This window comes from Arcicella sp. BE140 (genome assembly GCF_031456255.1).
In the GTDB taxonomy this organism is placed as follows: Bacteria; Bacteroidota; Bacteroidia; order Cytophagales; family Spirosomataceae; genus Arcicella; species Arcicella aquatica.
This window is the reverse complement of sequence record NZ_JAVDUE010000001.1, coordinates 230,687-461,372: the sequence shown is the minus strand read 5'-3', so window position 1 is coordinate 461,372 and position 230,686 is coordinate 230,687. Positions and strand designations below refer to the sequence as shown.

Genomic DNA, 230,686 nt, shown 5'->3' with positions numbered 1-230,686 from the left:
GATGTTATTTTTCAATAAAACGTATAGTTAATACGTTACAAAAATACAGTCTAATTCTCTTCCAATTTATCAATATTTGTACACATTTAGATAATTTTTGCAAAGCAATTCAACTACTGATTAAAATTATCCAAGAAATTTAGAAACGTATATTATTCAAGAAAATATTGGTTAAAAAAGACCATTATTATGCCTTTTTTAAGAAAAAATTAAATTTCAACCCTTATTTCTGTCTTTTGTCATATTTTCACTTGCATTTTATAATAATTTATTAATAAGTTTGTCCTTTGTTTCATCAAAATAATTTATCAACAACTAAAACACAGACAAACTATGAGTAAGTCTTTACGAAGTTTCATCGTATTGTTCATCTTCTTGTTGACTAGTGGCTACGTATATAGCCAAGAAATCAGAGTCAAAGGAGTTGTAACCTCAAAAGAAGACGGGTCTTTTCTCCCGGGAGTAAGCATTTTAGTAAAAGGAACTACAAAAGGTACAGTTACCGACAAAGAAGGTAAATTTACCATTGCTGTTCCAGGCGGTTCAGCCAAACTTTTAATCAGTTCGGTAGGTTTTGTAAAAACAGAAGTAGCTATTGAGGGCAGAAATGTTATCAATGTTAGCTTAGAGTCTGACGCTGCTCTACTAAACGAAGTTTTAGTAGTAGGTTATGGTACTGTTAACAAAACGATGCACGTTGGTTCTTCAGCTCAAATCAAAGCGGGCGACATTGAAAAAAGACCAGTTTCCAACGCTCTGAATGCCTTGATTGGTGTTGCACCAGGGGTTCAAACAACAATGGGTAGTGGTGCTCCAGGTTCTGCTCCAGCAATTCGCGTAAGAGGTTTTGGTTCTATCTCAGCCTCTAACTCAGCTCTTTATGTTGTTGATGGTGTTCCTTTTGATGCTTCAACAGCAACATTAAACCCTGATGATATTGAAACAATGTCAGTATTGAAAGATGCTTCTACAACTGCTATTTATGGTTCAAGAGGTTCAAACGGGGTAATCATGATTACTACTAAAAAAGGTAAAGTAGGTCGTAGTAACTTCAGCGCAAACGTTTCTGCGGGTATTATCTCAAGAGGATTGCCAGAATATGAAACAGTGAGTGCACAACAATATTACCCGTTGATGTGGGAGGTATATCGCAACACATTAGTGTACGGTTCTGCAAAAGTCCCATTAGCTGATGCTAGTAGTATTGCTTCAGGTTTAACTACTACTTACGGTGGTAAATCATATTCAGGTATTGCTGATTTACTCGCTTATAATCCATTTAATGTTGCTAAAAATCAAATTGTTGATGTAAATGGCGTATTAAATCCTAATGCACAGTTATTATATCCAGAAGATTTAGACTGGGCTAAGGCTATTCAACAAGGAGGAAAAAGCAGACGTAACTATAACATCAACTATGATGGAGGAACTGCTAAGTCTGACTACTTCGTATCATTGGGTTATACGAAAGAAGAAGGTTATTTATTGAAATCAGATTTCGAAAGAATCACAGGTCGTGTAAGTGTAAATACAGAAGCTACTAAATGGCTTAAAACTGGATTAAACTTAAATGGTAGCTATAGCCGTTCAAATCTTGATGCAGCGGCAGATGGTGGAACAGGTTTTGTTAACCCATTCTATTATTCGCGTTTTATTGCTCCTATCTATCCTGTTTACAAACATGGAGCTGATGGTTCATATACATTAGATGCAAACGGAAACAAAATCTATGATATGGGTGATGTAAGGCCTTTTTCAAGTGGTCGTCATGCTATCTGGGAAAATGAATTAAACAATCGTAACCAAATTCGTGGAACGATTGGTGCAAGAACCCATGCAACAATTACAATTCTACCAAGTTTAAAAGCAACTACTAACTTGAGCTTTGACTTACAGGACACTCATTACCGTACGTATGACAACCCTATCGTTGGTGACGGTGCTCCGGCTGGTCGTTCAAGCCATTATCTTTATCGTACAACAAGCTCTACTTGGAACCAATTGTTAGAATTTGACAAAACGTTTGGTAAACACCATGTAAACTTGCTTGGTGGTCATGAAAACTATTCATATAAATACAACTATTTATATGGTGGTAGATCAGGTATTATTGTTGATGGGATTACTGAACTTGCCAACTTTGCAACAGTACTTGGTGTGAGTTCATATGAAGATAACTATGGTATCGAAAGTTACTTTACTCGTCTTAATTATGATTTCGACGGTAAATATATCTTAAATGCTTCTTTGAGAAGAGATGGTAACTCTCGTTTTGCTAAAGATGTGAGATGGGCTAACTTCTGGTCATTAGGTGGTGCATATAATATTGAAAAAGAAGACTTCTTCGATGTATCATGGGTTAATCAATTGAAACTTAGAGCGTCTTATGGTATTGTTGGTAATGACGGAGGTTTAGGATATTATCCTTACCAAGCTTTATATAACTTAGGTAGAAACAACAATGCTGAACCAGGTTTTATCCAAGGTTCAATTGCTAATAATAGCCTTACTTGGGAATCTTCTAACAATTTTGACCTAGGTGTTGATTTCAGCGTGCTCAAAGGTAAATTATCAGGTACTGCTGAATACTTCAACCGTGAAACTTCAGGCTTGATTTTCAGTGTGCCTTTAGCGTTATCAAATGGTGGTACAACTTCTGGAGGATTTACAGTTAACCAAAACATTGGTAATCTTTACAATAGAGGTTTTGAACTACAATTGGTTGGTGATATTTATAAGAAGGGAGATTTTAGTTATTCAACAACATTGAACTTAACTACTTTCACAAACAAAATCACTAAAATGCCAGATAACCAAGCTTTGATTATTTCAGGTTCGAAAGCATACAGCGTTGGTCACTCTATTTATGACTTCTACATGCGTGAGTTCTACGGTGTAGATAAAGAAACAGGGACTTCTCTTTATAAAACAAATATCTTAACAACCAACGGAAAAGTAATTGGTACTGATACTGTTACTACAGTTCTTTCAGAAGCTAACTTGCGTTATACAGGATATTCTTCAATTCCTGATTTCTATGGTTCGATGTCACATAACTTATCTTACAAAAACTTCTCATTAGGTGTACAATTCACATTCCAAGTAGGTGGTAAAGTATATGACAGTGCTTATCAATCGTTAATGCATGGAGGTTCTTACGGAACAGCAATGCACGTAGATGCGTTGAATCGTTGGCAAAAATCTGGGGACAATACTTCAGTTCCTCGTTTTGATAACGGAAACATCACTAACTTGACAGGTACAAGTACTAGATATTTAACAGATGCATCTTACTTACAATTAAATAATGTTACCCTAAACTACAAATTGCCTACTTCTGTATTGGCTGCAATTGGTGCAAAAGAAGCTAGTATTTATTTCGCTGGCGAAAACTTAGCACTTTTCTCAGCTAGAAAAGGTATGAACGTTTCTGGTTCTTTCAACGGAACGGTAGACAACACTTACAACTTTAACCGTGTAATGTCTATAGGAGCAAAAATCAAATTTTAATTAGGTACTGATCTAAAAAAATAAAGATGAAAAATATTATAAAAAATGGAGTATTAGGACTAATCGCATTGATGTCCTTCTCCGCTTGTGAAGATAATTATCTTGAAACAGCCCCTACAGACCAAGTTGCTACAGTAGATGCTTTTAGTACAACTAAAAATGCTTGGGCTGCATTAAACGGTATTCACCGATTAATGTATTCACAGATTTTCTCTGTACAAGCACAAGGTGGACAGTCGGGTAATATGCTGTATATTGATATTCTAGGTGAAGATCTTGTATTTCCAAACGTTTCTAACAATTGGTTGAGATCTGAATATCAGTGGATTAGTCATAGAACAGCAACAAGTTCTATTTCTTACTATAATTATACATTCTACTATATGATTATTGGTAATGCCAATATGATTATTGCGAATGTTGACAAAGCTTCAGGTTCTGACGCTGATAAAAAAGCTATCAAAGCTGAAGCATTGACATACAGAGCATGGGCGTATTTCCAAATGGTTCAATTATTTGGTGAAAGATTCGTAGCGGGTGCTGCTAACAGCGGTCTAGGTGTACCTTTAGTACTTACTCCTGGTACTACTGCAACACCACGTAGCACTGTAGCAGAAGTTTATACTCAAATAAACAAGGATATCGACGAAGCCATTACTTTATTTACAGGTTATACTCGTCTAGATAAATCTCATTTTAATGCTAATGTTGCAAAAGGAATTAAAGCTCGTATTGCTTTAACACAGCAAGATTATACGACGGCAGTTGCTATGGCTAAAGATGCAAGAGCATCGTTCACTTTGATGTCAAACACAGACTATCTAGGTGGTTTCAACAACTATTCAAATGGTGAATGGATGTGGGCATCAAGAATTGTAGCTGACCAAACGAATTATTTCTATTCGTTCTTTGCTTATATGTCTAACAACTATAGCTCAACTGCAATTAGATCAACACCAAAAGTGATGTACTCTGTATTGTATGATAAAATTTCAGCAACAGACGTAAGAAAGAAACTTTGGGATCCAACAGGAACTAATACTACAGATTTCCCATTGCCAGCATCAACTTTCCAACGTTATAAATACCACCCTAAAAAATTCAGAGTGGCTGACGTAAACTTAAGTATTGGTGACGTACCATACATGAGAGCAGCAGAAATGTATTTGATTGAAGCAGAAGCATTAGCTCGTCAAGGAAACAATGCTGGAGCTGCGGATGCTTTATACACTTTGGCTGTAAATCGTGATCCTAAATACACTAAATCTACGAAGACAGGTGCAGATTTAATTGAAGAAATCATGGTACAACGTCGTGTAGAACTTTGGGGTGAAGGTTTCCGTTTCTATGACTTAAAAAGAACTAACAGTTCTTTAAATAGAAATGGCGGTAACCACAACGTTTCATATACAAACGGTGTAATGGATGTTCCGGCAGGAGATAAAAGATGGCAGTTCTTACTTCCTCAGGATGAAATCAACAACACTAACGGTCTTGTTGTACAAAATCCTCAGTAATTTTGAATACTCATTAAAACAAAAACAGGGTGCTCATTGGGCACCCTGTTTTGTTTTTTCTCATTACTTCAATTCTATTTCGGGGCGAGTTTCATAAGCTGAACCAATTTCACAAAGTCTATCCATGATTTCAGCAAAAAGTTTAAACATGATTTTTAGTTGTTCAATATCCTTGAGAATACCCATCACTTCTAAATAAAGCTCATCTACTCCTTCAGGGAAATGTTGTCCAAAATACCCTTCATCATCTTTAACACTAACTTGAAATAGTGATAAATCTGATAGTGCTAGAAAATCTTTTTTGATACTTTCATCCTTAAACAATGCTTTGATTTGCTCTGAATTTTCACTTTTTAATATAAAGACGTTATCAAAAATTTCATCTTCAATCTCAATATCTTGCATACCAAAGTATTTAGCTATATCATTAAAAAAACCTTCTTTGAAAATCTTGAAACGAAAATCATCTTTATTGACATAAGCACAACGCATTCTAGTATAAGGCGTAGAACTTTTGCCTGTTGAACGATGAAAGACATCTAAGACTATCGTCCAGTTTTTATGTTCTAACACTACCTTAGAATCATCTATCAAGAAACTCTTCTTCTTGATATAATGTGCATTAATTTCTTGTTCTAATTGTACCCAGACTTCTTCTTTACTAGGTCCGAAAATATTTCTTAATAATCCCATGTTAAATTTTAGTTAGCACCAATAAAAAACCTCCATGAAAATGAGCATTTTTCATGGAGGTTTTTACATAAATGTGATGAATAGTAGTATTAAGACTCCTGTGGATATTTTAATCCAATTTGACTTCTAATTTCGCACATTAATTCCATCAATTCTAAACTAAATTGTAAAGGAAGTCGGTCGTTTTCTATTCTTCCTTCTGTTAAACAACGTTGTACGTCAATGGCTTCATAGCTATATCCCCAGCCGTTTCTTTCTGTCGAGAATACTTGTGGTTCTTCATTAGCTAATTCCAACGTAAAGCCAAATGTCTCATGAAAACGACCCGAAATAAATATCTTGCCTTTTGTGCCATATATCGTACAAGTAGTATCCGTTTTAGCAGCCAAAGTAGAAAACAAGGAGGCTGTAGCACCATTTGGGAAAGCTAAGGCAACTGAGCAATTCATATCTACACCGGTCGGTGCAAAAGTAGCAACTGCTTTTACCTGCGAGGGTTTACCCAATAACAACTTACTAATAAACAAAGGATAAATACCAATGTCGTATAAAGAACCACCTGTCAGTGCTGGGTTGAACAAACGTGCAGTTTCATCATAATTAGCTAAAAAGCCAAAGTCAGCTACAATATGTTTGATTTCGCCTATTGTACCCGCTTTAATAATGTCTTCAATTTGATTAATGGCAGGATGAAACCTAGTCCAGATAGCCTCCATCAAGAAAAGCTTTTTTTCTTGCGATTTAGCAATCATTTCTTGTACCATTTGTGTACTAATGGCAAAAGCTTTTTCGCACAGAACAGGTATCCCCGCCTCTAAACAAAGCAAGGTATTGGCATGATGCTGTGCATGAGGCGTAGCAATATAAACTACATCAATCAAACCACTTTTAAGCATTTCTTCATAACTACCAAAAGCATGGTGGGTATTATATTTTGCACCAAAATCTTTGGCTCTTGCTAAATCACGCGAAGCTACAGCATGTAAAGTAGCATTAGGAACATAAGCGACCAAATCGTCAGCAAATTTTTCGGCTATTTTTCCACAACCGATAATTCCCCAACGAAAGGTATAAGTTTGAGCGACTGAATCCATTGAATAATAGTATTTGGGGTTTGATTGAAAATTGATATATTATAAAAATGTCTTACTCAAAAGGAAGGTCTATAAAACGATAAAGTCTTTGAATGTATTCAAAGACTTTATCGTTTTTATACTTTAGTTTTCATGACTTCAATGAGGGCTTCTACTTGTCCAATATTCACTGCCGCAAAATTGGCAATTCTTAATTGAGAAGTTTTGAAATCGCCATAACCAGAACCTATCACAAAATTAGCCTCCGCCTGCACTTCTTTAATAATATCAGCAGCAGACTTACCTTTTACATTTACTACGATAACCGTCTGCGAACGGTGCTCAGGATTTTTAACGAAAACTTCTAAAGATTCAGCTTTTTCTGCAAAATTATACAATAGCTTTGCTTTCTTCTCGGTCTCTTTTCTGATAGTTTCGATACCGATTTTATTCATATCTTCTGCTACTTTCCCCAACACATAAATAGCCATTACATTAGGCGTTTCAGGTGTTTCAAATTTCTCAAAATTCTTGAATAGAGAAGGCAAACTATGATAAGTACCGATTTGATTTTCATGCGTTTTCATACGGTTAGCCTTTTCAAGCATAGCAGGGTTGACAATCCAACAGCCTAAACCAGCGGGCATTCCGAATGATTTCTGTACAGAAAATAAAGCGGTATCAATAATATTAAAATCTAGTTCAGGATACGGTGCCGAAGAAACCATATCTACTGCCAAAAACTTATCCTTATTAGCACGTTTCAATTTATGAATTTCGGCTGGACGCATTTGTACTCCCGAAGCTGTTTCATTAGCAGTAGTACAGATTAATTCAGCATATTCAGGAACAGTAATTTCCGAATAATCAAACCCTTCACCAAAAGGTTTTTCATGCTTATGAGCATACTTATTTAATTCTTTCGAGAAATCGAAAAACTTCTTTGAAAACGAACCATTTACTAAATGAAAGCTTTCATGTTCAACGGTATTTTGAATAACTCTTTCCCAAATTTCGGTAGCTGAACCCGTAAAAAAGATTCCATTTGATTCAGGAATATTCATCAAAATACGCAACTGCTCAACTGTATGCTGATAAATACTACGAAATTGAGCAGAACGATGTGAAATTGACCCTAATTGCAGGTCAAAGGCATCTTTATAATGTTGTTCAACAGTAGGGAATAATTCGGCTGGGCCGGGGGTAAAGTATGTTTTACGCATCTATGGTTAAATCGTTAATCTTGTTCAGTAAATTATTGACATCAGCAAATTGCCTTCTTAACTCATTAATATCAAGTTGTTCTATCAAAAGATAGGAATTCTTTAATTTTCCGTATTTGACTTTCTTTATCTTCCCTCCTCTTTCATCTTGATAATATTCTAGTAAGAGTGAATTTAGTACTTTATCTGGTTGACTAATACTTTGTGGCAATAGCCCTTTTAAGAGTTCATTTTCAGCAATAGGCAAATCTATTATTTTATCATAAGAAACAAACGTTTTTTCTATGGCATCAGGTTGAGACAAAATCCAACCTTCCATTGTTTGAATCATAAAAAATACAAAATCTCTATATTCTTCCAATCCGTATTGAACGATTCTAGTATCTCTTTGACTTTCATCTCCATCTAAATCCAAAAGAGCTAAAGTATTGGAACTTACTTCTTTTCCAGATTTAATAGCTTTTATAACACTAGTATAAGAAGCCTTTGTATCAATTTCAATCCGTATCTTATCTGTGTTATTTAATCCTCTAGATAATAATTGATGAAAGCTCTCTCGAAGTCTTTCACTATTATCAAAAGTATCGGCGCTGGCATTACTATTAGGATGAACGCCACCTTCTAATAAAATGCTTACTTCTACCATCGCGTTCCACCGATTTTACCTCTTAACCACATTTGTCCAGCTAAAAAATCACCCTCCCATTCTGGAAAATCCTCCTCTGAAACTTTTTTTACAATCGTTTCATTAGTATCATTTTTCTCAAAAATCATCAAATCTTCTAATTCAAAAGCATTTAATAATAAAGGCGAATGTGTAGCAATAATCATTTGCGTACCATTTTCTGCGGCATACTTGATGCCTCTGGCAATGCCATTAATCATATCGGGGTGTAACCCCATTTCTGGTTCATCAAGACAAATAACACTTCCTCTTTTCGGATTATAAAAGATTGAAAGCAACAGCAAATATCTCAAAGTTCCATCCGAAATATGTTCAATAGTAATCGCTCTATCTAAATTTTTCTCTTTCAGTGAAAGTAAGCTTTTTCCAGCTACTGGTGTGGTAAAAACGAGTTCTCTGAAATTTTGATTTATCTTTTTAAATTCTTCTAAAAGTTTATCAAAAGCTTTTACTGAATTCCCATTCAAATAGCTCAATAAAGCTGTTAGATTTTTGCCGTCGCTTAAAAGATTTTCTTCTGAATAATATGGCGATAATTGACGAATTGAGCTTTCAAAAGAAGTATCAAAATAGTCGTATATTTCTATTCCTTCTAATAACTTATCCGTAAACTCCAAAGTAGTATCCCTTTCCAAAATATCATAAGAACTTCCAACTTTTTTTATTGTAAAATCAATATGTAAATCATTCTTGACGAAATCATTGATTAAGGTCTTTACAACTTTTTTATCAAACTCATAATGTAAGTAAATCGCAGAAGCATCGGGATGTATAAAATTACAAGCACCAGAAAAGCCCCCCCATTTTTGCATAAATAACTTTTCAAATTCATTTGCACTCAAATAAGCCTTCAACAATCGTATCGCCTTAATGAAATTTGATTTTCCTGTTCCGTTAATTCCAACAAGAACATTGGTATCAGCATTCAATTCGATTGTTTGTTCAGAGCCAAAGCTAAAGAAATTTTGAATCGTTATTTTCTTAATCATGCTTTATTGATGGGTATAAATAATTTGTGCCACTTCCGCGGCACAAATATAAACTGTTTTGAGCATCTTAATACAACATTCTAAACTTAATCGTGTTGTCAATTCCTTTTAATTCTTCAACAATTTCGTCAGCATATTCTTTTGAAATATCTGTAATTACATAACCGATTTCAGTGGTAGTTTTCAGATATTGTCCTTGTATATTGACATTGTATTTAGCAAATATATTGTTGATTTTCGCCAAAATACCCGGTACATTCTGGTGAATATGTAACAAACGGTGTGCATTTTCTAACGCTGGTAATTGCAACTCTGGGAAATTCACTGAACCATACGTACTTCCGTTGTTCATAAATTGCAATAACTTACTCGGTACAAACTCACCGATGTTAGCTTGTGCTTCTTCTGTTGAACCTCCAACGTGTGGCGTCAGAATTACTCTTGGCAAACCACGCAATTCGTTTACAAATGCTTCGTCGTTAGTTTTTGGTTCATAAGGGAAAACGTCCACTGCTGCACCCCAAACTTTTCCAGATTTCAAGGCATTTACTAAAGCAGGTATTTCAACAACGTGTCCACGAGAAAGGTTGATGAAAATTACATTATCTTTCATCATTTCAAATTCCTTCTCTCCTATGATGTTCGCATTTGTTTTGCGTCCATCCACATGCATTGAAATAAAATCAGAAATATTTAAAAGCTCTTCTAAGGTCTTGCATTTTTTAGCATTTCCCAAAGCTAATTTATCTACGGCATCGTAGAAATATACTTGCATACCCATTGCTTCTGCAATAACAGAAAGCTGTGTACCGATACTTCCGTAACCTACTAAGCCTAGTTTTTTACCTCTGATTTCATAAGAATTTTTAGCTGATTTATCCCAAATGCCTTCGTGCATTTTGTTTGATTTTGTCAATAAATCACGCGTAAGGATAATCATTTCGCCAATAGCCATTTCTACTACCGAACGAGTATTTGAGTAGGGAGCATTGAATACTGCAATACCACGGCGTTCGCATTCGTCCAAATTGATTTGGTTTGTTCCGATACAGAAAGCACCAACTGTCATCAAACGGCTCGCATTAGGGTGTTCTAAGACTCTTTTTGTCAAGTTAGTTTTAGAACGTAAGCCCAAAATAGAAACACCTTTAATTTTCTCGATTAATTCATCTTCGTCTAAAGCCCCTTTCAATAATTCTACTTGAAACCCTTCAATTTTAAAAGCCTCAACAGCCTTCGGATGTACATTTTCTAGCAAAAGTACTTTGATTTTAGATTTTGGATAAGATTGTGAGCGCGTAAGACCATTGATATATAAAAACTCATCAAAAGACGCCACTACTTCATCCGCTTTATCAGTTACTTTTTGACGTTCTACGTTTTCTGTAAAAGCAAAAAATTTAGAAGCAAAACCAGCTTCACGCATTTCATAGTCTGTATAACCATCTCCGATTGCATAAATCTCTCCTTCTAATTTCAAGTCTTCCAACAACTTTACTTTACCTTTATCTTGTGATAAAAGGTTCGTAGCATCATAACCAGTGATATTTCCATCAGCATCATAAGTGAAGGTATTAGCATATACATTCTCCGCTAAAATACCTACTTGAGTAGCTACTGGAACGATAAAATCCTTAAATCCTGAAGAAACTATATAAATATTAGCAGCGTTTTCACGAATAAAAGTTTCATTTCTAAGAAATGAATCAGAGATTTTTCCTTTCAAAAACTCAATTAAAGTAGCCACGTGGTCACTGTTTGCAGGCAAAAGGTTTATTCTCGCTTTAAGCGAATCGGCAAAACCGATTTCTCCAAGCATACCTTTATCAGTAATGGCTTTGATTTCTCCTACAATTTTATCTTGGTCTTTATGACCAGTCAAAGCAATTGCAGCTAATTCATCTAATCCTTCAACTTTTGTGAAGGTACTGTCAAAATCAATGACGTAATTTATTTTTTGTTCGACTGTTTTGGTAATCATATTGTCCTTAACTACCGATTTTGGGCAGTTTATCTTGATTGTTTTAAATCTAATTATTACTTATCCACTCTAAAGCTCTTTTTTCTGACCATAAGGTTCCTTGATAATTATCTTGATAAAATCCACAATGCCCTCCGTCTTTAGGGGCTTGGAAAAATACTTGTTCTAAAGAATTAGCCTTTTCAAAAGGGAAACATGCCTTTGATAAAAAAGGGTCATTCTGAGCATTAATAATTAATGTTGGAATCTGGATTTTGTCCAAGAAGTACAAGGAACTATTACGCTCGTAATAGTCTTCTGCGTCTTGGAAACCATGTAGTTGTGAAGTGTAACAATCATCGAAATCTTTTAATGTTTTGATTTTCGAGATGTTTGAAGTTTGTATTTGATCTGGAAAAAGTTTTGCCTTTTCCAAGATTTTCTTTTTCAAGGAATCATTAAATCGTTTGGTATAAAGCCACCCGATTGTCTGACTACTGCTTGAGAGGTGCAAAGGTACAGAAAATGTAACTGCTTTTTTGATTTTTGAAGACAGTTTTTCTGATTGTTCGCCTAAATATTTTAGCGTGAGATTCCCCCCTAAACTAAATCCTATTAAATAAACCTCTTCGTAACCTTTCTGAATAGCACATTTTATCACTAAATCAAGGTCATCGGTAGCACCACTGTGATAAAGCCGAGTAGTTTTATTGAGCTCGCCCGAGCAACTTCTGAAATTCCATGCCAAACAATCAAATCCATTTTGTGTAAAGATTTGCACCATTCCTGTAATGTATTGCCTGCTAGAATCGCCTTCTAAACCATGCGATAGCACAACAAGTTTTTTACTAGCCTTGTCTGTTGTAGCATTTTTCAGGTGAGCTTTCGCCCAATCTAAATCCAAGAAATCGTTGTCGGGAGTAATAATTCTTTCACGCAGATAGTTTACAGTTTTAATTTTACGAAAAACTGAAGGGAAAATAGTCTGTGAGTGACCATTAGGTAGCCAAAAAGGAGCTTGATAATCAGCGTGTTTAATGATTGGCATAAATTTTAAAATTATCCCTTGAAATTACATTGAATCTTTGATAGGTTTAATAATTATCCTAAAAATCAATGTTTTTTCATGGAATAATTAAATAGTGAGCAATAAAACCATTGCTCACTATCTATTTAGCATGATTAATACGCTTAATCAATCATTCTTTTTTAGTCTTTAATTCATTGTAGCCACGCTTGTCGCTTACATTATTCTTTTCTGAATGTTCGATACTTTGTTTCTTAACTTCCTCAGAACTAGGTTTTTCATCATCATTAGCAACAGGTTGTTGAATAACGGTTGGCTTTTGCGTTTGTGGCCTAGCTTCATCTGGATTACTCAAAGGCTTTTGATTACCCGTTTCTATGGTCGTAGTTCTGGGTATAGCCTTAGGCACAGCATATATCTGAGGGGAATTGGCATGGCGCACGGCTTCGCCCAGAGGGCCATCCCATGTTTTTTCTTCTTCCTCAACAATTACTTTATTGGGCGTTTCTCCTCCATTTTTTTCAACTTTTGAAAGAGCCTCCTTTTTCTTTGTACTGTGTTTTTGTTGATTTTCCATAAGTTCCATTATTTTATATAGTTATAGTTTAATAAAAAACTATTCCATATAATTTTGGAGTACTGAAAAAGTTCAAAAACGAGCCAATTTGAGGTATCCTCTGACACTGAGGAATGAATTACCCATCTTCAATCGTCAGATAACCAATCAATAAAACCTACATGCCCACTTTCGGTAAAAGTGGTAAGCTTTCGTTCCCATCCTCTCCTACTGCTTGTACAGCAAAGAAATAATGGTCTTTAGAATAAGGTAAGTTGATACCATTCTTAGTAGTAAATATTTTCTTTTGCCAGAAAGGTTGATAAGTTTCCCGTATCAACACATAATAACCTTTTACTTTTCCTGTTTTGGGAGTCTGCCAAAACAGTGTCGTTGAATTAGTCAAGTTTTTAGTATCTATCGTCAAGTTTTGAACCATTGCTGGTGCTTTGGCTAAATTCGAAAGCGTAGCCAGATTCATCGCTGTGTTTTTCCTGAGGTATTCAAAATCCATGAACTCAGGTAAATCTCCATACTGAATACCTTTGTCCGTTCTTAAATCTTGGTGTTGGTGTTCAAAATTTTCATTCATCTCCGTTACTCTTACCGCAGGGAAACCACGGTTAACAAATGGAGTATGGTCTCCTCCGCGTAAAAATCTATCATTACGATATACCATTACTACCTCTAAATTATCCACATAACGTTCCCCAATTTCTTTGGCATAACGAGCCAACTGTCTGGCTTTTCCGTCGTTTTCTTGCCCCATATTACGGATGCTTGTTGCTTTTTTATCTATTTCAAAAGCAGGTAACCCTTCGCTAAAAATCCTTACACGAGTATTATCAATAATTCTGGTATCGCTACTGTTGTTTGACCCTACAATATCATTGTTCATAATGCCTTCAATATTCCATTTTTCATCAAAGGCTTTTTGTGATAAATAGTCCGCTCCTAAAAGCCCTTGTTCTTCCCCACTTACTACCAGAAAAATTATCGTTGCAGAGAATTTAGCTTTAGACATCACCCTTGCTAATTCTATTACTGTCGCTGTTCCTGAACCATCATCATTTGCCCCTGGTGCTTCCGATTCACGATTCATCACATTGGATACCCTACTATCAATGTGTCCAGAAACTAAAAAGATACGGTCATCATTCGGGTCGGTTCCTTTTAATATTCCCATTACATTGCCCATGTCTTGGTCTTTATCTACTCGTTTCCCATCTGGTTTCAACACCCATGAATCTATTTTGGCTGTCATTCTACCTTCAGATTGCTTAGCAAATTCTTGAAAACGACTTAACACCCAGTTTCTAGCAGCACCAATACCCCTTTTAGGCTCGGTAATAGTGCTTAGCGTATGGCGTGTGCCAAAGCTTACCAACTTATTAATATGGGCTTTTAAGCTATCGGCATTTACTTCTGAAACCATTTGTTCAATCACGGGGTCGCGCTGAACAATTTTCTGAGCCGAAACTTGAAAACCGAGCAATGTCAATACGATAAAGGTAGTTTTTTTCATATTAGATGAAATTTGATTTTAGTATTTGATGAAAATTGAAGTTACAAATTATGCCTGATAAATTTCAGTCGCCCTAAGAGTTTTCGCTAAGATTGTATCTTGTGGGGCTTAAATTCAGTTTTGTAGGGATTTCAATACTTAATAGGCTAAAAACAAAGAAGCCCTCGTTTATCACGAAGGCTTCCTAAAGCGTTATTACAATTAGTAATTATACACCGTTTTTATTTTGAACAAATGATTATTGTTTGTGTATGTTTTGAAGCTTTTTTCAAATTCAGTCGGGTATCCATTGGCATCGTACTTGTATTCAAACTTATAGGGAATATTTGAAGGAATACTACCCGAAAATGCTTTGTCTAATTTGATGTTATTATTCTTTGAAAGGTTTGTCAAAAACAAGCTATACAAATTCATTTGAGCATAAGGGTTAATATTTGAATCATACTCATATTTGCCACTTTCGCTACCGCCAGTACTACCGTTGGCGATATCTTCAACGATGTTTCCGTTTTTATACTTTATCGCATAGCTCATTTTAGCACCATTATCAAAAGCATATTCAGCTGTTATATTTTCAATACCATTTGATAAGTTGTATTTGAAATTAGCAATTACCGTTTGGTCGTATTTCTTTTCATTGATGGTAGCAACCTTGCCATTGGCATTATAAGTCAATATTGACGAGCCAAACGCTTTATTATCAGCTTCAAAATATTCTACTTTAGTCAATAAGCCTTTATCATCATACGTATAAACGGTTTTGTAGGTCATTACCAAAACAGATGTTGAAGCATCAGCGAGATAATAGTCTATTTGTTTCAATAAGCCCGATGCATAATACGAATAATTAGTTTTTGAATAAGGTTTCACTACACCACCTACTTCTATAGTGGCCTCTTCAGAATTTAATTGCTTTTTGGTAGTTTTGCCTCCAAAACTAATTACATCTCCTTCTTTGAGTTGCTCTTTAGTAAAAGTCAATTCATTACTAATACCCCATTTCAAAAATTTGAACCTGAATTTCAGATGGGCTTTAGTTAAATACACTTTACTTTTACCTGCTCCGATTTCTACTTGTTTTTCATAAGCTACATTGTTTTTATCCCAAGAGGTAACAATGATGTTGGCTGATGTACTATCATAGGCAATAGAACCAACTTCCATTTTAGCACTGATATTTACTGAGAAAAGGCTATCGGAAGGATTAGTTGTGGTTGGAACAGTAGGATTGTTCGGGTGTGGTTTAGAGACAATTTCTAATTCGTTTTGTTGACAGGAACTAAAAATTAAGGCAAAGGCAAACATTGCCACTGATAAAAAAGAATACTTTTTCATGATAATTTGAATGATAAGATTAAGAGGATAAACATTATTGTAATCCGACAAAAATAAAAACACTTCTACTTCCATCATCATTTTTTTTGATGATGTAGCGGTATTTTATCTATAGACGGTAATTCAAAAGAGAAGGTTGGAAAAGAAGTTTATTTTTTTTAAATATTGAAGCTGTTTAAACTTTCCCTTTCGGGTTAAACTAAGTCTTTTAGAATAGCTTGTTCCAAAATTTACTCAACGTAGCGATGCTATGCTTCCCAAATTTTGAAAAAATCAATTCTAAAATACAATACTTTCACCTTAGAAACGGAAAGTTTAAACAGCTTCATTTTTTCAATCATTACAAAGATGTGTCATTCATGATAAACATAATATGTTTTATGAACGATGTCTTTGATGATACCATCTAATCGGTTGGCTTCGTCGCCTAATTGGGTCAAAAAGAGTTGTTGCTCTTCAGCAGTTATTTGATATTGTTTATCTGTCAGCAAAGTGGAAATCCCCAAAATATTGACAAGCGGACTTCTCACTAAATGAGATTGTTGCCAAGCGATTTCTTTCAGGATGTTCAATTGCTCATTCACCTTGATTTCTGCTTTTTTTCTTTCGTCTATGCTAGTAGCATTAAAGGTTACACCAATGATTTTTGAATGAGAATCATATACAGGAAAGAACCTGATTTTAAACCAAATCTTTTTTCCGTTAAATGTCAACTCTGTTTCGGTGATGGTAATTTCACCATGTAAGGCCTCTCCAAAAGCTTCATGAAAGGATTCGTAAGCACTTGTAGTAATGAAAGGAGTGAAATCTTCGCCAACTTTTAGTTGTTTTTGATGCAAATGTAAAACATTTTCTTCTGCCGATTTATTAAAATTAAGGACCTTGAGGTCTGGGCTAATAAAAATATTAATATCTGTCGAACTATCTAAAATGGCTAATAATTTACTTTCAGAACTTTCAAGTTCATCAATTGTTTTGAGCAATTGTTTTTCGATAGGTTGATAAACATAAATTACTTCGGCAGCAATAATAAAAATAGAAAGGATGGCTAAAATAATTTCGATAATGACAATAAATCTCAATTTTTTATCTGACTCATCTTCCAGTTTTTTAACCACAGCATCCATTTTTATCAAAAAATCAGCCTGATTTTTATTGATTTTTTGAATAATATTCAAGTCTATCGTAGGTTTTTCATTTAAAATATGATGGATATATTCAATATTTTTAGAAAGACCGACTAATATTTTTCTGGCATCGCCATTGGTGACTGGATGTACCGATAATGCTTTATTTCCATTCAATAAGGCAAAATGAACTGCTTGCCAATTTTTAAATGTTTCTATCAGTTCATTATAGCCTACTTCTTGATTTAACAATTGAAAATACTCAAGATTTATTTTTTGACTTAGCATCCGTTGTCTACCCGACAGATTAATCATTCTTGACTCTTCATTCTTTTGATTTAACCAATATTGAATAAATAATTGATTAACCGCCAATACTAAAATGGCCATCAATACGCCAAAGACATACTTATTTTTAGGTCTGTATTTCATAGAATATTTGATGAGATTTTTAATGTGCTAGCATAAGCGTTGGCGCTGAGTGTAAATAATGTAAAGATTCATTATAAGGATTTTCCAATATAATAACGGTTTTATACTATCAATCTTTTTTAAAACCTGAAATAATACTTTTAATACAATATCTAAAATAAATGGCAAAAAACTCACCAGTATTAACTCATTTATTTCAAGTTTATTTTAATCGGTAATTAATGTAAAGCCTTTATTATTTTTGTAAAAGATTGTCATCAATGCAAACTACAATCTTTTTTAAAACAATAGTAACATGAAAAAAATTGGACTAATAGGCGGAATAAGTTGGGTGTCGACGATGGACTATTACAAGTTTTTAAACGAAGGCATTAATGAAAAACTAGGCGGACTTAATTTTGCTGAGTGCATTATTTATTCATTGAATTTTGGAGATGTTCAAGAGAAGACTTGGGAACATTCGTTCGAGCTTTTCCTAAATGCTTGCGAAAGTTTAAAAAGAAGCGGAGTTGATGCAATTGTTCTATGTGCTAACACAGCTCATTTATTTGCGGATGAACTTGCAACGAAAATAGCCTTACCAATCATCCATATTGGCACTGAAACGGCAAAAGAAATAAAACAACAAGGCATCAATAAAGTTGGTTTGTTAGGTACAAAGTTTACAATGGAAATGGATTTTTACCGTAATAAATTAGTACAAAACGGACTAGAAGTATTAGTACCTAACCTACAAGAAACCAGAGACTATATTCAACTTACCTTAAAGGAGGAATTGGGAAGAGGTATCATAAACCCAATAACAAAGCAAAACTATATTACCATTGCCAACGATTTAATCGCAATGGGAGCAGAAGCAATAATATTGGGCTGTACTGAAATCCCCATGATATTGAGTCAACAAGATTTTGTAGTACCAGTATTTGATACTACAAAAATTCATGTTCAGGCTATTATCGAATATGCACTTTCATAAACGATGCTATTATTGTGGCGTAAATCGTTTATCTTCTAAAAATGTCCTATCCGTCAAGGTTCTTAAAAATGTAATAATTTGTGCTTTCTCTGTAGCAGTTAATGGAATACCTAGTTTACCATTTTGATTGAGAATTGGATCTATATTTTGGGTAGCAGTTACCGTATTTGTATAATGATTGAGTACTTCATCTAATGTCTGCAAACGTCCATCATGCATGTAGGGCTTAGTAGCTTCTACATTTCTAAGACTTGGCACTTTAAATTTATTTTTGTCTCCCTGCAATTCCGTCACTCGCATTCTTCCGTCATCAATCACAGGCTCGATAAACGCTTTTTTAACACCATCTACTATTCTATATACTACTTGTTGGCGTTCTGTAGGGGGTAATCCATTATTTCTATAACTACCATCACTAAATAATTCGCCAGCATGACATGAGGAGCATTTTTGTTTGAACAATTCCATTCCTGCCAATTCTGAATCGCTAAATACTACCCCTGCTTCTTTTCTCGTGTATTTATCATACTTAGAATTAGCCGAAATCAAAGACAATAAAAATTGAGACAATGCTTTCAAGAATCGTTCAGAAGTGATTTCAGTAGTTCCAAAAGCATTTTTAAACATGTTTGGATATTTATCCGACTTTCTGAGTTTCTCTAATACATTGCTAGTTTTCTCGTCCATTTCAACAGGATTTTCTATGGGCGAAATCGCAAAAAGGTCTAAATCAAATACTCCCCCATCCCAACCAAAAGTCTTTTCCCATGCTAGGTTTTGTAATGATGATGAATTTCTTAATCCAATCTGATTATCAATTCCATGGCTCAAATCATGCAAATGATGCGTAAACCCAAAGTCTTGACGGTGGCATTCACCACACGAAATAGTTCCATCTCTTGAAAGGATTCCATCATAAAACAGACTCTTCCCTAATTCAAAGCCCTCTTTGGTAACTGGATTACTTTGTATTTTATATACAGGACTTTGAAAATTGCTAGGTTGGTAAAAAAGTTTATCTGGCTCTATTACAACATCTGGTGTTTTTGAACAGGATAAAGCCATCACCAATAAGACAATTATACAGGTAGCTAAGAATAGATTTTTCATATCTAATTTATTTATTCTTTTACTCTTCAATAAATATGAAGAGTAGAAGAGCATTTTTTATTAATTAGCATCATTGTGAACATGGTCTACACTAAACATCTTCTTGTAGTTCTCGGCAATAGGAGTAGCCGTTGTGATACTATGCACCATGTTTGTCTCAGCTAGTTTTAATTGAGCGGTACCATTAAATATCTTTAAAACATCAACAAACAAATGTACTTCTGGAGCAATGTTACCGCGAACAGTAGCAGCATTAGTCAATGGCAAAGTAATAGTTCGAAGGTTATTTGCAGTCTTAGAGGTCATTCCACCAAAGCCACCTACATGTAGTTGAAACGGTCTTTTCCCTGTAGCATTAGTAGGTACGACAGAAGATGTTCCTTCAAATTTGAAGAATATATAACCAGAATTCCAAGCCCAATACATACCGTCATCTCCATAAGATGCTGGGTCCAGTACTCCCGTTCTTTGGCTAAGGTCGGATACACTTCTAGTACTATCTACACCAACCATAAAAGATACTTCTGTATAATTGCCAGCAGGAACATCTTTCAATATTGCTTCCAGACTATTAACGTCAGACTGCTTTATTAAGAAATAATTATTCGGGAATTTTACTACAGTACCATCTTCTTTCTTAAATGAAACGTTGGAAATAAAGTAATTCAACGTAGTTACGGTAAAGTCTTCACTAACATTATTGATATAAGCACCTGTTGTTAAAACTAAGGCCTTGTCGCCAACCCTATTATCAAAAGATAACGTAATTGAGTTTTTGTTATTGGAATTGATTTCATCATCGTCTTTTTTACAAGAGGCTGTCAGCATAATAAAACCCAAGAAAAAAAGTATTGAAAGTAATTTATTAGTTTTCATATAGCATTTTTTAAAATAGGCTGTATCGTAGCCTATTTAATATTTTGATTAATAAGAAATATTATTTTTATACGAATACACAAACGAATTATAGGATGTAGTCAGCCTATACTCATTGTCAACGTACACATTTGATTAGCCATAAACAGCTGATAGCGAAAAGTATAAAACGCTACAAACAAACGTTAAGGCACAAGAAATTGAAGGTATTATAATTGAGGGGGGCGAAAAATGCCTTTAAGCATTCCTGCTAGCGGATTCGCTAAAAAATTGAATTTAGGTAAACATTGAAGAAACTCAACAAAACTGAAATCATTAAATATAAAATAATTAGCAGAACAAAATAGCTGAATTTCAGGTATTTTTTCTAGCTTTTCCGTAGTTTGCTTTTGTTCTTTTTCTTCAGCTGCTTTTAGCTTTTTAGCTAAATAACATTTACCGTCACAATGCAAAGAAGGTCTGTTTTTATTAACACAAAGTACTTTAGCAATATACGCCTTATTGGCTTGATAATACATCACAATCCCCATACGGCTAAATATGGGCATATTTAATATGATTAATAGAAAATATATTGTGAACTGTTTTAACATATTACAAAGTTACTCTTGTATTTTTTCCAATACTTATACTAAAACGAAAATATCAAAATGATATTTGTTATTTGCTTAGAAATAATACCATCAGCATGGATACTATTAACATGATAAGCAGAATAATTGCCCCGACTGTTCTTTTCCAGTCGGGGAGTTTTTTTTTCTTTTTAGCCATTTTTATTTCTTCGGATATTAGGGAAAAGGATTATCCCATTTTTCTTGAGAATCGTTACTTCCAACAGAATTCGTGCGGTAACACCAATACAGGCTAAACCGATGATGGCTATTCCAATGCTTAACAATAGGATTTTCATACTTATTTTTGTTTGAGGATATAAGTTGCTACGTCTTTGATTTCTTGCTCAGATAAACCTAATGCTGGCATTTGTGGATAATCAGGTCGTTTTTTGCCTGGTTTACGAATCCAATCGTGCAAACCTTTTTCGTCTTTTTCATAAATCGTCACCATTTCTTTCACAGGCGGGCCAACTATTTTGGTATCTAGGGCATGACAAGCACTACATTTTGCGGTAAAAATGGCTTCTCCAGCATCGGCAACTACAGGCTTTTTGCTTGGGTCATTGGCATCTTTAATAGCTTGCTGTACTTCTTTCTGATACTTAGCAGTTTCTTTGGCTACTAATTTTTGATGAGGCTCTAAAGCCGTAGCTCTATACAAATGCCTACCAGAACCCATAAAAACCACCGTGGTTGTCAACAAAAGAGTCACTTTCCAGAAATCTTTCGCTATTTTTTCAGGTTGTCCAGTAATGGCTTTCCAAATCCAGAATAAAGCTGGAATAGCAAAGGCTGCACCTGTTGAAATAGTTAGAATCAATTGCCAACTTATTCCCTTAGTGGGTAGCGTAAGTAATACAATTGGGCCGATAAGAAACTGAGCTACTGAAGCCGAAAAAGTAAGAGAATAGGCTTTTCTACGAATTTCATAAAGGCTCAAGCTTTGGAATTTTTCTTCAAAAGCAAAACTCTTTCTACCGAAATACCAGAAAATAAATAGCCCTGTAACACCTAATGAAGCAAATATGAAATGTAAATATCTTGGAAAAACATTCGGAAGAGCCAAGGCTTCAAAAAAGCCAGAAATAGTATTCCATTTTTCTGGGAAAAGCATCAAATTGATGTTCGTCAAAAAGATAAAAGGAATAAATAAAAAGATAACTACTGAGGCCGCTATCATAGAAATATGAAGGGATTTGTTATCTTTTAGTACATTCCATGAATATTTATGTGCATAAGTAAGCAAAAACGCCAACGTAGTTAGTGGAATAATGGCTATCCAAAACAAACCCGTAAGAGCGTTTGCCGAATAAAAATACAGCGTATAAAGTGTATTGATAGTGAGTAATGGAGCAATGCCCAATACCACAGCCATACTTTTATTGACGGTGATTGTTTGAGCTAATTCGTAAGCCAATTTATCGTACTCAGGATTTTTCAAACCCTTTATTTCACTCCAAAGCGTTAATATGGAACCTCCTAACATCAGATTAATAAAAATGATATGTAATAAAAAGGAGAATATTAATGCTATCACCAATACCGAATGCGGTAAAGGCAAAGGCAGTGGAATGTCATGTGGAATGGGTGTTTGCAATAGTATTTGCAAAAAAATATGTTGTAAAATCATTATGTCAAAATTTAAGTCCAATAAGCATTTGGACAAAGAGAAATCCTTCCGAAAGAATAGTGGCTACAATCGTAAAATTTCTCTTAGAATGGATTAAATATTATTTTTCAGTTAATTGAAGCCCTTTTTCTTGTACACCTTCTAGGGGTACTCGATTTTCTTGAATACTCTTGATGTACATAATAAGGGCATCCAATTCTTGCTCATTTCCGGGGAAAGGTGGCATGAAATATCGAGCATTTTCTATATGTGAAATATAGGCTTTCATCATTTCTGGCTTCAGCTTTTCACCTTCTTTCAAGCTGTACATATCTTCAAACTTTTCGATGACAGAGTTAATTCCATTGGTAGTGTGGCAACGACTACAAGCCAACAAGAACACTTGTTCACCAGCAAGCAATTTATTATCTTCGGTTACTTCATGTACTGGAGAATAGGTAGCATATTTTAGTAAACCGTCTCTTTTGAATAATGGATATTCATCTTTCCGAAGGGTATTGGAATACATATAATTCCCAATTACATAAGGCTTACGGATGAATTCGCGAATACGTTCAAAAATCCCTGCAAAACCCAACATTCCTAAAACAGGAATAATGTACAACAATTTAGGAATCTTGATTTTAGGTCGAAAGAAGGTAATTCCAGCCACGACTAATACAGAAAATAATGCTCCGAAAATAAAATACACTAATAAGTCGTACCAAGATTGGAAATCCATCGTTCCTACTGCTACAGGTAAATTTCCAATCATTAATGTTGGTATTTTACTATGATATAAAAAGGCCGCAGTAGCACAGAAAGGCGTTGCCAGTAGCATCCACAGCGCAATAACTCTTGAAGCTTTTCTCCGAATTTCGGAACCATTTGGAGTAAGAAACATTGTGAGAAAAAGTGCAATAGAACCCGCCATTAACGCCGCCAGAGGTGTACGGAACATCAGTTGAGGTAAATAAATAGGGTTGGTAAAACCTGATACAAAAGTTTTATTGGCTACCCAACTTCCTGTATCCATCATAAAGCCTAGGATTGATACGATAATTGCCATTGTAATCCAAGAAGCAATTGAGAGCTTCACCCCAAACATGATGTGTTTAGATTTAGCTTCTATACTTGTGTTTGACTTCTTCCAAGAAAGATAATATATCATTATCAGTACCACTTCTGTTACAAAAGTCAGCCATTCTACAAACCAAGCTCCATAAAATACCCTAATCAAACTTCCAATGGAAGCAGGATTAACTAAAGAAGCCGAAAGCCAAATGCCTACACCTGTCATTGCTCCAATAGTAGTTGTTATAATAAAGGCAATCGTCATTAATCGTCGGGCTAAATTATCCCACTCTACATTGACAACCTCATTTTTGGGGGCTTTCCTAAAGCCTAAGTATTCGAGTAAAGTAACTAATGGTATAAAACCAACTGCTAAACCATGGTTGATTAACACATGGATTACTGCGATAATGGCAATGAGCAATCGGTCACCCATAAAATCAAGGTGAAAAATAGGAAAATCCATTTCTGTAATTTTTAGAGCAATGTCTATTGGACTATTCTTTTGAAAGAATAGCCTAATGATTGCGTTTTGTTAAACCTTAATATCATTTGGGCATGTGATTTCATCCTAAGAAAATTCATAGGTAAAGCACATCAATTACATGCTCATAGAAAGAATGCTAGCCCATAAAAACAGCAGAAAAAGAGGTAGTTTGTGGGGGATGAGGAATCTTGAGGTAAAGATTAAAGTAGTACAGGTTTAGATAAATATAATTTCTTTTTTGTAAAAACGGAAATGAATAGTGAATGGGTAATTTAATGGATGAGTTTTCACAGAATAAGTTGAATGGCGTAAGATTAAGGACACTGTTTGTTCCTCTGTTTTGTTTGTCAGACGATTGGTCGAAATCGATTAAAGCAAGTAATTTTTGTTTCGTTTCTTGATGCAACTGCTTGACTTTAAATTCAGTCTTGGACATTTCTTGACTAAAGGTGTTTTCATCTTTTAGGGAAACTACCAACAAATAACCTACTACACTTTGTCCCACCAATACCGCTACAATAGCCAAAGCCAACCAGCTTTTCAGCTTGCCTATTTGTTGTCTTGTTAGCTTTTGTATATCTATGTTGAAAGTAAGCATTGATTAAACGATTTTCAAAAATTGATAACTTTTGAATTATGTTACAAATATAATACATAAGATTCATAGCTTCTATATTTACCAATAAGCTACCATTTGATAAATATTGATTATATTTCTATATTATTTTTCCTATTTGTTGGTTCTTTGGCTATATTTGTATATCTTTAAAAGGTCAACTAGGCCTTTATTAGTTTTACGTATTACATTCTAAATTTAAAAACTCTCTACCATGTCAAATAAAAACTCTACTTTCAACTCAAAGTCTACAAAATCTTTGCTATTACTTCCATCAAGCAATCAAAAGAATAATTTTATTTTTTTGATTAGTTCTTTATTTACTAAAACCTCATCGAAAGATAGATTTAGGTTATTTGGCTTATCTATGCATTTTTGATTACAAGAGACTAAAAATCAATCCTACAATAAATATTGACAATCGAATTTATAGAGTTCTGATGGCTATATAATGGATTCAAATAAGGTATTTACTTATTAAGTATACCCTAAAAATAAGTTATCTGTAAGATACTATTTGATATTTTATGCAATAGTAATATTTCGTATAGTAACAGACGTACGCCAGACTAATATGATGAAGCTGTTTAAACTTTCTGTTTCTTAGGTGAAAGTATTGTCTTTTAGAATAGCTTGTTTCAAAATTTGCAAAGCATAGCATTGCTACGTTGAGTAAATTTTGAAACAAGCTATTCTAAAAGACTTAGTTTAACCCGAAAGGGAAAGTTTAAACAGCTTCGATATAAAACTTTATTCAATTTTATTCAATTTCAATAATTACTTCAAATTCTACAATTCAGGTTAAAGCTACTCACACCTAATTTCAAAGTTGATAGCGTAATTTTTTACACAAAATGAAAAAAAATCTAATTCTAATTCTACTCCTTATTTGTCAGTATAAATTGTTGTCACAAATTCCAGATCTTGGTAAATTAAAAACCGAAAATGGGAATAAGGTCAGGTACATATCAATAGGTTCGTCTTTATCGGCGGGCGTAAGAAATGGAGGTGTGTATTTAGCATCTCAACAAACATCTTTCCCTAATTTAATTGCTCAACAAATGGGTATAGTTGATTTTAGACAACCTCTTCTTGAAAAAAATGGTACAGGTTATGAAAGTGTTATGCTTGATAAGAATAATAACTTAAAATTTCAAAAAATTGTTGGTCTTGATGAGAGTAAAAAACTACCAAAAATAATAAATGAAATAGACAACTTTGCTCTACCTTACCTAAAGGTATTAGATATCTATGAACCTGTAAGTGATAATAATCCATTTGTTGATAAAAAATCTTTCAAATATTTAGACCGACTAATTTCTACAGAAGAGGAAGGAAAAGTCTCATATTTAAAGTATTTAAGTAGAGTACAAAATATTGATTTTTTTACTTATGAACTAGGATTTCATGACTACATACAATACATCAAATCTGGAGGCCTAGGTACTAGCATTATTTACATGGGTGCAAGAGAGAATTATGGAGAGATTGAACTACTCAATATTCTTACTTCAAAGAATACAAAGGGGGTTATTGCGAATATACCCGACGTTTTGGATTTTCCAATTTTTCGATTTAATACCCTTAAAAAACTTCAAAAAGCTAATTCGACAAATGAAATTTTTATTTCATACTTAGCAAAAAGTGGTGTAAGAATTGCAAATAATTTAGATATATTCTTGCCTACACAAAACATATCAGATTTGATGGATAATACTATCTCTGACACTCAAAAATTAGGATTAAAACCAGATTCACCCCTAAATGATAGCGATGTTTTAAGTATTGACGAAATTGAAACTATTTCGGTAAAAGGCTATAATAAAACAATTATTGAACCCCTTTCACAAAAATATCAATTACCTATTGTAGACCTATATTCCTTATACAAAGGAATTTTAAAAGGTAATTATATAACTGATGATGGCGTCTTAATTAATCCATCTTATCCTAATGGCAACTTTTTTTCATCTGATGGTATTACTCCCACTGCTTTAGGACACGCAGTAATTGCTAACGAGTTTATAAAAGTTATAAACTTACATTTCAATGCCAAAATACCTTTGATTCAAACTACAAAAATTATTGAAAAGTAATAAATAAACCTAAGACACTTATGAAATCATATATAATTTTGCTAATACTGCTAACAAACATAGTTGCAAAAGGGCAAGTTTCATTATCTCTTCCTCTAGAACGTTCAGTATTCCAAAGAGATAACACTGGACAAGCTACAATAACATTTGGTGGACAAGCTATGGTTAGTACAAGTACATACCAAATTCAATATAAATTAGTAACCTTAGATAAGGATGGAAATAATACTAATTATAATTCTCAATCTTGGGTTAATCTCTATGATTTTGGTGGTGGGAGAACCTTTCAATTTAATTTACCAATCAGTACAGGATGGTATCGTATGTACATTAGAGCCTCACAAAATGGCAACCAAATTGGTGGTACTTCTTCAATAAAATTTGGAGTTGGAGAAGTAATCGTAGTAGCAGGACAATCAAATGCTCAGGGAGTGGGAACAATGACACCTCCTCAAGCAAATAGTTCAAACTCCCCTTACGACTGTGTTATAAGCAACAATGAACAACTTTTTTGTAAAAAATCTATAGCTCCATTCCCAATTTTTGGAAAAATGGAAAACTCTTCAAGGGTTGGACCAAATGGAGGAGAAGTCTGGGCATACCAAAGATTAGGAAATAGTATTGTTGATAATGAATCTGGCAAAATAATACCTGTATTGTTCTTCAATGTTGGTGCAAGTGGTACTTCTGTTGATAATTGGTCAGCTACAGCTGATGATCAAAGTGCGTACGTACAAAATCCATTATGGGGTAATGCTATTCATTGTAACTCAGATGGAGTTCCGACATCAGAAAATAATGGACAAGGACAGCCTTATATAGCATTAAGGAACACTCTCAACTATTATGCTTCTATGCATGGCATTAGAGGTATTTTATGGCATCAAGGAGAATCTAATACGGTTACTAATAGTTCATCTACTACTTACACATCACTTTTAAACAATGTTATTCAAAAAAGTAGAGATCATTTTAATGGCAATTTAGCTTGGGCCATTTCTAATGTTTCTCGCATTAATTATAATGGAGCAGAACTAACATCTTCTAATGTATTAACAGGTCAAAATACAAGTAGAACAGATAAAAGCGGAGTAAATGGAGCTAGTAGTTCTGATGATATTTTTGATGCAATAGGCTCTGGTTCAAACAAAAGGCAATCTGATAGAACACATTTTGCATCAAATGGATTATATGATTTAGCGAACCAATATTATACAAATTTCAATAGCTTAAAAACAAAAACACCAATTCAATCTTCATCAATCCCTTCTATTTCTGTAACACCAAATTCATCAGGTGGTGCTACTTTGTCTGTTCCAAGTGGTTATTCTGAATATCGATGGGTTCAATATGATGGCAACTACAAAGATGTCGATTGTTCTTCACCTACAAGTCCATGCAGCAATTCAATCACTGTGGCATCAAATTCAGGTAATTGGCGTTGTTATATAAAAGCAAGTAATGGCAATTTCATGCTTACTAGAAAAGTATATTTACCTGTAACTTTAACAAATGCACGCATTGGAAGTGATGAGAGTCTTTTTGCAGAAAATGAAGGTATAATTAAAAGCTCTGTTTATCCAAACCCAGCTTATGAAAACTTTGGAACAACCATTGCCTTTGAATTACCTTCGGATGCAAATAATTTAAGATTAGATATTATAGATGACAAAGGTAACGTTATTAAAACATTAGCCAACGGAAATCATGCTGCTGGAAAATATAACTACCCTTTTGATATCAAAGAATTATCATTCTCATATACCAACGTGTATTATTATAGATTAACAGTTGACGATCTGGTTGAAACAAAACGTTTGTTATACTTAAAATAATTGCATAATTGATTTTTCATGAAAAGTCGACTCAATAGTATAATCTATCCTTAAAAATGAAAAATTTATTCTATCTATACTGTATATTACTACTTTTCTCTTGTAAAGAAAAAGATATATTTAATACCCCTGAATTAGTGGTAGATTTCGAAACTATACAAGAATTCAATTATGTCAAAGTCTTAAACAGACTACGTAATGCGGTTAAATATGATTTAGATTATGGAGATGGCACAAAAATAATAGCTGATACAACGCTTCATAATTTATCTTTAGGAGTAATTATAAATTGGGATGGGAAACATTATTATAAAAAGGATGGGAATTATACTATTACTTTAACTGGGTATGATAAAAATGGAAAATCAAAAACAGTTAGTAAGCAAATTGTAATAAATTATGTAAACCAAAACTCTCCCATAGCTGATTTCTCTATTGAATTATTAGATGATGGAGTTGTAAAAATGAAAAATTTATCAAAAAATTATTCTTCTCTTGAGATTGGTACAAGTGTCGGAAATTGGGGATATAATACAAATGTGGAAAATCCTACATTTATATTCGACATGAATGGCAAATATACTATCCGTTTAACTGCAAATGGTGCTTTTTTCGATTATAAATCAGTAGAGATAGACATAAAAAATACTGTAAATAGAGAATTAGGATATTTTAAAGGTGAGTGGCTAGGCAAGCAAATTGATGTTTCGGAAAGTTTTGATCACCAAACAGTTACTGAATATATGGATATTGCAGGCGCCAATAAATACCTTTTATTAAAAAACATATTTTATCGTGATACCAATTCCATTGAATTAATAAATTTTAAAGTTAAATCGGATAGTCTGAAGACTAATGAAATGAAGTATGAACAAATTAAATCAAAATTTAAGCTTGGTATTCAAAATAGTGACGATTGGGCCGTGAGTTTTTATCTTCCTCTTGTAAGTTCTAAAAAGAAAAGCATTGAAATTTTAGAAATAAAAGAAGTACCCCAACGTAAAATCATTCCCGAAATGTATGACAAAGCATTTTGGATAACCTATAAAATAAATGCAGATTTTGAAAGTATTGGAAAAATTGATGGAATACTAAAAGTCAGGTATTTAATTTATTAGGTTTAGTATATTACTAATAGTCGTAGAACATTTTGATATATTCTACGACTATTTCTGTTTCTTACTTCACCTTTAAAAACAAAGCAAAGCCAAACAAACTCACTACCAAAACACCTAATGCTGAAAGGATAGTAACGATGTCGCGGATGTCTTTTCCTGCCCAATCCATAAACAAAAATTTGTGTAAAACCCCAAACGAAAGCCCTTCTCTTCGGTCAGAATCAACAATGCTTGCGGCTAATCTGCTGGTGGCTGGTTCAACATAATAGGTTAAATGATTGTCTGTCGCCAACGCGAATTTCACTACTGGCAAACGTTTGTTTACAAAGCCATATTCCTTATCAAATTTGGTTAAGAATCCTGTTGAAGCTATGGCGGGTAATGCTTCGCCCTCGCCTTCATCTGTTGTACTTGCGGTTAAATCACAACAAGTAGGGTCGCCACCCGATTTTCCTTGCTCAATAAAATGTGCTACCAATGCTTTGGCATGCAACATCATTCCGTCGGGTAAAAGACTGGCCGTTTGTACGTCGTAATAAGCTATATTTGATTTTGCATCAGGCTTTTTGCTTTCGCCCATTTTCTCTGCTTTGTCTTGTTGTTCTTTTTTCCAAGCTCCTTTTTCTTCCGACTTTATAAATACTTGATAATACAGTTTGTCATCAATTTTGGCTAACGAAAGGTTTGCAATCTTCGTCCAGTCTAGTGGTAAAGCCAAAGTAGCCGTTTGTAAATCCGTAGTTTTGATAACTGGTTGATAGAAGTACTTGATGCGTTCGTCAGGAGTGAGTTTTTTGGTAGCATGATAAGCACCCGAAAAAGCAAAAGTGAAAGTGACAAAAGCTACCCACAGTCCAATCTGGCGATGATATTTCCTCAAGATTCCTACTTTATCGTTAGCATTTCGTGGCTTTTTGAATTTCCCCCACATAAAGCCATAAATCACTAAACCACTCAACATTGAAATAATGATGATTGATAAAAATCCTATCATTATCGAAATCCTGAGTGTATTATTAGTGATTTTCATCAAGAAATCCCAATTATGAAACGTTCTGAAGACCCATAAAAAGGCTTTTCTACGGTTTTCGTTGAAGTTTGCCAAACGAGTTTGCTCAGTTTCAATATAAATATCCATACCATCGGCACGTTCAAATGATACTTTCCAAACAGGTAATAAACGATTGACATACGCATATTCATCATCAAAATCTGTGATTTCTTCAATATTTTTAACCTTCGACTGGTAGTCTTCAGTAAAATAGCGTGCTAAAAATTCTGCATACTTTTTATCACCATTTTCAAGTATCTGAGCAGTCGTAGCATTGAAATATGCTAGTCGATTACTCACTCTTTTTACTTGATAATACGTCTGATTATTGAAACTAACAATACGGAAATTTCTAAATTCAGTGATGCTATTTTTCTTCAATACTTCTTGTAAAGACAGTTTTATTTGTGCTTGATTTACTGCTTCTGGCTTAACATATTCATGTGCCAATTTTACTTTAAACCAATGCGACATGAAAGGGTGCATCATGCCTGAGATACACCAAAAAATTACTGGAATCATCGTGACCAAGCCGATAATTCTGTGCCAACGATAGATGTTTCGTTTGATATTTTTCTTTAAGCCTCCGAAGGATGATTCTTTTTGAACCTCCTCATCAGCTATTTCACCAATATTTTTTGCCATGACTATTTTTATTATTTAGTAGTTTTTAGTGAGTGAATGAGTGAGTTGTGAGTTAGTGATTATATGACCTTTAATAATTAACATACTCAATCAAGATTCACAACTCACTCATTCACAATTCACTAAATCACAATTATCATTTCCCCGTAAAATTGTATTGCAAGCCAATCACCACAGTACGTGGAGCGGCTGGCGTATAGGTAGTTCTGTCAGTAGCATTGTTACCTCTAGAAGCCTGATTGGCGTATAACTCATCTGTCAAGTTCATGATGTTGGTAAATACCTCAATGCCTTTGAAATTGTACCCAGCACGGAAATTCAACACGCTTACACCCGAAAGACCGAAAGCAGTTTTGTCGTTATACATAACCGTATTGGTTTGATTTTGGTAATACGATGACAAACGTTGCCATTCGATAGCAGTACGTAAACCCTTTGCCCATTTTGGTTTATAAGTAATTTCAGAATTGGCAATAAACGAAGGAGCAGAAGGCATATCTTTACCGTTTACATCTTTCACTAAATCCGAAGATTTCGTACTTAAGGTAAATTCAATAAAACGGTGAACGGCATTTGTTCCTCCAAAACGGATAAACCATTCTGAACTAGGTTTATATGTAATGCCGTACTCGATACCTTTGTGCAAAGTTTTTCCAGCAGACTGATAATCTGTAGAATTGTCGGGCTGACGAATACTTAATAATTCATTCTTACCATTCATTTCATAATAGGCAACGTCAATATAAATCTTATTATCCAAGAACGACGCCCATCCTCCTACTTCTTTGTTGTCGAAATAAGCTGGCGTTAAATTATAGTAAAATGGATTAGCACTACCAGTAGGGGTTTTACGGAAAACGGCTGTTAAGCCTGGAGGCGAGAAGCCTTGTGAGTAATTAGCATAAATACCTTTTCCATTGCCTAAATCATACGTTGCCCCGATTTTGGGCGTTACTTGGCTATACTCTTTTGTGCCTGTTGCATTGTTATCTAAATAATTCAAATAGTCGAACGACATACGGTCGTAACGAAGTCCTATGGATAATCTTAGTTTTTGAATAGGTTCAAAATCAAACTGCGAGAACAAACCAGTATTAAATATTTTAGCATCGTATTTAGCTACAAAAACATCTGGGTTTTCTTTCACCAAAGTATATTTCTCTACCGATTTTCCATCAGCACGTAATTTAGCTGCAAGGTCAATTGTGTAAGAACGGTATGGATTCGTTGAATAATCGTAAGTCCCCCCCACTAACAAACGAGCCTTTAAGAAATCGAATTTCTGTGAATGTTGTGCCAAAACGCCATAAGATGTAAATGAATTATCATTGATTTCACCTTTGGCTGTGTTTGCTCCTGTTGTCCATCTAATAGAGTAACTTGGATTCTGTCCGACTGAATTATTACGATAGTATGGCGTAACAGTAGTTTCTGCATTCGCATTCCAAGCGTGTTCTAAAGAAATTTTAGCACGGGTAGCCAATACTTTTCTATAGGTAAAATCGGCAGTAGAAGAATACTCTCTTTTATAAAATGCGATAGAGTCTACACTACCCCCTGTTTGGGAATAATAATCATTATAAGCCAACGTGCTGACAAAGCGAGTTTTGTCAGAAATTTTATACTCTGCTCGTGCATTAAAAGAAGTCTTATCAAAATCACTACTAGACTGCCAAGAATTCACTTGTTTGGCTACGTATCCACCTAAGTATAAACCAAATTTCCCGACTGTCGCTCCTGCACCATATTGTATTCTCTTGTAGCCGTAATTATCAAACTGGATACCTACACGAGCGGTAGGCACAGCTGTTGGACGTTGTGTAATAAAATTAATTGCTCCGCCTACAGCCTCTGGTCCATATAATGATGACGCTGGCCCTTTTACTACTTCTACCGAAGAAACAGAAAACACGTTCATTTCAATAATGGCATTATGGTTAAAAACCCCCATTGGTCTAATCGGTACGCCGTCTTCTAAATATAAAAAGTAAGCAGAAGTTCCCATTGGCTGACGAATACCCATGCCATGTTGTTCATTATTATAGTTCATCATCACTACGCCCGGCGTCTTGTTGATGATTTCGTACATACTAGTAGGTTTGGCATCGTTTATTAATGTTGATGATAATTTAGAAATCGCTACTGGAGCTTGAGTTCTTAAACTAGCCTCACGATTAGCTGTTACTACTACTTGTTGGAGGTTTTCTACAGAAGGTTCTAACGAAATAGATAATACCTTTTCGGTGCTATAATCCACTTCCAACGTTTGAAAACCAATGCTCGAAACACTAATTTTATTGATGTGCTCGGTAACATTGAAGGAAAATTCACCATTAATATTGGTAGTAGTTCCTGCATGAGTACCTAGTGCTTTTACAGAAGCACCAACTACGGGTTCTTTGGTGGAATTGTCAAAAATTTTACCTTTTATAATGTTTTGGGCAAGAGTTGAAGATATCGTCAATAAAATGACGATAATAAGATTGAATATGTTTTTCATCTTTAATTTTTATAGTCTAGTTGGCTTTTAAGGTATTGTTTCTCCATGCTAAAGTCATGGAGAAAAGGTTCTCGTAATAGAGTACGAGAAAATCAATACGATTGACGCAAGCAATCATACAAAAAAGCTAACAGTTGTATTTGGAATACATTACAGTGATAGTACTTGAAAGAAAATGGAATTTTGTTCGTTATTTATTTTCAAGGCAAAAGAATTACTGTGAAGACAATACACTTCTCCTCAAAAATTAAAACGAAACAATAAAACTGATTAGACTATCGGAGGATGAAAAAGAGAAGAACTAACGCTTACTGAGTTTTCAGTAAGAAAAGTGTAATTAGATTTTGTAGGAGGATTTACAAAAGCCCAATCTAAAGTGAAAAGTGGCTCCGCATCAAACACTTCTTCCAAGATTTTCTTGATAGACTGTCCTTGTTTTTGTGTTTCTTTGGTAGCATTGTCTTCTGCCACTTTCTGAAGTTTCTTGGCCAAATAGCAATGCCCATTACAATTCAGTTGTGGTTTTAAACGGTTTTCACAAAGGTTCTGGATGATGTAATCTTTCCTTAATTCAAAATCCAAATACACTACAGGTACGAGCAGCGTTTTTACGCTAATCAATACCAACAGCAACAACGCTATGTAGTTTTTGGTGTTCATGGATTTAAAATTTCATGCAATTTACAACCAGAATCAATAGGTTGTACCCCGATATGATTTTAAATGAAATTCAATTTAAAATATTTACTTTTGTGAATATCTAACCACAAAGGTAAATAATCATCAACATGTCAGACTTTCAAACATTTTTCAAGCTTGGTTTTCAACACATTACAGACATCAACGGTTACGACCATATTTTGTTTGTAATAGCACTCTGTGCTATTTTTCGACTGAAGGATTTAAAAAAAGTGGCCTTTCTAATAACGGCTTTCACCATTGGGCACTCACTTACCTTAGCCTTGGCTACCCTTCAACTGATTACTTATAGTACCGATTTGATTGAATTTTTAATTCCTGTCAGTATTTTTCTTACTTGTTTTATCAATTTATTTCATAAATCTGCTGAACGTCCTTCACAAATAGAAAAATCATCTGTACTGCGTTATCCGATGGCGATGCTCTTTGGTTTAATACATGGAATGGGCTTTTCAAATTACCTGAGGAGCTTATTAGGAAAAGAAGAAAGTATCTGGCAACCACTATTATCTTTTAATTTGGGTTTAGAAATCGGGCAACTATTGATTGTATTGCTTTCGTTGATTGTTAGCTCTTTGTTATTAGATATTTTTAGGGTAAAAAAACACGATTGGAACCTCATTTTATCAAGTTTAGTAGCAGGAATAGCACTCACGTTGATATTGAGTACTGAATTTTTGAAAGCTCATTAATAATTACTTTTTCAGGATACTCAATGCCGTACTTTGTGCTTTCATAGCCCAAAGTTGATGCATTTTTCCTGAGAAGTGTAAGCCATCACTGGCAAACATCGAAGCGTCAGTATTTTGTCTGCTGATACTGGTAATATCAATAAAAGCTACTCCTACTTTTTTACATTCCTCCTCTGCTACACTATTAAAAGCATCTATTTCTTTAGCTATTTTGGCGCTGTCGGCATTTTGTCCTGCGGGCGAAACGCCCCAGTCAGGAATTGAAAGCACCATTACTTTTTGATAATCATTCTTAGCAAAATTGGCACAAATTTTCAACAATTCACGAAATTCAGTACGGTATTGTTCCAAACTTAGTCCACGATATTGGTTATTTACGCCAATTAATAACGAAACCATATCGTATTGTTGCGTAAGGTTTCTTCTGGTAATACCCTGCATTAGCTCTTGGGTAGTCCATCCAGTTTGGGCAATAATATCGTGAGGAGTAATTTGATATTGAGTAGACAATAGATTATTTAAAAGCACTGACCAGCGGTCTTTTTCGGGAACGCTTTGTCCGATAGTGTATGAATCACCTAACGCTAGAAAAGATTTATTGATAGTAGGTACATCCACAATTGGTTGACCACCTGATGTTGGATTCTGAGGAACATACATTTTTTCTTCTGTTGAACTACAAGCCAGCAGTAAAAACACACAAAAGGCAATATACTTTAGCTGATTCATCTGATAATGCTTTATAACTTGATAAATGTTTTATGAAGTATTTTGTTTTAACATTTACGTAAATACTTGTGGGAAAGGATTGATAAATCAAATTTTATCCACTCTTTATTGAATATAGAATATTCTTAGCATCTTGCCGTTTCTAGAAAAACAACACTCAAATGCTTGAACTATGAAATATTATCTGTTATTCTTTACCATTATTTATACTTTTTCTTCTTTAGCACAAAAATCTAATAATGACCCTAATCTTGTCTGCTGGTCACAAAAAAGGCGATTAACTATCGATGATTTTCAAATAAAAATAGCCAACAGTACTAATTCATTTTCTTCAGCTCAATTTAGTTATGATTATAAAATAAGTACTTTTCTGAGCTTGTCTAGAGATTACAAAAGGCAAATTACCAACTGTTTCATCAAGAATGCCTCTTGGATAGATACTACTCACAACAGTGAAATCTCTGTGCGATACCAACAAACATTGTTTGATTTAAGTGAAATCTATATCAGGCAATTCCGTAAGTTTGTTTATGATAACAGAAAGGCATTGGTATTAGGAAAAATAAAAATTGATGACATCAATGCCCAAATTATGAACGACCTAGCCAAAAGAAAAGTAGAATACGGACTCGATACTAGTTATGGTACCATTCCTGATAAGCAAAGAAATTGGGAAATAAAGATTTTTAAAGAAATAGAAGGCCTTAAAGAATTTTCAGCAGAATAATGGTAAGTAGTGATTAGTAAATAGTGATTGGTAAACTGTCTGCCGTCGCTGTAGCATTTCAAATCACTAGTTATCAACTGTTTACAACATATGAAAACGTTACTTAAATAGTATTGATTACTTATATGAATATGTATCCTAATCTTGTAAAACATATCTTAAAATACGTTGCATTAAATGAAGAAGAAATTCAAATACTCTTGAAGTATACAAAACCTTTGTCTGTAAAGAAGAAGACCAATTTATTGACAGAAGGACAAATTTGCAAATCGCTGTATTTTGTTGAAAAAGGTTGTATGCGCTTGTTTTTTGTAGATGATAAGGGTGTCGAGCAGATTACTCAATTTGCGATTGAAAATTGGTGGATGAGCGACTTCACGAGTTTCAATACCCAAAGTCCTTCGCAATTTTATATTCAGCCAGTCGAAAATTCAGTCCTTTATGTTGTTGAATATCATTTGCGAGAACAACTTTTTCAAGAGCTTCCTCAATTAGAAAGGTATTTTAGGTTGATTATTGAAAAAGCTTATTCAGCATCACAGGTTAGATTTAAGTATCTCTATACTTTTTCTAAAGTAGAAAGCTTCCATCATTTCAGTACCCTTTTCCCTGAATTTATTCAACGTATTCCGCAATATATGCTAGCATCTTACCTTGGCTTTACGCCTGAATACCTGAGTGAAATACGAAAAAACAGGTTGTAAATGTTTTTCTTAAACCAGTTTATCTTTTTTCGGTTTGGGCTTGAATAGCTTTGTTCCATATTTAAAACAACACAAAAATGGACAATAGAATCAACATTTTACAAACTGAGCCTGAGGCTTATAAAGCATTATTAGGGATAGACAAGTATTTGCAAGGGACAACATTAACGAATACACACAAAGAGTTGATTAAAATCAGAGCTTCTCAAATCAATGGCTGTGCTTTCTGTATTAATATGCATACCAAAGATGCCCGAAAATATGGTGAAACAGAACAGCGTATTTATTTACTAAATGCTTGGAAAGAAACTACGTTATTTACCGAAGAAGAAAAAGCAATCCTTGCCCTTACAGAAGAAATAACATTGATTAGTCAGTCAGGCGTTTCGGATGCTACTTATCAAAAAGCAAGAGAATTGTTTGATGAAAATTATCTATCAAATATCATTGTGGCAATTATAGGCATTAATGCTTGGAATAGAGTAGCAGTAACTACCAGACTGCAACCTGCTTAGGATTAAGAGAAAATTAGGTAAAGCAAAAATTCCCAAGACTTAATAAGTCTTGGGAATTTTTGTATTTATCTATACAAAGCTAATAGCTGTTTTAAGAGCATTTCAATAGTCTCTAAGGGTAAATCTTCATTTGGGTCTAACAACATGATTTTCATTCTAGAACGTTTTTCAATCATAAGGGCAGGATGTTCTATACTTTTACCTTCTACAAAACCAATATACGGCTGTTTATATTTTTTATGAATCCAGAGATAGCAAAACATTTTCCCCTTATAGCAGAAAAAAGGCATCCCATATTTCATTACGTTAGTTATCTCAGGGTCTTGCGAACAAATAATCTTTTGTAATGCAAGGAAACACGATTTTATAGGTTCAGCCTGTTGAAGATAAAATGCATCAACGGTTTTGATTGAATCATTCATGGTGAATTACTTAGCTACAAAGATTAAACTACTCAATTACAGTCAGTTTTTCAAATAGATTTTTAAAGATAGCTAAAGACTCCTCATGTATATCTTCGCAAGTATCAAGCATAAAAGAATAAAATATTCTTCCCTTAAATCTATCATTACTTTCTGGTGAACTATAATAGTTATTTTTGCCAGCTTCGCCATTGTTGGATATAACACTTGGTTTTTCTAACAATAGTCCAGGATATTCGGGTTCTTTACTTTCCAACCCTAATGTATAAACATGTGCCCCACCTCGGTTGGAATATAACTTAGGGTTTCGTTCTTCATAAGCTATTAAATTATCGTATTTATCCGAGAATGATATTTGCTTTACATTAGCCTTCTTATTGGTAAGTAATAGAGTACTAATAAAATTTTCTAGCTTCTCATTCTCATTTGCCACCTTCATAATAATGGCTATGGTATATCCGACTTTTTTGCCTTTCTTATTAACAATGTCTGGTGGAATCATTATAAATGCACATTGACCTTTATCATAATTTGTTAAGTTTATCACCCATTTAGTATCAACTAATACACTTATTCCCATCGCACGAGAAGTAAAAGTCATTAACTCACCCTTTGTAGCCTCCCAAATATCCTTATCGGTATAGGTCTTATCTTTATCTAATACTTTGATTTTTTTCCTAATAATCTGCCCCAACATCGTTTCAAAATATCCCTCTTTTCCAGTGATAGCTTTTACCTTATCCATCGCAAAAATTGAATGGGAGGGCATATTAGCCATTGTTGTTGTTAAGGCAAATTCTTCCCAAAAAGCAGCTGGCTGTTGTTCTTTAGGTAGCAGTTCTTGCCCTTTATAGAAATTATCAATTGCTAAATCTATATTAGCAGATTGTGCATAATGATATCCTAAAAACCAATAGCCACGAAAACTCTTTGGATGCTGTTCAATGGCTAGATTATAATTTACAACTGCTAATCGATGACTAGCAGAATCCTCGAGATTATAAAGGAAATGAGCAATTTCACCCAATAAAAGGTATAAATCCTCATTCTTGGTACTTATCGCAGAGAAGGTTTTATAATGTTCTTGAAGCGTATTAATAACTTCTTTTTTAGGCTTGTTATGTTTCCATTCAGGACTCCATTGTTCATAAAATGGCAAACCAACTTTAAGGCTGTTAAAAGCATTTACACATTTACTTTCATTACTAATTTTTTGAAGGTCTATGTATTCTAAATTAGCAAAAGTGCTAAAGTTAAAAAAGACTAAGAGTGATAGAACAAATACTTTTTTCATGGTTTAATTAATGGTTCAAATGTTTATAGAATTATTTAAATAATTTTATTAATATCACAAAAGCAACCTAGCTATTTTCTAAATTAATTCAAAACTTTAAAGCCTTCTTTTTTTTTATTTTAGGATGAGTTTTCAGTCCGTCATTTTAATTAATTTTCTAAACTTTCGAGTATCATTTATTAAAACCAAATCATCAAACCTTGGAAAAGCCATTAGTTGATAAAAAATATTTGCTTGAAAAGTTCCCCGGGAAAGGTGGGTGGACATATACTGTGATTGCAGAAATTCCACCTGATAAAAAAGCTTATTTTGGATGGGTAAAAGTTAAAGGCACTATTGATGATTTTGAAATAAAAAGCTACAATTTGATGCCGATGAAAGATGGGAAACTCTTTTTGCCTGTAAGGGCTGAAATCAGGAAAAAAATAGGTAAACAAGAAGGCGACTGGATTCATGTTACCCTCTTTGCTGATAATGACCCTATTGATGTTCCTAAAGATTTATTACTCTGTTTAGAAGATGAGCCCGAAGCACTTAAGAATTTCCTTTCATTTTCTGAAAGCGAACAACAAGGCTATATCGATTGGATTTATGCTGCTAAAAAAGAAGAGACGAAGGTAGAACGTATAGCCGAGACAGTAAATAAAGCATTAAAAAATTTGAAATTGCGGGATTAAATGTCTTAAAAATTGTTATCAATCAAATGATAACTTATCTAAGCACATATTCAATCAATGAAAATTAAAAAAAGAATTTTAGGCATTTCTGGCAGTACCCGTGTTAATTCTTCTAATCATAAATTACTACATGCTATTGCTACGATATTTACAGACCAAATTGAGCTGAGTGTATTTGATGGTATCGAAAAAATTCCACATTTCAATCCTGATATTAAGGATGCACACATTGATAATCAAGTTACCATTTTCAGAGAGCTAATCAGCCAAGCAGATGGGGTAATTATTTGTACGCCTGAATATGCTCATGGTATTCCCGGCACCTTAAAAAATGCGATTGACTGGACGGTAGGTTCGGGGGAATTTTCAGGAAAACCAACGCTTTTAATTACTGCCTCCACTGACGGGACGTCTGGTCATAAGGCACTTTTGGAAGTACTTAAAGTCATTGAAGCCAAAAATATAGACCAATTACAATTGTTAGTACAATATATCAGGTCAAAGATTAACCAAAACGGAGAGATAATTGATAAAGATACTTTATCGGCTATAACAAGATTGGGACAGCAATTAATTGGAACAATTGATGAGACAAATGAGGGCAAAGAGTAAACATAAAAATCTTTAAACGACCTTCGCAGAAGGACATTTAAAGATTTTTAGACTGATTTTCTGTATTTATATTTAAAAAACAGAATCACTAATGATAGCATCAACGTGATAGCGTTGGCAGCAATTACAGGAACAGCATTTGCACTTATTCCATATACTAGCCAGAATGTTACGCCTAAAGTAAACAAAAGAAACATCGCTAATGATATATCTTTGGCAGATTTCGTTTTATAAATCTGTATTACTTGTGGCACAAAAGCGATGGTAGTTAAGATACCAGCTAGATAACCTAAAGTTTCCATATTTTTATTGATTATATTTTACTTCTACAACACAAATATAACGGAATTATTATATATTTTGTTCATATACCGTACATTTTATTAGAATAGTACAATATTTCATATTTAAAATTTAGTATTTATATCACTTAACAATGGCTATTTAATAGCCGAGGTTCTAAGGTAGTTTTTATAAGGGTAAAATGTATTTGATCATGGGTTTACGCACGAAAACATTAAATAGCGTTATTCCTAAAACAGCACAGCTAATACCCGCCAATACATCTATGACATAATGGTGATTTGAATAGACTGCCGAGCCCCAAATACCTAAACAAAACACTACGAAGAAAATAATGAATTTGCCCATCTTTTTCTGAATCGCAAAATACAATACTATCAAAGGATAAGCTGAATGTAATGAGGGCATCGCTGCAAAAACATTGGCATTTTTTTCATAAATACCTTTAAAAATAGGACTACCTACTAACGCATCAAAGTACTTTAAGTTACCTACATTACCCATAATATTGAAGTGTTCGGTAAAGCCATATTCGGCAACATACCAAGGCGGAGCGGCTGGGTAAATATAATAAACACAAAAGCCAATCAGGTTAACAAACAGAAAACAATAGGCAAAACTATACATGATGGTTTTGTCTTTCAAAAAGACATAAATACCAAACAACAATGGCACAGGTACCCAATTGATGTAAAATAGTCCCGATAATAAATCTAAAAAAGTAGTATGGTATTTAGTAAAATACTCGTTGAGCGTTATTCTAACACCATTATCATTTACCCCAAACAAAAACTTTTCAAGAAGATAGGGCTGTTGAATATGGATAGGATTAATCGTGTAATTGGGAATTATCCTGAGGGAATCATACACTACCCAAAATATTACAAAAGGAAACATAGCTTTCATAAAGCTACGTGTAATACTATTGCAATAGAATAAAAAAAGTAGTAAAAAGTAAAGAACGGAATGTTCTGGACGATAGGCGATTACTTGACCAAACCAGATAAAATAACCAACACTAATTAATAACGTGAGTATAATATTCTTCTGAGTAAACCTTAAAAAACTTTTACTCTCGTCAAGTGCCCAAAAATCAAGGCTTAATTTTTTCATAAATATCTTCTCCAGTAGTCATGTCTTTTCCAAAAACTTCAACGTAAAGTACTTTTGGTCGAAGATTACTCCCTTCTGTTTTCACAAAAACATGATCTAACCTAGCTAGTTTGTGGTTAATTTCTAATTGTGCACAAGGCTTTCTATTCTTGTCAAATCCTACTTTCAGTTTTCTTTTTTTATAAGAAACTACCCAAGCGTCAAAATCATTTTCTCGGGTAGTTTCTTTAGCACTAATTCCATAAGCTAGAAAATTCTGTATCCAAGTAAGCTCCTTTTTTTGCCCTTGCTCCTGATAACGTATCCAATATACGCTGATAGGATTTTCTTTATCAAAATCTCCATTCGGCAATAAATTAGCATCATAAACAATGGTGTTTATATTAGCACTTCGTTGGATGTAGAATAACCTAACAGGCGAATCTGGCACTTTAGGATAATTAATGGGTGAAAAACTTGTTATTAAAGTAAGGATTATACTAGCTATTAAAAGCCTTTGTAATTGTCTATTTTTCATTTTCAGCCAAAGACTTTTTGGTATGTTCAATTCTTTGTAGGGCTGTATAATTTGACAATACTGCCACAATTGACATCGGAATTGTAAAAATTGAGATGGTTTCAAACCAAGGAATATTAGGTTCTAAGCCTTGAATTTTAAAATCATTTCCTATGATGGGTGCTAAAATACCACAAAGCAAAGCAGAGCCACCAATAATAACAATTCTTTCAGGGCGTTGCATCCAGCCAATATCACACTTCACGCCTAGCCCTTCGGCTCTTGAACGTGTATAGCTTACCATCGACGAGCCAATCAATGCTAAAAAAGCAAAGAATGAACTGAATAAATAATGATGAGAAATGAGGTAATAACAAATGCCTAAAAACATGAACATTTCGCTATATCTGTCTAATACAGAATCGTAGAAAGCACCAAATTTACTAGACATATTGCCTACACGTGCCAGCCTTCCATCAATCATATCAAACACCCCAGCAAACAAAATCATTGCTCCGCCCCAACCTATATAACTAAAGTCTCCCCTGAATGTAGCCTCAGCAGCATAGATAAAAATACCTGCGGCTAACACATTAAGGATTAGGCCAATCGTTGTAATGACATTTGGCGTTATTTTTAGCACAATTAATAATTTAATAAAGGGATTGATAATTTGATAAATTACTTGTTGTCCCACAGATTTTAATGTATACATAGCTTTAAGAGATTATTTGGAGTATTAAAAATCAAATTTAAATCTACCACGAATTCCGTATTCAGATACATTAGGATGATCCAAATACGAAAGTCGTTTTACCAAGTCTATCCTAAATACTTTAAAAATATTAGATACACCAACGCTAGCTTCCATATAAGGCCCGTTTGCTAATGAGTTAGTTAAGACTGTACCATCAGCCGCTTCTGGGAAACGATACAAACTTAAATTGTTCTCAGGCAAATTTTTAGCACTTATCCCTCCCCAAAGCCCCTTGAAAGTAATCACTTCTCTAAGCTTTAGTTTTTTGATAAGAGGTAATTTATTAAAAATAAATCCATTGAAATAATGGTCTACAAATAGAGCCGCATATTTATCTGAGGCAAACTCTAAGAAGTTCATCAAGTTATATGACTCTAACTGATATGAATAAGATTGGTTAGCACGGTGAATTATCAATAACGGATAAGGCACTGTTCCAAAAATCTTTCCTCCTTCAGCCGTAATATCGGTATAACCAATGGGTGATATAAAGAAACGCTTGTTGGCTCTGAAAGTGAGGTTATGATAATTATAATCTCCTTTCAAGAAATTGGCAATGCCTAAACTATAGCGTAATTGGAAAATCGGATACTTGTTGATAATCGGAATTCTATAGTTTTTACCTTGATAGAATTGCTCATTCGGAGCAAACTTTAAGTTGACCGATACTTCAGAACTTGTTAAATCCTTTTCATTATAAGGCTTAACATCAGGTGAAGGATTAGCACTGGCATATCTTTCAAATGTCAATGAACCTGCTGCTTCTTGCGTAAGATTTTTATACCCTAATTCGTAACTAATGCCACTTCTTGACTCATGACGATAGTCTAAACGGAAAATTTTGTTGTATGTCATCTTATCGTTTATCCCTCTTTTGAAAGATAACAAAACGTTATCTTCCTGAATAAACTGTAATTCTTGTCCTGGAATTCTGACTTCATCTTGATAAGAAACTCGTAGATAATTATTCGGAAACTCATAGATTGAATTATTACCTAAGTTATAAGTAACCCCAAGATAACCTTTCCAACGTTCGTCTTTAAAACCATACGCTGCATAGGTTTCTAAATACAATTTCGGATTCAATTTTGCCATCGTTCTACCCCCAAAACGCAGTCGGAATCCTTCCACTGGGTTAAAACTATAAAATGCATTGGCAGGACCAATCTCAAAATCACCAAAATCTTTGTATCCAAACAAAACCAATCCAGCGATAGTCATAAACCGCTTAAAAGAAGGTACTTGCTGAATACTATCAGCCATTTGGTAAATCCCTTTTTCAACACTGCTTAGTCCTTGATGACGAGCAGACGCCCAAAAATCATCACTTTTATCCAAAGCCATATCCATTAATACATTCTTTTGAATAGGCTTAAAGATACTGTTCTCGATAGGTTTATTCAGTACATAGTTTTGATAAGAAACCGACCGTTTTCCTAAAATTCCTCTTTTATTTTCTTTTTTACTAAAACCAAAGTCGATTGAAATTTCATCTTTAGCAAGCATCAGCTTGTTATCCTCCACAGGAACAAATTCTTGATCCACCAAAAGTTCGTTTACAAAATTAAGATTGATGCTTCTTGGCACACCTAATTTTACTTTTCTAACAGAGAAATTAGAATCTAACGAAATATACATATTCCCAACAAAAGCGAAGTCTGAAGGGTTACGTGGAGAAAATCCTAAATTAACACACTTCATATTTTGGAATTGAAGTGTATCTAAAATAACAAATCTGTAAAAAGTAGGCGATAAATTAGAAATCGGACTGATAAATTGGTTTGTCAGTAAGCTAATATTACTATCATAGATATTAATATCTTCATACAAACGATTGATATATGAGGCGATACCATTGTTATCAATGTATTGGTCTAACCCAATTTTTTTCTCGCCTTTGATATATACCTTCTCATCCTTCGGATTTTTCCTAAAATACACATCTGCTACAGTCTCTTTTAAATAAAGCGGTAATGAAACATTACCAGTCGTTTTTGAAGTATCAAGATTATCGAAGATAAATTGAAAATTTTTGAACATTTTCTTCTTCTTATAATCTTCATCAATATTGTTTAGGTTTAATTGTACCTTTTCGTATTTCTCGTATTGATAATAGTCTAATCCCTCCTTACGGTTTTCATCGCGGTGAGCAATTACCTTTCTGATTAAAATTACTGCTGGATTATCTTTATTACGGTACTTTTCTTTTTTAGCCTTTACAGTTACTTCTGTTAAGTTTTGCGACTGAGGAATTAATTTAATAGAGATTGTTTGGCTTATATCTCTTTTAAAAGTCTTCACTTCAGTTTTATAGCCAATAGATGAAAATTGGATTTTTGTAGCTTGCCCATCTTGAATATCCATAGTATAGTTACCATTGATATCTGTCTGAATGCCTTGCTTTGTACCTTGTACAATGATATTCACAAAGGGAATAGCCTCATTGGTTTTGCTATCAATGATTTTCCCTTTTACTTTCGTTTGTTGTTGTCCGAATACAGACGATATTGAAGCGATGCTCAAAAATAAATAGCATACTGTTCGTAAAGTAATATTACTATTAAAGTGGTTTGCTATTATATTATTAAATAGATATTTTTTCATGATTTTTTGCATTAAACACGAACAATCTGTTCAATCCATAACTATAGACTACGAATACGAACGTCCCGACTAATGCCCTTATGATTAGATAATCTGCTGTTATAATTTTACTGAGGCCTAAAACACCAAGGGTGTTCATTACTGAACTTCCCATCGAAACAAGTATATATTTCATTAATTGCCATTGGCTCTTTTCAGTTTTTGAATCTTGAAATACCCATAGCCTAGACAAAACAAAACCAATGATTCCACCAGCAACATTTCCTGCAATTGTAGACCATGCATAAGAAAAACTTAGGTAGTGAAGCACTAAATAAGAAGTACCAAAATCTACAAAGGTTGCAAGACCTGAAACTGGAACAAAACGGAATAAAGGTTTGAAAAAATTAGACATCGCTCACAGGAAAAAGATGATTACTTGTAAACATCCATTTGCCCAAATTCCTGCCATTACATCATCAAGCATTACACCCCAACCATTACCATATTTTTCAAAACTTCTAATATTGAATGGTTTATATATATCAAAGAATCTGAATAAGATAAATGCTATCAGTAGATTTTGCCATGAAAATGGGATGAAGCATAAACTTAGACACATTCCAGCCACTTCGTCGATTACTATTTTAGAAGCATCTTCGCCCCAGTGTGTTTCCATGATGGCAGACGACCATCTGCCTACGAATGTAAATACTACTGTTAATACAATTAAGGTTAGATGGTAATAAAAAGTATCGTTTACCAAACGAAAAACTCCTGCTACAATAGCACAAGCCAACAATGCTCCGAAAGTTCCCGAACCTTTTGGGATAAATCCTAATCCGAGTCCGGAAGCAAAGATTTTATGAAAATTCAACATAATAGAAAAATGGCTCTTGAAATTTTACATGAGCAAGAGCCATTTCTTTTATTGGGTAACTAATTAGAGTTCTACTTCTGCATCAACATCTTGATAATAGTCCATACCAAGATTAGTGATTAGTTCTTCGCCCATTAAATAACGAAGTGTATTTTCTAATTTTTCCAATTGTTTGAAAATATCATGAATTGGCTCTAATTCTGGTAATGTTTGCGGAGCTTTCCAGTAGAATGATAGCCATTCTTGAACGCCTGATAAGTTTGCTCTTTGAGCAAGGTCTAGAAATATTGCTAAATCAAGTACAATTGGTGCTGCCAAGATAGAGTCACGGCAAAGGAAATTGATTTTGATTTGCATTTGGTACCCCAACCATCCAAAGATGTCGATGTTATCCCAACCTTCTTTGTTATCACCTAGTGGTGGATAATATTCTATTCTTACTTTATGGTGAATATCACCGTACAATTCTGGATTGATATTAGCATCCAAAATACCGTCTAATACGTTTCCTTTAGATACTTCTTTCGTTTTGAAGTTTTCAGGAGCATCCAATACCAAACCATCTCTGTTTCCTAAGATATTGGTTGAGAACCAACCTCTAACACCCAAAGCACGAGCTCTAAGACCTGGCGCAACGATGGTTTTCATCAATGTCTGACCAGTTTTGAAATCTTTACCTGCTATTGGTGTTCCTGTAATTCTTGCTAGTTCTTCTAAAGCAGGGATATCTAAACATAAGTTAGGAGCACCCATAGCAAAAGGAACATTTGATTTCAAGGCTGCATAAGCATACATCATTGAAGGAGCGATGTCTGGGTCGTTGTTCAAAAGACCAGCCTCAAAGTTTTCTAAAGATGCGTGAACTTCTTTAGCTTCATGATAAATTTCAGTAGAACCACACCAAACCATTACTAAACGTTCGCAGTCATTAGCAATTTTGAAGTTGTCAATGTCTTCAAGCAACGCTTCAACCAATTCTTGTTTAGTTGCGCCAGTTTTTACGTTTTCGCCGTCAAGGTTTTTCACATAACGTTTATCAAAAACGGCTTTCATTGGTTTAATCACTTCAAGCTCATCTTTCACTTGTTCGATTAATCCCCTTTCCAGTACTCCGGCATTCACAGCAGCATCATACATGCTGTCGGCATATACATCCCATCCACCAAATACTAAATCATTTAAATTAGCTAAAGGCACAAAATCTTTGATTTTTGGATTTCTATTCTCTGTGCGTTTTCCAAGACGGATATTAGCAGTTTGAGTAAGAGAGCCTGTAGGTTGAGCGATGCCCTTGCGGCTTGCAAGAACGCCTGCAACAAATGTAGTTGCAACGGCACCCATACCTGGCATTAAAATTCCCAATTTACCTGTGGCTGGTTGTACAATGATGTCTTTCATACGATTAAAATTTTAAAAATGCGACGAAGAAAATTCAAAAAACGGACATATTGGTATACTCGGTTTCTTCGAATTATACATACAGCATTATCTGTATATGATTTAAAAAAAGTATTTAGATTAATTATTACTCTAATAAAATAAACTATGGAAACTTTTAAAAGGTTCAAAGTTTTTACCCTTAGATTTAAAATTTTTTTACCCCTAAAAACGGTCTATTAAAACAAGGAATAGTACAAAAAAATTATTTTACAAAACTTTTACGAAACAAGTGTATCTTATTTAGAGTCTAAAAAAAATGACTTATATTAATAATTTAATGAAAAGAAAATTTTACAGTTTTTTATTTCATTTAAGTATCATTAAGCTGGTTAATAATAATACTAATTAAACCTTATTATCAGTTATTAGATGTAAAGACATACCTTATAGTATACTAAAAAAACTATGCCATAGGTAATTAGACTAATAAACAATAATAAGGTTTAATTAAAAAAATAAATTAATCAACAAATTGTACAGCGGGTACGTCTTTATTGGATTTCATTCTAAATTTAGTCCAACTCTCTTTTAGTCTATCTACTAAGTAATAAACCATTGGTACTAAGTACACTGTAAGTAACATTGAGCTAGTTAAACCACCTATCAACACCCACGCTAACGAGTTTTTCCATTCGGCACCAGCACCACTTGCCGTAGCAATAGGAATCATACCAATTACCATGGCAATGGTAGTCATTAAGATAGGACGCAAACGCTCTTCTCCTGCATATAATATCGCTTTGCGGAAGGGTACGCCTTCTGCTTTTTGCTGATTAGCAAAGTCAACAATCAAGATAGCGTTCTTTACTACTAACCCCATCAACATCAACATACCAAGCATTGCAAAAATCCCAATATTTGAACTTGAAAGTGCTAAGGCAAGTAATGCTCCAATGACTGCCACTGGTATAGAAAGCAATACTACTAAAGGATAAATAAAGCTATCATATAACAAAACCATGATGAAATACACCAAAACTAACGCCGCTAACATGGCCAATCCTAATGAGCCAAAGCCTTCGTCTTGGTTTTTAGCATCTCCTCCCCATGTAAGCGTTACATTACTTGGCAACGGATTTTTGACTAAATCTGCTTTAATGGCGGCAATCAATGTTCCTGAACCAAGCCCCAACGTATTGGCTGTTACGGTAACCGATGAACGTCTGTTCTTTCTTTCTAAAATAGAAGGCCCAGTGCTTAAAGAAACATTAGCAAATTCGGCTAAACGAACAGGGCGAGCTGCTATAGGACTGTAAAAATTAATATTTTTTACATCTTCTGGGTTCTTACGGTCGAAGGCGTCCAACATAATTCTAATGTCATAGTCTTCTGAACCATCTTTAAATTGCGAATCGTCGTTACCTGCAAAAGCATTCTGTAAGGTTGCACCTACTGTTTGGATGTTTAGTCCCAGTTTCGCCATTTTCTCACGATCTACATTTACTTGTACTTCTGGGTTTCCATCATCTACAGAAATATTTATATCGTTGGCTCCAGGAGTGGTTCTTAAGCGATTACTCAAATCTTTAGCAGCTACCAACAATTGGTCTAAATGTTCCCCTCCTAAAAATATTTCGATAGGTGCTGACCCTGAGTTAACCATGCCAATGATTGAAGAATTAAATTCTACCCCTGCAAATTTCTGACCTAATTCCTTGCGTAAATCAATCATAAAATCTTCCGTAGCTTGGTGCTTCTCGCGTTCTTCAACAGGTTTTAATTCAACTGTCAATTCGCTTCGGTTAGTTTCACCTTGACCCGTACTATTCAAGCCTGTACTAGCGCCACCAATGTTCGAGAATATCGTTTTAACAGCTGGATTCTTATGCAAATACGTCTCTACTTCTCTCACTTTCAGGTTGTTTTGTTGTAATGAAGCACTTTTATCAAGTTTCATCGTCAACAAAAACTTACCTTGGTCGCCCTGAGCCACGAACTCTTGACCAATAATGCCAAGGGACATCACCCACCCTGTTGCCACAAAAAGTGACACTAAAATGGCGGTAAAGGCTATTTTGTGTGAAAGCACCCATTCTAAACTACTATGATACCATTTTATCAGGGCTGTTAATCCACTTTCAAACCACAATAAAAAAGCTTGGAAAGGATTCTTAGGATTTAGGTGTTCTAGTCTTGCTAAACGGGAGGTCATCCAAGGAGTAAGGGTAAAACTTACTAATAAACTGACCATCGTAGCAAAGGCAACTGTCAATGAAAACTGGCGAAGTAAATCAGCAATTACTGAGTTCACAAACGTAATTGGCACGAAAACTACCACAATTACAAGCGTAATAGCTACAGCGGCAAACCCGATTTCGCTCATCCCATCAAGGGTGGCATCCCAACGATTTTTGCCCATTTCTAAGTGTCTTTGAATATTTTCTAAGACCACGATAGAGTCATCCACCAAAATACCAATTACCAATGAAAGCGCCAACAATGTCATCAAGTTCAGTGAATAGCCCATTAGATACATAAACAAAAAGGCAGAAATCAACGAAGCAGGCACTGAGACCATTACGATAAAAGCATTACGGAAACTATGCAAAAACAAAAGCATTACTACTGCCACCAAGATAACAGCCAGAAATAAATCGTGCGTTACAGCTTCTACAGACGCTAGGGTAAAAATACTGCTGTCGTAAGCGATGGCAAATTTTACTTTATCACTAGCATTTGCTTTTTCAATAGCAGCTAGTTTTTCCTGAACTAATCGGCTAATTTCTACAGCATTGGCATCAGATTGTTTCTTGATAAATAGACCAATCCCATCAGTACCGTTATAACGGCTAATACTTTCTATTTCACCTAACCCATCTGTAATATTGGCAACGTCTGCTACACGAATCGGACTTCCATTAGGTGGAGTAGCAATGACTAAATTTCTGATTTCGTCTAGTGAAGTAAATTTACCAGCCAAACGCAAAGTCATGTTTTCAGCTTTACTCTTCACTTTACCAGTCGGGAAATCTAAATTAGCTTGGTCAATCGCTTGGGTTACCTGAAGCAATGATAAGCCATAATAATTCAATTTATCATCATCTACGTTTACACGAATCTCACGTTTCTCTCCTCCTACCATCGTGATTTCGGCAACACCTTGTATTTGCTGAAGAACAGGTAGATATTTGTCTTCCACTTGCTGATAAAAAACTGAATTCGGTAAGCTTGAGGTAGCCAACAACTGCATAATTGGCTGGTCGCTCGGTGATATTTTTGAAAGAGATGGTGTTTTAGCATCCTCTGGCAAATCACTAACTATATTATTCACATCTCTTTGTGCATCTTCCATCGCCTTATCCATATCGGTTCCAGCTTTGAATTGTACAATAACGATAGAGGCACTTTCTAAAGATTTTGAGGTAACGATATCTATATTATCAAGTCCAGAAATAGCATCTTCAATCTTTTTACTCACTTCCGATTCCACCTCCGTAGGTGCTGCCCCTGGATAGATGGTTGTAATCGTTAATGTTCCAATTGAAAACTCTGGCAATAATACATAACTCAACTTATTATACGATACTACCCCTCCTAATACTAACACAGCAAATAGTACTATAATAACAGAAGGGCGTTTTATGATGGTTTCTACGAATTTCATTAGCTTAATTGTTAGATTTATTGAGCCACTACAGGCGTACCATTTTGTAAGTTAATTTGTCCACTTACAATTACTTGGTCACCTTCTTTTATTCCTTTAGTAATCTCGTAATATTCATTGTTTGTCACACCGATTGTTACGTCTTTCAACACAGCCTTTCCGTTTTCAATAATGTAAACCTGTGCTTTTTTAGTAGAACCAACAATTGCCTGACGGGGTACTGCCAACGTTTGTGCTTTCAATTGGTTTTCATTCACAATTGAACCATACATACCCGCTTTCAAAGGGTTGTTATTACCATTTTGAACGATGATTTCGACAGGATAATTATGAGCGGCATCGCCTTCAACACCTACCATATTTACCTTACCCTTGAAGTATACGTTAGGGTATACTTGCGTTTCGATAGAGATTGATTGACCAACTCTGAATTGATTAATTGATTTTTCAGGAATACTTACTACTAATTTTAAAGAAGATATATCTGTGATTTTAGCAATAGGTGCACCCATCGATACTACTGAACCCTTCTCAATCATTTTTGAAGTAACAATCCCTGAAAAAGGAGTTGTAATCACGGTATTCTCTAATTGTTTCTTCAATTGCTTGATTTGAGCTTGCGTTCCTCTGATACTCAATTGAGTTCTTTCTAAGTTTACTGCTGGCACGGCATCACCTTTTACTAATACTTCATAACGTTTTAAATCATTCTGATAGCCTTCTAGGGTTACCTGCAATGCTTCAATTTGAAAACGTATTTGTTCGTCATCCAATTTAGCAATCAATTGTCCAGCTCTTACGCCTTGACCTTCATTGATAGGCAATTGAATCACTTCTCCACCTGCCAAAGGCTTAATTTCAATTTCACGATTAGGCGTAAAAGAACCTAAAAACTCACTTTCTTGAGATAAATTTCTTAGCGCTGCTACTGACGTAGTGACACCAACCTTTAGGTTTACATCAGGCTGATACACTTTCTTTTCTACTTTTTCTTTGTTAGAAGATAATTTCCATGCCGTTAGGCCAAGGGTGGCAATAAGGGCGAAGATGATAGTAAGACGTTTCATTGTTTGATATGTTGATTTTTTATAAATGAATATTATTGTTTAGGAATAATTGTACCCGAGGCTTTTTTCCAATTCAAATCAGCAGAACGCAGATTAACTAGGGTGGTTAAGTAATTATTCTGAGCTTCTTGCACGGCATTTTCCGCTTGAATTACTTCAGTTAACGCCGTAGTTCCTTCTTTAAACTGTAATTGTGTTTGTGTATAAACCTTTTCTGCTAATGCTACTTGTTCTCTGCTAGCAACAATATTTCTTTGTTCTACATAAAACTTGGTACGTGCATTGGCAATATCCATCGAGATACTCTCTTTGGTTTGCTCTGATTGAATAGATATTTTTTGATTCTCAATCTTTTGCTGAACAAGTTTAGATTTTCTAGCAGAGCCATCATAGATATTCCAGTTTAGTTGCAAGCCAACCCAATATCCCGGTACATTTTTCAGCACACTATTATCGCCATCTTTTCCGAAAAAAGTAGAGTTAGCCACACCATAAGCTGAAAGTGTCGGCAAGAAACCTGCTTTCGTATTCAACGTACTTTGTTCATTCAAAGCTTTTTGGCGTTCTAAAATCAACAGATCCGTTCTGTTCATAGCATCGTTGGCTATTAATGTTGGTACTGCAGCATTTTGGTCGATGTCGATTTTTACACTTAGGTTCTCTGATTGAGAAGTCCCTGTCAGATATTTCAAAGCATTGATTAATTCTTGATATGAACCTTGAAGAGATTCCAATTGTGTTTGAGACTGTGTTCTACTAATTCTCAGTCTATCTACATCAATACCTTGCGATAATTTATTTTGGTATAGTAAATCTGTCACCTGAATTAATCTATCGAGCGAGGTAATATTGCTTTTCAAGAAAGCCATCTGTTGAGCAATAGTCTGTAGGTTATAATAAGTAGTAGAAACGCTATAGGCTACTTCTTCTTTCGTTTTCAGTGTTTGTAAACTTGCCAAGTCAACACTTAGCTTGGCGGCCTTTAAACCTATGTTGATGGAAGGGCTATACAAGGCTTGTGAAACTTGTACTGATGTTGATAAATTATAAGGTAAGCCCAAGGCCAACACTTGGTAGCTTCCTTCAGGTCCACCAAATGTTGAAGCAGGGACTACTTGTCCGGGGATTTTCAAATAACGTTTATAGTCGCCTGTCAAATTTACTTGCGGTCTTGCTTTAGCTTTTACTTCACTAATCTGCGCATCTGTTTGTTGTTCGTTTAACCTCGATAATTGTACTTGCTGATTGTTCTTTAAAGCTTGGTCTACTAGTTGGTCGAGCGTAAGTTCTTGTGCCTTCGTTACTGATGCTACTAACATCATTATAAAAACGAAAGACCATCTTGAATGTATCATGAGTGGAATAATTTAATCGTTTAGTTTATTCTTTTGATTTATTTATATGATTTAATCATTTGATTAAAATATAGGTAAAAAAATTAGCCCTATTTTTCAGAGCTAAATAAATATTGGGTAATCATTTCCTTGACTAATACTTTATGTTTTTCAGCAAATACATCAAATTCTTCATCATTCATGTTCCAAATCTTGCAGGTCATTACCTTTCCTTGGAATATAAATTGAACATTTGATTTCATCAAAAGCAATATGTGCTGAATATCTATTTTCTTAATTGCCTCGGCTTTGATAGAATCATTCAGTTGTTGAGCAAAAATGGAATGAAATATTATTTTATCAAAAGAGACGGCACTAAAAAAACGGTCAGGATTTCGATGTAGTTCGTGAATAACAAAATTTGATAAATCGGGATTCCTTTTAAACATTTCGAAATCATGATCAATAATTTCCGAGATTTTTTCTTTCAAAGGAATAGGCTTATTAAATATCTCGATAATCCCATCAAAAAACAATTGAAGCATTTCCTGAAACACGCTAGCAAACAGTTTTTCCTTACTTCTGAAATAATAGTTCATCAAAGCACTGTTTACTCCGGCTTCTTTGGCTATGTCTCGAGTAGTAGTTCCATCAAACCCTTTTTCTAAAAAAACTTTAATAGCAGCTTCTTTAATTTTATCTTCCGCTGATTTTGTTAGGCACTTCATAATTCAATTGATTAATAAGACAAAGGTATACAACAAAATAACTAAAAACAAGCTCTTAATCAACAATTTTAATCAATTGATTAAAATTGTTGATTAATCCTAAAAGGCTAATAAAAATACATAAAATAGTACAAAAAAAAGCTCAAAACTATGTGTGATAGCCTTGAGCTTTGAGATGTGAGCTTTAAGAAGGTGAATATTTATTCCTTCAAATCAAGTCAGATTTATCATTCTATGCTTTCAGATATGGGCTTTGAGAATGTTAATGTCCATTTCTTCAAACCCAACCTTTAGCTGTTGATGGTCTTTGAAGTTGAATACCTGCCCGTCATTCCTTACTTTCTCAATGGCTGAAAAATCTAACGTCTCGACCAACCAGCCTATTTCTTGTGGCTTTTTCGTAGTTATGATTCCTTCTTCTGGCATACCTTTGTCTGGTGTTGCATAAAATCCAGCGAAACCATAATTGATATCCACCGCTGGCGACCATAGAGCATTACCAACTGTTTGGGAAACAACGGTATAAGCCTGATTTTCTAAGGCCCTAGCCCTAGCACCAATATGTACACGCGTAGCACCACGAATAGTTTCTGTACAACTTGGCGCTAAAATTAAAGATGCCCCCGCCGTCGCTAACATTTGCGAGCCTATTGCGAACTCTACATCATAGCAAATTTGGATACCAAAAGTCCCCCATTCCGCTTCAAAAAGGGTTAGATTTTTAGGGTTGGCAGCATCTATTCCCCATTCTTCATTTTCAAAACGAGTCATGAAAAACTTATCCTGAAAACCTACCAACCCTCTTGCTGAAAAAACAAAAGCTCGATTGAAAATCTTATCGTTTTCAAGTACAGGAAAACTAGGCGCTACAATAATTACTTGATATTTATTAGCCAACTCAGCAAAAACCTTGCAAAATGCCTCTTTTAAGGTTTGTAATGCTAATACTTGTTGCTGAATATCTTCTTGAATTGTTTTATCGAAAATACTTACTAATTCCATTGAACCATATTCTGGAAAAAGTAATAATTGAGCATGTTGTTGAACGGCATTTAAAACCCAGTTTTCAGTATGTATATGCCAATCTTCAAAAGTAAGATGTTCAGTAATTGGGTATTGAGCTGAGGCAATCGTTACGTTCATTATTGATTAATTTATAAATCTCTTTTCCAGTAAATCATCGTTTTGGGCGTTGATATACTTTCATTAATATCTGGCCATTCAAAAGTACTTTGCAAAGAAGTTTCTTTACGATAGCCTCTTTTCATCCAAAAAGCATCATTTGAACGATAATCCTTAGGTTGTAAAGGATGATTTTCACCACGGTCTACGGCACAAAAGCAAGTAGTTTTGTAAGTACCAAAACTTCTAGCATAAGTTTCTCGTTCATGAAAAAAACGATGTCCTAATCCTAGTCCTCTATAATCTTTTAAAAGAGTACTTTCTCCAAAATAAAAGATGGTATCAATATCAAAACCAGCTTTTTCAAAAGGCAATCGTACTTCTGGGCTCTCGTCAGCTAATGGAATACACGTAGTAGCTCCTACCATTTTACTGCCGTCATAAACAGCAAACACAAAAGCCCTCTCTGCTTCTGAATATATTTTCAGATATTCCATTTCATAGGCTACCGTACCTTGATAAAGGTAAGGGAAATCATGAAAAACAGTGATTCTTAATTGTGCTAAATCTTCAAAAACAGTGCTAATTTCTTGGCCTTTTTTGGTAATATATGAGATCGTCTGCATAGAATAGTTGCTTATTCTGAAACCAATTTAATCCATAAAGGGAGGTTATAATAGGTAGTTACTCTACTTATTTTTCCATCTGTTATTCCTAAAAATGCCGCCGCTGGTAAAATATATGATTGATTGTGTGCTTCTGGAAAGCCTTCTTCTCCTTTTTTGTAAATTCCATTTACCACAAATTCAACCGCTACCCGTTCGTTATTAGGTTCCTCAAAAAACACCATGTCAGTCAATGTTTCCTCGTAAGATTCATCCATGTGTTTCATAAATTCTGTAAACAGTTCAATCCCAATTCTTGGCTCGCCTTGGTTGGGTTCATGGCGAACGTCTGGATGTAAAAGTGCCAGCATTCCAGCCCAATCTTTTTGATTAAAATATGCGTAATATTGTTTTACGATTTCTAATGAAGTCATTGCTTATAATTTTTAAATTAATAGTTATTTAAAAGTATCAACACTGATTAATACTTTTATTAATGCAAAGTAAGCATGATTTATGTTTCAATATAAATCAAGAGCCTCTTGATTTTGATAAATTTTGTCGTAAAGTTGTTTTTGGCATATTATATGATAATCAATTTTATGGAGACTCGAATATGCTGCGTCCATACATTATCGTCAAAATAAAGCAGTAAAATAAAATAGTCTAATTTAGTATGAGTTAATAATTATTAAAATATTACAGAATAAATATCATTAAGTTAATTAGCATAGTTCATAACAGAACATGTGTTTTTATTAAGTAATTTCACCCACTTACATTTCCCCAAAAGCCCAAAATATTCTCTTTAAAGTATAAATACGTATGAAACTTTTTTTGATTGTAGCTGTAATAGTAGCATTTGGCTTTTCTATTTCGACTAAAAACTTAGACCAGCTAACCATTAATAAAATTCAAGTAATTGGCTCACACAATAGTTATAAAGTAGCCATTGATTCCACTCTCTTTAAATTAATTAGTAAGAATAACAAACCCGATTTATCTGGCTTGGAATATAGCCACCCTCCTATTACAACTCAGCTCGACTTAGGTTTAAGAAATTTAGAAATCGATGTTTATTCAGATACTTTAGGCGGAAAATATGCTGAACCTTTCGGCTTGAAATTAGTAAAAAATCAACCTCCTTTTGATACTGAAAAAAAAATGCAATTACCCGGCTTCAAAGTATTTCATGTACAAGATATTGACTTCAGAAGTCACCATCCTCTTTTCAAAGATTATCTGATTGAATTAAAAGAATGGTCTAAGAAAAATCCTAAGCATGAGCCTATTTTCATCACGATGAATGCCAAAGATGATGAGATAAAAAAGCCGGGATTTACCATACCTGAAAAATTCATTCCTAAAACTTTTGATGCGCTGGAAGGTGACATCAAACATTATTTGGGTGAAGAAAAGTTAATCAAACCAGCTGATATCCAAGGCAATTACTCAACTTTAGAAAACGCCGTATTAAAATCAAACTGGCCTAAACTAAAAAATGCTCGGGGCAAATTTATTTTTGTTTTAGACGAAGAAGGAGCAAAAAGAAATATGTTCATTGAGCACCATCCTTCCTTAAAAGGCAGAATAATGTTTGTTAATGCACTACCCAACACCCCCGAGGCTGCTATATTAATTTTAAATGACCCCAAAAAGAATCAAGCATTAATAAAACAATATGTAGAAAGCGGATATATCGTCAGAACGCGTGCGGATGCTGAAACTATTCAAGCGCGTAAAAACGATTTTTCTCAATTTGAAGCGGCCAAACTTTCGGGTGCTCAGATAATTTCTACAGATTATTATCTAAAAAGTAATCATTTTATATCCGAATATAGAGTATCTTTCGAAAACGATGCCTTTATAAGAAAAAATCCTTTATTTTACTAAAAAATAACAACGAGGTAATTTCAGTGCAGTAAGTAATTTTTGAATTCGCAATTCTTCAATACAGCCAGTCTATTTCTACCCTCAAATTTCAAATGCTAATTATCTAAACCCTATATATATTCATAGGTTATTACACAAAAAAAAATTATACTAAAATAAGTATAATTCCAGTTGTCATACAGAAGGGTTCTATCATTATTTTTATAATTTCGCAATTTTAAAAATAGTTTTTAATGACTAACAAACAGTAAAACAAACCGCCATTTTAAAAAATTATAAAATAAATTAATATACTTATTCTAATTTTTTCTATAGATTTTACAATATTTATTTTTTCATTAATATGAATAAATATTTTGTTTTATCTTTATTTAAATTATATAGACCCGTTCAATTGAGTAGTAAGTTATCATCATATTAAAAATTTAAAACCGCCATTAGCAGATGAGATCTTCCTCGATTAATTATTTATCGGAAGTAATATTGAATTCATTAGAAGGCAATGTTTATATTTTAGATAGAGAATACCGTTTTGTTTATTTTAATAAGTCTTTCGTAGATTCTTATAAATTTAGTTTTGATGAGTTACCACAATTACATGAAATCAGTAAAGTAACTACATCTGAACATCCATTTTTTCTTTCAACTGTAGAACACTATAAAAGAACATTTGAGGGAGAATCTTTTGAGCTTGAACCAAATACAATAAAGCAAAAGTTTACTCCACTTATGGATGAAAACGGTATTGTTTCTATGATTTTGGTACAGTTTCATGTACTTCCCAATACGATTCCTTTCGTTACTGAAAACGTACTATATTCAGAAAGTCAATATCACGAAGTAATTAATCTCATTAGTGACATTGTATTTAAAACTGACCAGCATTGGCAGTGGACATTCTTGAATGATTCTTGGACAAAAATCTTAAACTATAGCATAGAGGAATCATTAGGTAGACCATTTTACGATTTTATGCATCCAGAAGATGCTGCCCAAAAAGAACAATTGTTTGATGCATTAATCCGTGAAAAAAAACCTACAAGTAAACACCTTGCCAGATTCATTACAAAAACTGGAGAAATAAAATGGATTAAAGCTTCTGTTACATTTATTTCAGATCCAAAAGGATTTGTAATTGGAGCTACAGGAACATTAAGAGATATTACTAGACAAAAGGAAAACGCCCATATTTACGAATTACTCTCAAATAATGTAAAAGACTTAGTTTGTATTCATGATTTAGAAGGTAGTTTATTGTATCTGTCGCCTTCCATCAAACAAATTGCTGGCTATGAACCCCAAGATTTAATTGGGAAAAAACTATCTGATTATTATCATCCTGACGATTTAGAGATTATTGACAAAGAACAGTTGCCATTTGGCGAAACTACGTCGTCATATACAAGTTACCGCTTCAAAAAAGCCAATGGGAATTATGTGTGGCTAGAAACGAATTCAAAAGTATTTTTTGATGATTATGACCTTACTCATCGAATTATTACCTCTTCCAGAGAAATAAATGATAGAAAACGCACTGAAGAGGTGTTGATGGCATCATTACAAAAAGAAAAAGAATTGAATGATTTGAAAACGCTTTTTGTCAACGTAGCATCTCATGAGTTTAGAACACCTCTTTCTACCATTCGTTCAAGTACTGAAATCATCCAATTGATTGATAAAGAACAGAATCCACATATTGCAAAACATGTAAATATTATCAGTAGTCAGATTGATAGAATCACCAATTTGATGAATGAAATTTTGATTGTTGGAAAAATAGAATCCAACAATTTGAGTTGTAATAAAGAAGATGTAAATATTCTTGAATTAGTTAAAACAAGCACAGAGGCTCAAAATGTTTTACAAAAAGATGGAAGATTTATAGATTTTAACGTAACAGGGTCGCCTCGTACTGCACAAATAGACCCCCTTCATCTTACTTTAATATTGGATAATTTATTATCCAATGCCTTCAAGTATTCACGAAATAAACCTAACCCAATTCTTTCTTTAATCTTTAATGAAGATTCTTTTCAGATAAGTATTCAAGATTTTGGAATAGGTATCCCATCTGAGGTAAAAAACAATGTATTTAATTCTTTTTACAGGGCAAATAACGTAGGAAGAATAGAAGGAACAGGTTTAGGCTTAGTAATTGCAAAAAATTTAGTCAAGATAAACGGAGGAAAGCTCAGCTTTGTTAGCAAAGAAAATGAAGGCTCTACATTTATCCTTTATTTCGGTTATTTATAATTAAATTGTGTCTATTATTAGTATATAAAAAAGAATACTTCTTGCTAAAAAGAGGAGTTATTCTTTTTGTTATTAATTAATAAATAAGTAATTTAGCAAAAAGACCATTTCTTAATTTTGCTTAAAATAAGTTGTGTAGTCCTTTTATATAATATTATAAATTATTCAATTTTGATAGAAGTATCTTTATACTGAGTATTATCTATTGATTTGAAACAATTCCATTATTAAACTTATTAAAATGAACTTGTGAAATACCCAAACTTTCATGAGTCAATAATTCGATAATTTTGAGTTTCTTTAACTGTAAACTCATGTAGAGCATTAATAACTCAATCTCTTTGATGTTAGATATTATTTTAAAGAGAATTTGACCTATATTAATAAAATTTTGTAAAAAAATGAATAAAATTCCTAAGACATTAATTGTAGATGATGAGCATCTAAATAGAATATTGCTAGCTCGTTCATTACAATCATTTAATATACCTTACAGCGAAACTACTGATGGACAGGAGGCCTTGGAGTGGATAAAAAACTCAACTGAGAAGCAGTTGATTATATTATTAGATTTGAATATGCCAGTAATGGATGGATATGAATTTATGTTTCATTTAGAATCATATCCTGAAGAATTTTTGGATAAACAAATAGAGCTTATTATCGTATCAGCGGCTAGCCAAAGTAGTTTTGAAGAACTATGTGAATTAGCAGGAATAACGTTGAAAACGGCAGCTTACCTTGAAAAACCAGTTAGTAAAAATAGATTACAAGAAGCTCTCCTTCTTGCTACACAAAATTTCAGTACCCCTCTTTAATTATTATAGATGTTCTTCAATATAAAATAGGTGATTTATATATTAAATAACCTACATTTTAAATATATGAAGTGATAATATCTTATTCAAAAACAATTATGATTAAAATTGTATTAATAGAGGATGATTTTTTGTTGGCTGATAATACAAAAACAATTTTAGAAATTAGCGGATTTAGCTGCTTTGTTGCTGAAGATGGGGAAACAGGTATCCAATTAATTGAAGCCTTTAAACCAGATATTGTTATTTGTGATATTATGCTTGGCGAGATGGATGGGTATGAGATTTTAAGAATTATTCGCTATGAAAAAGGATTAGTCAATCTTCCATTTATTTTTTTATCAGCTAGAGCAGATTTATCTGACAAACGAAAAGGAATGAATTTAGGCGCTGATGATTTCATTACTAAACCTTTTACCACCAAAGATTTAATTGAAACTATCAATTCTAGGTTAAGAATTAGTTCTCTCAAAAAAGCTTCTGCTGATGTTGAAATTCGCAAAAATGCTACGGATATTTTTTTGAGTATCTCTAATCATGAATACCTTACGCCCTTAAATGGCATTGTAAACTTTACAGATTTAATGTCAGAAAGCATAGAAAACTCTAGTTTTCTGGATATTAATGAACTTCAAATTCTAATTGACGGCATCAGGCTTTCTGGCAAAAGGATGCTACGTATTACACGTAAGTTACTTTGGTATAACCAACTTATCTGTGGCATAAATCCTTGGAAAAATGCCTCGAAAGAAGAAGTAGATGTTATACAACTAGAAAACAAATTATTCCATCAACTCAAAAAAAGCAAATCCTCTGAATTTCATCTAATTACACATCATAATGCTTTGCCCCTTAAGGGCTATGACAGCATTTTTGTGGAAGATATTTTATCCGAACTTTATCAAAATATTATTCAATTTGCCAACGTAGATTATAGAATTTATTCTGAAATACTTTCAAATAGCTCATTCTTAACATTGACGCTTAAAAACCATTTTTTAGGAAGCTATCAAATGGATACTCAAGCGATAAAACCTTTCTATCAAGCCCATGTTACCAAAGACATGAATGGTACGGGTCTGGGCTTATACATCGTAAATGAATGGGTAAAAACAATAGGTGGACAATTAGAAGTAAAATGTACTAATAGTATTTTTGAAGTGAACCTTTCTTTGCCCATTCGTATAGCCTAAAGGTATCATCTTATTTAAAATGTAAAAAGCCTATCCTGAACAATGTCTGGATAGGCTTTTTTGCATTTATCTTATCTCTTTATTCTAATTTTATAATCTTAAATTCTGAACGTCTGTTTATCTGATGTTGTTCTTCTGTACATTCTATACCATCAGCACATTCATTCAATAATTGTGTTTCGCCATAACCAGAAGTTTCAAATCTGTCAGCTGCGATACCCCTTTTAACTAAATACTGAACAACAGAAGCTGAACGATTTTCTGAAAGTTTTTGGTTAAATGCTGTCGTAGCTCTACTATCGGTATGCGAACGCACTTCGATTCTCATATTTGGATAACGTCGCATCAATCTCAATAATTTATTCAACTCTACAGCTGCATCAGGACGAATATCATACTTCGTATAGTTGTAATAAATATTATCTAACGCTATCACATCACCTTCTTCAAACATCGTTAAATTACTATTGATTTCTGCTGGATCATTCACACCCACTTTTTCTATTTTATTTCCCTTGCTCGCAAAATGGTCTTTGGCAGCATCAATAGTATATTCACATCCTTCACAAATCTCAAATTGGTAAAGCCCATTCGGACCTGTAATAACTGTTTGAACAGTTTGGTCACATTCATTGGTCAACGTTACTTTAACACCGCCTAATGAGGCTTTATTTTTGCTTGCAGTTACTCTACCTTTTATAATTTTCGTTGTCGCACATGGTGAGGTATTTATAGCTTTAGCAACATTTGAGGTATCATCAATTCCTACTCTCATCAAAGGAATGTCTAATGCTTTTAATAAATTACTTTCAAGAGTTAAAAAAGAAACTGAATTAGGCAAATAATTATCTCTGCTGGCATTAAACTTATATTCTTTGTTCAAGTCTATACAAATTTTAAAGCCTCCGTTTGAATCTGTTTTTTTCATCACAGATTTACCATCACTCAAAACTTCAACATCTGAATTATCCAAAGGCATTTTTGAATCTGCATCATATACAATTACTTGAAGCTCCTGACATTCTGGTTTTTCATCACATTCACGCGTAAAACGATAAATATCATCATCTGTTCCTCCACGTTTACGATTTGAACAAAAAAAGCCTGTTTTACGTTCACCGTCAGTAATCAATCCAAAATCATCTTTACTTGAATTAATGGGCATTCCCATATTAGACACGTTGCTCACTGCACTCATGCCTGATAATTTTACATAAAAAATATCTAAATCACCAAGACCGGGATGACCGTCTGAAGCAAAGTATAAATTTCCTCTTTCATCTGCAAAGGGAAACATTTCATTCCCTACAGTATTAATAATTGGTCCCATATTGATGGGTTTCCCAAATTTTCCATCTTGATATTCGCACACATAAATGTCTGTACCACCATACCCCCCAGGCATATCTGATACAAAATACATTAATTTATCATCTTTGGTTAAAGCCGGGTGACCTGTAGAATAATCGTTGTTATCAAAAGGGACTTCTTTAACATTTTGCCATTCATTATTTTTTAAATCAGCCGTATATATTTTTAATTTGTTGATTTTATCACTAGACGTCTTGTATTTACCATTGTTGTAATTATTCCTCGTAAAAATCACTTTCTTCCCATCGCTCGTAAAAGTCATTGGGCCTTCATGGTATTTTGTGTTAAGGCTTTTACTAAAACTTTCTGTTTTTACACCAGGAGTTTCTACAAAGTTTCTATAAATATTAGAACCACTATAAGTACCTATCGTTTTACTATCATTGGCTGTTGGAGGAGTATATTCATCCTCGCCTACTCCTGTCCCTCTTTTCTTAATTTTCAATTTATCATCCGCCGAACTTCCCAAACCTGCTGGTGTTGTCGTCGTTAATTGATTGATATCACTGAGATAATACATATCCAAAAAATGTGAATTATCCCAACTAAATATTCTTTTTAGGCCTATTTCATTTACCCTACTTGAGTTAAAAACCAAGCCATTTTTATAATACATCGGACTAAAATCAGCGTGATCGGTATTCAATGATAAATAGTCTATTTTATAGCAACTAGCATTTTTATTTAAAACATCTACATTTTTATATAACCTTTGAAATCCTCCGCTCCTTGTATCAGCTATTTCAATTTTAGCATACTGCTCATAAACCTCCTGAGCTTCTTTATACTTACCGTTTGATGCCAACGCTTGTGCATAGTATAAATATACTTTAGAGTCTGCTCCTGTGAATGCCCCACCTTTTGAAACTAGCTCACGATAAATTCTTTCAGCGTTTTGTGAATCACGCATTTGTCTGTATGAATAAGCCAATTTAATTAAAGCAGCTTGACGGTCTATATCAGATAGCTTACCTTTTAATACCTGTTCAAACATTTCAGAGGCATTTAGGTAACTCATCTGTTTGAATTGATATTCGGCATCCTTTAAAGTTTGCGCAATAGCCCCAACTGTTGCAAACAACATCAGACACAAACAGAGTATAATTTTATTCAAATTAATCATCGTTTTAAATATTTTACTATCTATAGTATTACTAGGAGGTTTCTTTACAATTTTGGTTCTTATCTAAGCATATTGCTTAGATATAATGCTCGTATATTGCTTGATTAAAAGTATCGTGGCGTAAGTATCTTCGTTTTACGATACCCAAATTCATAACGAAGCATAAATTCATGAGAACCTTTTTGTATATTTTTCAACCCATTTATTGCATAATCATAAGCATATCCAAAACGAATTTGATCAGTAGCTTGAACCTCTAGCATTCCTATCACTGCATCACCATATTGATTAGTAAAAGGAGACGAAAATTTCAAATTATTAGTCCTCCATGAACAACCAAGAGCAAATCTATCATTAAACCATAGGTTTACATTTAAATCAAATGAAGCCACATCACGCGTCATTTTAGATAAAACTGATGGTTTTAACGTAAATGAACGACCTAATGGGAAAACATACCCCATCATCAAAAAATAGTGGCGTTCTTGCCTTGTTACTGAATCTCCAGATTTACCTGCTTCAGCATCTATCAATCTATTTCGCATTAAACTCGGACACGAAAACCCTATATAACCCCTGTCATCACTTAGATAAATGCCCGCTCCAAAATTAGGTAACCATTTATTGAAAGAATAAGTAAAAGCTTGGTCACCTGTTTGAGTTAATAATGTTTGTGTTAGGTTTCCAGAAATACTCGTTGCGCCAGCTTGAAGTCCCATGGCTAAGGTTGCTCTTTGCGTTACTTTTATTCTATAGGCATAAGAACCGTATAAACCCACATTCCTAAAGTCCCCGATGTTATCATTGTAGGCTTGAAAACCTACTCCTACTTTCTCTCCATTTATCGGACTATCAACTGAAAATGATTGCGTAGTAGGTGCTCCCGTAATATTTATCCATTGTTGTCTATGTACTACAGTGGCACTCAATACATCACGGCTTCCTGCATAAGCAGGATTTATTGGCAACATATTGAACATATATTGTGAGTATTGAACCTCTTGCTGTGCCTGAATAGAATGGACAGCTGTTATGGTGAACAATAATGCTGTCACATATTTAATTCTTGAAAGGAAACCTTTGAGCTTCATGCTATTCAAATTTAAGATTTTATAATTACCAGAATTGATTCTATTCTGCTAGTAAGATTAAATAAAGTGATGCTTATTGTAGCCATTCTATCGAATGGCTACAATGAATGATTTATCGAGAAATAGTCATATAACGCACAGGTTCTACACCCGCCGGTAATGCTACTTTTTCTCCTGTTGCTCTTTTATATATTGTTACTTTATAGAAGTACGTACCCGATGGTAAACCCATCCCTTTCTCAATTAAACTTACGCCTGTGTTTGGTCTTGCGTCCCAATCATTTTTATAATCTTCAGAAACATAAACCAAACTTCCCCAACGATTATATACTTCGACAGCTGCCCTTTCATCTGAGTTGACACCATCAATCACAAAAGTGTCGTTAACTCCATCCCCATTCGGTGAGAAACCATGCGGAATAGATACTGGTTTTGTAGGCGGCGTGGTATTTGGTATGATAATTGGCGTTGGCGAAGACTCCAATGGGTTTCCATCATTATTTGGATCAGGATTTTCTCCATTCACAGAAGAGTCCGTTACCTGAGTAAGATTATCTTCAGTCATTGCCTTAGCATATGCATTTGTATGAAGCGTATCTATTAATACATTTTTGGTAATATTAATGGTGTACTGGATTACGATACTATCACCAGGAAGTAATGCTGTAGTAGAATCAACGGTAAGTAAGGAGTCTAATCTTCCATTAAATTTGAGATTTAATGCAGCATTTGCTCCTCTTACTAAAGTAGGTCTTCCTAAAATAGACCAAGCCGCTACTTGGCTACCAATTGTTGTTGTCAAATCATTACTTAGAGCAATATCTTTAAGGAGTACATTACCATAGTTTTTGGCAATTAATGTCATCGTAACATTGTATGAACCATCTGATTGAGGACTAGTATCAGTCACTGCTGATAATGAAACGCCAATCGATGCTTTTACATTAGAAGCTCCTTTTGTTAGCACCACTGGTGTTGCTACATTATCATTTGACGGATTCAAATCACCGTTTCCATCTGGATTAGTTCCATTCGTTGAAACATCTGTGTATGACTTATTATCAGAGCCAAGTCCTGTTCCTATCGCTACGTTGTTAAACACAGAATCCGTTGCCGCTGCTACATTTATCGTAACCGTTAAATTGATAATAGCTGAATCTCCTTTGGCAAGCGAACTTAATGAATCCACTAATAAATTACTATTAGCACCTATTCCATTATAGTTTGGATTAATTGCTATACCAGCCTTGGTTGTTGTTAAGGTTGGTTTTGTCACTATCGTTGCTCCTTTCGCCACAAAAACTACACCGAGGCTATCTCTTACATTGAGTCTGGTAATATTATTTGTTCCCATATTAACTACTTTGATTCTATAAGGAACTGTCCAAACATTCTGTGAAACTCTTTTCAAACCAGCACTAACCAATTCTTTCGCTAATCCAATTATGGTAGTAGAGTTACCTAAAGTTACCTGCGTTACACTTGGATTGGCATTAACATTTGTACCATTACTAGACTTCGCAGTAAGCACCTCATTGGTAGGGCGTTTACCACTTATCTGAGCCTGACTATTAAATGGACCAGTCTCTCCATTGGTTGTAACCTGAACAATATAAGTTACTGTATCTACTGCCCCAGGAAGCATATAGCTTGTAGCAGAATTAACTATATTGGAATCTAACAATCCAAAATTATTATTCACAGTTAATTTAGAGCCAGCTCCCAATGTTGGTTTTTTAATGATAATTGCCGACGTCGGAGTTTTAAAAGTAGTAGCCAAATTATTGGTTAGGCTTACATTTTTAAGTGTGTCTTTACAGAAGTTTTTAGCAATTAATTGATAAGTAACATTATAAACACCACTCGACACCGATACGGTGTTGGTCACTGCCATTGCCAGCCCTACTCTACATGAATCTACCGTTGTGATTTCACCATTAACAGTTACAGAAGAATTATTATTAGCAGGATTAGTATCATTAAATGAAGAAACAGAAGCAGGGTTTGTCACTGCGGTTGTTACTTTCATTTTGGCTACATAAGTAAACGTTTTTGTTTGATCTTTTTCTAATGAATCTAAGTTAATTACGATTTTGCCTCCCGATATTGTTAATCCTGCAGGAATTAAAATTAAGTCTATACCAGCTGGGAAAGGGTTGCTAATTACGATATTCCTCGCTGTATTCGGACCATTGTTTTTAACTGAAATCGTAAAATTGATATTTTCGTTAAGTTTTGCAGTTGCTTTATCTGAAACAATGGTAATAGCTACATCAGCACTCGGAGTTGTAGTGCCATTATCAACAATAATTCTCGCTCCTGCTGAATAACATCCCTCAGTCGATTGATAGAAAGCATAATAAGTACCAATTCCTACAGCCGTTGGTGTTAAAACTGTATTCGTCGTTGGCGAACTTGTCGTTTTAAATACTAATGTCGTTCCTGTTGGTGCCGTACTAGTAACTAGTTTTGTTAAGTCAGCGGTTGCTCCTACTGCAATGGTACTATTAATGGTAACTGGAGTAACTATATTTGAAGTAGTATTCACTACAAATGATAATTCATTTGATTGTGGTGAAATACAAGATAGACTTTCACAAGTAGCACTATATTTTATATTAGCATTTGGCACAATGATTTTAGGCAATCCCGTTGTTCCATCAGACCATCTAATAGTTCCTACACATCCTGTTGCACTTAAAGTAATCGCTTGTCCCAAACAGATAGTTGTTTTATCTGATGTAATAACTGGTGCTACTAGGTTACATAATTCCGTTACCGTAATCGTTACTGAACTTTTATCATCTTCATTATTATTCGTTCCATTTGCTGGCGTCGAATCTGGGTCAGGTTGGTCAGATTTTGTAATTTCAGCAGCGCTAGTAAATGTACCAGCTGTAAGCACTTTTACTTTATAAGTAAATACCTGTGATGAGCCACTCGGAATACTAACACTTGTTCCTGTAATAACTCCAGAAGTATGAGTCGTATTAGTGCTTGATACAAATACCATCCCTGCTGGTATTATATCCTTCACTTCAACGTTGGTTGCAGTATTTGGTCCAGCATTATTAACAGTTAAGGTATAAGTAAGCGTATCACCAACATGCGGCGTAAGATTTGATACAGTTTTTATTAAACTCAAATCAGCATTTTCTCCATTAATCGTTACTGAAGAAGAATTATTTGTAAGATTAGGGTCTTTTAATGAAGTAACAGAAGCAGGGTTGATAATTGTTGCTGTTCCTTTCATCTTGCCTACATAAGCAAATGTCCTTACCTGATCTTTCATTAAGGAATCGAAGCTAATCACGATTTTATCTCCCGAAACGGTTAATCCATTAGAACTTGAAACAAATTCTAAACCAGCTGGTAGAGGATTAGTAATGATGATATTCCTTGCCGTACTTGGTCCGTTGTTAGTCACCGAAATCAAGAAATTGATATTTTCATTCAGCTTTGCAAGTGTTCTATCAGCATCAATCTTAATTGCCACATCTGCATCAGCTACAGTTGCTTGATCATATACAATTATTCTAGTTCCTGCTGAATAACATCCATCAGCCGATTGATAGAAGGCATAATAAGTACCTATTCCAACGGCTGTCGGTGTTAAAACTGTATTCGTCGTTGGCGAACTTGTCGTTTTAAATACTAATGTCGTTCCTGTTGGCGGCGTACTAGTAACTAGTTTTGTTAAGTCAGCGGTTGCTCCTGTTGCAATAATCGTGTTGGTCGTAACTGGACTCACAATACTTGGAGTAGTATTTACGATAAACGATAACTCATTAGATTGTGGGGAAATACAAGGTGAGCTTTCGCAAGTAGCAGTATATTTTATGTTAGCAGTTGGTACAATAACTTTAGGCAGTCCCGTTGTTCCATCAGACCATCTTATAGTACCAGCACAACCTGTCGCACTTAAAGTAATGGCTTGTCCCAAACAGATAGTTGTTTTGTCTGATGTAATAACTGGTGCTGATGCTGATGTAACTGTAATAGTTCTGATTAAAGATGCAGCACTTGTACAAAGTCCGATACTACAAGTAGCAGTATAGGCTGTTGTAACAGTTGGAGAAACCGAAACTATTGCACCTTTCTGGCCATCAGACCAATTGACCGTACCGCTACAACCAGTCGCTGTCAGTTGTACTGCACTTCCTAAACAGATGTTTGAAGTTGCCGAAGTAATGACTGGTATCGCTGGGTTCTCAACGGTAATCACCGTTTGAACTGATTTTATTGATGTACAAAAAGCAGTACTACAAGTAACAGCATAAGACGTTGATTTAGTCGGTGTCACTGTAAGGCTTGCTCCTGTAGCAGTTTTATCATCATAATACCAAGTGACTGTTCCATTACAACCATCCGCTGTTAATGTTAATGAGCCTCCTGGACAAACAGAGGCAGCTGTGGTACGTATTGTTGGTGCTGGAATAGGCACTACGTTGATAACTTTCGAGGCAGAAGCATTACTAATACAACCATTGATAGTACAAACAGCACTATAGCTTGTTGATACAGTCGGTGTTACTAATATAGTAGTTGTTGTTTGTCCTGTATTCCATCTTATCGCTCCATTACAATTTAACGCAGTTAATGTAATGGATTCTGAAGGACATATTTCTGTTTTCTCCGCTAAAATATCAGGAGCATTCGGTTTTTGTGTAACGATAATGTTGATAGCTGCTAATGCGCTTTCGCAACTTGATGCTTTACATTTGGCTGTAAATGTTTGTGAAGAGCTAGGCGTTACCGTTAACGTATTTCCTGTTGGTAAACCTGCAACTTGCCATTCTATTACTCCGCTACAACCACTAGCTGTAAGTACCGATGATTCGCCCGAACAAATAGTACTTTGTGAAGCAATTAAAGTTGGTACTGCAATATTCGTTACTGTGATGCTCATTACATTTGATGCAGGGCTTTGGCAAGCATCTTTTTGACAATAAGCTGTATATGTTCTGCTGACTGTTGGGCTAACTGTTATTGAAGCCACATTTGTTTGCCCTGAACTCCACACGATAGTTGAACCTGTACAGCCAGTAGCTGTTAAGGTAGTTTGTCCGTTCAGACAGATAACACTGTTTGTTGCTGTGATTACTGGTGCAGTTAAGTTACATACTTCTGTGACAGTAATGCTGACAGTGCTTCTATCATCTTCATTATTATTGGTTCCATTACCCGGTGTTGAATCTGGGTCTGGCTGATCTGATTTTGTAATTTCAGCACTGTTTGTAATATTCCCTGCTGATAGCACCTTTACTTTGAAAGAAAATTGTTTAGAAGAACCACTCGCAATACTTGCTACTACTCCTGTAACAACTCCTGAACTATGCGTTACATCGCTACTTGATAAAAATGCCAATCCTGATGGCAAAGCATCTTTCACTTCAACATTAGTAGCAGTATTAGGGCCCGCATTGTTTACATTTAATGAATACGTGAGCGTATCGCCAACATGCGGTATTGAATTTGAAACCGATTTGGCCAAACTTAAATCAGCTCTTTCTACTACGTTTACTGTGACTGATGATGTATTATTAGCCAATTTACTTGGGTCATCATTTGTTCCAGTGATTGTTGCCGTGTTAACTACTGCCCCTATTTTGCTAAGTTTTACATTTATTAAAAGTATTTTATTCGACCCCTCTGATAAGCTACCCACATTCCAAACTCCAGTACTACTGTTATATTGACCCGCAGGAATGGCGCTCACAAAAGTGGCTCCTTGTGGTAAAATATCTGTTAATGTTACATTATCAGCATTAATATTCCCAATATTTCTTGCGTCAATAGTATATGAAATTTCTTGCCCTAATAAATAAGAAGGCGATGTTCTAGCATCTGGTGATGAGATTACGGTTTTTACTACCGCCAAATCTGTGAAACATTTTGATACTTTAAATGAAATGGAGGTACGGTCACTCACACAGCCTTCAGCACTAGTTGCTTCAGCAAAATAAGTTACAGTTCCTTCAATCGTTGGCGTTACAGAAAATCCTAAGTCTGAACCAATGCCAATTGGTGTAGTGCTTGTCGCTGAACTATACCATTTAATCGTATTGCCAGCACTCACAGCAAATAATTTGGTTGAGCTACCTAAACAAATAAGGGTATCGCTCTTTAAATTAACAGGTGCAGCAGGTTTTGCCTTAATCGTTAAAATTGTATTTGCCAATGCTGCATTACAAAGCGGAATAGCTCCATCAGGGTCATTGGTTTTAAAACTCAATATGATAGAACCATCAATCACATCCGCAGCTGATGGTGTATATTTTGCAGTAAGGCTAGCGGCATTATCAAAAGTACCTGTTCCATCTGTAGTCCATACCCCACTCGTTGCTCCTCCGCTTAATATTGCATTCAATTGTACTGGCGTTGACGTTCCTCCGCAAATTGGTAAAAGAGCAGTTAAGCTAACAGCGGGTGGATTGGTACATTGACAAGTCGTAATATTTACAACCACCATAGCTCCGTCGCTATAACAACCATTACTTGATTTCTCGAAAAGGAAATACGACCCTGCCCCTATCGCTGTAGGATTTGAAATAACAGGTGAAGTCGTAGAATTAGCAGTATGCCATTCAAAAGTTCCGCCTGTTGATACTGTACTAGTAATAGCGTCGGCTAAGTTTACGCTTGTAGCATTGATGGCACAATTATTAGTAAGCGTTGCACGTACTGTTGGAGTAGCTGGCTTAGGATTAACAGCTACCGTCACAGATGCTTTTTCACTAGGACAAGCAGTTGCTGAACTATTAACAATACTTAAAAAATAAGTAGTTGTAACCGAAGGCGATACTGTTATTGATGAAGTCGTTGCAAAAGGAGTGGTTGCAGTAGCAGAAGTAAACCATTGAAAAACTGGGTCGGTTACGCCTGGTGTTCCTAAGGTTACAGTTCCACCTGAACAAATAGTAGTACCCAAAATAAAAGGAGCAGCAGGAGTTGTATTAACATTGAAGCTAACACCCGTTGCATCTAATTGAGCACATATGGTACTACTAGTATTTATCGTAGTTGCTAAATCGCTTGCTTTAGTAACCCCAAAAATTATATTTGACAAATTCAAATAGTTACTACTGCTTGAATTAGCATTATATACTAACGTAAAGATTTTGTAAGCATCAGGAAGCGCCACAGAAAATGATGGTGTGTTACTAATCTGTTGGATAGTATTAGTAGAGCCTTTTGTAAGGATATAGTTTACGGAGAAACCAGCAGGCGCTACAGGTGATACTCCTGTAGAAGCAGCAAGTACTACTTGTCCACCAGCCGCTGGTAAACAGATGCTAGGAGTTGTTGTTGTTAATGTCCCTGTCCCAATAATACAGTTAGCAACAATACCAGCATCAATTGTTAAATTATCTCTGCCAACATCGCCAGCTGGTTTTGTCACATCAATTGCGATAGTATTACTAAAACCACCTACGCCAGCATCAGAATCGTTTGTTGAGTTACTGCCTGGGGCATTTGGTGTTACAAAGCTTCTTCCTGTCGGTAAAATGAATTTAACTTTGTAAGAACCCGACATTAAATTACTAAACAAATATTTTCCTCCATTAGCAGTAACATCAGTTGCCAATAAGGTATTGTCTGTAGCATCGTATAATTCTACTGTAATACCATTTATTCCTGTTTCACTTGTATTTTTAATACTATTTCCGTCGACATCATTCCAAACGATACTACCAATAGAACCAAACAAGCCTGGTGTAAATTTAAAAGCACAACAACCATTTACTGGACAACGCCCATTGGTTGCTGTAAAAGCATATTCTGTATAATCGGTAACATTTGTTATTCTAATGTTACCATCTGCTAAAAGTGTGACATCAGGAGTAGTACTTGTAACAATTACTGGCGTACCAGTTGCTCCTACTTTTTTAGTCCAAACAATATTGGTAAAGCCTGTTGGTATTTGTGTTACATGTTCGTCTCCAGTATAAAAAAACTCTTCTATAGAAAAGCAAGTGCCATCTTGATCATCTTCTAAAATCAAATGATTACTAGGTGTTGAGTCGGTATCTTGCTCTGTTTCTTTTGTAATCTCTGCGATATTATACCAAAAGCCTCGTTTAGTAACAGTAGCTACTACTATCATCGTAAGTTCAGTACTTCCTGCCACTTCGCCTACATTCCATACTACAGACGTTACACCACTAGCTGTTGTCGTAGTGGCAGTACCAACTCCATTAACATTAAATGATTTGAAAGTAACTCCTGCTGGTAGCGTATTGGTTAATTCTACTCCAGTAGCTTTATCTGGATTGATGTTCTTAACCTTAATAGTATAAATGATATCAGCACCAACAACGGGACTTTGATTACTGATGGTTGTGCTTACTGATAAATCGGGCAAAGCAGCAACAGTATTAAATGATGAAGTGAATGATAGAAATATTATCCCAATAAAAGCACGACAAACAGCCATTGCATGGCGGTTGTTTTGTGTACTAGAACTAGTTAACAATGATAACATAGCAAAAAACGATTTTGAAAAATTAAAGTCGTTTTTTAATGCACGATTTTTGGCAACTACTTTCGAAGGGTAGTTATTAAACCAATTAAACAAACTTGTTTGCATTAGTTTTTTACTTTTATAAACCGAGTTGCTTTGGTAAAAAATTTGAGTCATTATTTGTACAGTTAGTAGATTGTCCATTTGTATGCTGGAATACGTTTTGAACAATTTAGGTCCCAATCAAATTGAATTAGTATATATGGTAGCTCATTTCAATCCTTGTGCTTCATTTAATGCTGCTAAATGATGAGGCATCAAGTTGTTATTTATTGTTTAGTTATAGGCATACCCTACACTAAACAAATTACTTGTATTCAAAAAAAACTATTAGTAGTGCTATAAAAAGAGACAAATAGGTTTGTTTTTTCATTTTAGAAATGAATATCCCCTTTAAAAGCATCCAAAATTGTGCCAAATAATTAAAAAATAGCAACTATTTTTAATTATTGAATAGGATGTTTAAATTCATAAATTTAGCACCCTTTTTATTTATAAAACTGTTTGAATAGTTTTTTTTAGCAATAATTTTTTATTAGCAGTATCTAAACGTAATTCTGTGTTTACTTTTCCGTGAGAAATGATGAATTTATTTGAAGTGGTTATTGAATAAACTATTGAATAATAGGTACTGTTTAGATGAAAAAAAATATTTTTAATTATTTTTTCATCCAAAGCAATATGAAGGAAACAATTGGTGTATTCTTTTACAGATGAGGACAGAACAACTACTACATATACTAAAACAGTGCCGAAAGAATGATCGAAACGCACAGCGAGAGCTTTATGAAGGCTTTTATAGGTATGGCTTATCAGTTTGTATTCGTTATGTAGCAGACCTTGATACATCTAGAGAATTATTAAATGATGGTTTTATGAAAGTATTTACCAATATAGATCAATATAAACCCGATTACCCTTTCGTGAGTTGGTTCAAAAGAATTTTGGTAAATACATGTATTAACCATCTTCGTAAATCGCATCAAGAAATACCTACGGCCGAGCTGGTTGAAGCATCGGAAATGGGGATGGAAATGGATTTATTTGGAAAGTTTTCGGTGGAAGAAATTGCTACACTCATTCAGCAACTACCTCCTGCTTATAGAACTGTATTTAATCTACACGTTATTGAAGGATATGAACACAAAGAAATAGCCGAAATGCTGAATATTTCAATTGGCACTTCGCTCTCTAACCTTCATAAGGCTAGAAAAAAATTACAAGAACTGATTTTAACTAATAATTTTTAATATGTACACACTAATTATTGATTAACAATGGATGAAAAAGCCGTCTGTAAAACGATAATTATCTTTGGTTAATAAAGCACTGAAATCATGGATGAACAAGATTTTGACCGACTGTTTGGTTCGCAGCTTCCCAATTTTGCGGGGAGTGATTGGCGGGAAATGGAAGGACGTTTGGAAAGAAACGATTTAAAACGGAAACTGACCCGACTGATGTGGGCGATACCATCAATAGCCACTATTATGTTTGGCGTTTCGGCAGTGTTGTATCATTACTTAAACCAAACCCAACAAAAAGTAAAAGAATTGGAAAATAGGTTAGTAGAAGTACATTCAAAGTATTCTAGCAAACCTGATACTATTATCCAAAAAACAATTGTTTATGATACGATTTATCAAAAAGTATTCGTCACTAAAACAATTGTACAAGTACCCAGTACGAGTGAAAAATTTACCAATAACCAAGACAAAGCTTACTTCGAAAAATATGATAATAAAACTACTGGAGAACAATCTATTATAGAAAGAGAAAAGTATATGGGTATGAATAAATTAAATTTTAAAAGCCCGATTTTAGCTACTTCGTCTCTCGACAAAAAAAACTTGATTGAATCTTTTAAATCAGTAGCAATGGAGGAAGATTCATTAGTGATGGAAAATCATTTCTCGATTATTCCAAAGTCGGTCTCAATTGGTGCGTTGGGTGGTATTCAAATGCCAAGTGGTGATTTTTTAGAACGCGGAGGAGGTACTCAAATAGGGATAAGAACCGTTCTGGGTTATCATAATAGCAAAGGCTTAGAACGTTGGGGGGTAGTGATTGATTTACAGAAAAACGATCTCTTTTTCGAGAACCACCGAGAAGAGGGCTTCGGGTCTTTTGACGGGGGCTTTGGAATAGGCGGAGGCGGTGGTGGTGGTGGCAAAAAGCCATTAAAAAAAGTTGATGTACCTCAATTTTGTGCTTATCAAGTTGGGTTGGGGCTACGATACAATTTATTATTTAATCAAAACTTCAAACCATATTTTGGAGTAAACTGGAGCATTCAAATACCTAATCAATATAATATCAATTACTATTATGAAGACCCAACGAACAATCAAAGTACCTCTAACAAACAAGCATCCATTGCCAATTTGTTAGGGGGCAACGTTGGGGCAACGTATCAATTTTCAAAACATTTAGTAGCCAGTGCAGAAATAAATTATCAGACCCAAGCATTAAAAAACCCTAACCCTTTAAATGCTCCGGCTACTTTAGGTGCTAGGCTTGGATTATTTTATAGGTTTGGTAATTAAGGTTTAGCGTTTCACATATTATAAGTTTCCGTGCCTGATTTTTCTTTAAAAAGTCGGGGTGTATATCTTTTTGTCAAAAAATAACCACTATTTGTTTATAGTAAAAAAATGAAGAATAATTCAATTAAAGTACTGATGCTGATGTTCATTCTGACTGCTGTTTTTAAAACCAATGCTCAGAATACTACCCCTAACGAGCCGATTTTTGGCACAGTAGTCGTAAAAAAAGTATCAAGCGATACTACTAAAAAACCTTTTAATATATTAAAACCAGCTTTTTTAAGGCTTGGTGTAATCGGTGGAAGTATATTTTCATTTGATGGTGGACGAAATTCTGTAGGTGGAACACTAGGATTAAGAGTGGAATATGGTATTTCAAATCGTTTTTCAATCATTGGGCAATTTCAAGATAATGCAAGCAGAGGCAACGATTTCCCAGAAGTACAAACGTCTTTAGGATTGAATTGGATGCCCTTCAAAAGCAAACGTTTACAACCTTACGTTGGACTTGGAGTAGGTATTGGTGGCAATGGTTTTGGTAGGTATAATCGCCGATTCTCTGGAGCAATGCCTGCATTTGATTTCGATAATAATCAAAGAAGACATCATGCGGAAGGTTTTGGTTTGGTAAGAACAGGCCTCAACTATGTGATAGCACGCCGACTGATTGGAACGCTAGAAGCAAATTATCAAATGCCTTTTCAAACAGAAGGCTCGAATGGGAACGCTAATATTGCTTTGGGCTTATCGTACCAATTCGGAAGAAATAAAAAATAGCAACACAAATTTGGTTTTACATAAACGGTTGGGGCTAATGCCCCGACTGTTTCTTGAAAGCTTAGAAACGTGTGCTATGTACAAGATGTAACACAGTAAAATATCAAAAGCTTATTTTCTCATACTAACTCTTTTCATTATGAATACTTCAGTCTTAACCACCATTCAAGGTTTTTTAACAAAAACGTTTTATGTGAAACCGCATAGGGTAAAGCCCTACACTAGAATCTATGAAGATTTAGATTTGAATCAAATGGAATTTCTAGAAATGGTAATGATTGTTGAAAATGAATATCAAGTACAATTGGCTGATGGAGAGCTAGGTAAATGTAAAAAAATTAATGACCTCGCTAAGATGATTGAGCGAGCTTTAGGAAGAATATGAGAGTTTTTTCATAGATGTAGAGTTTAAGTGAATTGGAAACGCCATAAAGAATCTTATGGCGTTTTTTGTTTTTTTAAATGTCTAAACTTACAATTTATACTTCAGCGCCAAATTAACGATTGCTCCTTCTTGGGGTGCCCAAATTGGCTTGAATGATGGATTTTGAGGTGTTCCTGACACAACGCTCTCGTAATCAGACTGTTTGATGTTCAATACATTTTCAGCATTTAATATCAAACTTAGGTGGTCTCCAAATTTACGCTCAATGGCCGCTGCCCAAAATGAATAATCTTTCACTCGTTGATTATCGTATAAATATTGGCTACCTACAAAACTACTTTCTATTCCAAAACGCCATTTATTTTCTACCGTATACGCTAATGTTAACGAAAATTTATCTTGCGGACTGAAAGGCAAATAAGCCGATTCTCCTGAGCCTGAACGTTTGGCAATGGTATGATTATACCCTAAATAAAATTCAATGGCATCATATTCTAATCGCAAATAGGTATCTGTACCAATGCTGTTAATATCATAATTTGCATTGGTCAAGCGAGTTCTATTATTACTACCAATTGAAGCCTCTGCAATGACTGGATTCGTAATATTGGTATAATAAAAGGCTTGGTCTAATTGTATTGAAAATTTTTCCCCAATGTGCGTAGAATATGCTACATCTATATTACTTCCCACAGAATGTTCTGGTTTTATCCCAATATCTAAAGGACTAAGGTTCCAGTAGTTTACACTAGTAACACTGTTCGCTGGCGTTTGGTTAGCAAACACATTAGGTGTTTTATACCCCGTTCCGACACTCCAACGAACGGTAAAATGCTCAGAAGGCTTGGTCATCAATGAAATACGAGGCAACACAAACGTGCCAAAAACATTATGCTTATCTACCCGCAAACCTGTTTGTAATGAAAGTTTGGGGAATAACTGCCAATCGTCCTGAGCAAAAAAACCAAAAGTATTATATTGATAACTTACTAATTGAGTACTATCAAGTTGAGGTTTATTAAAATTTTCTAATGTAAAGTTTCCTCCTAAAACTACCTTATGTTTACCTGCAATCAAATAGTCAGAGATTTCGGTATATGATGACGTTTGGTTAGCCTTGAAGAATTTACTTTGTTCAGTAAAGTTTCTATTAAACTTACTAATAGCCCCTTTGATGGTTAAAGTATTATCGTCTGAAAAAGCGTGATTAAAATTATAGTCAACAGTATGGCGTTGAAAATCGTTGGCAGAAACAAAAAGCGGACCTGTGTTATTTTCTTGGTTTACAGCCTCCACAACGCCCCCAGCCCTTTTTTCAGTGATAAAAGAATAACCTACATTTACTTTGCTTTTATCTGAAATGGTATAAAAAAAGCGTGGGTGAAAAGAAAACTGCTTTATTAAAGGACTATCAGAAAAACCATCATTGTTTACATCTACCGCCTTTTGATCAGTGACACCTGCGAAAAGCGTCATACCAAATTTTCCAAGTTTCTGGGCATAATAAGTATTCAGGTTAGTCTCTTTTAAGTTACTTCTATTTAAAACACCTGTAAATTCTGGAGTTTCAGAGGTAGGTGTTTTTGAAACAATATTAATCATTCCTCCTATTGCCCCTCCGCCATAAAGTGTAGACACTGAGCCTTTTACTACTTCCACTTGTCGTAAATCTAAAGGTGGAATTTGCAAAACGCCTAAATTACCCGAAAAGCCTTCAAAAAGCGGTATGCCGTCGCGTAAAATCTGTGTATATTTTGAATCTAAACCTTGCATTCTAATGGCTTGATTTCCATTGGTAGGCGAAGTTTTTTGGATATGAATAATAGAAATATCCCCGAGAATACTAGCGACATTCCCTGGTACTACCGCACTTTCTTCATCCATATCTTCTTGACCAAGCACCTCTACTTTTATAGGTAAATCTTCAATGCGTGAATTGGTTCTAGTAGCCGTAACGGTCACTTCTTCCAAATCTTCTTTTGAGGGTGAAAGGGCGATAACAAAGGGTTGTTTATCTTCAGAAAGAGGCAACGTAATTTCAATCTGCTTTTTTTCATACCCAATAAAACTAGCTTCAAAAAGCTGTTTGCCAGTGGGAAGATTTTTTAATGTTACCAAACCATTGACATCGGCCGAACCACCAATTGCTTTTTTTGTGTTTAGCAAGCGAACACTTGCTCCGATAAGGACTTCATGATTTGTAGAATCCTCTAGTTTAAAGTTAATACTTAGATTTTGTGCAAAAATTGTTGAAGTGAACATCATCAACAAGGCTAGGAATAAAAGTTTTTGTTTCATTTGAATCCATTTTTTGAACAAACCTATGACATGAATTTGGAGGAAATTTGAAGACAGCAACTTCATTACCATTTCACTTCAAAAATATGTTCGTTTTCAGGTTCATTAAATTGATAAGAAAGCTTCAAACCGTAGTATTCTGCTATCTGATGCACAATGGCTAGTCCTAAACCTGTAGCTTCTGGATGATTAGGGTGTTTTACAAAACGGAGAAAGAGTTGCTCAACAGGAAAAGGCAAGGCTTCTCCTTTGTTTTTGATAATAAGTTGATTTTGGTGTAAAATACAGTTAATCTCTCCTTGTTTTTGGTTGTATCGAATCGCATTTTTCAATAGATTACCAACCAAAATTTCTGCTAAATACGGGTTTATCAATAAATATTGATTATCCTGAATTTCCTTCTTGATGACAATCCCCCGATGTTCAGCAAAAGCCTGATAAGTGTTCAAGAGGCCTTTTACTAACACGCTCATGTCTACTGCTACTGCCTCTGAAAACTGATTGTTTTCTATCTTGGTGAGCAATAACAAAGATTTATTCAATTGTGAAATCTTTTGAAGTGCTTCGGTAGATTTTTGAATATGTAAAATTTCTTTTTCGGGTAAATTATCTGACTGCAAAAGGGTTTCTAGCTCTAAAGAAATAACTGCAATGGGCGTTTGAATTTCGTGAGAGGCATTTTCAGTAAACTGCTTTTGCAAACGGAATTGTTTACCGATACGCTCTATCATTAATTGTAGCGTCTGGCTTAGTAAATTAAATTCCTCTGTAGCTTCGGGCTGAAAGAAAGTTTCAGACTGTTTATTAATTTGATATACCCTTAATTTGTCGATAATGCCATTAAACGGCTTCCATAATTGACGATATACCATAAAGTTCAGGAGCAACATTAGCAATAATAACCCTAAAAAACATAGTCCAACGCCAACTGATAATTTTGCCGCAATTTCTTCAAATTCTTCATAGGGCTGTTTCAAAGTAACTAAAAAGTTATGTTTTGGCGTGACAACACTCCCTTTCAAAACCCTGATGGCTGTTTTATGATTTTCGCGTAAATCTATTTCGGTAGAGTCCATCAAATAAGGTTGTATGTTGATAGATGCTGGAATGATTGCTAGGTGAGGATTATCATCAATCGTCAGTAGATTGAACTGACTAGGTGGGAATTCATTAAGCCTTTTTTGAACTACTTTAAAATGCGAAATCAATAATTCATCTATTTCGTGTAAGGTAGATTTATGAATAAACCAATTGAGCATCAGCACACCGAAAATGGCAATCGGCAAGGATGCTAAACTTAAATAGAGTGCTGTTTTAAGGAGTAATTTCATAATTTTTCTGAAAAAATATAACCTGCGCCATATCTAGTTTTTACATAATCTGGACAGCCCTTCTCGATAAGTTTCTTACGAAGATTTTTGATGTGGGTATAAATAAAATCGTGCGAATCGGCCAAATCCATAGAATCTCCCCAAAGATGTTCGGCAATCACAGACTTCGAAAGTATTCTATTCTTGTTTGAAATAAAGAATAGTAACAGTTCATATTCCTTGCCCGTCAGCTCTACTATTTCATCTTTAACACTTACTTGTTGGTTATCTGGGGAAATACTAATCACATCAAAAACTACTTTCGTTTTTCCATCAAATAATCTCCTCCTCAACACTGATTTAATTCTGGCATTCAGTTCAGATAAATGAAAAGGCTTCGTTAAATAATCGTCTGCTCCCAAATCGAGCCCCGTTAATCTATCCTCCAACGAATTTTTAGCAGACACGATGATGATACCTGCCGAGGTATTACGTTTCTTTAATTCACGAATAATCTCTAACCCGTTTCCGTCAGGCAAAGTAATATCTATTACTAAGCAGTCATAATCGTAATCATTTACTTTCTCAATGGCTTTGTGAAATGTAGCAACCGACGAAACGATATTGCCGTCTTGTTCTAAAAAAGATTGCATCGATGCCAACAGTGAAGGTTCATCTTCAATAAGTAAAATTTTCATTTTTCCAGTGTTGATTGACTCACAAGTTATTAAATGTTTCTGTAGGAAATCTGATTTTAAACTTAATAAAGATTCGGTGTAAGGTGATTAGGAGCAGTAGTAGCAAGAAGACAAAACCTCATAGCCATTAAGCCATGAGGTCTGGAGTATGTTAGTGCACATAGTTAGATTGTTTTACAAATATGAAGACTTTTTATTAAATTTAAAATGCGTATTTATACCTATTTTAAAGAAAAAAGATTTTTAGCGTAGTAAAAACATTTTACAAGAAGTTTTTAAAAAAGCCATTGACGTGGCTACCCTCACTAATATCGGTAGAAAAAACATTTTTGAGGTCACTAATTATCAGTTTATCCTGCCAATTTGACATTTTGTATTGCCTTGGAACTGTATTTGTAAATATTCATTTTATTAGAGTTTAAAATGTTTTAAGCTAAAAAATGACAAAATGACTATGCAAGAAAAAGGTAATATCTCGATTCATACCGAGAACATTTTCCCGATTATTAAAAAATTCCTTTATTCTGACCATGAAATTTTCCTTCGTGAGTTAGTGTCAAATGCTGTTGATGCTTCGCAGAAAATTAAAAGATTAGCTTCAATTGGTGAATATTCAGGTGAGTTAGGTGAATTGAAAGTTACGGTTTCTTTCGATAAAGAGGCAAAAACCATCACCATTTCAGATGCTGGTTTGGGGATGACGGCTGAGGAAATTAAGAAATATATTAATCAAATTGCTTTCTCGGGTGCTACCGAGTTTGTAGAAAAATATAAAGATAAAGGAGACGAAAAAGCCATTATCGGGCATTTCGGTTTAGGTTTCTATTCTGCTTTTATGGTAGCTGAAAGAGTTGATATTATTTCAAAATCATATCAAGAAGGTTCTGAAGCCGTAAAATGGACATGTGATGGTTCTACTGAATTTGAAATTTCAGAGGCTACTCGCGAGGCTCGTGGTACTGATATTATTTTACATGTAGCCGAAGACTCTCTAGAGTTTTTAGAAGAATTTAAGTTGAAACAAATTCTTGATAAATACTGTAAATTCTTGCCGATTGAAATTGAATTTCAAGAGAAAATTATCAATAATCCTTCGCCAATCTGGACAAAATCTCCATCTGAATTAAGCGATGAAGATTACCTTAAATTCTACGAAGAATTATATCCTTTTGCTGAAAAACCTTTGTTCTGGATTCACTTAAATGTTGACTATCCATTTAACCTGACGGGGATTTTATACTTCCCGAAAGTGAAAAATGAATTACAGCTACAACGTGAAAAGATTCAATTATACAGCCGTCAGGTATTTATTACTGACGAAGTAAAAGATGTTGTACCAGAGTTCTTGATGTTATTGCATGGTGTTATCGATTCACCAGATATTCCTTTGAATGTTTCGCGTAGTTTCTTACAGGCCGATAGTAATGTTAAGAAAATCAACTCGCATATTACTAAAAAAGTAGCTGATAAATTATCGGAGTTATTCAAAACTGACCGTGCAGATTTCGAACAGAAATTTGATAACATTGGTCTGTTCGTAAAATACGGTATGATTTCAGACGAGAAATTCTATGACCGTGCGAAAGATTACTGTTTAGTTCAAAACGTTGATGGTAAACATTTCACCCTGAATGAATACGCAGAATTTGCTCAAGAAAATCAGAAAGATAAAAACGATGATGTAATTTACTTGTACACAAGCGATGTAAATGCTCAGGATAGTTTTATCCAATCTGCCAAAAAACGTGGGTATGATGTATTGAAACTAGATTCAGTATTAGATAGTCACTTTATCAATCAGTTAGAAACTAAATTGGTAAAAACTAGCCTAAAAAGAGTAGATGCTGATACAATCGAGAAACTTATCGACAAAGGTGTTGCGGTTGATGTGGTACTTTCTGAAACAGAGAAAGAATCAGTGAAAAAGATTTTTGAAGAAGTAATCAACGATAAAAACAAAGTTGTTGCTTTAGAAGCAATGCCAGTTGATGAACTACCTGCCGTAATTACGCAAAACGAATTCATGCGCAGAATGAGCGATATGTCTCGTGCTGGTGGTGGAGGCATGAATATGTTCGGCTCAATGCCAAACAATTATATTGTTTCTATCAATGCAAACCATGCTTCGGTTGCTAAAATTCTTCAAACTTCGGATGTAGAAGAGCAGAAAAAATTAGCGAAACAAGTGTATGATTTGGCTTTGTTGTCACAAAATATGCTTACTGGGGGTGATTTAACAGCCTTTATTCAAAGAACAGCTTTAGCACTGTAATAACACTGATAATGATAAAAGCTCTGTTAAGATTTATTCTTAGCAGAGCTTTTGTATGATATAACCTATCCTTTAAATCAATGAAACTATGCTGTTTTTGATAGCATATAACACCAAACCCGTAACATTTCTGGAACCTGTTTTTTGTAATAGATTATTTCTATGTCCATTGACAGTCTTTACACTAATATAGAGTTTCTCGGCTATTTCTTCGGCTGTATATTGTTGACAGACAAGCTGTAATATTTCCTCCTCTCTTTTAGTGATGACAATATTCATTTTTTTAGCCTTTACTTTTTTGCCTATTCTGCCTTGAATTGCCTTCAAAGTACGCTCGTTAATATAAGACCCCTTGGAATGAACCGATTGAATAGCATCAAATACTTCTTGGGGATCGCTATCTTTTACTAAATAGCCATGTGCACCATGTTCAATTAAATCGGTTATAAAATTTTCATCTTCATGCACTGAAAGAATAAGGATACGTACTTGGGGAAAAGAGGCTAACAGTGCATTCGTTACATCCAACCCATTAAATCCCCTGTTGTCGGGCCGAGGTGGAAGTGAAATATCTACTAACATTACATCTGGAATAGTTTTGGCCTTATTTAATTTATCAATGACCGAATAGCCATCTCCAGATTCAAACACTACTTCAAATTTATTATTGGCAGCATAATTTAATATGCCTTTCATTCCTTCTCTGAAAAGTAGCTGGTCTTCTACCAAGCCTACTTTTATTTTGTTTTCCATTATTAAACGATTGTTTAGGTGGTGATGCTATAGTAAAATCTGTAGAATAATAATAATTATAAAGGATTTACACTATTATCAATTGGTATTTCAATAAAGGCATAAAAACCTTTCTCATTTTCATTATTACCCCACTTAAAAATCCCATTAAGGGCGGATACCCTACCTTCTATACTTTTAAGTCCTAATCCATCAGAGCCATTTTCAATGTTTATTCCACACCCATCGTCAGTGTATTTACACTGTATATCAAAAGCATTACACACAATGTTTAAATCAATCACCGTAGCATTGGCATGCTTGATGGTGTTGTTGATTAATTCCATGATAATTCGATAATAGCCTAAACTAATAACCCATGTGACAATAGGCATATCGCACAGCGCAGTCAAACGAATATGTATTTTCCCAGTTTTATTAATTTGGTCAGTAACAGCTTCTAAGGTTTTTATTAATCCAAATTTCTCCAATTGAGGTGGCATTAATTGATGGCTGATACTACGTATACTACTAAGAGCGGATTCTGAAAGCTGACGAACGTTCTCAATACCTGCACGCGTTTTGGTATCGTCTTCCACAATTTGTTGTTCTATCACTATTAAATGCATCCGCATAATAGACAGCACAGCACCAAGTTCGTCGTGTAAATCTTGAGCAATTCTTTTACGCTCTTCTTCTTGAATATGGATACTAGAACGGAGCAACTCATTCTGATAGAGTATTTTTAAGGATTCCTGCTTGAGCTTTTGCTCAAATAGGTTTTTATGAAAGTGTTGATTTAAAAGCACAACACCTATGGCTATTATAAAAACTATAATAGTCATAGGTAATATGGTTTCTACAATGTTCAATTGCGTGACCGCTTCCATAGGCTAATAAAAAAACAACCGTACATTATAAAAGAGAAAAACGCATGCAATATCCACGTATAAAGATTAGTATCTACCGAAAATTTACTTACAATAGTAGCCCCAAAATAAAATATCAACAAATTGGATGTATGATAAATGAATAATCCAGAGTTAATCCAGTTCAAGCTGATAATATCATTATAAGCATTTTGTTTAACGATATCGTTTAAAAAAACCATAAATGAAAATAGCGTAAGGATTATAATCAGGATAGATTCAATTGTTAATGCATTAGAATTGAAGGTGTAAATATTCTGTAAGGCTAGCGAATTGATGATACTAAAGATAGAGAATAATATGGTCATACACCATATTATTCTCTTATTAATAAAATCACCTAAGATTGTCCGATAAAACCAAGCTTGCAAAATAAAACCTACTGGAACGTATATATGTAATAAAGGCATATTGTTCATACGATATAGCCAAAATGCCAAAGACAACAACTGTATAAAGCTTGAAAAAATGATAAAATACGAAAATACACGTAATTCTTTTTTCAATTCATTAAAACAAGCAACAGTATACAGTAGTGTTAGGAGTATCGGTAAATCCGACAACATAAGTATCGTCTTGGCTATATTCATCCTCTATTACAGCTTTTTCTTAGTTAAAAGGTCTTCATTTGTTGCACACGTATTAGGGCAAGGGGTGTTTAAATCCAACATATATTGGTCACTATTCGGGTAACCTGCTAAGTCCCCGGGTTTAATTCCATGTCCATTTTTATCAAGCATAACATCTTTCCCACCGATAGCAGGAGTAACATCTAAATTGGCTCCTTCTACTGGTACTACAAATAATTTAAAACTTCCTGTAATTCCATTTTGCGCCTTTGGTTGATAAGCTAAATAAACACGAATATTTTTATAAGTGGCTTTGTTAAGTAATGCTGAGTCTAGACCCATGGCAACTAATAATTCTTGAGACCTAATTGTGTAAGCTCTAATAGGCACATCACCAAGTGTCTTACGGCATAATAAATCATAAGAATCAATATCAGCAATGGCACTGTCTTTTGGTATTAGCAAATCGCTGAGCGGTACGGGGCCTTCCTTTATAGTATTATTTTCTGACTTTGTACAAGCAGTCATGGTAATCGCACATAAAACTGTAGCGATTAATAAGTTTTTAGTCTTCATAGTTATTTTTATTTAGTGTTTATAAATAATAATTGCCACTTTTCGCAGGCTCGCTAAATAGTGCATTATTTAATACAATACAATAATAAAAAAAGCAACTCAACAAACTACAAAAGACCATTGGTATAGTCCTAAAAACAGGTATTTATACCCGTCATTTTTATCAAATCAGGTATAAATATCCGTTTTAAGAAAGGACAATTTTCAGTATGTGGTAGTATAAGAAGGAACAACAATGTGCAAAGTCCTGTTAATCTTAGTTTTACTGTTGTTCAGGGATAGGGTTTGGTTTTATGCAGTTTCAGAATACAATAATTACGACAACCCAGTTATTTTGTACAAATTGTTCAAATATGTTGGGCTGATGTTTTCAAAAATTCGAATTGAAATATTTTTTAGGGTGGGCACAGTTGTACCAAGGAATTTTAAAGGTATTTTACAAAAGATTACTTTTCTTTAAAAAGGCTTTTTCCTTTAAAAACCATTCCTATTGAAGCTATTCCTACTAATGTAATTGAATTCAAAGGCATTAAAATTGCCGCTACAATTGGCGAGAGCGTACCTTGTACAGCAAAAGTTAACCCAATACAATTGTACATTAGTGAAAATATATAACTAAAACGTATAAGCTTCAACGCAAATCTACTGTATTTCAAAAAGACTGGAAAGTCTTTCAAATGCTCTGCTGATAAAATCCCATCACTCATTGGGGTAAAATTCAGCGTATCATCCGTCACGGCAATGCCTATGTCTGCCTGTTTCAAAGCACCAGCATCATTCAATCCATCTCCTATCATAATTACCTTTTTGCCTTGGGACTGTAGCTTAAGGATAAAAGATAATTTTTCATGAGGGCTACACTCAAAACGCAAATGCTCTTTTGAGGTAAACCAACTTTCTATATGGGTCTTTTCATGCTGATTATCGCCTGATAATAAATATGTTTCATAATTTTCACCAAGGTTTTTTATGGTCTTTTCAATGTCTGCCCTGTAATGATTAGGCAAAGCAAAATAGCCTAAGTATTCGTCATCAATGGATAAATGAGCGACCGAAGCAGAGAAAGAATTAAGCTCTTTTTCAAGCGATGGATTGACAAAATTACCAGACCCCAACTTTACTAAATGTCCATGATATTTACCTTCAATTCCTTTACCTAGGGTTTCTTTAAACCCTTCAATGGCTAGAATTTGTTTTTCTTTCGATATTTCTTTTATCTTCTGCGAAATAGGGTGCGATGAATTATGCGCTAAAGAAACCACTAACATTTCTTCAAAAACTGACAACGGGCGTTTTCCTTGAAAGTGTGGCTTGGCTCCTTCCGAAGTTGTGATTGTACCTGTTTTATCAAAAACGATGGTATCGCAATTAGCCATCGTTTCAATAACATCCCCATTCTTTAAATAGAAATGCTGTTTCCCCAATATTCTTAACCCATTACCAAGTGCAAAGGGGTAACTCAACGACAGTGTACAGGGACAAGCAATAATCAATATCGCTGAAAAAGCATTCAACATTTTACTTGAATCCTGAAAATACCAATAAGTAGCCACTGAAAATGCTAATGTCAACACACCAAAAGTAAAGTATTTCCCTACTAAATTGGAAAATACTTTGATACGGCTTTGTTGCTCTTTCTGAAACGTATCATTGTTCCAAAGTTGTGTTAAGTAGCTTTGAGATACATCTTTTAGCACTTCCATTTCTATCGTCCCTCCTACTTGCCTTCCTCCAGCAAATAAAAAATCGCCCAGCTCTTTTTTTTCAAGGGCAGCTTCTCCTGTTACAAAGCTATAGTCTATCCTAGCTTCACCTTTATACAACAATGAATCCGCAGGGATTAACTCGCCATTTCTTATTAAAATTTTATCTCCCTTTTTTAAAGCACTTACTGAAACAGACTCTTGCACGCCCATCACTAAACGAGTAACCGCCAAAGGGAAATAGGATTTATAATCGCGTTCGAAAGACAGAAAATGATATGTTTTTTGTTGGAACCATTTGCCGATTAATAAAAAGAAAATTAAGCCTGTAAGAGAATCAAAATAGCCCGCACCATGATTGAAAACAACTTCATAGATTCCTCTGAAAAAAGCGACCAATATGCTTAATAAGATAGGAAAATCGATGTTTACGATACCTTTGCGAAGGCTTTTGTAGACAGATTCAAAGTAGCTAGAAGCTGAGTAGAATACTACGGGTATTGCCAATACGATGTTTAAATACCCAAAAAGCAATTTATAGGTATCGTCTTGTAGCCCTAAGTATTCAGGAAAGCTAAAGAGCATAATATTGCCCGCACAAAAACCAGCAAGGCCTAATTGTGTAAGTAATTTTCTATCATTGGGCTTTTGTTTTTCCTTCACTACATCATTCAACGACATCAAAGGCTCGTAACCTACTGAACTCAACAATTCGGCTAATTGACGAAAGCTGATACCGTGTTGGGCTACATTATGATTGAAGGTGACGGCTACTTGTTTCTTTAAAAAATCTACCTGCGAACGCTCAATGCCTTCGTGCAAACGGAATAAGTTTTCCAATAAATACAAACATGAGCTACAGTGTATGGTAGGAATATAGAAAGTAACCTTCGAAATATTTTCATTTTGAAAATCCAATAGTGTTTTGGCAATTTCAGGATTATCTAAAAAATCAAACCGTGAAATTTGAGGAGTATTACCAGCTTTTTTTTCTATTTCATAATAATTACAAAGATTGTTCTGGTCTAGAATCTCGTAGACTGTCTTGCATCCATCACAACAAAAAAACTTCTCTTCTATATGAATATGGTCGTCGGGGCATTCATTTCCGCAATGAAAACAAAGTTGAGCTATATCGGTAGTGGCAATCATGTGAGTAGCGTTTATTTTATGAGCAAGAATCCCAAAAGCTCTGTATCAAAACACAAAATTGATTTTTGATGAATCAAAGTTCATCTTTAAACAATTTGTAAAACATGAGTAAAGCAATTGATAAAACTGATTAAAGTCATTTACAAAAGAGATATAAATAGGGAATTTCGAAGATAATAATCCAGAAAATTTATGACTCCCAACTGTAATAATTGCGAATTCAAGAATTCGTCACTTTTCAAAAACTGTTCTCATGATGAATTAAACCATATCAACGATAGCAAATGCTTCAATACTTATAAAAAAGGACAGGTTATTTTTCATGAGGGGAATCGTCCTTTAGGGCTCTTCTGTGTATTCAATGGAAAAGTAAAAGTAAGCAGACTAGGGTCTGATGGCAAAGAACAGGTAATAAGGCTTGTGAAGAAAGGAGACACTTTGGGCTATCGGTCTTTGATTGAAAATACCAAGTATAGTGCTTCTGCTATTGCCTTGGATGATACACAGGCCTGTTTTATATCTGCTACAGAATTTAACAACCTTATTGATACCAATGTAAAAGTGGCTAGTGACTTAATGAGGATGCTTGCCAAAGTATTGGGGGATACGCAGGATAAATTGGTACACTTGGCAATGAAACCTGTCAGAGAACGTTTGGCGGAGGCTTTGCTTTTATTAAAAAGCACTTATGACGACAAAAAAGCTGAACATTTTTCGATTTCCATTTCTCGCGAAGACCTTTCTTCTATTGTAGGCACGGCCAAAGAAACTGTAATTAGGTTCCTTTCTGAATTTAAAGAGGAGGGAATCGTAAGCACTCGTGGAAGTGAAATCACTATTCTGAGAGCCGATAAATTATTACAAATAAGTAGTTTATACGATTAATTAATACTCCCTTACATACATTAGATACAATTATTTATAAGCTCGTTCTAGCCTTATTTTATCATTAATTGTATTGATAAAAATCATTTCAGCGAAGTTAGTAAAAGAGCTAACTTGGCCACAGATTAACAAACATTTACATGAATAAAGCAGAAAAAGTAATATTGTCCAGTGGTATTCAACTGAGTTTTAAACAAGGTGACTATTTGTACAGAAAAGGACAACACCCCGACTACGTTTTTTATATCAAAGATGGAAGTGTAGAATTAAGAGACGGTTTGAAAGAGGCTGTTGTCCTTAAAAACAAAAGGTATTTTTTGGGGTTAGAAGAAATGCTTTTAGAAAAAGACCATCCCTACTCAGTAAAAGTACTAGAGCATTCTATCTTTTTGATTTTTGAAAAATCTTTAATAGATGCCCTCATTCACGAACACACAGATATTCGTAGGTATTTTATGATGAGTATCTGTAATCAGATAGATGAAAGAAATACTGTTTTTGAATAAATTGGCAAGCTGATAAATGTCATTTTTTATTCAAAGTACAGTCATAATTTTCTATTCATTAATAAAGGAACTTTAAAACATAAATTAAATTTCAATTTTATGAAAACGATCCTTTTCCCTACTGATTTTAGTGATAATGCCAAACATGCAGCACAATATGCAGGTATGCTAGCAAGGTTATTTAATGCAAGAGTAGTTTTACTGAACATATATAGTATTCCTACTATTTCTGAATACCAATTGCCTTCTGATATTGAGAATTTCATCAATAGAAATAGAAAAGAAGCAGAACAAAACCTTGAAAAATTTACAGTAGATTTTATTAAAAAATCAGGGTTAGTTCCTGAAAGGATAACTCAAAAAGTAGAATATGGCTTAGCGACGGATAAAATTGTAAGTATAGCTAAGCAGATTCATGCAGACTTAATTGTGATGGGGACTAAAGGTGCTAGCAATATTTTTGAACGTTGGCTAGGCACTCATTCTCAGGAAGTAATGAAAACTGCTAGTTGCCCTGTTTGGGTTATACCAGCAAATGCTCCAATCAACTATCCTCAGCATTTATTGTATGCAGCAGATTTTCAAGGCGATGAAGTAGCTGCTATTCAAAAAATATTGACAACTACTCAGCCATTAGGCTCCAAATGTAAGGTTGTTCATATTCATGATTATTTTGAGCCTAATGGAGGATATGCCATTCAAGAAATGAAGGGCTTTTTAGAAGATAAGTTTCAAGGTAATAACTTAGAAGTGAAGTGCATCAATCGTGCTGAAATTATTGAAGGGCTAGAAACTTACATCAAGAATCATAAACCAGATGTTATCGTATTAGCTATTCATGAAAAATCTTTATTAGATAGATTTTTCAATGAAAGTGTAACAAAACATTTTATACAAGAAGGTAATTTGCCTCTTTTATTTTTCAAGAAATAGTAAACGAGGGTTATTGTTAGATAAATAACCCTCAATATTTTAATCTCGCCTAGTTAGCTACCTGCGTTCTATTCTCCTTGATTCGTCCAGCCCATTTTTCTAATAGCTTCACAAAAGTCTCTAACTGAAACGGTTTACCGATGTAATCATCCATACCTGCTGCATCACAGTCGGCCTGACAATCGTTCATCATATTAGCAGTCATCGCAACAATGACAGGTTGTTTGATAGCCGTATTTTGTCTGATTTTCATAGATGCTTCCAAACCATCCATTTCGGGCATCTGTAAATCCATCAAAACGATATCATATTCTTTTTTATCAAATGCTTCTAGTACTAATAGCCCATTTTCAGCCAAATCGGCTTCGTATCCCAATTTACTTAATACTTTAAGGGTAAATTTTTGGTTCATCGGATTATCCTCGGCAACCAATATTGATACGGGGAATCGTTCGGCAAAATCATTTGCTAATTTTTGAACGACGGGTTGAGTCAATGTTTTATCTGTCAAAGTTCTATTTTCTTTTATTGTTAAATTTGTCAGTATATTCTTATATAATGTATGCTGTTTTACAGGTTTTGTAAGTACCGAACAGAATAAATCAGGGTAAGCCTTATGTTGATCATCAGCAATAGAACTAAGCAACATAATGGGTAGTTGTGGTTTAATGGACTTAATTTTTAACGATAACTGTATTCCATCCATTTCAGGCATTTGCATATCTGTAATCACCATGCATATTTCCTGTTCATTCTCAATAAAAGTTAATGCTTCTGTCCCTGAAGAGGCTACCAATGGCATCATTTTCCATTGCTCCAACTGCGCTCTCAAAATACTTCTATTCGTTGAATTATCATCAACTACCAGTATTTTTTTATGTTCTAAAAATTCAGCTTTAGGCAGAATAGTACTTACAATTTCAGGTGATGTACTTTCAGCTACCTGTATTGAAAACGTAAAAGTAGTTCCTTTCCCAAACTCACTTTCAACACCAAGCGTTCCTCCCATCAAAGACACTAATTTTTCACTAATTACCAATCCTAATCCAGTTCCGCCATATCTACGGGTTGTTGAAGAATCTACTTGAGAAAATGCTTTAAACAACCTGTCTATTTTATCTGCGGGAATACCTATCCCTGTATCTATTACCTGAAAACCTATTTCTAAAGGAGCATCTTTTTCATTTTTAATCATAAATACCCTCACAAAAATTTCTCCTTGTTCTGTAAATTTAATAGCATTTCCTATCAAGTTCAACAATACTTGTCTTAATCTGAGGCTATCTCCCACTACTTGATTAGGCACATCTGCTTCTATTTGGCAAAGTAAATCTAATTTCAATGAAGCCGCTTTTACGGCAAAAACATCAAGAACCTCTTCAGTACAAACACGTATATTAAAGTCTTTCTTTTCAAGCTCCATTTTTCCAGATTCAATCTTAGAAAAATCAAGGATGTCATTAATTACCGTTAACAAATCATCTCCACAAGCATGAATCGTTTTAGAATAATTACGTTGTTCTTCATCTAGCTGTGTTTCTTCTAACAAAGATGCCACACCAATAATACCATTCAATGGCGTACGGATTTCGTGGCTCATTGTAGCCAAGAAAATACTTTTAGCGCGGTTTGCCTGTTCAGCCTCTTTTCTAGCTTTTCTTTCCTCAATCGTCGATTGCATTAATTGGGCTGTTCTGAGTTTTACCTCCTTTTCTAGCAATGCTTTTTTTACATTTACCAGCCCTATCCTATAACGATAAAATGCAAAAGCACCACTTATTATGGCAAAACCCATCAATACTCTAAACCAAAGCGTCATCCAAAAGGGTGGCGTGATAATCAAATCAATCGCTATTCCTTCATTATTCCACAAGCCATCATTATTAGATGCTTTTACCCTAAATATATAATGCCCAGGGTCTAAATTAGTGTATGTTGCCCCTCGTTTATTGCCTATATAATTCCAATCTTTGTCAAAACCGTCTAATTTATATGCATATTGGTTTTTTTCTGCCAAAGTATAATTCAATGCAGCGAATTCAAATGAAAACACTGATTGTTTCATATCAAGTTCTATTTTCTTCGTCTCATTAATGTGGCTTGTAAGTGGCGAGTTATTGCCAATCTCAACAGCCTTATTAAAAATGAAAAAATTAGTAATATAAATCGGCGGAACAAATGCATTATCTATTACTTTCTGAGGATAGAAAGCATTAAATCCGTTAGAGCCTCCAAAGTATATTTTTCCATCTGGTGTTTTTAAAGAAGAGTGTACTTTAAATTCATTGCCTTGCAAACCATCAGAAATATCATAGTTTTTAAATACCTTATTCTTCCGGTCATACCTTGACACTCCTTTATTCGTACTTATCCAATAGAACCCATCATTGTCTTTTACAATGGCATTGATTGCTTCATTCGGTAAGCCATCCTTCTCTTTCAATTTGGTAAAAACATTGGTTTTAGGATTAAAAATATTTAATCCACTTCCAGTCCCAATCCAAATTTCCCCTTGTTCATTTTCTATAATAACGTAAATCAGGTTATTGCTCAAGCTATTAGGATTTGAAGGGTCGTGCTTGTAATGAACAAATTGTTTGGTACGAATATCAAATTTATCAAGTCCATTTTCTGTCCCAATCCAAATATTTCCTTTTTTGTCTTCGCACAGGTTCGTTACAACATTATCACAAAGCGTTGTGTTATCCTTCGGATTATTGATGTAGCGGGTAAAAGTATGTTTTTTTCTATCATAGAAATTTAGCCCTCCTCGCCAAGTTCCAAGCCACAGGTTTGCTTGTTTATCTTTGATGATAATATTTACACTTTTAGATGAGATAGAAATAGGGTTATTTTCCTCTGGAAGATGATGCGTAAATACTCCTGTTTTAGTATTAAATAAATCAAAACCGCCTCTGTGATATCCCAAAGCCAATATATCTTTCTCCACTTCTAACACAGAAATGATGTAATCAGTACTCGGACTATTAATATTTTTGGGGTCATGTTTTAAATACGAAAATTGATTCGTAATTGGATTAAATTTATTTAGCCCACCTCCATCAGTACCAATCCAGATATTCCCTTTATAATCATCTTCAATGGCCAGTACAATATTATTATTTAGACTATTTTCACCTATTTGGTGCTGGAACAGAGGGAATTTACTCCCTGATTTTGGTAAATAACATACCCCTCCTGAATAAGTCCCTATCCACATATTTCCGATATTATCAAGGTATATGCTATAAACAGAGTTGCTACTCAAACTAGAATTATCATTAGGGTCATTTTCAATGGTTGTAAAGCCATTTGTTTTTCTATTGAAAACACTGATTCCTCCATTTTCCGTACCTATCCACAGATTATGCTCTTCATCTTCATTAAAAGATAAAATATCATCAAGGGCTAGGCTATTACGGTTCTTTGGATTATGTCTAAAAATCGTAAAGTTATTGGTTTTATCATTAAACTTGGCGATACCTCCTCCTAGCGTACCAATCCAAATAGTCTTTTCAGAGTCTAGGTACACTGTTTTGATAAAACTTGAAGAAATACTAGTAGGATTTTTAGGGTCATGAAAATACTTTACAAATTGCTTTGTTTCTGGATTAAACCTATTTAGCCCATCTTGCGTAGCAATCCATATTTCATGATTTTTATCTTCACAGATTTTGAAAATAAAATCATTACTTAAACTATTCTTATTATTTTCTTCGTGTTTATAAGAAATATATTTCCCCGTTGTTGGGTTATATAGCACAAGACCGAAATTGGTACCTAACCAAATTCGTTTTTTACTATCCTGAAAAATGTCTCTGACGATTAATCTTTTATCTATTTTAATACAGTGTGTAAAGACTTCTTTCTTACGGTCGAACTTATCCAATCCGATTCCCGTAGCTACCCAAATATTGTTTTCGTCATCTTCTAATATATCAAATACTAAATTATCACTGATGGTGTTGGGGTTATCTACTGAATGTTTGTATACAGTAAAATTATAAGCATCGAATTTATTGAGCCCTTCGCCCGTGGCAAACCACATAAAGCCCTTGCTATCCTTTAATATAGCTCTTACGTGGCTCTGTGAAAGTCCTTCTGTATTTGAAAATCTTTTGAAATGAGGTTTTTGTACTTGTCCAAATATGGGTATCCAAAAAGTAATTATCAAAAGGGTTGTTATATTAAAGCTAGACAATTTCATAATTTTATAAAGTGTGTGTGGTTATCTGAATCATATTTTCCTCTCTTGTAGGTTATCAAAACATACATAAATAAGGAAAAGACTGTCTTGTATTTTCTTAAAACAATAATCGGGCTAAAGTATGCTGAAAACGTTAAAAAATATTATTTTTTCTTTTTTAGAGATGAAGTAAATTCTTCTACCTTCCTAAACAACGCCTGTAGCACACCTAAAGGCAATAAAGTAGTATTTGTTCAAACAAATTAAAAACAATTATCCTATAAAAAAATAATGTTCCACTATTCAAGTTAAGCCTTTTTCCTGAGAAAATAAAGACACTTGAATAATGAAACATTATTTTTTATACTATTCTTTTAAAAAATATAAAATTACTTCTTTGAAGCTCTCTTTTCTAAATCTGCTCTTTTTAGCGTAATCAAATGTCCAATTGGTTTTCCACTACGATACGTAATTACTCTTAAAGTGATAGGACCTTCTGGCAAGTCAACGATAGAACTATATTTAGGTGAAAAACTGTCAGGCATGGTGTCATCAATGGTATAATAAATATCCAAATCTGCCAACTCTGTTCCTAGTTCCAAACTAAGTTTATTATCTTTTAACGTCGTTTTTACGATAGCATCATATACCGCACGAGAATAATTCACTTGTGCTAAATCCGCTCTTTCAAAATGTGCTTCCATGCGCTTTGCAAAATTATCCCAATTTTTGGATGCTTTCGGTGACCAATACACGTCTGCCAACGCCCACACTCTTGGATACGACATATATTCAGCATATCTCAATGATGGGATTTGCTCTGTCCACATATTTCCTTGTCCACCTAAAATATATTTAGCATCTACACCATCAGGCACAGGTTCAAAGCTATAACTTTTACTGACACGCAAACCTGCATAAATTGGTGGGTCTACAGTAGCTTCTCCTTGGTTATAATCTAAATAAGCAAAAGTTGTAGGTGTCATCACTACGTCATGTCCCATTTTTGCTGCTTCAATACCTCCTTTAATTCCTCTCCAACTCATTACGGTAGCTTCTGGCGAAATACCTCCTTCTAAAATTTCATCCCAACCTAGTAGTTTTTTGCCTTTTGCTTTCAAGATTTTTTCTAGGCGATTCATAAAATATCCCTGTAAATCTTCCACATGGCGAATGTTGAGTTGCTTCATCAATGCTTGGCAACCTTCGTCTGCTGCCCAAAAACCTTTGTAACATTCATCGCCACCTACATGGATATATTTATTAGGGAAGAGCATGGCTACTTCTGTAAACACTTTATCTAAAAACTCATACACTTTTTCATCCGAAGGGTTCAGCGTATTTTCGTACAACATTTTAAATGTACCGTTTCCGTACCAATCGGCCATCGCAGCCCCAGGGTTTACAAAAGTTTTTGGATTCTTGTTACAGCTTAATTCTGGATATGCCGCAATTGCTGCCATACTATGACCGGGCACATCAATTTCTGGCACAATCGTAACATTTCTGTCTTGCGCATAGGCAACTACCTCTCTGATATCGTCTTGTGTATAGAAACCTCCTACCGTAGCGGCTTCACCGTCTTTAGGAATAGCACGGTCACCAAAGTGTCCTGAACGAGGTACTCTGAAAGCCCCTACCTGTGTAAGTTTTGGTAATGATTTTATCTCTATTCTCCATCCTTCGTCATCTGTTAAGTGCCAATGGAAGGTATTATATTTCATTCTAGCCAATTGGTCGATGTATTTTTTCACGTCTTCTTTTGAAAAGAAATTACGACTCACATCAAACATTATTCCTCTCCATGCAAATCTTGGATAATCTGTAATTTTTACCGTAGGAATCGTCCATGAAGATTTTGTAACAGCTTTGGCTTCTATTTCCTTTGGTAATAATTGAACGAGTGTTTGAATACCATAAAATAAACCAGCCGTAGTATTAGCACTAACAATAACTGCTTTCGTGGTTGATACCAGAGTATAACCTTCCTTACCTATGTTATCATTGTTGGTTTCATTAAGAATCAACTGTATTGCACCGCCTTTGCCTTCTTGTGTTTTCAACAAAAATCCTGTTGGTGTATTTAGTTTCTGTACTAGCATATCAGCCATCGAACGTGCCGAAGCATTATTATAGCTGACAATGGTTGATTTAGTAAGGGTAAATAAACCAGCAGTTTGTTCAATTTCAACTGGCTGAGGAATAATATTTAAACTACTTTTTTGGGATTTGCCTGAAAAGCTTGCCAAGAGCAATACAATAAACAGTGTTTTTTTCATTTGGTTTTTTAATTTTTAATTGGACAAAGTTTTTGTTAAGTAATCAATAAAATTATAGCAACGTTTCCATTTATCGTAAACAATTAATAACTAGCAACTTGAAATACTTATACTTTTTTTAGAATCTAATTTCGATTTACTCATAAATATGTTGAAATTTATGTCAACCTATTTTAGGCAAGCACAAAGCACAACTAATCACCAATCACTATTTACTAATCATTACTTGACTGCAATAATACTATTTTAAATAATGATTCATCATAAGTGATGGTATTTTCCTTAGAAATTTTCCCTTATTTTGTTCACAAATTTTCTGATATTTATACAAGAAAATACCCTGAATTACCTGTAGAAAAATAAAAAATTACGCTACAGGTTAATTGATTATCAACTCCATTTTTATAAATAAACAATCTATGAATACCCTTAAAAAGCGATTTAGTGTACTTGGTCTTGTTTGGATAAGCCTCTTGGTGACCAACTGTACTCAAAAAATTTCATCAAATCTAAACTTAGAAAAATCATTATCCAATGTAGAAAGTATTAAAGGAAGAACCGAATACCTCAATTCTCCTTATGTCACTGCGGGCGATAGGTTGTATATGATAGGTCATCAGAACGGACAGTTTCCTGATTTGGGTTGGCACGTAGCAGGCGAAATGGGGGGCATTTGGGACCATCCCATCAAATTAATAGATGGCTTTACAGGAACAATTGTGATAAATGGGCAATCTACCTGCTTGTCCCATGCTGAAGAATTTGTTAATTATCCCTTTGCCAATAAACACGCTTATCAATCAGCCGTAAAAGGCTTATCTATCGAACGCTTTCAGTTTGTACCTGACGGGCAAGAAGCCGTAGTTGTAGAATATACGTTTAACAATACAGAAGCTACTGACAAAACGTTTACCTTCCTATTTGATACTTATACTGATTTACGCCCTGTTTGGCTAGGTGAAAGAACAGGAATGATAGATGGCAATGATGAAGCAACATGGGATGAAGCCACCAATACTTGGATAGCTAAAGATGCCTTAAATCCTTGGTTCGTCATGTTTGGTGGGCTGAATGCTAAAAAGGCAAATGTAACTCCTGTTTGTCATTATCAACCTCAAGGAAAAGGCTGTAGGGCAACTTTAAGTTTTACCCTCACTGTTTCTGCGAATAGCGCTAAAACCATTCCTATCACCATAGCAGGGTCGTATCAATCTTCACAGCAGATGAAAGATACCTATCAGTTTGTTCAAACGAATGCTTCAAAATTATTGGCTGAAAAACGATTACGCTATGAAGGTATTGATCATCAAACACGTTTGACAATTCCTGATAAAAAATTAGAACAGGCCTTTCGTTGGGTTAAATATGATACTGATTGGTTGATTCGCGATGTGCCAGAAATTGGTCGTGGCTTATCTGCTGGCTTGCCCGACTATCCTTGGTGGTTTGGGGTAGATGGCGAGTACGCCTTGCAAGGCTTAATTGCCACAGGCAGAAAAGATGTGGTTTATAATGCAATTGATTTGATTCATAAAATTTCAAAGAAAACCAGTGATAATGGCAAAATACTCCATGAAGTTTCTACAAATGGAGCCGTTTTTAACGATGGCAATATCAATGAAACACCACAATTTGCTTCGCTCATTTATAAAGTATATCAATGGACGGGCGATAAGGAGTTTTTAGCAAAATATTTTCCAACTATTAAAAAAGGGTTAGACTGGCTAATGACTAAGAATGATGCAAATGGCAATTTGTTTCCAGATGGTTTTGGCATGATGGAAATTCATGGGATGAACTCAGAAATGATTGACGTAGCGGTTTATACCCAAAAAGCCTTTGCTGATGCTGCTGAAATGGCGAAAGCAATGGATGATAATGCCTTAGCAACAATGTATTCAGCCAAAGCTCAATTAATCCGTCAGAAAATCAATAAAGATTTTTGGGTGGCTGATGCCAATTCCTTTGCTGATTTTATTGGTACTAAAGAACAAGCCTTACATTTAATTGATGATGCCATCATCAGAGCCGACACCCTTAAAAAACCGTGGGCAGTAGAAGAACTCAACATTACTAAAAATAAAATATCGGCATTGCCTCCTAATACTTCACAGGGTTTTGTGCTTCATCATAATTGGGTAGTGAATACTCCTATGGAAATGGGCATTGCTGATACTGATAAAGCCATTATAGCATTGAACACGGCCAGCAAATTTGTCAGTCCATTTGGTGTGTTTGTAACAGGTATCGACCGAGACGAAACAGCAGGGAAAGACGAAATGCCCACCTCGTTGAATCGGAAGATATTTACTTATACTGGAGCCGTAATGACCTTACCAACGGGCGTATTAGCCATTGCCGAAAACAATTATGGTCGCCCAGATAAGGCATTACATTATTTGAATGCAATGACCAAATCCTTTAGTTTTGCCTTACCCGGTTCTATTTATGAAGTCTCGCCCGACTATGGAATGGTAGCACAGGCTTGGAATTTATATAGTTATGGTGTTCCTATTGTCCAACAATTTTTCGGGATACAACCAAAGGCTTCAGAGAAAACGATTGTAATTCAACCGCAAATGCCAAGTACTTGGAATCAAGCGAGTCTGGAAAATGTAAAAGTGGGTGACAATGAAATAGGTATTCATTATGACAATAATAGTAATAACTTAACCTTGAAAATTGAACAATCACAATCAGATTGGAAACTTGTCCTTACTTTTCCGACGGGAAAATATCATCACTTTGTGTTGAATGGGAAGGTTGTAGTACCTATTAACAAGGGTAAATCGGATATCATTGAAAGTTCAGAAAAGAAGATAAGTTTAGTCCTAAATTAATATTCATATGAAAATTGTAATGATGCTTTGGATGCATTTGATTACATGGCAGACATTAGCACAAAAGCCAGTATTCCATCCCTTAAAAGACCCTAAACACCATGCTGGTTGTTATATTACAAAAGGAAACAATGCAACAATTGCTAATTTGTCAGAATCTGATGAGGAGGACAATATAGCGTTGTTTAATCTGACGGGAAAAGATGAAGCTTTTAAAGCCATAAAAGGCACAAAGTATTATTCCGAAGCTTTTGCCAATCAAAGATACAAAATATTGATTCATCAAACTTTTATCAAGAAAGTGCCTGATAGCTGTTTAGAGTATTATCGTTTTAAGATTAAGGTAATTTATCGAGGTAAAAACTACTTTTATCAGTACAAAGGTTTTTGTGGATGTTAGTAAATATAAACATGAGTCATCTCGAATTTTCTTGTAAAATAGCAAGTTTTAGAAAATTTAAGATTTATACTCGTCCTTACTTTTTGCCTTGATGCAAAAAGTAACAAAAAAATCAAGAATTCCTAATCGCATCGGCGAACCGACTCGCTCCGCTCAAACAGTAGGAATTCACTGCCCATCAATCATAAAAAGCGGTCAAAAATTAGTTTTTTGACCGCTTTTTTTATTTTAAAATTGGGTAACTCAATATTTTATTGAAATCTTATAAAGAAATTTTCTGTGCTTCTTCTTACTTTCTTAGCAAATGCCAAAGGGTCTTTACTAGTATCACGATAGCCAAGTGTCATGAATGCAACACTTCTTAGCCCTTTTTCTTCCAAGCCTAATAGCTCGTCTACTCCTTCAGGTTTAAAGCCTTCCATAGGTGTAGCATCTACTTGTTCGTTCGCAGCAGCGACGAGTCCAGTCCCTAAAGCAATATAAGCCTGACGCGCAGCCCAATGATAGTTTTCTTCTTTGGTACGTTTTAAAAAACCTTCGAGACTCTTTCTGAAACCTGCTAATGATTCTGGAGCAACACCCCTCTCAGATGCAATCAAATCTAAGTAAGCATCGATTTTTTCTTGTGTGATATTTGCCCAAGCCGCAAATATCAATAAGTGTGAAGATTCAACTATTTGTGGCTGATTATTAGCCACTGGTTGAATTTTACTTTTCAATGCTGGATTATCAATTACTATAACATTAAATGGTTGCAAGCCCATAGAAGAAGCTGATAAACGAATGGCTTCTAGGATGTTATCAACTTTTTCCTGAGGAACTACTTCCCCAGTCATTCTTTTGGTGGCATATCGCCAATTTAAAGTCTCTATTAGGTTCATGATATTTTTTATTTAATTGACAAATAAATGTATATACATTTAATGTTATTACATTTTTAAATTAATATTTAGTTCAAAACTAAATATTAATTTAAAAAAAAGCATGCCTAATAAAACCTATTTGACTATAATTGCTGGTCATCTATACTATTTATAGTGGATATTTAGAAGAATAATAGCCTACAAACTTCCATAATTCCTGTATATCATCCCCCAAAACTGGATAAGGAGCATAGTGTTCATTGGTTGATTTCAAAACAAGCACATTCATTTCGGCTAAATAATTAAAAACTTTTTTAAGTACTATGCCTTCACTTCTGGTTACAACGATGCAAACTGTTCCATCTTTGACAGTCTTCCAATTTTCTACATATTCAGCAAAGACCAAAGAGCCTTCTCGGAGGGGTAACATCGAATCGCCCTGAATTGGGAACACCCGATATTTTTTGTCTTTTGCCAAAAAAGGCACATTGAATACAGGTAGGTTACTAATATACTCTAAATCTCCATAGCCATTTACATATCCCGCTACTGCCTTGATGGGCACATATTCAATATTTTCTTCATTATCTAAATTTACTGTAGTAGTTAAAATTCGTAATCGTTCTTCTTGTTTAGGACTAGGCGACTTTACAGAAAGGTCTTCTTTCAATAATTCATCTATATTCACATTGAAATATTCCGCAAGTTTAACCAAATCTGTGTAACGCGGTTCTGCTCTACCGCTCTCGTAAGAACCCAAAGTTGACTTCTTTATCATTAATTCATCAGCCATTTTCTCCTGAGAAACCTTACCTTCTAGGCTTTTGCGTAAAAATTGTAGATTTTGACTAAAAAAAGTATCCATAAATTTGGTTTTTAATTTTTATTTTGAGTAAATTTATTCACTGAATTAACGCAGATGTATTTTGTAAATATACAAAAACTAGCCAAAAGTTCAAAAAGAATACTTTTTTTAATCTTTAGTTTTATAATATATATTTTCAATATGAGTTTTCGAAGAAATATATGTTATAAGTCTTATAGGGAAAAAATTGGACAGGTATAAGATTTTTATACCAAAGTGTTAAGGTTTTTGAGTACTGATTAAACAATCATTTTTTTAATGAATTCATAAACATCTTGTAAGAGATATAACTTCCAAAGACCATGAAAACGAAAACAAAACTTTTTACTTCGTATGATTTAATCAAAGCTATAGAAAGAGCAGCCAATTTTATTGATGCTGGCAATCATCAAGTAGTATTAGATAAATCAGAAGTTTTACCTGACAAAAGAGGGTATAGAGTAACGATTAAATATCACTCGTTTGCTCGTAATTAATCCTTTTTTTATTAATTCAATCATAATATGTGTTAGACAAATAAGGAGCATAAATTAAAGTACTTTTGTGTTTCTTAAACATCAATGATGTAACAAAACTGATGAAAAAGTCTATCATTTTATTATTACTATTTACATATACCACTAATATGTTTGCCCAAGGCTTCGACCTTGAGGGGCATCGTGGAGCAAGAGGCTTAATGCCTGAAAACAGTATTCCTGCTTTTAAAAAAGCATTGGACTTGGGGGTCACTACTTTAGAAATGGATGTATGTATTTCTAAAGACAAAAAAGTAGTGGTTTCGCACGAACCATATATGAATGCGTTGTACGTAACCAAGCCCGACGGTACACCAGTAAGCAAAGTAGAAGAAGCCACTTTGAATTTGTATCAGATGACTTATCAACAAATAAAGGAATTTGATACTGGGAAACGAGGAAATGCCTTGTTTCCAGAACAAGAAAAAACACCTACCTACAAGCCCTTACTTTCGGAAACGATAAAGGCTTGTGAAGCATATATAAAAGAAAAAGGCCTAAGGGCTGTTCAATATAATATTGAGATTAAATCTGAAGAAAAAGACTATGGCACCTATCAACCTGCAACAATTAAAGAATTCTCTGATTTGGTTTATCAGGAAATTATCAAAGCCCTACCCGCCAATAGGGTTATTTTACAAAGTTTTGATTTTAACGTGTTGATTTATTGGCACAAACAAATTGAAGCGAATCAGTATAAAAACATTCCTCTATCTGCTTTAGTCGAGAAAGAGGATCCAGCAAAAACATTTGAGGCTTTAGGGTTTTTACCAAGCTATTATAGCCCATATTATAAACTCTTGACACAAGAGCAAGTACAATATTGCCATGACAAAAATGTGAAAGTAGTGCCATGGACAGTGAATAATGTCGAGGATATGAAAAATATAAAAGCCATCGGCGTAGATGGTCTAATTACTGATTATCCCAATCGTGCTAAAAATTTATAAGCTCTACCCATAAAAAACAAGTTCTACCTATGATAAATACAAATTACACCTAAAGAATAATAAAGTCGCACCTAATAAAATTAAAGTTACACCTAAGAAAAAGTTGAAAGTTCTACCTAAAAAAATTGAAAGTTGTATCAAAAAAAATTTTATAGTTCTGCCCATACCGTTCTACACTTCCTAAAAACAAAAGAGCTCGGAAATTCCCGAGCTCTTGTATTATAATTACTCTCTTCCTAATAGCTTTGTTAAATGTTTGTGTTACATTGGGCAATTACAACTATCAAATTCCCATATTTACCTTTACAAACTCTCCTTTTATCTATTCTTAGCTATTCTACTACGTATAATGATTCTTTTTTAGATTGTTTAATGCTAATTTTGATTGATAACTTATCATCAAGGAGATTTATTTTACTAAATTCACTAAATTCGTACAGTAAATCTATTCACTTCAATCTAAAAATCAACATGAGAGGTAGCTTAAAGCTCATTACTGGTTTGTTGATTGCTACTTGTTCGCAAATAGCAACAGCACAACAAGCCCCCACAACCAATCCTTATAATGGCAATAAACGTTTTGAGCAATTAGAAACGATTTTGCCGACGCCTAATACTTATCGTACAGCTTCGGGTAGCCCGGGAAAAGAATATTGGCAACAACGTGCCGACTATGACATCAAAGCAGAATTGGATGATGTAGAACGCAAAATCACTGGTACTGAAACCATTACTTATTTCAATAATTCTCCTGACGAATTGCCATATCTATGGTTACAACTTGACCAAAACTTATTCCAAAAAGATGCTATCGGTGCTAATACTAGAACGGGAGGTATTGCTGGACAAGCGTCTTTTACACAATTCAAAGATTTAACTGACCCTAAAAAGTATGGATACAATATCCTATCGGTGAAAGATGCTAAAGGAAATCCTTTAAAGCACACGATTAACCATACTATGATGAGAATCGACTTACCCGTTGCGCTGAAATCTGGTGCTTCGGTTTCTTTCTCTATCGACTGGAATTATTTAATTACTGAATATTACGGTCGTTCTGGTTATGAATATTTTGCCAAAGATGGTAATGCCAATTATTTTATTGCTCACTGGTTTCCACGTATGGCAGTTTATAATGATGTATATGGCTGGCAACATAAACAGTTTTTAGGCCAAGGTGAATTTACACTTACTTTTGGAAACTATAAAGTAGCTTTAACGGTGCCAAATGACCACATAGTAGGTGCTTCGGGTGAATTGCAAAACCCAACACAAGTACTTTCGGCAGAGCAATTAAAACGTTGGGAAAAAGCAAAAACAGCTACTCGACCAGTATTAATCGTTTCTCAGGAAGAAGCTGAGAAGGCTGAAAAAGGGAAACCAACTGGCAAAAAAACTTGGATTTACAAAGCTGATAATGTTCGTGACTTTGCTTTTGCAAGTTCTCGTAAATTTATTTGGGATGCCATGCAAGTTGATGTAGAAGGCAAAAAAGTATGGGCGATGTCGTTATATCCGAAAGAAGGTAATCCACTTTGGGGGCAATACTCAACAATGGTGGTAGCACATACACTTCGTTCGTATTCAAAACATACAGTAGCATATCCTTACCCAGTGGCTTATTCTTGTCACTCTACGTCGGGTGGTGGTATGGAATATCCAATGATTTCATTCAATGGTGGTCGTCCAGAAGCTGATGGTACTTATTCTGAACAAGTAAAAGCAGGTATGATTGGTGTAATTATCCACGAAGTAGGTCATAACTTTTTCCCAATGATTATCAACTCAGACGAACGTCAGTGGTCTTGGATGGATGAAGGGTTGAATACTTTCTGTCAGTATTTAGCAGAGCAAGAATGGGATAGAGATTTCCCTTCTCGTCGTGGCGAACCTCAGTACATTGTTCCTTACATGAAAACTGACCCAACGCAACAAGTACCGATTATGACAAACTCAGAGAATATCATGGCATTCGGGCCTAATGCTTATGCAAAACCAGCTACAGCATTGAATATCCTTCGTGAAACGGTGATGGGACGCGAGTTATTTGACCATGCTTTCAAAGAGTATGCTCGTCGTTGGGCATTCAAACAGCCGTATCCTGCTGATTTCTTCCGTACAATGGAAGACGCTTCAGGTGTTGATTTAGATTGGTTCTGGAAAGGTTGGTTCTATGGTGTTGAGCCAGTAAACCAGTCACTTGAAAACGTAGAATGGTTTGGTATTGATAATATAGACCCATTAGCAAAAAATGCTGCCGCTAAAAAAGAAGCTGATGCTAAACGCCAAACGATGAGTAACATCCGCAATAAAACGGATATTCCTAAAACAGTAGTAGAAGAAAATCCAGATATGAGAGACTTCTACAATACTTATGATCGTTTTGCTACGACTGAGGCAGATAAAAAGAAATTTGAGCAAACAATGGCTTCATTGGCAGAAGATGAGAAAAAATTGGTAAACTCAAATAAAAACTTCTATGTATTAAATGTTAAAAACAAAGGAGGTTTACCAATGCCAGTGATTGTGAAAGCAAACTATGAGGATGGTACAGAAGAGGTATTTAGATACCCTGCTGAAATCTGGCGTTTGAATGATAAAGAAATTAAGAAAGTAATTCCTACTGATAAGAAAGTAACGAAATGGACATTAGACCCGTACATGGAAATTGCTGATATCGAAACAGAAGATAATGCTTTCCCAAGAGAACCTGAACAGCCAAACCGCTTTCAAGTATTCAAAGCACAACGCCCAGTTCAGCCAAACCCAATGCAACAACAGCAAAAGGCTGGGGCAGTTCAAGGAGCTAAAAATTAATGCTGAAATTTTTCAGTAATATTTTAGAAAGATGAAATACCTATAAGCCTAACTTAGGCTTATAATTAAAAAAGCATGGCAATGAAAATTGTCATGCTTTTTTTTAGTTATACTATATTTTTCAGAAGGCTATAAAAAGAAAGTTGCCCAGACGGAAACCATCTGGGCAAACTTAGTAAATAGTTCTACACCTATTAACTGCGAAGTTAGATAAAAAAATGGTATGATGTCAAGCATTTTATTAAAAAATCTTAAAAAAACCAATTTGGTGTCAAATATGAAAAGAATAAGGGTATAGCGCTTTTGTAACTATCTTTGCAAAAACAAACAATAAACATTAGTGATTTCTTTAAGCAAACGAATTGAAACCATACTTGAACAACGAAAAGAACAATCCCTTTTTCGTACACTTCGTATTAGCGAAAATTTAATTGATTTTTGTTCTAATGACTATTTGGGCTTCGCTCGTTCCGAAAAACTTCAATTGGCTATTCATCAACAGTGCAAAAATGGGTATCTATCTACAGGAGCTACAGGGTCAAGGTTATTAGCAGGGAATACGGCTTTTGTAGAAAATTTAGAAAAACAGATTGCCAATTTCCATCGAGCCGAATCAGGTTTAATTTTTAATTCTGGCTATGATGCTAACGTAGGCTTGCTTTCATCAATTCCGCAGAAAAACGATTTTCTTATTACCGACGAACTCATTCATGCCAGTATGATTGATGGAGCAAGGTTAAGCTATGCTACTCGTTATAAGTTCAGACATAATGACGTCGAAGATTTAACTAAAAAACTTGCTAAAATTGAAGAAGATAAAACAGCAAACCCACTTTTAAAAGACGCTCAGGTATTTGTAGCCATCGAATCCGTTTATTCGATGGATGGCGACCTTGCCCCTCTCCTAGCAATTGTTGATACTTGTGCTCAGTTCGGAGCAAATCTTATCGTCGATGAAGCCCATGCAACAGGTGTGTTTGGAAAACATGGCGAAGGCTTGGTAAATGAATTGCAAGTAGAAAATAAGGTTTTTGCACGTATTATTACTTTTGGCAAAGCATTGGGCTGTCATGGAGCCATTATTGTAGGGAGTAATACACTAAGAAACTATTTAATTAATTTTGCTCGTTCATTCATTTATACAACGTCTGCTCCGATGCATAGCCATATTAGTGTCCAATGTGCTTATGATTTGCTTCAATCGGATACATTCTCTAATAAAAACTTACATCATTTGATTGATTTTTTCAAAAGGCAAGCACGTTTAAATTCTACAATTGAATTGATAGAAAGTCCTTCGGCCATTCAATGTATCATTATTTCAGGCAATGAAAACTGTAGGGCTGTAGCTAATACTTTACAAAGTAAAGGCTTAGATATTCGTCCTATTGTATCGCCAACTGTGCCAAAAGGTAAAGAGAGATTAAGAATTTGCTTACATGACTTTAATACAGAAGAACAGATTTTGCAGATTTTTGAAGTACTAAACAAGCTTTAAAATTTATTTATGAAACAACAATATATCATTGCTGGCATTGGTACAGAAATCGGAAAAACATTTATTGCCAGTATTCTTACTGAAAGCCTTGAAGCTGATTACTGGAAACCTGTCCAATCGGGAGCATTAGATTTTACAGATACGAATGCTGTTCAAAGCTTAGTAAGTAATCGTAAAACTATCTTTCATCCAGAAGCCTATCGCTTGAATGAACCTCTTTCGCCTCATGCGGCGGCGGCTATTGACGGTATAGAAATTCAATTATCAAATTTTGAACTGCCAATTACCGACAACAATTTAATTGTTGAATTAGCAGGTGGACTAATGGTTCCGTTAAATAAAGACACTACTAATCTTGATTTAATTAAGCAATTAAATCTACCACTCATTTTAGTTTCTAAAAATTACTTAGGCAGTATTAATCATACTTTGCTTTCGATTGAAGTACTAAAAAGTAGCAATATCGACATCAAAGGAATTATTTTTAATGGAGAAAGTAATCCTTCATCTGAAGACTATATCTTGAATTACACACAAGTACCATTGATTGGGAGGGTAAATCAAGAACAAAACATCTCTCAAGAAACCGTAAAAAAATATGCAGAAGACTTCAGAAAAACACTTTATCATTGATGAACACCTGGAATATCCAGTAGAGAATATACAACATCCAGTAATTACGAATTTGAGCGAAAGAGATGCAAAAGTATTGTGGCATCCTTTTACACAACACCAAACGGCACCATTCTCTATCCCAATAGTTCGGGCAGAAGGAGTTTATCTTTTTGATGAAAATGGTAAAAGGTATATAGATGCTATTGCATCGTGGTGGGTGAACTTACATGGACATTCACATCCATACATTGCCCAGAAAGTAGCCGAACAATTTTTAAAATTAGAACAGGTAATTTTTGCAGGGTTTACTCATGAGCCTGCCGTAAGATTAGCAGAAAGATTATTAGAAATATTACCACCAAACCAGCAAAAAATATTTTATTCTGATAATGGTTCTACTTCCGTAGAAGTGGCGATGAAAATGGCGTTTCAATATTTTCATAACCAAGGGATTAGAAAGAAAACCAAAATCATAGCCCTTGAAAATGGGTATCATGGCGACACGTTTGGCACAATGGCCGTAGGGGCAAAAAGTGCATTCACCGCTCCTTTCGACCCTTTCCTTTTTGAGGTAATTTATCTACCGATTCCAGTAAAAGGTGAAGAGCAATTGGCACTAGATACCATGAAAAGTCTGATGAGTCAAGCAGATGAAATAGCGGCTTTTATTTTTGAGCCACTCATTCAAGGAGCAGGGGGAATGGTAATGTATGAACCTGAAATTTTGGAAAGCTTAATAAAACTAGCTAAAGAGAATGGGATATTGACCATTGCGGATGAAATCATGACGGGCTTTTATCGTACAGGTAAAATGTTTGCGACGGATTATTTAACAGAAAAACCAGATATTTTTTGTCTCTCAAAAGGATTAACAGGCGGTGCTATGGCTTTGGGTGTTACATCGTGTACGCAAGAGATTTATGACGCTTTTCTTTCGGATGATAGAAGAAAAACGCTTTTTCATAGTCATTCTTTCACGGCAAATCCTTTGGCTTGTACCGCAGGACTTGCCAGTTTGGATTTACTATTGAATGATGAAACACAAGACAATATCAAAAAAATAAATACTTTACATCAAGGCTTTATTCAGCAAGTTACACAAACATACCTCCACAAAATCGCTGACATCAGACTGAGAGGGACGATTCTAGCGATTGAAATAAAGGTACAAGAAGGCACTTCATATTTTAGTAATATGCGAGACATTGCTTATAATTTCTTTTTAGAAAAAGGTATTTTGATGCGTCCTTTAGGGAATGTGATTTATCTATTAACGCCATATTGTATCACTGAGGAGGATTTGGTATATGTTTATGGGTGTATTGAGGAGTTTTTGGGGGAGATTTGAAGATAGTAGGTTTTTATGTTGAATAATGTGGAGTTCAAGAGGATATGTTCATTTAAATGAATGGCAATTAATACAAGAAGAATATGAATTATTAACTTACAAAACCCTCTATAAGTCAATTTTATATTCTGTATTTTTATCTCTCCAAATTCAATCAAAAACATACTATGAAAAAGACATTGCTCTTGCTGTTTTGCTGTGCTTCATACTTTTCAATATTTGCCCAAAACCTTAACCAAAAAACATATTGCAACCCTGTAGATATTGGTTACCGCTATAATTTTGAACAATTGAACGAGAAGATTTCCTATCGTTCGGGTGCAGACCCTGTTATTATCAATCATAAAAATGAGTATTACCTTTTTGTCACTATTTCGGGGGGGTATTGGCATTCAAAAGATTTAATCAATTGGGATTACATCAAGCCCAGTATGTGGCCCATGGAAGATATGTGTGCCCCTGCTGCTTTGTCAGTCAGAGATACGCTTTATTTGTTTCAATCTACTTTTGAACAACGCCCTATATTGATAAGTACCGAACCCGAAAAAGGGAAATTACAATTCTATAACCGTTGGTTGCCTCGTTTACCTCAGTATATCGGGCCGTGGGATCCTGCCTTGTTTTATGATGAAGACCTAGACAAATGGTATATGTATTGGGGGTCATCGAATGTATATCCGATTTTTGGAGCTGAGCTTGACAAAAAACGTAATCTGACTTACGCCACGCCTTATAAAGGTTTAATTTACCTCGACCCTAAAAATCATGGATGGGAGCGTTTCGGTCGCGACCACCGCGATACTATTAAACCATTTACGGAAGGGGCTTGGATGACCAAACACAAAGGCAAATACTTCTTGCAATATGGTGCACCCGGAACAGAATATAATGTATATGCCAATGGGACATATTTAGGAGACTCTCCGCTTGGCCCATTCAAATATGCTCCCTATAATCCTATTTCATATAAACCTGGGGGATTTCTTACGGGAGCAGGGCATGGTAATACCTTCCAAGATAACTATGGTAATTACTGGAATACGGGTACGCCTTGGATTGCCGTTAACTGGAATTTTGAAAGAAGGGTTGCCATGTTCCCAACGGGTTTTGATGCCGACAATCAGATGTTTGCTAATACTCGTTTTGGCGATTTCCCGCATTATTTACCTACTAAAAAATGGACACAAAAAGACGAATTGTTTACGGGATGGATGTTGCTTTCTTATAAAAAACCGTGTGTGGCCTCCTCTGTACGAGATACCTTGAGTGCTAATAAAGTGACGGACGAAAATCCACGTACTTTTTGGGTAGCTAATACCAACAAAGCAGGCGAATGGCTCACGGTAGATTTACAGAGTGTACAAGAGGTAAAGGCATTACAAGTAAATTTTACCGATTATAAATCTGATATTTTTGATAGTAACGAAGAGCGAGTTTATGCCCAATTCAAATTTTATGCTTCTACCGATAACAAAAATTGGCAATTGATTTCCGACAATACAAACGAACCAAAGCGTGACAGACCCAATGCTTATATAGAATTGCCCAAACCTGTGAAGGCTCGTTATATTAAATACGAAAACATTCATGTACCAATGCCAAATTTGGCGGTGAGTGATATTCGTATTTTTGGGAATGGTGCTGGAAAGACCCCACAAACCCCCAAAAATCTAATCGTAAAACGTCAGGCTGATACACGTAATGCAGATATTACTTGGGAGAAATCTGCGAATGCTGTAGGGTATAATATTCTTTGGGGAATTGCTCCTGATAAATTATACCAAACCTATCAGATTTGGGCAGATGCCCCTAATAGTTTAGAGCTAAGGGCTTTAAGCGTAGGACAAAGCTATTACTGTGCCATCGAAGCTTTTAACGAAAATGGTGTTTCGGTTGTTAGTGAGGTGAAGGAAATTAAGTAAAAGAAAACGATAGCACTGCTTGCAAGTTGTACTATCGTTTTATTCTACTCGTCAGCTTGGTAAACATTAAAAAGATGAACTCAGCACGAACTATGGAATCTTATATCTTATCTAGCTATCATTTTTAACTTATGATAATCATTGAGGGATTCTTCAAAAGAATTTTTTCTAACAATACTCCTTGCTGTTCAGTTATCAAAATACAAAGTGTATTTTGATTTTAATATGAAAAAAACATTACGCCTTATCTTGGGTGACCAGCTTAATCATCAACATTCTTGGTTTCAACAACAGGATAAAGAGGTAGTTTACATAATGATGGAGGTTCGGCAGGAAACAGATTATGTAGTACATCATATCCAGAAAATCATTGCTTTTTTTGTGGCAATGAGAACCTTTGCCGATGCTTTAAAGTCGGCAGGGCATGATGTTATCTACCTCCGTCTAGATGATAGCAACAATTTGCAGAGTATCCACCACAATATTATCGCTACTATTCAAGCTTCAGATTTTGAGGTTTTTGAATATCAATTGCCCGATGAATACCGAGTAGATGAGCAGTTGAAAAACTTAGCTGTAGCATTACAGCGTTTAGGAAAAGCTTGCTATGCTATAGATTCAGCGCATTTTTTAAGTGAACGACTAGAGCTTGCAACCTTTTTTAAAGGCAAAAAAACATTTTTGATGGAGAGTTTCTACAGGATGATGCGGAAAAAATATAGTCTATTGATGGATGGTAATGACCCCATTGATGGTCGTTGGAATTTTGATGCAGAGAACCGTAAAAAACTACCTAAGAATCACCGTCCTGTTGAACCCTTAACGTTTGATAAAGATGTAACAGATGTTTATCAATTAATCATCAAAGAAGGCATTGCTACGATTGGTAACGTACAGCCTAAAAACTTTATCTGGCCAACATCTCGTGAAGAATCTTTAGCACTTTTGGCTTTTTTTGTAGAACATTGCTTACCTCTTTTTGGTACTTACGAAGACACCATGCACCCATCATATTGGTCTATCTATCATTCTCGCCTTTCTTTTTCGATGAATATTAAATTGCTATCTCCTTTAGAGGTTGTTCAGCAAGCAATAACCCATTGGGAAACCCACCAAGCAACAATTAGCATTGCTCAGGTAGAGGGGTTTGTTAGGCAAATTATTGGTTGGCGAGAATATATGCGAGGTATTTATTGGTGCAAAATGCCTGATTATGAATCAGTAAATTTCTTTAAACATACTCGTAAATTGCCTACATGGTTCTGGAATGCTCAAACCAAAATGAATTGTTTAAAACATGCCATTGGGCAAAGTTTGGACTTTGCCTATGCTCATCATATTCAACGATTAATGCTTACTGGGAATTTTACTTTACTAAGTGGTGTTAATCCAGACGAGGTGGATGTCTGGTACTTGGGTATTTATATTGATGCCCTACAATGGGTTGAAATCACTAATACCAGAGGGATGAGTCAATATGCAGATGGTGGGCTGGTAGCCACTAAACCCTATATTTCTTCTGCCAACTACATTGATAAAATGGGGCATTATTGCGATACTTGTTATTATGATAAAAATAAAAAAGTTGGGCATAAGGCTTGTCCCTTCAATAGTTTATATTGGCATTTTTATCATCGTCATCAAGATGTATTGGCAAAAAATCCAAGAATCGGTATGGCATACCTTACTTGGAACAAAATAAAACCTGAACAACAGCAGGAAATATTGAATCAGGCAGAGATTTATTTAAGAGATATTGAAAATTTATAGCGTATAGCCACGAATTTTGTAAATTCGGGAAAGATTTGAATGTATGATTGAAATAAAAGATATTAGAAAAGCCTTTAATGGGCGTGATATTCTACTCGGAATCGATGGCGAATTCAAGCCTGGCGATACTTCATTAATTATTGGTGGTAGTGGTACAGGAAAAAGTGTATTACTGAAATGCATGATTGGTATTGTAAAACCAGAACACGGGCAAATTTTATACGATGGACGAGATTTTCATAATTCTGATGAAGAAACTAGAAAAACTATCCGTCGCGAAATGGGCGTTTTATTCCAAGGAGGTGCATTATTTGACTCTAAGACCGTATTAGATAATGTCAAATTCCCCTTAGATATGCTGACAGACATGAGCGAGGAGGAGAAAATAGAAAGGGCTCAGCTTTGTTTAAAGCGTGTAGAATTGGAAAATGCTGGCTCAAGAATGCCTTCGGAGGTTTCGGGAGGGATGAAGAAAAGGGTTGGTATTGCCAGAGCCATTGTGATGAATCCGAAATATTTATTTTGTGACGAACCCAATTCGGGCTTAGATCCATTAACATCCGTAAAAATTGATGACTTGATTAAGGAAATCACGGATGAATTTAACATTACTACCATTGTAATTACGCATGATATGAATTCGGTGATTGGTATTGGTGAAAAAATCATGTTTTTATATAAAGGCAAAAAATTCTGGGAAGGTGATAGTAAAAATATCCGCACGTCATCAGTTCCTGAGTTGAATGAGTTTATTTTTGCTAATAAGCTTTTGCAGGAGGGGAGATAGTTTTCTGGAGACTTTAGGACTGTAGGACATCAAGACTAAAAGACATTAGACGCAAGACGTTAGATACAAGATTTTAGAATTTAAGGAGTTGGGACTTGAAGACAAAAGAAGCTAGAGGTAATATCTTTGAGATAAACATCAAAAAATATATCGGTATTTGTAGCGGCAACCCTAGCGGTTGCCGTTTTTGTTTCGTAAATCCATCAAATCAAAACGGCAACCGCTAGGGTTGCCGCTACTTTAGGGGATGTATAGAGCTTAATTCCCGTTCTCCCTTATACAATTATCTTTTCATATTTATTAGACTAAAAGTTTTACCTCTAGAGTCTTTCATCTAACATCTTTTAGTCTTATGTCAAGCATCTTTCGTCTTCAAGTCCTAAAGTCCTACCTCCTCAAGTCCTTAAGTCCCCAGAAAAATCAATCCAAAATAGCCTCTGCCTCCGCTAATGTTGCCTTGTATTCCGCTAATTTAGAAGCCTTTTTAGCATATTCTTTCATTTTAGTTGGTTGTCCTGAGCGCTTAGCAATACGTGCCAAAGCCATATAAGCTAGTGCATGATAATCCTTTGTAAAACGTTCATCATAAGGCATTTTAACACCTTTCAGCAAATAAGCCTCCGCAAGTTTATCGTCCTTTTTATCTTTTTCAGCAATCAATCCTTTGAAAATTGTTCCTGCACATTGAAACATCACGCCCTTTTGCTTTAAAATTTTGTCCGAAATAGTATCAGCATCGTCGTACTTCCCAAGGGCTGTCAGGAAGTCCATTCGTTGCATTTGAAAAAGTAAATTATCAGGATATTTTTCAGACAACATACTATTGTAATATAACGCTTTGGCTGGGTTGGCTTCATATTTCATATAGACATACCCTGCATAAAAAGCGGCTTCTGTTTTTACAAAAATTGTCTTCTTGGTAGCCAAATCTAATTGTTGTAAGCCTAATTTTTTATTACCATCCTTAAACATCCAAATAACGGATTTAATCACAGGATGAGTTTCTGGGTATTCAATACGATAATAATTATAAATGCCTGACGAATAAAGAAACTCAGGTTGTTTATCGGTCAGTGCCAATCCTTTCTTTAAATGAGAATAAGCTTTTTTAGCCACGCCTACGGCTTTCATAAATTCCTGATTGTCGGCATCGAAAGCAGCCAAATATCCTAATGTGGCCAATTCAAAGAAATTAGCTTCTACGTCCTCATCGTTTTTGTCAAGCATTGCCTCTGCCAAAGCCCTACTTTGATTAAGGTAGGTCAAATATATTTTTTGCTGATTGGGAAAATCTTTCAAAGGGAAATACTGTAATTCAGTTTGAATAGCCATTAAGGTATAAAACACTGGATGTTGGGGGTATTTAGCTTTTATCTTTTGGAAAATATCGGCTGATTCTTTGAAATCATACGAATACATTTTATCCAACCCTTGAGAAATTAATTGGCGAGTACTAGCATCGTTTAATATTTGAGCATTACTTTTAAAAAAAATGCAAAACGAAAATGTTACAAAAATGACTACTTTTTTCATATTGGAAGTTTAAATAAATAAAGCGGAATGAGTTTTTTGCTGATTGTCACACATTGCAAGTGGTAAATACTTACTTTTGTCGTGATATTTTTTAAATATTTATTAATATAGACGTTTATTTGTTAGATAACATCGATACATGATTTCATACGATTATTTTATACTTGACAACGGACTCAAAGTCTATGTTCACCAAGATTATTCCACCCCTATTGCTGCTGTTAACATTATTTACAACGTTGGCTCTCGTGATGAAGAAGAACACAAAACTGGTTTTGCTCATTTGTTTGAACATTTGATGTTTGGTGGTTCAAAAAATATTCCTTCGTATGATACTCCCCTTCAGAAAGTAGGAGGTGAAAACAATGCTTTTACCTCACCCGATATTACTAATTATTATATTACGCTACCAGCAGTCAACATTGAGACGGCTTTTTGGTTGGAGTCTGACAGAATGCTGTCTTTGTCTTTTGACCAAAAGGTTTTGGACGTACAACAAAAAGTAGTGATTGAAGAGTTCAAGCAAAGATACTTAAATCAGCCTTATGGTGATGTTTGGTTGAAACTTCGCCCTTTAGCCTACCAAGTTCACCCTTACAAATGGGCTACGATTGGGAAAGAAATTGCTCATATCGAGAATGCGGTAATGGATGATGTCCGTAATTTTTTCTACAAACACTATCTACCCAACAATGCTATTTTAGTAGTGGCTGGGCCACTCAGTGTTGAGGAAGTAAAACAATTGGCTAAAAAATGGTTTGAACCTATCCCTGCTGGCAATGTTATTCCTAGAAATTTACCCAAAGAGCCTATTCAGACTAGTGCTAGATTTTTGGAAGTAGAAGCAAAAGTACCGCTTGATGCTATCTATAAAATTTACCATACCCAAGGACGACATGACGTTGGTTATAATGCCGTGGATTTGACTAGCGATATCCTAGGAAGAAGTAAATCATCAAGGTTATATGATAAATTAGTGAAGGAGCAATCTATCTTTAATTCTATCAATGCATATGTTTCTTCGTCACTAGACCCAGGCTTGATGGTTTTACAAGGAAACCTCAACAAAGGCATTAGTATTGAAGAAGGTGACGCCGCCATTCAGGATGTATTAGATGATTTCTTGAAGAATCCTGTTTCAGAGGAGGAATTGACTAAAGTGAAAAATCAAGCAGAATCTACGTTAGTTTTCTCAGAAGTGGAATTACTTAACCGTGCTATGAATTTAGCCTTTGCCGCCAATGCTGGAAATGTAGAATACGCTAACGAGGAATCAAGTAAAATACAAGCGGTGACAGTTGATGATATTAGCGCCCAAGCAAAAAGTATTTTAACGAAAGAAAACTGCTCGACGATGTATTACCGTGCTAGCTAAGATTGTGTACTATCGCTTACAGTCGTCGGAATTCAGCTTTCATATTTTTATTTACTTTGCATATTTTTATCCTCTATGGAATTGAGCAAAAATTTTCAGTGAGCAACCATACAGATAACGGTTACATAGATAACAAAAACGGTTAAACCGATAACAGCTATAAAAACGATGAAACGTATCATCTTCTTCTTATTCTGTATTTCTTTATTTTCTTGCAAAAAAGATTTGCGTTTGTACGACCAAGACCCAAAGACTTTTTTGACACAATATGGTAAAGAAAACCCAGAAGATAAAGTAAAAGTACATACTGTTGGTGGAGATTTTATCATAAAACTCCATGCAGAAACGCCTTTACATCGTGCTAATTTTATTAGAAATGTAAAGGCGGGTTATTACGTTGATAGGATGTTCTATAGAAATATTTATCGAATGGGTATACAAGGTGGAGGCGAATATATGGATCAATTAGATTTTTTAGTTCCGCCAGAATATCGGACTGAGTTTACCCATAAGCGTGGTGCTGTGGCAATGGCTCGTTATGACGAAGGAAATCCCGACAGAGCCTCCTCTCCTACTGAGTTTTATATCATTACTAATGAGGCAGAAGCTCGACAGCTTAACGGTAACTATGTAGTTTTTGGAGAGGTAATTCAAGGTATGGATGTAGTTGATGCGATTCAAGCTGGAAAGGAATACTACGAACGCCCAGCCATACCTGTATTTTTTAGGATTGATATTTGGGAATAGGTATCGGCTGTCAGTCTTCGGCAATCGGATGTCGGATGTCAGCTTTCGGTGTGAGAAGCTAATTTCCCGATAATCATTATAGCATAAAATCCGAAGACCGAAAGCCGATACCCGACCACCACCAACAGCACAAAATCCGATGACCGAAAGCCGAAGACCGACGGCTATTTATTATAGCTTAAAACTTTTCTCTACCATTCTCATAATCGAATCACTATCGTTTAGGTCAGCAACCTCCGAAAGCTGAATCCATTTCAAAGCCGTTGATTCTGATGAAACGATTAATTGTTGATTCATGTCAGCCTCTAATAGAAACCTCACATCAAAATGTAAATGTACTGGTATTCCCTTTCGTTCAGGAATCACGTGAATATCAATATCAAAAATATCATTACTCAACACACCAATATTTTCCAATCCTGTTTCCTCCTCTGCTTCCTTTAAAGCAACATTCAATACATTTGAATCACCATCACAATGTCCCCCCGTTTGAAACCATTGATTAAGCTTTTTATGATGGGTTAACAAAGTATATTGACGAGACTTATCCAGAATCCAAGCAGAGCCCGTTACATGGCCAATCATCAAAGAACGCTCGAAACACATAGGATGTGATTTTACAAAAGAGGTGATTTCTTGATGAAATTTTGTCTCTGTCGCATTAAATGGTCGATGCTTTTCAAGCAATTGGAGCAATTGATTTCTGTGCATAGTATTGAATGATTATGGTAATGTTTCAGAGGTCAAAGGTCTAAAAAATATCTTTTAAAAAAAGCCATTGAGCGAAAAATTAAATTGTTGGTTTATTCCTTCGTTACTTTTATATAAAAATCTCAATTCAGCATTAATCAAAAAAATTATCATGAAAAAACTATTTTTAAGCCTTATACTAGGGCTTTCCCTTACTGCCAATGCACAAATACGCCTTCCTCAGCCTAGTCCTGCGGCATCTGTTGCTCAAACCATCGGAACAACTGATGTCAGTATTAAATATTCTCGCCCAAGTATCAAAGGACGTGAGATTTTTGGCGGAGTAGTAGCCTACGACAAAGTTTGGCGTACAGGAGCAAATGCTGCCACTCAAATTACATTATCCAACGAAATTAGTCTTGGTGGGAAAAAAGTAGCAGCGGGTTCGTATGCTATTTTCTCGATTCCAACTAAAGGAGATTGGACATTGATTTTAAACAAAGACATCACTGCTACAGAGCAAACGTATTCACCTGAAAAAGATGCTTTGCGTACTGTTGTAAAAGCAGTTGCGAATACAAAAACAGAATCTTTCACGATAGACTTTAGCGATATTACAGATAGTACTGCTAATTTGAATATCTATTGGGCAGATAAAAAAGCATCTGCTCCTATCGCTATCGAAACTTCTAAAATGGCAGAACTAGCTATCAGCAAAGCAATTACTGATAATGCCAATGCGATGCGTACTGCGGCTGAGTTCTTTTTAGGAAAAGGTAAATTGAGCCAAGCCCTAACAGCGGTAAATGCATCAATTGCTGGTGGTGAAACTTTCCGTAATGTATGGGTAAAGGCACAGATTTTAAGCAAATCTGAAAACTATGCCGAGGCTTTCCCATTAGCCCAAAAAGCTTTGGCATTGGGTAATGCAGATACTTCTGGTTCTTTCAGTTTCTTCAAAGATGCTATCGAAAAAGGCATTGTGGATTATAGAGCTAAATTACCAGTAGCTGCGCCTGTGACTACTAAGAAGAAGAAGGCAATGTAGTATATCATCAGTAGCACGACTTTCCAAGTCGTGAGGGAGAACAACCTTTAGTTCTTTTACCTCACACGACTTTCCAAGTCGTGCTACTAATTACTTTTTCAAATAAGCAATCAATACTTTTCTAATATCATTACGAATGTCGTTGACATCTTTTTCATCTGACTCTACAATACCTTTTATTGCTGGATTTTGAGCAGTCAGGTAACCAAAATTGGTTTCCTTGCCTTCAATCAAAAACTTTGGCATCATTACTCGATATTCTTGATTAATATCTAATAATTTCCCATTAATCAACCATTGTTTTTTATTTTCTTCATAGCTGATTTTATCCCATTGCAAAAAACCTCCATTGCCTTTGTTCTGCAAACCAGTTGCTAATATTTTGGCGAGTAGGCTTCCTGTTAGATTCACTTCAACTATTTTTCCACCAAAAGGTAATATCCTCATAATATCCAGCTGTGTAATTTTCCCAACCAATTGGTCATCTATTCTCACAGAACCACTATTGAAAACGGTACAATCTACAGGTTTTGTTGCCGCTGCCGACATAGCTTTGGCTATTAAATCCCCTAAATTAGTATGTCCATTTCGCATGGTACTTTCTCGACCGTCTAAAGGCGTTGAGATGTCAGCAACCACATCATTTTTATCTAACCCTGCTTTTTTCATGGCAACATCCATGATTTCCTCCCATTTTTTGACTACCAATGCTACTTCGGCATCATCTTTTATTTGTTCGTTTATTTTACGGAGTTCGCTATTAATCTCTAAAGATTTGGTTTGAGTATCAAAAGACAGGTTGTGGACATACGCCGTTTTGGCATTGGCATCCGCTTTAGCAATGATAACGTTACCTTCTTTAAATAACATATTATCATGGTCATGTCCGCCCATCAGAAGTTTTACATCAGGTAAAAGCTTTGCCAATTTTGCATCATCTACTTTGTTGATATGCGTAATACCAACTACAAAATCACATTGAAGTTTCAATTCTTCATAAGCCTGTTTAGCCGATTCAAAGAAATCATCATAATGCACATAATCCTTTTGATTGGAGGGTAATACCACCGAAAACATACCCATTTTCACTACTTTTCCAGTAGCATTTTTGAAAGTAAGAATAGTAGTTTTAGGGAAGGGAATTTTTGTGCCATTTACATTTTTTGCAAATGGAGTTAGCGTACCTTTATTATTTTGGAGAGCATTTGATGCCAGCCAATTAAATTGTGATTCATCGATTCTTCTTTGCAAATCTGCTTCATCAATATCAAATTCATGATTGCCCAGACCAACCCAATCAAAGCCTACACTGTTCATAGCCTCTACCATTTGGCGCCCTTTGATACTCTTTCCTTCATATTTAAAAGTGGCAATTAAAGAAGGGTTCAGAAAATCTCCAGCAAGGATGGTAACAGTATTAGGGTTTTTCTGGATTAATTCTTTTCTCAATGTCCCCAAACGAGCCATCCCTCCCACTTTTCCCCCTTCTAATGGCGAAATTTCATACACATCATTCAAATGCAAGAATGTAATGTTAACAACATTTTCAGATGATTTACTAGATGAACGCTGAGAGGTTTTACAGGAAGTGAAGATACTGGTTGCCAGTAAAAACAGTAGTAATATTCTTTTCATGGTTTGATAGATTTGGAAATGACATCAAATATTTACACAAGATAGCAAACATATGCTTTAACGCTCTAAAAAGCAATGATTCCTATTAGTAGACGATTTAAATCCAATTGACTACCCACGTCTTTTAAAAGTTGAAATGGAGATGTGATTATTGATAAGGTTGGCTTAAATAGACATAAATCGTGTTTAAAACCAAGCGTTGAAGACCTCATCCCTAGCGAGGGACTTAAGTCCCTCGCTAGGGATAAAATCTGATTATTAACAACTTATAAACTTATAAGTAATCTATAGGATTGAAATCACCTGTTAATGAAAACTCATACTCTCAATTGATTCTTTTGATACTTACAACTCACTAACTCACAACTCTTTTACTAAACAGACTAATTACCCAAGAAAAGCCAACCACCAATACACAGCCAATCACATTGAGCCAAAGGAAAGCTGTTAAGTCTATCCACCAAGCATAAATAACGAAGACTTCTGCCAATAAAGCCGCCCAGAAAACAGCATCACCTTTAATAGATTTGATGTAGAAAGCTACTAAAAATACGCCCAAAATAGTTCCATAAAACCATGAGCCTAAGATATTGACAGCCTCTATCAAGCTTCCGATATTAGCTGTAAATTGGGCAACAACAATACAGACAATACCCCAACCTAGAGTAACTAATTTTGAAGCATTTACATAATGTTTCTCCGTATCCTGTGGATGAATCATTCTTTGATAAATATCGACAATAGTACACGACGTCAATGAACTAAAAGCAGAGGCCATAGCCCCCATAGATGCCAGTAAAATAACCGCTATTAATAAGCCCACCATTCCTTGAGGCATATACTTAGTTACGAAGGATAGAAAAATATAATTGGTATCGTTGATATTAGCATCTGGATTGGTTTTCAACATCAAATCTTTCACTTCTTTCCTTAGGTCGTTGGCTTTTTTGTCGGCTGCTAAAGCTTTTGATTTTAATGTCTCAAGTTTTTGAGCATTGAGTGCTTTTATTTTTAAGGTACTTGTATTTTCATCTGTTTTGAGAACAGTATAAAGTTCCTCTACGACTTTTTTCTTCTCGATAAAAACCTCAGAGTTTTTCTTCATTAAAGCTTTATAGGCGGTTGTTTGCTCTACTTTGCCTAGTTCCGTTTTATTGAAAAATAGCGGTGCTTCATGAAACTGATAAAATACAAAAACCAATGAGCCAATTAGTAAAATCAAAAATTGCATCGGAATTTTAAAAATTCCATTCATTAATAATCCTAAGCGACTTTCGCCAATGGATTCTCCTGATAAATAACGACTTACTTGTGACTGGTCTGTACCAAAATAGGATAACTGTAGAAAAAACCCACCTATCAAACCCGACCAAACATTATAGCGATTATTCAAGTCAAATTTCCAATCAATGGCATCAAGTTTATCCATTTTACCTGCTACTTTCAGCGTATCCACAAACCCCATTTCAGTAGGCAATAAATGCACGACCATATAGCCCGCCAAAAACATCCCTACCATTACTACCAACATTTGTTGCATTTGCGTGTATGAAATCGTTTTTGAACCGCCATACATACAATAAATCGTTACTACAATACCTGTGACGATATTTGTCCAGTACAAATTCCAGCCTAAAATGGTTGATAAAATAATAGATGGCGCTGCAATGGTCACGCCCGTTGATAAAGCCCTAGGAATTAGAAAAAGAAAAGAAGCCATTACTCTGGTCTTGAGGTCGAAACGACCTTCCAGAAATTCATAAGCTGTAAATACATTTAGTTTTTTGAAGATGGGAATAAAAGTGATTGAGAGTACAATCATCGCTAGTGGCAATCCGAAATAAAACTGTACAAAGCGCATTCCGTCTGTATATGCTTGACCAGGGGCTGATAAAAAAGTAATGGCGCTAGCTTGGGTAGCCATGACCGAAAGCGTAACATGATACCAAGGCATCTGTCTATCTGCTAATAAATAGCCTTCAATATTCTTTTCTTGAATTCTTCCTTTCCATAGTCCAAAGCCAATAATCGTCCCTAATGTTAAAAGTAATACCAGCCAGTCAATATTTTCCATGTTAAAATTTTATAATTAGCAGTTTAAAAGAGGGTACCAAACCGTTTTATCTTGAAAACAATTCGTACGAATGCTAAAACGACAAATTAAGCCGACAATTTCGACTTAATTGAAGTATTCGCTAAAGAGATAAAATAGGATAATCATCAGCACCAAATTACCGACAACTATCCAGTAAAGTTGTTTCCATGATTTGATAAAAGGCGGTAGTGATTTATCTTTTTCTTGCATAATTATATCATTCTATTGATTTTGGTTGCTTGGTTTTCTTATTGAAACACTTACAAAGGTCGTAATAATTTCACGAACACTTGAATATTAAAATTAAGCACAAACAAAGGATATTGCAATTGATAATTGAAAGAATCGCATATGGATTAATCAAAATCTTGTACCATTGTTTTTGCATTCCATTTCAAGCTAATAGTCAAAGGCTATATTAGGCTAGTTAAAAGAAGCTAACGTTAGCAAATGGATGGATATAAAAATAAGAAGGAAATTATTTAAAAAATAATAAGCAACAACCAAAACAATAAACAACTGATATTCAAATACTTAATTTTTCAAGAAAAAATATTTTACTTTTTTTGTGTTTTTTTTTCGGAAAAGCTTGCAAAAAGAAAAATGGCTTCCTAATTTTGCACCTCCAAAACGCAAGCGGGCGTGGTGGAATTGGTAGACATACCAGACTTAGGATCTGGCGCCGCGAGGCATGGGGGTTCGAGTCCCTCCGCCCGTACTCATTCAAAGCCCTCTCAACCGTTACGGTTTTGAGGGCTTTTTTGATTTCGGATTGTTGATTTCGGAATGCGGATTTACGAAAGTCAGACAAACTGAGATTTAGCAAAATAAAAATTCCGAAATCCGCATTCCAAAATCCGAATTCATAAAGATGAACATTTCTCTCGAAAAAAGTACCCCAGTGAACGCCCGTTTGGTCGTATCAATTTCTGAAGCTGACTATAAGCCACAAGTCGATAAAAACCTTAAAGACTATCGTAAGCGTGCCAACATCAAAGGATTCCGTCCGGGAATGGTACCGATGCAAATGGTACAAAAGATGTTCGGTAAATCAGTTTTAATCGACGAAATCAATTCTGTTTTAGGCAAAGCCGTACCTAACTATATCAAAGAAAATAATTTAAGCTTAGTGGGTGATCCTATGCCATTGAACGAATTGGAAAATCCAATCGATTGGGATACTCAAAAAGAATTTAGCTTTACTTACAACATTGGTTTAGCCGGAGAATTCACTGTTGATTTTGATAAAATCCCTACTATCAATACTTACGAAATCGAAGCTACTGAAAAAGAAGTGGAAGAAACTATCGAGAATTTGAAACAAAATTCTGGAGAGCAAATTCACCCAGATACAGTAGAAGAAGGTGATATGCTTTTTGGTGTTTTCACTCAAGGAGAATGGACTGAAAAATCTGCTATCCCTTTCAAAGCTATCAAAGAAGAAGCTAAAGCTACTTTCATTGGTGCTGCCAAAGGAGATACTTTAACATTCGACCTTCAAGCTACTTTTGTTGACGAAAAATCAATCGAATTGGCTACTGGCAACAAAACTGGCTTAGTAGGTGAAGTAACTTTCACGATTGAAGATATCACTCGCAATGGTGTTGCTGAATTGAATCAAGCATTTTTTGATAAAGTATTAGGCGAAGGCAAAGTAAGTTCTGAAGAAGAATTCCGTAAAGAAATTCTAGAAATCATCAAAACTAACTATAAGCGTGAAGCTGAATATTTATTGAGAATTGATGCTGAAAAAGCTTTATTAGAAAACATCGCTATCGAATTGCCAGAAGATTTCTTACGTGATTGGTTAATCCAAGTAAACGAAGGAAAATTCACTCCAGAGCAAATTGATCAAGACTTCGAAAATGTTAAGAAAGACATTCGTTTGAACTTAATCAAAAACGAAGTGGCTACTCAAAACGAAATCAAAGTAGAATATCCAGAAGTGCTTGAAAGAACGAAAGAAATGATTCGTGGTCAATTCGGCATGTATGCGTCTGCTGACAATAGCATGGACGAAATGATTGAGCGTATTGCTAATGGATATTTAACTGATAAAAATAAGCAAGACAACTTCATGAAAATGTTCAATGAAGTATATGCAGCCAAAGTTTCTGACGTGATTTTAGCAAACGTTAAGACTGAAAGCAAAACTATTAGCGTAGATGAGTTCAAACAAGTTGTAGGAGCTTAATAAGTTTTGAGTGATGAGTTGTGAGTCTTGAACTTAAAACAATCAACTACAAATCAATAAAAAATCCCGTAAGGTCAACCTCTGCGGGATTTTTTGTTTTTATAATGTATGCATTAAACTCATAAACTTTAATCTCATAAACTCCTAGAAGCCTATTTTCTCGCGTTGTTGCTGATTTTGAATAAGTCTATAAGCCTCTACCAAAACAAGTTCCTCAAACTTACCTCTCCAGTAGTCTGATTCTCTTTTTAGTCTTTCTATTTCAAGTTGCAGTTTTTCCATTTCATTTTCTGAATTGAGCATTATTTTGGGTGTGATTACCTCTTCTCCAAAAAGCTCTAATACATGAATGTCTAGCAAACTGGCTATTTTTTGTGCCCTGCTAATGGTCAATTCAGTTTTACTGCGTTCGATGTCACCAAAGGCAGTTGTGGAAATTTGTAAAAGTTCTGCCATGTTCTCCTGAGAGTATCCTTTTAGCAGACGAGCTTGTCGTATTTTTTCTCCAATTTTCATAATTATCACCTTTTCTGATAAATTCTCTGTAAAACTGATTAGGATTATTTCATAGTTTTTGCATCTTTGCTGTCGAAGATTTTTTGAATAACACCAAAAATACTTCGATTAGTTTCAAAATTATAGAGAGAACTATTTGAAGGTTTTAAAAGTTATTAAAGCACAATCTCATTAAATTCCTTAGCATGCAATTGCTAAAATGGTTTATTTGATTTAATTTAACAATCGACATATTTTCAATTTTATAAATTACCGTTATGTTTCCAAAAGAATTAAGTTCAGAAGAATTCAGAAAATACGCCGTACACCATAGAGGTTTGAACGGTTTGGCAGTAGACCAGTACATGAATCAGGCAAATAATATTGGCGGTACTAGTCGTCCATTCATTGAAGATATGACACAGTACATCATTGAAGAACGTCCGATGCGTTTTGCTCAAATTGATGTTTTTTCACGCTTAATCATGGATAGAATTATCTTCATGGGTGTTCCTGTGGATGATTATATGGCTAATATCATTGTAGCTCAAATGTTATTTATGGAATCTACAGATGCCAAAAAAGACATTATGATGTACATCAATTCACCAGGTGGTTCTGTATATGCAGGTTTAGGTATTTATGATACTATGCATTATATCCGTCCAGATGTTTCTACTATTTGTACTTCATTGGCAGCGTCGATGGGTGCAGTATTGTTGGCTGGTGGTACAGCAGGTAAACGTTCAGCTTTGCCACATGCACGTATCATGATTCACCAACCTTCAGGTGGAGCTCAAGGACAATCACGTGATATTGAAATCACTGCGCGTGAAATCGTTAAAATCCGTAAAGAATTATACGAAATCTTAGCACAACACTCAGGAAAATCATTTGAAGAAATAGAAAGAGATTCAGACCGTGACTACTGGATGCGTGCAGAAGAAGCAAAAGAATACGGTTTAATTGACGAAGTATTGACAAGAGTATAAAATATTCTTGATACAAGAAGTAAATTAAATGAGCGTATAACTAAAAATGCTTATTACTTCCATGGAAGTAGTAAGCATTTTTTATTTTTAAATCTGTAATTTTGCGAAGGAAATAATGAAGGCACAATTTTGTGTGTAAAGATATGAGACAACAGCAAGCCCATTGCGTTCTTTGCGGACGTAAGCAAAACGAAGTACCATTATTGATGGAAGGTATGGATGGCCACGTTTGTAACGAATGTGTAACCCAAGCCTACCAAGTAGTTCAGCAAGAATTAAATACTGAAAAGAATAAAAAAGGCAAAAACAATAAAGCTGTATCTCCTAAATTCAATCTGGTAAAACCAATTGAAATGAAGAAATATATTGACCAGTACGTAATTGGGCAATATGAAGCTAAGAAACACCTTTGTGTAGCCGTTTATAATCACTATAAACGTTTGATGCAACATGATGTAAAGACAACATTTGATGATATTCAGATTGAAAAATCAAACATCATCATGGTGGGCGAAACTGGGACAGGTAAAACATATATGGCAAAAACCATTGCTAGAATGTTGGAAGTACCTTTTTGTATTGCTGATGCTACGGTGATTACTGAGGCAGGATATGTGGGTGAAGATGTAGAAAGCATCTTAACACGCTTATTACAAGCTGCCGACTACGATGTAGAGAAAGCTGAAATGGGTATTGTGTTTATCGATGAAATTGATAAAATTGCTCGTAAATCTGATAATCCTTCTATCACTCGTGATGTATCAGGCGAAGGTGTACAACAGGCCTTATTGAAGTTATTAGAAGGGGCTGTAGTAAACTGTCCGCCACAAGGAGGCAGAAAACACCCAGACCAAAAGATGATAGCGGTAAATACCGAGAATATTCTTTTTATTTGTGGTGGTGCTTTTGATGGTATCAAACGTCATATTTCAAAACGTTTGAATACTCGTCCCATCGGTTTCAGTTCAGACGATACGTTCTTGGATATGTTTGAAGAAGAGAATGTAATGAAGTTTGTTACTTCTCAAGATTTAAAATCATTCGGTTTGATTCCTGAGCTATTAGGACGTTTGCCTGTAGTAACTTATTTAGACCCATTAGACCACAAGACGCTGTTATCTATTTTGACAGAGCCTAAGAATGCCATTACTAAACAATACCACAAATTATTCGAAATGGAAGGCATTGACTTACAATTCGAACCACCAGCGTTAGAATATATCGTTAGTCAGGCAATGGAATATAAATTAGGGGCAAGAGGTTTACGTTCAATCTGTGAATCAATCATTACGGATGCGATGTTTGAACTACCATCTCAAGACGAAATCAAAGAATTTAAAATTTCGCTGGCTTATGCTCGTGAAAAATTTGAGCGAACCGTTTTTCATCAAATGAAAAAAGCCGCTTAACGCATATTTACTACCCCAACAAAAAGCCCAAATGATAATTTTGGGCTTTTTATTTAGCAATTAATTTAATTATTCAACGTTTCTTTACAAACACTAAAACCTAATAATATGCAAACAATTAAACTAACTTTCATAAGCATTTTTGCTTTAATGGTAGGAGTATCATGTACTTCTCAGAAAACAATCATTTCACAAAACCAGCATGAGTCACAAAAGGCCGTTGAAGTGGCAAAAGTAGAACAAATGCCAAGTTCAACGTTGATGATTGAAGCAGCCCATGAAAAGCCAAGTCCTGTGTTATATGCATCAGCATCAGAGGTTATTCACATTGATGAAGCAAACAATGAAACAGCCGTTGAATTAAAAAAAGAAAAAATCAACGCAATGTTAGACAAAGTAGTTTTACAAAAAAATGAAAGTAAGACTATCGCTACTACTCGAAAGGCTAATTTCGTAGAGAAACTTATTATTAAAAAAATAGAGAAGAAAATGAAAAAAAGTGGAGTACAATCTGCTGATTTTCATAGCTGGAATCCAAACTTAAAAATCGGTGTCATTCTTTTAGGCGTTGGTATCGTATTAGCCATCTTTGGGCTAGGCGTCGTAGGTGGTATATCAGCCTTCATTGGGTTGTTATTTGTCATCTTAGGCTTACTTCAAGAGGTATAAGTGGTTCAAATCTGCCATTCTTCATAATTTCTTTGTCGAATAAAATATTTTTTTACAATTTCGGTTTTTATTGAAACCAATTATTCACGACGCTTATGTCTTTTTTCGACAAGTTGAAAAATGTTTTCCGTGGCAATAATCCTACCATTGAAAATACAAATATAGAAATACCCATCACAGAAGAGGTATTATCAAACGATGATACGTTGGTGCAAATAAATAATATTGCACCAACGTTTTCTAGTCCTGTCAATGACCAACCCGACTGGCTTATCAATGAAGATATTCTAAGAGATGAAGGCGTTATCTTTGGGTTGTCGGGTTCTAACCCAGACGAAAAAATCTCCATCATCCGTCACTACTTTTCTCAACAAACAGCCGAAACGGAAAAAGTAATGGCCCAACACCAAGAAGAAATTGGTGAGTTGAATTATTGGATTAATGAAAAGGAAAGTTTAGTTAAAGATATTGAACAGCAAATTCAGTCTCTCAAAAATCAAGAATTTACCGAACAGCATCATCTATTAAGAACAGTAGTTGGGTTAGCACTAGCTATAGGTATTGCGGTAGGTAATTATTTCTTAATTAAAGAATCGTTGCAAGGACAATTCCAAGAAACTACCTTTATTGCTTTAGGAGTATTTGGAGCGGGAATGTTCAACCTTTTCGGGCGTATTTCATTCCTCCACGACGAAAGTAAAGTAAGCACTTGGAAAAGACTATTAGAAGAAATAGGCATGCCTTTGGCAGCATCTTTCTTTGTATTTGCCCAAATTTATGCTACAAAACCTCCCCTTCAAGCATGGGCTTTGTTCGCTTTCATATTCTTTTTATTCATGTTTTCGGGCAAATTGTTCTTAGGAAATTTAACCATTTTCAAGGATGATTTTACCATCTTCCAAAAGCGAAACCAACTTTACAAAGATAAAATCAAGAAAGTAGCCGAGTGGGAAACAGACATTGAGAAACATAAAGCCGAAATCGAAAAATATCGACAAAGGAAACAAGATATTTTGCCTGAACTGACTAAATTAAGCACTATCAATTTGAAATTAAATGCGCAAAGAGATATGCTGATTAAAGTATTTGAAAGTGAATATCATTTGGCTCAGAATTATAAAAATAGGTTGAACAACAATCAAGTGACAACAATTTTAGGAGAAGAAGAATAACATGGAAAATACAGAACAAAATAACAATCGTATGCCCGTAAATACTACGCCTTCGCATACTGAAATGTACGATTTTCAACATGGCTATCATGGAGGACTAGAATCTGTTGATAGAAATACTTATGAAGGTTTTTTGTCTTCACAAGTAAATTTCGAATGGTTAAGCCGTCAGCTTAATGAAAAAAAACAAGAACTTTCTGATTTAGAAAAAGTTACTGAACACATTAAAGCTCGCTATAAAGAAGCTTATGATGCTCTTCAAGAAAGAATGTTAAAGGTAAATCTTGCAGGGAAAAATCGTGACCGTCTTGAAAATCAATTAGCTGAAAATCAAGAAACCTCCTCTACCCTTCTTGAGAAAAGAAAAATCAATTCGCATCAATACTCATTGTTTGCAGGTATTATTTACTTTCTGGCTGGTGTATCGTTTGTGGCAGGGGATTTAATTATTTCACACGAAATCGTGGCTTATGCCCTCAATATTCGTAATAATGTTGAAGCGTGGTCATTTGCTGTTGGTTTAGCCATGTTATCTATCCTTTTGAAACCTGCTTATGAAAGATTGGTCGAGTCGCCTTATACGTCTGCATCTTCTTTAAATTCTAAAAAGGTATACGTTTGGTTCAAAAGTATTACGGTAGTTTTTGCAGTGGTTACTTTGTTTATTTTGGGTTGGTTCAGGTATGAGGCCTATAAAACCGACAAAATGAAAGAGGGCGTTAATAAATCTATCAAACAGTTACAAAATCAAAGCTTTGACCCTCTTAATCCAACGGCTCCATTACCAGTAGCAGTTACTAGACAAATTGATGAAAAGTTAAGAATTTTTGATCAACTGAATGAAAAACTAGTAAACAGTCCTTGGGCTTTGGCTTCTTTTGTGCTTTCGGGTGTATTATTTGCTTTGGCTGGCGCAATTTGTTTAGGTATTGCATTCCCTGTTTTACAATGTTACTGGGCTAAATGGTTACAAATTGACCCTAAGTTAAAACGACTTAAGAAGGAGAAGAAACAATTGATTACTACTTTAGAAGGCGTTGAAAAAGAGTTGGCAGACAATATCACTCAAAAAAATATTTTTGAAAACGATTTGCAATTGCTCCCTTCTTTTGAATCGTTAGAGTTACAAAAGAAAAGTCTTTTAGAAGAAATTAAGGATATTGAAAGAGAAACTCGTTTAGCAGAAACAGATTCAAGGATTGGCGCATATAACGATGGTTTTGGAAAAGGTTCGATGGTAAGGGAAGTAATCAATGCTGATGAAGTAAATCAATTTGTAAGAGATAATTATTTCGATACGGCTACTTTGGCTAGTAAAGCAAAGGCTTCATCGGGTGATAAAGCGATGTTCTCTAAACGTCCAAACCTTCGTCCTCACCAGCAATTACGTAAATTAATTTCTGAAGACTTTCAGGAGGAATAGTTTTTTAATTTGAAAATTTGAGAATTTGAAGATTTGAAAATTAAAGGATTGGGAAATTTGAAGGTTTGAAAATGTAAAGGCTTATTAAATTGATGATTTAAAAAAAAGTTTAGGAACCAAGTCATGATTTACCAATTCACAACTCACTAACTCACAATTTAATCAATCACAAATCACTAACTCACTCAATAAATACATGACTATAAAGACAGCAAATACTGAAGCAGAGGTTCGAAAATGTTGGTATGTAATTAGTTTACTTCGTCCACATCTCACCGAAGACGTATTTGTAGAAACAGTACTCGAAATGCTGAGTGAGGGCTATCAATTAGCTTATATCGAAAAAGATGATGAAGTAGTTTCTGCCATTGGTTTCAGATATTTACAAATGCTTTATAATGGCAAGCAAATCTATATCGACGACCTCACTACTTCAGACAAAGTTCGTGGCGAAGGCTATGGAACGGCTTTATTAGATTACGTAATCGCCCTTGCCAAAGACAGAAATTATGATTGCGTCACGTTAGATTCTGGTCCTACACGCCATACTGCACATCGTTTGTACTTGAACAAAGGTTTTCATATTAGTAGTTATCATTTTATGAAGAAACTATAAAAGTAATAAAACATATATAATATTTGCACATTTCAATAGATGAAAAAACTAAGCCTAATTACACTCGTAACAATTTGTTTTAATACATTAAACCTCTTCGCACAAAAAAGTGAAATCAAACAACCTTCTTCATTTTTCCCAAAAGAAAAGGCACAAGTTTTAGTAGTTGGTACTTTCCATTTTGATTATCCCAATTTAGACGTCAATAAAATAAATGATGGCGATAAAATTGATGTATTGAAGGAACCCAAGAAATCTGAAATTACAGAACTAGTCAATTATATTAAAAAATTTAAGCCCACAAAGATTGCTATTGAAGCCACTCCACAATGGAATGCTACAGAAAAACTCAGACAATATAAGGCAGGAAATTCAAGAAATGAAAGAGACGAACGCTATCAAATAGCGTTGAGGATTGCTAGTGAAATGAAAATGGATACTATTTATGGTATTGATGCTAGTTCTTTTGATGAAGATTTAGTAAAATTAGATTCAGTATATTTTCAAAAGTTATTCAAGGATTTTGATTTCCAAAATGACGATAAGTTCAATGCAATGTATATGAAATGGTTTGATTATGAAGAAAAATTGCCAGTCACGACAAACTTATTGAAATATATCAAACGCATTAATACTAGCGAATCTCATAAATTAGGTTATGGAGCATATCTGGTAGGAGATTTTAAATTAGATAATCAAAGAGGTGCCGATATCTTATCAATATGGTGGTACAATAGAAACTTGAGAATATTCAGAAAACTGCAAGAGATAACCGAAAGTAGTAAAGATAGAATATTAGTAATCTTTGGAAACGGACATGCTGCTGTATTAAGGCAATTACTAGAATCTTCGCCAGAATACAAGTTTATTGAATTTGATAGTTTGAAATAATTGTCAACATTAAAAGCTGAAAAAGTAGAATACGCTATATAAAACTCAATAAGGATAGAGCTAAACATTATAAACACTATCATAAATCGATAAAATTCACGTTATTAATCTCGATTTCACTAACGTATTTCTATTGGTCGATAGAAAAATTACTTTTAGTTTTTTAAACATTATTACAACCAATAAATAAACCTAAACATGGGAATTTTAAATGCATTGATGGGCAATTCATCAGAAGTTTCTGCTGATAAAATCGCTCACGAATTCGAGCCAATTTTGATTGAAGGAGAAGTGATTGTAAAATCATTTAAACTGATTAGAGATATGTTTGTTTTTACTAACAAGCGTTTGATTCTAGTTGACAAACAAGGGCTTACTGGTACTAAGACAGACTTTATGACGATTCCATACCATTCTATTAACTACTTTTCAAAACGCAGTGCTAGCTTACTAGACCTTGATGCCGAGATTTTGATTTGGATAAAAGGTTCGGCACAGCCTATCCAAAGAGAGTTTAGAAAAGGTGAAAATATTAACGATGTTTACAAGGCACTTAGCACTTATGTATTAAAATAAGACGTATATTTTATCATGATAATCCCGCAAAGTTGTAAAGAACTTTGCGGGATTATTTTTGTAAATTACCATTTACCATCGAAAAGCAATAATTTTGTAAGATTAGCACAAATTTAAACCATACAATGAATCAAACTGAAACTCAATACAGAGAGATTATTGCTATTTGCAAAACATTATTTCAACAAAAAAATAAAGATTATGGTACCTCATGGCGAATTTTAAGATTGCCTAGCTTGACCGACCAGATTTTTATCAAAGCTCAAAGAATACGCTCAATCCAAGAAAAAGGAACACAAAAAATCGAGGACGGCATCGAAGGTGAGTTTATCGGAATTATCAACTATTGTATCATTGCTTTGATTCAAAAAGAATTGGGTGATTCTACTAAAATGGAGTTTACAGAACAAGAAATCAGTGATTTGTACGATATTCAAGTAGAAAAAACATTGGCTTTACAAAAAGATAAAAACCATGATTATGGCGAGGCTTGGAGAGATATGCGTGTAAGCTCAATGACGGATTTGATATTGATGAAAATCTTTAGGACAAAACAAATAGAAGATAATCAAGGCGTTACATTGGTATCAGAAGGCGTTGAAGCCAATTATCAAGACATGATGAACTATGCTATTTTTTGTATGATACATCTAAAATTTGAAGTGTAATAAGAGCAGCTTTGGGTTAATTTAGTTTATCAATCACTAATTCACCATTCACTCAATCACAACTATATTCATGAAGTTAATTGCACATTTCTCTAGACTTTTTGTCGGAATAATATTTATTTTTTCTGGTCTGATTAAACTCAATGACCCTGTTGGTACGGAGATTAAATTAGAAGAATATTTTGATGTATTCGCCACAGACTTTCCTTTCATGGCAGGCTTTTGGGAGTTCTGGATTCCTTATGCCTTATATATTTCCGTTTTTTTATGTGCATTAGAATTAGTACTAGGCGTATGCCTATTAGTACAGTATAAACTCAAAACAGCTTCTTGGATATTATTAGCTACGGTTATTTTCTTTGGCTTCCTTACTTTTTATTCTGCCTATTTTAATAAGGTAACAGATTGTGGCTGTTTTGGTGAAACTATCAAGTTGAAACCGTGGACTTCTTTTATCAAAGACATGATTTTGCTGTTTTTTATCTTGATAATCCTGTGGCAACGCAAAATATTTGCTGATAAGAAAACAGGGATTATTGTGGGTATTTCTGTAGTATTTTCATTATTCCTAGGGATTTATGCTGTTAAATTTTTACCTCCTTATGATGGACTTCCTTATGCTATCGGGCAAGATATTCCTAAAAACATGAAGCCTTCTGCTCCTTTACAGTTCAAATATATTTATGAAAAAGGCGGAGAAACCTTGGAACTAGACCAAATGCCAACCGATACTACATATCATTTTAAGGAAATGATTACGCTGAATCAAGACGAGGCTAAAGCTAAAATAACCGACTATAATATTTGGAAAGATGGCGATTCTACTGATTATAAAGCTGAAAGTTTTGTCGGTAAAAAATTGATGGTGGTGATTCCTGTTATTAAAAAAGCAAATACTAATCACGTTAACGAAATTCGTGAATTAGCTAAAAGCTTGGAAGGGTCTGGCATACAAGTTTGGTTAATCAGTGCTTCTAGTGAAGAAGAAGTAAATAATTTCAGACATGAATTTCAGTTAGCCATTCCAAACTATAGTGCTGATACTAAGGTTCTAAAAACCATTGCAAGGGCTAATCCTACACTTTGGTTGTTGAAAGATGGTATCGTTAAAGGGAAGTGGTCGCATAATGCACTGCCCGATAAAAATGAAGTAATAAAATCTTTACAGTAAAATTTGCAAGCACCTTCAGGGAAGGATTTTAAGCATGAAAAATATTTTTTTAATAGGAATGCCCTCTTCAGGAAAGAGTACTCTAGGAAGACATCTTGCTAAAAGACTCGATTTTCAGTTCGTAGATATGGATGAATTAATCGAAAAGCAAGAATTAATGACTATTCCAGAAATATTCAAATACAAAGGAGAAGATTATTTCAGACAGGTTGAAAGCAAAGTATTAAAAGCCATTCAAGCGGAACAAAAACTAGTCATTGCTACGGGTGGAGGAGTTCCGTGCTTTTTTGATAATATGGATTTTATCAAAGCCAATGGTACCAGTATTTTCTTGAATGTTCAGCCAGAAGACTTATTGAAGAGAATCCAGAAGTCGGATGTTAATCATCGCCCATTAATTAATAGAAATACTACAGAGGATACCCTCTTAAAAAGCCTTCAAGAACGCTGTGCTGCGCGTTTACCCTATTATCAACGTGCAGATATACAAATAGATGGGAACATCGATGTAGACCAGCTTCTATGGATTTTGGACGAAATGACACAAAAATAATTTTAGCTACAAAATAAAAGCGATTGAAGGATAACTATCCTCAATCGCTTTTTATTTAAACACTATCCCAATTTATATTAATACTCTTTTAATATGTAAAAGACGAAGGCAAAGACGGATGAATTACATCATAGTCTTGGTCAGGTCTTGGTTTTTTAAACAAAGCTCTGAAAGTGTTAGCCATATAAAAAATATCTTCTACTTTACTTTTAGCTATTCTCATCATGTATTGGTTTACGCCATTACTAATAATGCTATTAAATACATTACGTAATAATACCAATTCCTCTTCGTGCTCACAGAAGTTTTTAACTACATACATTGTAAAGCCACGATCACGTTCGCTAGAGTTGTAGAGTATCAAATTAAAGTCCATTTCTTTGATAAATGAAACTACCTTATTCTTAGAAAAATCATAAAACATATTTTTTGAATCGACTAAAGAATCTAGGATTTCTACTTCATTATTTGTAATATATAGGTTTTCAGTAACCTGCTGAGTTTGCTCTTCTAATATCATGTTTTTAAGTATTTACGCTGTTTATTTATATACTTATTCTTAATTAATAGTTGAATTTTACTATTTCGTACAACATTTACAAGTATTTATACTTATTTTTTTTCAAAGACTAGCACCCTCCTAAAAATCATAAAATTGACATTTCAGCAAAAAAGATGATTCCCAAGAAATGAGGTTTAAAACAAAAATCAATCAAAAAAGTACAATTTTAAAAAAGTGATTATCAGGAATGGTATTTTATAAAAAGGAGGTTCTTTTTTTGAAAAAGATGATGATAGAAATGTATTTTTTGAAAAAAAACACTTTTTATGGTTAAAAACCGTCTTTTTTTAAGCTAAAGAGCTCAGGTTTAATATTTTAAGGTTTTATCAGAAAAAATGTGAGTTTTACAAAAACTAGCTATAAAAATTGACAATTAAGATTTTCGTCTTTTTTTTTTACCCTTTCGTCTCATTATCAAAATTTTGTCGTGAAAGGGACATAATTTTAACCCAGAACAATAGAAATATTATTCCTTGACGATAATAAAAATCATTGTTAAGAATCATTACAATGATTAAGAGAAAAGGGGGTGTTTTTGATTGTCAGTATTCGGCCATTAAAAGTATCAAAATAGATAAAGCCTTTTGATATCTTGAAAATATTCAATTCGACAAGACGCTCAGTACATGAGCATTTTATATATCTTAATTGAGAAGTTTAAAGAGGTTTCATAGCAAAGCCACTCCGATATTCGGGGTGGCTTTCTTTTTGTGGGCATTTATAAGATTATAAGAAGGGAATCTAAACTATCGTCTTATAGAATAACAATATCATCGGCGTTAGCCACTTCAAAATTCTGTGTTTTCAGATTAGCTGTTATTATTTCTGAGGATTCTCTGGCGCGAGCAATAGCAATTACATTTTTCTTTTCGTCTATAATTTCAAATACCTCTCCTTTTTCAAAAACACCTATTACTTTTTTGATACCTACTGCCAACAGACTTTTCCTATTTTCAAGGGCCAAACTTGCTCCCGAATCTACCTGTACTTTACCTGCAATAAGACTTCCAGAAGCTAGCCATTTCTGACGAGCATTTAAACTTACTTTTTGTGATGCAAAGCTAGTTCCGTTTTTATTGACCAACGCCTTTAGGATTCCATCTTCTGGCTTCATCCCAAAAATCACCACTTTAGTACCCATACTAGTTGCCAAACGAGTATAGGTTAGTTTTGAAATCATACCTCCTAAGCCCAAAGAAGATTTATCATCATTGGCTAAGCCTAACACCGAAGCATCTACTTTGGCGATGTATGGAATAATATTTTTTTCGGCATCTAGCAATCCTCCTACTGACGTACAAAGCAATAAAGTATCAGCCCCAAAACCCGTAGCGATTAAAGTTGCTAATTCATCGTTATCAGAAAACTTTAATTCTAAATTACTGACAACATCATTTTCATTGGCAATCGGGATTATGCCATTTTTCCAAAGTTCCTGATAGGTCTCTTTTAATTGAAGAAATTGATTCCTATGGGCAAAGTGATGTCTTTCGCACAAACTTTGCGCTACCGTAATACCATACTTTGAAAAATATTGGGTGTATTTTGCTAACAATAGCGGATTCCCAATGGCCGCAGCAGCTTTACGCTCGGCAATGGTTCCTTTATAATTTCCTATAAAACTTTTGCCTGCTCCTACTGCTCCAGAAGAAACCATAACAATCTGATATTCATGATGTAAGATAGAAACTTGGCGAGCTATTTCTTGCAAGATTTCCTCGTTCAATTCTCCAGACTTATGTGTAATTGAAGCCGTTCCGAATTTGATAACAATAATTGGTTTGGACATTTTAAATGTAAGCGGAAATCGCTTATGCTAAATGAGTAATTTATAAACTGAGGTAATACAACCACAAAATTACAACATTCTGAATCTTTAACAATTTAGGTAATAAATTATAGCCAAAAAAATATCTTTACTTTTATGACTTGAATAAATGTTTCAAATCTACATTAGCAAAATCGCAATGCTTCTCTAACGCTTTTTTTAGCGACTTCACATAATCAGCTCTTGAAATTTCAATTGCTCCGAAGCGTCTAACATTATCATTGATAAACTGGGTATCCAGCAAAATAAATCCTTGTGTTTTTAGAATTTCAATTAAATAATGAAACGCTATTTTCGAACCCTCAGGCTCTTTATAAAACATTGATTCTCCAAAGAAAACTCCTCCAATGGAAACGCCATACAACCCTCCTACGACACGGTTATCAATATACGTTTCTACAGAATGTGCCAATCCCATTTTATTTAAATCGCTGTATGCTTCAATAATTTCTTCCGAAATCCACGTCTCATCATCCCCTTTTCTAGGCATAGCACAATTGCGCATTACTCCTTCAAAATCAGCATTGATTCTAATTTCAAAATGTTTTTTATTCAGTATAGGTTTTAGTGACTTTGGTGGTTTATAGGTATCAATAGGAATAATTGCTCGGGGGTCTGGTGAATACCAATATAAAGTACCATCGGTATCTGCCATCGGGAAAATCCCGTTCATATACCCATAAATCAAATCATCGGCAGTTAGTTTACTCGTATTTATTTTGGGAGAAATAGACATTTTCCTTATTCTTTCTCTTTGTTAACGTTTATAGAATTATTTCTATTTAGTAAAAACTTAAACTCAAAAGTTAGTGTTATATTACTATCAAACTAATAACGCAATTTGCTATATGATATTTCATGTTATGTGATATCACTATTGATAATCAATTTTAATTAAATAAACTCAATAATCCAAATATAGATGATTATTTACACTCATGCTGATTCATAAAATAAAAGTAGATATCATCAGTAAAAATGTGAGCATCACCCCTTATAAAAAGCACTAAAAAGCGATATTTTGGCTTTTTTCTATTAAGTTTATATAAAATTGAAAAAATATATTGCATCTTAAATTTAGTTTTGGTAAACTTTGCACGATTATTCGTTTTTACTCACTTTCAACTCGGATAACCCATCAACCAAAATGGTTTACGAAGTAAAATTCATATCATATTCGTATTCTCCTATGCCTATTTTTAGGCGTACGTTCTTCCGTAGGGTCTGATCCCTAACGTATTTCTATTTACCCATGTGGTAGAGTTTTTCGACATCCCATTTGTTTTTTTTAATCGATAATTCTTAGGCTTTCATTTCTGAGCCGAGGTTTATTATCACCTTGTTTTTCTAACTAAAAACAATTTCCAAGCTAAGTCTTAAAGTGGAAAAATTATCAGCTTCTGAGGTTTTAACTAACAATTATACTGTTCAGGTTGCTACAACTGAACACTTGCATCTTGCTGAGGCAATTTGCCATGAAATGGAAGAATCTGCAAAAGCTCGCGGTACGGGCATTGCAAAACGTTCTCCAGAATACCTTCGTGACAAAATCAAAGAAGGCAAAGCCATCGTTGCCACCGATTCGGAAGGCGATTTTATTGGTTTTTGTTATGTTGAAACGTGGGAACATGGAAAATTTGTAGCTAATTCTGGATTAATCGTAAAACCAGAATGGAGAAAATATGGCATAGCAAAAGCCGTAAAAGCAAGAGCTTTTGAGCTTTCAAGAACACGTTATCCTGATGCAAAAATCATAGGTATTACTACTTCGTTGGCAGTAATGAAAATAAACTCTGAATTGGGTTACGAACCAACTACTTTTAGTGAATTACCTGTGAACGATGCTTTCTGGAAAGGCTGTCAGTCGTGTGTAAATTACGACGTATTGAGCCGTACAGACCGTAAGCATTGCTTATGTACAGGAATGATTTTCGACCCTGAATGGGAGCGTAAAAAAGCTTTAAAAGAACAAGAAGAGAACCAGTCTAATACAGAAGTTTCTGAAGAAAATACACATGAAAAATGGAATTTCTTGAAAGACGTAAAAGTATTAGAACGCCTAAAAAACATTAAAGAAAAAATGTTTTTGAAAATGGCTGAGAGAAGAGCATCAAGACAAGTGATGTAGTCAAAATTGTTAATGCGTGATATATATCACAACAAATTATATGTTTTCATAGGCCTAGCCTTTTCCCATTATAAATTTTATAAATTTAACTATTAGCATATCGCCTACAGCGTATTGCTTAGAGCAAAAAATGAGTAAACCAAAAGTAATTCTAGCATTTAGTGGAGGGCTTGATACCTCTTTTTGTGTAAAATATTTAGCTGACGATTGTGGTTATGAAGTACATTCAGCCCTTGTTGATACAGGTGGTTTTACCGCTGAGGAGCTAAAGGACATTGAAGCAAAAGCTTATGGATTGGGCGTAACAAGCCACGTAACATTAGATGTAGTTGAAAAATATTACAATGATTGTATCCGCTATATGGTATATGGTAATGTATTGAAAAACAATACTTATCCCCTTTCAGTATCGGCAGAAAGAGTATTCCAAGCGACTGCCGTAGCGGAATATGCGAATAAAATCGGTGCAAAAGCGATTGCTCATGGAAGTACTGGTGCAGGAAACGACCAAGTGCGTTTTGATGTGGTTTTTCAAATCATGGTGCCAGAATGTAAGGTAATTACGCCAATCCGTGATATGAAATTATCGCGTGAAGCGGAAATTGAATATTTAAAAGAAAAAGGCGTTGTTCGCGACTGGACAAAATCTACTTATTCAATCAACAAAGGACTTTGGGGAACATCAGTAGGTGGTAAAGAAACCCTTACTTCTTATGGATATTTACCAGAATCTGCTTGGCCAACACAAGTAACGGCAACGGGTGAAGAAACAGTAAAGTTACATTTCGAAAAAGGACAATTAGTGGGTATTAATGATGAAACATTAACCCCTGTTCAAGCAATTCGTAAATTGACAGATATTGCTGCTCCTTATGGTGTAGGTCGTGATATCCACGTGGGTGATACAATTATTGGTATTAAAGGAAGAGTTGGCTTTGAAGCTGCTGCCCCTTTATTAATCATCAAAGCACACCATTTGTTAGAAAAACATACGTTAACGAAGCAACAATTATACTGGAAACAAACTTTAGGAGAAACTTACGGAACGATGCTTCACGAAGGGCAATTCTTAGAGCCAGTAATGCGTAATTTCGAGACTTTCTTAGCAGATACTCAATCGAATGTTTCTGGAACAGTACAGATTCATTTAGCTCCATATCGTTATCAATTATTAGGTATTGAATCTAAGTTCGATTTAATGTCTTCTATTTTCGGTTCGTATGGCGAAATGAACAATACTTGGACTGGTGATGATGTTAGAGGGTTCTCTAAAATCGTTTCTAACCAAACAATGATTCATAGAAAAGTTACAGAAGCGGGATTGTAAGAGTTGCGAGTGATGAGTTATGAGTTTATTAAAATATTGTTGCACAATACTTTTTTACATAAGCTACTTATAAGAGAATCAATTTATTTCGCTTACTTAATGTACTTCGTTTAGTATTTTCATTAAACCTAAATCAAGGAACAATATGCTCACAACCATCAAAGGAACTTATGAAAATGGGCAAATTACTTTAGCTGAAAAGCCCATTTCAAACCAGAAAGTGAACGTAATCGTTACATTTTTGGACGAGGAGACCATTAAAAAAAATCCAAATAAAAACCGAAAAGCAGGAGGACTTAGCGGTAAAGTATGGATGTCTGAAGATTTCAATGAACCTCTCGAAGATTTAAAAGATTATATGTAATGCAACTCTTATTAGATACTCATACATTGATTTGGTTTTTAGAAGACAACCCTCTGCTGAAAACCAAATCAAAACAACTGATTGAGGACGAAACTAATGATATCTATGTTAGTACTATTAGTTTTTATGAAATGAGTATTAAACTTTCAATTGGAAAACTTGTGCTTCCAGATACCTTGGAATTTACCATTGATAAAACGATTGAAAAAGATATCAAAATTATTGACTTAAATCGACATCACTCCATTCAATATCAGAGCATTCCTCTTCTTCCAGAGCATAGAGACCCTTTTGACAGAATGTTAATAGCTGTTGCTGTTCATGAAGATTTAGTGATTGTATCAGCCGATGAAAAATTCAAAAACTACACCTCGATAATTAATCTTATCGAAGCATAGAAAGTAACTAAAATAGTTCTAAAAATAAAGTATTACAATGACTAGCCATCTACATAAGCATCTTTCTTTTATTATTTTACTAATTATTACGAAGACTGCTTTCTCTCAAGAGATTAGCCTTGATTCATTAGCGAAGCATCATAAAAAAATTGCTATTTTGCCTGTTAAGGTTTTGTATGTGTATAGAACCCTCCCCGAAGGCTTAAAAATTGGAGATGTTAGGAATAAAGAGTATGAAGATGGCTTTTTACTACAGAAGAAATTAAACGACTATTTAAAATTAAAAAAAGAGTTTGTTGCTGTTGAAATACAATCATTTGACGAAACAAATAGTCTTTTAGCTGAAAACGAAATTACACTACAAGATATAAAAGATTTACCTGCTGATTTTATTTGCAAAGTATTGGAAGTTGACGGGATAATTGAGTCTGAAGTTAGACTAATTGCATTTTTAACCAATGAGGAAAAACTTGGTAATGACATGTTATCTGTTGCGACTATCATTGGTGCGGCACTAGTACCAAATGCCATTATAATCAGGAATAAAAATAAAGTTGATAACACTATATTTTCTAACATGAAGGTTTCAGATGGAAATACTGGAGAAATAATTGGAAAGTTTCCTCTATATACTGAAGTAGGAATATTTAATTCCTCAGAAAAAGTAATTGATAGTATATTATGGATAAACTTCAAAAATACTCCTTACTATAAAAAATAACATGATAAAAGTAGGCATAATAGGTGGTGCGGGATATACAGGAGGAGAATTGTTAAGAATCCTGATTCATCACCCAGCAGTAGAAATCGTTTTTGTTAATTCAAAATCACAAGCAGGTAAGCCTGTTTATAGTACCCATACTGATTTATTAGGAGACACTGATTTACTCTTTTCAGACGACCTTCATACAGATATAGATGTGGCTTTTCTTTGCTCAGGACACGGAGAATCCAAAAAGTTCTTGGAAGCAAACCCTTCTTTTAAGAATATTAACATTGTTGATTTAAGCACAGACTATCGTGACCAGTCTGAAGGCTTTGTGTATGGATTAGCGGAGTTACAAAGAGAAAAAATCAAGACGGCTAAACATATCGCCAATCCGGGCTGTTTTGCTACTTCAATCGAGTTGGCTTTGCTACCTTTAGCTGCTGCTGGCATTTTGACGGATGATATTCATATTTCTGCCGTAACGGGTTCAACAGGGGCAGGACAAAGTCTTTCTACTACGAGTCATTTTTCTTGGAGAAGCAATAACATTTCTATTTACAAAGCTTTTACCCATCAACATTTACAAGAAATAGGGATGGTAGTAAATACTTTGCAAAATGGCTTTGACCAAAATTTTAACTTTATTCCTTACCGTGGAAACTTTACGCGTGGGATCATGGCGAATGTTTACACAAGCTTTGATGGGACTTTGGAAGATGCTAAGAAACTATACAAGAAATATTACGAAGCCCATCCTTTTACACACATTAGTGATAAACCTGTGGACGTAAAACAAGTGGTAAATACGAATAAATGCCTTATTTCATTGGAAGTGCACAATGGAAATTTATTGATTTCAAGTGTTATCGATAACTTAACAAAAGGTGCTTCTGGGCAAGCCGTTCAAAACATGAATTTGATGTTTGGCTTAGATGAAAGAACTGGATTAGGCTTAAAATCTGTTGGGTTTTAATAGTGAAAATAACATATTATCCGCTGATTTACAACCTCCTACATCTTGAACTTAATTAGTATGCTTCTCGTTAATCTTACTAGTTGATCATTTTCCTGATAATTATATTATTGTCCAAGAACCTTTACTTTAATTAATAAAAAACTTAAAATGTATAAACTTTTTACTGCTTTTTTAGCCACTATATTATTTATATTCTCAAGTTCAGCGCAAGACAAAAAACCATATAGCCGTAAAGGTGAGTATTTTTTCTTCTGGGGATATAATCGTTCGGAATATGCTAATTCCGACATACGATTTAAAGGAATTGGCTATGACTTTACGTTGTACAATGCTACAGCTAAAGACTTACCAATTGCCTTTAGTCCGGGTGTTTATTTTGATATTACTAAGTTATCAATTCCTCAATATAATATCCGTTATGGTTATTTTTTTAGTGACCACTGGAGTATTTCAATCGGCTCAGACCACATGAAATATGTAATGGATGATAATCAAACCTTGGAAGTATCAGGGCATATTTCAGCACAGGTATCAGACCCTGCCATTGTTGTAAACCCTGAATATGTCGGAGATTTCAATCATACCCCTAAATTGGTTCGACCAGAAGATTTTTTACATTACGAACATACGGATGGCTTTAATTATTTGCATGTAGAACTTGACCGCTACGACCGAATCTGGAAAGCAAAAAATAATATTCAAGGCGTAGATTGGTTAGTGGGTGTGGGTGCTGGAACGCTTATTCCAAGAACAGATTCACATTTGTTTAGTATTGGCCGAAACAACCACTTTAATTTTGCTGGTTATGGTGTTTCATTGAAAACTGGATTACGCTTTGATTTATCACGAAGGTTTTTCCTCCAGACAGACGTCAAAGGAGGCTTCACAAGACTTAATCACGTTCATACCACTGGAAGAGATTCTGATTCAGCCCAACAAAGCATTTGGTTTGGTGAATTTTATGGTGCTTTAGGCTATAAATTTGGTAAGAATAGGGTGAAATAATGGCTAATAGCTTTAAGCATCGAGCAAAAGTATTAGCATAAATAGATATTTTATTTTTAAACAATAAAAGGCTTTTACTGACAGCTCAAGGCTGACAGCTCGAAGCTTATCGCTAACAATGAATCTTTTTAATGTTTATCCACTTTACGACATCACTCCTGTAAAAGCAAAAGGTAGCTACCTTTGGGACAAAAATGGTGTTGAATACCTTGATCTTTACGGAGGGCATGCTGTTATTTCTATTGGTCATGCACATCCATATTATGTTGAAAAACTGACAGAACAATTACAAAACATTGGTTTTTATTCAAACTCTGTCAATATTCCTATTCAAAGCGAATTAGCGGAGAAATTAGGTAAGCTTTCGGGTTGCGAAGAATACGATTTATTCCTTTGTAATTCTGGGGCAGAAGCCAACGAAAATGCGTTAAAAGTAGCTTCTTTCTTCAATGGCAGAAAAAAAGTAATTGCTTTTTCAAAGGCTTTTCATGGTAGAACAGCGGGTGCTGTTGCCGTAACAGATAATAAAGCCATTGTAGCCCCTATAAACTATGATGAGCACGTTACTTTTTTACCATTCAACGATGCAGCAACGCTTACAGCAAATGTAACGGAAGAAACTTGTGCGGTAATTATTGAAGGTATTCAAGGAGTTGGCGGTATTAATGTTGCATCAGATGAATTTCTAAAAGCCGCTCGTGAGGCTTGTGACAAAACTGGAGCGATTTTAATCTTGGATTCCGTACAATGTGGTTACGGACGTTCGGGTAAATTCTTTTCACATCAGTTCTCAGGCATCAAACCAGACTTAATCACCACTGCTAAAGGTATGGGGAATGGCTTCCCGATTGGTGGTGTATTTATTGCACCAAAATTCAAAGCTAAACATGGTATGTTAGGTACAACTTTCGGTGGGAATCACCTTGCTTGTGCGGCTGCTGTGGCTGTCTTGGATGTGATGAAGGAAGAAGCTTTGATAGAAAATGTAGCTAAAATGGGCGAATATCTATTTGAAAAACTTAGCAAACTGGAAGGTATCAAAGAATTACGTGGTCGTGGATTAATGATTGGTATTGAGTTTGAACAACCTGTTGATAAAATCAGAGATTCATTATTATTTGACCACCATATTTTCTGTGGATACGCTGGCAAGCATACGTTGCGTTTGTTACCAAGCCTAGCTATTACACAAAAAGAATGTGATACGTTTTTACAAGCCCTAGAAGAAGTTATTTCAGTAGTGGCTTAATTTAATAGAGGCATACATAAAAAGCTGAAATAAGATAGTATACCTTATTTCAGCTTTTTCAATTATAGCCGGATAGCTTTATTATCTTTCACATAAAACTTAGCATTTCTTATTTCTCCTGCTCCTTTAAAAGATGCCCGTAGCCCAACAATCATTCCTAAACTTTGTTTAAAATCACCCTCAAAAGCCAACTTTTGGTTAATAAATATCTTAGCTTCACGGTTTTTCACTTCCATTTTAATATGTATCCAATCAGAAAAATCTACTCCAAAGCCAGATAAATCTAAGGTTTTACCCTCGTATAGCTCATTACCTAAAACAACATTCAATTCACCAACACATCCTTTGATTGAAAGTGGAATGACATGTGCGCCGTTCATACACATTAAAACTATTTTCGTTTTATGACAAATGCCGTCTCCACGATTAAACGTATTTTTAATGTCTGTTTCAAAAACAAAATTATCACTAGGTATCTGTAAATCTTTTTGCACTTTAAAAATACTTACCCAAGGTATATTCTTTTCTAAATCAAATTTTTGCCCTGTCAAATCTTCTTCATCAATCGCTATCACATTTTCTTTGGTAGCTTGCTTTTTAGGTAAAAAAACAGGCATAGATTCTTTATCTATTGTCCTTAGCCAACCATCAGTTTCAATATATAAATCATGTTCTTTAACAATCGAATCATTGAGCACCAGTTTAGCTTTATAATAACCTGGTAAATAATAAGTATTCGCAAACTGATGTTTATTTTTATCTACTTTAACACGAAGTTTACTATCCCAGCTTTGTTGTATGAATACGCTATCAGCATTAGAATCTTTTGCATCATAATAAAACAATACAGTATTAGGCACGCCTAAAGTCACGGGCATACTACTAAACAATACTTTACCATAAGTAAGAGGCCTAGATTTATGTTGAAATGCCCAAATACCTAATAATAGGCCAACCATGAAAAAGCCTATGACCCAAAAATATCCTTTTGAAATACTTCTTGGAGGAGTATTCGTAACAACCGCAGTTTTATGAGGAATTTCTTCATTGACATCTATCTTAGGTTGAAAGCCATTTGAAGTAAAAGCTCGCCAATTTTCATAATGAATAAATTGAGCTAAAGCATTCAGTGTCGTCAGATTGGGTGTGCTATCATAACGGACTTTCCCCCACAACCTTTTTAAGGTACTATTGCTCAGTGAAACTTTAGTTACTTCAAATATTCTTTCGCTCAGTACATCAAAATCTTGATTTTGCCAGTGTTCGCTATCCCCCCACTCTAATTGTTTTTCAATTAGTTCTTTACATTTATCAATATAAAATTTTTCGTTAGTCATTACTAATCAGTGTGATACATTTTGAATAAACTTGAACAAGTGATGAACAAGTAGCTTCAAGAAGTTATAGTCAAATTTGAGGCGATAAATTTACTTATTCACTCAAAAGTACAAAAAAAATGAAAAAGACTATTTTGTTATTGACCTTACTCTTATTGAGTATCCAATTTTTTGCACAAGATAAAGCTACACGCCCTAGCCCTCCTGCACAATTAACCACAAGCATCAACGGGAAGTCCATCGTTATTGATTACAGTCAACCTGCTGTAAATGGACGAGAAATATGGGGGAAACTAGTTCCGTATGGACAAGTATGGCGTGCGGGTGCTAACGAGACAACGGCTTTTACTACTTCAAATGACATAGCAGTAGAAGGCAAAGCATTATCGGCAGGAAAATATGCCTTCTTTGTTATTCCAAATGAAAAAGAATGGATTATCATTTTTAACAAAACGATAAAGTGGGGTGCATTCAGTTACAAACAAGATGAGGATGTTTTACGCGTTACTGTACCCGTAAAGAAGGCTAAAAAGTTTTATGAAAGACTCACTTATGAAGTTTCCTCAAAAAATGAAATATCATTGCTTTGGGAAAATGTTAAAGTAAGCTTTAAAATAAAATAAATTATATTTTCACACAGTGAGACGACTTCAATATTTCAAGTCGTTTTACTGTGTGAACAAAAAATCTTTATTCTGATAAAACTTTCCCAATAATCTTACTCCAAACAAACGCTTCGTATTGAGAATCAATATTGTTTGACGATTTCTTGTTTATATCATAAAGAGCCAATAGCCGCTCATAGGTTCTTTTATTAGTGTTAGAACTATCTTTCCATCTAAAAACCTCACAATTTTCAGCATCAGTTGCTTCGCCACTGAAATGTCTTGATAATGATATGTAATCAATCTTTTTCATAAAATGGATGAAAACGAAAAAAAACAAACTGTTATAAACTATTGTAAGTTAATTAGATGCTATCTATATCAATAGACTTAGTATTAATTAATAAGTAACAAAATTTGAACAAAAATTATTAAAAGTATTATAAATACAATAAGTAAAAAAAAACAATGCCACTGTACAAAATCCTATAGTATAACAGCAACAAATAAGATGATTATCAAACACTTACACCAATAATTATCCAATTACATCTACAAAGTTCACCTCTTATTTAAGGACATATTATGGCACAATACTAACATTTATGAATTGATAGAGCTTATCCAAAATAATTCAGATTTTGATATTAGCCAATAAAGTAATTATTTTGCGTTTCTTTTGGGTTCTATAGAGTCTATCAGAAGGATTAGTATCACATTATAATTTCATTATCAAAAACCTTGTCTTTGATGCTTTGGAGCTGATAGATAGCGAAAATCAATAACTTAATATTTAAAAATGGCATTAATTACCAAAATCAGAGAAAAGTCGGGGATTGCGGCGGCGGCAATCGCCATCAGTTTAATTCTCTTCCTTGTCGGTGGAGACATTTTTCAAGGTCGTTCGAGTTTTTTCGGCTCTCCCAAAGATGTAGTTGGTGAAATCGGAGGAGAAAAAATCAAAAATCAAGATTTTCAAAAGAAAGTTGACGAAATTACGCAACAATACACACAGCAATCGGGTCGTGGTCCTGGAGAACAGGAATTAGCGATGATTCGTGACCAAGTTTGGAACCAGTACATCATGGATTTGGCCTATGGCAAAGAATATGAAGCATTAGGATTAGCGGTTTCTCCTGCTGAATTGGTTGACATGGTACAAGGGACAAACATTCACCCATCTGTTCGTCAGCAATTTACTAATCCTCAGACTGGTCAGTTCGATAAGGGTTACGTTATTCAATTTTTGAAAAATTTCAAATCTTTGCCTCCTGCTCAACAACAAGCTTGGGTAAATTTTGAGAAATCATTGAGCCAAGATCGTTTAAGAACGAAGTATGAAAACCTTTTAAGAATGTCAACATATACTACCAATGTTGAAGCTCAAAAAGACTATACTGCTCAAAATTCAAAAGTGGATGTGCGTTATTTATACGTACCTTTTTATTCAGTAGCGGATTCTACTATTAAAGTAACAGACTCTCAGTTAGAAGACTATTTGTCATCTCATAAAGATTTATTTAAAGGACAAACTACTCGTTCTATTGAATATGTTACTTTCCCAATTATTCCTTCAAAATTAGACACTGCTTCTTTCTACAACGATATCAAACGTTTGGCGAAAGAATTAGCGATTGCTAAAAACGATTCAGCTTTTGCAATGATGAATTCGGACATTAAAACTCCTTATTATTCTACCTTAGCTGAAATTCCAGAAGCAGTAAAAGGACAATTAGCTAATATGACCCCAGGAGGTATTTATGGCCCATTCAAAAATGGCTTAACATACTCTATTTACAAATACGGTGGTATTCAAAAAGATTCATTATTCACAGTTCGTGCTAGCCATATCTTAATCAATGCGCCAAAAGATGCTTCTGATTCTGTAAAAGCGGCTGCTCGTAAACGTGCTGAAGGTATCTTAGCTCAAATTAAAGGTGGTGCAAGCTTTGAAGCAATGGCACAACAATTTGGTACTGATGGAACTGCTCAACAAGGTGGAGATTTAGGTTACTTCAAAAACAATGGTGGAATGGTAAAACCTTTCGAGAACGCAGTTTTTGGTTTCTCTGGAACAGGTTTATTACCAAACATTGTTGAAACTGATTTCGGTTACCATATCGTAAAAGTAACAGAAGCTAAAACGAACACTCGTTATAAATTAGCGGCAATCAACCGTACTATTTCTCCAAGTCAATCTACTATGGACGAAGTTTTACGTAAAGCTGATGCTTTTGCTGTAGCTAACACGACAAAAGCAGCATTTGAGGCAAGCTTGAAAAAAGACAAATCTTTATTGATGCTTCGCGGAGACAGAATCCCTGAAGGAGCTAGTAGTTTCAATAACTTACAGAATGCACGTGATATTGTTCGTTGGGCATTCAACGAGGATACTAAAGTAGGTGATGTTTCAGAAGTATTCCAAAATGATAATCAATATATCGTTGCTTTAGTAACAGGAAGTACTGATAAGGATGAAGTAAAAGTTGATGATTTCAGAGAAGAATTAACAGCAAGAGTAAAAAGCGAATTGAAAGCAGAACAAATTGAGAAAAAGTTAGCTGGTATTTCAGGTACTTTAGAACAAATTGCTCAGAAATACGGTGCAGGTGCTTTAGTTGAAACAGCTACAGACATCACGTTAGCGCAAGGTGTATTAAGTAGTGCAGGTGCTGACCCTACAGCGATTGGTAAAGCATTTGGTTTAAAAGTTGGAAAAAGATCTAAGCCTTTCAAAGGTGAAGGTGGTGTTTTCATCATGGAAACTACTAAGTCTACTCCAGCACCAGCTATTGCAGACTTAACACTTTATAAGAACTCAGCAAAAATGATGGCTGCTCAAAGAACATCATTCTATATCAACGAAGCAATCAAAGAAAATGCTAAAGTTGTTGATAACAGAGCTAAATTCTTTTAGTAGTTATTAAAAATATTCTTAAAAAAAGCACTTCTTCGGGAGTGCTTTTTTTGTGGCTAAACTTCAAAGAGAATCATCATCAGTCTTCTGTAAAGTATACCCTATAACACCTTATTAAATTTAAGTATTTCAAGATTATATTTACTTATACTTTTAACGACGAAAGTAAAGTTATGGTAATCTCAACGTTTAAAAAATCAGCAATATTTTTATCCTGCATACTTCTATTAGCTTGTGGTAGCACAGAAACACCTGCTGAGCTAGCAACTATTGAAAGTAAACTTCCAGATAAGATTGATTATAATATTCATATCAAACCTATTCTATCAGATAGGTGCTTTAAATGTCATGGGCCTGATAAAAACAAAGTAGAGGCGGGTTTGCAATTAACAAATTTTGAAGGGGCTACAGAAAAGCTAAAAAGTGGAAACAGGGCTGTTGTAGAAGGCAATATTGATAAAAGTGAGTTAATTAAAAGAATCCTTTCGCATGACCCTGATATGGTGATGCCTACTCCAAAATCTAATTTAACACTAACAGATGAAGAAAAAGCCTTATTGATAAAATGGGTCAAACAAGGGGCTGAATACAAAGAACATTGGGCTTTTACGAAGATTGAAAAACCAGAAGTGCCAACCGTAAAACAACATGAATGGGTTAAAAATCCTATCGATAATTTTATCCTACAAAAACTAGAAGAACAACATATCAGCCCTTCCCCTCATGCTGAAAAAGCTACTTTGCTTCGTAGGGTTTCTATGGATATTACGGGACTACCTCCTACTGTTAAAGAATTAGACGCCTTTTTAAAAGATACTTCTCCGAATGCTTATGAAAAAGTAGTAGATAGATTATTAAAGTCGCCACATTATGGTGAAAAAATGGGTGTCGAATGGCTAGATATTGCACGCTATGCCGACTCGCACGGTTATCAAGACGATGGCATAAGAAATGCATTCCCTTGGCGTGACTGGGTAATTAATTCATTTAATAGAAACCTGTCTTATGACAAATTTGTTACTTGGCAACTAGCAGGTGATTTATTACCAAATCCTACGCAAGAACAATTGATGGCTACTTGTTTCCTGAGGAATCACCCACAAACACAGGAAGGCGGTGTAGTTGATGAAGAATATCGAACCGAATATGTCATTGACAGAGTAAATACCTTTGGTAAAGCATTTTTAGGCTTAACTGTTGAATGTGCCAGATGCCATGACCATAAATATGACCCAATAGCCCAAAAAGAATTTTATCAGTTATCTGCATTTTTTAATAACAACAACGAATCAGGCATTATTCCTTACAATGGTGAAGCTTCACCGACTGTAATGATTCCTACTGCTGATATTCAAGCTAAAATTGATTTTATTAAGAAAAAAATAGCTCCTTTTGAGGAGGCTATTAAACCTACCTATCCAATCTATCGTAAGAATTTTGACCAATGGGTATTAGCTGCCCAAAAAGAACCCTCAAAATTTGCCACAAGCAATAAAGACCTTGTTGCTAATTTCTCTTTTGAGCGTATTATTCCTAAAACAAATAAACGCTTTGATAATAATCTTAAGAAAGAAGTAATTGAGGTAAAAAACATTGCTTATCAAAATACCGCGGTAGATTCTATCGGTGGGTGGATTGCCGGTGATATGGACAGAAGACCCAAGTTTATTAAAGGGAAAGTGGGAAATGGCATTTTATTTAGAGGTGATTGTGGTATTGATTTCCACAGGGCTTTGGATTTTGAAAGAGTGCAGCCATTTTCTATAAGTCTCTGGATAAACCCTCTGAAAAAAGGTGAGCATGGTCCTATTTATAATTCTTCTAATGGCGAGTTTGAAGGACAAAGAGGCTACAAGTGTTGGCTATTGTCAGATGGCTCTTTGCAAGTAAGCCTTAGCTATGTTTGGCCTGCTAACTGTATTGATATCATTACGACTGATAAAGTACTTTACAAACAATGGCAAAATATTACGCTTACGTATGACGGAAGCAGTAAAGCATCAGGGGTAAAAATTTATCAAAATGGTCAAGAAATGAAGACGACTGTATTGGTTGATAATTTAAAAAAGTCAATGAAATTTGGCGAACATCATACCAATTGGTCGAGTTTACCTTTTATGATGGGGAAAGAATTTCATGAAACAATGCAAAATTTTGCGGTAGATGAATTAAAAATTTATACGCGTCAATTGTCTCCAATAGAAATACTAGGACTTGCCAAAAACAAAGAACAGGTTTCTGACATTCTGAAAACACCTCGTAATGAATGGACGGCGACACAAGCGCAACAGCTTTTTGATTATTTCAGGCTAAATTTTGACCCTTATTTCTCTGCTTATTCCAGAAATCTCCTCCAACTGAGAGAAAAAGAAAATATTTTGGCTACCGACATCAAGGAAGTAATGATAATGAGCGAACGAAAGATTCCACGAAAAACCTTTATACTCAATCGTGGCTCTTACGATGCTCCTTCTACAGAAGTAACTCATGGCGTTATTAATAAATTGCTACCTTTTGATGATGATTTACCCAAAAATAGATTAGGGTTAGCCCAATGGCTTTTAGATGAACGCCATCCGCTTTTTGCTAGGGTTGCGGTGAATCGTTTTTGGCAAAACTACTTTGGCTTTGGTCTTTGCAAAACTTCTGATGATTTTGGAAACCAAGGCGAAATGCCATCACACCCTGCTTTGTTAGATTGGCTGGCTACTACTTTCCGAGAGTCTGGCTGGAATATCAAAGCCATGCAAAAATTGATTGTAATGTCTGCTACTTATCAACAGTCTTCAAAAAAGCGTAAAGATTTAATGGAAATTGATTCCGAAAATCGGTTGCTCGCCAGAGGACCAAGTTATCGTTATGCACATGAGCAAATCAGAGATGCCATTTTAGAAGGCAGTGGTTTGTTGGTGCATAAAATTGGTGGGTCAAGCGTATATCCTTATCAACCGAGTGGCATCTGGGAGGCATTGGCTACTAGAAATGCTACTTCCTATCGTCAGCAACATGGAGATTCATTATATCGCAGAGGATTGTATACTATTTGGAAACGTTCCTCTCCTCCTCCATCCTCAATTACATTTGATGCTCCAGAAAGATACTTCTGTGTAGTAAAACGACAAAAAACATCAACGCCTTTGCAATCGTTGATTATGATGAATGACCCACAGTATAATGAAGCTGCTAGAAAATTAGCGGAAAGAATGATGCGTGAAGGTGGGCAAAGCCCAGAAACTAGAATTACGTTCGCTTATAAAGCCATGATTTCGAGGTATCCTCGTCCTACAGAAATCAATGTGCTAAAAGCATTATATCAAGAGGAATTGGCTGATTTGAATAAAAAACCTGCCAGAATAAAGGAACTTTTAAGCGTTGGTGAGTCACCCATTGACCAAACCCTTAATCAAAAAGAATTAGCGGCTAATACTGTATTAGCCATGACGCTCATCAATTTTGATGGCACGCTCATTAAACGATAATCACAAGAATGCCTATACCAATTGCCATTGGTTAGAATGGATAACCAATGGCAATATTCAATACTAAATTCTCTTTTCTCCAATCAGGGCTACCTAAATTAAAATCTTTCAAGACCCAACGCTCGTTTTCTGGCAAATATGGCTTGCGTACTGGTGTTGCTAAATCGAAACGAAGTACTAAATAGTTAAAGTCTAATCGTAAACCTATCCCCGTACCTATCGCTACTTGTTTGTAAAAATCTTTGCCAAATACGGCATCAGCACCATAAATATCCGCATCATTCTGCATCCAAACGTTCCCCGCATCAATAAAAATAGCTCCGTGGATATATTGGTTAAATTTGGCTCTAAGTTCAGTATTAAATTCTAATTTAATATCACCAGATTGCCCACCGATGGTTTGTTCCAATAATGAACCTGTTCTTAAATAACTTCCTGGTCCAATAGTTCTTGCTGGGAAAGCACGAATACTGTTATTTCCCCCTGCTACATATTGTTTTACGGTTGGCAAAAAGTATGAATTACCGTAAGGTAAACCATAGCCTACTAAGAAACGATTGGCTACACGAAGCGATTGGTTGATACGATAGCTATATCTAAAGTCAGCATCAAATTTTGCATACTGTGGATAGGTTACTCCAAACAGTGTTGTTGATGAACCATCACTTGATGTTAATTTAGATAATAGACTTGCCAAATTACCTGCCACTTCTACACCCCCTGTAAATGAAAAGTTATGGGTACTGTTTGCTTTATTTTGAGGCATATACGAAAACGTATAAGCCGTACTAATAATGATTTTATTATCAAGAATCTCTTCGTACAAAATTGGATTTCTAAAATACTCTAAAGCAAAGTCTTCACTGAAATTAAAAGCTTTTACTAAATTGACCAAAATAGGGGTAAAAGAATGTTCTATGGCTGTACTTTGTTTCCATGCATAAGTAAGCGATGTTCTGAGGGATGTAAGGTCATACAATCCTCCTCTTTTTAGTTGTTCATAACCGACATTAATGCTTGTTTTGGGTAAAGACTGATTTTTAGTTGGGTTGATAGTAACGAAGGGAATTGTAAACCTCGGTAAGGTCAAATTACTTTCTATCGAAAATCTAGTAGTATTCAACGCACCAAGTGTACTACTTGCTCCTCCTACTTGAAATTCAATCCCAGCATTGGCAGTAACTTTCAATAATTCTGCCCCTTTGAACGCATTTTTATTTACCCACGATATACTGATATTAGAACCCGTATAGTTGTTGGATTTAGTCGTTCCATTCAAATCAACCACTACAGATTTTGCTTTTAGAGGGGTTAAATAATAAAACACATCTAAAAGTGCTGAGTCTGACCGAGGGACTAATTCAAATGTATTTTTTACAAATTTAAAGTTTCCGTTCAAGTTGATTAATCTCGATAAGGATACGTCTTGAACATTGCTACTATATTTTACTCCACGACGAAAACCAATCGCATCAGCAAATATTTTTGGTTTGAATGATGCTGTTCTATCAAATACTTTTATACCATCAAAGTTTATTTCTTGTTTTTTTAGGGTATCAGCTGTCGTAGATTCACCATAATCTGATAATACGTGTACATCTCTAATCGAATAAAGTTTTCTGGCTACTTGTGATGTAGAAGGCTTTATCTCAAAAGTTAGATTTACTTTATGAGTGGCAAACGAAGAATCTGCTTTGATAATGATAAAATCTGGTCTGAAATAATAAAACCCTCGTCTTTTCAAGACTCTATCAATACGTTCACGTTCAGCGGTTATCACATCAAACTGATAAGGCATTCCTGTTTTAATCATTGATCTTGCTTTGGTAGCGACAAAAGCCTTACTGAAAACACTGCTATCTTTTACTGAAAAAACAACAGTATCAACGATGTATCTTTCATGTAAACTAACAGTATATTCGGCTGTAGCTTTTCTGTCTTTTTCAGATAATACCCCAAATGCAGACGACCTAAAATACCCTTGGTTATTTAATAATAATCCTATTTGTTTAGAATTAGCCCCTACTACACTTTTGCTTGCCAACACTGGAGGTTCGCCAAATTTTTTCCTAAAGAAACTCTTAAATCCTTTTTCGCTTTTGGGTTCGCCAAATAAATAATAAAGCCAAACCTTGTACGGGAAACCCAAAATTGTGGCATTTGGCTTAGGCTTAACAAATGCTTCAAGCTGTGTTTGAACTGTTTTAGCTTCTTTCTTATTAATAACAGAATCCTTCTGAATCTTAATTTTTGCTCCCACATACAGGCTTTCGCCAGCTGGTAATTTTTTAGTAACCGAACAGCTTGAAATGAATAATATTAAGCATATAAATGTGAAAAACACCATCCCTGTAGAGGATGATATTTTCCAAGGCTTTGAGGAATATATAAATGTTTTGTTGTTCATGTTGATTTCCTTATAGAGATAAGCTATTTACTTTTGGACTTGTTAAAAATTTCTTTAAAAGTGCCATATTCTATCGTTAGCGTAAAACCAATACCTGTTTCAACTACAAAACCATCTAAAACAGACTGAAATTGGTTTTTACGAAAAGCCTTAAAGAGGTAACGCCCATCGTTTGTCAATTTATAGTTGACTAGAAGGTTATCAAATACTTCCGAAGACCCCCTACTGATATTCGTTTGATTTTCTAATTCAAAATTTCGCCCAACTTTAATCTGAATCTTATCGTTGAAAAATGCTTTAGAAAGTCCAAGACTTAAATCAGTTCTAGCACTTGACTTTCCGCCATAAAAATCTTGAGTTGAGGATAAATTTACGTCTAAATCAACACCTTTGATAAGGTCAGAAGCTAGCTGATCTAGTTGGTCTGACAGTAACTTACTTACACTTTGGCGTGCTAAAGCTTCTGTACCACTACCACCACCACTACTTGAGAAAAAGTCGGATGATTTTTCAGAGAAAAATCTATTCAGAATCAATAAAGCAAATACTTGCTTGTTTACTTCATTGGCATCCAATTTATTCAAGCGAGCTTGAATATCGCTGATAACAGTAGAACTCACTAATTTCTGTGTTTCAGAAGGACGAATCTTGAACGTAATATCAGGCTTCGTCAAACGTCCAGCCATCGTTAGTAATACATCAAATTGAACTTTTTGTCTGAAACGGGCAACATCTTCAGTCTCATTCGACATCAAGTCGAGCGGTGCTGTTTCAGTGGTATATATCGCAGTAATGTTTACATCCGCATTCATAGGGTCGCCAGACCAAATAATGCTACTACCTTTTTGGATGGTAAACTGACGTTTAAGTACCTCGAATGTTAACCCATAGCTTCCCTCAGTAAGGTCGTAAGAACCTAAAATAAAGGGTTGTCCATCTGGCCCTATACCAACATTCAACCGTGCATTACCTTTTACTTTTAAATTATCTCCATTCAGCTCATCTACTACAATCGTGAATTCAGATTTATCATCGGCTTCTATATTGAGTGACATCTCAGAGAAAAAATCATTTACTACTGACAATTGTGCAGTATCTTCTTTAGCGAGTGCTTCGTTATTATGGTCTACAAAAATAACCACACCTTCGCTTTCACTTTGCTCATCTAAACTGGTTGGTACAATGACAGAAATATTGCTTTTTTCTCTGACTTTAATATCTCCTTCAATTTTAGCTGCCGATGAGATTCCTTGTATTGCCAAATGGGCATCTACAAAGCCTGTTCCATAGAAAAAGTCATTATCTTTTCTATTAGAGTTTAATACCATAAAGTTTTTGGTATCAACCGTCAAATCGTATTTTACATTAGGAATATCCGCTAACGATACCGTACCATCAATTTTCAAAGGCTGATTCAAGGTATCGCTCATCGTAAACTGCTTAAGGCGAATAGTAGTCCCTTCAAAAAATAATTGCTGTTTATCTACCAAAAACCTACTGCCAAGTTGCGAAACATTAAAACCGACATTATTAAAGCCTAAGTCACCTACTATCTGTGGATTAGTCGTCGAGCCTTTTATCGTAGCTTGCCCTTGCAACCATCCCTTTGCTTGTTTTAACTGACCAAAACTAAAGGCCTGTACTGTTTCAGCACCTAGCTTTCTGATTTCTAACCTCAAATCAAAAGGATTTTCATTGTTGAGGAAGTAATTTCCTGTTATTTGTAAGTCGTTATTGGCATTAACTAAGGTAGCCTTGGCCGTTATTTTTTCAGCCGTTTCATTGAATACATTGATGTCTAAATTACCGATAGAAGTCTTCTGGAAAAAGAAATCCGTCACTTTCACATCACCCGTAAATGATGGAGAAACCATATAATTGCTCAAGAGGATTTTCCCATCAATTTTTCCACTTGCCATTGTAGAGTCAGGCACAAAAAGCGTGACAAAATTCTCAATCCTAAAGTTTTCAGCCGTCACATTGATTGGTCCATTCGGTTCGCTAGTGGTACTAGTCACTAGTAAGCGTTGTTTCTCTTGTTCTATTTGAAAATTATTAATCAACAAGCCCGCTTTGCCATACTGTATAAAACCAGTAGAGTCAACAGCCCAATCTTTATAATTTAATTTTAACCCACCTTTTACTAAGCGAATTTTGTATTGATTATCGGCATTTTGAACCAATCCAGCCACTTCATTTCTATTCTGGTCTATAGAATCTTTGAAAATAGCTTTAAACGTTGCTGTATTGTTGGCGACAGTTCCATTCAAAAAAGTTTTTCTGAGCCTAAAAGCACTCATTTCTACCCCAGATAATCCAGCTTGATAGGTCAACGTTTGTTCGTTAGCATATACGTTAGCTCTAAAATTTGACACTTTAATGGTATCATATTCCAGATTGGGTGAAACTAAGCTTATCTTCATTACCGTATCAGCCTTGTTATTAAGCATTGCCGATAAGCGAACAGTATCTAGTCTAGTCAAGCCCGGCACAAAAGCCTTGAAAAGAGGATGTTTTACCACTTTTGCCTCAATAGATACGTTATAAGGCTCAGTAATAGGCTTATACGCAATATCAGGAATCGTGAAATAGCGATTGATATTTGTAAGGAAAATATCAGATAACTGTAAATAATTGAAATCTCCTTTTACGGTAGCCTTTAAAAAAGGTGCTTGAATATCAAATCTTTTTCCTGTTGAGGTATTTTGAGCCGTTAGAATGGTATTTTCAATTTTTATTGGCTTCCCATCTTGGAAAAGCGTCGCTTCATTAATTGTAATTTTTCCACTTGGATTATTCGGGTCAGTCGATGGCATATCAACATCTATATTCCCGTGAATACCGATATTATCAGCATAAAAACCAAGCGGTTTTAAGTTCAATTCTGAAATCGCTATGTTTCCTTGAATACCCGGAAATTCTTTCGATAAATCAACCTTTGAATCTATTCTTAGCGTAATATTTGGGTCTGTTATGTGGGCTTTTAACTGAGCAATTTGCTGTGCGATAGTACTCTCGAAAACTAAGTTTTTATAATTATATCCTTTTATTTCAGCCTCTTGAATAGTACCTTCAATAGCCGTATTCATTGTTTTTAGGTCTAACCCCCTGCCTTTTACTTTCGCATTCAACGTTAGTTTACCTACGTTTTCTGTTTGTTTGATAAACTTGCCAACTTCAAAAGCAGTCAAGCTCATCGTACCTTCGTATTGCTGATTTTTATCGGCTGTAATATTAACTAGTTTACCATTAAAGGCAGCCGCTCCCATATCTGTTATTACTTTGGCATTAATTGCCAGATTCTGGATTTTGCCATTAATAGTCCCTATCAAATTTACCTTATTAGGCAATTCAATGCTATTAGGAATGGTATTAGCAGGTGCTAATTTTAGTATATCGTTCTTAGTAAGCGAAACCTCTTTGATATTTAATTTTAAAGCAACTTTGTTTACATCTGGTAAACCAGTGATAGTTCCCTGCATGTTGGCTCTGGCCTGACCAAAGCCTGTCAATGAAAACTTACTAATATTTAAATTATTGACATATCCTGTAGCCAATCCATCCACTTTCACTAAAGCTTTTTCATTGCCTTTGAAAGGAGGCATTTTGGCAAATTCAGGCATCAATAATAGAATATCCTGAAAAGCAACTTGGCTATTTTTAAGGCTCAATTTAATTTTTGAAGCCCCTATATTTTTACTTAGCTGGTCAAAAGAAGCATAACTCAGCGATAGCTCGTCTCTGATAATGGTATTAGGCGTTTTGATATAGAGTTTTTTCAAAAATGCCTGACGATTAGTATAAGCAAAATCTGTCTGGAATCGTTGGAGTTCAAAGCCAGATTTTTCTTTGAATGAACTTGAATATAACCACCCTGAAATATTATCAGGAGAGAAATAGAAACGCTCTGCGTTCATTTTCAAGTTATTGATTTTTAAATTATTGGGGTCAAGTCCTTTCTTCAAAGCAACTTGATTTTGCTCTTGATATTCAATATTATTCTTATCGAAGATAATTTTATCTACCAATACTTTCCAATTACTAGGTGCTGTAGAGTCAGCCTTTAAAGGTACTTTGATTTTGTCTTTATTAGCTTTTTTCAGGAAACTAACTTTAGCATCTGTATTGTATAAATTGACAGATTTTAAATGAACTTTCTCACCCGCTAAATATACTTTATCCCCCTTCACATTCAATGCACCCAATTTTACAGTATTGACTAAACCTGCACTTTCTTCAACGATATTCCATTGAAAGTTTCTGGCATCAAATTCCCCAAAAGCTAAATCTAGGGTATCAGAAGTTGAGGTCGGTTCTGGTGGTGAATTTTTAGGCAAAGCCTGATATAATCGCAACGATAAGTTTCCACCATTCAAGGCTAATTTATCTAAATGATATTGAGAAATAGTGGGATTAATGTCTTTAAAGGATGTTTCAACGTTGTCTAATCTAACCTTTGCATCTACTCCTGTAACATCATCCAGATAGGTTACTCTTACTTTATTCAGTAAAATATTGGTTAAATAATAATCCAGAGGAGTGCTTTTCTTAGCTGTAGTATCAACAGTAACACTGTTGTCAGTGCTTGCAAATGCTTTTAAAATATAGTTGAAATTGAAGGCTGTATCAGGAAGGGTACGCTTTATGTTGATGTTAATATTTTCTAGTTCAAGTTTATTAATACTTACTTTATTCCTTAATAAGGCAAGCATATCAATATCTACATGAATTTTATTGCCATAAATTAAGGTATCGTTTTTGTCATCAGGCAGATAAACTCCCTCAAGGGCAATCCAGTCGGGAAAACTGTAGCTAATTCTTTTGATAGTAAATGGTTTTTTGAGTTTTTTTTGTAGGTAATAAACTACTTTTTCAGTTAAAAATAGTTCACCGGCGGGTGTTCTGAAATATAAGAATAGACTTATCAGAACAAGTACTAAACTTAGTAAAATAATGCCCGCTATTTTTAAAAATTGTTTCATTACTATTATTTCATATGGTTTAAAGCTAATGCAAATAGGTAATTATTTATCCATGTATGTGATGTGTGTTACAAAAAAATATCAATCCAATCTGTTCAATTGGATTGATATTTACTATTTATTTTTTAGCGTTTGAAAGTATTAGCGTCAAAAACTGGGTTAAAAATGAAGACGTTTGTCAACTTAACCACTTTTTTATCAATACTGCTGTAATAAGTACCTGCTGATGGATATTTTAATCCAAAATCAGAAGTTGTGTAAACATTATAATCTTGTGTAATTTCTTCACCAGTAGGCAATTTATATTTAGCCTTCGTAAGGAAATTAGTGATATTATCAAAATACAAATCGTGCTTGATATCTTTGCCCTTCAACTCAATATGGTGTAATCTTTGGGCTCCAATCACTTCTAAACCTACATAAGTAGCGATATATCCTTTCTGTTCATAATTCAAGAATGGTAACAAGAAATCGCCTACTTCTCTTTTCATATTCGCTTGTTCTTTTGCACTTAGGTCTTTTACGTCATAAATAATAGCCTTATCACGGCTTCCCGTCGGAATTTTCAAAAAGGCATCTGCAGTACTTTCGCCATAAATAAAACTACGCTTCATAATCGTTTTTGTTTTAAGCATAGAATTATCTACTAATGATGCCTTCACCTCCATGTCATAATCAGTGGCTGCATTGGCAACAAACGATTGCTTTAAGGTATAAGTCTTTACTTTCTTCCAAAGTGGCAAACCCCCAGTACTTTCATAAAATTTATTGAAGACAGAATCGGGTGATTGTGCAAAAGAATTGATAACCAGAAAACTCATTATCAATGTAATAATGCTTATTTTTTTCATGAGATACGTTTGAAATTAATGTTTTTAACTGCTTTTTGTCTATGGAACTCTAAAATACTCAGGTATATTGTTTATATAAACAGTGTTGTCTACTATAAATGGTTTTTTTTCCGAGATAAGTAAAATATTAATGTTTTTTTATGGAAAAATATCATTCTGTTTTAAAACAACACAAGGAATGCCGTAACATTCCTTGTGAATATATGCCCTCTGCCCACCGCTAGTAATTCATCTTATCCTGAGAGAAAATCAATGCCGTATAAGGGGCAATTGAAATGGAAGCGTGATGTTGCATTCCGTCATATTCTCCTTGTACTGTGCTAATACTCGTTGAATCAAAATTATCAAAGCCTTTATCATAGCCTTCCCAGTCGCTATTAAATCTCAATTTCCATATTCCCTGCTGAGGGAAGCCTATTGAAAAATCTTCATAAGACTTATTAGAAAAGTTAAGTACAACCACTGTGTTATCACCAGGCTCACCTTTGCTCCAACGTTGAAAAACTATAATCTTATGCGTTTCATCAGTTTTAATAATTTGAGTATTCTGCCCTGTTAATCCTTCTGTATTACCGTCATAATTAAGACGTAGCTTAATCAAATCTCGGTGCAAACTAGTGAAAGATTTAAACTTTTTGGCTCTACTCCAATCAATAGGGTCTGTATCCGAAAACCATTTATCTTCTAATAGTTCTTGCCCTTGAAATAACATTGGTATTCCTCCTGCTGTCATTACCAAAGCAATGCCCAACGATGCTCTTTTCTTTGAGTACCAATTATTAACATTATCAAAAGCTATTTCTTCAGCTACTCTTGCCTTACCGTTCGCAACTTCATCATGTGATTCGGTATAGACTACTCTTTTAAAAGTATCTCCTGAATATTTATTTAACAAAGCAATACAGACACTTTCTATGCTACGATTTTCGTCTTCTTGTGTAATTAAAACATTCCTGATTGGATGTACAAAATGAGCATCCCACTGGCTACCAAAGCCCAAGCCACATTCATTGCCTAAATGGTCTGTTATAGAGTCTAGGCCGTGTAAATCCTCTGCTATGACGATTTTCCAAGGATATTTTTCAGCAACTTCTGCATTGATTCTCCTGATTAAACTTAAGCCTTCTTGAATAGTAGTGCCTAAATCTTCATTAGCTTTTACACTTCTGATGTAGGGTGTCATGTCCATTCTGAGTCCATCTACTCTGAATTCTTCCAACCACATAATAGCATTATCGCGAATGTACTGACGTACTTCTGGTCTTCCATAATCTGGACGTGTGTCTCCCCAAGGAGTAGCCGAACGCCAGTCGTTGTAGAAATAAATACCACCTAAACCGTTTTCTTGCCAACCGTCAAACTGCCACATATCCATATCTGTTGGTCCAAAATGATTATAGACTACATCTAAAATCACAGCGATACCGCGTTGATGAGCAGCTTTGATAAATGCCTTGAAGGCATCGGGGCCACCATAGCTTGATTCAATCGCAAACGGATACGAGGGGTTATATCCCCATGAAAAGTCTCCGGGAAATTCAAAGGGAGGCATCACTTCTATGGCATTGATTCCTAAGTGTTGTAGGTAATCAAGTTTTTCAATTAAGCTATAGAAATCGCCAACTTTACCTTTTTCTTTCACATAGTAAGTACCCACATGCAGTTCATAGATAACCAACTTATTCCAAGTTGGCATTTGAAAATCATCTTCTTCCCAGTCAAAATTACTTTGGTCATATATTATTGAATTCCCTATGGAATTAGTTAGTTTGCGAGCATACGGGTCGTTTCTTTGTAAATCTCCAGATGGTGTTTTCAAAAAGAATTTATATTCATCTCCAGCTTTAGCACTAAAGACATTACCACCCCAATAGCCATTTCCTTCATGTTCAAGAGGGAATTCGGATGAATCCCAGTCATTAAACGAGCCAAAAACACTTACTTCTTGAGCATTCGGTGCCCATACCCTAAAAAATACTCCATTTTCGTGAATGATTGCTCCCATTCCGTCAACAAGAATTTTTTCATTCTCTACATTATTATTTTGGCTTCCCATGTTGATTAATAGTTGAACAAGTTTCGGAAATTATTAGTGATATAGTCTTCATATATAAATTAATATGCCAGTAAAATATTTAAAAAGTAGGTGGATTTGTCAATACAAATTCTACACAAATTTTTATAAGTGTGAATTTTTTTCTACAATTCTATCAAGGATTTATTTACTTATCTGAAAAATTAATGATAGTTCAGTAATTTTGTAAACTCAGGGTTTTTACCCTTTTACAGGCTCATAACAACGAAGTTTATGAGCATAATTCTTAAACAATGAGTGATTTAGCTTGGCTTGGTAGAACCAAATTATTAATAGGCGACGAAGGTATCCAGAAACTACAGAATGCTCATGTATTGGTTGTAGGGCTTGGTGGCGTTGGTTCTTTTGCTGCAGAATTTATAGCCCGTTCGGGTGTAGGAACGATGACAATCGTGGATGGTGATGTCGTCGACCCTTCTAATAGAAACAGGCAATTGCCTGCTCTTTCAACAACACATGGACAGCCTAAGGCTGACTTGATGGAAGAACGCCTATTGGCAATTAATCCTGAGTTGAAGTTGACAAGTATTCGTGAGTTTCTTTCGCCAGAAGCCGTAGAAGAAATATTAACAAACAATCATTTTGATTACGTGATGGACTGTATCGACTCTATCACTCCGAAATTAATGTTATTAACAACGGCGCATCACAAAAATTTACCCATTGTAAGTTCTATGGGAGCTGGTGGAAAAGTAGACCCTACAAAAATTCGTACGGCCGATTTGTTTGATACCCGTGAATGTTATCTAGCTTCACTTATCCGCAAGCGTTTGCGTAAACTTGGCATTCGTTCAGGCATTAAAGCGGTTTATTCTACAGAAAAAATGATGGAGGAATCTTTGATGTTGACCGATGGCTCAAACTTTAAAAAATCTGCCTATGGTACTATTTCTTATATGCCAGCAGCCTTCGGAGGAGTTTGTGCTTCAGTTGTTTTAAGGGATTTACTAGGGCTCCCTATCGAGATGGAAAAGAAGCTAAAAGCTTTGGCTAGCCGAGAAAAGAAACAACAGGAATTAGAAAAAAAGAGGAAAATGAATAAATAGAAAAAAGGCAATTGTCATCGTGACAATTGCCTTTTTTCTTTAAGCAAAATTCTTTTCATGTTCTAAAAACAAATCTTGAAGTTTCTTCGTGATTTTACCCACCTTGCCGTCACTAAATACTTTATTATCTGTTTGAGTAATAGCTACAATTCTTTTCGTACTTCCTGTCGTAAAAACTTCGTCCGCATCCCAATATTCTTGGGTCGTTAGGTCTCTTTCCTCCACAACAAAATATCTTTTAGCAAAATTAAGAATATGCTTTCTGGTAACGCCAAACAAAGCTCCATCTACTGGAGTAATGATTTTTTCATTTTTAATGATAAAAATATTACTTCTTGAAGACTCTGAAATCAAACCATTTTGATGATACAACACATCGTCAGCACCATTTTCTTTCATTTTGGATAACGCTCTAATCGGCACAATATAATTCAGCGTTTTTATTTCAGGAATTTCTCTTCTGTATTCAACACTCATGAGCTTCATCCCCACATCGGCAGGCTTGAACACAAAGGGTTTACCCATTACGATTAAGTTTGATTGTTCAGCAGGGGTATAGCCATCAGGAGAATAACCGCCAGTCATTACCATCTTTACACCTAACAATGCTTGCGGATGTAGGTTTATAATCTCTAAAATGATATTTTTAAGTTCTTCACGAGAAGCCGGAATTGTTAATCCCATCAACCTCGCAGAATTTTCAAACCTATCCAGATGGTCTTCAATAAAAATAGGTTTTCCATCGATGGCCCTAAAAAAATCAAAAATACCATACCCTCTTAGCAGCCCAAGGTCAGTTACATGAATATTAGCCTTTTCTGTGGGAACAATTTGGCCATTTAAATAAATATACTCTTGCATTTTGTTGTTAATGAAAAGAATTGAAATTTATAACTCATTCATCCTTTCGTATTTAGAGCTTAATTTTCAATTAAAATTTAACTAAAAAATATACTCAATATTCGAAATATTAATAAAAGACGGATTTAGAAAAACCAATGGATTAGGAATAAACCAAGGTTATAAAGAAAGGAAAACACATGGAGGTAGCTTCGAAGTTGGATAAATTACAAGGCTTGATATTGCAGAACAATATCAAGCCTCGAATTATATATTAAACTTCACAGCTTTTTTCTAAAATATTTTGTAGCCATTCATTAGGCAAATTATCAACAGATTCTTTCAGCAATGCATTCCATTTTTTGGTCACATCGCTCATATCCTCTTTCGTAAGACGATGTTCAATTACATTGAAACTATCTTTTTGATAAACGATTACATCAATCGGATAATCAACATCACTAGCACTTACTTGGGTAGCATCAAATGATAGAAATCCTAATTTAAGGGCATCTTCCAAAGATGTTTCATAAGACAAAGTACGGTTCAACAACGGTTTTCCATAATTTGAATTACCAATGATTTGATATTTCAATCCTTCATTAATTTCTATCCAATTACCTTCAGGAAAAATCAAAAACAATTTATGTTCGTCATCATGAGGCATTTGTCCTCCCACGATTGAATGTAAATTAAAATTATATCCTTCTGATTTCAACATTGCTTTATCTTCCTCAGCAACTTTCCTAATCATTTCACCAAAAGCATTGACGGCTTCAAACATATAATCAAACTTACAGCCTTTTTCTTCGGTGAGTCTATTGAAATAAATGACAGATTTATCACGGATTGATCTTAATCCTGCGGTCATTATAAAAAGAGAATGGTTACCTACTTCGTGGATAGATACCTTTTTGTTGGAGTAAACCTCCGTTCCAGCAGTAATTCTAGTATCTGCAATAGCTACTAAACCGCCACGTACTTTAATCCCTAAACAATATGTCATTTGCACAGTCGATAATTTATTTGAACCGCTGGCTCAATCAAGTGTTTTTATACTAAACAGGCAATTGTTAAATTGCGGGTTTAATCGTACAAAATCAGTTATAGATGAAACCAATGATTCCTGCCTTTTTGTAAAAAGTGGTTTTATAGTTATAAGTAAAAATAACTAACATACAAAAGTAAAAAAACTACTTATTGTTGTACCATATTTAGGGGAATTTCTTCGTTGATTACGGGTTTTAAATCAAAATAAGTTTGAAAGATGGCTTTACCCACAGCGTTATTTTTTTGTTGAAATTCATCAAGATACTGATGCAAACCTGTGTCAAAAATATCTTTAATTTCGGTAAATTCTACTTCCGAACGCAACTTACTCAAGGCTTTTTCTGCTGGGTTTGAATAAGAAGCTGTAATGGCTGTTCCAGATATTTCATAGAGTGATAATTCAGCCTGACGAATACAGTGCATTACTGAACGTGGGAATTTTTTATCAAGCAATAAGAAATCTACAATGGCCGACGGATTCATTACCTGATATTGCTGACGAAACATATTGTAAGCACTTACTGATTTTAATACAGACGACCAAAGCATTAAATCAAGCGGGGAACCTACGGCTCCAATTTCTGGTAAGAGCGTAAAATATTTTACATCCAAAAATCTTGTTGTTTTATCGGCACGCTCAATCAGTCTGCCTAATCGCCCGAAATGCCAGCCTTCACCTCTGGTAATGGTAGAATCCACAATTCCATAAAACAACTGGCTACCAGTTTTGATATTTTCCAAGAATCCCTGATACCTTGCCAACTCCCAAGACTTACTTTCGGCAGCGGCGTCTTTTACCGTCCAATAAATTTGATTGACATACTCCCACATTTCACGAGAAATACTCTCGCGAATAGTTCTTGCATTCTCACGAGCTTCAAGCAAACACGATAATATCGAGTTTGGATTTTTTACATCAAAAGCCATGAAATACAATACATTTTCACGAGTTGGGGCATCATAGTGTTTCTGGAAGATAAAATTATCTGCCGTCGCAATTATCAATGGCTCCCACTGTTCAGGTACGTCAGGAGGTAAGTCAAGTGCTAAATTGAAGTTTACCGAAATAAAACGGGCATAATTATCGGCACGTTCGATGTACCGATTCATCCAATAGATAGAATTTGCTACTCTGCTAAGCATACATTTGGGTTTAATACGTTAATGGGAAATTCTGAAAATAATTTCGCTTCTCAACAAATGGACATCTGATAATTCATAAAGAAAAATTAACGTTTTCTTGACGTTTACCTATTCATAAAATTAGAATAAAAATCTATTTAATCAACACCTTCTTCGTGAATTTAGCAAGTTAAAATTGATTAAAATCATTCACTCTTTTTTTAGTCATATTTTTCCTTGAAAAATAATTATTCTACTTTTTAATCATAAATAAATTAAAAATAAGTGATACACAATAATATTTTTTTTATGCTATATTGCAAATAGTTATTTAACTTTTTGTTAAAATAACCAAATTAATATTAATCTTTTCTAAAAAACACATGAAAAAAATTTTTCTGCTTGTAATCCTTGCGGTGCTTGGATTTAAGGGGCAAATCTATGCCCAAGACAAAACGATTACTGGTAAAGTAACAGATGCTAAAGACGGTATAGCCCTAGCTGGAGCTTCTATCGTAGTAAAGGGTACTAAACTTGGAACGGTTGCAACTAGTACAGGAGAATTTACATTAAAAGTACCTACTTCTGTAACTACACTAACGGTTTCATTTATTGGTTACATAACTCAGGAAGTACCAGTGGGTACAGGTGTTTTAAAGGTGGCTCTTGTTGCTTCTAGTAATCAGTTAGATGAAATTGTCATTTCAACTGGTAGTAGAAACTCTAAAAGAACGATGACAGATACCCCCTTACCCCTTGATATCCTCTCTGCTGCTGATTTGAAGTCTACGGGCCAAACATCATTCGACAAAGCCCTTCAGTATCGTGTGCCATCTTTCAACACAGTGAACACTCCTGTAAACGATGCTACATCATTGCTTGACCCTTACGAAATCCGTAACATGGGCCCTAGCCGTACCTTAATCTTGATTAACGGTAAACGTAAAAACACAAGTGCTTTGATGTACATTCAGACTTCGCCCGGTCGTGGTGAATCTGGTGCCGACATTTCTGCTATTCCTCAGCAAGCAATTAAGCGTGTAGAGATTTTACGTGATGGGGCTTCTGCACAGTATGGTTCTGATGCTATTGCAGGTGTAATGAACATTATCTTAAAGGATAAATTTGATTATGGCTCGGCTACATTAACGATGGGAGTTACTGGCAAAGGGGATGGAAAACACATTGGCTTTGCGGTAAACAATGGTTCTAATTTTGAAAAAGGATACATCAACTATACCATTGATTTTAGCCGTACTACTTTGGCAAATCGTCCTGGGGTAGTAAGTGCTGATGCGGAAGCGGATGCAAACCTTGGTTTTGATGCCCCTTTGGCACAAGTTAAGAGCTTCTTAGCCATTAAGCCAGATGCTGGGAATATCAATGGTCAGCCAGAAAATACGGCTGCTAAATTCTTGGTAAACGGTGGATATTCAGTAGGCGAAAAATCTGAGTTTTATTATACCGCTGCTTATGTCTATAAAAGAGTAAACAGCTTTGCCAACTATCGTACGCCTTATTGGAGACCTACTGATAATGGATTGCTAACACCTGCTGGTCAAACATATATGGGTTATGTACCTACTTTCCAAGGAGATTTGAATGACTACACTGCTACTGTAGGTGTTAAAAGTGAAACCAATGGTTGGAAAACAGATTTGAGCTTTACAACGGGCGGTAACAAACAATTGTATACTGTTTCGAATTCAGTAAACCGTAGCTTAGGAAAGAACTCGCCAACTTATTTCAAACCAGGTGGATATGAATTTAGCCATAATGTTGGAAACATTGATATTTCAAAACAAGTAAGTGATAAATTAAGCCTTTCATTTGGTTCTGAGTTCCGTGCTGAAACGTTTACAGTTTTTGTAGGTGATACTTCTTCTTATGTAGGTACTGGTGCTGATTCATTCCCGGGAACAACGCCTAACAATGCTGGTTCAAATAGTCGTTTTAACTTCGGTGGATATTTTGACGTAGCTTATGATTTCACTGATAAATTCTTAGTAAACGGAACAATACGTTCTGAACACTATAGCGATTTTGGTGATGCTACTGTTTACAAAATCAGTTCACGTTATAAAATAAGCGATAAAATCACATTACGTGGTTCATATTCTACAGGTTTCCGTGCACCATTGTTGCACCAAATCTATCAACAACAAGCGCAGGCTAGTTTTGTACCAGGACAAGGTATTCAAACAAAAGGGGTTGTTAATAACGTAAGTCCACAAGCTTTTGCCTTGGGAGTACCAAAATTAACGCCTGAAAAATCTACAAACTTTACGCTTGGTTTAGGCTTAAATCCTACTAAAAACCTAAGTGTTACTTTTGACTATTACAACATTAAAGTTAAAGACCGTATCGTATTAGGTTCTGAAATTTCAGGTACTGCTGCTGGTAATACAGCTTTAGATAATATTTTGACATCTAACGGTATCGTTGCTGTAAGTTTCTTTGCTAATGCACTGAATACTACTACTTCTGGTCTTGACTTCGTGGTTTCTCAGAAAAACCTTGAATTAGGAATGGGAAAATTGGGTATCAACTTAGCAGGTAACTATACATTCGTAAATGAATACACTTATATCAACAACCCTAAGGTAATTGCTGATGCAGGTAAATCTATTTTTGATAGAACACAAGACGCTTTATTATTCTCATCTCGTCCAAAATATAAAGTAATTCTTGGCTTCGATTATTTAATCAAAGGAATAAGTTTCAACTTGAACAATACGTTGTTCGGAAAAACACATTTCCACCAAAATGGTTTGGATGCTAATACAGATACTGAATTTACTCCAGCAGTAGTTTCAGACTTGTCAGTTAGTGTACCATTCTCTTCAAAAGTTACTTTCACATTTAATGTAAACAACATTTTGAATGTAATGCCTAAATGGGATTTTGTAGATGTTAAAACAGGGGTTAAAACACGTTATGATGTAAATAACAACGTGCCATCTGCTAAATATTATGAACAATATAATTTGATTACGTTCAATGGTCGTTATTCAAATGTTACTTATGATGGCTCACAATTCAGCCAATTGGGTACTATTTTCAATGCAAGTTTGAATGTTAAATTTTAAGAATGCTTAGTTACACAAAAAGCCAGTTGCTCATTGAGCGACTGGCTTTTTCTATGATAACCCTCGAAAGTATGCTTGGAACTTGAATAGCTTAGAAGAAAATACCAAAGCTAACTACGCCCTTCACATAACTATTACTAATGATAGCAGAGCTATACTCTGCTGTATTATTTAATACGTATGGACTATAAGCTTGTTGTGTTTTTGCATAAAGTCCCGTCACATCAACATAAAAATCACCTGTTCTAATACCGATACCCGATGAGTAAATCATGGTAGAACGATTGACTGCATTAGAGCCTTGGTCAAAATTAAATGAGTACGGGCTAGGTTGGTAATTCACCCCTGCTCTTAAACTTAACAAGCCTAATCTGTATTCTCCACCCACTTTAACATTAAACACATTTTTTAAATCACTTTGTACCTTTTGAGTATAATAATTTAAATCGTCAGCAAGGTATTGGTCATTAGCAGTGGTACTCATTTTTGTACCACCATACGCTAGATATTCCACATCGGCAGAGATAAACCCTTTTTTAGCAAAGAAAAACGCTGCTCCTATATTTAATTTAAGAGGTGTTCTGAGTTGATAATTATCACTAAAGGCAGTAGTATTTAACGTAGGGACATATGTTAAATAACGACTACCATTTTTTTCCAGAATACCATACCCTGCATTTTTTAGCTGATTAATTATATTTAGAGGGGTACCGTCCAATCCAATACCAACACCTGCTTTACCAGCATTGGCACTGTTTACGTCAGCTTGCAAACTAGAGCTTAGGGTTTCATCAATATCATACCAAGTAGGCGTAGTGATTGATGCCCCTAGGCGAATCATTTCATTTGGCTTCACAATTGCTCCAAATGTTAAATTAATACCGCTTCCGCTTGTTGAATAAAATTTAGATTGAGTCAGTCCATTAAAAGAAGTATTGTTTAGGTACTGTTCATTGTATTGCGAACGTGTTTCGTACCTAAAGCTTGGAATATCTAACGAGAAACCTATATATGTTTTTTCATTAGGAGTACCTCCATAAGCAATAGTCCACTGGCTTGAACGGCCTGTAGATTCAAAGGAATATTTTTGGTTTGAATCAAAAGAACCCTCCGTAGCTACAAAACTAGTATTTCCTTGGTTATCAGTAACAGGAGTGATTAAATACGACCATGCATAAAGATGTCTAGTTAAATCAAAATTGGGTGCTTGTTTCAATGCATCTGTAAAATCATTTGCCCCTAAATTATAATCATTCACTTCTCTGTTTACTTGATTAGCAAAAGCATCTGCTATTGAACTTCTATTATTTCTTCCAGCAAACTGAATATTATTATAAAAAGTATTTTGTCGAGAATAATTGATTGACCATGACCCACGCCATCCCTCTTTATATTGAGGCTGGCTACCTCCAAATACTACACCGATATTAGCAATATTGAAATTGGTTTCGTTCGCTTTTGTATTTTGATTAATATAATTTGAAGTGTTTGAAGTGCTTTGGTAAGCTGGAGTAAAATTGAACTCTGAACGTGTATAAAAGCCTAAACCCGCTGGATTACCTATGGCCGAACTAACGTCTGCTCCTAAGGCCGAATGCGTGCCTCCTAAGGCTTGAAAACGTGCTGATCCTGTGGGTGCCGTTTGGCTAAATAATTTTGCTAAAGCATCGAAGTTATTGTCTTGGGCATTTGCGGATACAACTGATAATATCGAAAATGCAGCAATTAGACGAATAGGGATTTTCATATCTAATAAATTTTAAAGAATGTTATGGATTTATTGAATAAACACAACATTGTTAGCAAGTGAGCAAAGCAATTTGTAATTTAGACTAAGACATTCAAAACACCAAATGCCCTCATTTCTTTTTAAAGAATCTTTTCAATAAAACGTTAAAAAGCCTCACAAAGTACTTCTCTGTGAGGCTTATTGTTTATATTAACTTTTAGAATATTTTTAACGTGGACCACGTGAACCGCTAGAGCTAGATCCTCCTCCGCCGCCACCACCGCTTGAACCTCCGCTAGATGAACCACCCCACGATGAACTGGTAGTTGTTCTACTGCTGTTGTTTGATGATGAATTATTATTAGACCAATTCCAAGCGTTATTGTTAGTATTGCTACTACGATTGTTAGTAGTATTACTGCCAGTGCTATAAGCAGAAGTTGCTCTTTGTGGACGAGAATAATATCCATCGCTACCATTTGAATAGCTAGAATTTGTTCTTGCACCTCTTTGATTACCATTTGCAGTACTTCCGTTATTAAAGTTACCGTTATAAGCCGACTGTGAATAATTATCACGAGTACGTTTTACAGGCGCTGTATATCCACCATTTGAATAGTTACCGTTCGCACCAGTAACCACCGAGCCATAACCATAATTATTATACACATAAGTATTGCCATAATACCCTCTACCACCGTAATAATTATACCCCCAAGGGTCATAAAAACTATTATATCCCCATGGACTGTATGCATATGAATTATACCCCCAAGGACTGTAGCCGAAACTATAGCTAAACATAGAGCCATAACCCCAACGACTACTTCCCCATCCCCAAGAATCATAGGCATAAGGAGAATAATATGGGCTATAACCGTATGGACTCCAAGTATTATATCCATAACCAAGACCAAACGAAATACCTGGATTTGTATACCAGTTATTTACACCATAAGAATTGTAGTTATTGTAATTACTATATGGAGTTTGGTTTTGATAATAGCTACGAGAATTCATCCAATTTTGTGAATAATATTCATCAGTGCTTTGTGATGTATTGTTGTTTCCTCTATATTCTGGGTTACGTGTAGCATATTCTTCTTCATTTTGAGAAGCATAGAGACTTTCTCGGCTAACTAATGAAGCAGGACGAGCTTCGCTAGCAGAAGCGTAGAGATCATCATACACCCCCGAAGAAGACGATTTAGCGACTTGCTTTGGGGAGCTACATCCCCAAACGGCACTTACCAACGCTAAGGCTGAAAAGAGTTTGATGGATTTTAGAATGTTCATGTTCTTGTATCGTTTAAGATTCTTGTTAATGATTTGGTAGATGATTTAATTGCTAAATACTGGAAAACCAGACCAGAAATTAAAATCAAGAAACAATCGGCTTAATTTTTGTGTCAAACTTACAACAAAAACTTATCTTTGCAACAAGTTATTCACGTCATTAACAAAATTATTTCTTGGAAAGTTGCAATATAAATTATTGATACTGAGATTATAATTTATAAAGCTTGGTATTTATAGGTATGACAATTTATAAAACCATTACCCCTATCTAAAGAACGTAAATAATGATTATTAATTATTTTATTTTTTAATTACCAATTTATACGAAATGAGCAAAAGCCTACCAAAACGTAGCGAAAATTATTCTGAGTGGTATAACGAACTCGTGAAAAGGGCTGATTTAGCCGAAAACTCTGCCGTCCGTGGTTGCATGGTAATCAAACCTTATGGTTATTCTATCTGGGAAAAAATGCAACGTGCTTTAGATGATATGTTTAAAGAGACTGGCCATACAAATGCTTATTTCCCCTTGTTTGTTCCAAAAAGTTTGTTTGAGGCTGAAGAGAAAAATGCAGAAGGATTTGCCAAAGAATGTGCCGTTGTAACGCATTACCGTTTAAAAAATAATCCTGATAAGCCAGGAAAATTAATGGTTGACCCTGAAGCTAAACTTGAGGAAGAACTCATCGTTCGCCCTACTAGTGAGGCGATTATCTGGAGTACTTATAAAAACTGGATTCAGTCATACCGTGATTTACCTTTACTAATTAACCAATGGGCAAACGTAGTTCGTTGGGAAATGCGTACACGCTTGTTTCTCCGCACGGCTGAGTTCCTATGGCAAGAAGGGCACACCGCTCATGCTACGAAGGAAGAAGCTGTAGCCGAAACAGAGCAAATGCTACACGTTTATGCCACTTTTGCCGAAGAATTTATGGCTGTGCCAGTAATTCGTGGTAAAAAGTCTGCTAACGAGCGTTTTGCAGGTGCAGAAGAAACATATTGTATAGAAGCCATGATGCAAGATGGCAAAGCTTTACAGGCAGGTACATCACACTTTTTAGGACAAAACTTTGCCAAAGCCTTTGATGTAAAGTTTGTTTCTAAAGAAAACAAACAAGATTATGTTTGGGGTACATCTTGGGGCGTTTCTACTCGTTTGATGGGTGCTTTGATTATGGCGCATTCAGATGATGAAGGGTTGATACTTCCTCCAAAATTAGCACCTATTCAAGTAGTAATTGTACCTATTTTTAAAAGTGAAGAACAATTGAATTTAATTTCAGAAACGATTTTACCAATTGTAGCTGAATTGAAGAAAAAGGGGATTTCTGTTAAGTTTGACCATTCTGATAAACAGTCGCCTGGCTTTAAGTTTGCTGAATATGAACTAAAAGGCGTTCCTGTAAGGCTTGCGATTGGTGCAAGAGATTTGGCTAATGGTACTGTCGAGGTAGCTCGTAGAGATACAAAAGAGAAAAAGACCTATGCTATTGCAGACATTGTAGAAACGGTAAGTAGTTTGCTAGAAGATATTCAAGTAAACATCTATCAAAGAGCATTAACATTCAGGGCTGAAAATACTTATAAGGTTGATACCTGGGATGAATTCACTAAAATTTTAGAAGAAACCCCTGGGTTTATTGCAGCACACTGGGATGGTACTTCTGAGACAGAAGAGAAAATTAAAGAACTCACCAAAGCTACTATTCGCTGTATTCCTTTGGATGCTGTGGAAGAAGAAGGTAAATGTATTCTGACGGGTAATCCTTCGACTAAAAGAGTGATTTTTGCTAAATCTTACTAACATCCGTTAGTATTTAAAATAACAAGCCCTCAGTTTACCTAAAAACTGAGGGCTTTTTTTCTTAGACGGACTGTTTTTGTTTCGTATAGTAGTTGTATAAACTAAATGATTAATGGGGTGTAAAGCCCTGTGTTCTTAGGTGTTTTTTAAGTTTTTCTTGATTCATTGTAAGCCTTTGATGTGAAATTGTTCTCAACATTCTTACTTTAATTCTTACTTTTAAAGCCATAGTTTCAGACTTGAGAGTATTTCTACCTCTCAAAAGTTCCTCAGTAATATTAACCGCAAGGATCTCAACTGCTTCGATATCTAAAGTGGTTATTGTGCTTAACATATACAGTAATCATTATTAAGGAAAGATGTATCTGTTCAAAATATTAATCAAAAGGTATCGAAAAAAATTATGGGTTGGGTATGGTATGTTAGTAATACATTAGTTCACTTATCATTAATGGTTAGCTAGTTCTCTTTATCTCAGATACGGATAAGAAGGCAAAAGAAGTAGTGGTTAACATTTGGTAAAATATACGTTTGCAAATATTGTGGGAACAAGTGTCAATATGTTAACATCTGGGTTCTATTTTAGTAGTATTTTAGAAAAAAGAACCAATTTTCGACTTTTTGGAGGAGATTTGATAGTTTTTAAGCACTTTTCAAGGATTTTCCGAGCACATCAAAACCTATAGCACTGCTAAAGAAAAAACAAATTTTGCTGCTGAGAGTTACGATAATTACTATTTTTCTCCTTAAACGCTGGAGATTTAAGGTTAGTTTTTAATTTCTTCCATATATTCAATAGGTGTTTTTCCTGTGTGTAATCTAAACACTCTATAAAAATTGCTCTTCGTAGAAAAGCCCGCTTCGTGGTATAATTGCTCAATTGTATACTTTTTAAGAATACCATCTTTTAATAATTGGATTGCATAGTTTACCCTCCACTCATTTTTATAATCTGTGAATTTTTTTAAAAGATGATAATTAAAGTAATAACTAAGATGGTGTATCGGAATGTTTAAAGTTTCTGATAATTCTATGATGGTAAAGTTATCATTTAGGTAAGGCTTATCTTCTAAAAAATATGTTTCAATAATAGCATTAATTTCTGCTAACCGAGCATCATCTAATTTAAAGTTAGGCTTGTTGGATTTCTCTATTTTGACTTCTGCTAGTGTGTCTTCAATAAAAAACTCTTCACCTTCATCTGAAATTCCATATAAAATTTTTGGGAAAAAGAATATTGAAACATTTAATAAAAAATAAATAAAAATTGCATAGTCCATCAAGTCATTAATGAATAACCCCGCATTTAATGAAATATCAAAATTATTTCTAACTAAAAGTGATAATGTTGCTAGGGTAATTGTTAAAACAATACTGAGTATTGAAAACACCCATAGCCACTGGAGGGTTGAGGTAAAAATAGTTTTTTGAAGTGAATGACCTTTAACATATTTATAAAGCAGATGTATTTGTGCAAGGCATAAGGCAAAATTGAATATGGGTCTTAAAACAAAGTAAAATTTAAAGTTAAATAAAAAAGTCGGTGCATATACAAATATATTATTGATATCATGGGTGATAAACTTTGCTATTTTAAGCTTATGCTCCATAGGAGCAATAATGAATGGGAAGGTCTCAATTAAACTTAAAAGGGCAGGTAAGATTATCAGAAAATCCCATTTATTAAATCTTACTTTTTTTAAAAGCATAAATTTCACATACCAATAACCAAATGGGCGAACGAGGAATGATAATGGAATAATTATGCCATATAATAAAGCAACAAAAAAATCATCCTTATTCTTTAAAGTACTTAAATAGTACAAGGCAAAAATACCCATTGAAAGGAAATGAAGAGATAAAAAGATATTTGCCTTGTTTTTATTTTTTAAATAGGGGAAGCTGAATACTCCCACAATTATGCCGATAACGTACACAATTCTGACAATTTCAGATTTAAAATATTCTAGCATAATGCATTTGTTAACTTAATATCGAATATATCAACTTAAAAAAGAAGAAATAGGTCTTAAGTATATTAAAATATTGCAATATAAAACAATTTTATTCTAATAAATAGCTTGTATTGATGGGTATGTAAGCAGTTGGGAACTTAAAGTAAATACTTTTGGATAAATACTAATAATTAATCAGTAGAAATAGAAGAAATTTAGGCATTAATTTCTTCCAGAAATTCAATAGGCGTTTTACCTGTATGTAACCGAAACACACGATAGAAATTGCTTTTTGTAGAAAAGCCTGCTTCATGGTATAGTTGCTCGATAGTATATTTTTTTAAAATTCCTTCTTTCAATAACTGAATAGCATAGTTTATTCTACATTCATTCTTGAAGTCTGAGAATTTTTTTAAAAGATGATAATTAAAGTAATAACTAAGGTGGTGTATCGGAATATCTAAAGATTCCGAAAGCTTATTAATCGTAAAGCTATCATCTAAATAAGGCTTTTCTTGAATAAAATATTCTTGAATCATTGTCTCTATTTCTGACACCCTAGCTTCTTCTAATTTAAACGATGGTTTTATTTGATCTTCTACTTTGTTATTTACAATGATTTGTGGTCTAAATGTAAAAGAAGTATTGGTTTCAGGTTCTGCCAATAAGCCATAGAGCATTCTAGGAAATAAGAATACTGAAATATTTAAACACAAGAAAAGGGCATTAGAAATATTCATAAATACGATAGCTCCATCATAATTCAGTTTAACCTGATGGTCGAAAGTATTGAGAACTAGAGAAACTACAGATAATGTAATGGTTAATGTAGCACCAATCAATGAAAAAGTCCAAAGCCAATTATAGGTAGTGGGATAATCAGTTTTTGTCTGTGGCTTATCTCTAAAATATTTATAAAGCATCACCAACTCTGCAAAAGAAACGGCTAAACTAAAGAGGGGTCTAAATGTAAAATGAAATGTGGGCGTTGTAAAGTACGTAACGGGGTGTCTGAATATATTATTTTGATCCTCTATAAGAAGATAAGCTAATCTAAGCTTGTTATCGAATGATGTCAATAAATAAGGCATTACATCAAACACATAAAGTACTGCTGGTAGTATTAAAATATAGTCCCATTTTTTAAATGTTATTTTCTTAGTAAGCATAGATCTAACATACAGATAAGAGATAGGTCTGAACAAATATACTAAAGGAGCAGTAGTGGCATAGAGAAAAGCTACGATACTAGGATTTCCATTATTTAAAAGGTTATAATGCAATAGCGCATAAATACCCGAAATAAGGAAATAGGATGATAAGAAAATATTAGATTTATTTTTACTTTTTAGATAGGGAAAGGTTATTAATGCAATGATAATACCAATCGCAGAGAGGCTTTTGCATATTTCATTCATTAAGTAATCGAGATTATGCATATTAAATTATTAGAAATCCTGTTAGATTAAAAAGAATCCTTGCTGAAAATTAAGAATAACAGAAATAAATTATGACTTTCCCTAAGTAATATGCTAAATTATTGCAATTGGTAATATAATACAAAAAAATTTGTATTATTTCAACTTAAATATAAACACTTGAGTAAAAAACACTACTATAGATGACAAAATTTACTCTTTTATAAAGTATTTTACTTCTTTAATTCATTTTTATAAGTAATTCCATCCTTCATCACAAATTTCACTTTTTCCAGAATACTTACATTTTCTAAAGGGTTGCCTTCTACGGCGATAATATCTGCAAACTTTCCTTTTGAGATAGAACCAATTTTATCTTTCCAATCTAACAAATCTGCGGCATTGATAGTAGCTGATTGAATGGCTTGAAGGGGACTTAGCCCAAATTTGACCATATAAAAAAACTGTTTAGCATTCCATCCATGTGGATAAACGCCAGCATCCGACCCAAAAGCAATTTTCACGCCTGCCTTGGCGGCTTTCTCAAAATTTTCACGTTGAAGTCTGCCTACTAGTCTTTCTTTTTCAATAATTTTTTGAGGATAACCCAGTTTACCATATTCACTTAATATATAGTCGTCATTGTAAATATCAGCCACTAAATATGTACCGTGTTGTTTCATGAGTTCTATTCCCTCTGCGTCAATAAAACTGCCATGTTCCACCGATGCTACACCAGCTTTAATAGCCATTTTAATGGCTTGTGTGCCATGAGCATGCGCGCAGGTCTTGCGTCCCCAAATTTTTGCTTCATCTACGATAGCATTCATTTCCTCTTGCGTAAATTGAGGTGCTCCTACACTTTCTTCTTCAGATAAAACACCCGCACTCGCACCGAATTTTATGACATCTGCTCCGTATTTAATATTATAGCGTACTTGTTTTCTTAATTCATCCACGCCATCGGCTACGCCACTCATTTGTTTAGGAAACTGCCATGATAGAAAGGGAGAGAATCCATTCAAATCTCCATGACTGCCCGTTGAACCAATAAATAATGTAGCTACTTTTAAACGTGGGCCGACGATTTCTCCATTATTGATAGCATTTCTGACAGCGACATCAACAAAGGCCGCAGCACCAACATCTCTACAAGTTGTAAAACCCGCCTCTAACGTCCTTTTAGTAAAGATATGAGCCGTAACAGCATAGTCCATCGGTGTTTTTCTAAAAATATCTGCATAATAATCACCACTTGGTTGAGCAGTGATATGCGTATGACAGTCTACTAAGCCTGGTAAAACTGTAGCATTACTCAAATCAATGATTTCTGCATTTTTAGGAATCGCTAGGTTTGAGCCAATATTTACAATGATATTGCTATCAATGAGAATAATTTGATTTTTCAGGACTTCTCCAGATACCACGTCAATCAATCTCCCTGCTTTTATCGCCTTAACTTTCGTTTGAGCAAGGGTAACATTAATCATTCCTAGAAAAAGAGCAGTAAATATTTTTAGTTTCATGATGAGAAGATTTCTTAAGGATGGCAAGATAAAATATATTTTTTGAATTATTATTCTGCCAAATTTAGCATTTGATAAATTTTATCTGGAGTAGTTTACGAGTACTAGACAAAATGACTTTACAATTTTATTTATCTTTGGTGACTTTTGTCCTTAAATAGTTTAATAAAAATTTATGAATATCAATTGCAAGGGTAAACTTATCGACTTAACTATCCCCAGAATAATGGGTATATTAAACATTACGCCTGATTCATTTTATGCTAATAGTCGGTATGATGACTTATCGAAAGTACTTATACAAGTTGAAAAAATGCTTTCATCAGGTGCTACCTTTTTAGATATTGGTGGACATTCTACCAGACCAGGGTCTAGGCCTGTTGGTGAAGAGGAGGAATTATCAAGAGTACTGCCTGTGGTGGAAATTATTATCAAGCATTTCCCAGAAGCATTGATTTCTATTGATACTTTTCGGGCTGGAGTAGCACTAAAATGTGTGGAAGCTGGCGCCATCATGGTGAATGATATAGCAGGAGGTTTGTTGGATGATAAAATGTTTGAAACCGTCGCTAATTTAAATGTACCCTACGTTTTGATGCATAGCAGAGGTACTCCAGAAACGATGCAACAAATGACTCATTATGATGATTTGGTGATGGATGTGCTGGATGATTTACAACAAAAAGTATTTCAATTACGCCAATTAGGGCAAAAGGATATTATTATAGATTTGGGCTTCGGATTTGCCAAAACCATCAATCAAAACTATATTTTGTTGAATCATCTCAGAGACTTTGAAGTGATGGAATGTCCGATGCTTGTCGGAGTATCCAGAAAATCAATGATTTGGCGAACGTTGGATATATCGCCCAATGATGCGTTGAATGCTACTACTGTATTGAATACTATAGCTTTGACGAAGGGAGCTAATATCCTCCGAGTACATGATGTTCAAGAAGCAATAGAAGCTGTGAAACTAGTGGAGATGCTGTCAGTAGAAGAGAATTGACTATCGACATCCTAACGAATTACTTAATAATAACTCGTTAGGATGTTGAGGAATAAACTAAGCTGTGACAAGTAGTTGTGCCAATAAGTAATCTGCAATCAATACAGCTATACAGCTATTAGTAACGGCTGCTGTACTGGCTTGACCAACTTCTAAAGCTCCTCCACTTGTAAAATATCCTTTAAAAGCAGAAATCGAAACAATCAGGAAGGCAAAAACAACTGATTTAATCAAGGCAAAAGGGACATTGAATGCGTTAAATTCAAATTGAATCCCTTGAATATATTCCTGAGGTGAGATTGCTCCTGTTAACCAGCCAGCCAAATAACCACCATAGATAGAAAGGAAAGCGGCAAGCGTAACCAACATCGGGAAAACAATGATAGAGGCAACGACTTTGGGTAGTACCAAATATGAGGTAGAATTAATACCCATTACTTCTAAAGCATCAATCTGTTCGGTAATACGCATCGTCCCTAATTCACCAGCGATATTTGAACCTACTTTCCCTGCCAATACGATACCAGTGATGGTCGGGGCAAATTCAAGAATGGTTGAATCACGAACAATTAAACTGATGATATAATGCGGAACAAAAGGGTTATCTAAATTGGCTGCGGTTTGTACACAAGTAACAGCTCCTAAAAAGAAAGAAACAATTGATACAATCAATAATGAGCCAATCCCAATCTGTACGGCTTCATCAACGGTTAGCCTAGTATATACTTTGAACTTTTCGCGGTTCGAGAACAGTTTTCCTAAGAAAATAAAATATTTACCTATTATTGACATTCTTTCTGAGATTATTGAAGCATGAATACTTCTAGGATTAGAAAAGAATTTAAACCTTTTACAGATTAAACGACTTTAAGTTAAGATATAATAGACAAAGATAATGAACAAAACGATAGTAGTAACAGGTGGCACAAAAGGTATTGGTAGAGCCATCGTTGAAAAATTTGCAAAAGAAGGCTTTTTAGTAATCACTTGTGCCAGAAGTACTGAGAATGATTTACCCGATAATGTACTTTTCTTCCAAGCTGATTTATCAAAAAAAGCAGAAGTATTGGCTTTTGCTAATTTTGTAAAATCTTCTACCCCGCACGTTGATGTGTTGGTAAATAATACTGGTTATTTTTTGCCGGGACAAATTCATAATGAAGAAGAAGGAACTTTAGAGACCATGATTGAGACTAACCTCTACAGTGCTTATAACCTGACAAGGGCATTGGTCGGTGATATGATTACCCAAAAAGCTGGTTATATTTTTAATATTTGTTCGGTAGCCAGTATAGTTGCCTATACTAATGGGGGTTCATACTGTATTTCAAAATTTGCCATGCTGGGTATGAGTAAGGTTTTGAGAGAAGAACTAAAACCTTATGCCATCAGGGTAACGAGCATTCTTCCGGGGGCTACTTTTACCAACTCTTGGGCTGGTGTTGAATTGCCCACCGAAAGATTTATCGCTTCTGATGATATTGCAACAGTAATCTGGACTGCCTATAGCTTACCTTCCACAACTGTTTTAGAGGAAATAGTAATGCGTCCGCAACTAGGCGATTTATAAATTATGGTGCTGGCGTCATTTTTACAGTGGCGTCAACATTTGAAATACCTAATTGTGGGAAAGATGCTTTACTGCTAAAATCGAAGTTTTTGTCAGTAAGCTGAATGACGGTTAAAGTGCCTGAACTGATTCCAGCAATATTAACATCTGTAATTTCGATAGAAGTTTCGTTATTGGTGAATTTCCAAGTGCCATTGCTTGAGGTATTACCATTCGTATCAATGGCTGTAACCTTGCCATCGGTTTTGAAACTTAATCTTACTTTAGATAAGTCATAGCCATTATTAGCTTGGTCTCTTGTATAAACAACTACTAAACCGCCAGAAGCTGACGCCGATTGTACTTGCCAGATTGTACTTGTAATATTTTCTGTTTTGGTTTTGACAACGATATTTTCATCTTTCTTACAAGAAAAAGTTGTACAAAAAACAATTAAAGCCAATAAAGTGATTTTTAGATAAGACATTTGATATTTTTTTTGAATGCGTTTTTGATAAGTAACGCTGAAATACATCAAAAGATTTTAAATAGGTATTATCTCTCTATTAATATTGGTCATATTCTCTAACAACCCTCGCTCAGAAAATAGCGAGTGTTGTTAGTTTATGAAGATAAATGACGCGATTAGGATAGATTATACTTCTATCAAATTTTTGTAATCGTACTTTTTATAAAAATCAATTTTGCCACTCTCTTTTTTTAATTCAAGCAATTCATTTTTAACCTGTATTCTATACCAATATTCTGGTTTGGTATGTGAGAAAGAGCTTAACTTTAACACTATTTCTGTATTCAATTTTCGCTCTCCTGCCAGATACTTATGTAAATTACTATCCTTCATTTCAAATAAATTAGCCAATCTTTTCTGAGAGATATTTAGTGCCTTTAAATACATTTTAACGAAATCAAGTATTTTTAACATTTCGCCATTTTCAAAATCATTTTGGATATAGTCCTCTATTTTATATTGAATAGATAACAGTTGATTTGTCAATTTTCTTTCTTCGGTTTGAGCCTTAGCGTGTATTAAAATAAATTCTTTTAAATCATTTCGCTTATCATCATTCCAAATTTGGTTAATTTGAATTTCTTTATTTTCCATAATTTCTATTGTAAAAATTCATTGATTAATTTTTCGCCTCCCTCAGGTGGAATAACCATTGTCGTTTCTCCGAACCTTAGGGCATTATACCTTTTTGAGTAAAGGTTCATTAATCTAATTTCGTTTACTTTATCTTCTTCTAAGATATCAAAAGCAAGCCATCCTTTAAAATCTCTTTCTCCATGAATAAAGCTTAACCTACAAGCAAATGCGATAAGACATCCAGCGACTTTATCATATTTTCTATTATCTCCATGATTATGAGGTGCAATCTCAATATAAGCCATATATGGCTCTACACTATCTTTCATTTTGAATATCAAACAGCCTTCTATAACATTTGAAGTTTCTTCACAAACTAAAATATATGTTTTAGTCCCTTTTACTTTGGAGTGCTTCTTAAAATTAAATCTCCATCCATCAGTTAAAGAAGGAAGGAGAATATTTTTTTTGATAGCTTCACAGATTTCAGCGTCTACGTGCGAGTCATCTTTTACATTAAAAATTTTAACCTTCATTTAATTCATATCATTATATAAATATACAACATTTATTATACAAATTGTATATTTTGTGTAGCTAATTGATACTTCTAAACCAAAATTGGTTTAACAACTTTCCCTGCAACATCTGTTAGTCTGTAACGCCTTCCTTGATGTTTAAAGACCATTTTCTCATGGTCTATTCCCATTAAATGTAGTAGTGTAGCTTGAAAATCATGTACATGTACGGGGTCTCGAACGATGTTATAGCCAAACTCGTCGGTTTCGCCATAAGTTATTCCTTTTTTAACCCCTGCCCCTGCCATCCAAATGGTAAAACATCTCGGATGGTGGTCTCTTCCATAATTATCTACTGTTAGTTTTCCCTGTGAATAATTCGTTCTACCAAATTCCCCTCCCCATACTACTAAGGTATCTTCTAACATTCCTCGCTGTTTTAAATCTTTAATCAAGGCCGCAGAAGCTTGGTCAACATCTTTGGTGATTTTCTTGATATTTTCAGGCAAGCCTCCGTGATGGTCCCACCCTTGATGATACAATTGAATGAATTTTACATCTTTTTCTGCCAACTTCCTAGCTAACAAACAGTTTGCAGCAAAAGTACCAGGCTTGCGTGCATCGTCTCCATACATTTGATAGATATAGTCGGGCTCTTTCGAAATATCTAAGGTTTCTGGTACAGACGTTTGCATTCTATAAGCCATTTCATACTGACTAATCCTTGAATTGATTTCAGCATCTTGCTCTTGTTTAAACTGTTCTTGATGCAATTTCCCTAGATAATCCAACATTCTTCTTCTTGAGGTTCTGTCCATGCCGTCAGGGTCGTTCAAATATAAAACAGGGTCTTTCCCTGCCCTAAACATTACCCCTTGATGTTCAGAAGGTAAAAAGCCATTTCCCCATAATTTAGCATACAGCGGTTGGTCATAATTATTTGAACGAGAAAGTAGGACACAGAAAGTGGGTAAATTTTTATTATCAGAACCTAAGCCATAACTTACCCAAGAACCCATCGATGGGCGTCCAGCTTGTTGATTACCAGTCTGGAAGAAGGTCACGGCAGGGTCATGATTAATGGCCTCTGTGTGCATCGATTTTATAAACGTAAGTTCGTCTGCTATCTGATGATGATGAGGTAGTAAATCGCTCATCCAAGCACGTGAATTGCCATATTGAGCAAACTGGAATTTACCCATGGCCAACGGAAAAGATTTCTGACTGGAAGACATTCCTGTCAATCGTTGTCCTCCACGTACTGATGCGGGCAATTCTTGCCCAAACATTTGTTTAAGTTTGGGTTTATAATCAAAAAGTTCTAGTTGCGAAGGCGCACCTGATTGGAATAAATAAATAACTCGCTTAGCTTTTGGAGCGAAATGTGGTGTGCCATTGCTAGCTAAAGCCTGTAAAGGATTGATGATAGAACCCAAAGCAGTAGCACCCAAGGCTAAGCCAGATTTGAATAGAAACTCTCGACGACTCAATTGGCGTTCAACGTCTTGAATATGTTCTTTAACATTCATCTTTTTATTGAATGAGTTATAAATTAGTCAACAATTATCACAGAATATGTTCTAGAGGTTAATGTTTGCTCAGATACTTTCAAGCAAGTAAATATATTAACTATAAATATAAAGTTTATCCTTGTTATAAGGAGAAACAAGCTCAAAAAGAAAGGCTAGCACTGATTCCATTGTGTATTTACACATTGAAATCAGTGCTAGCCTTAATTCAATAAAAAAGAGTATTAATGTATTTTATAAGAAAGACCAAAAGATAAATTTGTTCCTCGCTTGCCCACAATGCCAACATTCAGGTTAGCAAAAACGCCTAAACTTTTGAAGATGAATAATCGTCCCCCTGCTTGTGCATAAAAGGCTGTTCCCGAGGCATCTAAAATTTTCCCATAGAGACCTCCTATATAAGGGTCAAATTTACTTGGTTTATCGCTGTCTTCACCCGAAAAGTGATAATTCAACCCTACGCCCAGAAAACCATTTTCATACTTATTTCCATTTTTAGTATTACTACCATACCACGCTCTGGCATCTAACCCAAAATTTCTGGCTAAGCCAAATTCGCCTGCCAATAATACAGGCATCACATTATCGTTATACACGACACCACCTTCAATGACCAGTAACCCTCGGTAAAACACTGGTGGCTGAATTTCCTTTTGATTAATAACCTCTCCTGTAGTTGTGTTAACAGTCGGTTTTGTTCCTGTTACCACAGTATCAACTTCCACTACTACTGTTCTTTTAATAGTATCAGACTTCTGTGCATACATTGACAACGATATTGATATTAATGAAATAATCAATAAGTGAGCTTTTAAGGCAAGTACCTTTTTCATAAGTTTTACTGTTTATAAATTTCCTATTTAACATTACATAAATTGTACCAAGATAAAATTATGCGATTTAGGGTAATTTTATTCCTATTTTGAAGTAATATAATTATTAATAATGGATTGATATTAGCTATCTCCCAAAACTTTTCCCTACAAAACAAAAAAGGAATAGCTCACAAAAGCTGTTCCTTTAACCAAAAACCCTAACTGCTTAATTAGTATTATTATCTTATAAAAGATTTCTTCTTCAAAATGGTCGAACCAACTTCACACCTCAATGCTATCGACATATATATTGATTAAGTAAAAAGGCAAAGGGAGGATTCTCCCTATCCTTTATCGAATACCTAACCATTACTAAATTAATAATCTTTTGAAAGTAGTTCACACCAAGGTTTCAAGAAACAGGGAAATCCATACAATCTCCCTGTTTAACTATGCTATAACCACTTTTAACTTATTCATACTGGTCTGGAATTTCATATAAATATGGGAGTAGACTACCACTCCCCATTTATCACAATCTAACCACTATGAAAAAGACAAAATATCTTTATTGACTAGCCTGAAAGATTTATTGAATTTTCTCTTGAACTTTATCAATTTGCTTATTCAAATCTTTCTTAAATTCTTTCCAGTCACGTTTCTTTTCACTTTTCAACTCTTCTAATGATTTATCTAACTCATCTAATGAGTTTTTCAATTCATTTTTCTTTTTTTCTAATCTAGCTTTCTCTTGTGCTGATGCATGTTTGATGTCTTCGTCAGCTTGTTTAAGCTTGATATTGATTTGCTCTTTGCTATAATCAATCTTTGAAACCAAAGCATCTTTTTCAGATTCAATATTCTTACTCACATCTTTAGCTTCGTCTTTCAACCCCTCAACAGTACTATCTGTTTTCTCTTCCACTAACTCTTGAGCATCTTGAGCTTTATCGGCTATATCTTGTTTCTCATTTCTAGAACAAGAAAAAAATACCGAAACAATCATTAAAGCAATTACTGAATTTCTCATTGTATCTTGATTTTTTTTTGGACAAAAAAAATATACCAATCTAAAAAAAATTGAGCCTTCAAATAAAGTGTGTATAAAAAACCACAAAACAAGGTATTTGTGGGGAATTATGTAGAAAATACTACACAATATCAATTTTTTCTGAGAACATTTAAGTTCTATTGGTAAAACATCAAAAGATTCAAACATTTAATCTATGTGTTGTACTTAAAAATATAAAAAACATATACCATCTCTTTTTATGGTATATCTGAGGTAAATTTGTTGTAGAGGTGAGGTTAAATTGCTACAATGTGGGAGAATTTTGTCACTTTGCATACCCATTTTATAAAAAAAAAAACGAATACCTTAATGATATCCGTTTCTATTATATTTCTAAAAAGCTTCTCGTTAATCAGCTTTATCTGCCTTCTTTTTTTTACCCTTCACCAATGATTTTACATCTTCAGTTGTTTCGTTAATTGTCTCAACCAATTCAGGTACAAACTCTCTCATCTTCTTTTTCTTCTCTTCCATAATCCGATTATGGTCTGGTTCTCCTAATAAAAACCCGAATGGCTTTAAATCTGTGATGGAATCAAAGAGAACTTTCAAGATAGCCACAGTAGGCAGCGAAAGAGCCATACCTGCGATACCCCAGAGGGCCGAGCCAAGTAATAACGCAATAATGGCTACTAAACCATTGATACTTATTTTAGACCCTACTACTTGTGGTGTAATAAAATTGCCTTCTAAAAACTGGACAAATATAAAAACCCCTGCTACTCCTACTGCATACATGGGCGAGTCTTTGGTAATCAATGCCATAATAATTGGCAAAATAGAACCTATCAGGATACCAATAAAGGGAATAACTAACAAGGCTGCTGCCAAAAAGCCAAAAAATATGGCATAGTCTATTCCTAAAGCCAATAATCCAATCGTATTTAAACTTCCTACAATGAACGTAACCGTAATAAGGCCTTTTAAATAACTATGCACTACTTCATAAATCTTTGTCAGAACAGTATCTATCGCATACTTACTCACATTTTTAAACACTTTATAGAAAAAGAGTTTGAAGAAATCGCGATAATACAATAAGAAGAACATATAAATCGGAATCAAAGATAGATTACCAAGCATATTCCCTGTCATTGAAAGTGCAGATGTAAATACAACTCCCCCACTTGATAACATCCCCGTTGCGTACTGACGTAGTTTGTCATTCTGCATTTTCCGTCCCACATGAAAGTGTTGTTCTGTCCATCTTTGACATTGCAAAAACAAATCTGTAAATCGCTTTTCTAATTGCGGAAACATTTCAGAAAAGCTAGCTATTTGTGTAGAGGCCAACCAGATAACTCCAACAGAAATCACCAGAAAGAGAATCAAGGCAATAGTTACGCCTGCTACCCTACCCAATCCTATTTTTTCTAACCAGTTAGATATTGGGAATAAAGCCATTGCTAGAATAACTGCCACGTAGAAAGGCACTAGAATATCTTGTAAAACCACTAGCCAATACACTAGTATGGTTACTGATATCAGTGAAAATGCAAATTTTAAAATGAAAGGAAATCGTTGAGCCATCGGAATAGGTTTTATTTAATTACAGCCAATCTGGCTTATTTCTGGGTTTAATACTTTAAGTTAGATCATTTTATTGCTCACAAAAAAAAAGGATTGTAAGATAATACAATCCTTATATGCTTTTAACATATAATTGTTTAGCTAACAACATTCTTAACATTTATAACTTAATAACATGTAAATTCCTTAAAATACAGCAATATTCAGCATTTTGGCCTTAGTAGTCCTATTTACGTATTCATTCATATTTTCAATGGAAGTGCTCAACTTACTAGAAGAAGCAAAAAGAAATTTCAATGCTAAAGAACATTAAAATAATTACATCTCTTTGTGAATAATTGATATCAGCACTGTAATTAAAGCAAATACTAAAAAAAGGTGGACTAATCCATTTATACTAAACATAAAAACGCTGATTACCCAACTTATTAAGAGTAAAAAGGCAATCATAGAAAAAATATTTTTCGCTAAGGGAGCTATAATTAAATTATACATATCGGACAATTACATATTTGGTTTCTATTACTTTATACGTAATTAATCGCTAAAAGGTAACATTTGTTAAGCATTTTCATTAATTAAATTTTGATGCCACAAATAAAAGGCAAAATTGCCTTTTAAAAGGCCACAAATGTAGAAAAATATCTACATTTTTATACAGGTTATAATGGCATTATAATATTAGCAGATTAGTAACATCAAAATAATACAACAATGAAATATACCCTAAAACATAAATTCAAAGAATATACTAGTTTTGCAGGAGAAGTTTTTGGTGAATTTTCAAATGATAATGCTACTAAACTGAGTGCCTCTTTATCTTATTATACTATTTTTTCGCTTGCTCCGATGCTTATTATTGTGATTTCAGTAGCGGGTATTTTTTTTGGTAAAGATGCCATACGAGGCGAGCTTTTTGGGCAAATAAATCAACTAATTGGTAATTCAGCAGCTAAGCAAGTACAAGAATTGTTAAAAAATGCAGAAAAGTCGAACCAGTCGGGTTTTGCAGCCATCATGGGTTTTGTCACACTTTTACTAGGAGCAACAGGGGTTTTTGCAGAAATTCAAGATTCTATCAATTATATTTGGTCGTTGAAGGCCAAACCTAAAAACAGTTGGGTAAAATATCTTATCAACCGTTTTTTATCTTTTTCACTCATCATCACACTTGGTTTTCTTTTATTGATTTCTTTAACAATCAATGCACTGTTAGGACTATTCGACACACAACTTCAGCGGTATTTTGAGAGTAGCTTTACTGTATTCCTTTTCAGCTTCATAAATATTATAGTCATTTGGGGAATCATTACCCTCCTCTTTGCCGTAATTATTAAAGTACTGCCCGACGGTAAAATTTCTTGGAAAGACACCTTGATTGGCGCAGGTCTTACTTCCTTGCTATTTATGGTAGGCAAGTTTTTAATTGGTGTTTATCTCGGACAATCGGGGGTTACTTCCACATTTGGGGCGGCTGGCTCAATTGTTTTAATCCTATTATGGGTGTACTACTCGTCTATTATTCTATACTTTGGGGCAGAATTCACCAAAGTATATACTCGCCGTTATGGCACGCCAATAGAGCCTAATAGCAATGCCGTATTTATCATCAAAAAAGAACTTGAAGTAAAACACCCAGTAACAAACTAATCTTAAAAATTATGGAAGCAGTTTCATTAAATCCTATAAAGATAAAATCATTACAAGTATTCAATTTTATCTTCTTTATTGTAATGGTAATTATGAATGGTTTAGCAAATGCTTTACCACTCAATGACAAAACGACCAAGGAATTGTCAGACCAATATCCTAATTTGTTTGTGCCTGCTGGTATTACTTTTTCTATCTGGGGAGTAATCTATTTTCTATTGTTGCTGTTTTGCTTTGTGCAGGCAAAAAGTCTTTTTCAGAAAAAGCCTGATCCAACCATAGGTTTCGTGGTAGACGAAATTGGCTTTTGGTTTATCATCAATGCTATCCTTAATTCGTTATGGATTTTAGCTTGGCATTATGAGTTTTTGACCTTATCAATGGTTATTATGATTGGGATTCTGGTTACATTAATCAAAATCAATTACCATATAAAAGCAACTCAGCCGTATCTTAGAAGTGCTACGAGGTTTATTATAAAAGCATCGTTTGGTATATACCTAGGCTGGATTTGTATCGCTACAATCGCCAATGCTACGGCTTGTTTAGTTGGCTTCGGATGGACAGAAGGCTACATCCTTGGGCAGTCTTGGGCAAGTATTATGATTCTAGCTGGAAGCTTTATTACCTTCTTATTGGTTATTGATTTAAGGAATAGTTATATAGGATTCGCCACCATTTGGGCTTTGTGTGGTATCATCATCGCTCGTTATAATGATACCATATTCTATCAATACATTGTATTTAGTGCTATTTTAGGGATTGTAATCATCATTGCAAGTATAGTAATGGCTTCAACCATTCTATTGTTTTCTTCTAGGAAGAAACTCCCAGAACCACACAATCCCAATACTACGATACCTGAGTAAAGGTAATCGTAAATTTTGTACCTTTTTCTAATTCTGATTCAACCTCTACCCTCGCTTTATGAGATTGAATAATGTTGAGGGTAGCGGCCAAGCCCAAGCCAATACCATTATTTTTTGAAGTAAAATAAGGCTCAAAAAGGCGGTCAATATGTTCTTGACTAATGCCTACACCGTTATCTTCAATTGTAACGATGGCAAATTTACTCCTTTGGGTAGCCTTAATTATCAAAATACCTTCTCCTTCTTTCATAGCCTCAACCGCATTAATAATAATGTTGAGGAGGGCTATTTGAATTTTGGCTTTATCAACATCAATCCAAATTTCTGATGAGTAATCGGTAATTAATTGAATATTCTTTAAGTTAATTCTATCTATTGCCTGTTCAATAGTACTATCTAAAATTTCCTGTAAAGTATATCTACTAAAGGTTACTTCAGACGGTTTGGAAGTATTCAATAATTCAGAAATCAAGTCATTGATTCGCTGACTATTTCTTCGTATAATATCAATAAAGAATTTGGCATCTTCGTCATCTTCCTCAAAATCAACCTCCATCTGTTCAATCGAAAGATTGATGTTGGTAAGTGGGTTACGAACCTCATGAGCCAAAGTGCGAACTAAACGCCCAGTAGCGGCCATTTTTTGATAGAGTAAAGAATCACGTTCATCTTTCTTTCTAGCTGTAATATCATGAATGATACCTAGGTAATATGGATTACCATCGCTATCTAACTGGCGATTACAGTGAATAGAACATTGCTTTTTTTCTCCAAATTTAGTTTCCAATAATACTTCAAAGTCGCTGATTTCCCCTTCAGATTCCAACTTATTAATAAATTGCCGACGGTCTGCTGCATGAACAAAAACAGAATAGCTTTTTAGTCGATAAAGCTCCTCTTCTGTGTAACCAAAAAGTTCGGCTGTTGAAGGAGTAAAGTAATTAAAAGTCCCATCTAACCGAGCGGTAAAAATGGCCTCTTTTGTTTGATCGAAGATATTTCTATACTTACGCTCACTTTCACGGAGCGTCGAAAGCGTATTAGCTCTTTCTAGTGCATAACGGATGCATCTTTCTAGCTTGTCAGCGTCTAAATCGCTTTTCACCAAATAATCAAATGCACCAAGTGACATTGCTTCTACGTCTATACGCTTATCACCTTTCCCTGTTAGTAAAATAACGGGAGCTTTTAACCCATGATCCGTACCAGCTTTTAGTAAATCAAGACCTGTTTTAGACCCCAACAAAAAGTCAAAAAAGCATAAATCGTATTGCTTATTTTTGATTTTTTCTACTGCATTATCAAATGAAAAAGCCCAATCAATTTCAAATTGTTGAGTTTCAATATCTCTTAGATAATCTTTTGTAAGCAAAAAATCATCTTCATCATCATCAACAAGTAATAATTTAATAATAGTAGTGTTGTCTCTCATATGCTATTTTATCAACTTGGGAATTCAATAATTTCAAACCAATATTTCCCCAAAGTACGAATTACCTCTATAAAACGGGTAAAAGTTACGGGCTTAGATATAAAGCAGTTCACCCCTAAATCATAACTTTTGATGATATCTACGTCCGAATTAGAAGTAGTCAATACAATGATAGGTATACTGCGTAAATCAGCGTCAGATTTTATAATTTTAAGGGCTTCTCTCCCATCTATTTTAGGCATATTCAAGTCTAAAAGGATAAGGTCGGGACGGGGGTTTTCAATCGGATTATTAAACTTGCCATTCCGTCTGAGGTAGTCCATTAATTCAACGCCATCTTCAACAGACTTTACTTGATTTATTACATTATAATCATTTAAAGCTTCTTGAGTCATTATTCTGTCATCTTGATCATCATCTGCGATTAGAATAACTACACTTTTCTTTTGATTCATAATTTCTTATTTAAACTATCTGGGTCAGTGGGTAAAAATATTGTAAAGGTAGCCCCCTCGTCGGGTATACCATCAGCCATAATTAATCCTTGGTGGTTTTCTACAATCTTTCTACAAATTGCCAACCCTAATCCTGTTCCATCAAATTCTGCCCTACCGTGTAACCGCTGAAAAATCACAAAAATCTTCTCAGCATATTCCTGCTCAAAACCTATCCCGTTATCTTTTACTGTAATTTTATAATAATTCTTATTCTTGTAGTCTAAACCCAATCTGATTAGTTCTCCTCTAGTAGCCTCTTTGGCATCAATATATATTTCTGGAGTCTGGTTAGGTTTTACAAACTTCAATGCATTGCTGATTAAATTTTGGAACAATTGATGCATTTTAGGTACAGATGCCTCCAGCATCGGCATTTTACTTACAAACACCTGAGCATTGGTTTCATTAATTTTTATTTCTAAATCACTCAATACATTTTCAATCGTTTTATTGAGGTCTAAATGCTCAAAAGTTACCATCTTTCTTGACAAACGAGAATATGACAGTAGATTCTCCATCAAAGCCTCCATTCGCTTAGCAGAATCAATCATTCTAGAAAGATAAAAACGTCCATTTTCATCAAGCTGTTGGCTATATTTTTGATTAAGTCTATCACCAAAAGCTGTAATTTTTCTAAGAGGTTCTTTTAAATCATGTGATGCTACATAGGCGAATTGCCCTAATTCTTGATTGGTTTGATTGAGCTCTTCTATTTTTCGTTCAAGCTCTTTTTCGTAAACTTTTAATTCTGTTACCTCGACTGTATTGCCAATTAATTTTAGTGCATTTCCTTCTTCATCAATCGTTACCCAGCCTTTGGTATGTACATCTTTCTCTATACCATCCAAATCAACTATTTTATGCTCAAAAGAATACGGTTCCTTATAAGTTATTGCATTGTGAAGGACATTTTTAACATTTTCTAAATCTTCGCTCGGCATTCGCGTGTAACAAAAATCTACATTTAGCTTAGGAGGAAGCTTAGTAATATCACTTCCAGCATACAGTTTTTTTAATCCATCAGAAAATTGGATGTCATCTTTTTGAACATTCCACTCATAGCTACCATAACTCATCATAGCTTCAGCCTCCTTGAATAAGTCTTTGCTTTTTCTGAGTTCATCATATGCCTTGGATAATTCCTCTACTTTTGATTCTAACTCCTGCTTAATTTTTGTTATTTCTGTAATATCATGCGAAGTACCAAGTACCCGAATTATTTCTCCTTTTTCATCTAAAAAGCATTTACCTCGCACTGCTATTTGCTTGATATTGCCTTTATTATCCAGTATTTCATGCTCATATTCATAGATTTCTTTTCTCTCATCTAAGGCATCCATAGTCACTTTGATAACCCTAGTGATATCTTTAGGAGAGATATGTTTTTGATAAAATCCATAAGGCATCAATGAGTCTTTAAAGTCATTTTTGTCATACCCAAACATTTCGTAAAGACCATCAGACCAAATCACAAAGTTATCACCTACCCACCATTCCCAACTACCATAGTTAAATAACTTCTCAGCATCATTTAATTGGTTTTGTACTTGTATTGTTTTATCAACAATCTTGTTCTGAACGGTAATATCATCTGCTAAGACCATCAATACACTTGGCAGGTCGTTATCATCCTTTTCCGTTAAGGTAATTTTATTACTAACCGTAATTTTTTGCCCCGCTTGTGTTTTTATTTTCAACACAACTGTTTGGCTATCATTAATGGCAGCATCCTTAAAAGAGTCTTTTAAACATTGGAAAAAATGTTCCGCAGATGTGAAATTTTGGATGGGGAATACCTCTACATCATTAGAAAATAATTCTTTCGGAGAATAGCCTGAAACAATGTTATTTCGAGTATTTAGGTAAATGGCCTTTCTGTCTGTTAAATCTAACAGATATACAAAACTAGGTATTGCTTGCAAAAAGCCATTGAAAATATCCGATTGGCTATCAGTATCCGTTTTAAATACTTCTAACAAATATTTGGGTACGTCCATTAATTTATATGTATTTTGGGCATTATTTAAACTAGGAATAATAGGAAGTGCTTATAACTCAAATACCTTCATTTTGTTATAAAGGGTTTTTCTATCAATCCCTAGAATCCTGGCAGCTTTGCTTTTATTAAAGTTTACTTCTTTCAACACCTTCAATATCATATCATATTCAGCCTCGATGGCCGCTGATTTCAGCGAAGGTTTTGAAAATATCTCTGCTGGAGATGTAGTCTCTTGGATTTCATGAACAGGCTCAACGGAGGGTACGGGTGTTACAATTGGTGTTGGATTGGTTTCGGTAAATAATAATTTGGCGTAATTCGAGATTTCAAAAGGAAGTGTTTTCGACTCAATCCATTCTCCGTCAGTTAATAATGTCGCTCTTTTTATTACATTTCTCATTTCACGAAGATTACCATACCATGCATAATTCATAAAATTATCAATCACATCGGCAGTAAACCCTTTCACCTTTTTCCCTAATTCTGCATTGGTTTGATCTAAGAAAAACTTGGCGAAAACCATAATATCCGCCTTACGGTCACGTAATGGCGGTACATCAATACTAAATTCGTTAAAACGGTGATACAAGTCCTCTCTGAATTTTCCTTTTTTAGATGCTTCAATCAATTTTTCGTTTGAAGCCACTAAAATTCTAACATCTAAAGGAATTTCTTTGGTCCCTCCTATTCGTTTCATTTTTCTTTCCTGCACTACCCTCAATAAAAGTACTTGTACTTCATAAGGTAAATTAGCTACTTCATCCAAAAAAATCGTTCCACCATTGGCCATTTCAAAGTGGCCAATCTTCTGATTCAAAGCTCCAGTAAAAGCTCCTTTTTCATGACCAAACAATTCCGACCCTGCTAAGTCTTTAGAAATAGCCCCGCAGTCCATTGCTACAAAAGGCTGGTTAGCTCTTTTGCTATGCAAATGTATTTCTTGGGCAATAGCTTCTTTTCCTGAACCGCTTTCTCCGTAAATCAATACACTGTAATTAGTAGGTGCTACCAATTCAATCTGGCGAATCAAGAATTTTGATTCAGCACCATCTCCAAAAATATAATTGGCAGGTTTAGCAGGTTTCTTTTTTGAGGATGTACTTACAGTCCCCTCAGTTTCTTCTCCTAAATCTTGCATACTACCTTTTTCAGTTTCTACACTTTCTAAGGCTTTCTTAATTGTCAGCAAGATTTCATCAGGGAAGAGTGGCTTTGTGATATAATCATAAGCCCCCATTTTCATCACATTTACTGCAACCTTTATATCTGAATAACCAGTAATAATCAATACCGGTACAAAGGGAAATTTCTCTTTGATTTTCAATAGTATCGTACTACCATCGGTATCGCCCAATCTAAAATCAGTCATGATTAAATCTGGTCTGAACTCCTGAAGTAAATTCAAGCCTGTATTACCATCATGTGCAATTGCTACTTCATAATTATTTTTGGTCAAAAAACGACGAAGTAGTAAGCATATATCAATATCATCGTCAATTACTAAAATCCGTTGCATAGTTCTATTGTTGAGTAAAGAGATAAAAGGTAATCTTAAGAAAGCCAGTGTGTACGCTTCTTAATCATTAGAATCTCTAGTTTATTATAGTTGTCTTCTTAGTTGTGCCGAAGAAATATTCAAATTTTCGCGATACTTAGCTACAGTTCTTCGCGCAATGTTGTACCCTTGTTGTGCCAATAACTCCATCAATTGAAAATCATTAAATGGATTTTTCTTATTCTCATTCGATATTAAATTAGCAATAGCCTGTTGAATCTCACGGTTTGAAACTTCCCCTCCCGAATCCATACGTATTCCTTCAGAAAAAAGATCTTTTAAATTAATAATTCCAAAGGGTGTCTGAGCATATTTACCACTTGTTACTCTTGAAATTGTTGAGATATCCATACTAATTTGAGTGGCAACGTCTTTCAAAATCATTGGACGTAAACTACTAACATCCCCATTTTTAAAGAAATCTTTTTGAAGATAAACAATCGACTGCATCGTTTTGAGCATCGTCATTTCTCTTTGTTGAATCGCTTCAATAAGCCAGTTAGCAGAGCTTATTTTGTTACTGATATATTGATTTGCCGCTTTATCTTTGTTGGAAGTGATAGCATTGGCAAAATCTTGATTAATTTTTAACGAAGGAATTCTACTATTATTCAAGGCGATATCTATCTGAGTATCTCCATACATATTTGTTTCATACGTAATGATGTAGTCTGGAATGATATTGTCTTTTATCGCAATGGAAGACGTCTCTCCATCAATCACAGGCTTGGCATTTAAAGCAGTAATTTGTGCTAAGGCAGCTTTCAATTCATCTGAAGTTACTTCTCTTAAACGCATAATTTTTTCATAATTACGCACTGCTAGTTCGTCCATATTAAAAGCCACAATATCAATTGCTAAAGATACCTCCTGTCCTCTATCTTTTTTATATTGAAGCTGTCTCATCAAGCACTCCTGTAAATCTGCTGAAGCAATTCCTACAGGCTCCATCATCCTCAATACCTTTAGTAATTGCTCTACATCAGTGGCATCCACAAAGAGCCCGTTAGCAAAAGAAAAATCATCAGCAATTTCTTCTGATGTGTAAGTCAAGAATCCCTCGTCAGTTAAGGAATCAATGATGTAATCTATTAAAACACTTTGCTTTTCATTCAAGGGTAAAAAATGAACTTGGCTTTTCAATTCAGTACGCCAATCGGTATTTTGTGCGATGGGCAAGCTATACAGTTCATCGTCCTCACTATGATTATTTACTTTGGTTTTATAATCGGGGATATCATCATGAGCATATTCGTCCCAGTCAGCATAGTCGTTGTCTGGTTTACTAATATTTTGAAAATCATCTACTTCACCATCTTTATCAAAATCATCTGAAGTATCCTCAGTAGCTACAGCCCCTTCCTCTAACAATGGATTTTCTTCCAATTCATTTTTGATACGTTCTTCCAACTCAAGTGTTGATAATTGCAAAAAATTAAGCATTTGTATTTGCAAAGGCGTAATTTTGAAAGTCTGTCTCTGGCTCTGAGATAAATTCATCATGGTAATATAGTTTTAGGAGTGACGACTACCTATTTTCAATTAATGAGCCGTAAATTTGTTTTTATTTATTTTTTTATAAAAAGCTATAAATAAAAAAGACAATCAATTGATTATCAGATAGTTAAACAAATATAAATATTAAATATAAATATTCTAAAAAAGTATAAAACTATTTGGGGAGTTGGTGGCTAGTGATACTTTTGCACAAGTTGTGAAAAATATTCCACAGTTTGTAGAAACACTTTTAATTTATTGAAAAATTAAAATAAACCATTTATCATATTCCTATCATTCATATAAAATTGTTAAAGTTATTTTTTTTAAGTTTTTATAACTCTTTACTTTAAAATTTGTTATACCTTAACAAATTGTTAATTATGCAAAGATCTCAAACCTTACAATTCATTATAGCTTCTTTTATAGGATTTGCCTTTATGCTGGGTGGTTTATCTTGGATTTCTTTCGAACAAATTTCTTTAAATAAAGAGTATGCCCAATTAGTTGAACATACTCAATCTGTACTATGGTTAAGTGAAGAGCTTATCTCCTCTATGAAAGATGTTGAGACAGGCCAGCGAGGGTATATCATTAGTGGAAATGCTACTCATTTGCAGACTTATAGAGAAGGTAAATTAAAGGTATTTGCAAGATTAGATACCCTTAAACTATTAGTAGCTGATAATCCTGTGCAGTTAAGAAGTTTAGGTAAAATTGAGGCGATGGTGAAAGAGAAAATAAAATATGTAGATTATAGTATTAATACTACCAGTAACAGTCAACCACTAGAATTGAATGTATTTGAAAAAGGAAGGGAGGCGATGGATAATCTTAGGGTGTGGATTTCTACTTTTCAAAGCAACGAAAAATCACTACTTGATACAAGGGTGCGTTCCAAAACTCACGGACAGTCGCTCTTGCCTATTTACCAAATTATGCTTGCAGTTGCCTCTTTCACACTGCTATTTATATCATTCTTCTTAATCTATTCTGAACTTAAAAATCGTTTTAAGTTTCAACGTGCACTGGAAAATAAAATTGAAGAACTCAATCGCTCCAATACTGAATTAGAGCAATTTGCTTATGTGGCATCGCATGATTTGCAAGAACCACTCAGAAAAATCAGGGCTTTTTGCGATAAGTTATTGGTGAGACAAAAAATGTTCTTAAATGAGGATGGACAAGAAACGCTTGACAAAATTTCAGCATCGGCTACCCGAATGCAAATATTGATAGATGACTTATTGAATTTTTCGAGATTGGTAAGTCCTAAAAAACAGGAACTAGGATACGTTAACCTAAATAACATTATAGAAGATGTCTTGAGTGATTTTTCAGAAGTAATCACTCAAAAAAATGCAAGTTTCTCCATTGCTAAACTTCCAGAAATAAAAGTTTATAGTTTTCAGATGAGACAGCTTTTTTTAAATATTATTAGCAATTCATTAAAATATACGAAAGAAGGAGTTTTGCCTAAAATAAATATTGAATATTCTACTGTACAAGGTAATAGCATTGCGCAACTTTCTAGCGTACATGAAGACCGTTTTTTCCATAAAATTACAGTACAGGATAATGGAATTGGATTTGAAGAGGAATATTGTGAGAAAATTTTCGTAATTTTCCAGCGTTTACATAACCGCAATGCCTATCAAGGTACTGGTGTTGGCTTAGCTATTTGCAGAAGAGTGATGAATAATCACAACGGCTTTATTTTTGCCGAAGGCAAATCGTATGATGGAGCAACATTTAGTATCTATTTCCCAATTACTGCTTAATAACTTGATGAAATGAAAAAAAGATACGAAATCTTAATTGCTGACGATGATGATGATGATAAGTTTTTAGTAAAATCGGCCTTTGATGATTGTGCTTCTCATATTCCAATTCAATTCGTTGAAAATGGTATCGAAGTACTAGAATATTTAAAAAATGAGGGACAATTTGCTGATAAACTTAAATTCGCTAGGCCATCAATTCTTATTTTAGACTTGAATATGCCTAAGAAAGATGGTCGAGAGACACTCAAAGAAATAAAAACAAATCCATTATTAAAAAACATACCTGTAATAGTATTAACAACCTCTAAAGCCCAAGAAGATATTAATCTTTGCTATTCTTATGGTGCTAATGCTTACATAGTTAAACCTAATTCGTTTACAGAGCTCACTGACATTATTACAGTCATCACAAAATTTTGGCTAGAAATCGTGACACTCCCTCCTGTTATCGGCTAAACAGTTTTTCTTACGTGGTGATGATTCTTTTTTATAGGTACGTTATCTATTGATATTGTTGTTAACACAGGCTCAGGTTTTTCGCTGGTAACATCTTTTACCCACATCAGTGCTTTTTCTAACAAACCTCTTCGAGGCTTTGATGGATTTTCTATGGGTTTATTTGTTGGAGCAACTTTTTCTTTAATCCAAGAAACAGATTCTTCCACCAAATTACCCTTATGGTTGGCAACGTAATTGCTCAATAGATTCTTGGCAAAAAAAGGAACTACTAAGCGTGTAATCCATGACGCTCGTCGTAAAATTAAGTTTCTCAAGATGGCATCAACGCCTAAATTGAGCCCAAAATTTACCAAGACATTATTTCGACTACTCTGAACAAACAATTGTTGAGTTGCACCTGCAATCTGACGAACTGGATTTATTTCAGCTTTAAGGTCTTCGAAATCTTTACTAAGTTTGGCTTTGGAAACCACTATTTGGTTTTCAAGGCGTAGCTTTTCTGCTTTATATTGATCAATATTTTGTATTTTCATCTCCGCTAGAAAATTTCTTTAAAAAAGAATTTATTAAAGGCACTTTTATATATTTATCTTTCAAAAGCCAAAGTAAAATAGCAATTACGACATACAACATTCCGACGTATAGGAATCCAAGCGCAAAACTATTGAAGTGTTGCCCAATAAAAAACGCCAGCGAAAAGCTCATAAACAACAATACAATCATACCTATGACAATAAAAATCAAAGCCGTAGCGGCACTAGTGATGCCGTCTGCCGCTTTATAAGAAGCATTCAACACACCTAATTTCCACTGTGCCTCAATATATTCTTTAGCGTGTTCGAAGACGTCTTCAGAAGTATCTTTAACTTGTTCAAAAACAGTCATAATTTTATTGAGTAAAACTTGATTAGAGATAATAATTGACAAGTAATGCCAAGGCATTACAACACCACCTAAATAAGTTCGAGCTGACCAAAGGAATTACCAAAGGTATTTTTTGGTCAGCTCATTCCCTACTAAGCTCCTGCTACATCTCTTTGTGCCGACTTAACAGTGTTAACAGTATTATCTGCTATTTGCTCAAATTCGTCTTTGGCTTTGTTCTTCCAACTTTTAGCTCTGCTTTCAGCATCTTCAACTAGCGCTTTCGCTTGATTACCCCTTGCCTGAACCATACTTAATAATTCATCTGCCCAATTGTTAGCATTTTTCTTTACAATCTTTCTTAAATCAGAACCTTTTTCAGGAGCGAATACTAACCCAATTGCTGCACCAACCGCTGCGGCTGCCGCAATTCCAACAATAATTTTTGCGTTGTTTGACATGATAAAAATTGTTTTAGTGTGAATCTTTAATATCTTCGTCTAATAGCTTGAATAAAACCTATCAAAACGTTATTCCTATTTCTCATCTTAAAATTTTCATACCTTAAACAAATACTTATTTTTTTGGATAGTTTTGAGGTACACAATCCTCAAATTGTGGAATTTATCTTTTGGCTTTAACAATCTTTATATTACACTGGCATGATTTTTTATTAGTGTTCTTCATATATGTAAAACTTAAAAAGTTCAACATAAATCTTATGCTGTTTCCTATAACCATTAGTGTTTAAAAGGCTGACAAGACTAAAATTTGGACTGCCAAATGCCATGAAAAATGTAGCTTTAATTATCGATGATGAAAAAGACACCTGCCTTTTATTAAAACATTTTCTTAAAAGAAAAGGTATTTCCTCATTTTATGCTCTGACGCTCCAAGAAGGAATTGGAAAAGCTTTGGAGGTAAAACCTAACTGGTTGTTTTTAGACAACAATTTGCCAGATGGGTATGGAATTGACCGTGTAAAAGAGATAAAATCTATTTCACCCGAGTCTAAAATAATAATGATTAGTGCGATGGGGAATTTATATGAAATTGCTACCAGTGTTGGTGCAGATTTATTTATAGAAAAGCCTCTGGACTTCACTAAAATCGAGAAATCACTTACTTTGTAAAACAGATAATTCGCTATAATTGGCACAGGATATTTCTTTATTGCCAATTATACTCTACTACTAATTTAATCTCTAAACCTTTATTTCCACAAATAATTTAATCTCTAAACCTTTATTTCCACAAACCCAAAGGATAAGCAATTTTACTTTTGGCTGTAATTAAACTTACAGTTTGTGAAGATAAATCTCCTATTAACAATAAGTCATTTTCAGGCTGATATCCGTCAGAAGTTGCCAATTGTAACTGTATTTTATCAATCAAAATATTTGGCAATTCACTTTGGCTATCCATACACTGGCATGGTTTATCTTGCTTTATTTTATTAAGTTCCTGCAAAAGTTCCTTGGTATCTCCTGCTTTTTGCTCTTTGCCCCAGCCTATCATTTTGTTCATCCAAGTGTTGTATATTGGTCTGAAAGGCTCAAATTCAAAGACTAAATCAGGATATTTCCTTAGTAATTCTGCTCCGTTTTTATACAACTGTATATGCCCAGAATCGATAAAACCAACAAAATTGCCACCCCATGTAAGACCAAATGCTTCTGTTAGGCTATCTAAAGGGCGATAAAAAACTAAGTTATTAGACATTCTTCCTCGGCGATTATAAATCGCAAAATCTGCCGCTAAACCGAAATTATGCATTGAAACTGGTGTAGCCGTTTTGTTCTTTCCTAAATAATGTAGTTGACGGCTCGTAGAACGTAAATCTGAAACTACTTTGATAGAGCGATATTTCCGTTTCATGATAGACAATACAGAATCCCTTTTCCCAAGAAAAGTTTTACGCTCATCTCCTAGCATATTTTCCCATCGATTGTATAAATAACTCGGCTGTTTTACTAATGCCCACAGATAGGCTTGTTCTTGCCAAGTAATATTTAAGTCGGGAAAACCAGTGATATTTATAATTTCCGAATCTTCAGCATCATCCCCAGCCTGTAATGCTGTTGCCTGAATATTGCCCAAAGTATCCACAAAAGCGACATAAATATTCCTCGCTTTTAGATTTTGTTTCAGCAAAGTATCTGCTAGATAGAATGGCTGTGTAAGGGTGTATACCTTCAACTCATTTACATATTGTGTTGTATCACAAGTTAAATCCTGCCAAGAATCATCTTTAAATAAATTTGATGTGTTATCAATCAAATTACAAGCAAATAAGGAAACCGAGGCGATAAGTATTTTTAGAAAATTTCTTAAGAGTAAGGCAGATATGATCATAAAGTATTAAGGAATATTTATACCAAAATACAAGAAAATAGCCAATCAGGCAATTAATTCAAGCATTTAGTTTATCTCGCTGGGCTAAATACAAACCAGCTATCACTAACGACGTCCCGATATAGGTATAAGGTGTGATAGGTTCATCCAAAATCAATGATGCATAAATAAACCCAAAAATAGGATTGAGGAAAAGCCAAAGTGAGGCTTTTATGGGGTCTATTTTGAGGAGATATAACCACAATTGTACTGCACCGATGGATACTGGAATGGCCAACCAAAGCACAGACATTGTAAATTTAAAGTCATATACATTCTGCGACCAGTCAGTAAAGAAATAAGTAATGGGTAATAAGAAAAACCCTCCTATTAATACCTGCCACGCATTAATGGTAGATAATGACAGATGCCATGTTTGGGCAGAATAATAAACCGTCCCTACTGAATAGGCTATCATACTGGCTGAAAGAATGAGTAATCCCTCAACATCGGCAAAACTCTGTTGCAAAAGTGGGTAAGTAGCGATAGCTACCCCTGAAATACCCAATATTAAACCAAAAACCTCTGTCCTTTTTACGGAACGACCAAGCCAAAAAGCAGATAAAACACTAATAATGAGTGGATTTGTTGCCACAGCCAAACTTCCGATGCCTGCTGACACATGTTTGAGTGCTACAACAAAACATCCTAAATATACCGTGACATTCAAAAAACCATAAATGGCGATTTTTTTCCACTCTTGCGTATTTGGTAGGGGATTTTTCTTGACAATGTGGCTATAACCTAACATTAAAATGCCTGCCAAGAAAAATCTACAACTACCGATGACAAAAGGTTGGGCCGACAAAAGCCCAATTTTGGTGGCTGCTGATGCTGATGCCCAAAGCATTGCAAAAAGCAACCCTATAATAATATTTTTCATTCAATACGATTCTTATACTTCAATAAGCAATACTAGGCTAAATCAGTTTCAAAGTTGAGCCTTTTTAGCGTAAAAGTGTGCCTAATTGATGCTAAAATCATATATATACGGGAATTAATGTTGATTATTATTTACTTTTTCCCTTCAATTACGTCTTTATAACTTACCAACTGTATTCCTTTATTTAGAATAGCTGTCTTTACTTTTTCACTCGTAAAAATAGTCGTCACATCTTGGCGCCCCTTGGCTACATCCTCATAACCGATATGGTATATAGCACGAAGTTCGTCATTATCAAGCCCAGGATGTTCCACAAACACGTAGGTTTTGCCGTCTTCTAGTTTATCCAGCATGGCAATAAAGGCCTCAATCCTATCCTCAGTACTTTTATTATTAAAGTCAAAACCAGTATAAGCCACATTAATATCCTTCATCGAATCTACGTCTACCATAGTCAGCTTATACTCTTTTGCTACACGTCTTGCCATATTTTTCACTTCCTGTGTAAAGGCCGTACTGCCCATGTGACCAGAAACATGACTCAACCGAGGAATATATTTCAACGCCATCTCAATTTGAGCTCTTAATTCTTTTTCAATGTCTTCAAGCTTCCAATCATTATCCAATACCGCTTGTTTAGGGTAATTATTGTTGTGGAAAAGCATTGGGTAAAAATATCCATCCTCATTTCGTAGGCTTTTTGCCTCAGTGAGGGGTCTCCATTTTACATTATCCCATTCGCTAGTAATGGCAAAATGTAGCCCTACATCTACAGTTTTATTTTCAGCCAGTAGTTTCACCGCTTCTGGAAACCACGGCGACGCCACAATCACTTCAATGGATGTTTCGATACCTTCTCTATAAGATTTTATCAATGCTTCGTTGCCTGAATGTGAATAACCCATATCATCCCCTCTGACGATTAGCTTAGGTGCATTCGCTTTATTACTAAATAAAATGCCTTTAGCGATGCTTCGTTTTCGATTGAGGTTAAATATGCTTTGGAAATCAACCGATACACTTTCGCCATCAAAACTACAAACGATGGTTTCTGTATGCGGACTTTCGATATAGCGTAATGTTAATACCAAGGTGTTTTCATCTTTCCATGTATAGCTTCCTGCTACTTTGAAGGCTGGTAGTCCTACCCTATTCGCTTTTGCTCCTGCTACTAAATACGGTCCGAATTTGGTAGTTTCAGAAAACTCCCATTTCCCCGCACCAAAAGGAATTTGATGAGTAGCTGAATCGGTTTTGAAGGCTACTTTACAAACACCATCGCTGAAATTAAATTGTATATTTTCAAAACTTCTATCGCCCGTAATCATCCCAAATGTTTTGCCCGAAACCTTCGCTTCTATGCCAGAACTATTACTTTTATTAGGAATGGCTAATGCCAAAGAAGCCGTTTTTTCTTTCAACTTAGCTAACATCGTAGGATTAGCAGGTAATTTTTTGGCTTTGAAAGCAGGTAAAAGGTATTTCCAGAGTAAATTAAATTCGCCTTGCATATCAGGTGCTTCGGCTGTAACAATAATTACGGCATCTTGCTCTGGCAAAACGATGATAAATTGCCCATTGGCACCATCACCTCTAAAACCATTGTTTCTACAACGCCACATTTGATAACAGTAGCCCTGTAGCCAATCGCTAGAATCCTTTTTTGCTTGTGTGGCATTAGGGTCTTGCATAATTTTCATGGTCGAGGCCTCCTCAACCCATGATGCTGGCAACACTTGTTTCCCTTTCCACACTCCTTTTTGTAGAAATAATTGACCAAATTTGGCCATATCCTCCGTTTTGAGGCGCAATCCCCAACCACCTGTATTGATGCCTTTAGGGTCTACTTCCCAGTCTATCCCACTAATGCCCAAAGGTTCAAAAAGTCTTGGTTTTAGGTAATCAATCACTTTCTGACCTGTTACTTTCTGTACAATAGCTGATAGCATATACGTAGCCGTTGAATTATACAAAAATTTAGACCCTGGTTTGTTGACAATAGGCGTACGTAGAAAAGCTTTTACCCAGTTTTCATTTTTGCCAGCAATTTCGCCTGTTGGGTCGGTTGCATGCCCGACGCTCATAGTCAGTAAATCTTTTATTTTTAGCTCAGCTAGATATGGACTAATCTGTGTTGGTAAATCTTCTGGGAAAAAAGAGATTACTTTATCATCCACACTCAATTTTTTTTCTGTTACAGCAAAACCTATAGCAGTAGCTGTAAAGCTTTTGCTGACCGAATACATCGTATGTTTTAAATCATTGGCATAAGGATTCCACCAAGATTCGGCCACTACTTTGCCATGACGAAGCATCATAAAACTATGAAATTCGTGTTTGCTTTTTGAAGCGGCATCCAGAAAATTAATAATGGCTTCAGAAGAAACGCCTTCTGCTTCGGGCGTACTTCTTGGAAGAGCAACTGGCTTTTGAGCCAATATTTGAAAACTGACGAAGAGGAGAATAAATATTTTTCTCATTACAGAATGATTAAGGATGAAAAGCTGATTGTTTTTAACAAATTAACAAAAACTAATCAATAAATAATCCTGTTCTGTATTAGCAAAGCCCATTTTTTGAAATGATACAGGCAACTATTATAAATAACAAAGGTCTCATGATTTTATTCTCATGAGACCTTTATTAATTTAAGTAATCTATGTAAAATAAATACTGAACCTGAACCCAAGTAATGACAACTGACCATACATCACTCACAATTCACAACTCTTAACTCATTTACTTAGGAAACTTCATCTTATAATCTACTTTAATATTGCCCTTGGTAATATTAGCAAGTTTGTTTTTCAACATTCTCTTTTTTACAGGACTTAAATGGTCTGTGAAAAGAATACCATCGATATGGTCGTATTCGTGTTGAATAATACGAGCCGCTAAGCCTTCAAATTCTTCAATATGTTCTTTAAAATCAACATCTAGGTATTTAATCTTAACAAATTCTGGACGATATACGTCTTCTCTGATATTTGGAATAGACAAACATCCTTCTTCAAAAGCCCATTCATCACCATCTTCTTCTAATATTTCGGCATTGATAAATACTTTTTTGAAATCCACTAACGATGGGTCTTTATCTCTTTCGTCTAAATCTTCTCCTTCATTAAAAGGGCGACCATCTACAACAAACATTCTGATGGCTAGACCAATCTGCGGAGCAGCCAAGCCTACACCAGAAGCATTGTACATGGTTTCAAACATATCTTCTGATAACTTCTTTACATCAATCGAGCCTTTTTCTATATCAACGGCAACTTTTCTAAGCACGGAATCACCGTAAGCAACTATAGGATAAATCATTTTCTGAGTTTTCTGAATGCGACTAAATACGTCGTTTTGTTATGTATGTGATTTGCATTTCCAAATCTTCCTACAAAGTTACGGAAAAGGTTTATTTTTTCTTTCTTCGCTGCAAAGCTTCCTTGGTGGGAATAGTGTGTTTTTCTATTATTTGTTTCTTTTCCCCTGCCACACTCTCTGTTTTACGATGTCCCCAGATGCGTTCTTTGGCAATTTTGGTATTTTCTTCAAAGTTGATGATAGGAAACGGATAGTCTTCCCCCAAATGAAACCCATGAAAATCTTGTTCAAGATTCGTCATCTTCCATGGTTCATGGATGTATTCAACAGGGCATTTTTTTAATTCGGGAAGCCATTGCTTGATAAAAATACCTTCGGGGTCATGTTCTTGCGATTGTTTGATAGGGTTATACATTCGCACAGTATTAATACCCGTAACACCTGCCTGCATTTGAAATTGTGGATAATGTATGCCCGGTTCAAAATCTAAAAACAATCTTGCTAAATGTAATGCACCTTCTTTCCAATGATGAAATAATTGGTGTGTAAGCACCGAAACCAACATGGCTCGCATCCTAAAATTAATATAACCCGTTTCATGCAAACATCGCATACAAGCATCTACCAGTGGGAACCCCGTTCTGCCTTCTGCCCATGCCTTATAGTGTTCCTGATTTTCTGAAATAGATAAAGTATCATAGCCACGGTTCAGGTTTTCGAACTCCATACGGTCTTCCATCTCAAATTTTTGAATAAAATGACAGTGCCAGCGTAATCTCGACCCAAAATTATCTAATTGCCATTTCAAAGCTGGATTAACTTTAGATGTTTGTAAACCAGCCTGATATACTTGTCTGATAGAAATACAACCCCAAGCAATATAGGGCGAAAGCCGACTACAACCTTTGCGTGAAGCCAAAGGTTTAGAAAGCGATTTAGCATAGTTTTTAGCCCTGTCGCTCAGAAAAGAATTAAGATAACGGTGTGCAAAGCTTTCTCCACCCGGTTGTTGGGTTTTATTGAAGGCATAACCCTTAAAAAGTATTTCTGGTGAAGAAATTTCTTGTAATTGGGTACTGTTCAACGCTTCATTTTCTGAATACCAATGTGTAAAATCTGGCTTTTCAAGGGATTTACTCATATATTTGTGCCAGTCTTTTACCCAATTTTCTCTATTCTTTTTCCCTCGTATTACTCCATTGCTCTGATATTCCAACCATTGAATATTATTATTCTTACAGAAAGCACTCACGGCTTTATCACGGTCGTAAGTAACTTTTAGTCCTGTTTCTTCATGAGAAAAAATCTTGTTGATAGGGATGTTTTGCTGTAAATTTTCCAAAAAAGGGATTACCTCTGAGTAGATAATTTTGATAGAAATCTGTGGATTAATACCTTCCAATTGTTGATTTAAATCTTGTAGAGCCTCCCAAACAAATTGCCAATGTCTTGGTGAATAATGAGGGTCTTGTATTACGGTAGGTTCAAAGCAGTAGACCATCAGTAACGGTTTTTTATCCGCCAGCGCGGCCGACAACGCGGCATTATCTCGTAAACGAAGATCCCGTTTGAACCAAAGTATATTAATCACGATATTGGTTTTGAAGAAAGATTGAATACTGACTAAATCATAAAAGGTAGATTTTTGTTTAGTTTTATTGATACAATACTTTTTTTAGTTCAGTAAATACCTTATTTTCAAAACATTATTTAATCTACCTAGATCAATGAAAAGAAACTACTCTATATTTCTTGCTTCTTCGAATGAACTGCTTCATGAGCGTAAAGAATTTGAGATTGCCATCCGCAGACTTATGAAACACTACGAAAAAAAAACGTAGCAATCAACCTAGAAGTTTGGGAAGATATGGACGACGCCGTTAATACTACTTGCAAACAGGAAGATTATAACGAATACCTACGAAAATGCCAGATTTTTGTGATGTTATTTTGGACTAAAGTAGGCAAATACACGCGTGAGGAATTTGACCTTGCTTACCAATTGTTTCTGAAAACGGGTTCTCCTAAAATGTATTTGTATGAAAAAACCGAAGCAAAAGAGGACATCAAAGACTGGGAAAAACAAAGTAAAGATAATTTCATTGCTTTTTTGAAGAGAGAGGGGAAACAGCAATTTCAATCAACCTTTGAACATCCTGATACTTTTATCCGCAAATTTGAGAAGAATCTTGAAGGTTTATTTGATGACCTAACTAATAGTCTTTTTACTTATGGTAGTATTGCCAAACTGATTAGCACGAATGGTGCAAGAGAACCTTTGGGTTTTTTGGGTAGAGAAAATGAACTCAGCATCATCCGAGAAAAACTTGGTGAAAGCGGAAAACTAATGCTGATTAATGCCGAAGGGGGTATTGGTAAAACTACTTTAGCCGCAAAATATTGGCATGAAAACCTCTTCAACTACGAATACAATGCATGGCTCTATTGCGAAAATGGAATTATTGTTGCCCTAAAAGAATTAGCTCCCAACCTTGGTATTGATTTGGCAAATATGGATGAAGCTCAGCAACTAAAATCCTTAAAGGAAGGCTTGTCTAAGTTACATGATAATTTTCTATTGGTGTTGGATAATGCTAATGATGCCAAAGAGATAAGACGATTTAAACAAGAGTTTGAAGGCTTTCATTGGCACGTACTATTTACTAGCCGTTGTAATGATGTATTGGATAAAAGTCAAGAATTAGCCATTACTCATCTTCCTCCAGAACTTGCAAAAGAGCTTTTTAAACGCCATTACCAAGAAAATACGGCGGATTTTGAACAACTGCTTGATAGCGTATTAATAGCCCTTAATTATCATACATTATTAATTGAAATTTTTGCTAAAAATCTTAAAAAGGCTTCTAAAATTGGTTTAGATTTAGAGACCTTCTTAAATAAATTAGAAGATGAAGGGTTGTTTTTGGGTGAAGATAGTTTTCAAATACAAACGGAATATACGGGAGCTATTAAAAAGAATGCTGCCAATACTGACGAAATTTTAGAAATATTATATGATTTCACTAAACTCTCTGAAAACGAACGCTATGACTTGGTAAATATCGCTTTATTACCTGCCGAAAGTTATACGGATGTCTTTTTAAGAGATTTGATGGCAGACAATGACAAACTAACCCAAAAAAATTATTTGAATACGCTGGAGAGTTTATTTCAAAAAGGGTGGCTATCAGGTACTATCAATGAAAATTATCGTATTAGCCCCGTGATACAGGAATTGACCCTTAAAAAAAATCTATATACGCTAGGTGAGGATGCCCAAGGATTATTAAACAAACTTAATACTATCTTAGAAACAGATGGTTTTAATTTGATAAATATTAACCTTTCAGATGCTATACCTTATATAAAACCAGTGGAACATTTAAGTAAATGTCTAATCCAATATCTAAGTTGGGATATTGCTTATTATAATTTTTGCGCTGGTGTTTATTATGAAAACACAGGAGATTTAGATTCTGCAAAAAAATGCTATCAAAATTATTATAACATATTCCAAAAATATTTAGCGCTTGAACCTGAAAATCTTGAATACAAAAATGAACTAGCCATTTCTTATGGAAAATTGGGAGAAATTTACAAAGCTACAGGACATTGGAAAAATGCGCTCTTTAATTTTAAAGAAAGAAATCGTATAGGAAAAGAAATCTACGAAAGCAGTCCAGAAAATCTTGAATACAAAAATGGACTGGCTATTTCTTATTCAAAATTGGGAGAAATTTACGAAGCTACAGGACATTGGGAAAAGGCATTGATTAATTTTAAAGCACAGAATGAGCTTGCGAAAGACATTCATGAAAGCAGTTCAGAAAACCTTCGATACAAAAATGGACTGGCTATTTCTTATGGAAAATTGGGAGAAATTTACGAAGCTACAGGACATTGGGAAAATGCTCTCTATAATTTTAAAGAAAGAAATCGTATAGGAAAAGAAATTTATGAAAGTAGTCCAGAAAATCTTGAATACAAAAATGGACTGGCTATTTCTCATTCAAAATTGGGAGAAATTTATCAAGTCATAGGAGATTGGAAAAATGCACTCCTTAATTTTAAAGAAGATTTTAGATTAACTAAAGAAATTTACGAAAGCAGTTCAGAAAATCTTGAATACAAAAACAATCTAGTTATTTCTTATTCAAAATTGGGAGAAATTTATCAAGCAATAGGAGATTGGAAAAACACGCTCTTAAATTTCAAAGCACAGAATGAACTTGCCAAAGATATTCATAAAAATAGTCCTAAAAACCTTTCATACACAAATACGCTGGCTATTTCTTATTCAAAATTGGGAGAAATTTATCAAGCAATAGGAGATTGGAAAAACGCGATGATTAACATAAAAGAAACAATTCTGTTATTTCAAAAAATTCATAAAAGCAACCCAGAGAATCTTTCATATAAAAATGGACTGGCTATTTCTTATTCAAAATTGGGAGAAATTTATAAAGCAATAGGAGATTGGGAAAAGGCATTGATTAATTTTAAAGTACAGAACGAGCTTGCGAAAGACATTCATGAAAGCAGTCCTGAAAACCTTGAATACAAAAATGGTTTAGCTATTTCTTATGGAAAATTGGGGGGAGTTTATAATGCCATAGGAGATTGGAAAAATGCATTGACTAATTTTAAAGAAACCACTCTGTTATTCCAAGAAATCTATGAAAGCAGTCCAGAAAACCTAGAATACAAAAATGGACTGGCTATTTCTTATGGAGAATTAGGGGGAATTTGTGAAGTCACAGGAGATTGGAGAAATGCACTGATTAATTTTAAAGCACAGAATAAATTGTCCAAAGAAATTTACGAAAGCAGTCCAGAAAACCTTAAATACAAAAATGGGCTAGCTATTTCTTATGGGAAACTTGGAGGTATTTACGATGCTGCAGGAGATTGGAGAAATGCACTGACTAATTTTAAAGAAACAACCCAATTATTCCAAGAAATTTATGAAAGAAGTCCAGAAAATCTTGAATATAAAAATGGTTGGGCTATTTCTTATTCAAAATTGGGAGGAGTTTATAAAGCCCTAGAGGATTGGGAAAATGCTCTAATTAATTTTAAAGCACAAAATAAATTGGCCAGAGAAATCTACGAAAATAGTCCAGAAAACCTAGAATACAAAAATGGGTTGGCTATCTCATATTCAAAATTGGAAGGAATTTATAAAGTAACAGGAGATTGGGAAAAGGCACTCATTAATTTTAAAGAAGAGTTTAGATTAACTAAAGAAATCTATGAAAGCAGTCCAGAAAACCTTGAATACAAAAATGGACTCGCTATCTCTTTTATAAAATTAGCTACTATACTAGAGTCTGAAAAACGATACAAAGAAGTTATCAACACTTTAATAGAGGCTCAGTAACATTTTCTGGAAATTTATCAAGTTACACAAGGGAGTATTATCTTATTTACTTATAATTATGCTTGGGCTTGCTGGAAAATTTCTAATATTTATCAAATAATGCCCAATAAAGAAGCCTTTAATGAGCTAACAATCAAACAAATTCAAAAAGAAGGCTACGAGGTACTAAAACCTTTGGCTGATGCAGGTTTTTTACAAGAAAATCAGAAAACACTTTTTCAATTATTAAATGAGGGTTTGTGATTAATTACCAATTAATATCTTAAATTTTTCCTATGCCAACCTTTATTAACATCCATACTCATCATCCTTCCGTAGAGCCAAAGACTATGAGTGTCATCAACGCTCAAACAGCTTCTGGCTGGATGGATTTATCAGTTGGGAATTTTTCAGTAGGTTTACATCCGTGGTACATAAAACAGGAAAATATAGATAAGGATTTTGAGGAATTAGCACAATTAGCAAAGCATCCTAATGTATTAGCCATAGGCGAATGTGGGCTAGATAGGTTAATTGATTTGGATATGAATATTCAAGAGGAGGTATTTATTCGACAAATACACTTGGCTGAAACTTTACAGAAACCTGTGATTATCCATTGTGTCAAGGCATTTTCAGAATTAATCGCTTTGAAAAAAAGGCTGAACCCCAAAGTTCCACTCATTGTTCATGGGTTTAATAATAATCCCCAGATTTGTGGTCAACTGGTTCAGCATCAATTTTATATTTCATTGGGAAGTGCCTTATTGAATTCTCAATCGAACGCTAGTAAAAACATTTCATCTATTCCAATTCAGCAGTTATTTTTAGAAACAGACGACAAAATTTGTTTTATTTCGACTATATTTGCCCATGCTTCAACCTATTTAACGCAACCTGTTGAAGTTTTACAAGAACAAATATTACAAAATTTCAAAAAAGTAGTAAGTGCCGATTCGAGCGTGGTATGAAAAAAAAAACAAGAGTTAAAAAGCCGGTTGAGAAAGTGATTAAAACAGGTATTCCTCACACACCACCATCCATCCACTACCAACCCATTAGTATGCAAAGAAACTTTTATAAAGCCCATCCGTGGCATGGTATCCAGATTGGAGACGGCATGCCGAAAGTAGTGACTGCTTTCATCGAAATCGTATCGACTGATACTGTAAAGTATGAAATCGACAAAGAGACTGGTTATTTGAAAATCGACCGTCCTCAAAAATTCTCTAACATCGTTCCTGCCTTGTATGGCTTTCTTCCTCAGACTTATTGTGGAGAAAACACGGCTCAGTTTGCTCGTGAACAATCAGGAAAAGTGATTGAATCTGGTGATGGTGACCCATTAGATATTTTGGTGCTTTCTGAACGTACCATTACGCATGGAGATATCATCTGTCAGGCTATTCCAATCGGTGGAATCAGAATGATTGACAAAGGAGAAGCTGATGATAAAATTATTGCGGTATTGAAAGGCGATTCATTATATGGAAGCTGGACAGACATTTCTCAGTGTCCAAAACCAATTATTGATCGTTTGGTTCACTATTTCTTGACGTATAAAAATATTCCTGGCGAAGAAAAAGTAGCCGTAGACATTGATGAGGTTTATGGTGCAGAAATTGCTCATCAAATTATCATTAAATCAAGAGAAGACTACCGTAATTTGGTAGGATAATACTTGATTTGAGGATTTGAAAATTTGAAAATTGTAAATGCGAGGAAAGCCGATAACAATCAAACATCCTTACTTTATAATATTTTCAAATTTTCAAATCTCTAAATTTTCAAATTATAAAACCACTTCTCCGTACAAATCAAATTCTTCGGCACGATTTACTTTTACGTTCGCAAAATCGCCTAAACGTACATATTGACTAGCAGGAACTAATACTTCATTATCTACCTCTGGCGAATCAAATTGTGTTCTTCCGATAAAGTATCCTCCTTCTTTTCTATCAAATAATACTTTATAAGTATTCCCGATTCTGTTCTGGTTCAATTCCATCGAAATATCTTGTTGCAAAGCCATTATCTCATCAGCACGTTCTTGTTTCACTTCGGCAGGTACATCATCTTCAAAAGAATGTGAGTGTGTGTCGTCTTCATGCGAATAGGTAAATACACCGAGACGGTCGAAACGCATTTTCTCTACAAACTGATATGTTTCTTCAAAATCAGCTTCTGTTTCACCCGGATGACCCGAAATCAACGTTGTTCTTAAAGCAATTTCAGGTACTTTATCACGAATAGCATTGATTAAATCTTCAGTTTTTTCACGGGTAATTCCTCTACGCATTCGCTTCAATACTTCTGTTGAGCCACTTTGCAAAGGCATATCCAAGTATTTACAAATATTTGGGTATTTCGCCATTGTATCTAACACATCCATCGGAAACCCTGCTGGGTAAGCATATTGTAAACGAATCCAATCAAGCCCTTCTATGTCAGCGAATCGTTCTAATAATTCAGAAAGGTTTCGCTTTTTGTAAACGTCTAATCCGTAGTAGGTTAAATCTTGGGCAATCAAAATTAATTCTTTCGTACCACGTTTCACCAATGATTTAGCTTCAATGACTAAGTCTTCGATAGAACGAGAAACGTGTCCTCCACGCATCAAAGGAATAGCACAGAAAGAACATGGGCGGTCGCAACCTTCAGCAATTTTTAAGTAAGCATAGTGTGTTGGTGTAGTCAACAAACGCTCGCCAATTAATTCATGTTTATAGTCTGCTTTTAAGGTTTTTAGTAAACGAGGTAATTCGTTTGTACCAAAAAAAGCATCAACTGCTGGAATCTCAGCTTCTAATTCGTCTTTATAACGATGTGACAAACAACCAGTTACATATAATTTGTCAATAATACCTGATTCTTTGGCATCAACATATCTTAAAATAGTATCAATAGATTCTTGTTTGGCATTATCAATAAATCCACAAGTATTTACAATCACAACGTTGGCATCGTCTTTTTTAGACTCATGCGTAACATTCATGCCATTGCCTTTTAATTGCGTATAAATTACTTCTGAATCCACTAGATTTTTACTACAACCCAGTGTTACTATATTTACTTTATTCTTACGTAATGTTTTAGTTTTCATTTCAACGAACCCAAATTCAGTGGGAAATTATGTGTGCTTTGGCACGGATTGTCTGTTAATAGCAAGGCTTTTATCTAAATAAGCGTCAGCCCTTTATTCAAAAGATGATACAAGATATATTTTTAGCCTTTTTCTGAATTAGCCTGCAATTTACAACAAAATTTATCAGCATTAAGCTTTAAAGAGAGAGGTTCTAGCTTTTCTTTTGGTTTAGGAGCAATAAGAAGAGTATTTAAGCTTTATATTTGGGACAATGAATCCTTCTCTTTCGAAATCATCGTTCATTATTCTCCTTTATTTACAGTGAATATTCTAACTTTGTAGTTCGAAAAATTAAGCTAACTCGTTTCAGAATTGTTGATTTTAGCTATTCTAAATCAATAATTATTCAAATTTTCAAATTAACCTTCATGGATTTTAATTTCAAACAATATCATATGCGTTCAATTAATGCCGCTTCGGCAGAGGAACGTGCAGCTATCAACCAAGAATTAAAAGATTTTTACGCTTCTTTGAACGAAGAAGACAAAAAGACATTTAATACGCAATTACAAACATTTATTGCAAGAGAAATGGGGCGATTGAAAACTGACTATGAGGCAATTAAGCAAGGAACGCAGAACTAGCTATGAGCTATGAGCTATGAGCTATGAGCTATGAGCTATGAGCGTTTAGACTCATGGGTAAATTTCATTTTAATATCTAGCTATTTTAATAAAAAGCTAAAAATGAGCTGTGAGAGTTTCGCTTTGGGTTTTATTATAACCTATAGCTCTTTAAAAAAAGCTCAAAGCTCACTGCTGATAGCTTAAAGCTAGAAATCATAACTAACCGAAACACCAGAAACATTAGCCTTTGAAGCAGGTGCTGCAAAACCTCTTAAAGAATCTGACGAACCAAAGTTAATTCTTTCATAACGAAGCTTAATCGTCAGCTTTTTAATTTTTGCACCAATTTCTACGGATGGTGATAGTTGTCTTTTTAAGTCTAGTTCCGCATTGGGCAAGTTAAGATTCTTTTCATCTAATTTCAATTTCGAGATAAGCGGATAGCTACCAGAAATCCTTAAAGTAAGTTTCACTTTAGACTTAGTAGCATAATTTAACTTAGCACCGAAAGATGGAGAGAGAAATTTGTATTTTTCTTCAACCAGCAAAGGACTAGCCTCTGTACCATAATCAGTTGAACGGCCCCAGATTTTAGCTTCAAGTCCTAAAAAAGGCTCAATAGAAACATTAGAACTATCCCTTAATTTAAAAGGAACTCCAACGTCTACGTTGATAAAACCTCCACTGTAGGCTGTTTTAGGGGAAGAAGCAATAAAGCTACTACTGCCAAGTTTATCAAAAACAGAAGCAAAAGCAAGTGGTGGTGATGTACTGATAATACTCTGGCCTATTGTTTTAAAAATAGTTGTCCCAAAGCTAACGTTTAATTTTTTACTAGGTTTAAGCTTTAATTCTATTCCTACTTCGCCGATTGTATTTTTTTCTAACCAATTTACATTCCTGATTGCACCAGTTGGTGTAATCGTGATAAACTTCAGGCTATCAACAGATTGGGCAGTAACACCCAAAGATGAACCGCATATTATGAAGGTTAAAAGTATAAATCGTTTCATATAACAATGGCAATAATGAGATATAATTTTCTCAATTAAATACAAACGCAAAATTAATTCTTAAATTGTTAAATCCACGACAATTTAAAATACTTTTCCCCTGATTTTTTCTTAAAAAAACTTAAAATATTTTCTTTACTTGAAGAAATTTATAGGGCATCTTTGAAAGATTATTTTCTATTCAACACTAATTTCCACAAATCTGATTCAGCATATTCCTTAATGATTTTATTTCTATCTGCTAATAATTTAGTGAGGTACTTTGTTAATATTACTTTGTTGAAAATTTCACCCAATATCCCATAGGGGGATTCAAAGATGAAAACATCCGTCATAATTACGTTTTCATCTTTTACCTCAAAAGAATGATTGTGAACAAATGATTTAAAAATACCTTTAAGCTGTTCGTCTCTAAAATGATTTGGATAACTAAATGCCGTTATAATTGATGTCAATTGTTGTTTGATACCAAAATGTTTTGCCTCCCAAGTGACAGTCTCTCCTAAATTGATAAGACCTGTCGTTGTCCCATCAATTGCATTTTCATTCGTATGAGCAGTAGAAATTTTGTGTAAATCTATGCTCCTAGCTAAATCAAAACAGATTTCAATATCTGATTGTATGATGGTTTCCAGTGTGATTTTTGGCATTTTATTTCAGTTATCTAGCTAACAATCTTTACTTATCAACTCCCGCTTCAATAACTGCTTGGACGCTCGTTGGTACATTAGACAGAAAATCATAGCCCGTCAAACGTTCTAATTCATCTACCGATGTCCTATATTTTTTCCAGTCGTCTGCTCCTATTGCATTCTGATTGGGCATATTTACAGCAATTACCCTAGTTTTAGTATTGATACGAGCCACATCTTTATCCCCAACAGGTAAAACCACAATTATTTTCCAGATAGATGCTGGCACCAAGATGTTATTATTTTTACCAATTGCTTTGGCACTTCCATTGCTACCAGTACCGCCTTCACCTAAAGTTCCTGCTAAAATGTACAACTCATTTCCTTGGTCAATCAAAGTCCGAGTGTATTCTTCTAGATGTTTCCAGATTCCACGGTTATTCTCAGGTGCTTGTGGAACCATGTTCGTCATGAAAAAAGTCTCTTGGTTTTCCTCTGGACTTCCATCACGGTCATCCGAAGGGCATAAATGTCCTCTATCAAATCCTGCATCCGAATAGTCTCTTGGAGTAACTTGATACCAACCTGCTGGTAAAGTATTATCTGGTCGGAAATTATTTTGGCGAGCAGCATCGCCTTTCCAAGCTTTGCTTAAATGCCAAGAAACCCAATTAGCAATGTTTTTACTTTTATTATACGAAAGTGTGTAGGCATTTTTTGTTAATAAATAATTATTAGGGGTTGACGTATTAGCCACTGCTTTTGAAGGATTCCCCAAGGCTAAATTATCATCACGAGTAGGCACCAAGGACACAGTTACCTCCACTTCTTTTGGTGCTGTAGTGGTAGTAACAGGAGGTGCTACAGTGGTTGGTTTCGCATTATTTGAGTAAGTAACAATGCTAATATCATCAATATTTAATCGATTCGCCGTGCCATCTGTTTTTCTGATTTCAATCCTACTTGGCTTGGTAAAATTTACTTCAAAAGATACCGACTTTAGCTTTTTATCCTTCGTTTTTATGGCTTTCCCCATTTTCATCCAAGTTTTACCCGCATTGGTCGAAACCCAAAGCTCAAAACTTGCCTCCTCATCTGTGCCATAAACACCATACTTCAATTTCACTAGTTGAATGCCTGTTGGAATATCGAAGTTCATCGTCAATTTGGCATTCTCTTTCATTCTAACAGACTTCTCTCCGTTTTTCAAGTCGTTTTCAGCACTACCAATCATGGCATTGTCCAAATTCCATTCACCAGTAGCAGTACTTATTACATCAGCTTCATAACGACCTTTTGAAGCCGTTTCAAACTTCTCTGGAAAGTCCTTCGCCGTTTTGGTGGTTGGCTCTTGTAGATGGCTATCAAAAGCATAAGATGTTGGTGTTGTGTAGGCTGTACACAAAGAAAGAACAATACCAATAGAAGTTAGTAAAAAGGATTTTCTGAACATTGTTTTTGAAGAATAAGCGTTGAAAAACAAAATAACTTGAATGAATTGAATATACCTAATCTAAAAAGAGCAAGAGTAATCCATACTCGTTGCTCTTCTTATGATTCGACTTACATACCTTAGATAAAAATAATCAAACAATCCCTAATTTAATAATTAAGTGGTCAATGTAAAATAAACATTGTTATAATGTTAATATAAATCACAACATATCAACACTTTAACACACTAGCTCATCACTTAAATTACTGCTTGACGTACTCTAACCAATTTTTCTAACAATTCTTCTAATTTATCCAAAGGCAACATATTTGCCCCATCAGATTTTGCAATAGCAGGATTCGGGTGTGTTTCAATAAAAATACCATCTGCTCCTACAGCAATAGCTGCTTTTGCAATGGTTTCAATCATTTTTGGCTGTCCACCCGTTACGCCAGTTGTTTGATTAGGTCTTTGTAATGAATGCGTACAATCCATCACTACAGGTACACCATGGGCTTGCATTTCTGGGATATTGCGGTAGTCTACCACTAAATCGCCATAGCCAAAAGAATTACCACGGTCTGTTAAAAATACCTGTGCAGAAGGGTTTTCATGCAGGATTTTTTCAACGGCAAATTTCATAGAAATACCCGCCATAAATTGTCCTTTTTTGATATTTACAGCTTTGCCTGTACGGGCAGCAGCAGCTAATAAATCTGTCTGACGACATAAAAAAGCTGGTATTTGCAAAACATCTACATACTTCGCAGCCATTTCAGCCTCTTGCGACTCATGAATATCAGTCACCGTTGGTAAGCCGTAATGATTACCAATTTCTTGTAAAATCTCTAAGGCTGCAATATCACCAATGCCTGTAAAAGAATCTAATTTGGTACGATTTGCCTTGCGATACGACCCTTTAAAAATATAGGGAATACCAAATTGGTCTGTCAATCCTTTAATTTTTTCTGCAATTTCATACGCTAAATCACGGCTTTCAATGGCACAACTTCCTGCCATCAAGAAAAAATTATTGGTTTCGGTATGTTTTAATTTTGGGATATTCATGTTTTGAGATATTGTTATATATAATTTACTTCTGGACTCAATTTGATACCAAATTTATCCACAATTGATTGCTGAACTTTTTCGGCAAGGGCTTTAATATCATTTCCATTGCCCCCACCATAGTTTACTAAAACCAAAGCCTGACGAGCATGAACGCCAATTTGTCCATCTCTAAAGCCTTTCCAACCTGCCTGTTCTATCAACCAACCTGCTGGTACTTTCACGGTGGTTTCGTTAATTGGATAACTTGGTAATGTCGGAAAATCTATCAATAGTTTTTGATATTGCGTTAGCGGAATCTCTGGGTTTTTAAAGAAACTTCCAGAATTACCAATTTCGGCAGGGTCGGGCAGTTTACTTTTACGAATAGCAATTACGGCATCGCTAATAGCTTTGATAGACAGTTCCGTAACATTCATTTCGGCTAAAGTCTTCTGAATATCACCATAGGCTACTTTAAAATTTGGCACTTTGTTTAACTTGAAAGTAACAGCCGTAATGACGTATTTACCTTTTAAAGTATGCTTAAAAACACTTTCGCGGTAACCAAACTGGCACTCGGTTAAGGTAAAAGTTTCTATTTCGAGTGTCTCTAAATTAAGCGCCTGCAATTCTTCAAAAACATCTTTTATTTCTACCCCATAAGCACCGATATTTTGCATAGGAGCCGCTCCTACCGTGCCTGGAATCAAAGAAAGATTTTCAATGTCTGCATAATTATTTTCAACACAATACATCACAAATTGATGCCAAATCTCACCAGCCCCAGCTTTGATATGAATGTGGTTTTCATCTTCAAAAACTTTTTCTATACCCTTCAAGGCAATTTTTACTACTAATCCTTCGTAATCTTTAGTCAATAAAAGGTTGCTACCTCCGCCTAAGAATAATTTATCAAGTTTCTTGAAATCAGGATTTTGAAGTATTTTTTTTAAATCCTCTACTGTACTTACTTCAACGAAATATTGTGCAGAAGCTTCCAGACCAAAAGTATTGAAGGGTTTTAAAGAAATATTTTGTTGAATATTCATGGGTATTTATAAATCAAAAATCAGGATTAACTCAGTACAATACAGCAAACAAAGTTACAATGAGTAAAGGGTATTTCAAGTTTTTGTCAAAAATTGTATCTTTGATGAATTCTTCTTTTCTAATACCACCAAAAGTCTATTTGAAAAACTCAATTTTATATGCAACGTTTCCTTTCAATTTGTTTATACATATTTTTAGTCATTCTAAGTGCTTGTTCTTCAAAGGTAGTTTCTAGCAAAGGGTCGTCCTCTGGTAGTGCTAATTCAAAAACATCTCATAAAAAATTAGACAAAATTTATGAGGAGGATTTGTCGCAATATTTACCCAAGTATAAAAAACTAAACGAAGCTGGCGATACATTAAGCGATGATAAAAATAAGTCAAAAAAGGGTTATTTAACAGAAGAACCCATGCACATCAACAAGAAACTGGATGCTATTTTAGATACTATCTCGGTTAGAAACAAAGGCGTACGCTATGCTAATGGTTTCCGTATTCAAATTTATGTGGGTAACGATAGAAAAGCGGCTGATGATGCCAAAATTTATACTTACCAAACTTACCCAGAGATATTCCCTTACCTTAGTTATCAACAACCCATTTATAAAGTAAAAATTGGCGACTTCCTTAATAGAATGGACGCTGAAAGATACTTTGTAAACATCAAAGAAAGCTATCCTTCAGCCATGATTTTGCCTGACAGAGTAGAAATTAAAAGAGGAATATTGGTGAAATAAAGTAATTGTTAGCATTTTGGTTTAAGTACTCTAAGCTAGCTTTATTGAGCAAGAAAAATCATTTTATCGTTTTGATACATTAATATACCCTGCTAATTCTAAAAAATATTAGCAGGGTATTATTTATTCTGTAAATTTGAAAATTATTCATAAAACTGAACAGACAAAGCAACATAATTTTATTTAAAGTCTTTTCTATTTTTGTGTGAACGCAATCTGAAATTGAAGAAATTCTATCTCTATTTAAGATGAAATATTGCTTATTTTTTTTGCTTACAGTTGTGTGCTTTACCAAATCATTGGCTCAGCTTACTGATTATCAAGTGTTTTTTGGGAAATATTCAGAAGGTTTGGTTGTTCGGAAATGGGTGCAAAATGGTAATCTGATGTATCTGGGCATTAACCCTAATACATTAAAAACTAGTATTATTAAAAATGTAGCCGTTCAACCTCTCCAATGGGATGAAGTACTGCAAGGCTATCAAAAAAGCAAATATATTCAAGCGTGGAATTTTGAAAAGGCAAAAGATTATAGACTGCAAGATGCTGGCATCGAAAAAAGTGATTCAACCCTCAATGGGTTTAGTTTAACTGTAGATTTATGCCCTTCAACCAAACCCCTTGCAAGAAGTTTTTTCACAAGTGTTATCAAAGGTTTTGAAGTTTCTGAACGCCCTGTGCCTATTACGATTACCGTAACTGGATTATGGATGAAAAGTCATCAGGATGATTTAAAATGGTTGATAAGTCAGGAAACTGCTGGGAATTTAGAGATTACTTGGGTTAACCATAGCTTCAATCATCATTATGACCCAAAATTACCTTTAATCGATAATTTCTTACTTGAAAAAGGGACAGTGATTGCCAACGAAGTATTTTTAAATGAACAAGCTATGTTGATGAACGGTCTTGTTCCCTCAATATATTTTAGATTTCCGGGCTTGGTTTCCAGTAAGCCTATCTTTGATCAGATTCTTTCTTATGGACTATTACCTCTCGGCAGTGACGCATGGCTAGCTAAAGGTCAGTTAATAAAGCAAGGAAGTTTAGTATTAGTGCATGCAAATGGTAATGAGCCTCTGGGTTTATCTCTTTTTCTATCACTTCTAAAAAAAAATGAAGGCAATATCAAAAATAAAAAGTGGCAACTTTGGGATGTTTCCAATTTAATTTCTAAAGAATAAAAGTATTTTTTGTGGATATATTCACGAGAAACGCACATATAAATAAAACAATCAAAATAAATTTATTATCCCCAAATCCAAATATTTAACTCATGTCAAAAATTAAAGTTGGTGTAGTCGGTACCGGTTTTATTGGACCCGCGCACATCGAAGCTCTTAGAAGACTTCCTAATGTGGAAGTAACTGCTCTTTGTGAAGTAAATATCGAATTAGCTACTGCCAAGGCTACACAATTAGGCATCGAACGTCCTTGTACATTTGAACAACTTTTAGCAATGGAAGACATTGTTTGTGTTCACATCTGTACGCCAAACTTCTTACATTATTCGCAATCGAAAGCTGCTTTATTGGCAGGAAAACACGTTGTTTGCGAAAAGCCATTAGCCAAAGATTTACACGAAGCGGAAGAATTGGTAGCATTAGCTGCTGAAACTGGCTTGGTAAATGCGGTTCACTTTAACTTGCGTTATTATCCTTTGGTTCGCCAAATGAAAACGATGCGTGAAAAAGGTGATTTAGGTGAAGTATATTCAGTAATCGGCTCTTATTTACAAGACTGGTTATTTTACGAAACAGATTAT

General features: G+C 34.8%; 184 protein-coding genes and 1 tRNA gene (1 of these 185 only partly in view). 80 read left to right on the top strand and 105 right to left on the bottom strand.

Annotated elements, in window-relative coordinates; translation table 11 throughout:
• The first annotated feature begins 333 nt into the window (after positions 1-333).
• Both J2Y60_RS01890 and J2Y60_RS01885 read left to right on the top strand, forming a co-directional pair.
• Positions 334-3,510, top strand: a complete 3,177-nt coding sequence (locus J2Y60_RS01890; RefSeq protein WP_309912297.1) for a SusC/RagA family TonB-linked outer membrane protein — start codon at positions 334-336, stop codon at positions 3,508-3,510.
• Positions 3,511-3,536: 26 nt separating this feature from the next.
• Entirely contained in the window at positions 3,537-5,027 is a 1,491-nt protein-coding gene (locus tag J2Y60_RS01885; protein WP_309912299.1) for a RagB/SusD family nutrient uptake outer membrane protein, read from the top strand.
• Between the two features lie 63 nt (positions 5,028-5,090).
• On the opposite strand, the gene J2Y60_RS01880 is transcribed toward J2Y60_RS01885, so the two are convergent.
• The 11 genes from J2Y60_RS01880 to J2Y60_RS01830 all read right to left on the bottom strand — a co-directional run bounded on the left by J2Y60_RS01880 (position 5,091) and on the right by J2Y60_RS01830 (position 17,652).
• Positions 5,091-5,720, bottom strand: coding sequence for a DUF3137 domain-containing protein (locus J2Y60_RS01880; RefSeq protein WP_309912301.1), 630 nt, complete (start codon positions 5,718-5,720; stop codon positions 5,091-5,093).
• 89 nt (positions 5,721-5,809) lie between these two features.
• Positions 5,810-6,814: a Gfo/Idh/MocA family oxidoreductase gene (locus J2Y60_RS01875; protein WP_309912303.1), complete on the bottom strand. Its 1,005-nt coding sequence runs from the start codon at positions 6,812-6,814 to the stop codon at positions 5,810-5,812.
• Positions 6,815-6,930: 116 nt separating this feature from the next.
• Positions 6,931-8,016 (bottom strand): aminotransferase class V-fold PLP-dependent enzyme, encoded by a 1,086-nt coding sequence (locus tag J2Y60_RS01870; protein WP_309912305.1) that lies wholly within the window; start codon positions 8,014-8,016, stop codon positions 6,931-6,933.
• Positions 8,009-8,662, bottom strand: a complete 654-nt coding sequence (locus tag J2Y60_RS01865; RefSeq protein WP_309912307.1) for a DUF4276 family protein — start codon at positions 8,660-8,662, stop codon at positions 8,009-8,011. Before J2Y60_RS01865 ends, J2Y60_RS01870 begins: the two co-directional genes overlap by 8 nt.
• Positions 8,656-9,690, bottom strand: coding sequence for an AAA family ATPase (locus J2Y60_RS01860; RefSeq protein ID WP_309912309.1), 1,035 nt, complete (start codon positions 9,688-9,690; stop codon positions 8,656-8,658). Before J2Y60_RS01860 ends, J2Y60_RS01865 begins: the two co-directional genes overlap by 7 nt.
• 67 nt (positions 9,691-9,757) lie before the next feature.
• Positions 9,758-11,671 carry a phosphoglycerate dehydrogenase gene (gene serA / locus J2Y60_RS01855; protein WP_309912311.1) on the bottom strand — a complete coding sequence of 638 codons (1,914 nt, stop codon included), beginning with the start codon at positions 11,669-11,671 and terminating at the stop codon, positions 9,758-9,760.
• Between the two features lie 49 nt (positions 11,672-11,720).
• Positions 11,721-12,698: an alpha/beta fold hydrolase gene (locus tag J2Y60_RS01850; RefSeq protein WP_309912313.1), complete on the bottom strand. Its 978-nt coding sequence runs from the start codon at positions 12,696-12,698 to the stop codon at positions 11,721-11,723.
• Positions 12,699-12,849: 151 nt separating this feature from the next.
• Positions 12,850-13,254 (bottom strand): hypothetical protein, encoded by a 405-nt coding sequence (locus tag J2Y60_RS01845; RefSeq protein ID WP_309912315.1) that lies wholly within the window; start codon positions 13,252-13,254, stop codon positions 12,850-12,852.
• Positions 13,255-13,411: 157 nt separating this feature from the next.
• Positions 13,412-14,758: a M28 family peptidase gene (locus J2Y60_RS01840; RefSeq protein WP_309912317.1), complete on the bottom strand. Its 1,347-nt coding sequence runs from the start codon at positions 14,756-14,758 to the stop codon at positions 13,412-13,414.
• A gap of 201 nt (positions 14,759-14,959) precedes the next feature.
• Positions 14,960-16,093, bottom strand: coding sequence for a hypothetical protein (locus J2Y60_RS01835; protein ID WP_309912319.1), 1,134 nt, complete (start codon positions 16,091-16,093; stop codon positions 14,960-14,962).
• 353 nt (positions 16,094-16,446) lie between these two features.
• Positions 16,447-17,652: a PAS domain-containing protein gene (locus J2Y60_RS01830; protein ID WP_309912321.1), complete on the bottom strand. Its 1,206-nt coding sequence runs from the start codon at positions 17,650-17,652 to the stop codon at positions 16,447-16,449.
• A 295-nt stretch (positions 17,653-17,947) separates the two neighbouring features.
• On the opposite strand from J2Y60_RS01830, the gene J2Y60_RS01825 reads away from it, so the two are divergent.
• Entirely contained in the window at positions 17,948-18,628 is a 681-nt protein-coding gene (locus tag J2Y60_RS01825; RefSeq protein ID WP_309912323.1) for an amino acid racemase, read from the top strand.
• 9 nt (positions 18,629-18,637) lie between these two features.
• Here J2Y60_RS01825 and J2Y60_RS01820 read toward each other — a convergent pair whose 3' ends face one another.
• From J2Y60_RS01820 to J2Y60_RS01790, 7 genes are all read right to left on the bottom strand, one after another.
• A complete protein-coding gene (locus J2Y60_RS01820) occupies positions 18,638-19,738 on the bottom strand; it encodes a cytochrome c peroxidase (protein ID WP_309912325.1) in 1,101 nt (366 codons plus the stop codon).
• Positions 19,739-19,798: 60 nt separating this feature from the next.
• A complete protein-coding gene (locus J2Y60_RS01815) occupies positions 19,799-20,614 on the bottom strand; it encodes an MbnP family protein (RefSeq protein ID WP_309912327.1) in 816 nt (271 codons plus the stop codon).
• 209 nt (positions 20,615-20,823) lie between these two features.
• Entirely contained in the window at positions 20,824-21,207 is a 384-nt protein-coding gene (locus tag J2Y60_RS01810; protein ID WP_309912329.1) for a hypothetical protein, read from the bottom strand.
• 170 nt (positions 21,208-21,377) lie between these two features.
• On the bottom strand, positions 21,378-21,524 hold the full coding sequence (locus tag J2Y60_RS01805) for a hypothetical protein (RefSeq protein WP_309912331.1): 147 nt from the start codon (positions 21,522-21,524) through the stop codon (positions 21,378-21,380).
• A gap of 2 nt (positions 21,525-21,526) precedes the next feature.
• Positions 21,527-22,858, bottom strand: coding sequence for a cytochrome c (locus J2Y60_RS01800; protein WP_309912333.1), 1,332 nt, complete (start codon positions 22,856-22,858; stop codon positions 21,527-21,529).
• 100 nt (positions 22,859-22,958) lie between these two features.
• Positions 22,959-24,377 carry a cytochrome c gene (locus J2Y60_RS01795; protein ID WP_309912335.1) on the bottom strand — a complete coding sequence of 473 codons (1,419 nt, stop codon included), beginning with the start codon at positions 24,375-24,377 and terminating at the stop codon, positions 22,959-22,961.
• 157 nt (positions 24,378-24,534) lie between these two features.
• A complete protein-coding gene (locus tag J2Y60_RS01790; RefSeq protein ID WP_309912337.1) occupies positions 24,535-24,996 on the bottom strand; it encodes a hypothetical protein in 462 nt (153 codons plus the stop codon).
• A gap of 872 nt (positions 24,997-25,868) precedes the next feature.
• Here J2Y60_RS01790 and J2Y60_RS01785 point away from each other — a divergent pair.
• Genes J2Y60_RS01785 through J2Y60_RS01775 form a run of 3 tightly spaced genes read left to right on the top strand, consistent with a single transcriptional unit; the run spans position 25,869 to position 30,063 of the window.
• A complete protein-coding gene (locus tag J2Y60_RS01785) occupies positions 25,869-27,110 on the top strand; it encodes a hypothetical protein (protein WP_309912339.1) in 1,242 nt (413 codons plus the stop codon).
• 20 nt (positions 27,111-27,130) lie between these two features.
• Positions 27,131-28,945 (top strand): sialate O-acetylesterase, encoded by a 1,815-nt coding sequence (locus J2Y60_RS01780; RefSeq protein ID WP_309912342.1) that lies wholly within the window; start codon positions 27,131-27,133, stop codon positions 28,943-28,945.
• Positions 28,946-29,001: 56 nt separating this feature from the next.
• Positions 29,002-30,063, top strand: a complete 1,062-nt coding sequence (locus J2Y60_RS01775) for a hypothetical protein (protein WP_309912344.1) — start codon at positions 29,002-29,004, stop codon at positions 30,061-30,063.
• Between the two features lie 61 nt (positions 30,064-30,124).
• On the opposite strand, the gene J2Y60_RS01770 is transcribed toward J2Y60_RS01775, so the two are convergent.
• The 3 genes from J2Y60_RS01770 to J2Y60_RS01760 form a co-directional block, all read right to left on the bottom strand.
• Positions 30,125-31,759, bottom strand: a complete 1,635-nt coding sequence (locus J2Y60_RS01770) for a PepSY-associated TM helix domain-containing protein (protein ID WP_309912345.1) — start codon at positions 31,757-31,759, stop codon at positions 30,125-30,127.
• A 136-nt stretch (positions 31,760-31,895) separates the two neighbouring features.
• The gene (locus tag J2Y60_RS01765) at positions 31,896-34,259 is read right to left on the bottom strand and encodes a TonB-dependent receptor (protein WP_309912346.1); all 2,364 of its coding nucleotides are present in this window, start codon (positions 34,257-34,259) and stop codon (positions 31,896-31,898) included.
• Between the two features lie 270 nt (positions 34,260-34,529).
• Positions 34,530-34,919: a hypothetical protein gene (locus J2Y60_RS01760; protein ID WP_309912349.1), complete on the bottom strand. Its 390-nt coding sequence runs from the start codon at positions 34,917-34,919 to the stop codon at positions 34,530-34,532.
• 128 nt (positions 34,920-35,047) lie between these two features.
• On the opposite strand from J2Y60_RS01760, the gene J2Y60_RS01755 reads away from it, so the two are divergent.
• On the top strand, positions 35,048-35,650 hold the full coding sequence (locus J2Y60_RS01755) for a HupE/UreJ family protein (RefSeq protein ID WP_309912351.1): 603 nt from the start codon (positions 35,048-35,050) through the stop codon (positions 35,648-35,650).
• A 3-nt stretch (positions 35,651-35,653) separates the two neighbouring features.
• On the opposite strand, the gene J2Y60_RS01750 is transcribed toward J2Y60_RS01755, so the two are convergent.
• Entirely contained in the window at positions 35,654-36,379 is a 726-nt protein-coding gene (locus J2Y60_RS01750; RefSeq protein ID WP_309912353.1) for an SGNH/GDSL hydrolase family protein, read from the bottom strand.
• A gap of 172 nt (positions 36,380-36,551) precedes the next feature.
• Here J2Y60_RS01750 and J2Y60_RS01745 point away from each other — a divergent pair, with 172 nt between their 5' ends.
• The 3 genes from J2Y60_RS01745 (at position 36,552) to J2Y60_RS01735 (ending at position 38,325) form a co-directional block, all read left to right on the top strand.
• Positions 36,552-37,106, top strand: coding sequence for a hypothetical protein (locus J2Y60_RS01745; protein ID WP_309912355.1), 555 nt, complete (start codon positions 36,552-36,554; stop codon positions 37,104-37,106).
• A 131-nt stretch (positions 37,107-37,237) separates the two neighbouring features.
• On the top strand, positions 37,238-37,810 hold the full coding sequence (locus J2Y60_RS01740) for a Crp/Fnr family transcriptional regulator (protein WP_309912356.1): 573 nt from the start codon (positions 37,238-37,240) through the stop codon (positions 37,808-37,810).
• A gap of 77 nt (positions 37,811-37,887) precedes the next feature.
• Complete coding sequence (locus J2Y60_RS01735; RefSeq protein WP_309912357.1) at positions 37,888-38,325, top strand: carboxymuconolactone decarboxylase family protein; 438 nt, start codon at positions 37,888-37,890, stop codon at positions 38,323-38,325.
• A 65-nt stretch (positions 38,326-38,390) separates the two neighbouring features.
• On the opposite strand, the gene J2Y60_RS01730 is transcribed toward J2Y60_RS01735, so the two are convergent.
• Positions 38,391-38,747, bottom strand: coding sequence for a DUF1801 domain-containing protein (locus J2Y60_RS01730; RefSeq protein WP_309912358.1), 357 nt, complete (start codon positions 38,745-38,747; stop codon positions 38,391-38,393).
• Positions 38,748-38,775: 28 nt separating this feature from the next.
• Complete coding sequence (locus J2Y60_RS01725) at positions 38,776-40,041, bottom strand: hypothetical protein (RefSeq protein WP_309912359.1); 1,266 nt, start codon at positions 40,039-40,041, stop codon at positions 38,776-38,778.
• Positions 40,042-40,241: 200 nt separating this feature from the next.
• Between J2Y60_RS01725 and J2Y60_RS01720 the strand changes: the two genes are divergently transcribed.
• Complete coding sequence (locus J2Y60_RS01720; RefSeq protein ID WP_309912360.1) at positions 40,242-40,718, top strand: YdeI/OmpD-associated family protein; 477 nt, start codon at positions 40,242-40,244, stop codon at positions 40,716-40,718.
• 57 nt (positions 40,719-40,775) lie between these two features.
• Positions 40,776-41,330: an NADPH-dependent FMN reductase gene (locus tag J2Y60_RS01715; protein WP_309912362.1), complete on the top strand. Its 555-nt coding sequence runs from the start codon at positions 40,776-40,778 to the stop codon at positions 41,328-41,330.
• A gap of 47 nt (positions 41,331-41,377) precedes the next feature.
• On the opposite strand, the gene J2Y60_RS01710 is transcribed toward J2Y60_RS01715, so the two are convergent.
• The 15 genes from J2Y60_RS01710 to J2Y60_RS01640 all read right to left on the bottom strand — a co-directional run bounded on the left by J2Y60_RS01710 (position 41,378) and on the right by J2Y60_RS01640 (position 57,796).
• Positions 41,378-41,632, bottom strand: coding sequence for a SemiSWEET transporter (locus tag J2Y60_RS01710; protein ID WP_309912364.1), 255 nt, complete (start codon positions 41,630-41,632; stop codon positions 41,378-41,380).
• A 169-nt stretch (positions 41,633-41,801) separates the two neighbouring features.
• Complete coding sequence (locus tag J2Y60_RS01705) at positions 41,802-42,746, bottom strand: phosphatase PAP2 family protein (protein WP_309912366.1); 945 nt, start codon at positions 42,744-42,746, stop codon at positions 41,802-41,804.
• On the bottom strand, positions 42,727-43,263 hold the full coding sequence (locus tag J2Y60_RS01700) for a DUF4833 domain-containing protein (RefSeq protein ID WP_309912368.1): 537 nt from the start codon (positions 43,261-43,263) through the stop codon (positions 42,727-42,729). Before J2Y60_RS01700 ends, J2Y60_RS01705 begins: the two co-directional genes overlap by 20 nt.
• The gene (locus tag J2Y60_RS01695) at positions 43,253-43,957 is read right to left on the bottom strand and encodes a CDP-alcohol phosphatidyltransferase family protein (RefSeq protein ID WP_309912370.1); all 705 of its coding nucleotides are present in this window, start codon (positions 43,955-43,957) and stop codon (positions 43,253-43,255) included. Before J2Y60_RS01695 ends, J2Y60_RS01700 begins: the two co-directional genes overlap by 11 nt.
• Before the next feature lie 24 nt (positions 43,958-43,981).
• Positions 43,982-46,603: a DUF5686 family protein gene (locus J2Y60_RS01690; RefSeq protein ID WP_309912372.1), complete on the bottom strand. Its 2,622-nt coding sequence runs from the start codon at positions 46,601-46,603 to the stop codon at positions 43,982-43,984.
• Positions 46,584-46,997, bottom strand: a complete 414-nt coding sequence (locus J2Y60_RS01685) for a GtrA family protein (RefSeq protein ID WP_309912375.1) — start codon at positions 46,995-46,997, stop codon at positions 46,584-46,586. The genes J2Y60_RS01690 and J2Y60_RS01685 overlap by 20 nt, the downstream gene beginning before the upstream one ends.
• A 3-nt stretch (positions 46,998-47,000) precedes the next feature.
• Positions 47,001-47,462 carry a phosphatidylglycerophosphatase A gene (locus J2Y60_RS01680; RefSeq protein WP_309912377.1) on the bottom strand — a complete coding sequence of 154 codons (462 nt, stop codon included), beginning with the start codon at positions 47,460-47,462 and terminating at the stop codon, positions 47,001-47,003.
• A gap of 63 nt (positions 47,463-47,525) precedes the next feature.
• On the bottom strand, positions 47,526-48,860 hold the full coding sequence (locus tag J2Y60_RS01675; RefSeq protein WP_309912379.1) for an inositol-3-phosphate synthase: 1,335 nt from the start codon (positions 48,858-48,860) through the stop codon (positions 47,526-47,528).
• Between the two features lie 502 nt (positions 48,861-49,362).
• Positions 49,363-52,506 (bottom strand): efflux RND transporter permease subunit, encoded by a 3,144-nt coding sequence (locus J2Y60_RS01670; RefSeq protein WP_309912381.1) that lies wholly within the window; start codon positions 52,504-52,506, stop codon positions 49,363-49,365.
• 17 nt (positions 52,507-52,523) lie between these two features.
• Positions 52,524-53,573 carry an efflux RND transporter periplasmic adaptor subunit gene (locus J2Y60_RS01665; RefSeq protein WP_309912383.1) on the bottom strand — a complete coding sequence of 350 codons (1,050 nt, stop codon included), beginning with the start codon at positions 53,571-53,573 and terminating at the stop codon, positions 52,524-52,526.
• Positions 53,574-53,605: 32 nt separating this feature from the next.
• Positions 53,606-54,928: a TolC family protein gene (locus J2Y60_RS01660; RefSeq protein WP_309912385.1), complete on the bottom strand. Its 1,323-nt coding sequence runs from the start codon at positions 54,926-54,928 to the stop codon at positions 53,606-53,608.
• An 89-nt stretch (positions 54,929-55,017) separates the two neighbouring features.
• A complete protein-coding gene (locus J2Y60_RS01655; RefSeq protein ID WP_309912387.1) occupies positions 55,018-55,635 on the bottom strand; it encodes a TetR/AcrR family transcriptional regulator in 618 nt (205 codons plus the stop codon).
• Positions 55,636-55,875: 240 nt separating this feature from the next.
• Complete coding sequence (locus J2Y60_RS01650; protein WP_309912389.1) at positions 55,876-56,778, bottom strand: carbon-nitrogen hydrolase family protein; 903 nt, start codon at positions 56,776-56,778, stop codon at positions 55,876-55,878.
• 11 nt (positions 56,779-56,789) lie between these two features.
• Complete coding sequence (locus tag J2Y60_RS01645; RefSeq protein ID WP_309912391.1) at positions 56,790-57,383, bottom strand: GNAT family N-acetyltransferase; 594 nt, start codon at positions 57,381-57,383, stop codon at positions 56,790-56,792.
• Between the two features lie 11 nt (positions 57,384-57,394).
• Positions 57,395-57,796: a nuclear transport factor 2 family protein gene (locus J2Y60_RS01640; protein WP_309912393.1), complete on the bottom strand. Its 402-nt coding sequence runs from the start codon at positions 57,794-57,796 to the stop codon at positions 57,395-57,397.
• A 391-nt stretch (positions 57,797-58,187) separates the two neighbouring features.
• Between J2Y60_RS01640 and J2Y60_RS01635 the strand changes: the two genes are divergently transcribed.
• From J2Y60_RS01635 to J2Y60_RS01620, 4 genes are all read left to right on the top strand, one after another.
• Positions 58,188-59,255: a phosphatidylinositol-specific phospholipase C1-like protein gene (locus tag J2Y60_RS01635; RefSeq protein ID WP_309912395.1), complete on the top strand. Its 1,068-nt coding sequence runs from the start codon at positions 58,188-58,190 to the stop codon at positions 59,253-59,255.
• A 444-nt stretch (positions 59,256-59,699) separates the two neighbouring features.
• Entirely contained in the window at positions 59,700-61,508 is a 1,809-nt protein-coding gene (locus tag J2Y60_RS01630) for a PAS domain-containing sensor histidine kinase (protein WP_309912398.1), read from the top strand.
• Between the two features lie 401 nt (positions 61,509-61,909).
• A complete protein-coding gene (locus tag J2Y60_RS01625) occupies positions 61,910-62,326 on the top strand; it encodes a response regulator (RefSeq protein WP_309912399.1) in 417 nt (138 codons plus the stop codon).
• A gap of 98 nt (positions 62,327-62,424) precedes the next feature.
• Positions 62,425-63,519 (top strand): response regulator, encoded by a 1,095-nt coding sequence (locus tag J2Y60_RS01620; protein ID WP_309912401.1) that lies wholly within the window; start codon positions 62,425-62,427, stop codon positions 63,517-63,519.
• A 79-nt stretch (positions 63,520-63,598) separates the two neighbouring features.
• On the opposite strand, the gene J2Y60_RS01615 is transcribed toward J2Y60_RS01620, so the two are convergent.
• The 3 genes from J2Y60_RS01615 to J2Y60_RS01605 all read right to left on the bottom strand — a co-directional run bounded on the left by J2Y60_RS01615 (position 63,599) and on the right by J2Y60_RS01605 (position 75,745).
• Positions 63,599-66,013 carry a carboxypeptidase regulatory-like domain-containing protein gene (locus tag J2Y60_RS01615; protein WP_309912403.1) on the bottom strand — a complete coding sequence of 805 codons (2,415 nt, stop codon included), beginning with the start codon at positions 66,011-66,013 and terminating at the stop codon, positions 63,599-63,601.
• Between the two features lie 104 nt (positions 66,014-66,117).
• On the bottom strand, positions 66,118-67,104 hold the full coding sequence (locus J2Y60_RS01610) for a type IX secretion system membrane protein PorP/SprF (protein WP_309912405.1): 987 nt from the start codon (positions 67,102-67,104) through the stop codon (positions 66,118-66,120).
• Positions 67,105-67,216: 112 nt separating this feature from the next.
• Entirely contained in the window at positions 67,217-75,745 is an 8,529-nt protein-coding gene (locus J2Y60_RS01605; RefSeq protein WP_309994527.1) for an SdrD B-like domain-containing protein, read from the bottom strand.
• A 596-nt stretch (positions 75,746-76,341) separates the two neighbouring features.
• Between J2Y60_RS01605 and J2Y60_RS01600 the strand changes: the two genes are divergently transcribed.
• From J2Y60_RS01600 to J2Y60_RS01585, 4 genes are all read left to right on the top strand, one after another.
• Positions 76,342-76,878: an RNA polymerase sigma factor gene (locus tag J2Y60_RS01600; protein WP_309912408.1), complete on the top strand. Its 537-nt coding sequence runs from the start codon at positions 76,342-76,344 to the stop codon at positions 76,876-76,878.
• 87 nt (positions 76,879-76,965) lie between these two features.
• The gene (locus tag J2Y60_RS01595; protein WP_309912410.1) at positions 76,966-78,174 is read left to right on the top strand and encodes a hypothetical protein; all 1,209 of its coding nucleotides are present in this window, start codon (positions 76,966-76,968) and stop codon (positions 78,172-78,174) included.
• A gap of 108 nt (positions 78,175-78,282) precedes the next feature.
• Positions 78,283-78,951: a hypothetical protein gene (locus tag J2Y60_RS01590; RefSeq protein ID WP_309912412.1), complete on the top strand. Its 669-nt coding sequence runs from the start codon at positions 78,283-78,285 to the stop codon at positions 78,949-78,951.
• A gap of 139 nt (positions 78,952-79,090) precedes the next feature.
• Positions 79,091-79,336: an acyl carrier protein gene (locus J2Y60_RS01585; protein ID WP_309912414.1), complete on the top strand. Its 246-nt coding sequence runs from the start codon at positions 79,091-79,093 to the stop codon at positions 79,334-79,336.
• A gap of 87 nt (positions 79,337-79,423) precedes the next feature.
• Here J2Y60_RS01585 and J2Y60_RS01580 read toward each other — a convergent pair whose 3' ends face one another.
• From J2Y60_RS01580 to J2Y60_RS01570, 3 genes are all read right to left on the bottom strand, one after another.
• Positions 79,424-81,634, bottom strand: coding sequence for a TonB-dependent receptor domain-containing protein (locus J2Y60_RS01580; protein ID WP_309912416.1), 2,211 nt, complete (start codon positions 81,632-81,634; stop codon positions 79,424-79,426).
• A gap of 65 nt (positions 81,635-81,699) precedes the next feature.
• Positions 81,700-82,965, bottom strand: coding sequence for a HAMP domain-containing sensor histidine kinase (locus tag J2Y60_RS01575; RefSeq protein WP_309912418.1), 1,266 nt, complete (start codon positions 82,963-82,965; stop codon positions 81,700-81,702).
• Positions 82,962-83,642, bottom strand: a complete 681-nt coding sequence (locus J2Y60_RS01570) for a response regulator transcription factor (RefSeq protein WP_309912420.1) — start codon at positions 83,640-83,642, stop codon at positions 82,962-82,964. Before J2Y60_RS01570 ends, J2Y60_RS01575 begins: the two co-directional genes overlap by 4 nt.
• 454 nt (positions 83,643-84,096) lie before the next feature.
• Between J2Y60_RS01570 and htpG the strand changes: the two genes are divergently transcribed.
• Entirely contained in the window at positions 84,097-85,914 is a 1,818-nt protein-coding gene (htpG, locus tag J2Y60_RS01565; protein WP_309913105.1) for a molecular chaperone HtpG, read from the top strand.
• 72 nt (positions 85,915-85,986) lie between these two features.
• Here htpG and J2Y60_RS01560 read toward each other — a convergent pair whose 3' ends face one another.
• From J2Y60_RS01560 to J2Y60_RS01540, 5 genes are all read right to left on the bottom strand, one after another.
• Positions 85,987-86,667, bottom strand: a complete 681-nt coding sequence (locus J2Y60_RS01560) for a response regulator transcription factor (protein WP_309912422.1) — start codon at positions 86,665-86,667, stop codon at positions 85,987-85,989.
• Between the two features lie 56 nt (positions 86,668-86,723).
• Complete coding sequence (locus J2Y60_RS01555) at positions 86,724-87,491, bottom strand: histidine kinase (protein ID WP_309912424.1); 768 nt, start codon at positions 87,489-87,491, stop codon at positions 86,724-86,726.
• 23 nt (positions 87,492-87,514) lie between these two features.
• Positions 87,515-88,165: a hypothetical protein gene (locus J2Y60_RS01550; protein ID WP_309994524.1), complete on the bottom strand. Its 651-nt coding sequence runs from the start codon at positions 88,163-88,165 to the stop codon at positions 87,515-87,517.
• Between the two features lie 6 nt (positions 88,166-88,171).
• Entirely contained in the window at positions 88,172-88,720 is a 549-nt protein-coding gene (locus tag J2Y60_RS01545) for a hypothetical protein (protein WP_309912426.1), read from the bottom strand.
• A gap of 446 nt (positions 88,721-89,166) precedes the next feature.
• Positions 89,167-91,575: a heavy metal translocating P-type ATPase metal-binding domain-containing protein gene (locus J2Y60_RS01540; protein WP_309912428.1), complete on the bottom strand. Its 2,409-nt coding sequence runs from the start codon at positions 91,573-91,575 to the stop codon at positions 89,167-89,169.
• A gap of 192 nt (positions 91,576-91,767) precedes the next feature.
• Here J2Y60_RS01540 and J2Y60_RS01535 point away from each other — a divergent pair, with 192 nt between their 5' ends.
• From J2Y60_RS01535 to J2Y60_RS01525, 3 genes are all read left to right on the top strand, one after another.
• Positions 91,768-92,460 (top strand): Crp/Fnr family transcriptional regulator, encoded by a 693-nt coding sequence (locus J2Y60_RS01535; protein WP_309912430.1) that lies wholly within the window; start codon positions 91,768-91,770, stop codon positions 92,458-92,460.
• A gap of 140 nt (positions 92,461-92,600) precedes the next feature.
• Positions 92,601-92,966 (top strand): cyclic nucleotide-binding domain-containing protein, encoded by a 366-nt coding sequence (locus tag J2Y60_RS01530; protein ID WP_309912432.1) that lies wholly within the window; start codon positions 92,601-92,603, stop codon positions 92,964-92,966.
• Between the two features lie 99 nt (positions 92,967-93,065).
• Positions 93,066-93,899: a universal stress protein gene (locus J2Y60_RS01525; RefSeq protein WP_309912434.1), complete on the top strand. Its 834-nt coding sequence runs from the start codon at positions 93,066-93,068 to the stop codon at positions 93,897-93,899.
• A gap of 49 nt (positions 93,900-93,948) precedes the next feature.
• Here J2Y60_RS01525 and J2Y60_RS01520 read toward each other — a convergent pair whose 3' ends face one another.
• Together J2Y60_RS01520 and J2Y60_RS01515 are read right to left on the bottom strand one after the other, a co-directional pair.
• Positions 93,949-98,073, bottom strand: a complete 4,125-nt coding sequence (locus J2Y60_RS01520; protein ID WP_309994522.1) for a two-component regulator propeller domain-containing protein — start codon at positions 98,071-98,073, stop codon at positions 93,949-93,951.
• Between the two features lie 401 nt (positions 98,074-98,474).
• The gene (locus J2Y60_RS01515; protein ID WP_309912438.1) at positions 98,475-100,364 is read right to left on the bottom strand and encodes a family 20 glycosylhydrolase; all 1,890 of its coding nucleotides are present in this window, start codon (positions 100,362-100,364) and stop codon (positions 98,475-98,477) included.
• A 419-nt stretch (positions 100,365-100,783) separates the two neighbouring features.
• Between J2Y60_RS01515 and J2Y60_RS01510 the strand changes: the two genes are divergently transcribed.
• Both J2Y60_RS01510 and J2Y60_RS01505 read left to right on the top strand, forming a co-directional pair.
• On the top strand, positions 100,784-103,204 hold the full coding sequence (locus tag J2Y60_RS01510; RefSeq protein ID WP_309912440.1) for a glycogen debranching protein: 2,421 nt from the start codon (positions 100,784-100,786) through the stop codon (positions 103,202-103,204).
• 7 nt (positions 103,205-103,211) lie between these two features.
• Positions 103,212-103,604: a hypothetical protein gene (locus J2Y60_RS01505; RefSeq protein WP_309912442.1), complete on the top strand. Its 393-nt coding sequence runs from the start codon at positions 103,212-103,214 to the stop codon at positions 103,602-103,604.
• Positions 103,605-103,855: 251 nt separating this feature from the next.
• Here J2Y60_RS01505 and J2Y60_RS01500 read toward each other — a convergent pair whose 3' ends face one another.
• Together J2Y60_RS01500 and J2Y60_RS01495 are read right to left on the bottom strand one after the other, a co-directional pair.
• Entirely contained in the window at positions 103,856-104,485 is a 630-nt protein-coding gene (locus tag J2Y60_RS01500; RefSeq protein WP_309912444.1) for a nitroreductase family protein, read from the bottom strand.
• Between the two features lie 151 nt (positions 104,486-104,636).
• Positions 104,637-105,332, bottom strand: a complete 696-nt coding sequence (locus J2Y60_RS01495; protein WP_309912446.1) for a LexA family transcriptional regulator — start codon at positions 105,330-105,332, stop codon at positions 104,637-104,639.
• 302 nt (positions 105,333-105,634) lie between these two features.
• On the opposite strand from J2Y60_RS01495, the gene J2Y60_RS01490 reads away from it, so the two are divergent.
• From J2Y60_RS01490 to J2Y60_RS01450, 9 genes are all read left to right on the top strand, one after another.
• Entirely contained in the window at positions 105,635-105,808 is a 174-nt protein-coding gene (locus tag J2Y60_RS01490) for a hypothetical protein (RefSeq protein WP_309912448.1), read from the top strand.
• 101 nt (positions 105,809-105,909) lie between these two features.
• Positions 105,910-106,797: a glycerophosphodiester phosphodiesterase family protein gene (locus J2Y60_RS01485; RefSeq protein WP_309912450.1), complete on the top strand. Its 888-nt coding sequence runs from the start codon at positions 105,910-105,912 to the stop codon at positions 106,795-106,797.
• 471 nt (positions 106,798-107,268) lie between these two features.
• Complete coding sequence (locus J2Y60_RS01480) at positions 107,269-109,614, top strand: M1 family metallopeptidase (protein ID WP_309912452.1); 2,346 nt, start codon at positions 107,269-107,271, stop codon at positions 109,612-109,614.
• A gap of 340 nt (positions 109,615-109,954) precedes the next feature.
• Positions 109,955-111,112, top strand: a complete 1,158-nt coding sequence (locus J2Y60_RS01475) for an 8-amino-7-oxononanoate synthase (protein ID WP_309912454.1) — start codon at positions 109,955-109,957, stop codon at positions 111,110-111,112.
• Positions 111,113-111,121: 9 nt separating this feature from the next.
• Complete coding sequence (gene bioD / locus J2Y60_RS01470) at positions 111,122-111,745, top strand: dethiobiotin synthase (protein WP_309912455.1); 624 nt, start codon at positions 111,122-111,124, stop codon at positions 111,743-111,745.
• Positions 111,711-113,075: an adenosylmethionine--8-amino-7-oxononanoate transaminase gene (bioA, locus tag J2Y60_RS01465; RefSeq protein ID WP_309912458.1), complete on the top strand. Its 1,365-nt coding sequence runs from the start codon at positions 111,711-111,713 to the stop codon at positions 113,073-113,075. Before bioD ends, bioA begins: the two co-directional genes overlap by 35 nt.
• A gap of 167 nt (positions 113,076-113,242) precedes the next feature.
• Entirely contained in the window at positions 113,243-114,997 is a 1,755-nt protein-coding gene (locus J2Y60_RS01460) for a family 43 glycosylhydrolase (RefSeq protein ID WP_309912459.1), read from the top strand.
• A gap of 225 nt (positions 114,998-115,222) precedes the next feature.
• Entirely contained in the window at positions 115,223-116,767 is a 1,545-nt protein-coding gene (locus J2Y60_RS01455) for a cryptochrome/photolyase family protein (protein ID WP_309912461.1), read from the top strand.
• 43 nt (positions 116,768-116,810) lie between these two features.
• Complete coding sequence (locus J2Y60_RS01450; protein WP_309912463.1) at positions 116,811-117,554, top strand: ATP-binding cassette domain-containing protein; 744 nt, start codon at positions 116,811-116,813, stop codon at positions 117,552-117,554.
• Positions 117,555-117,974: 420 nt separating this feature from the next.
• Here the strand turns inward: J2Y60_RS01450 and J2Y60_RS01445 are convergent, their stop codons facing one another.
• Entirely contained in the window at positions 117,975-119,087 is a 1,113-nt protein-coding gene (locus J2Y60_RS01445) for an ABC transporter substrate-binding protein (protein WP_309912465.1), read from the bottom strand.
• 139 nt (positions 119,088-119,226) lie between these two features.
• Here J2Y60_RS01445 and J2Y60_RS01440 point away from each other — a divergent pair, with 139 nt between their 5' ends.
• Both J2Y60_RS01440 and J2Y60_RS01435 read left to right on the top strand, forming a co-directional pair.
• The gene (locus tag J2Y60_RS01440) at positions 119,227-120,462 is read left to right on the top strand and encodes a pitrilysin family protein (RefSeq protein ID WP_309912467.1); all 1,236 of its coding nucleotides are present in this window, start codon (positions 119,227-119,229) and stop codon (positions 120,460-120,462) included.
• A gap of 168 nt (positions 120,463-120,630) precedes the next feature.
• The gene (locus J2Y60_RS01435) at positions 120,631-121,209 is read left to right on the top strand and encodes a peptidylprolyl isomerase (RefSeq protein WP_309912469.1); all 579 of its coding nucleotides are present in this window, start codon (positions 120,631-120,633) and stop codon (positions 121,207-121,209) included.
• A 171-nt stretch (positions 121,210-121,380) separates the two neighbouring features.
• On the opposite strand, the gene J2Y60_RS01430 is transcribed toward J2Y60_RS01435, so the two are convergent.
• Positions 121,381-121,920, bottom strand: a complete 540-nt coding sequence (locus J2Y60_RS01430) for an NUDIX hydrolase (protein ID WP_309912471.1) — start codon at positions 121,918-121,920, stop codon at positions 121,381-121,383.
• Between the two features lie 151 nt (positions 121,921-122,071).
• Here J2Y60_RS01430 and J2Y60_RS01425 point away from each other — a divergent pair, with 151 nt between their 5' ends.
• The gene (locus tag J2Y60_RS01425) at positions 122,072-122,947 is read left to right on the top strand and encodes a DUF2911 domain-containing protein (protein ID WP_309912473.1); all 876 of its coding nucleotides are present in this window, start codon (positions 122,072-122,074) and stop codon (positions 122,945-122,947) included.
• A gap of 90 nt (positions 122,948-123,037) precedes the next feature.
• On the opposite strand, the gene J2Y60_RS01420 is transcribed toward J2Y60_RS01425, so the two are convergent.
• Positions 123,038-124,582 carry a bifunctional metallophosphatase/5'-nucleotidase gene (locus tag J2Y60_RS01420; protein ID WP_309912474.1) on the bottom strand — a complete coding sequence of 515 codons (1,545 nt, stop codon included), beginning with the start codon at positions 124,580-124,582 and terminating at the stop codon, positions 123,038-123,040.
• Positions 124,583-124,937: 355 nt separating this feature from the next.
• A complete protein-coding gene (locus J2Y60_RS01415; RefSeq protein ID WP_309912476.1) occupies positions 124,938-126,656 on the bottom strand; it encodes a sodium:solute symporter in 1,719 nt (572 codons plus the stop codon).
• A 657-nt stretch (positions 126,657-127,313) separates the two neighbouring features.
• Between J2Y60_RS01415 and J2Y60_RS01410 the strand changes: the two genes are divergently transcribed.
• A tRNA-Leu gene (locus J2Y60_RS01410) sits at positions 127,314-127,395 on the top strand.
• Between the two features lie 153 nt (positions 127,396-127,548).
• Positions 127,549-128,871 carry a trigger factor gene (locus tag J2Y60_RS01405; RefSeq protein WP_309912477.1) on the top strand — a complete coding sequence of 441 codons (1,323 nt, stop codon included), beginning with the start codon at positions 127,549-127,551 and terminating at the stop codon, positions 128,869-128,871.
• Positions 128,872-129,015: 144 nt separating this feature from the next.
• Here J2Y60_RS01405 and J2Y60_RS01400 read toward each other — a convergent pair whose 3' ends face one another.
• Positions 129,016-129,387, bottom strand: coding sequence for a helix-turn-helix transcriptional regulator (locus J2Y60_RS01400; protein WP_309912479.1), 372 nt, complete (start codon positions 129,385-129,387; stop codon positions 129,016-129,018).
• Between the two features lie 257 nt (positions 129,388-129,644).
• Between J2Y60_RS01400 and J2Y60_RS01395 the strand changes: the two genes are divergently transcribed.
• The 11 genes from J2Y60_RS01395 to J2Y60_RS01345 all read left to right on the top strand — a co-directional run bounded on the left by J2Y60_RS01395 (position 129,645) and on the right by J2Y60_RS01345 (position 139,506).
• Complete coding sequence (locus tag J2Y60_RS01395; RefSeq protein ID WP_309912480.1) at positions 129,645-130,358, top strand: ATP-dependent Clp protease proteolytic subunit; 714 nt, start codon at positions 129,645-129,647, stop codon at positions 130,356-130,358.
• Between the two features lie 143 nt (positions 130,359-130,501).
• Entirely contained in the window at positions 130,502-131,767 is a 1,266-nt protein-coding gene (gene clpX, locus J2Y60_RS01390) for an ATP-dependent Clp protease ATP-binding subunit ClpX (protein WP_309912482.1), read from the top strand.
• Between the two features lie 108 nt (positions 131,768-131,875).
• Positions 131,876-132,436: a hypothetical protein gene (locus tag J2Y60_RS01385; RefSeq protein WP_309912484.1), complete on the top strand. Its 561-nt coding sequence runs from the start codon at positions 131,876-131,878 to the stop codon at positions 132,434-132,436.
• 95 nt (positions 132,437-132,531) lie between these two features.
• Positions 132,532-133,608 carry a hypothetical protein gene (locus J2Y60_RS01380; RefSeq protein ID WP_309912486.1) on the top strand — a complete coding sequence of 359 codons (1,077 nt, stop codon included), beginning with the start codon at positions 132,532-132,534 and terminating at the stop codon, positions 133,606-133,608.
• Position 133,609: 1 nt separating this feature from the next.
• Positions 133,610-135,031 (top strand): hypothetical protein, encoded by a 1,422-nt coding sequence (locus J2Y60_RS01375; protein ID WP_309912488.1) that lies wholly within the window; start codon positions 133,610-133,612, stop codon positions 135,029-135,031.
• 196 nt (positions 135,032-135,227) lie between these two features.
• Complete coding sequence (locus J2Y60_RS01370; protein ID WP_309912490.1) at positions 135,228-135,647, top strand: GNAT family N-acetyltransferase; 420 nt, start codon at positions 135,228-135,230, stop codon at positions 135,645-135,647.
• Between the two features lie 39 nt (positions 135,648-135,686).
• Positions 135,687-136,538 (top strand): DUF5694 domain-containing protein, encoded by an 852-nt coding sequence (locus J2Y60_RS01365; RefSeq protein ID WP_309912492.1) that lies wholly within the window; start codon positions 135,687-135,689, stop codon positions 136,536-136,538.
• Between the two features lie 198 nt (positions 136,539-136,736).
• Complete coding sequence (locus tag J2Y60_RS01360; RefSeq protein ID WP_309912494.1) at positions 136,737-137,114, top strand: PH domain-containing protein; 378 nt, start codon at positions 136,737-136,739, stop codon at positions 137,112-137,114.
• Positions 137,115-137,239: 125 nt separating this feature from the next.
• A complete protein-coding gene (locus J2Y60_RS01355) occupies positions 137,240-137,782 on the top strand; it encodes a DUF1599 domain-containing protein (RefSeq protein WP_309912496.1) in 543 nt (180 codons plus the stop codon).
• A gap of 70 nt (positions 137,783-137,852) precedes the next feature.
• Positions 137,853-138,953 carry a BT_3928 family protein gene (locus J2Y60_RS01350; RefSeq protein ID WP_309912497.1) on the top strand — a complete coding sequence of 367 codons (1,101 nt, stop codon included), beginning with the start codon at positions 137,853-137,855 and terminating at the stop codon, positions 138,951-138,953.
• A 34-nt stretch (positions 138,954-138,987) separates the two neighbouring features.
• Complete coding sequence (locus J2Y60_RS01345) at positions 138,988-139,506, top strand: shikimate kinase (protein WP_309912499.1); 519 nt, start codon at positions 138,988-138,990, stop codon at positions 139,504-139,506.
• A gap of 88 nt (positions 139,507-139,594) precedes the next feature.
• Here the strand turns inward: J2Y60_RS01345 and J2Y60_RS01340 are convergent, their stop codons facing one another.
• The 3 genes from J2Y60_RS01340 to aat form a co-directional block, all read right to left on the bottom strand.
• The gene (locus J2Y60_RS01340) at positions 139,595-140,026 is read right to left on the bottom strand and encodes a hypothetical protein (protein ID WP_309912501.1); all 432 of its coding nucleotides are present in this window, start codon (positions 140,024-140,026) and stop codon (positions 139,595-139,597) included.
• A 796-nt stretch (positions 140,027-140,822) separates the two neighbouring features.
• Positions 140,823-141,857 (bottom strand): glutamate 5-kinase, encoded by a 1,035-nt coding sequence (proB, locus tag J2Y60_RS01335; RefSeq protein ID WP_309912503.1) that lies wholly within the window; start codon positions 141,855-141,857, stop codon positions 140,823-140,825.
• A 133-nt stretch (positions 141,858-141,990) separates the two neighbouring features.
• The gene (gene aat / locus J2Y60_RS01330; protein WP_309912505.1) at positions 141,991-142,632 is read right to left on the bottom strand and encodes a leucyl/phenylalanyl-tRNA--protein transferase; all 642 of its coding nucleotides are present in this window, start codon (positions 142,630-142,632) and stop codon (positions 141,991-141,993) included.
• Between the two features lie 645 nt (positions 142,633-143,277).
• Between aat and J2Y60_RS01325 the strand changes: the two genes are divergently transcribed.
• The 8 genes from J2Y60_RS01325 (at position 143,278) to J2Y60_RS01290 (ending at position 150,052) form a co-directional block, all read left to right on the top strand.
• Positions 143,278-144,024, top strand: coding sequence for a GNAT family N-acetyltransferase (locus J2Y60_RS01325; RefSeq protein WP_309912507.1), 747 nt, complete (start codon positions 143,278-143,280; stop codon positions 144,022-144,024).
• Between the two features lie 130 nt (positions 144,025-144,154).
• A complete protein-coding gene (gene argG / locus J2Y60_RS01320) occupies positions 144,155-145,351 on the top strand; it encodes an argininosuccinate synthase (protein ID WP_309912509.1) in 1,197 nt (398 codons plus the stop codon).
• Positions 145,352-145,496: 145 nt separating this feature from the next.
• Positions 145,497-145,715 carry a DUF2281 domain-containing protein gene (locus tag J2Y60_RS01315; protein ID WP_309912511.1) on the top strand — a complete coding sequence of 73 codons (219 nt, stop codon included), beginning with the start codon at positions 145,497-145,499 and terminating at the stop codon, positions 145,713-145,715.
• Complete coding sequence (locus tag J2Y60_RS01310; protein WP_309912513.1) at positions 145,715-146,113, top strand: type II toxin-antitoxin system VapC family toxin; 399 nt, start codon at positions 145,715-145,717, stop codon at positions 146,111-146,113. The genes J2Y60_RS01315 and J2Y60_RS01310 overlap by 1 nt, the downstream gene beginning before the upstream one ends.
• A gap of 37 nt (positions 146,114-146,150) precedes the next feature.
• Positions 146,151-146,834, top strand: a complete 684-nt coding sequence (locus J2Y60_RS01305) for a hypothetical protein (protein ID WP_309912515.1) — start codon at positions 146,151-146,153, stop codon at positions 146,832-146,834.
• 1 nt (position 146,835) lies between these two features.
• On the top strand, positions 146,836-147,795 hold the full coding sequence (argC, locus tag J2Y60_RS01300) for an N-acetyl-gamma-glutamyl-phosphate reductase (RefSeq protein WP_309912517.1): 960 nt from the start codon (positions 146,836-146,838) through the stop codon (positions 147,793-147,795).
• A 150-nt stretch (positions 147,796-147,945) separates the two neighbouring features.
• Complete coding sequence (locus J2Y60_RS01295; protein WP_309912519.1) at positions 147,946-148,803, top strand: hypothetical protein; 858 nt, start codon at positions 147,946-147,948, stop codon at positions 148,801-148,803.
• A gap of 118 nt (positions 148,804-148,921) precedes the next feature.
• On the top strand, positions 148,922-150,052 hold the full coding sequence (locus J2Y60_RS01290; protein ID WP_309912520.1) for an aminotransferase class III-fold pyridoxal phosphate-dependent enzyme: 1,131 nt from the start codon (positions 148,922-148,924) through the stop codon (positions 150,050-150,052).
• 62 nt (positions 150,053-150,114) lie between these two features.
• On the opposite strand, the gene J2Y60_RS01285 is transcribed toward J2Y60_RS01290, so the two are convergent.
• On the bottom strand, positions 150,115-151,389 hold the full coding sequence (locus tag J2Y60_RS01285; protein ID WP_309912522.1) for a hypothetical protein: 1,275 nt from the start codon (positions 151,387-151,389) through the stop codon (positions 150,115-150,117).
• A 119-nt stretch (positions 151,390-151,508) separates the two neighbouring features.
• On the opposite strand from J2Y60_RS01285, the gene J2Y60_RS01280 reads away from it, so the two are divergent.
• Positions 151,509-152,012, top strand: a complete 504-nt coding sequence (locus tag J2Y60_RS01280; RefSeq protein ID WP_309912524.1) for a DUF2911 domain-containing protein — start codon at positions 151,509-151,511, stop codon at positions 152,010-152,012.
• 67 nt (positions 152,013-152,079) lie between these two features.
• Here the strand turns inward: J2Y60_RS01280 and J2Y60_RS01275 are convergent, their stop codons facing one another.
• Positions 152,080-152,307: a hypothetical protein gene (locus J2Y60_RS01275; RefSeq protein ID WP_309912526.1), complete on the bottom strand. Its 228-nt coding sequence runs from the start codon at positions 152,305-152,307 to the stop codon at positions 152,080-152,082.
• Positions 152,308-152,793: 486 nt separating this feature from the next.
• On the opposite strand from J2Y60_RS01275, the gene J2Y60_RS01270 reads away from it, so the two are divergent.
• Positions 152,794-154,911 carry a SurA N-terminal domain-containing protein gene (locus J2Y60_RS01270; protein WP_309912528.1) on the top strand — a complete coding sequence of 706 codons (2,118 nt, stop codon included), beginning with the start codon at positions 152,794-152,796 and terminating at the stop codon, positions 154,909-154,911.
• Positions 154,912-155,084: 173 nt separating this feature from the next.
• The gene (locus J2Y60_RS01265) at positions 155,085-158,390 is read left to right on the top strand and encodes a DUF1553 domain-containing protein (RefSeq protein WP_309912530.1); all 3,306 of its coding nucleotides are present in this window, start codon (positions 155,085-155,087) and stop codon (positions 158,388-158,390) included.
• Between the two features lie 31 nt (positions 158,391-158,421).
• Here the strand turns inward: J2Y60_RS01265 and J2Y60_RS01260 are convergent, their stop codons facing one another.
• The 4 genes from J2Y60_RS01260 to J2Y60_RS01245 form a co-directional block, all read right to left on the bottom strand.
• Positions 158,422-160,797, bottom strand: coding sequence for a BamA/TamA family outer membrane protein (locus J2Y60_RS01260; protein ID WP_309912532.1), 2,376 nt, complete (start codon positions 160,795-160,797; stop codon positions 158,422-158,424).
• 23 nt (positions 160,798-160,820) lie between these two features.
• A complete protein-coding gene (locus J2Y60_RS01255) occupies positions 160,821-165,779 on the bottom strand; it encodes a translocation/assembly module TamB domain-containing protein (protein ID WP_309912534.1) in 4,959 nt (1,652 codons plus the stop codon).
• Positions 165,780-165,904: 125 nt separating this feature from the next.
• Entirely contained in the window at positions 165,905-166,630 is a 726-nt protein-coding gene (locus J2Y60_RS01250; protein ID WP_309912536.1) for a hypothetical protein, read from the bottom strand.
• A gap of 220 nt (positions 166,631-166,850) precedes the next feature.
• The gene (locus tag J2Y60_RS01245) at positions 166,851-168,686 is read right to left on the bottom strand and encodes an alpha-amylase family glycosyl hydrolase (protein WP_309912538.1); all 1,836 of its coding nucleotides are present in this window, start codon (positions 168,684-168,686) and stop codon (positions 166,851-166,853) included.
• Between the two features lie 272 nt (positions 168,687-168,958).
• Here J2Y60_RS01245 and J2Y60_RS01240 point away from each other — a divergent pair, with 272 nt between their 5' ends.
• The gene (locus J2Y60_RS01240; RefSeq protein WP_309912540.1) at positions 168,959-169,771 is read left to right on the top strand and encodes a tRNA threonylcarbamoyladenosine dehydratase; all 813 of its coding nucleotides are present in this window, start codon (positions 168,959-168,961) and stop codon (positions 169,769-169,771) included.
• A 39-nt stretch (positions 169,772-169,810) separates the two neighbouring features.
• Here J2Y60_RS01240 and J2Y60_RS01235 read toward each other — a convergent pair whose 3' ends face one another.
• From J2Y60_RS01235 to J2Y60_RS01225, 3 genes are all read right to left on the bottom strand, one after another.
• Positions 169,811-170,632, bottom strand: a complete 822-nt coding sequence (locus J2Y60_RS01235; protein ID WP_309912542.1) for an aminotransferase class IV — start codon at positions 170,630-170,632, stop codon at positions 169,811-169,813.
• 253 nt (positions 170,633-170,885) lie between these two features.
• Positions 170,886-171,617 carry a peptidase gene (locus J2Y60_RS01230; RefSeq protein ID WP_309912545.1) on the bottom strand — a complete coding sequence of 244 codons (732 nt, stop codon included), beginning with the start codon at positions 171,615-171,617 and terminating at the stop codon, positions 170,886-170,888.
• A gap of 191 nt (positions 171,618-171,808) precedes the next feature.
• On the bottom strand, positions 171,809-172,804 hold the full coding sequence (locus tag J2Y60_RS01225) for an alpha-E domain-containing protein (protein WP_309912546.1): 996 nt from the start codon (positions 172,802-172,804) through the stop codon (positions 171,809-171,811).
• A gap of 362 nt (positions 172,805-173,166) precedes the next feature.
• On the opposite strand from J2Y60_RS01225, the gene J2Y60_RS01220 reads away from it, so the two are divergent.
• A complete protein-coding gene (locus tag J2Y60_RS01220; protein ID WP_309912548.1) occupies positions 173,167-175,872 on the top strand; it encodes a TonB-dependent receptor in 2,706 nt (901 codons plus the stop codon).
• A 91-nt stretch (positions 175,873-175,963) separates the two neighbouring features.
• Here J2Y60_RS01220 and J2Y60_RS01215 read toward each other — a convergent pair whose 3' ends face one another.
• Positions 175,964-177,619: a hypothetical protein gene (locus tag J2Y60_RS01215; RefSeq protein ID WP_309912550.1), complete on the bottom strand. Its 1,656-nt coding sequence runs from the start codon at positions 177,617-177,619 to the stop codon at positions 175,964-175,966.
• 210 nt (positions 177,620-177,829) lie between these two features.
• Positions 177,830-178,897 carry a hypothetical protein gene (locus J2Y60_RS01210; RefSeq protein WP_309912552.1) on the bottom strand — a complete coding sequence of 356 codons (1,068 nt, stop codon included), beginning with the start codon at positions 178,895-178,897 and terminating at the stop codon, positions 177,830-177,832.
• A gap of 331 nt (positions 178,898-179,228) precedes the next feature.
• Between J2Y60_RS01210 and proS the strand changes: the two genes are divergently transcribed.
• Positions 179,229-180,707, top strand: a complete 1,479-nt coding sequence (proS, locus tag J2Y60_RS01205) for a proline--tRNA ligase (protein WP_309912554.1) — start codon at positions 179,229-179,231, stop codon at positions 180,705-180,707.
• Positions 180,708-180,816: 109 nt separating this feature from the next.
• Here the strand turns inward: proS and J2Y60_RS01200 are convergent, their stop codons facing one another.
• From J2Y60_RS01200 to J2Y60_RS01185, 4 genes are all read right to left on the bottom strand, one after another.
• The gene (locus J2Y60_RS01200; protein ID WP_309958948.1) at positions 180,817-181,041 is read right to left on the bottom strand and encodes a hypothetical protein; all 225 of its coding nucleotides are present in this window, start codon (positions 181,039-181,041) and stop codon (positions 180,817-180,819) included.
• Positions 181,042-181,474: 433 nt separating this feature from the next.
• On the bottom strand, positions 181,475-182,680 hold the full coding sequence (locus tag J2Y60_RS01195; RefSeq protein ID WP_309912556.1) for an AraC family transcriptional regulator: 1,206 nt from the start codon (positions 182,678-182,680) through the stop codon (positions 181,475-181,477).
• A gap of 197 nt (positions 182,681-182,877) precedes the next feature.
• On the bottom strand, positions 182,878-184,101 hold the full coding sequence (locus J2Y60_RS01190) for an AraC family transcriptional regulator (protein ID WP_309958946.1): 1,224 nt from the start codon (positions 184,099-184,101) through the stop codon (positions 182,878-182,880).
• A 212-nt stretch (positions 184,102-184,313) separates the two neighbouring features.
• Positions 184,314-185,606, bottom strand: a complete 1,293-nt coding sequence (locus J2Y60_RS01185) for an amidohydrolase family protein (RefSeq protein WP_309912560.1) — start codon at positions 185,604-185,606, stop codon at positions 184,314-184,316.
• Between the two features lie 226 nt (positions 185,607-185,832).
• Here J2Y60_RS01185 and folP point away from each other — a divergent pair, with 226 nt between their 5' ends.
• Positions 185,833-186,615, top strand: coding sequence for a dihydropteroate synthase (gene folP / locus J2Y60_RS01180; protein ID WP_309994519.1), 783 nt, complete (start codon positions 185,833-185,835; stop codon positions 186,613-186,615).
• A 57-nt stretch (positions 186,616-186,672) separates the two neighbouring features.
• Here folP and J2Y60_RS01175 read toward each other — a convergent pair whose 3' ends face one another.
• Positions 186,673-187,407 carry an ABC transporter permease gene (locus J2Y60_RS01175; protein WP_309912564.1) on the bottom strand — a complete coding sequence of 245 codons (735 nt, stop codon included), beginning with the start codon at positions 187,405-187,407 and terminating at the stop codon, positions 186,673-186,675.
• 103 nt (positions 187,408-187,510) lie between these two features.
• On the opposite strand from J2Y60_RS01175, the gene J2Y60_RS01170 reads away from it, so the two are divergent.
• Entirely contained in the window at positions 187,511-188,185 is a 675-nt protein-coding gene (locus J2Y60_RS01170; RefSeq protein WP_309912566.1) for an SDR family oxidoreductase, read from the top strand.
• Position 188,186: 1 nt separating this feature from the next.
• Here J2Y60_RS01170 and J2Y60_RS01165 read toward each other — a convergent pair whose 3' ends face one another.
• The 8 genes from J2Y60_RS01165 to J2Y60_RS24755 all read right to left on the bottom strand — a co-directional run bounded on the left by J2Y60_RS01165 (position 188,187) and on the right by J2Y60_RS24755 (position 195,183).
• Entirely contained in the window at positions 188,187-188,651 is a 465-nt protein-coding gene (locus J2Y60_RS01165) for a hypothetical protein (RefSeq protein ID WP_309912568.1), read from the bottom strand.
• Between the two features lie 168 nt (positions 188,652-188,819).
• Positions 188,820-189,287 (bottom strand): helix-turn-helix domain-containing protein, encoded by a 468-nt coding sequence (locus J2Y60_RS01160; protein ID WP_309912570.1) that lies wholly within the window; start codon positions 189,285-189,287, stop codon positions 188,820-188,822.
• 5 nt (positions 189,288-189,292) lie between these two features.
• A complete protein-coding gene (locus tag J2Y60_RS01155) occupies positions 189,293-189,805 on the bottom strand; it encodes a hypothetical protein (RefSeq protein ID WP_309912572.1) in 513 nt (170 codons plus the stop codon).
• A gap of 74 nt (positions 189,806-189,879) precedes the next feature.
• Positions 189,880-191,316 (bottom strand): DUF1501 domain-containing protein, encoded by a 1,437-nt coding sequence (locus tag J2Y60_RS01150; protein ID WP_309912574.1) that lies wholly within the window; start codon positions 191,314-191,316, stop codon positions 189,880-189,882.
• Positions 191,317-191,540: 224 nt separating this feature from the next.
• Entirely contained in the window at positions 191,541-192,149 is a 609-nt protein-coding gene (locus tag J2Y60_RS01145) for a hypothetical protein (RefSeq protein WP_309912576.1), read from the bottom strand.
• A gap of 571 nt (positions 192,150-192,720) precedes the next feature.
• Positions 192,721-193,161: a hypothetical protein gene (locus J2Y60_RS01140; protein WP_309912578.1), complete on the bottom strand. Its 441-nt coding sequence runs from the start codon at positions 193,159-193,161 to the stop codon at positions 192,721-192,723.
• A gap of 390 nt (positions 193,162-193,551) precedes the next feature.
• On the bottom strand, positions 193,552-194,733 hold the full coding sequence (locus tag J2Y60_RS01135; RefSeq protein WP_309912580.1) for an AI-2E family transporter: 1,182 nt from the start codon (positions 194,731-194,733) through the stop codon (positions 193,552-193,554).
• A gap of 318 nt (positions 194,734-195,051) precedes the next feature.
• Positions 195,052-195,183: a lmo0937 family membrane protein gene (locus J2Y60_RS24755; protein ID WP_409014205.1), complete on the bottom strand. Its 132-nt coding sequence runs from the start codon at positions 195,181-195,183 to the stop codon at positions 195,052-195,054.
• Between the two features lie 264 nt (positions 195,184-195,447).
• Here J2Y60_RS24755 and J2Y60_RS01130 point away from each other — a divergent pair, with 264 nt between their 5' ends.
• Positions 195,448-196,383, top strand: coding sequence for a YihY/virulence factor BrkB family protein (locus J2Y60_RS01130; RefSeq protein WP_309912582.1), 936 nt, complete (start codon positions 195,448-195,450; stop codon positions 196,381-196,383).
• Positions 196,384-196,394: 11 nt separating this feature from the next.
• The gene (locus tag J2Y60_RS01125; RefSeq protein WP_309912584.1) at positions 196,395-197,252 is read left to right on the top strand and encodes a hypothetical protein; all 858 of its coding nucleotides are present in this window, start codon (positions 196,395-196,397) and stop codon (positions 197,250-197,252) included.
• Here J2Y60_RS01125 and J2Y60_RS01120 read toward each other — a convergent pair.
• The 5 genes from J2Y60_RS01120 to rpoN form a co-directional block, all read right to left on the bottom strand.
• Positions 197,236-198,684, bottom strand: a complete 1,449-nt coding sequence (locus J2Y60_RS01120; RefSeq protein ID WP_309912586.1) for an ATP-binding protein — start codon at positions 198,682-198,684, stop codon at positions 197,236-197,238. The genes J2Y60_RS01125 and J2Y60_RS01120 overlap by 17 nt on opposite strands.
• A gap of 11 nt (positions 198,685-198,695) precedes the next feature.
• A complete protein-coding gene (locus J2Y60_RS01115) occupies positions 198,696-199,139 on the bottom strand; it encodes a response regulator (protein ID WP_309912588.1) in 444 nt (147 codons plus the stop codon).
• Positions 199,136-201,178: an ATP-binding protein gene (locus tag J2Y60_RS01110; RefSeq protein WP_309912590.1), complete on the bottom strand. Its 2,043-nt coding sequence runs from the start codon at positions 201,176-201,178 to the stop codon at positions 199,136-199,138. Before J2Y60_RS01110 ends, J2Y60_RS01115 begins: the two co-directional genes overlap by 4 nt.
• 51 nt (positions 201,179-201,229) lie before the next feature.
• A complete protein-coding gene (locus J2Y60_RS01105; protein WP_309912592.1) occupies positions 201,230-202,696 on the bottom strand; it encodes a sigma-54 dependent transcriptional regulator in 1,467 nt (488 codons plus the stop codon).
• Positions 202,697-202,780: 84 nt separating this feature from the next.
• Positions 202,781-204,238, bottom strand: a complete 1,458-nt coding sequence (gene rpoN / locus J2Y60_RS01100) for an RNA polymerase factor sigma-54 (RefSeq protein WP_309912594.1) — start codon at positions 204,236-204,238, stop codon at positions 202,781-202,783.
• Between the two features lie 377 nt (positions 204,239-204,615).
• Here rpoN and J2Y60_RS01095 point away from each other — a divergent pair, with 377 nt between their 5' ends.
• Both J2Y60_RS01095 and J2Y60_RS01090 read left to right on the top strand, forming a co-directional pair.
• A complete protein-coding gene (locus J2Y60_RS01095; RefSeq protein ID WP_309912596.1) occupies positions 204,616-206,013 on the top strand; it encodes a CHASE3 domain-containing protein in 1,398 nt (465 codons plus the stop codon).
• A gap of 12 nt (positions 206,014-206,025) precedes the next feature.
• A complete protein-coding gene (locus tag J2Y60_RS01090) occupies positions 206,026-206,472 on the top strand; it encodes a response regulator (RefSeq protein WP_309912597.1) in 447 nt (148 codons plus the stop codon).
• On the opposite strand, the gene J2Y60_RS01085 is transcribed toward J2Y60_RS01090, so the two are convergent.
• The 3 genes from J2Y60_RS01085 to J2Y60_RS01075 form a co-directional block, all read right to left on the bottom strand.
• The gene (locus J2Y60_RS01085; RefSeq protein WP_309912600.1) at positions 206,469-207,008 is read right to left on the bottom strand and encodes a hypothetical protein; all 540 of its coding nucleotides are present in this window, start codon (positions 207,006-207,008) and stop codon (positions 206,469-206,471) included. The genes J2Y60_RS01090 and J2Y60_RS01085 overlap by 4 nt on opposite strands.
• Positions 206,989-207,360, bottom strand: a complete 372-nt coding sequence (locus J2Y60_RS01080) for a hypothetical protein (RefSeq protein ID WP_309912602.1) — start codon at positions 207,358-207,360, stop codon at positions 206,989-206,991. The genes J2Y60_RS01085 and J2Y60_RS01080 overlap by 20 nt, the downstream gene beginning before the upstream one ends.
• Positions 207,361-207,491: 131 nt before the next feature.
• Entirely contained in the window at positions 207,492-207,800 is a 309-nt protein-coding gene (locus tag J2Y60_RS01075) for a YtxH domain-containing protein (RefSeq protein WP_309912604.1), read from the bottom strand.
• Positions 207,801-208,127: 327 nt separating this feature from the next.
• Here J2Y60_RS01075 and J2Y60_RS01070 point away from each other — a divergent pair, with 327 nt between their 5' ends.
• Positions 208,128-208,472, top strand: coding sequence for a response regulator (locus J2Y60_RS01070; protein WP_309912606.1), 345 nt, complete (start codon positions 208,128-208,130; stop codon positions 208,470-208,472).
• 112 nt (positions 208,473-208,584) lie between these two features.
• Here the strand turns inward: J2Y60_RS01070 and J2Y60_RS01065 are convergent, their stop codons facing one another.
• The 5 genes from J2Y60_RS01065 to J2Y60_RS01045 all read right to left on the bottom strand — a co-directional run bounded on the left by J2Y60_RS01065 (position 208,585) and on the right by J2Y60_RS01045 (position 215,525).
• A complete protein-coding gene (locus J2Y60_RS01065; RefSeq protein ID WP_309912608.1) occupies positions 208,585-209,694 on the bottom strand; it encodes a M15 family metallopeptidase in 1,110 nt (369 codons plus the stop codon).
• A 58-nt stretch (positions 209,695-209,752) separates the two neighbouring features.
• Positions 209,753-210,616 (bottom strand): EamA family transporter, encoded by an 864-nt coding sequence (locus J2Y60_RS01060; RefSeq protein ID WP_309912610.1) that lies wholly within the window; start codon positions 210,614-210,616, stop codon positions 209,753-209,755.
• Positions 210,617-210,747: 131 nt separating this feature from the next.
• A complete protein-coding gene (locus tag J2Y60_RS01055) occupies positions 210,748-213,096 on the bottom strand; it encodes a ChbG/HpnK family deacetylase (protein WP_309912613.1) in 2,349 nt (782 codons plus the stop codon).
• A gap of 259 nt (positions 213,097-213,355) precedes the next feature.
• A complete protein-coding gene (def, locus tag J2Y60_RS01050; protein WP_309912615.1) occupies positions 213,356-213,934 on the bottom strand; it encodes a peptide deformylase in 579 nt (192 codons plus the stop codon).
• 91 nt (positions 213,935-214,025) lie between these two features.
• Positions 214,026-215,525, bottom strand: coding sequence for a deoxyribodipyrimidine photo-lyase (locus tag J2Y60_RS01045; protein ID WP_309912617.1), 1,500 nt, complete (start codon positions 215,523-215,525; stop codon positions 214,026-214,028).
• 276 nt (positions 215,526-215,801) lie between these two features.
• Between J2Y60_RS01045 and J2Y60_RS01040 the strand changes: the two genes are divergently transcribed.
• The 4 genes from J2Y60_RS01040 (at position 215,802) to J2Y60_RS01025 (ending at position 220,971) form a co-directional block, all read left to right on the top strand.
• Complete coding sequence (locus J2Y60_RS01040; protein ID WP_309912619.1) at positions 215,802-219,314, top strand: NB-ARC domain-containing protein; 3,513 nt, start codon at positions 215,802-215,804, stop codon at positions 219,312-219,314.
• Positions 219,315-219,413: 99 nt separating this feature from the next.
• On the top strand, positions 219,414-219,557 hold the full coding sequence (locus J2Y60_RS01035) for a hypothetical protein (protein WP_309912621.1): 144 nt from the start codon (positions 219,414-219,416) through the stop codon (positions 219,555-219,557).
• 32 nt (positions 219,558-219,589) lie between these two features.
• Positions 219,590-220,264 (top strand): TatD family hydrolase, encoded by a 675-nt coding sequence (locus J2Y60_RS01030; protein ID WP_309912622.1) that lies wholly within the window; start codon positions 219,590-219,592, stop codon positions 220,262-220,264.
• 92 nt (positions 220,265-220,356) lie between these two features.
• Positions 220,357-220,971 (top strand): inorganic pyrophosphatase, encoded by a 615-nt coding sequence (locus tag J2Y60_RS01025; RefSeq protein WP_309913108.1) that lies wholly within the window; start codon positions 220,357-220,359, stop codon positions 220,969-220,971.
• Between the two features lie 114 nt (positions 220,972-221,085).
• Here the strand turns inward: J2Y60_RS01025 and rimO are convergent, their stop codons facing one another.
• Positions 221,086-222,396 (bottom strand): 30S ribosomal protein S12 methylthiotransferase RimO, encoded by a 1,311-nt coding sequence (gene rimO / locus J2Y60_RS01020; protein WP_309912623.1) that lies wholly within the window; start codon positions 222,394-222,396, stop codon positions 221,086-221,088.
• A 437-nt stretch (positions 222,397-222,833) separates the two neighbouring features.
• On the opposite strand from rimO, the gene J2Y60_RS01015 reads away from it, so the two are divergent.
• Positions 222,834-223,022, top strand: coding sequence for a hypothetical protein (locus J2Y60_RS01015; protein WP_309994517.1), 189 nt, complete (start codon positions 222,834-222,836; stop codon positions 223,020-223,022).
• Positions 223,023-223,210: 188 nt separating this feature from the next.
• On the opposite strand, the gene J2Y60_RS01010 is transcribed toward J2Y60_RS01015, so the two are convergent.
• From J2Y60_RS01010 to murB, 5 genes are all read right to left on the bottom strand, one after another.
• Positions 223,211-224,017, bottom strand: a complete 807-nt coding sequence (locus J2Y60_RS01010) for a hypothetical protein (protein ID WP_309912626.1) — start codon at positions 224,015-224,017, stop codon at positions 223,211-223,213.
• Positions 224,018-224,187: 170 nt separating this feature from the next.
• Entirely contained in the window at positions 224,188-224,667 is a 480-nt protein-coding gene (locus J2Y60_RS01005) for an SRPBCC family protein (RefSeq protein WP_309912628.1), read from the bottom strand.
• Positions 224,668-224,695: 28 nt separating this feature from the next.
• A complete protein-coding gene (locus J2Y60_RS01000) occupies positions 224,696-226,102 on the bottom strand; it encodes a DNA/RNA non-specific endonuclease (protein WP_309912629.1) in 1,407 nt (468 codons plus the stop codon).
• Between the two features lie 240 nt (positions 226,103-226,342).
• The gene (kdsA, locus tag J2Y60_RS00995; RefSeq protein ID WP_309912630.1) at positions 226,343-227,152 is read right to left on the bottom strand and encodes a 3-deoxy-8-phosphooctulonate synthase; all 810 of its coding nucleotides are present in this window, start codon (positions 227,150-227,152) and stop codon (positions 226,343-226,345) included.
• Positions 227,153-227,166: 14 nt separating this feature from the next.
• Positions 227,167-228,183 (bottom strand): UDP-N-acetylmuramate dehydrogenase, encoded by a 1,017-nt coding sequence (murB, locus tag J2Y60_RS00990; protein ID WP_309912632.1) that lies wholly within the window; start codon positions 228,181-228,183, stop codon positions 227,167-227,169.
• Between the two features lie 159 nt (positions 228,184-228,342).
• Here murB and J2Y60_RS00985 point away from each other — a divergent pair, with 159 nt between their 5' ends.
• The 3 genes from J2Y60_RS00985 to J2Y60_RS00975 all read left to right on the top strand — a co-directional run.
• Entirely contained in the window at positions 228,343-228,921 is a 579-nt protein-coding gene (locus J2Y60_RS00985; RefSeq protein WP_309912634.1) for an SPOR domain-containing protein, read from the top strand.
• A 248-nt stretch (positions 228,922-229,169) separates the two neighbouring features.
• Positions 229,170-230,105 (top strand): polysaccharide deacetylase, encoded by a 936-nt coding sequence (locus J2Y60_RS00980; protein ID WP_309912636.1) that lies wholly within the window; start codon positions 229,170-229,172, stop codon positions 230,103-230,105.
• A 92-nt stretch (positions 230,106-230,197) separates the two neighbouring features.
• On the top strand, positions 230,198-230,686 hold the 5' end (the start) of the coding sequence (locus J2Y60_RS00975) for a Gfo/Idh/MocA family oxidoreductase (RefSeq protein WP_309912638.1). Its footprint extends 657 nt past the window's final position; the window shows 489 of its 1,146 coding nt (coding positions 1-489); the start codon lies at positions 230,198-230,200; the stop codon falls past the right edge of the window.

Bases quoted from the DNA above. Each gene is read 5' to 3' on its own strand.
- J2Y60_RS01185 (WP_309912560.1), bottom strand. From the start codon at position 185,606: ATGAAACTAAAAATATTTACTGCTCTTTTTCTAGGAATGATTAATGTT.
- J2Y60_RS01865 (WP_309912307.1), bottom strand. From the start codon at position 8,662: ATGGTAGAAGTAAGCATTTTATTAGAAGGTGGCGTTCATCCTAATAGT.
- J2Y60_RS01315 (WP_309912511.1), top strand. From the start codon at position 145,497: ATGCTCACAACCATCAAAGGAACTTATGAAAATGGGCAAATTACTTTA.
- J2Y60_RS01510 (WP_309912440.1), top strand. From the start codon at position 100,784: ATGAATACCCTTAAAAAGCGATTTAGTGTACTTGGTCTTGTTTGGATA.
- J2Y60_RS01240 (WP_309912540.1), top strand. From the start codon at position 168,959: ATGAGTGATTTAGCTTGGCTTGGTAGAACCAAATTATTAATAGGCGAC.
- J2Y60_RS01010 (WP_309912626.1), bottom strand. From the start codon at position 224,017: ATGAAACGATTTATACTTTTAACCTTCATAATATGCGGTTCATCTTTG.
- J2Y60_RS01235 (WP_309912542.1), bottom strand. From the start codon at position 170,632: ATGCAAGAGTATATTTATTTAAATGGCCAAATTGTTCCCACAGAAAAG.
- J2Y60_RS01340 (WP_309912501.1), bottom strand. From the start codon at position 140,026: ATGATATTAGAAGAGCAAACTCAGCAGGTTACTGAAAACCTATATATT.
- J2Y60_RS01645 (WP_309912391.1), bottom strand. From the start codon at position 57,383: ATGCAGACGATCTCATATATTACCAAAAAAGGCCAAGAAATTAGCACT.
- J2Y60_RS01575 (WP_309912418.1), bottom strand. From the start codon at position 82,965: ATGAAATTACTCCTTAAAACAGCACTCTATTTAAGTTTAGCATCCTTG.
- J2Y60_RS01405 (WP_309912477.1), top strand. From the start codon at position 127,549: ATGAACATTTCTCTCGAAAAAAGTACCCCAGTGAACGCCCGTTTGGTC.
- J2Y60_RS01435 (WP_309912469.1), top strand. From the start codon at position 120,631: ATGAAACGTATCATCTTCTTCTTATTCTGTATTTCTTTATTTTCTTGC.
- J2Y60_RS01810 (WP_309912329.1), bottom strand. From the start codon at position 21,207: ATGTTAAAACAGTTCACAATATATTTTCTATTAATCATATTAAATATG.
- J2Y60_RS01605 (WP_309994527.1), bottom strand. From the start codon at position 75,745: ATGACTCAAATTTTTTACCAAAGCAACTCGGTTTATAAAAGTAAAAAA.
- J2Y60_RS01625 (WP_309912399.1), top strand. From the start codon at position 61,910: ATGAATAAAATTCCTAAGACATTAATTGTAGATGATGAGCATCTAAAT.
- J2Y60_RS01355 (WP_309912496.1), top strand. From the start codon at position 137,240: ATGAATCAAACTGAAACTCAATACAGAGAGATTATTGCTATTTGCAAA.
- J2Y60_RS01270 (WP_309912528.1), top strand. From the start codon at position 152,794: ATGGCATTAATTACCAAAATCAGAGAAAAGTCGGGGATTGCGGCGGCG.
- J2Y60_RS01850 (WP_309912313.1), bottom strand. From the start codon at position 12,698: ATGCCAATCATTAAACACGCTGATTATCAAGCTCCTTTTTGGCTACCT.
- J2Y60_RS01395 (WP_309912480.1), top strand. From the start codon at position 129,645: ATGTTTCCAAAAGAATTAAGTTCAGAAGAATTCAGAAAATACGCCGTA.
- rpoN (WP_309912594.1), bottom strand. From the start codon at position 204,238: ATGATGAATTTATCTCAGAGCCAGAGACAGACTTTCAAAATTACGCCT.
- J2Y60_RS01275 (WP_309912526.1), bottom strand. From the start codon at position 152,307: ATGAAAAAGATTGATTACATATCATTATCAAGACATTTCAGTGGCGAA.
- J2Y60_RS01695 (WP_309912370.1), bottom strand. From the start codon at position 43,957: ATGTATACATTAAAATCTGTGGGACAACAAGTAATTTATCAAATTATC.
- J2Y60_RS01750 (WP_309912353.1), bottom strand. From the start codon at position 36,379: ATGAATCAGCTAAAGTATATTGCCTTTTGTGTGTTTTTACTGCTGGCT.
- J2Y60_RS01035 (WP_309912621.1), top strand. From the start codon at position 219,414: ATGCCCAATAAAGAAGCCTTTAATGAGCTAACAATCAAACAAATTCAA.
- J2Y60_RS01105 (WP_309912592.1), bottom strand. From the start codon at position 202,696: ATGCAACGGATTTTAGTAATTGACGATGATATTGATATATGCTTACTA.
- J2Y60_RS01640 (WP_309912393.1), bottom strand. From the start codon at position 57,796: ATGACTTCATTAGAAATCGTAAAACAATATTACGCATATTTTAATCAA.
- J2Y60_RS01765 (WP_309912346.1), bottom strand. From the start codon at position 34,259: ATGAAAAACATATTCAATCTTATTATCGTCATTTTATTGACGATATCT.
- argC (WP_309912517.1), top strand. From the start codon at position 146,836: ATGATAAAAGTAGGCATAATAGGTGGTGCGGGATATACAGGAGGAGAA.
- J2Y60_RS01210 (WP_309912552.1), bottom strand. From the start codon at position 178,897: ATGAACATTCTAAAATCCATCAAACTCTTTTCAGCCTTAGCGTTGGTA.
- J2Y60_RS01030 (WP_309912622.1), top strand. From the start codon at position 219,590: ATGCCAACCTTTATTAACATCCATACTCATCATCCTTCCGTAGAGCCA.
- J2Y60_RS01515 (WP_309912438.1), bottom strand. From the start codon at position 100,364: ATGAAAAAAACACTGTTTATTGTATTGCTCTTGGCAAGCTTTTCAGGC.
- J2Y60_RS01460 (WP_309912459.1), top strand. From the start codon at position 113,243: ATGAAAAAGACATTGCTCTTGCTGTTTTGCTGTGCTTCATACTTTTCA.
- J2Y60_RS01790 (WP_309912337.1), bottom strand. From the start codon at position 24,996: ATGCTTACTTTCAACATAGATATACAAAAGCTAACAAGACAACAAATA.
- J2Y60_RS01365 (WP_309912492.1), top strand. From the start codon at position 135,687: ATGAAAAAACTAAGCCTAATTACACTCGTAACAATTTGTTTTAATACA.
- J2Y60_RS01620 (WP_309912401.1), top strand. From the start codon at position 62,425: ATGATTAAAATTGTATTAATAGAGGATGATTTTTTGTTGGCTGATAAT.
- bioD (WP_309912455.1), top strand. From the start codon at position 111,122: ATGAAACAACAATATATCATTGCTGGCATTGGTACAGAAATCGGAAAA.
- J2Y60_RS01660 (WP_309912385.1), bottom strand. From the start codon at position 54,928: ATGATACATTCAAGATGGTCTTTCGTTTTTATAATGATGTTAGTAGCA.
- J2Y60_RS01420 (WP_309912474.1), bottom strand. From the start codon at position 124,582: ATGAAAAGAATATTACTACTGTTTTTACTGGCAACCAGTATCTTCACT.
- J2Y60_RS01780 (WP_309912342.1), top strand. From the start codon at position 27,131: ATGAAATCATATATAATTTTGCTAATACTGCTAACAAACATAGTTGCA.
- J2Y60_RS01560 (WP_309912422.1), bottom strand. From the start codon at position 86,667: ATGGAAAACAAAATAAAAGTAGGCTTGGTAGAAGACCAGCTACTTTTC.
- J2Y60_RS01630 (WP_309912398.1), top strand. From the start codon at position 59,700: ATGAGATCTTCCTCGATTAATTATTTATCGGAAGTAATATTGAATTCA.
- J2Y60_RS01040 (WP_309912619.1), top strand. From the start codon at position 215,802: ATGGACGACGCCGTTAATACTACTTGCAAACAGGAAGATTATAACGAA.
- J2Y60_RS01455 (WP_309912461.1), top strand. From the start codon at position 115,223: ATGAAAAAAACATTACGCCTTATCTTGGGTGACCAGCTTAATCATCAA.
- J2Y60_RS01220 (WP_309912548.1), top strand. From the start codon at position 173,167: ATGAAAAAAATTTTTCTGCTTGTAATCCTTGCGGTGCTTGGATTTAAG.
- J2Y60_RS01005 (WP_309912628.1), bottom strand. From the start codon at position 224,667: ATGCCAAAAATCACACTGGAAACCATCATACAATCAGATATTGAAATC.
- J2Y60_RS01170 (WP_309912566.1), top strand. From the start codon at position 187,511: ATGAACAAAACGATAGTAGTAACAGGTGGCACAAAAGGTATTGGTAGA.
- folP (WP_309994519.1), top strand. From the start codon at position 185,833: ATGGGTATATTAAACATTACGCCTGATTCATTTTATGCTAATAGTCGG.
- murB (WP_309912632.1), bottom strand. From the start codon at position 228,183: ATGAATATTCAACAAAATATTTCTTTAAAACCCTTCAATACTTTTGGT.
- J2Y60_RS01120 (WP_309912586.1), bottom strand. From the start codon at position 198,684: ATGAGAGACAACACTACTATTATTAAATTATTACTTGTTGATGATGAT.
- J2Y60_RS01150 (WP_309912574.1), bottom strand. From the start codon at position 191,316: ATGAATGTTAAAGAACATATTCAAGACGTTGAACGCCAATTGAGTCGT.
- J2Y60_RS01825 (WP_309912323.1), top strand. From the start codon at position 17,948: ATGAAAAAAATTGGACTAATAGGCGGAATAAGTTGGGTGTCGACGATG.
- def (WP_309912615.1), bottom strand. From the start codon at position 213,934: ATGATTTATCCTATAGTTGCTTACGGTGATTCCGTGCTTAGAAAAGTT.
- J2Y60_RS01125 (WP_309912584.1), top strand. From the start codon at position 196,395: ATGGAAGCAGTTTCATTAAATCCTATAAAGATAAAATCATTACAAGTA.
- J2Y60_RS01690 (WP_309912372.1), bottom strand. From the start codon at position 46,603: ATGAAAAAATATCTATTTAATAATATAATAGCAAACCACTTTAATAGT.
- J2Y60_RS01415 (WP_309912476.1), bottom strand. From the start codon at position 126,656: ATGGAAAATATTGACTGGCTGGTATTACTTTTAACATTAGGGACGATT.
- J2Y60_RS01425 (WP_309912473.1), top strand. From the start codon at position 122,072: ATGAAAAAACTATTTTTAAGCCTTATACTAGGGCTTTCCCTTACTGCC.
- J2Y60_RS01385 (WP_309912484.1), top strand. From the start codon at position 131,876: ATGCAAACAATTAAACTAACTTTCATAAGCATTTTTGCTTTAATGGTA.
- J2Y60_RS01060 (WP_309912610.1), bottom strand. From the start codon at position 210,616: ATGAAAAATATTATTATAGGGTTGCTTTTTGCAATGCTTTGGGCATCA.
- J2Y60_RS01065 (WP_309912608.1), bottom strand. From the start codon at position 209,694: ATGATCATATCTGCCTTACTCTTAAGAAATTTTCTAAAAATACTTATC.
- J2Y60_RS01000 (WP_309912629.1), bottom strand. From the start codon at position 226,102: ATGTTCAGAAAATCCTTTTTACTAACTTCTATTGGTATTGTTCTTTCT.
- J2Y60_RS01015 (WP_309994517.1), top strand. From the start codon at position 222,834: ATGCGTTCAATTAATGCCGCTTCGGCAGAGGAACGTGCAGCTATCAAC.
- J2Y60_RS01445 (WP_309912465.1), bottom strand. From the start codon at position 119,087: ATGAAAAAAGTAGTCATTTTTGTAACATTTTCGTTTTGCATTTTTTTT.
- J2Y60_RS01715 (WP_309912362.1), top strand. From the start codon at position 40,776: ATGAAAATTAAAAAAAGAATTTTAGGCATTTCTGGCAGTACCCGTGTT.
- J2Y60_RS01745 (WP_309912355.1), top strand. From the start codon at position 36,552: ATGAAATATTATCTGTTATTCTTTACCATTATTTATACTTTTTCTTCT.
- J2Y60_RS01140 (WP_309912578.1), bottom strand. From the start codon at position 193,161: ATGAGAAATTCAGTAATTGCTTTAATGATTGTTTCGGTATTTTTTTCT.
- J2Y60_RS01070 (WP_309912606.1), top strand. From the start codon at position 208,128: ATGAAAAATGTAGCTTTAATTATCGATGATGAAAAAGACACCTGCCTT.
- J2Y60_RS01225 (WP_309912546.1), bottom strand. From the start codon at position 172,804: ATGCTTAGCAGAGTAGCAAATTCTATCTATTGGATGAATCGGTACATC.
- J2Y60_RS01705 (WP_309912366.1), bottom strand. From the start codon at position 42,746: ATGAAAAAATTAAGCCTTGATTTTTGGGCACTTGACGAGAGTAAAAGT.
- J2Y60_RS01295 (WP_309912519.1), top strand. From the start codon at position 147,946: ATGTATAAACTTTTTACTGCTTTTTTAGCCACTATATTATTTATATTC.
- J2Y60_RS01580 (WP_309912416.1), bottom strand. From the start codon at position 81,634: ATGAAACAAAAACTTTTATTCCTAGCCTTGTTGATGATGTTCACTTCA.
- J2Y60_RS01770 (WP_309912345.1), bottom strand. From the start codon at position 31,759: ATGGCAAAAAATATTGGTGAAATAGCTGATGAGGAGGTTCAAAAAGAA.
- J2Y60_RS01670 (WP_309912381.1), bottom strand. From the start codon at position 52,506: ATGAAATTCGTAGAAACCATCATAAAACGCCCTTCTGTTATTATAGTA.
- J2Y60_RS01815 (WP_309912327.1), bottom strand. From the start codon at position 20,614: ATGAAAACTAATAAATTACTTTCAATACTTTTTTTCTTGGGTTTTATT.
- J2Y60_RS01310 (WP_309912513.1), top strand. From the start codon at position 145,715: ATGCAACTCTTATTAGATACTCATACATTGATTTGGTTTTTAGAAGAC.
- J2Y60_RS01350 (WP_309912497.1), top strand. From the start codon at position 137,853: ATGAAGTTAATTGCACATTTCTCTAGACTTTTTGTCGGAATAATATTT.
- J2Y60_RS01430 (WP_309912471.1), bottom strand. From the start codon at position 121,920: ATGCACAGAAATCAATTGCTCCAATTGCTTGAAAAGCATCGACCATTT.
- J2Y60_RS01085 (WP_309912600.1), bottom strand. From the start codon at position 207,008: ATGAAAATACAAAATATTGATCAATATAAAGCAGAAAAGCTACGCCTT.
- J2Y60_RS01665 (WP_309912383.1), bottom strand. From the start codon at position 53,573: ATGAAACGTCTTACTATCATCTTCGCCCTTATTGCCACCCTTGGCCTA.
- J2Y60_RS01450 (WP_309912463.1), top strand. From the start codon at position 116,811: ATGATTGAAATAAAAGATATTAGAAAAGCCTTTAATGGGCGTGATATT.
- J2Y60_RS01550 (WP_309994524.1), bottom strand. From the start codon at position 88,165: ATGAATATAGCCAAGACGATACTTATGTTGTCGGATTTACCGATACTC.
- J2Y60_RS01370 (WP_309912490.1), top strand. From the start codon at position 135,228: ATGACTATAAAGACAGCAAATACTGAAGCAGAGGTTCGAAAATGTTGG.
- J2Y60_RS01675 (WP_309912379.1), bottom strand. From the start codon at position 48,860: ATGAAAGACATCATTGTACAACCAGCCACAGGTAAATTGGGAATTTTA.
- J2Y60_RS01585 (WP_309912414.1), top strand. From the start codon at position 79,091: ATGAATACTTCAGTCTTAACCACCATTCAAGGTTTTTTAACAAAAACG.
- J2Y60_RS01860 (WP_309912309.1), bottom strand. From the start codon at position 9,690: ATGATTAAGAAAATAACGATTCAAAATTTCTTTAGCTTTGGCTCTGAA.
- J2Y60_RS01820 (WP_309912325.1), bottom strand. From the start codon at position 19,738: ATGAAAAATCTATTCTTAGCTACCTGTATAATTGTCTTATTGGTGATG.
- J2Y60_RS01265 (WP_309912530.1), top strand. From the start codon at position 155,085: ATGGTAATCTCAACGTTTAAAAAATCAGCAATATTTTTATCCTGCATA.
- J2Y60_RS01590 (WP_309912412.1), top strand. From the start codon at position 78,283: ATGAAGAATAATTCAATTAAAGTACTGATGCTGATGTTCATTCTGACT.
- J2Y60_RS01740 (WP_309912356.1), top strand. From the start codon at position 37,238: ATGTATCCTAATCTTGTAAAACATATCTTAAAATACGTTGCATTAAAT.
- J2Y60_RS01345 (WP_309912499.1), top strand. From the start codon at position 138,988: ATGAAAAATATTTTTTTAATAGGAATGCCCTCTTCAGGAAAGAGTACT.
- J2Y60_RS01505 (WP_309912442.1), top strand. From the start codon at position 103,212: ATGAAAATTGTAATGATGCTTTGGATGCATTTGATTACATGGCAGACA.
- J2Y60_RS01285 (WP_309912522.1), bottom strand. From the start codon at position 151,389: ATGACTAACGAAAAATTTTATATTGATAAATGTAAAGAACTAATTGAA.
- J2Y60_RS01880 (WP_309912301.1), bottom strand. From the start codon at position 5,720: ATGGGATTATTAAGAAATATTTTCGGACCTAGTAAAGAAGAAGTCTGG.
- J2Y60_RS01570 (WP_309912420.1), bottom strand. From the start codon at position 83,642: ATGAAAATTTTACTTATTGAAGATGAACCTTCACTGTTGGCATCGATG.
- J2Y60_RS01360 (WP_309912494.1), top strand. From the start codon at position 136,737: ATGGGAATTTTAAATGCATTGATGGGCAATTCATCAGAAGTTTCTGCT.
- J2Y60_RS01680 (WP_309912377.1), bottom strand. From the start codon at position 47,462: ATGTTGAATTTTCATAAAATCTTTGCTTCCGGACTCGGATTAGGATTT.
- J2Y60_RS01635 (WP_309912395.1), top strand. From the start codon at position 58,188: ATGAAACTTTTTTTGATTGTAGCTGTAATAGTAGCATTTGGCTTTTCT.
- J2Y60_RS01190 (WP_309958946.1), bottom strand. From the start codon at position 184,101: ATGCATAATCTCGATTACTTAATGAATGAAATATGCAAAAGCCTCTCT.
- argG (WP_309912509.1), top strand. From the start codon at position 144,155: ATGAGTAAACCAAAAGTAATTCTAGCATTTAGTGGAGGGCTTGATACC.
- J2Y60_RS01735 (WP_309912357.1), top strand. From the start codon at position 37,888: ATGGACAATAGAATCAACATTTTACAAACTGAGCCTGAGGCTTATAAA.
- J2Y60_RS01375 (WP_309912488.1), top strand. From the start codon at position 133,610: ATGGAAAATACAGAACAAAATAACAATCGTATGCCCGTAAATACTACG.
- J2Y60_RS01200 (WP_309958948.1), bottom strand. From the start codon at position 181,041: ATGTTAAGCACAATAACCACTTTAGATATCGAAGCAGTTGAGATCCTT.
- J2Y60_RS01845 (WP_309912315.1), bottom strand. From the start codon at position 13,254: ATGGAAAATCAACAAAAACACAGTACAAAGAAAAAGGAGGCTCTTTCA.
- J2Y60_RS01870 (WP_309912305.1), bottom strand. From the start codon at position 8,016: ATGCGTAAAACATACTTTACCCCCGGCCCAGCCGAATTATTCCCTACT.
- J2Y60_RS01785 (WP_309912339.1), top strand. From the start codon at position 25,869: ATGAAAAAAAATCTAATTCTAATTCTACTCCTTATTTGTCAGTATAAA.
- J2Y60_RS01255 (WP_309912534.1), bottom strand. From the start codon at position 165,779: ATGAAACAATTTTTAAAAATAGCGGGCATTATTTTACTAAGTTTAGTA.
- J2Y60_RS01495 (WP_309912446.1), bottom strand. From the start codon at position 105,332: ATGGATACTTTTTTTAGTCAAAATCTACAATTTTTACGCAAAAGCCTA.
- J2Y60_RS01545 (WP_309912426.1), bottom strand. From the start codon at position 88,720: ATGAAGACTAAAAACTTATTAATCGCTACAGTTTTATGTGCGATTACC.
- J2Y60_RS01115 (WP_309912588.1), bottom strand. From the start codon at position 199,139: ATGAATCAAAAGAAAAGTGTAGTTATTCTAATCGCAGATGATGATCAA.
- J2Y60_RS01080 (WP_309912602.1), bottom strand. From the start codon at position 207,360: ATGACTGTTTTTGAACAAGTTAAAGATACTTCTGAAGACGTCTTCGAA.
- J2Y60_RS01830 (WP_309912321.1), bottom strand. From the start codon at position 17,652: ATGAAATACAGACCTAAAAATAAGTATGTCTTTGGCGTATTGATGGCC.
- J2Y60_RS01195 (WP_309912556.1), bottom strand. From the start codon at position 182,680: ATGCTAGAATATTTTAAATCTGAAATTGTCAGAATTGTGTACGTTATC.
- J2Y60_RS01805 (WP_309912331.1), bottom strand. From the start codon at position 21,524: ATGAAAATCCTATTGTTAAGCATTGGAATAGCCATCATCGGTTTAGCC.
- J2Y60_RS01535 (WP_309912430.1), top strand. From the start codon at position 91,768: ATGACTCCCAACTGTAATAATTGCGAATTCAAGAATTCGTCACTTTTC.
- J2Y60_RS01490 (WP_309912448.1), top strand. From the start codon at position 105,635: ATGAAAACGAAAACAAAACTTTTTACTTCGTATGATTTAATCAAAGCT.
- J2Y60_RS01110 (WP_309912590.1), bottom strand. From the start codon at position 201,178: ATGGACGTACCCAAATATTTGTTAGAAGTATTTAAAACGGATACTGAT.
- J2Y60_RS01480 (WP_309912452.1), top strand. From the start codon at position 107,269: ATGAGAGGTAGCTTAAAGCTCATTACTGGTTTGTTGATTGCTACTTGT.
- J2Y60_RS01530 (WP_309912432.1), top strand. From the start codon at position 92,601: ATGAATAAAGCAGAAAAAGTAATATTGTCCAGTGGTATTCAACTGAGT.
- J2Y60_RS01650 (WP_309912389.1), bottom strand. From the start codon at position 56,778: ATGAACGTAACGATTGCCTCAGCTCAATACCCAATTACTGAACATCTT.
- J2Y60_RS01500 (WP_309912444.1), bottom strand. From the start codon at position 104,485: ATGAACCTAATAGAGACTTTAAATTGGCGATATGCCACCAAAAGAATG.
- J2Y60_RS01525 (WP_309912434.1), top strand. From the start codon at position 93,066: ATGAAAACGATCCTTTTCCCTACTGATTTTAGTGATAATGCCAAACAT.
- J2Y60_RS01280 (WP_309912524.1), top strand. From the start codon at position 151,509: ATGAAAAAGACTATTTTGTTATTGACCTTACTCTTATTGAGTATCCAA.
- J2Y60_RS01025 (WP_309913108.1), top strand. From the start codon at position 220,357: ATGCAAAGAAACTTTTATAAAGCCCATCCGTGGCATGGTATCCAGATT.
- aat (WP_309912505.1), bottom strand. From the start codon at position 142,632: ATGTCTATTTCTCCCAAAATAAATACGAGTAAACTAACTGCCGATGAT.
- J2Y60_RS01760 (WP_309912349.1), bottom strand. From the start codon at position 34,919: ATGAACACCAAAAACTACATAGCGTTGTTGCTGTTGGTATTGATTAGC.
- serA (WP_309912311.1), bottom strand. From the start codon at position 11,671: ATGATTACCAAAACAGTCGAACAAAAAATAAATTACGTCATTGATTTT.
- J2Y60_RS01710 (WP_309912364.1), bottom strand. From the start codon at position 41,632: ATGGAAACTTTAGGTTATCTAGCTGGTATCTTAACTACCATCGCTTTT.
- J2Y60_RS01875 (WP_309912303.1), bottom strand. From the start codon at position 6,814: ATGGATTCAGTCGCTCAAACTTATACCTTTCGTTGGGGAATTATCGGT.
- J2Y60_RS01730 (WP_309912358.1), bottom strand. From the start codon at position 38,747: ATGAATGATTCAATCAAAACCGTTGATGCATTTTATCTTCAACAGGCT.
- J2Y60_RS01055 (WP_309912613.1), bottom strand. From the start codon at position 213,096: ATGAGAAAAATATTTATTCTCCTCTTCGTCAGTTTTCAAATATTGGCT.
- J2Y60_RS01135 (WP_309912580.1), bottom strand. From the start codon at position 194,733: ATGGCTCAACGATTTCCTTTCATTTTAAAATTTGCATTTTCACTGATA.
- J2Y60_RS01540 (WP_309912428.1), bottom strand. From the start codon at position 91,575: ATGATTGCCACTACCGATATAGCTCAACTTTGTTTTCATTGCGGAAAT.
- J2Y60_RS01090 (WP_309912597.1), top strand. From the start codon at position 206,026: ATGAAAAAAAGATACGAAATCTTAATTGCTGACGATGATGATGATGAT.
- J2Y60_RS01095 (WP_309912596.1), top strand. From the start codon at position 204,616: ATGCAAAGATCTCAAACCTTACAATTCATTATAGCTTCTTTTATAGGA.
- J2Y60_RS01610 (WP_309912405.1), bottom strand. From the start codon at position 67,104: ATGAAGCTCAAAGGTTTCCTTTCAAGAATTAAATATGTGACAGCATTA.
- J2Y60_RS01165 (WP_309912568.1), bottom strand. From the start codon at position 188,651: ATGTCTTATCTAAAAATCACTTTATTGGCTTTAATTGTTTTTTGTACA.
- proS (WP_309912554.1), top strand. From the start codon at position 179,229: ATGAGCAAAAGCCTACCAAAACGTAGCGAAAATTATTCTGAGTGGTAT.
- J2Y60_RS01600 (WP_309912408.1), top strand. From the start codon at position 76,342: ATGAGGACAGAACAACTACTACATATACTAAAACAGTGCCGAAAGAAT.
- J2Y60_RS01885 (WP_309912299.1), top strand. From the start codon at position 3,537: ATGAAAAATATTATAAAAAATGGAGTATTAGGACTAATCGCATTGATG.
- J2Y60_RS01230 (WP_309912545.1), bottom strand. From the start codon at position 171,617: ATGACATATTGTTTAGGGATTAAAGTACGTGGCGGTTTAGTAGCTATT.
- J2Y60_RS01755 (WP_309912351.1), top strand. From the start codon at position 35,048: ATGTCAGACTTTCAAACATTTTTCAAGCTTGGTTTTCAACACATTACA.
- J2Y60_RS01835 (WP_309912319.1), bottom strand. From the start codon at position 16,093: ATGAAAAAGTATTCTTTTTTATCAGTGGCAATGTTTGCCTTTGCCTTA.
- J2Y60_RS01890 (WP_309912297.1), top strand. From the start codon at position 334: ATGAGTAAGTCTTTACGAAGTTTCATCGTATTGTTCATCTTCTTGTTG.
- rimO (WP_309912623.1), bottom strand. From the start codon at position 222,396: ATGAAAACTAAAACATTACGTAAGAATAAAGTAAATATAGTAACACTG.
- clpX (WP_309912482.1), top strand. From the start codon at position 130,502: ATGAGACAACAGCAAGCCCATTGCGTTCTTTGCGGACGTAAGCAAAAC.
- J2Y60_RS01725 (WP_309912359.1), bottom strand. From the start codon at position 40,041: ATGAAAAAAGTATTTGTTCTATCACTCTTAGTCTTTTTTAACTTTAGC.
- J2Y60_RS01800 (WP_309912333.1), bottom strand. From the start codon at position 22,858: ATGATTTTACAACATATTTTTTTGCAAATACTATTGCAAACACCCATT.
- J2Y60_RS01260 (WP_309912532.1), bottom strand. From the start codon at position 160,797: ATGAACAACAAAACATTTATATATTCCTCAAAGCCTTGGAAAATATCA.
- J2Y60_RS01290 (WP_309912520.1), top strand. From the start codon at position 148,922: ATGAATCTTTTTAATGTTTATCCACTTTACGACATCACTCCTGTAAAA.
- proB (WP_309912503.1), bottom strand. From the start codon at position 141,857: ATGTCCAAACCAATTATTGTTATCAAATTCGGAACGGCTTCAATTACA.
- J2Y60_RS01485 (WP_309912450.1), top strand. From the start codon at position 105,910: ATGAAAAAGTCTATCATTTTATTATTACTATTTACATATACCACTAAT.
- J2Y60_RS01440 (WP_309912467.1), top strand. From the start codon at position 119,227: ATGATTTCATACGATTATTTTATACTTGACAACGGACTCAAAGTCTAT.
- J2Y60_RS00985 (WP_309912634.1), top strand. From the start codon at position 228,343: ATGCAACGTTTCCTTTCAATTTGTTTATACATATTTTTAGTCATTCTA.
- J2Y60_RS01700 (WP_309912368.1), bottom strand. From the start codon at position 43,263: ATGAAAAATAGACAATTACAAAGGCTTTTAATAGCTAGTATAATCCTT.
- J2Y60_RS01400 (WP_309912479.1), bottom strand. From the start codon at position 129,387: ATGAAAATTGGAGAAAAAATACGACAAGCTCGTCTGCTAAAAGGATAC.
- J2Y60_RS01250 (WP_309912536.1), bottom strand. From the start codon at position 166,630: ATGAAAAAAATAAGCATTATTACATTGATAATGAGTTTTCTGGTTATC.
- J2Y60_RS01130 (WP_309912582.1), top strand. From the start codon at position 195,448: ATGAAATATACCCTAAAACATAAATTCAAAGAATATACTAGTTTTGCA.
- J2Y60_RS01595 (WP_309912410.1), top strand. From the start codon at position 76,966: ATGGATGAACAAGATTTTGACCGACTGTTTGGTTCGCAGCTTCCCAAT.
- J2Y60_RS01795 (WP_309912335.1), bottom strand. From the start codon at position 24,377: ATGGATTTTCCTATTTTTCACCTTGATTTTATGGGTGACCGATTGCTC.
- J2Y60_RS01840 (WP_309912317.1), bottom strand. From the start codon at position 14,758: ATGAAAAAAACTACCTTTATCGTATTGACATTGCTCGGTTTTCAAGTT.
- J2Y60_RS01215 (WP_309912550.1), bottom strand. From the start codon at position 177,619: ATGAAAATCCCTATTCGTCTAATTGCTGCATTTTCGATATTATCAGTT.
- J2Y60_RS24755 (WP_409014205.1), bottom strand. From the start codon at position 195,183: ATGATTGCCTTTTTACTCTTAATAAGTTGGGTAATCAGCGTTTTTATG.
- J2Y60_RS00980 (WP_309912636.1), top strand. From the start codon at position 229,170: ATGAAATATTGCTTATTTTTTTTGCTTACAGTTGTGTGCTTTACCAAA.
- J2Y60_RS01075 (WP_309912604.1), bottom strand. From the start codon at position 207,800: ATGTCAAACAACGCAAAAATTATTGTTGGAATTGCGGCAGCCGCAGCG.
- J2Y60_RS01685 (WP_309912375.1), bottom strand. From the start codon at position 46,997: ATGTCTAATTTTTTCAAACCTTTATTCCGTTTTGTTCCAGTTTCAGGT.
- J2Y60_RS01615 (WP_309912403.1), bottom strand. From the start codon at position 66,013: ATGATTAATTTGAATAAAATTATACTCTGTTTGTGTCTGATGTTGTTT.
- J2Y60_RS01380 (WP_309912486.1), top strand. From the start codon at position 132,532: ATGTCTTTTTTCGACAAGTTGAAAAATGTTTTCCGTGGCAATAATCCT.
- J2Y60_RS01655 (WP_309912387.1), bottom strand. From the start codon at position 55,635: ATGAAGTGCCTAACAAAATCAGCGGAAGATAAAATTAAAGAAGCTGCT.
- J2Y60_RS01245 (WP_309912538.1), bottom strand. From the start codon at position 168,686: ATGGGAAGCCAAAATAATAATGTAGAGAATGAAAAAATTCTTGTTGAC.
- J2Y60_RS01775 (WP_309912344.1), top strand. From the start codon at position 29,002: ATGAAAAATTTATTCTATCTATACTGTATATTACTACTTTTCTCTTGT.
- J2Y60_RS01305 (WP_309912515.1), top strand. From the start codon at position 146,151: ATGACTAGCCATCTACATAAGCATCTTTCTTTTATTATTTTACTAATT.
- htpG (WP_309913105.1), top strand. From the start codon at position 84,097: ATGCAAGAAAAAGGTAATATCTCGATTCATACCGAGAACATTTTCCCG.
- J2Y60_RS01155 (WP_309912572.1), bottom strand. From the start codon at position 189,805: ATGAAGGTTAAAATTTTTAATGTAAAAGATGACTCGCACGTAGACGCT.
- J2Y60_RS01160 (WP_309912570.1), bottom strand. From the start codon at position 189,287: ATGGAAAATAAAGAAATTCAAATTAACCAAATTTGGAATGATGATAAG.
- J2Y60_RS01555 (WP_309912424.1), bottom strand. From the start codon at position 87,491: ATGACTATTATAGTTTTTATAATAGCCATAGGTGTTGTGCTTTTAAAT.
- kdsA (WP_309912630.1), bottom strand. From the start codon at position 227,152: ATGAATATCCCAAAATTAAAACATACCGAAACCAATAATTTTTTCTTG.
- bioA (WP_309912458.1), top strand. From the start codon at position 111,711: ATGCAGAAGACTTCAGAAAAACACTTTATCATTGATGAACACCTGGAA.
- J2Y60_RS01145 (WP_309912576.1), bottom strand. From the start codon at position 192,149: ATGAAAAAGGTACTTGCCTTAAAAGCTCACTTATTGATTATTTCATTA.
- J2Y60_RS01175 (WP_309912564.1), bottom strand. From the start codon at position 187,407: ATGTCAATAATAGGTAAATATTTTATTTTCTTAGGAAAACTGTTCTCG.